This window comes from Streptomyces sp. PKU-EA00015, from assembly GCF_013387495.1.
Taxonomy (GTDB): domain Bacteria; phylum Actinomycetota; class Actinomycetes; order Streptomycetales; family Streptomycetaceae; genus Streptomyces.
The window spans coordinates 1-180642 of sequence record NZ_JABZEE010000035.1 but is presented as its reverse complement, the minus strand read 5'-3'; the positions used below and the strand labels follow the sequence as shown (position 1 = coordinate 180642).

Below are 180642 nucleotides of genomic sequence, written 5' to 3'. Positions count from 1 at the left end.
CGCGTTCCATCTCGACGACGGTCTGGCTGACCGGACCGCCCTCGAAGATCCGGGACGCTCCCGCGGTCAGCGAGGTGAGCCCGGACGCCACGGCCGCGAGCTGGTCGGCGCGGTCGCGCGGGAAACCTTCGGACATCGCCAGCAGAAGACCGTCGGCGGAGACCACCACCGTGTGCGACACCCCGGGGGTGTTGTCCACGAAGTTGGTGATCAACCAGTTCAGGTTCTGCGCCGCCTGGCTCATCGGACTCAACTATCGCTCCTGCTGGTGAGTGGGGCCGAGGTTGAAGCTGCCGGTCGTCGAGTTGTTCTGCTGCCGGCCCTGCTGAATACCCCGGCGCAGATTGGTCAGCCGGCCGCGTACGTCGTCGGGCGCGCGTGAGACCTGCGGACCGGAGTTGTGGTTCTGCTCCTGCGCGGTCCCCGGGACGAGGTTCGCTCGCGGGACGCGACGGGGCAGCCCCGAGGTGGTGATGCCGCCGGCCGCGGGCTTGCGCACCCGCTCGGCCTGACGCACCAGCTCGTCGTTGGGCGAGGTGCGCCAGGCGGCAGTGTTCGCCGAGGGCGCGTTGCCCGGGTTCCCCGGGTTCGGCGCGGGGGAGCGCAGCGGCATCCGCGGAGCGGAACGCTCCGGTGGCTGCGGCTGCTCGGCATGCTGACCGCCCTGCGCCCCGTGGAACCAGTTGGTCTCCAGCGTGTCGTACAGAGGCGTACGGCCGTCCCCCGGGCCGGACGCCGGAGGGAGCGCCTCGGGCTGGTGCGGAGCGGGCAGGGAGGCGGCCGGCCGTGCCGGAGGGAAGCCCTCGTCACGGCGGCGCGGGGCCGGCTGCTGCGGCGCCTGGAAGTCCGGGCGGGCGAACTGCGCGGTCTGCGCCGGGTCCTGCGGCTGCGCGCCGTTCTGGCCGCCGTACACGTCGGGGCGCACGAACTGGCCCGTGGAACCGGGACCCGCGGGCGCGTTGAAGTCGGGCCGGGCGAACTCGGCCGTGGCACCGAGGCCGCGCGAGGCGTCGTGGTCCTCGTGGCCGCGCGGCGTGTCGGCCACCGGGCGCTGCTGCGGAGTGGGGGCCTGGCCGCTGCTGCCCCAACTCGTGGTCTGCGGACGCTGCGGACGCTGCTCCTCGCGCCGTGCGGGGGAGCCGCCCGGCAGCTCGGCACGCGGTCCGCCGGTCGGCGGCAGCTGCCGGCCGCGGTCGCCCGCGCCCGGCGCACCCTGACGGAAGCCGCCCTGAGGGGCCTCGTTACGGGCGGGAGCCGGAGTGCCCTGCCCGCCACGGGCCGCGCCGAAGGCACCGCCCTGACGCTGAGGGTCGTGCGGGGACCCGTGCTGACCGCCCTGGGCCGGCCGGGGGGCACCGTCACGTCCCGGCAGTGCGGCACGGGGAGCCGAGGGGGCGCCGACCTGGCCGCGCGGAGCACCGGCACCGAGACGGCCGCCCGAGGGGGCACCGCCCGCACCGGGACCGCCGCCGAGCCCCGGACGGCTGCCGCCGGCCGGGGCGCCGGGACGGCCCGCCAGACCGGGAGCGTCGCCGGCGGGGCCCTGCGCCGCCGCGCCGGGGCCACCCGCACCGGGCTTGCCCGGGACCTTCTTGCCGCCGTGGGCGACGTCGACGGGCAGCATGACGAGCGCGGTGGTGCCGCCGGAGTCCGACGGGCGCAGCTGGATACGGATGCCGTGCCGCAGGGACAGGCGGCCGACCACGAACAGACCCATGCGGCGGGATACCGAGACGTCCACGGTGGGCGGCGAGGCCAGCCGCTCGTTGATCGCGGCGAGGTCCTCGGGGGAGAGGCCGATACCGGTGTCGTGGATCTCGACGAGGACCCGTCCGTCGGGCAGTGCGTGACCGGTGACCCGGACCTTGGTCTGCGGGGAGGAGAACGACGTCGCGTTCTCCAGCAGCTCGGCGAGCAGGTGCACGAGGTCGTTGACGACGCGGCCGGCGACCTCGGTCGCGGGGACCGCCGCCAGCTCGATGCGCTCGTACTGCTCCACCTCGGACGCGGCGGCACGCAGGACGTCGACCAGCGGGACCGGTCGCGTCCACCGGCGGCCCGGCTCCTCGCCCGCGAGGACGAGGAGGTTCTCGCCGTTCCGGCGCATACGGGTCGCGAGGTGGTCGAGCTTGAACAGCGAGGACAGCTGGTCCGGATCGGCCTCGCGGGACTCCAGCTCGGAGATGAGCGAGAGCTGACGCTGGATGAGGCCCTGGGAGCGGCGCGAGAGGTTGGTGAACATCGCGTTGACGTTGCCCCGCAGCAGGGCCTGCTCGGCGGCGAGGCGGACCGCCTCGCGGTGCACGTCGTCGAAGGCCGCGGCCACCTGGCCGATCTCGTCCCGGGAGTGGACACCGACGGACTCGACGGAGGTGTCGACGTCCTGCGGGTCGGCCTCCGACAGCTGCTTGACGAGCTCGGGCAGCCGGTCCTGGGCGACCCTCGTGGCGGTGTCCTGCAGGCGGCGCAGCGAGCGGATCATGGATCGCGCCACGACGAACGCGCCGACGAGCGAGACGCCGAGGACGACGAGGATCAGCGCACCGTTGATGATGGCGTCGCGCTGCGACTCCTCGCGCAGCTCACGGGCCTTGGTCTCCATCTGGCCGAGGAGGGTGGCCTCGATCTGCTTCATCGCGTTGACGCGGACCGAGTAGTCGTCGGTCCAGTCCAGGTGCGACCGCTCGGGCAGGCGGCTGATCTGGCCCTCGGTGTCCAGGACGCGCTTGGCGTACAGCTCGGAGGCCGCGATGGTCGGGTTGCCGTTGTCCAGCGTGGCGGTGAGCTCCTCGGCGTCGCCGCCGGTGGACTCGTAGATCGCCTTGAACGCCTTGAGCTCGGTCTCGCCGTTCTCCACGGCGGCCTTGCCGTACAGGCGGTCGTTCTCCGACAGACCGGGGGCCTTGGCGTCGTCACCGCCGGGCAGGGCGGCGGCGATGATCGCGCGCTGGATGGACGCGTACTCCTTGGCGGACGAGAACGCCGCCAGCGCACGCGTGCGCTTGATCATCTCCGGGTTGCTGGTCGCCTGCGCCATGTCCTGCGACAGGCTCAGCAGTGACTCGATGAGCCGGCTGTACGCCTCCACCGTCTGGGAGTTCGGGACGTCGCCCTCGTACGCCGTGGACCGGATCTTGTTGAGGCCGTTGACCTGGACGGCGATCTGGTTCGCGTTGGCGCGGATGCTCTCCAGCGCCTCGTCGTCGTCCGTGTTGGGGATGTTGCGGGTGGCGTCGAGGAACGCCTTCTTGACCAGGTCGGTCTGGTTGCGCGGGCCGGAGACCTTGAAGTCCGTGACGGGGGAGCCGTTGGCGAGCGGGCCGGCGGACAGGTCGCGCTCGGACTGCAGCGCCTGCGCCAGGTCGGTCGCCGCCCGGGTCATCTCCGTGAGCAGCTGCATGTGGTCCAGCTGCTTCATGTCGTCCATGGACTCCTGGATACGGAGTCCGCCCAGCGTGGTCGCCGCGACGACCGGCAGGGTGAGCAGGGAGACCAGACGCGTGCTGATGCGCCAGTTCCGCAGTGCTATTCGCGAGCCGGTGTCCGTGGGGCCCTTCCCTGTGGACGGGCCCTTGGCGCCGTCCGGGGAGGGTGCCGACGTGCCGGGGCGCGCGCCATGCTCGCCGCCGTCACCGGGCGCGGCCGGTCCCTGGTTGTGGGCGTGCTGGGGCGAGGAGCCGCGGTCGGTCCCGCCGCGCGACTCCTGTTCCGCCGCAGCTTCCCCGCGGCCCTGGCGGGCCTGGGGGGACCCCAGGCCATCCCTCTTGAAACGTCCCTGCACTAGCGTCGCAACCTCTGGACCAGGCGTCCCTCCGCTTGCACGGCGGGACGGTGTCGGCGTCTCGGGGCATCGATCGCTGCCCCATGGTGGTCGTGATTGACCGGCGCTGCTCCCCCTTTCCCGCCGCCACTCGGCGCTGCGTTGCGCCCCTTGCGCGCCGGTCTGAAACCGCGGCGGTGCGTGGAATTCCAGCACAGTGCCGGATCTCCAACAAGGGCCGCGTACCGGCCTGTGACCTCCGTGACACGGTGTAAGCGTTATGTCACAACTCGTAGAAAGCGTTCACGGAGGAAACGGACTTTATGGAATGAGTCGCTTAGGGGTGGGGGGTGTCCCAGTCGCGATGATCAGGAGCGGAATGGCGTCTTCAGTGGCGGAATGTCCGTTCCTGCAAGGAAGATCCACAGCCTGGATTGCCCGAAATGACACTCTCGTCGTGAGCAAACTCACACATAGATCAGTGCCACGCCCTGGCTTTCCGTGGGAATGGAATGTTTAGCCTGACGCTTTACAAGGACGGGCGTTCCGTCCACCGCGCTTCCCGAAGCATCCCTACTCCGACAAGGTCTGAAACCGCCGATGAAGACGACGATGATGTTCCGCAACATAGCCAACCCCCGTCGCACGACGCTCGCGCACCTCAAGGACGCGGACGAGCTGCAGACGCCGGAGCAGCCGGAGCATGCGGTCGATCTTCCCACGCAGACGGCCAACCCCCGCCGCACCATCCTCATGGACGCGCCCGCGCAGTAATACGGCCGCGGTGCCCCTCCCGTTCACCCGCGCGCCCGTTTCCTGAGGCTCGGTTCTCCCCCTGGCTTCGCCGGGGGACCCCCAGCCCCTGGGCGGGAAGCCGGACGCCAGCCTGCCCAAGCCCTTGTCGGCACGTCGGGCAGGCTCCGCCGCGTTAGCCTGGAGCGTCAGTCTCCGGTCAGCGAGCAGGGCCGGTCAGCGAGTGAGTAGTGAGGGGCGACAGCAACCCGTGCGCATCGCCAGGTTCTCCATCGACGGCAATGTCGCCTTCGGCGCGGTCGAGGAAGGCCCCGACGGCCTCCTCCTCGACATCATCAAGGGCATTCCGTACGCCGACTTCGAGCTCTCGGGCACCAAGGTGCCGCTGAGCAAGGTCAGGCTGCTGCCCCCGGTGCTCCCCAACAAGGTCGTGGCCATCGGCCGCAACTACGCGGAGCACGCGGCGGAGCTCGGCAACGAGGTCCCGGAGGTCCCCGTCGCCTTCTTCAAGCCCACCACCTCCGTGATCGGCTCCGGCGACGCCATCGAGTACCCCTCGTTCTCGAACGAGCTCCATCACGAGGCCGAGCTCGCCGTCGTCATCGGCCGCATGTGCCGCGAAGTCCCGCGCGAACGCGTCAAGGACGTGATCTTCGGCTACACCTGCGCCAACGACGTCACCGCGCGCGACGCCCAGAAGCGCGAGAAGCAGTGGGCCAGGGCCAAGGGCTTCGACACCTCCTGCCCGCTCGGCCCCTGGGTGGAGACCGACCTCGACCCCGCCGACCTGACGATCCAGTGCACGGTCAACGGCGAACAGCGCCAACTGGGGCGTACGAGCGAGATGGTCCGGTCCGTCGAGGACCTGATCGTGCACATCACCGAGGCCATGACGCTGCTCCCGGGCGACGTCGTCCTCACGGGCACCCCCGCGGGGGTCGGCCCCCTGAACGTCGGCGACGAGGTCGCCGTCACCATCGAAGGCATCGGCACTCTCACCAACAAGGTGATCAAGCGTGGCTAACGGATCCGTCCGCGTACGTTTTTGTCCGTCCCCGACCGGCAACCCCCATGTGGGCCTGGTCCGCACCGCCCTGTTCAACTGGGCCTACGCCCGGCACAACGGCGGCACCATGGTCTTCCGCATCGAGGACACCGACGCGGCCCGCGACTCCGAGGAGTCGTACAACCAGCTGCTCGACTCGCTGCGCTGGCTCGGGCTCGACTGGGACGAGGGCCCCGAAGTGGGCGGCCCCCACGGCCCCTACCGCCAGTCGCAGCGGATGGACATCTACAAGGATGTCGCCGAGAAGCTGATCGCCGGCGGTTACGCGTACCACTGCTACTGCACCGCGCTCGAACTGGAGGCGCGCCGCGACGCCGCCCGCGCCGCCGGCCGCCCGTCCGGCTACGACGGCAAGTGCCGCACGCTGACCGCCGAGCAGCGGGCCGCGTACGACGCCGAGGGCCGCGAGTCCATCGTGCGCTTCAAGATGCCCGACGAGCCGATCACCTTCACCGACCTGGTGCGCGGCGAGCTGACGTTCACGCCGGACAACGTCCCGGACTACGGCATCGTCCGCGCGAACGGCGCCCCGCTCTACACGCTCGTCAACCCCGTCGACGACGCGCTGATGGAGATCACCCACGTGCTGCGCGGCGAGGACCTGCTGTCCTCCACCCCGCGCCAGATCGCGCTGTACAAGGCCCTGATCGAGCTCGGCATCGCCAAGGAGATCCCCTCCTTCGGCCACCTGCCGTACGTCATGGGCGAGGGCAACAAGAAGCTGTCCAAGCGCGACCCGCAGGCGTCCCTCAACCTCTACCGGGAACGCGGCTTCCTCCCCGAGGGCCTGCTCAACTACCTTTCCCTGCTCGGCTGGTCCTTCTCCGCCGACCAGGACGTCTTCACCATCCCGGAGATGGTCGCGAAGTTCGACCTCGCGGACGTCAACGCCAACCCGGCCCGATTCGACCTGAAGAAGGCCGAGGCGATCAACGCCGACCACATCCGCATGCTCGACGTGAAGGCGTTCACCGAGGCGTGCGAGCCCTGGCTCCGGGCACCGCACGCCAACTGGGCGCCGGAGAACTTCGACAGGGCGAAGTGGGAGGCCATCGCGCCGCACGCGCAGACCCGTCTGACGGTCCTCTCCGACATCACCGCCAACGTCGACTTCCTCTTCCTCGACGAGCCGGTCGAGGACGAGGCGTCCTGGACCAAGGCGATGAAGGGCGACCCGGCCGCGCTGCTGACCACCGCCCGCGAGAAGCTGGAGGAGGCCGACTGGTCCAGCGCGGACTCCCTCAAGGAGGCCGTCCTGGCCGCCGGAGAGGCCCACGGCCTCAAGCTCGGCAAGGCCCAGGCCCCGGTCCGCGTCGCGGTCACCGGCCGCACGGTGGGCCTGCCGCTGTTCGAGTCCCTGGAGATCCTGGGCAAGGACCGGACGCTGGCCCGTATCGACGCGGCGCTGGCGAAGCTCGCGGCGTAACCGGTGTGCAGAAGGGGCGGTGGCCGAAGAGGCCGCTGCCCCTTCGGCGTTGTCGGAGCGCGGGACTAGTGTTCGGGGCGATCACGATCGTCTCGGCTTCCTGGGGGACCAGCATGCCCATGCCCGCGCCCGACTTCTCCTGGCACTTCACGCCCGGCAACCACTTCCAGGACATGGGATCGCTCGTCGGCACGATGTCCGTGGTCAAGGGCGGCGAACTGTGGCTGCCCACCGGCAGGGTCGTGGCCTGCGACCCCTTCGTCTCGCTGGGCACGGGCGAGTCCGAGCCGTTCACCGCCGAGGTCGCCCCGGGCCGCTACCCGGTGGAGTGCGCCGTCGCCACGCTCGCGGAGCCCGACGAGCCGCCGGCCGACGAGCCCCACCTGCGGATCGCCGCCGCCCGCCTGCTGATCAGGGACACCGAGCCGGTCACCTGGGAGATCGCCCACCAGGCAGGCCAGGATCCGGCGGAGCTGGCCGACGACGAGTTCTTCGCCTACGGCGTGGACGCGGGCACTGGCTGCTTCTACGACGCCGCCTGTGACGAGTCCTTCCCCGACTGCGTGGGCGACGAAGGGCCGCTGTGGGACGCCTTCGACGCGGGCGGCGGCGCGTACCTGGGCCCCCACACGGTCACCGCCCCCGACACCGGCCACAACCTGATCGCCTTCATGTCCGGCTGGGGCGACGGCGCCTACCCGACCTGGGTCGGCCGCGACGCCTCCGGCGAGGTCGTCTGCTTCGTGACGGACTTCTTCGTGGTCCCGGCCGAGGCCACGGCCTGAGCACCGGCTTCGGCGTATGCGAACCCCCAGCCGGGCGGCGTCGTGGCGGTACGGTCGAGACATGCCGATCCGCGCCGTCCTCTGGGACATCGATGACACGATCTTCGACTACGCGAGCGCCGACCGCGCCGGCATGCGCGAGCACCTGCGGAACGAGGGCCTGCCCGGCGGATACGACTCCGTCGAGCAGGCCCTCGTCGCATGGCGGGAGATCACCGACGTCCAGTGGGCCCGCTTCGCCGCTGGGGAGACCACATTCACGGGGCAGCGGCGCGACAGGGTCCGGCAGTTCCTCGCTGCGCCGGGGATGAGCGACGACGAGGCCGACGCCTGGTTCGGCCGGCACGTCGAGCACTACGAGGCCGCCTGGGCGCTGTTCCCCGACGCCGTGCCTGTTCTCGACCTTCTCGCTCGTGACTACCGTCACGCCGTCCTGTCGAACTCCAGCATCCACAACCAGGACCGCAAACTCCGCGTCCTCGGCGTGCGGGACCGCTTCGAGGCCGTCGTGTGCGCAGTGGAACTCGGCGTCTCCAAGCCCGAAGCCGCCGCCTTCCTCGGCGCCTGCGAGGTCATGGGCCTCGCCCCGTGCGAGGTCGCGTACGTCGGTGACCAGCCCGACATCGACGCCCGCGGCGCCGTCGAGGCGGGACTCACCGGCATCTGGCTCGACCGCGCCGGTCTCGGCGGCAGACCGGAGCTCACCCGGATCACCGGTCTCGGCCAGCTGCCCGCACTGCTGCGCGGCGATACCCGTTTTGGAGCGCCGTCCACCTTCGGGTAATGTTCTTCCTGCGCCAAGGGGAGCGGGCCGAAAGCCCGGAACCGGAAGCGCAAACCCGAACAAGATCCCCACAGGGGGTTGCGTTTTGGTGGCCTATGGTGTAATTGGCAGCACGACTGATTCTGGTTCAGTTAGTCTAGGTTCGAGTCCTGGTAGGCCAGCTCGCAGAGCTCATCTGCAAAGCCCCCGTTGTGTAGCGGCCTAGCACGCTGCCCTCTCAAGGCAGTAGCGCCGGTTCGAATCCGGTCGGGGGTACAGATCCTTCCCGCGAGATCACCTGGGTCGCACCCGGTCGCTCTCGATGCAGGATCGCTAGGGCCCCCGTTGTGTAGCGGCCTAGCACGCTGCCCTCTCAAGGCAGTAGCGCCGGTTCGAATCCGGTCGGGGGTACAGATCCTTCCCGCGAGATCACCTGGGTCGCACCCGGTCGCTCTCGATGCAGGATCGCTAGGGCCCCCGTTGTGTAGCGGCCTAGCACGCTGCCCTCTCAAGGCAGTAGCGCCGGTTCGAATCCGGTCGGGGGTACAGATCCTTCCCGCGAGATCACCTGGGTCGCACCCGGTCGCTCTCGATGCAGGATCGCTAGGGCCCCCGTTGTGTAGCGGCCTAGCACGCTGCCCTCTCAAGGCAGTAGCGCCGGTTCGAATCCGGTCGGGGGTACTGGTCTAAACCACCATGGGCTATGGTGTAATTGGCAGCACGAGTGATTCTGGTTCATTTAGTCTAGGTTCGAGTCCTGGTAGCCCAGCGGATCCAGCCCATGGATCACGATCTTGCCCCCGTTGTGTAGCGGCCTAGCACGCCGCCCTCTCAAGGCGGTAGCGCCGGTTCGAATCCGGTCGGGGGTACAAGAGCGAAGGGGTCCTCCACGAAGGTGGAGGGCCCCTTCGGCGTTTCCCGGGGTGCTAGACGATGCCGTACCGGCGGGCCGTCTCCGCCTCGAGGGCGAGCCGTCGCAGGCTCAGCAACAGCGGGTCGTACAGCACCTGCGCCGCCACCGCCATCTCCACCTGCTCGGCGCCCGCCGGGTAGTTCTCCAGCTGGTCCATGTCGCATCTGGCGATCTGCTCCATCTGGCGTGCGTACGGCAGCAGTTCGGCGGCCGAGACCGCGTACCCGAGGCTGCTCAGCGTCGCGAGCCACGTCACCAGTGCGCGGTAGACGGGGGAGAGGTCGCCGATCTCGCGCGCGCTGTCCCAGCCCAGCTCCTCCAGCAGCCGCTCGACCTCCTGCCGGGCGTCCGCCGCGGCCGCGTCGTCCACGGGTGCCTCCGGCAGCTGGGGCAGCGCCCATGTCGCCGCGCCCAGGCGCATCGTGAGTCCGAGCGATTCGTCGTCGACGTGGGCGAGCACCTCGCGGGCCGTGGCCACGGGCACGCCGCCGACCTGGATCATCGCCCGCACCAGTCGCAGCCGGCGCAGATGGTCTTCGTCGTACTCGGACTGCGTGGCGGTGACGCGCCGGCCGGGCGGCAGCAGCCGCTCGCGCAGGTAGTACTTGATCGTCGCGGTGGAGACCCCGCTCCGCTCGCTCAGTTCCGAGAGCCGCATTCCCCTTGCACCCTTCCTTGGAGAGTGTCACTATCCAATCATGGGTAGTGCCACTATCCAACAACCTTCTGGGGGTCATCATGCGCAGCAAGACGCTGCCCGGCCGTACCACGGCCGCGGCATCGGGCGACGTCGTCGTCTTCCTGATCGGCATGCGGGTCAACCACCTCTGGGCGGTGCACCGTTGGCTGCCGGTGTTGCTCGCGATGCCGATGATGCTGAGGGAGCTGGGCACCGACCGCTCGCTCGGTCTCCTCCACCACATCCTGCTGACGGGCTCGCCGCGCACGTACTGCGTCGTCCAGTACTGGGAGTCGAAGGAGAAGCTCCTCGCCTACGCGAGCGCCCCGGACAGGCGCCACCGCCCGTGGTGGGGTCGCTACAACCGGCTGGCCCGCAAAGGCGGGAGGCACGTCGGCATCTGGCACGAGACGTACCTCGTGCCGGAGGGGTCGTACGAGACCATGTACGGCGACATGCCGCCCCACGGCCTCGGCCGGGCGTACGGCACCGCCGCGCTTCGCGACGGCGTCCGGGCACAGGACCGGCTGCGCGTCTGAGGCCGGACACCGCGGAGCCTCCGTCACGTGCGGTGACGGAGGCTCCACGGAAATGCTCACACTGTCAGGGGCACCGCGTGGATCTCGTCCGCCGGGTGGCCCGTGCGCTCGTGGACGCGCTGCACGGCGTCCGCGGACGGCCCCTCCGACAGGCAGTACACGGTCCCCGACTCCGGATCCGCCCACGCCTGCTTGAAGTGCACGCCCTCCTCGCCCTCGAGCGCGAGATCCGCGCGGTGTGCCTCCATGAGCTGGTCGCTCGTGATGCCCTTCATCCCGTGGTGTACGTCCATGAACTCGGCCATGGTCCTGCACCTCCGTCGCTCGGCAGGTATTTCCATGCTGCACCCGGCACGCCCCGCAAACACCTCCGGCCGGCCCCTGCGGCGTTGAAGGGGCCGGCCGGAGGTGGACGCAAGGGAGATCAGCCGGAGCGGCGCAGCGCCTCGCTCAGACGCGCGGCGGCGTCGATGACGGCCTGGGCGTGCATACGCCCGGGGTGGCGGGTCAGGCGCTCGATGGGGCCGGAGACCGACACGGCGGCCACCACGCGGTTCGACGGGCCCCGTACGGGAGCGGAGACAGAGGCCACGCCCGGCTCGCGCTCGCCGATCGACTGGGCCCAGCCCCGGCGCCGTACGCCCGACAGGGCCGTCGCCGTGAAGCGCGCGCCCTGCAGCCCGCGGTGCAGCCGCTCGGGCTCCTCCCAGGCCATCAGGATCTGCGCCGAGGAGCCGGCCTTCATCGTGAGCGTGGAGCCGACGGGCACGGTGTCCCGCAGTCCGGACAGCCGCTCGGCCGCCGCCACGCAGATGCGCATGTCTCCCTGCCGGCGGTAGAGCTGGGCGCTCTCGCCGGTCACGTCGCGCAGGTGCGTGAGCACAGGTCCGGCCGTTGCCAGCAGCCGGTCCTCTCCGGCGGCGGCGGCGAGCTCCGCCAGCCGCGGTCCGAGGATGAACCGGCCCTGCATGTCCCTCGCCACCATACGGTGGTGTTCCAATGCCACGGCCAGGCGATGGGCCGTGGGTCGTGCGAGTCCCGTGGCCGCGACCAGACCCGCGAGGGTGGCCGGACCGGACTCCAGGGCGCTCAAGACAAGGGCCGCCTTGTCGAGAACACCGACGCCGCTAGAGTTGTCCATGCAACGATACTCACGTCTCACTCTGTGAAACGCAAGTTCAATTTTCCATGGAACTTGTCACGCTGTAGTGGCGGCCCGCGGACCAACGGGCATTGCACAAGATCTCTAGTTGTGTCGGCGGCACAGCCGGCCGGAGGGAAAGCGATGGGTAGGACACTCGCGGAGAAGGTCTGGGACGACCATGTCGTCCGGCGCGCCGAAGGCGAGCCCGACCTCCTCTTCATCGATCTGCACCTGCTGCACGAGGTGACCAGCCCCCAGGCCTTCGACGGTCTGCGGAAGAGCGGTCGCCGGGTGCGGCGGCTCGACCTCACCATCGCCACCGAGGACCACAACACCCCGACCCTCGACATCGACAAGCCGATCGCCGACCCGGTCTCCCGCGCACAGCTGGAGACCCTGCGGAAGAACGCGGCGGAGTTCGGTGTCCGGCTGCACCCGCTCGGCGACGTCGAGCAGGGCGTCGTGCACGTCGTCGGCCCGCAGCTGGGTCTGACCCAGCCCGGCACCACGGTCGTCTGCGGTGACTCGCACACCTCCACCCACGGCGCTTTCGGCGCGCTGGCCTTCGGTATCGGCACCTCCCAGGTGGAGCACGTGCTGGCCACCCAGACCCTGCCGATGGCCCGCCCCAAGACCATGGCCATCACGATCGAGGGCGAGCTGCCCGACGGCGTCACCGCCAAGGACCTGATCCTGGCCATCATCGCCAAGATCGGCACCGGCGGCGGCCAGGGCTACGTCATCGAGTACCGCGGCTCCGCCATCGAGAAACTCTCGATGGAGGCCCGGATGACCATCTGCAACATGTCGATCGAGGCCGGCGCCCGGGCGGGCATGATCGCCCCGGACCGGACCACGTTCGACTACCTGCAGGGCCGCGACCACGCCCCCAAGGGCGAGGACTGGGACGCCGCCGTCGCGTACTGGAAGACGCTGCGCACGGACGACGACGCCGTCTTCGACGCCGAGGTGTTCATCGACGCCGCCGAACTGGCCCCGTTCGTCACCTGGGGCACCAACCCCGGCCAGGGCGCGCCCCTGTCGGCGAACGTCCCCGACCCGGCTTCGTACGAGGACGCTTCGGAGCGCCTGGCGGCCGAAAAGGCCCTGGAATACATGGGGTTGACCGCCGGACAGCCGCTGCGCGACATCAAGGTCGACACCGTCTTCGTAGGCTCGTGCACCAACGGCCGTATCGAGGACCTGCGCTCGGCCGCCGAGATCCTGGACGGCCGCAAAGTCGCAGACGGCGTACGGATGCTGGTCGTCCCGGGCTCCGTGCGGGTCGCCCTGCAGGCGGTCGAGGAGGGCCTGGACAAGGTCTTCACCGCCGCGGGGGCCGAATGGCGCCACGCGGGGTGCTCCATGTGCCTGGGCATGAACCCCGACCAGCTGGCTCCGGGCGAGCGTTCCGCGTCCACCTCCAACCGCAACTTCGAGGGCAGGCAGGGCAAGGGCGGCCGTACGCACCTGGTCTCGCCGCAGGTCGCCGCCGCCACCGCGGTGCTCGGCCATCTGGCCTCCCCGGCCGACCTGTCCGACGCCGTCGTCTCTACGCCCGCGGGGGTCTGAGGAACCATGGAAGCTTTCACCACGCACACCGGCCGCGCCGTTCCGCTGCGCCGCAGCAACGTCGACACCGACCAGATCATCCCCGCGCACTGGCTGAAGAAGGTCACCCGCGACGGGTTCGAGGACGGCCTGTTCGAGGCCTGGCGCAAGGACCCCGAGTTCGTGCTCAACCGGCCGGAGCGCAGCGGCGCCACGGTCCTGGTCGCCGGCCCCGACTTCGGCACCGGCTCCTCGCGCGAGCACGCCGTGTGGGCCCTGCAGAACTACGGCTTCAAGACCGTCATCTCGTCCCGCTTCGCCGACATCTTCCGCGGCAACTCCCTCAAGAACGGTCTGCTGACCGTCGTGATCGACCAGGAGACCGTGGACGCGCTCTGGGCGCTGACCGAGGCGGACCCCACCGTGGAGATCACGGTGGACCTGGAGCAGCGAAAGGTCCTCGCGCCGGGAATCGACGCCGACTTCGAGCTCGACGAGAACGCCCGCTGGCGACTGCTGAACGGCCTCGACGACATCAGCCTCACCCTTCAGAACGAAGCGGACATCGCGGCGTACGAGGCGGGCCGACCGTCCTTCAAACCCCGTACGATTGACGCCTGAGCAGCGCTTTTCCCGATCTGCGCCCTCCACCGCCCGGTGGGGGGCGCAGTCGCATGTTGAGACCCCATCGGGCGACAACTCGCCCCAGATGGCACAATCGGTGCATGGAACGTGACAGCCAACTCGAGCTCTACGAGGCGGTCGCGGCCCGATTGAAGGAAGCGCACACAAGAGTGCGCGCACTGCAAGTCCCGGAGGGCGTAAGGATGGCGCTGTCCCGGAAGCTGCTGGTCGTCACGGCAGCGGCGAAGCACGATCTCCCGGACGCGGCAAGGCGTCTGGACCGGTTGATGAAGGACCTCGACGAGGGCCGATTCCCTGAAGGTGACTGACCTCAGAACTCCGCCGAGGTCGACTTCGTTGCGGCACTAGGGTGATTAGCCCGTTTCGTGTTTGATTTGCGGTATATATCTGCCTAACGTGCGAAAAAGCCTGGACGCAATCGTTCCGGCCAAATGTCTCCGAAGGGGAAGACGTGAACAAGGCGCAGCTCGTAGAAGCGATTGCCGACAAGCTCGGCGGCCGCCAGCAGGCCGCTGACGCTGTCGACGCGGTGCTTGACGCGATCGTCCGCGCAACAGTCGCCGGAGACCGGGTTTCGGTCACCGGCTTCGGCTCGTTCGAGAAGGTCGACCGTCCCGCCCGTTACGCCCGCAACCCGCAGACGGGTGAGCGGGTGCGGGTCAAGAAGACGTCCGTCCCGCGGTTCCGCGCGGGCCAGGGCTTCAAGGACCTGGTCAGCGGCACGAAGAAGCTCCCCAAGGGAGGCGAGGTCTCCGTCAAGAAGGCCCCCAAGGGCAGCCTCTCCGGCGGTGCCCCGACCCGTACGACCGCCAAGGCCGCGGCCAAGAAGGCCACCGCCAAGAAGGCCACGGCGAAGAAGACGACTGCGAAGAAGACCACCCCGGCCGCCAAGAAGACCACGGCGAAGAAGACGACCGCGAAGAAGACCACCCCGGCCGCCAAGAAGACCACGGCGAAGAAGACGACCGCGAAGAAGACCACCCCGGCCGCCAAGAAGACCACGGCGGCAGCCAAGAAGGCCGCACCGGCGAAGACCACGGCCAAGAAGGCGGCGGCGAAGAAGACCGCTCCCGCCAAGAAGGCCACCGCCAAGAAGGCGCCCGCCAAGAAGGCCACCGCCAAGAAGGCGCCCGCCAAGAAGGCGACGGCGCGCAAGACCACCGCCAAGAAGACCACCGCCCGCAAGAAGTAGGCGGAAGCAAGCGGTACGAGGTCACACAGGGCCACTCACGCGCCGGGCCGGTCTCCCCCTGGGGAGACCGGCCCGCGGCGTGTGCGCGCCCGGCGTCAGAACGTCTGCAGCGTCACCAGGGTGATGCGGCGGGCGTCGCCCTCTCCCTCGGTCTCGATCCGCACCCGCTGGCCGGGGCGCAGCAGCCGCAGGCCGCCCGCGTCGAAGGCGGCGGTGTCGAACTCCACCGGGGTGCCGTCGTCGAGCAGCACACTCCCGCTGCGGGTCTCGGGGTCGTACATGTACGAGGTCGCCTGCATGCGCCCAGCCTACGGGGGCCGGGAGCCGCCCCGCGGATCAGGGCGGGCAGCGGCTAGAGGCTGTCCGGCGCGGGTGCGCCCGTCATGAGCCGCCGGCTGGTCCGAGGGCCGACCCCGAGCGCCAGCGCCACCGACAGATCCGTCGCCGTGTCCACGTCGCGGCGCACGGAATCGACACCGCCGACGAGGATTTCCGCGGCGCCGGATGCCAAATGCCGACGGCGTGAAGGGCCGCCGAATGCCGGACGCAATTCCACTCCCGGCAACGCGCTGAGCAATGTCGTACCGATTCCGGCGGCATCCGCCAGAAATGCCCGGGTAAATACCGAAGCCGCGCTCAGTACCCGGGCCAATTCGCGTGGCCGCAATGCCGGAAGATCGGCGTTGAGCGCGGCGATGGCCGCCCCCGGGCGTCGCGCGCGCACCGAGTGCGCGCCGTGTGCCAGTGCCGCGTTGAGGCCCGCCGCGGGCGCGTCCGGCACTGTCCGCGCCCCGAGCGCCGCCAGCGACGCCGCGGCCGCCGGGTCGTCCGTGACGACCACCACATCGCGCACCGCCGTGCAGGCCAGCGCCGCGGCCACGGTGTCCTGGGCGAAGGCCAGGGCGAGCCGTGGCCGCAGCACGTCGTCCGCGGCTTCCGCCAGCCTGCTCTTGGCGAGGGCCAGGGGCTTCAGCGGGACGATCAAGGACCACAGGAGGGTCGGCTTCGTGTCCGTGGCGGGCTCTCCGTCCGTGCGCGTCGGGGCCCCATTGTCGCCCGGGACGGCCAAGGGCCCGAGGGCCGGGTGCGGGGGGCGAGGCGTACCGTGTCCTCGACAGACCAGGGGCCTGGGGCGAGACTTGACCCCCAGCAGCCAGGCAGTAGCCCGGTCGTAGAGGAAGGTGTCCGAGTGTCCCGCCGTAGAATCGGCTTCTGGTACCGCCTGGCGGCGGTCATCGCCAAGCCGCCGCTGTTGCTTCTGTTCAAGCGGGACTGGCGGGGAATGGAACACATTCCGGCCGAGGGCGGATTCATCACCGCCATCAATCACAACTCGTATCTCGACATGTTCTCCTACGGGCACTTCCAGTACAACACCGGACGAGTGCCCCGCTTCCTGGCCAAGGCGGCGCTCTTCAAGGCGCCCGGCGTCGGGCTGATGCTGCGCGGGACGGGCCAGATCCCCGTCTTCCGCGAGTCCTCGAACGCGGTGGGCGCCTTCCGTGCCGCCGTCGACGCGGTACAGCGCGGCGAATGCGTGGCCTTCTACCCCGAGGGCACGCTCACCCGCGAGCCCGGCCAGTGGCCGATGACCGCGAAGACGGGAGTGGCCCGCGCCGCCCTGCAGACCAAGGCGCCGGTCATCCCGGTCGCCCAGTGGGGCGCCAACTTGGCGATGCCGCCGTACGCCAAGGAGAACAAGGTCCGCCTCTTCCCGCGCAAGACGCTCCAGGTGCTGGCCGGCCCGCCCGTCGATCTCACGCGTTTCTACGGCCAGGACCCCACGCCCGAGGTGCTCAGGGCCGCGACAGAGGAGATCATGGCCGCGATCACCGCGCTCCTGGAGGAGATCCGCGGTGAGAAGGCGCCCGAGAAGCCGTACGATCTGCGCGAAGCGCGTGCCGAGCAGCGCCGCAAGACCGCCGGGGAGGAAGTGAAGTGACCCAGCCCGTCAAGGCAGCCGTCTTCGGAACGGGCTCGTGGGGCACCGCGTTCGGCATGGTCCTCGCCGACGCGGGGTGCGACGTCACCCTCTGGGGCCGCCGCGCCGAACTCGCCGACGCCGTCAACACCACCCGCACCAACCCGGACTACCTGCCCGGCATCGAGCTCCCGGTGAACCTGCGGGCGACCACGGATGCGGCCGAGGCCCTGCGCGGCGCCGACTTCACCGTCCTCGCCGTCCCCTCCCAGACGCTGCGCGGCAACCTCGCCGCCTGGGCCCCCGAACTGGCCCCGGACACCGTCCTCGTCTCGCTGATGAAGGGCGTCGAACTCGGCACCGCGAAGCGGATGAGCGAGGTCATCGAGGAGGTGGCCGGGGTGCCCGCCGACCGCGTCGCCGTGGTCACCGGCCCCAACCTGGCCAAGGAGATCGCCTCCCGCATGCCGGCCGCCGCCGTGGTCGCCTGCCGCGACGAGGCCGTGGCCCGGCGGCTGCAGTCCGCCTGCCACACGCCCTACTTCCGCCCGTACACCAACACGGACGTCGTCGGCTGCGAACTGGGCGGCGCCGTCAAGAACGTCATCGGGCTCGCCGTCGGCATCGCCGACGGCATGGGACTCGGCGACAACGCCAAGGGATCGCTGATCACCCGCGGCCTCGCCGAGACCACCCGCCTCGGCCTGGCCATGGGCGCCGACCCGCTCACCTTCTCCGGACTCGCGGGCCTCGGCGACCTCGTCGCCACCTGCTCCTCGCCCCTGTCGCGGAACCACACCTTCGGCACCAACCTCGGCCGCGGCATGACGCTCCAGGAGACGATCGCCGTCACCAAGCAGACCGCGGAGGGCGTCAAGTCCTGCGAGTCGGTTCTCGATCTGGCACGCCGGCACGATGTCGACATGCCGATCACGGAGACGGTCGTCGGGATCGTCCACGAGGGGAAGCCGCCGGTTGTCGCGCTCAAGGAACTCATGTCCCGCGCCGCCAAGCCCGAGCGGCGCTGACGCGTCACGGACCAGCGGGTAGTCTCATCGCGATATGAGCACCGAGAACCTCCCCCAGAGCCCCGAGCAGCAGCTCCGCAAGCCGCGCGTAGCCGTCGTCTTCGGCGGCCGCAGCTCCGAACACGGGATCTCCGTGGTCACCGCGGGCGCGGTGCTGCGGGCCATCGACCGCACCAAGTACGACGTGCTGCCGATCGGCATCACCAGCGACGGCCGGTGGGCTCTGACCGCCGACGAGCCGGAGCGGATGGCGATCATCGAACGCCGTACCCCCAGCGTCGACGAGCTGGCCGAGTCCGACGAGGGCGGCGTGGTGCTCTCGGTCGACCCCGGCAGCCGTGAGGTCGTCTACAGCGAACCGGGCTCCGTGCCCAAGGTGCTCGGCGAGGTCGATGTGGTCTTCCCGATGCTGCACGGCCCGTACGGCGAGGACGGCACGCTGCAGGGTCTCCTCGAGCTCTCCGGCGTCCCGTACGTCGGCTCGGGCGTGCTCGCCTCGGCGGTCGGCCAGGACAAGGAGTACATGAAGCGCGTCTTCATCTCCTTCGGCCTGCCCGTCGGTCCCTACGAGGTGATCCGCCCGCGTGAGTGGGCGGCCGACCCGTCCGCGGCCCGCAAGAAGATCGTGGACTTCGCGGGCGAGCACGGCTGGCCGCTGTTCATCAAGCCCGCACGCGGCGGTTCCTCGATGGGCATCACCAAGGTCGACGGCCTCGCCGGACTCGACGACGCGATCGCCGAGGCGCAGCGCCACGACCCCAAGATCCTGGTGGAGTCGCTGCTGCGGGGGCGCGAGATCGAGTGCGGCGTCCTCGAATTCGAGGACGGCCCGCGCGCCAGCGTGCCCGCCGAGATCCCGCCGGTCTCGTCGCACGACTTCTACGACTTCGAGGCCAAGTACATCGACTCGGCGGCCGGCCTGGTGCCCGCGCCGCTGACCGACGAGCAGACGGCCGAGGTGCAGAGGCTGGCGGTCAAGGCGTTCGACGCCGTCTCCTGCGAGGGCCTCGTACGCGCGGACTTCTTCCTCACCGAGGACGGCGAGTTCGTCATCAACGAGATCAACACCATGCCGGGCTTCACCCCGATCTCCATGTACCCGCGGATGTGGCAGGAGAGCGGCGTGACGTACACCGAGCTGGTGGACCGGCTCATCCAGGCGGCGCTGAACCGTTCCACCGGACTGCGGTAGTTCCGAGCCGGGTCAGAGTGTGGCCGGGACCGTCCTCTCGACGGGCCCGGCCAGATCGGTGAGCGGGCTCGCGTCGTGCGTGTACTGCTTCGCGAGCGTGACCTCGACATAGGTCCTGCGGTACGTCGTGGTGAACCGCGGACCGTCGTCCCGCTCCTCCAGCAGCCAGTTGACCCCGTTCACCTCGACGCCCTGCGCCTGCGGATCGGACATCCTCTCCGGCCGCGGCACACCGCAGCGCAGTACGATCGCGGCATCGCCCCAGCCGGCGGTGAGTTCGGACGCGGGCTCGGGATCCTTCCGTTCCTGCCCCGCGACCGACTGCGGCAGCGCTCGGTCGAGCGCACGGCACAGGGCGGCTTCTCCGGCCGGGGGGCTGGGAACCGCCGCCGCCGACGACGCGTCGCTGGAGGAGCAGCCGGCGGCGGCGACAAGGAGCGCGGCGGCGGACAGGACAAGGGGCCGGCGGTCGAAAGACGTCACCGGCCAAGGGTAGACGGGGGCTACAGGTGCACGACCGGGCAGGTGAGGGTGCGAGTGATGCCGTCGACCTGCTGGACCTTGGCGACCACCATGCGGCCCAGCTCGTCGACCGTGTCGGCCTGTGCGCGCACAATGACGTCATAGGGGCCGGTCACATCCTCGGCCTGGATCACGCCGGGGATCTTGCCGATGGTCTCGGCGACCGTCGACGCCTTGCCCACCTCGGTCTGAATGAGGATGTACGCCTGTACCACGGAACCTCCAGGGCGGCAGCAGGATCATGTCCCCTACGGTCGGTGGGGAGATCCCAAGGAGAAGGGTCGCCACGGTATCGCGTCGTCGCGGGCCACGGGGAGACCTGCGCGGCTTACGGCGCCCGCAGCGTGGCGTGCACAGAGCAGAAGTTGACGTATCTCTCGACGGTACCGACGGCGGGGACGGCCTGCGACCGCAGTGCGGGGTCGCCGGCCCAGGCCGCCGGTACGTCGGATACATCGGACACATCACAAACGGAGAGGTGAACCTCGGTGAAGGGCACTGTGGGCGAGTTGGGGGAGTTCGGGCTCATCAGGGAGCTCACCTCCCGGCTCACCTCCACCCCCGCGGTGCGGCTGGGACCCGGCGACGACGCCGCGGTCGTGGCCGCACCGGACCGGCGGGTCGTGGCGAGCACGGACCTGCTGCTGGAGGGCCGGCACTTCCGCCGTGACTGGTCGACGGCGTACGACGTCGGGCGCAAGGCAGCCGCCCAGAACCTGGCCGACATCGCGGCCATGGGCGCGGTCCCGACCGCTCTGCTCCTCGGCCTCGTGGTGCCCGCCGAGCTTCCCGTCACCTGGGCCACCGAGCTGATGGACGGCATCCGGGACGAGTGTCAGGTGGCCGGGGCGGCCGTCGTCGGGGGCGACATCGTACGCGGCGACGTGATCACCGTCGCGATCACCGCACTCGGGGACCTGCGCAACCACGAGCCGGTGACCCGCGCGGGCGCCCAGCCCGGCGACGTCGTCGCCTACACCGGCTGGCTGGGCTGGTCAGCCGCCGGGCACGCGGTGCTCTCCCGCGGCTTCCGCTCGCCGCGCGCCTTCGTCGAGGCGCACCGCCGGCCCGAGCCGCCGTACCACGCCGGCCCCGCGGCGGCCGGGCTCGGCGCCACCGCCATGTGCGACGTCAGCGACGGACTCGTCGCCGACCTCGGGCACATCGCCGAGGCCAGCAAGGTCCGCATCGACCTGCGCTCGGGGCTGATCGACATCCCCTCGCAGATGAACGACATCGGCCAGGCCGTCGGCGTCGACCCGCTCCAGTGGGTGCTGACCGGGGGAGAGGACCACGCGATCGTCGCGACGTTCCCGCCGGACGCCAAGCTGCCCGCCCGCTGGAAGGTGATCGGAGAGGTGCTCAACCCCTCGGCGCTGCCCCAGGTGACGGTCGACGGCGCACCGTGGACGAGCAAGGGCGGCTGGGACCACTTCGGGGACATCGAGGACGGCAGGCAGCCGGACGCCCAGTAGGTCCGCAGGCTCAGCAGGTCCTCAGGCTCAGCAGGTCCGCAGGCTCAGCAGGTCCGGACGCCCGGTGGATGGGGGCGCCCAGTAGATTCGGGGACATGCCCATACCCCCTCGCGTGCTCACCGTCGCCGGGTCCGACTCCGGCGGCGGTGCCGGTATTCAGGCCGACCTCAAGACCATGCTGGCCCTCGGCGTTCACGGCATGAGCGTGCTGACCGCCGTCACCGCCCAGAACTCGACCGGTGTGCAGGGCGCGTGGGAGCTGCCCGTGGAGGCCGTACGGGCCCAGTACCGCAGCGTCGTCGACGACATCGGCGTGCAGGCCGTGAAGACCGGCATGCTGGCCTCCGCCGAGCTCGTCGGGACCGTCGCGGAACTGCTGGCCGGCACCGAGGTGCCCGTGGTCGTCGACCCGGTCGGCGTCTCCAAGCACGGGGACCCGCTGCTGGCGGCCTCCGCACTCGACTCCGTACGTACCGAGCTGCTGCCCAGGGCCACGGTCGCCACCCCCAACCTCGACGAGGTCGCCCAGCTCACGGGCATCGAGGTGCACGACGAACCGGGCATGCGCCGGGCCGCCGACGCCGTGCTCGGATTCGGGCCGCGCTGGGCGCTGATCAAGGGCGGTCATCTCGCCGGGGACGCCGTCGACCTGCTGACCGACGGAACCGAGGAGCACTGGATGCGCGCGGGTCGTCATGACAACCGGCACACGCACGGCACCGGCTGCACGCTGGCGTCGGCGGTCGCGTCGGGGCTGGCCAAGGGGATGTCCGTGCCGGATGCCGTACGGGCGGCCAAGGAGTACGTCACCGGCGCGATCGCGGCCGGGTTCGCCCTGGGCGCGGGTATCGGCCCGGTCGACCACGGCTGGCGTCTCCGCTAGCGGAAAAGGCGAAAGCCGGTCCACCGAGGTGGACCGGCTTTCAAGGCAACCGCAGGGGCTGCGCTACGACGAAACGTCGCGGTTAGCGCGAGACCTTGCCGGCCTTGATGCACGAGGTGCAGACGTTGAGCCGCTTCGGCGTCCGACCGACCACGGCACGCACGCGCTGGATGTTCGGGTTCCAGCGACGGGACGTACGGCGGTGCGAGTGCGAAATGTTGTTGCCGAAGCCCGGCCCCTTGCCGCAGACGTCGCAGTTGGCAGCCACGGGTCACTCCAAAGACTTCAGATGCACTTACAGTGAAATCCGGCGTGCCGGAATCAGTGATCTGAAGTGGCCTGCCGGGGGAATGGCCCGATTCTCATCGGGCAACCGGAGCAGCATACAACGGCTGCGTCCGAGATACGAAACTACCATGGCTTCCTGCGCACCCGCCCCCGTGCCTGGTCGGAGCCGGGGTCTACGCTGCGAGGCACCCCGCCGCCCACGGCCCGCACGGCCGACCGAGGAGGACCACCAGGTGCCGCAGACGATGGACGCCGAAGTGGTACGCGCCTGGTGCTCGCTGGCGCTGGAGGCCCTCGGCCGGGAGCGCGAGGAGATCGACGCGATCAACGTCTACCCCGTCGCGGACGGGGACACCGGCACGAACCTCTATCTGACGGCGGAGTCCGCCGCCCAGGCCGTGGAAGCCGTCTTCGCCGCCCACGAGACCGGGCGGTCGCAGCCCTCGGTCGCCGATGTGATGCATGCGATGGCCCACGGCGCGCTGATAGGCGCCCGGGGCAACTCCGGCACGATCCTCGCCCAGCTGCTGCGGGGCATGGCCGAGCGCATCGGCGCCGGCGGCCAGCTGGCCGGAGCGCTGCGGCGGGCCGCCGAGATGGCGCGCGAGGCCGTCGCCCACCCTGTCGAGGGCACCATCCTCACCGTGGCCGCGGCCGCCGCGGAGGCGGCCGAGAACGCACCGACCGACGCGCTCCACGCGGCCTACGCCGGCGCCCGGACCGCCCTCGACGACACTCCCCGCCAGCTGGCGGTCCTCGACCGGGCCGGCGTCGTCGACGCGGGCGGGCGCGGTCTGCTCGCGGTGCTCGGCGCCCTGGTGGAGGCCGTCTCCGGCGAGGCGCCGGCGGCCCCGGGACTCTCGTCGGCCCGGCCGGCGCTCCAGGCCCGTGCGGTCGAGCCGTGCGAAGGCGGCGGGCCCGCCTTCGAGGTGATCTACCTGCTGGAGGCGGACGACGAGGCGGTCGCCCGGCTGCGCACCCGGCTGGACGGGCTCGGCGACTCGCTCGTCGTCGTGGGCGGCGACGGCCTGTGGAACGTCCATGTCCACGTGGACGACGCGGGCGCCGCCGTCGAGGCCGGCGTCGAGGCGGGGCGGCCGTACCGGATCCGGATCACTCACTTCGGCGCCGAGGCCGCCCAGTCGGCCGCGGAACCGCGCGAGCGGGTGCAGCGCGCGGTCGTCGCGGTCGTCCCCGGCGACGGTCTGGTCGACCTGTGCGACCAGGCGGGCGCCACGACCGTGCCCATGCGGCCGGGGGAACCGCCGGCCAGCGGCGAACTGGTCGACGCGATCCGGCGGGCGCACGCGCGCGAGGTCGTCCTGCTGCCCAACGACGCGTCCCTGCGGCACACCGCCGCGGCCGCGGCGGAACAGGCCCGCGCGGAAGGCGTCCGCGTCGCGCTCATCCCGACCCGTTCCGCGGTCCAGGGCATCGCGGCGCTCGCCGTCCACGAGCCGGACCGCCGTTTCGACGAGGACGTGGTCGCCATGTCGGCGGCAGCGGGCGCGACCCGGTACGCCGAACTCGCCGTGGCGGAACGGCAGTCGTGGACCTCGGCGGGCGTGTGCCAGGCCGGTGACGTGCTGGGCCTGATCGACGGCGACGTCGCCGTCATCGGCAACGACCTCACCGACACGGCGCTCACGGTCCTGGACCGGATGCTCTCCTCCGGGGGCGAACTGGTCACCCTCGTGCTCGGCGACGGGGTCCCCACCGGCCTCGCCGCACACCTGGAGGCCCACGTCCGCGAGGGGTACCTCGCCGTCGACACCCTCGTCTACGAGGGCGGCGGCCGCGGGACGCCGCTGCTCATCGGCGTGGAGTAGGCGCACGCCCCCTGGGGCGCGCTGTCCACAGGTGCGCGACGACTGTCGGTGGTGTGGTGTGCAATGGGTGGCGTGCCCGCGCTCGACGAACCTCTCAAGAACGCGCTCGGAGCCGCCACCGCGAAGGTGATGGCCGAGCACCTCGACCTGCACACCCTCGGTGACCTGCTGCACCACTACCCCCGGCGGTACGCGGAGCGCGGCGAGCTGACGTCGCTGTCCGAGCTGCCGCTGGACGAGCACGTCACGGTGGTGGCCCGCGTCGCCGACGCGCGCGTCCTGACCTTCAATCAGGGCCGCGGGCGCCGGCTCGAGGTGACCATCACCGACGGCAGCGGCCGGCTCCAGCTGGTCTTCTTCGGCAAGGGCGTGCACAAGCCGCACAACGACCTGCTGCCGGGCACCCGCGCGATGTTCGCCGGCAAGGTCTCCATGTTCAACCGCAGGCTCCAGCTCGCCCACCCCGCCTACGAACTGCTGCGCGGCGAGGAGGGCGAGGAGGCCGTGGACAGCTGGGCCGGGGCGCTCATCCCGATCTACCCGGCCACCACCAAGCTGGAGTCCTGGAAGATCGCCAAGGCGGTCGACGCCGTCCTGCCCAGCGCGCGGGACGCCGTCGACCCGCTGCCGCCCGCCCTGCGCGAGGGCCGCGGGCTCACCGACCTGCCCGACGCCCTGCACAAGATCCACCGGCCGCGCACCAAGGCCGACATCGAGGCCGCGCGGCAGCGGCTGAAGTGGGACGAGGCGTTCGTCCTCCAGGTCGCGCTCGCCCGCCGCAGGTTCGCGGACACCCAGCTGCCCGCCGTCGCCCGCAGGCCCGTGCCCGGCGGACTGCTCGACGCCTTCGACGCCGAGCTGCCCTTCACCCTCACCGAGGGCCAGCGCTCGGTCAGCAAGGAGATCTTCGACGACCTGGCGACCGAGCACCCCATGCACCGCCTCCTGCAGGGCGAGGTGGGCAGCGGCAAGACGCTGGTGGCACTGCGGGCGATGCTCGCGGTCGTCGACGCGGGCGGTCAGGCCGCGATGCTCGCGCCCACCGAGGTCCTGGCCCAGCAGCACCACCGCTCGATCACCGAGATGATGGGCGAGCTCGCCGAGAACTGGGGACTTTGGCGCGAGGGGGGTCCCCCCGGGCCGAAGGCTCCGGGGGAGTCTGCGCAGAAGGGGCGGGGGCCGGGCGACGGGCGGGCGCTCGGGGGCTCGGACCACGGCACCAAAGTCGTGCTGCTGACCGGTTCCATGGGCGCGCCGGCGCGCCGCCAGGCACTGCTCGACCTGGTGACCGGCGAGGCGGGCATCGTCATCGGCACCCACGCCCTGATCGAGGACAAGGTGCAGTTCCACGACCTCGGCCTCGTCGTCGTCGACGAGCAGCACCGCTTCGGCGTGGAGCAGCGCGACGCCCTGCGCTCGAAGGGGAAGCAGCCGCCGCACCTGCTGGTGATGACCGCCACCCCCATTCCGCGCACGGTCGCGATGACGGTCTTCGGCGACCTGGAGACCTCCGTGCTCGACCAGCTGCCGGCCGGGCGGTCGCCGATCGCCAGCCATGTGGTCCCTGCCGCCGACAAGCCGCACTTTCTGGCGCGCGCCTGGGAGCGGGTGCGCGAGGAGGTCGAGGGCGGCCACCAGGCGTATGTGGTCTGCCCGCGGATCGGCGACGCCGAGGACGAGAAGACCAAGAAGAAGTCGGCCGAGGACGAGGCGGAGAAGCGGCCGCCGCTCGCGGTCCTGGAGGTCGCCGAGCAGCTGGCCCGCGGCCCCCTCGCGGGACTGCGCGTCGAGGTCCTGCACGGGCGGATGGCGCCCGACGACAAGGACGACGTGATGCGCCGCTTCGCCGCGGGAGACGTCGACGTGCTGGTCGCCACCACCGTCATCGAGGTCGGAGTGAACGTGCCGAACGCCACGGCCATGGTGATCATGGACGCGGACCGCTTCGGCGTCTCCCAGCTCCACCAGCTCCGTGGCCGGGTCGGCCGGGGCTCCGCGCCCGGACTGTGCCTGCTGGTCACCGAGATGCCCGAGGCGAGCCCCGCCCGCGCCCGGCTGGGCGCGGTCGCGGCCACGCTGGACGGGTTCGAGCTCTCCCGGATCGACCTGGAGCAGCGCCGCGAGGGCGACGTGCTCGGCCAGGCCCAGTCCGGCGTGCGCTCCTCGCTGCGGATGCTCGCCGTCATCGAGGACGAGGAGGTCATCACCGCCGCCCGCGAGGAGGCCGCCGCCGTCGTGCGGGCCGATCCGGAGCTGGAGCACCTGCCCGGTCTGCGGATGGCGCTGGACGCCCTGCTGGACAAGGAGCGGGAGCAGTACCTCGACAAGGGCTGAGAGACTTGGGAGGTCAGCCCGCACAGAGAGGCCCGAGATGACCCGCGTGATCGCCGGCGCGGCCGGCGGACGCCGCCTCGCCGTTCCGCCCGGCAACGGCACCCGCCCCACGTCCGACCGCGCCCGGGAGGGACTCTTCTCCAGCTGGGAGTCCCAGCTCGGCAGCCTCCACGGCATTCGCGTCGCCGACCTCTACGCGGGCTCGGGCGCCGTCGGTCTGGAGGCACTGTCCCGCGGCGCGGCCCACGCCCTGCTGGTCGAGGCCGACGCCCGCGCCGCCCGTACCGTCCGGGAGAACGTCCGCGCGCTGGGCCTGCCCGGTGCCGAGGTCCGTACCGGCAAGGCCGAGCAGATCGTCACGGGCCCGGCTCCGGAGCACCCCTACGACGTGGTTTTCCTCGACCCGCCGTACGCCGTCACCGACGACGATCTTCGCGAGATTCTGCTCACACTCCGCCGCGAGGGCTGGCTCGCGGACGCTGCGCTCGCCACCGTGGAGCGCAGCACCAGAGGCGGAGAATTCAACTGGCCCGAAGGTTTCGAGCCGCTGCGGGCCCGTCGCTACGGCGAAGGGACGCTTTGGTACGGTCGCGCCGCCTCTACGTGCGAAGACGCACTATGACCGGACCGGAGAGCGAGGGACTTCAGTTGCGCCGCGCAGTCTGTCCGGGGTCGTTCGACCCCATCACCAATGGACACCTCGACATCATCGCCCGCGCCTCCAAGCTGTACGACGTCGTACACGTCGCGGTGATGATCAACCAGTCCAAGAAGGGCCTGTTCACGGTGGAGGAGCGGATCGAGCTGATCCGTCAGGTCACCACCGAGTACGGGAACGTCGTGGTGGAGTCCCACCACGGTCTCCTCGTGGACTTCTGCAAGGAACGCGACATCCCCGCGATCGTCAAGGGGCTGCGCGCCGTCAGCGACTTCGACTACGAGCTGCAGATGGCCCAGATGAACAACGGCCTCTCGGGCGTCGAGACCCTGTTCGTCCCGACCAACCCGACCTACAGCTTCCTCTCCTCCAGCCTGGTCAAGGAGGTCGCGGCGTGGGGCGGCGACGTCTCCCACCTGCTGCCGCCGGTGGTCCACGAGGCCCTCGTCCGGCGGCTCGCCGAGAAGTGAGCCGCTGACGGTCCGTCACACGGTGTCGGGAGGACACCGACTGGCCGTACAGTCGATCCGTCCGTCTCCAATCCGGCTGTAGAGAGTGGCAAACACACGGTGGACGTGCAGAAGAAGCTAGACGAGATCGTCGAGGCGGTCGGGAACGCCCGGTCCCTGCCCATGTCGGCCTCCTGTGTGGTCAACCGCGCCGAGCTGCTCGCCATGCTCGAGGAGGTCCGCCAGGCGCTGCCCGGCTCCCTCGCCCAGGCCCAGGAGCTCATCGGAGGCCGGGAACAGCTCGTCGAGCAGGCCCGCAAGGAGGCCGAGCGGATCATCGAGTCCGCCCACGCCGAGCGCGGTTCGCTCATCTCCGACACCCAGGTCGCCCGCGAGTCCCAGGAGCGGGCGGACCGGATCCTCGCCGAGGCGCGTCAGGAGGCGGAGGAGATCCGCGCGGAGGCCGACGACTACGTCGACTCCAAGCTCGCCAACTTCGAAGTCGTCCTCAGCAAGACCATCGGCTCGGTCGACCGCGGGCGCGAGAAGCTGCTCGGCCGCGGACCGGGCCTCGACGAGCACGGCTTCGCCGACGAGGACGCTCCCGAGCACAGCAGCGACCCGCAGACGCTCATCCGGCGCGCGGACGAGTACGTCGACGCCAAGCTGGGCGCCTTCGAGGCCGTGCTGTCCAAGACCCTCGACGCGGTCGGCCGCGGCCGTCAGAAGCTGCACGGCCGGACCGTCACCGACGATCTGGGCGCCCACATGGCCGCGCAGGACGCCGCGGGCAGCCACCAGCCCACGAGCGACGCGGACTACCTGGCGGGCCTCGCCGAGCTGGCCGACCCCGCCCCGGAGCCCCAGCGGCAGCAGACGTACGCGGCGTACCAGCCGCCGCCGGCGCCGCAGATCCCGGCCCAGCAGGACGTGTACGGCTACCAGGCGCAGGAGGCGTACGCCCCCGAGGGCGTCTCCCACGCCGGCTACGGGGCCCAGGGCACCGAGCCGTACGCCGCGTACCAGGAGCAGGGCTACGACCCGCAGCAGTACGCGCAGCAGGACCCCTACGCCTACCAGCAGCACCAGCAGCACCAGCCGCAGGCTCAGCAGGGCGCCGCGCTCGACGAGACCAGCCTGTTCGACACGAGCATGATCGACATGGAGCAGCTGCGTCGCTACGAGCAGGGCCGCTAGGGGCCGGAAGGCCGCCGAACAGCCCGGATTGGGTCTACGGCGGCCGGTCCAGTATCCTGGCTCTTCGGTCGCGCGTAGTTCCGCGATCCCGGCTGCCCGCTTCGCCCCACGAATCGGGACGGCCCCTCCCCACGATCCGAAAGCAGGAAGAGCCGTGAGCACGCGCCTCGACCACCGCAACCCCCTCGTGTTCGACACGCACGAGCTGGGACGGCGGCCCGGTGCGCTCCAGCGGCTGTCCCGCACGGTGGACGCGCCGAAGGACCTGGGCATCGAAGGAGTCATCGGAGTGCCCGAGGGCAAGCCGGTGGAGCTGGAGCTGCGCCTCGAGTCCGTCATGGAAGGGGTGCTCGTCACAGGCACCGCCCGTGCGAGCGCCGAGGGGGAGTGCGTAAGGTGTCTGGAGCCGCTGCGCCAAGAGGTCGCCGCGGACTTCCAGGAGATGTTCACGTATCCCGACGCCGACGAGCGGGGCCGCCCCGCTGAGCCTGTCGACGACGAGGACGAGGACATTCTCTATCTCGAGGACGGCATGTTCGACCTCGAACCCGTGCTGCGTGATGCGGTGGTGCTCGCACTGCCGATGCAGCCGGTGTGCCGGGAGGACTGTGCCGGCCTGTGTCCCGAGTGCGGGATCAGGCTGGACGACGACCCGGACCACCACCACGACGCCGTCGACATCCGTTGGGCGGCACTGCAGGGACTCGCCGATTCACTCGGAACCGGTGAGAAGGACAACATGGGCGGCGCCGAAGCGGGCGTCGACGAGAAGCAGGAGAAGTAGCCGTGGCTGTTCCGAAGCGGAAGATGTCGCGCAGCAACACGCGCCACCGCCGGTCGCAGTGGAAGGCTGCGGTCCCCACCCTGGTTTCGTGTGAGCGTTGCCAGGAGCCGAAGCAGCAGCACATCGCGTGCCCGAGCTGCGGCACCTACAACAAGCGCCAGGTCCTCGAGGTCTGAGCGGCTGGTGAGAGGCCCGATGTCTGAGGTGTCCCCTGCCAAGAAGCAGGCAGACGCAACGAACACAGTCAACGCAGCCTCGTCCCACACGCTTCTGGAAGGGCGGCTCGGGTATCACCTCGAGTCCGCCCTTCTGGTGCGTGCGCTGACCCACCGTTCGTACGCGTACGAGAACGGCGGTCTGCCCACCAACGAGCGTCTGGAGTTCCTCGGGGACTCGGTGCTCGGCCTGGTGGTCACCGACACGCTGTACCGCACCCACCCCGACCTGCCCGAAGGCCAACTGGCCAAGCTGCGGGCCGCGGTGGTCAATTCGCGTGCGCTGGCGGAGGTCGGCCGCGGCCTCGAACTGGGCTCCTTCATCCGGCTGGGCCGCGGTGAAGAGGGCACGGGTGGCCGGGACAAGGCCTCCATTCTCGCCGACACCCTCGAAGCGGTGATCGGCGCCGTCTATCTCGACCAGGGTCTCGAAGCGGCGTCCGAGCTGGTGCACCGGCTCTTCGACCCGCTGATCGAGAAGTCCTCGAACCTCGGTGCGGGCCTGGACTGGAAGACCAGTCTCCAGGAGCTCACCGCGGCCGAGGGGCTCGGTGTGCCGGAGTACCTCGTCACCGAGACCGGACCGGACCACGAGAAGACCTTCACTGCTGCCGCCCGCGTCGGTGGTGTCTCGTACGGCACCGGCACCGGCCGCAGCAAGAAGGAAGCGGAGCAGCAGGCGGCGGAATCCGCGTGGCGCGAGATCCGTGCCGCCGCGGACGAGCGCGCCAAGGCGGCGGCCCAGGCCGCGGCCGAACCGGACGCGGGCAGTGGCGAAGGGGCCGCCGACACCCCTCCCGCCCCGGCGCCGACGGACCGGGCCTCGGCCTGAGCCGGTCCTTCCCCGGGCATCCGCTTCCCCGGCAGTTCCTGTGAGGCCCCTCGCCGCTGCGGCGAGGGGCCTCAGCGCTGCACGCCCTGCGTCGCGCGATACGCTGCGGGCATCGCCCCGCCCACCGCGGAAGGAGACCGGTGCCCGAGCTGCCCGAGGTCGAAGTCGTACGCCGCGGACTGGCCACCTGGGTCGGCGGACGCACCATCGCCGAGGTGGAGGTGCTGCACCCGCGCGCCGTGCGCCGGCACGTCGCGGGCGGCGAGGACTTCGCGGCCCGGCTGAAGGGGCAGGCAGTCGGGGACGCCCGCCGGCGCGGCAAGTACCTGTGGCTGCCGCTCACCGACACGGACACCTCGGTCCTCGGTCATCTCGGGATGAGCGGACAGCTGCTGGTGCAGCCGCACGATGCCCCGGACGAGAAGCACCTGCGCATCCGGCTCCGCTTCGACGACTCTCTCGGCAACGAGCTCCGCTTCGTCGACCAGCGCACCTTCGGCGGCCTGTCGTTGCACGACAACACCCCCGAGGGGCTGCCCGACGTCATCGCGCACATCGCCCGTGACCCGCTCGACCCGCTCTTCGACGACGCCGCCTTCCACACCGCGCTCCGCGCGCGCCGCACCACGGTCAAGCGCGCCCTGCTCGACCAGTCCCTGGTCAGCGGCGTCGGCAACATCTACGCGGACGAGGCGCTCTGGCGCTCCCGGCTGCACTACGACCGCCCGACCGCGACGCTCACCCGGCCGCGCTCGGTGGAACTGCTGGGCCACATACGCGAGGTGATGACGGCCGCCCTCGCGGTCGGCGGCACGACCTTCGACAGCCTGTACGTGAACGTCAACGGCGAATCGGGGTACTTCGATCGGTCCCTGGACGCGTACGGCCGCGAGGGCGAGCCCTGCAACCGCTGCGGCACGGTCATGCGGCGCCACCCCTGGATGAACAGGTCCAGCTACTTCTGCCCCCGCTGCCAGCGGGTCCCGCGCACCACGGCCTGACGCCGTCTGCCGCCCCGTGCCGGGCCGTCGTCCTCTAGCGGACCGCCGCCCGGTCGCCCGCTTCCTCACAGCCGGCGTCGTACCGCTGCCGCGCCTCGAGCACGTCGGGCATCCGGTCCTCGACCAGGCGGATCAGGCCGAGCAGCTGCTCGGTCACGGCCCGGCCGAGCTGGGTGAGTTCGTAGTCCACGCGCGGAGGATTGGTCGGCTGCGCCTCGCGGTGCACGAGCCCGTCGCGCTCCAGCGCGTGCAGCGTCTGGGACAGCATCTTCTCGCTCACGCCGTCGACCCGGCGGCGCAGTTGGTTGAACCGCAGCCGCTCCTCGTACAGGGCGCCCATCGTCAGGCTGCCCCAGCGACCGGTCACATGCTCCAGCGTGCCGCGCGAGGGGCACTGCCGGGAGAACACGTCGAATCCGAGGTCGTCGCCCATGCCCGCCAGCCTACGCCGGACAGCGCTGCCCCAGAGATTGCCCTTTCGAAAGGACAGTGTCCCAGGGCGTATACGGCATCCGGCGGGCGAGGCCGTGATGGCGACGAGGTCGGTTGTGGGGAAGGCGCGCTCGGCCTGGCGGCAGGGGGCGTCGAAGGAGCGAGACAGCGCGGGCCCCTGTGGACAAAGTCTGGGCCGCCTCGGTTGCCGATGACGGCCCCGAGGCGGCCCAGGGAAGCTGGCAGGTCACTGACCTGCGGAAATCTCAGTAGCCGAAGTTCTGCGTCCACCACGGGCCGCCGTCGCCCATGTACACGCCGACGCCCATCGTCGTGAAGTCGCAGTTCAGGATGTTGGCGCGGTGACCCTCGCTCTGCATCCACGCATTGAGCACCGCACCGGCGTCGGCCTGGCCGCGCGCGATGTTCTCGCCGCCGAGGTTCGCGACATTGGCCGCGGCCGCGCGGTCCCACGGGGTCTGACCGTCGGGGTTCGTGTGGTCGAAGAACCCGCGTACCGCCATGTCCTTGGAGTGGACCCGCGCCAGCTCCGCCAGCGCCGGGCTCGCCTTGAAGGGGGAGCAGCCCACCTTCGCGCGCTCCTCGTTGACCAGGTTGAGCACGGCGGCCTCGGTCGCCGACGTATCCGACGTGGGAGCGGCGGTCGGGGAGGACGGGCGCGACTCGGGCCGGTCCGCCTCACGGGACGGCTCACGCACCGGCGCCGACGTGGTCTTCTCCGGCTCGGGCGCCGGGGTCTTCTTCTCCACGGGCTTCTTGGAAGGCTTCGCGGACGGTTTGGCCTTCTCGACCCGCTTGGTGGGTGACGGCTTCGCGGACGGCTTGGCCTTCGCGGCCGGCTTCGTGGGCGACGGCTTCGCGGACGGCTTGGCCTTCTCGACCCGCTTGGTGGGCGACGGCTTCGCGGGGGACTTCGACGGCTGGGGCGTCCGGCTCGGCGTCGCCGACGAGGACGGCGTCGGCGTGGTGCCCGCCTCTCCCTGCGTCTGGAGCAGGGCGGGCCCTCCGGTGCGTATCTCCACCGGGGACTCGTTGCTGGAGGAGCCGATCGTGTACGTGTCACCGACCGGCAGGATGCCGGTGGTGACGGCCACGGCGCCTACCGCCATGGCAGCGGAGGCGCCGAGCAGCCCGGTGCGTACGGGCAGACCCGCACGCTTCTTCCGATGGCGACCCATCTGGTGTGCCTTCCTGGTTCCCGACGCCGTCCTGCTCGGCGTCGAACGTCAATGGGTGCACCCGAACGGGTGACGCTCATTGCGTCCGGACTGTACGCCATGGCACGCCGGGGGCGATGTGATCTGTGCCCATTCGGCCGGTTACGGTGCCCTCATGAATGACGATGCGCGCCTCACCGCGTGGGTACGCGGCCGGGTACAGGGAGTGGGCTTCCGCTGGTTCACCAGGGCGAACGCACTCGAGATCGGAGACCTCAAGGGCTTCGCCCTCAACCTGGAGGACGGCAGGGTGCAGGTCGTCGCCGAGGGGCCACGTGAGAATTGCCACCGTCTGCTGGACTGGCTGCGGTCCGGCGACACTCCCGGCCGCGTCGACGGCGTCACTGAGATCTGGGACACGCCCAGAGGGATCTACGCCGACTTCGCCGTCCGCTGAGTGTCCTCCGCCCGGGTGCTCGCAGTAACGTCGCACGCACCTTCCGGCATGTGTCACAGGCATCCGTCCGGGAAGGAAACCGCCTGGTGGTTGCCAAGAAGAGGCTCCTCGTGCCAGGCTGCGGAGAGAAGGATGATCGCCACGCCCCCAGGGCCCCGCAGGTCAGGCACCCCGCTCGATGGAGCGGCCGTATGCCCCCGGGCTGCCCGCCGATACGGGGTGTGATCGTGTTGACCGTCAAACTTTTTGGTGAGACTCTGGAAGCCCCGCGCACCTTAGCTGTTTGGCAGTAAAGAACCGCAGCAAGACCCCAGCAGTACAGGAAGAGCTGTCAGCACCGCGGGTGCGAATCCCTCACGACCCACACCGCATCGGTCGGTCACTCATTGTGGAGGACCATCCATCATGGCAAAGGCGCTTCTCGGTTACGTCGGCGGTTCCGACCCGCGACTCCTCGCCGAGATGCGACGGCTACAGCAGCGCGTCCAGGACCTCGAGTCCGAGCTCGTACGCATTCAGTCCGAGAACGACGCGCTCACGGCTGCCGCCGCTCAGCACCCTGGCGAGCCGCTTCTCAACGGCATCGACATCGACGTACACCAGGGGGAGCCTGCGCTCACCTGAGCACGGACTCCGTCGCGCACGAAGATATACAAGGGACGCCCCGGCGTCCCTTCTTTCTTTCCCCCGCCTCTCCCCATGCCCGCCCCGTACATGCTTTCTTTACCGTCTGATGTGCCCTGCGCCTTCAGAGGCGAAACCGCGAGCGAAAGGTAGAGTCCGGCGGCGTGCACCTCAAGGCCATGACCCTCCGCGGGTTCAAATCCTTCGCGTCCGCCACGACGCTGCGCTTCGAGCCGGGGATCACCTGCGTCGTCGGCCCGAACGGCTCCGGGAAGTCCAACGTCGTGGACGCGCTGTCCTGGGTCATGGGGGAGCAGGGGGCCAAGTCTCTGCGCGGCGGCAAGATGGAGGACGTCATCTTCGCCGGGACGACCGGCCGGCCTCCCCTCGGCCGCGCCGAGGTCTCCCTCACCATCGACAACTCCGACGGCGCCCTGCCCATCGAGTACGCCGAGGTCACGATCACGCGGATCATGTTCCGCAACGGCGGCAGCGAGTACCAGATCAACGGGGACACCTGCCGGCTGCTCGACATCCAGGAGCTGCTGTCCGACTCCGGCATCGGCCGCGAGATGCACGTCATCGTCGGTCAGGGCCAGCTCGACTCGGTCCTGCACGCCGACCCGATGGGCCGCCGCGCCTTCATCGAGGAGGCCGCGGGCGTCCTCAAGCACCGCAAGCGCAAGGAGAAGGCGCTGCGGAAGCTCGATGCCATGCAGGCCAATCTCGCGCGCGTGCAGGACCTCACCGACGAGCTGCGCCGCCAGCTCAAGCCCCTCGGCCGCCAGGCAGCCGTCGCCCGCCGCGCCGCCGTCATCCAGGCCGACCTCCGCGACGCCCGCCTGCGGCTGCTCGCGGACGACCTCGTCACCCTCCGCCAGGCGCTGCACGCCGAGATCGCCGACGAGGCCGCCCTCAAGCAGCGCAAAGAAGCGGCCGAGGCGCAGCTGAAGGCGGCCCTCGTCCGGGAGGCCGAACTGGAGGACGAGGTACGGCGACTCGCGCCGCGGCTTCAGGGCGCCCAGCAGACCTGGTACGAACTCTCTCAGCTCGCCGAACGGGTCCGCGGCACGATCTCGCTCGCCGACGCCCGGGTCAAGAGCGCCACCGCCCAGCCCGCGGAGGAACGGCGCGGACGCGACCCCGAGGACATGGAGCGCGAGGCGGCCCGCATCCGCCAGCAGGAGGCGGAACTGGAGGCAGCGCTGGAGGCGGCCGAACGGGCCCTGGAGGACACGGTCGCGCACCGCGCCGAACTGGAGCGGCAGCTCACCGTGGAGGAGCGCCGGCTCAAGGACGTCGCCCGCGCGATCGCCGACCGGCGCGAAGGGCTCGCCCGGCTGAGCGGACAGGTCAACGCGGCGCGGTCCCGCGCGGCGTCGGCCCAGGCCGAGATCGAGAGGCTCGCCGCCGCCCGCGACGAGGCCCAGGAGCGGGCCGCCGCCGCGCAGGAGGAGTACGAGCAGCTCAAGGCCGAGGTCGAGGGGCTGGACGCGGACGACTCGGCCCTCGCCGACCAGCACGAGGCCGCCAAGCGTGAACTGGCCGGCGCGGAGAGCGCGCTGAGCGCCGCCCGCGAGGCCCTGATCGGCGCCGAGCGCCGCCGCGCCGCAGTCGCGGCCCGGCGCGAGGCGCTCGCCCTCGGCCTGCGCCGCAAGGACGGTACGGGCATACTGCTCGCCGCGCGCGACCGGCTCACGGGCCTCCTGGGGCCGGCCGCCCAGCTGCTCACCGTGACGCCCGGCTACGAGATCCCGGTGGCCGCGGCGCTGGGCGCCGCCGCCGACGCGGTCGCCGTCGCGGACCCGGCCACGGCCGCGGAGGCGATCCGGCTGCTGCGCAAGGAGGACGGCGGGCGCGCGACCCTGCTCCTGGCGGGCGCGACGGCAGCGGCCGAGCCCCCAAGCCCCCCGGGCAACGGTCCCTCCGGCCACCCGTACGCCGCCGGACTGGTGCGCGGGCCCGAGGAACTGATGCCCGCTGTGCGGCGGCTGCTGCGCGATGTCGTGGTCGTCGGCACCCTGGAGGACGCCGAGGACGTCGTGTACGCGCACCCCGGGCTGACCGCCGTCACCGGCGAAGGCGACGTGCTCGGCGCGCACCTCGCGCAGGGCGGGTCCGCCGGGGCGCCGAGTCTCCTGGAAGTGCAGGCATCCGTCGACGAGGCCGCCGCCGAGCTCGAACAGCTCGACGCGCGGTGCGAGGAGCTGACCGCCGCACAACAGCAGGCCGCCGCCCGCCGTGGCGCCTGCGCCGCTCTCGTCGAGGAGCTGGGGGAGCGCAGGCGCGCGGCCGAGCGGGAGAAGTCGGCCGTCTCCGGGCAGCTCGGCCGCCTCGCCGGGCAGGCCCGCGGCGCCGCGGGCGAGGCCGAGCGCGCCGGCGCGGCGGCCGCCCGGGCCCAGGAGGCGCTGGAGCGGGCGACGGAGGAGGCCGAGGAGCTGGCCGAACGGCTGCTCGTCGCGGAGGAGACCCCGGTCGAGGAGGAGCCCGACACCCATGTGCGCGACCGGCTCGCCGCCGACGGGGCCAACGCGCGCCAGACCGAGATGGAGGCACGGCTCCAGGTCCGTACGCACGAGGAGCGGGTCAAGGGACTCGCGGGCCGCGCCGAAGCCCTCGACCGGGGGGCACGCGCCGAGCGCGAGGCACGGGCGCGCGCCGAACAGCGCCGCGCCCGCATGCGCCATGAGGCCGAGGTCGCCGCGGCCGTGGCGAGCGGCGCCCGGCAGTTGCTGGCGCATGTCGAGGTGTCGCTGGTGCGGGCGGAGGCCGAGCGCGTGGCCGCGGAGGCGGCCAAGTCGGAGCGCGAGCAGGAGCTGGCGGCCGCCCGTAACCAGGGGCGCGACCTCAAGAGCGAGCTGGACAAGCTGACCGACTCGGTGCACCGGGGCGAGGTGCTGGGCGCGGAGAAGCGGCTGCGCATGGAGCAGCTGGAGACCAGGGCCCTGGAGGAGCTCGGCGTGGAACCGGCCGGGCTCGTCGCCGACTACGGCCCCGACCAGCTCGTTCCGCCCTCCCCGCCCGCCGAGGGCGAGGAGCTGCCCGAGGACCCGGAGCATCCGCGCAATCAGCCGCGGCCGTTCGTCCGCGCGGAGCAGGAGAAGCGGCTCAAGGCCGCTGAGAGGGCGTACCAGCAGCTCGGAAAGGTGAATCCGCTGGCGCTCGAGGAGTTCTCGGCGTTGGAGGAGCGGCACAAATTCCTCTCCGAGCAGCTCGAAGACCTGAAGAAGACCCGGGCCGACCTGCTCCAGGTGGTCAAGGAGGTCGACGAGCGCGTCGAGCAGGTCTTCACCGAGGCGTACCGGGACACCGCCCGCGAGTTCGAAGGGGTCTTCTCCCGGCTCTTCCCCGGCGGCGAGGGCCGGCTCGTGCTGACGGATCCCGACAACATGCTGACCACCGGGGTGGACGTCGAGGCCCGGCCGCCCGGCAAGAAGGTCAAGCGGCTGTCGCTGCTGTCCGGCGGCGAGCGGTCGCTCACGGCCGTGGCGATGCTGGTGTCGATCTTCAAGGCCAGACCGAGTCCGTTCTATGTCATGGACGAGGTCGAGGCCGCGCTCGACGACACGAACCTGCAGCGGCTGATCCGCATCATGCAGGAGCTCCAGGAGAGCTCCCAGCTGATCGTGATCACGCACCAGAAGCGGACCATGGAGGTCGCGGACGCGCTCTACGGCGTGTCCATGCAGGGGGACGGCGTCTCCAAGGTCATCAGCCAGCGGTTGCGCTGAACCGACCGCTGCCGCGGTGCGCGCCCGTGGGCGCGGACGCTTCGCGAGCACTTCCGAATCTTCAATACTTGAACCTATGGCTACATGCCGTGTCCTTCACGGGTTCAGTTCGACCCCTTGACTTCGAAACTTGAAGGCATAGTCTCTGCAATGTTGTTTTTACCTTCAAGTGGTGGGCGGCGAGAACTTGTGCGCCACTTGAAGGGCTCGCCCCACACGCCCGGCGACGCCTGCCGGACGGCCCCAGGAGTACACGTGACCAGCACTGCGCAGCCCCCGCCGGCATCGGGCGCCCGCGAAGCCCACCCCGAACACCTCGGGCATGTCATCTTCATCACGGCGGCCGCCGCCATGGGCGGTTTCCTCTTCGGATACGACAGCTCCGTCATCAACGGCGCCGTCGAGGCGATCCGGGACCGCTACGACATCGGCTCGGGCACGCTCGCTCAGGTCATCGCCATCGCCCTGATCGGCTGCGCCATCGGCGCCGCGACCGCCGGCCGTATCGCCGACCGCATCGGACGCATCCGCTGCATGCAGATCGCGGCCGCGCTGTTCACCGTCAGCGCCGTCGGCTCCGCCCTCCCGTTCGCGCTCTGGGACCTGGCCCTGTGGCGCATCGTCGGCGGCTTCGCCATCGGCATGGCGTCCGTCATCGGCCCCGCCTACATCGCCGAGGTCTCCCCGCCCGCCTACCGCGGCCGGCTCGCCTCCTTCCAGCAGGCCGCGATCGTCATCGGCATCGCCGTCTCGCAGCTGGTCAACTACGGCATCCTCCAGCTCGCCGACGGTGAGCAGCGCGGTGAGATCGGCGGGATCGAGGCCTGGCAGTGGATGCTCGGCGTCATGGTCGTACCGGCCGTCCTCTACGGCCTGCTCTCCTTCGCGATCCCCGAGTCGCCGCGCTTCCTCATCTCCGTCGGCAGGACCGACAAGGCCAGGGCGGTCCTCGCCGAGGTCGAGGGCAAGACCGTCGACCTCGACGCCCGTATCGAGGAGATCGACCTCGCGATGCGCCGCGAGCACAAGTCGACCTTCAAGGACCTGCTCGGCAGCCGCTTCGGCTTCCTGCCCATCGTCTGGATCGGCATCGGGCTCTCGGTCTTCCAGCAGCTCGTCGGAATCAACGTCGCCTTCTACTACTCGGCGACCCTGTGGCAGTCGGTGGGCGTCGACCCGGCCGGCTCGTTCTTCTACTCCTTCACCACGTCGATCATCAACATCGTCGGCACCGTGATCGCCATGGTCCTCGTCGACCGCATCGGCCGCCGGCCGCTCGCGCTCATCGGCTCCGCCGGCATGGCGATCGCGCTGGCCTTCGAGGCGTGGGCCTTCTCCGCCGAGCTCGTCGACGGCAAGCTGCCCGAGACCCAGGGCGTCGTCGCCCTGATCGCCGCGCACGTCTTCGTGCTCTTCTTCGCCCTGTCCTGGGGTGTCGTGGTCTGGGTCTTCCTCGGCGAGATGTTCCCGAACAGGATCCGCGCCGCCGCGCTCGGCGTCGCCGCGTCCGCGCAGTGGATCGCCAACTGGGCCATCACCGCGAGCTTCCCGAGCCTCGCCGACTGGAACCTCTCGGGCACCTACATCATCTACACGGTCTTCGCCGTGCTCTCGATCCCCTTCGTACTCAGGTACGTCAGGGAGACGAAGGGCAAGGCGTTGGAGGAGATGGGCTAATCCCCGCTGCCCCTCTCCTCACCACGGAAACTGCCCCGGCTCAGCGCGTGAGCCGGGGCAGTACGTCTTCGCACAGCCGGTGCAGGCTGCGCCAGCCCTCGTCCACCGGCATGCCGCCGCACAGCGGATGCAGCACCAGGCTCTCCACGCCCAGGGCCACGCACTCGTCCGGCGTGACGATCCGGTACACGCCCTCCGCGCGCAGCTCCTCCACCGTGTCCGCAGTGGAGCGCACCGCCGAGCGGATGTCCTTCGACTGCCACGACGCGTAGGTGCGCGCCTCGTGGAGGAAGTGGTGGCCGTACAGCGCCCACGCCCGGTCCGGGTCCTCGGCGATGTGCAGCAGCGGTGTTTCAGGGGCGGGCATCATGCAGAAGCCCTCGGTGCCGTACTCGGCGCGGCGCTCGTTGTAGTACGCCTCCAGCCCCGGCAGGTGCGCGCTCGGGAAGAAGGGCAGGCCGAGGCGCGCAGCCCGCCGTGCGGCCGCCCGTGACGAACCGCCCACCAGCAGCATCGGATGCGGCTGGGTGTACGGGCGGGGCGTGACGCGCACGCTGCGCCCCCGGTACACGAACTCCTCGCCCGTCCACGCGGTTATCAGCGTCTCGAGCAGCTCGTCCTGGAGCGCGCCCCGCCTCCCCCATTCCACACCCGCCCGCTCGTACTCCTCGGGCCGGTAGCCGATGCCCGCGACGGTGACGAGCCGGCCCCGGCCGACGAGGTCGAGCACGGCGATGTCCTCGGCCATACGCAGTGGATCGTGCAGCGGCCCGATGACCGCGGAGACGGTGACGGTGATACGGCGAGTGGCGCCGAGGACCGCGCCCGCGAAGACGAAGGGCGAGGGCAGCCAGTTGTTGGTGGCCCCGTGGTGCTCCTCCGTCTGGACGGTGTCGATGCCGCGGTCGTCGGCGTACGCGGCCATCTCCAGGGCCGCGCGGTAGCGGGCGGCGAGTGTGCCGGGCGTCGCGTCCGGCTCCACCAGGTTGAACCGAGCCACCGTGAAGGCCATGGGAAGTCCCCTCCGCCGGATGTGGGCATGGCGAAGGGGACGGTAGCTGACACAGCGTCAGAAGAATAGGGGCGGGAGCTCCGGTCGGCCACGCCGTCCGGGCACAGCCCCGGGGGTCGGGCGGGGGACCCGCCCGCCGCAGCGCAGCGACTGAGGAGCGGGGCGGTCACGCATACTGGACGCGTTATGGAATTCGTCATCCTTGCTGTAGTCATCGCCCTGGTCGCCATCGGCGCCATCAGCGGGCTCGTGGTCAGCAGCCGCAAGAAGAAGAAGCTGCCGCCCCCGGCACCGCCGAGCACGCCGACCATCACTGCTCCGCCCGCCGAACCGCACGTCGGCGACGAGGCGGAGACGCCGCGGGACGAACCCCGCCGCACCATCGAGGAGGTCGACCTCCCGTCGGCCGAGGAGGCCGTCGGGACCCCGGTCGCCGTCGAGGACCCGGTCGTCGCCGAGCCCGTCGCGCCGGAGATCGAGATCCCCGAGCCGACCGCCGGCCGGCTCGTCCGGCTGCGCGCGCGCCTCGCCCGCTCCCAGAACTCCCTCGGCAAGGGACTGCTCACGCTGCTGTCGCGCGAGCACCTCGACGAGGACACATGGGAGGAGATCGAGGACACCCTCCTCACGGCGGACGTCGGCGTCGCCCCGACCCAGGAGCTCGTGGAGCGGCTGCGCGAGCGCGTGAGGGTGCTGGGCACCCGTACGCCCGAGCAGCTGCGCACCCTGCTCCGCGAGGAGCTGCTCACCCTCGTCGGCACCGACCTTGACCGCGCGGTCAAGACCGAGAGCGGCCTCGACACACCCGGCGTCGTCATGGTCGTCGGCGTCAACGGCACCGGGAAGACCACCACCACCGGCAAGCTCGCCCGCGTGCTCGTGGCCGACGGCCGCTCCGTGGTCCTCGGCGCCGCCGACACCTTCCGTGCCGCGGCCGCCGACCAGCTGCAGACCTGGGGCGAGCGCGTCGGCGCCCGCACGATCCGCGGCCCCGAGGGCGGCGACCCGGCCTCGATCGCGTTCGACGCGGTCAAGGAGGGCATCGCCGAGGGCGCGGACGTCGTGCTGATCGACACCGCGGGCCGGCTGCACACCAAGACGGGCCTGATGGACGAGCTCGGCAAGGTCAAGCGCGTCGTGGAGAAGCACGGCCCGCTGGACGAGATCCTGCTGGTCCTGGACGCCACGACCGGTCAGAACGGTCTGGTGCAGGCGCGCGTCTTCGCCGAGGTCGTGGACATCACCGGCATCGTGCTCACCAAGCTGGACGGCACCGCCAAGGGCGGCATCGTCGTCGCGGTCCAGCGCGAGCTGGGCGTGCCGGTCAAGCTCGTCGGTCTGGGCGAGGGCGCGGACGACCTGGCTCCGTTCGAGCCGGAGGCGTTCGTCGACGCGCTCATCGGCGACTGACCCGCTCATGTCACAGGGGCCCGGCCGTGTCGTACGCGGCCGGGCCCCTGTGCGTGTCCGGGCGGCGGCTCAGGGACTGCGGTGGCAGATGTACGCCAGCGTGCCGAGCAGCAGCCGGGCCTCGGGCGGCGCCACCGCCGTGTCCGGGCACGGCGCGCGCAGCCACCGCACCGGGCCGAGGCCGCCGCGGTCGGACGGCGGGGCGGTGATGTGGTCGCCGGGGCCCAGGCAGCGCAGGTCCAGGCCGGCGTCGTCCCAGCCCATCCGGTAGAGCAGGTGCGGCAGCCCGGCAGCGGCGCCCGGCGCCACGAGGAACTGGCAGCGGCCGTCAGGGGTCTGGGACACCGGGCCGAGCCGCAGGCCCATGCGCTCCATGCGCACCATCGCGCGGCGCCCGGCCGGGGCCGCCACGTCGAGGACATCGAAGGTGCGGCCCACGGGCAGCATCAGCGCCGCGCCCGGCACCTGGGACCACGCCTTCGCGGCCTCGTCGAGCGTGGCCCCGGGCGGGACCTCGAGCGCGAAGTCGAGGGGATGGGCGCCCGGCGCGGCGCACGCCGGATCACCGCAGGAGCAGCGGCCCGCGGCCGCGCGCGCTCCCGGAATCACGGACCAGCCCCACAGGCCGGTGTACTCGGCCACCACGGTGGCCTCCGTCGTGCGTCCGCGGCGCCGGGAGCCGGACCGGATCTGACTGATTCCCCGGGTGCCGCCGATCGTGAAGCCCATGCCCCCTCCAACGGGTCGGACGCGCCGGTGGTTACGAACCGGACCTTTCCGGTGACGCTGCGTCGCCGGCGTCCGGCTCCCGACGGCGCGCAGTGGCGTCCGGGAGAGTGCGGCGTGCGACACGCGCCTGCCCGTGCGACACTGCACCACCCCTGGATCGTGCTGTGTCAAGTCAATCGCGCCTGACCGTAAGTCAGTTCACTCGGAGGGGTGGCGAATGGTGGCGTTTCTGCCATCGCACTCGTGAGCACGTGATCGTCGGATTACTTTCAGTGCACGAACCTGCAATTGCAGCGGACAGGCGGGTATGCCCGGGGCAACACAGCGTCCCCGACGACCGCATGCAAGCGGCTCACCGGAGGCCGTGACCCACGGCATTCTGGTAGGGGTTCGGGCGACACGGCATCGGCGGACGGGGGCACCCAGGGTGAGCGGCAGCGGCGCAGACGGGACGGGCACCGGCAAGCGCCCGAACGAGCAGCTGAGCTCATGGTTCGTGCGGAGCGGCTGGTCGAAGGGTGAGCTCGCGCGCCAGGTGAACCGCAGAGCACGCCAGATCGGCGCACACCACATCAGCACGGACACCTCCCGCGTGCGCCGCTGGCTCGACGGCGAACAGCCCCGCGAGCCCATCCCGCGCATCCTCTCCGAGCTCTTCTCCGAGCGGTTCGGCAGCGTCGTCGCCATCGAGGACCTCGGACTGCGCACCGCGCACCAGGCACCCTCCGTGTCCGGGGTCGACCTGCCCTGGGCGGGCGAGCAGACCGTCGCCCTGCTCAGCGAATTCTCCCGCAGCGACCTGATGCTGGCCCGCCGCGGTTTCCTCGGCACCTCGCTGGCCCTCGCCGCGGGCCCCGCACTCGTCGAGCCGATGCAGCGCTGGCTCGTGCCCACCCCCGGCGAGGGCGCGGCGCGCCAGGAGTCGCCCACCCCGCTGCGCAGGTCGGCCCGGCTGTCCGGCCCCGAGCTGGATCTGCTGGAGTCCACCACCGCCATGTTCCGCAAGTGGGACGCCCAGTGCGGCGGCGGACTCCGGCGCAAGGCGGTCGTCGGCCAGCTCCACGAGGTCACCGACCTCCTCCAGGAGCCCCATCCCGCCGCCACCGAGCGCCGGCTGTTCAAGGTCGCCGCCGAACTGGCCGAGCTCGCCGGCTGGATGAGCTACGACGTGGGACTCCAGCCCACCGCGCAGAAGTACTTCGTCCTCGCCCTGCACGCCTCCAAGGAAGCCGGCGACAAGCCGCTGGGCTCGTACATCCTGTCCTCGATGAGCCGGCAGATGATCCATCTCGGCCGGCCCGACGACGCCCTGGAGCTCATCCACCTCGCGCAGTACGGAAGCCGTGACTGTGCCACCGCCCGCACCCAGGCCATGCTGTATGCGATGGAGGCCCGCGCCTACGCCAACATGGGCCAACCCAGCAAGTGCAAGCGGGCCGTGCGGATGGCCGAGGACACCTTCGCCGACGTCGGCCTCGACGACGAGCCCGAGCCCGACTGGATCCGCTTCTTCTCCGAGGCCGAGCTCAACGGCGAGAACGCCCACTCCTTCCGCGACCTCGCCTACGTCGCGGGCCGCAGCCCCACCTACGCCTCCCTGTCCGAGCCGGTCATGCGGCGCGCCGTCGAGCTCTTCGGCCGGGACGCGGAGCACCAGCGGTCGTACGCACTCAACCTGATCGGCATGGCCACGGTGCACCTGCTGAAGAAGGAACCGGAGCAGGCCACAGCCCTGGCCGACCAGGCCCTCGGGATCGCCAGGAAGGTCCGCTCCGAGCGCGTCAACAACCGGCTCCGCAAGACCGTCGACACGGCCGCCAGGGACTTCGGGGACGTCCCCGAGGTCGCCTGGTTCACCGATCGCCTCACCGCCCAGCTGCCCGAAACCGCCGAAGCGGTCTGACGGGCGGGCCGCATACCCCGGCCGCGGCGCTCACCCCGGACTGTCCGACTCGGCTCCCCCTTGTGCCAGGTCTTCCGGGTGGGTGTCGCGGCCGGTCCCGCGATGGGCCAGAGGGTACGCCCGGCCCCCCTCGGCGATCAGTCAGTTCATGGCCTCGTAACACGCCGGACCCCTTCGTCACGGCCGCGAAACATCGAGCGGCATCGGCGGAAACCGCGCTGCGCCAATCTCATGGCGCATAACCGGCCCGCCTTTACCGCACTGGCTCCGCCCGCACGCGGCCGCACGACGACGAGGAGACGCCGATGCCCCCAGGCATCTCGACCCTTGCCGCAGACGCTCCCGAGCTGTCTGCCGCCAACACAGGGTTCATGCTCATCTGTTCCGCCCTGGTGATGCTCATGACGCCGGGACTCGCCTTCTTCTACGGAGGCATGGTCCGGGTCAAGAGCACTCTGAACATGCTGATGATGAGTTTCATCAGCCTCGGGATCGTCACCATCCTCTGGGTGCTGTACGGCTTCAGCATGGCCTTCGGCACCGATATCGGCTCGATCGTCGGCTGGAGCTCGGACTACGTCGGCCTCGGCAACATCGGCGTCACCGAGCTGTGGGACGGCTACACCATCCCCGTGTACGTCTTCGCCGTCTTCCAGCTGATGTTCGCGATCATCACGCCCGCCCTGATCAGCGGTGCGCTGGCCGACCGGGTGAAGTTCACCGCGTGGGCCCTGTTCATCACCCTCTGGGTCACCGTCGTGTACTTCCCGGTCGCGCACTGGGTGTGGGGCGCCGGCGGCTGGCTGTTCGAGATGGGTGTCATCGACTTCGCCGGCGGCACGGCCGTGCACATCAACGCCGGTGCGGCCGCCCTCGGCGTCATCCTGGTCATCGGCAAGCGCGTCGGATTCAAGAAGGACCCGATGCGCCCGCACAGCCTCCCGCTCGTCATGCTCGGCGCCGGGCTCCTGTGGTTCGGCTGGTTCGGCTTCAACGCCGGCTCCTGGCTCGGCAACGACGACGGCGTCGGCGCGGTGATGTTCGTCAACACCCAGGTCGCCACCGCCGCCGCGATGCTCGCCTGGCTCATCTACGAGAAGATCCGCCACGGCGCCTTCACCACCCTCGGTGCCGCCTCCGGCGCGGTCGCCGGCCTGGTCGCCATCACCCCGTCCGGCGGCGCCGTCTCCCCGCTCGGCGCGATCGCGGTCGGCGCCATCGCCGGTCTGCTGTGCGCCATGGCCGTCGGCCTGAAGTTCAGGTTCGGCTACGACGACTCCCTCGACGTCGTCGGCGTCCACCTCGTCGGCGGTGTCATCGGCTCCCTGCTCGTCGGCCTCTTCGCCACCGGCGGCGTCCAGTCCGACGTCAAGGGCCTCTTCTACGGCGGAGGACTCGACCAGCTGGGCAAGCAGGCCATCGGTGTCTTCGCGGTCCTCGCCTACTCTCTGGTGGTCTCCGCGGTCCTCGCCTTCGTCCTCGACAAGACGATCGGCATGAGGGTCGACGAGGACGACGAGGTCTCCGGCATCGACCAGGTCGAGCACGCCGAGACCGCGTACGACTTCAGCGGCGCGGGCGGCGGTACGGGCTCCCGCAAGGCCGCACCCGTACCCGCGGACGCCGTCGCAGCCGCAGCAGAGAACAAGAAGGTGGACGCATGAAGCTCATCACCGCAGTCGTGAAGCCGCACCGGCTGGACGAGATCAAGGAGGCCCTGCAGGCCTTCGGCGTCCAGGGCCTCACGGTCACCGAGGCCAGCGGCTACGGCCGGCAGCGCGGCCACACCGAGGTCTACCGGGGCGCCGAGTACACCGTCGACCTCGTCCCCAAGATCCGCATCGAGGTGCTGGTCGAGGACGACGACGCCGAACAGCTCCTGGACGTGATCGTCAAGGCCGCACGCACCGGCAAGATCGGTGACGGCAAGGTCTGGAGCGTTCCGGTCGACACCGCGGTCCGGGTCCGCACGGGCGAACGCGGCCCGGACGCCCTCTGACCCCACGACGAACAGGAGCTGCTGGGTGAGTCTCGACGTGATCGGTGAATCGGAAAGCTCGGACCCCAGCGGCTACGCGGCGGCCCGGCTGCGCCTTCTCGGGGAGAAGGCGCAGCCCGGGCCGTCGCGCCGTGCGGCGCTCGCCGCACTGACCGACGACTGGCTGGCCGCCCTGTTCGCGGCCGCGGTCCTGGAGACCGGGGTGCGGGGCGCGGCGCTCGTCGCCGTCGGCGGCTACGGACGCGGCGAACTCTCGCCGCGCAGCGACCTCGACCTGCTCCTCCTGCACGACGGCAGTGCGGACCCGGCGGCCGTCGCCGCGGTCGCCGACCGGATCTGGTACCCCGTCTGGGACCTGGGCCTCGCCCTCGACCACTCCGTACGCACCCCGGCCGAGGCCCGCACGACCGCGGGCGAGGACCTCAAGGTGCAGCTCGGCCTCCTCGACGCACGCGCCGTCGCCGGTGACCTGGGGCTGGTGGCCTCCCTGCGCACCGCCGTACTCGCCGACTGGCGCAACCAGGCCCCCAAGCGCCTGCCCGAACTCGACGAACTGTGCCGCGAGCGGGCTGCCCGCCAGGGCGAACTCCAGTACCTTCTCGAACCCGACCTCAAGGAAGCCCGCGGCGGCCTGCGCGACGTCACCGCCCTGCGCGCCGTCGCCGCCTCGTGGCTCGCCGACGCCCCCCGCGAGGGCCTCGCCGAGGCCCGCCGCACCCTGCTCGACGTCCGCGACGCCCTCCACCGGACCACCGGACGCGCCACCGACCGCCTCGCCCTCCAGGAACAGGACCAGGTCGCCGCCGAGCTGGGCCTGCTCGACGCCGACGCCCTGCTGCGCCAGGTGTACGAGGCCGCGCGGACGGTCTCGTACGCCAGCGACGTCACCTGGCGCGAGGTCGGCCGCGTGCTGCGGTCGCGCGCCGTACGCCCCCGGCTGCGCGCCATGCTCAGCGGCGGGCGGAGTGTCCAGCCCGAACGCACCCCGCTCGCCGAAGGCGTCGTCGAGCAGGACGGCGAGGTCGTACTCGCCCGCACGGCCCGGCCCGACCGCGACCCTGTCCTCGTGCTGCGCGCCGCCGCGGCTGCGGCGCAGGCCGGCCTGACCGTCTCCCGGCACGCCGTGCGCCGCCTGGGCCAGGCGGCGGGCCCGCACCCGCTGCCCGTGCCCTGGCCGGCCGAGGCCCGCGAGGAACTCGTCACCCTGCTCGGCGCGGGGGAGCCGACCGTCCCCGTCTGGGAGGCGCTGGAGGCCGAGGGCCTGATCACCAAGCTCCTGCCCGACTGGGAGCGGGTGCGCTGCCGGCCGCAGCGCAACGCCGTGCACACCTGGACCGTCGACCGCCATCTCGTCGAGACCGCCGTCAAGGCGTCCGCGCTGACCCGCCGCGTCGGCCGCCCCGACCTGCTGCTGGTCGCCGCGCTGCTCCACGACATCGGCAAGGGCTGGCCCGGCGACCACTCCGTGGCGGGCGAGACGATCGCGCGCGACGTCGCCACAAGGATCGGCTTCGACCGCGCCGACGTCGAGGTCGTCGCCACCCTCGTACGCCACCATCTGCTGCTCGTCGAGACCGCGACCCGGCGCGACCTGGACGATCCGGCCACCGTCGCGTCCGTCGCCTCCGTCGTCGGCTCCACCGGCACGCTGGAGCTGCTGCACGCCCTCACCGAGGCCGACGCCCTCGCGACCGGACCGGCGGCCTGGTCGTCCTGGCGCGGCTCGCTCGTCGCGGACCTGGTGCGGCGCGTGGCCGCCGTCCTCGCGGGCGACGCGCCGCCCGAGCCGGAGGAGCAGGCCCCCAGCGCCGAGCAGGAACGTCTCGCCGTCGAGGCCCTGCGCACCAAGGAGCCCGTCCTCGCCCTGCACACCCAGGCCACCGCACCGCAGGAGGAGGGCGAGACGGAACCGGTCGGCGTCGAGCTGCTGATCGCCCTGCCCGACCAGCCCGGCGTCCTGCCCGCCGTCGCCGGCGTCCTCGCGCTGCACCGTCTCACCGTCCGCGCGGCCGACCTGCGTGCCATCGAGCTGCCGGACGAACTCGGCGGCGGCGCGGTCCTCGTCCTCGACTGGCGGGTGGCGGCCGAGTACGGATCGCTCCCTCAGGCCACCAGGCTGCGTGCCGACCTCGTCCGCGCCCTGGACGGCTCCCTGGACATCCGGAGCCGCCTGGCCGAGCGCGAGGCCGCCTACCCCCGGCGGCGCGGCCTCACGGCGCCGCCGCCGCGGGTGACCCTCGCCCCGGCCGGCTCGCGCCGCGCCACGGTCATCGAGGTCCGCGCCCAGGACGCCCCGGGCCTGCTCCACCGCATCGGCCGGGCCCTGGACGGCGCGGCGGTCCGGGTGCGCAGCGCACACGTCTCGACGCTCGGCGCGAACGCGGTCGACGCCTTCTACGTCACCGATCCGCAGGGCTCCCCGCTGTCCCCGTCCGAGGCCGCCGACGTGGCGCAGGCCCTGGAGAGCGCTCTGCGCGCCTAGAGGGTGTCCGGCCGGGCGGTGCCCGTGTCTGCTGCGTACTTGCCCGGACCGATACCCTGGGGGGCGACCGACCGCCCGCTTCCGACCTCCGAGGACCCGCGACCGCCGTGTTCGATACCCTCTCCGACCGCCTTGCAGCGACATTCAAGAACCTCCGGGGCAAGGGCCGCCTCAGCGAGGCCGACATCGACGCCACGGCACGTGAGATCCGTATCGCGCTGCTCGAGGCCGACGTCGCGCTCCCCGTGGTCCGCTCCTTCATCAAGCAGATCAAGGAGCGGGCGACCGGCACCGAGGTCTCCCAGGCGCTGAACCCAGCCCAGCAGGTCATCAAGATCGTCAACGAGGAGCTCATCGGCATCCTCGGCGGCGAGACCCGCCGCCTGCGGTTCGCCAAGACCTCCCCGACCGTGATCATGCTCGCCGGTCTGCAGGGTGCCGGTAAGACCACCCTCGCCGGAAAGCTCGGCCTCTGGCTCAAGGGGCAGGGCCACTCCCCGCTCCTCGTCGCCTGTGACCTCCAGCGGCCCAACGCCGTCAACCAGCTCGCGGTCGTCGCCGAGCGCGCCGGCGTCGGCGTGTACGCGCCCCAGCCGGGCAACGGCGTCGGCGACCCGGTCCAGGTCGCCAAGGACTCCGTCGAGCACGCGCGCACCAAGCAGTACGACATCGTCATCGTCGACACCGCCGGCCGCCTCGGCATCGACGAGGAGCTGATGCAGCAGGCCGCGGACATCCGCGACGCCGTCAGCCCCGACGAGATCCTCTTCGTCGTCGACGCGATGATCGGTCAGGACGCCGTCAACACGGCGGAGGCGTTCCGCGACGGTGTCGGCTTCGACGGCGTGGTGCTGTCCAAGCTGGACGGCGACGCCCGAGGCGGTGCCGCGCTCTCCATCGCGCAGGTCACCGGCAAGCAGATCATGTTCGCCTCCAACGGCGAGAAGCTGGACGACTTCGACGCGTTCCACCCGGACCGCATGGCGTCCCGCATCCTCGGCATGGGCGACATGCTCTCGCTCATCGAGAAGGCCGAGCAGACCTTCAGCCAGGAAGAGGCCGCCAAGATGGCCTCCAAGCTGGCGAGCAGCAAGGGCAAGGAGTTCACGCTCGACGACTTCCTGGCCCAGATGGAGCAGGTCCGCAAGATGGGCTCCATCTCCAAGCTGCTCGGCATGCTGCCCGGCATGGCGCAGATGAAGGAGCAGATCAACAACATCGACGAGCGCGACGTGGACCGCACGGCCGCGATCATCAAGTCGATGACCCCGGGCGAGCGCCACGATCCGACGATCATCAACGGCTCGCGGCGCGCCCGTATCGCCAAGGGCTCGGGCGTGGAGGTCAGCGCGGTCAAGTCGCTGGTCGAGCGGTTCTTCGAGGCCCGCAAGATGATGTCCCGCATGGCCCAGGGCGGCGGGATGCCCGGCATCCCGGGCATGGGCGGCGGCCCCGGCCGGCAGAAGAAGCAGCAGAAGCAGGCCAAGGGCAAGCGCAAGAGCGGCAACCCGATGAAGCGCAAGGCCGAGGAGGCCGCGGCCGCGGCCCGGCGCGAGCAGGCCGCCCAGGGCGGCGCGTTCGGCCTGCCGGCCGGCCAGCCCGGTCAGGACTTCGAACTGCCGGACGAGTTCAAGAAGTTCATGGGCTGACGCCCACCGGTCCCGTACGCGAGAGGGGCCCGCGACCGATCCGGTCGCGGGCCCCTCTCGCGTGCCGGGGTCAGGGCGTGCGGGTGATCAGGTAGCGGAAGACGTTCGGCATCCAGACCGTCCCGTCGGGCCGCACATGCGGGTGCAGCGCCTCGGTGATCTCCTTCTCCACTTGCGCCTGGTCGCTGTCCCTGACCGCGGCGTCGTACAGTCCGGTCGACAGCAGGCCGCGCACGGCACTGTCCACGTCCGCGTATCCGAAGGGGCACGCCACCCGCCCCGAGCCGTCCGGCCGCAGTCCGGCCCGTGCCGCCACGTCCTCCAGGTCGTCGCGCAGCGCCGGCCGCCAGCGCCCTCCCCCTACGGCCTGGCGGCCTTGGGAGGTGCCCCCATCGGTGCGCGTCCGGCCGGAATGTCCCTCCGCCACGCGGAGCACCCCCGAACTGGCGCACCGCTCCGGCGGGCCCCAGCCGGTGAGCACCACGGCACTGCCGCGCTCCGCCAGCGCGACGGCGCTCCGCAGGGCGGCGCCGAGCCCGTCCGCGTCACCGGCCCGGCAGCCGATCGGCTGGAAGACAGTGATCAGGTTGTACGGGGGGCGGCCCGGATCGGCCGCGGCCCCGGCCTCGCCGTCGAACAGGCGCGCGGCCTGCGCGGGGGAGTCGTGGGTGCTCATCCGCTCGCGCGCGAGGACCAGCCGCTCGCGGTCCGTGTCCGTGCCGCTCACCGCGGCGCCGCGTCCGGCGGCGATCAGCAGCGCGAGACCGGAGCCGCAGCCGAGGCCCAGCAGCCTGGAGCCCGCACCGACCTCCAGACGCTCGTAGACGGCCTCGTACAGCGGCACCAGCATCCGTTCCTGGATCTCGGCCCAGTCACGGGCCCGTTCGCACGCCTGAGCAGAGGAGGCCGACGCCGTGTGGGGTCGGTGCCGGACGAGCGTGGATGTCATCTGTGCGCCCCATTCCGCCGAGAGAGTCGGTTGTGCCCTGAAGGACAGCCCCCGTGTGCTTTCGCCGCGCCCCCCGTATGCCAGGGAACTGCGCGTGCGCCCCCACGTCCAGGGGTCGTGCCGCACTGCTTGCGCGCCAGAGGCGTGCGCCCCTGCCCGCCTGGCCGATTCCCGATCCGGTCCCGCACCGCCGTACCATGCGCGCCATGGCCAAGACACCTGTCCTGACGCCTCAGGCGGAGGACTTCCCGCGCTGGTACCAGGATCTGATCGGCAAAGCCGAACTGGCGGACAACGGCCCGGTGCGCGGCACCATGGTCATCCGGCCGTACGGCTACGGCCTGTGGGAGCGGATGCAGCAGGAGATGGACGCCCGCATCAAGGCCGCGGGCGCTCAGAACGCCTACTTCCCGCTCTTCATCCCCCAGTCTTACCTGACTCGGGAGGCTGAGCACGTCGAGGGCTTCGCCCCCGAGCTCGCCGTGGTCACCCACGGCGGGGGCAAGGACCTCGAGGAACCGGTGGTGGTGCGACCGACCTCCGAGACGATCATCAACGACTACTTCTCGAAGTGGGTCCAGAGCTACCGGGATCTGCCGCTGCTGATCAACCAGTGGGCGAACGTGGTCCGTTGGGAGATGCGCCCGCGGGTGTTCCTGCGCACCACGGAGTTCCTCTGGCAGGAGGGCCACACCGCGCACGCCACCTACGAGGACGCCCGCGACTACGCGGCGTACATCCACCGGGACGTCTACGCGGACTTCATGGTCGATGTGCTCGGCATCGACGTCGTGCTCGGCCGCAAGACGCCCAGGGAGCGGTTCGCCGGAGCCATCAACACGCTCACCCTGGAAGGGATGATGGGCGACGGCAAGGCTCTGCAGATGGGCACGAGCCATGAGCTCGGCACCAATTTCGCCAAGGCCTTCAACACCACCTACCTCTCGGCCGAGGGGCACCAGGAGCTCGTCTGGCAGACCTCCTGGGGCACCTCGACCCGGATGGTCGGCGGGCTGATCATGTCGCACGGCGACGACAACGGACTGCGCGTCCCGCCCCGGCTCGCTGCGGTCCAGGTCGTCGTCATGGCGATCAAGGGCGACGAGGCGGTCGCCAAGGTCCGCGAGGTCGGCGAGACGCTCAAGGCGGCGGGTCTGCGCGTGCACGTCGACGACCGCGTGGACACCCCCTTCGGCCGCCGGGCGGTGGACTGGGAGCTCAAGGGCGTGCCCGTACGGATCGAGATCGGCCCCCGGGACCTGGCGGCGGGCACCGCGGTGCTGGTGCGCCGGATTCCGGGAGGCAAGGAGCCGGTGAGCATCGAGTCGCTCGCCGCGCTGCTGCCCAAGGTCCTCGACGACGACCAGGCGTTGCTGCTGGAGCAGTCCCGCCGGCGGCGCGAGGACCGCACCACCGACGTCTCGACCGTCGCCGAGGCCGCCGAGGCGGCGGCGGCGGGCGGCTGGGCCCGCATCCCCTGGGCGACCCTGGGCGAGGAGGGCGAGGCCGCGCTCGCGGAGCAGGCGGTGTCGGTACGCTGCCTGGTCGCGGAGGACGGGTCGGTGCCCGAGTCCGACGACGCGCCCGGTACTGTCGCGATCGTGGCCCGCGCCTACTGACAGCGCCGCCCTGTGGCAGCGCGCCCCGGCGCTACGGGCCCGCCCGAGCGCCGGGGCGTACGCCTGCGGTGGCATTCCGCCGACGCGCGCTACGTACCGGCTTGTTGCGAGCTGCGAGGCTTCTCCGCAGATCAGCGCACCCGCCCTCGTCTTGATGCATCAACGGCAACTGACGGGTACGTGCAAATTATTTGGGATGCCCCGGAATGGAACCCGGCGGGCTCCCGGCTCGTTATCACGACGTGAGCACGACACCACCTGTTCTCGCCGCAGAGCTGGCACAGGCGTGGGCCGACATTCAGCGGCACCACCCCGAGCTGCCGGATCTTGCCGCGCCCGAGTCCCTGATCGGAGAGTCGTCGTCCGCTTGCGGCGCCGAGCTCTCCTTCGAGCGACTGCTCCACGAGGCAGTCCACGGCATCGCCGCCGCGCGAGGCGTCCGCGACACCTCCCGCGCCGGCCGCTACCACAACCGACGGTTCCTCGCGATCGCCGAGGAGATGGGCCTGGACCACGTGGAGGAGCCGCACCCAAGCAGCGGTTTCTCCCTGGTCGTGCTCAACCCCGAGGCCAAGCGGCGATACCGCCCGACGATCGAGCGGCTGCAGCGCGCGCTGAAGGCGCACACAGCAGCGACGGCCTCCGACACCAAGCGCTCCTTCCGGGGGCCGGCCGCCCGGCACGGCTCCTCGGGCGGAGGCGTGCGGGTGAAGGCCGTCTGCGACTGCGGCCGCAACGTGAGAGTGGTGCCGTCGGTCCTCGCCCAGGCGCCCATCGTCTGCGGAGGGTGCGGGAAGCCGTTCCGTATCCCGGAAGCGGTCGGCGCCGCGAGCTGACCGGCGTACCGGCGCCGGCGGCACGGCGGCGCCTGCGTGAGCGGGCGCGTCCACCCGCCGGCTCGCTTTCTCCTGCCTTCGGGGCGGCGTACCGGGGCGGTCACGGCGTGCCGGGCGGGTCAGATGCCGCGGCGTGCGTATGGCACAATGGCTAGCTGTACTCGACAGCCGCACAGGAACCCTCTCGCCTCCGGCTGACGCGTCCATCGGGCACCCGAGTACCGCAACCCCACGTGGCATCTCGTTGTGCCCAACCACGTCAAGACCAGGAGACACCACTCCCGTGGCAGTCAAGATCAAGCTGAAGCGTCTCGGCAAGATTCGCCAGCCCCACTACCGCATCGTCGTCGCCGACTCCCGTACCCGCCGTGACGGCCGGGCCATCGAGGAGATCGGCCTCTACCACCCGACGTACAACCCGTCGCGCATCGAGGTCGACTCGGAGCGTGCGCAGTACTGGCTGTCCGTCGGCGCCCAGCCGACCGAGCCGGTCCTCGCCATCCTGAAGCTCACCGGCGACTGGCAGAAGGTCAAGGGCCTGCCGGCCCCGGAGAAGCCGCTGCTGGCCCCGGCGGCCAAGGAGGACAAGCGCGCCTCCTTCGACGCCTTCGCCAAGGCTCTGGAGGGCGACGACGCCAAGGGTGAGGCCATCACCCCGAAGGCGAAGAAGGCCGACAAGAAGGCGGACGAGGCCGAGGCCGCTCCCGCCGAGTCGACCGAGGCCTGAGCATGCTCGAGGAGGCTCTCGAGCACCTCGTGAAGGGCATCGTCGACAACCCGGACGATGTGCAGGTCGCCTCGCGCAACCTGCGCCGCGGCCGCGTGCTGGAGGTCCGGGTGCACCCTGACGACCTCGGTAAGGTGATCGGCCGCAACGGCCGCACCGCGCGCGCACTGCGTACCGTCGTGGGCGCCATCGGCGGCCGTGGCATCCGCGTCGACCTCGTCGATGTGGACCAGGTCCGCTGATCGAAGGTGAATATGGATCCGGCCCCCCGGATCCCCGCAGCACCGGCTCGGGCCGGGGAGGGCTTACGGGCCCGCCCCGGCCCGTCGTCGTATCGAAGGAGACACAAGCGTGCAGCTGGTAGTGGGGCGGATCGGCCGCGCCCATGGCATCAAGGGCGAGGTCACCGTCGAGGTGCGCACGGACGAGCCGGAACTGCGGCTCGGCCCCGGCGCCGTACTGGCCACCGACCCGCCCGCCGCGGGGCCGCTGACGATCGAGTCGGGCCGGGTGCACAGCAGCCGGCTCCTGTTGCGCTTCGAGGGCGTACGCGACCGCAACGCCGCCGAGGCCCTGCGCAACACCCTGCTCATCGCCGAGGTGGACCCCGAGGAGCTTCCCGAGGACCCCGACGAGTACTACGACCACCAGCTGATGGACCTCGACGTGGTGCTCGCGGACGGCACGGAGATCGGGCGGATCACCGAGATCAGCCATCTGCCCTCGCAGGACCTGTTCATCGTCGAGCGGCCCGACGGCAGCGAGGTGATGATCCCGTTCGTCGAGGAGATCGTCACCGAGATCGACCTGGCCGATCAGAAGGCCGTCATCGACCCGCCGCCCGGCCTCATCGACGACAGCCAGGCCGAGATCGTGTCCAGCCGCGAGGAAGAGTCCTGATGCGGCTCGACGTCGTCACGATCTTCCCCGAGTACCTGGAGCCGCTGAACGTCTCCCTCGTCGGCAAGGCGCGCGCCCGAGGGCAGCTCGGCGTCCACGTGCACGACCTGCGCGACTGGACGTACGACCGCCACAACACGGTCGACGACACCCCGTACGGCGGCGGCCCCGGCATGGTCATGAAGACCGATCCGTGGGGCGACGCCCTGGACGAGGTCCTCGCGAACGGCTACGAGTCGGGCGCCCACGGCCCCGTCCTGGTCGTCCCGACGCCCAGCGGCCGCCCCTTCACCCAGGAACTCGCCGTCGAGCTCTCCGAGCGGCCCTGGCTCGTCTTCACGCCCGCCCGCTACGAGGGCATCGACCGCCGGGTCGTCGACGAGTACGCGACGCGCATGCCGGTGTACGAGGTCTCCATCGGCGACTACGTGCTGGCGGGCGGCGAGGCGGCCGTCCTGGTCATCACGGAGGCCGTGGCCCGGCTGCTCCCCGGCGTCCTCGGCAACGCCGAGTCGCACCGGGACGACTCCTTCGCGCCCGGCGCCATGGCCAATCTGCTGGAGGGGCCCGTCTACACCAAGCCCCCCGTCTGGCGCGGACGCGCGATCCCGGACGTACTGATCAGCGGCCATCACGGGAAGATCGCGCGCTGGCGACGGGACGAGGCGTTCCGCCGTACGGCCCTCAACAGGCCCGACCTCATCGAACGTTGCGACCCCGCCGCCTTCGACAAGAAGGACAGGGAGATGCTCTCCCTGCTCGGCTGGGCCCCGGAGCCCGGCGGCCGATTTTGGCGCAGGCCCGAGGCCATGGAAGAATGAGCCGCTGCTGTACGTCCGGCCGGCGCCCCTGCCACAGGGGGAACGACGCCCGCCCGGCGGAGGCACCCCTTCTCATCACGACATTCCGTCGATGACCTGTGGCATCGGCGAGGAAGCAGACCACCATGGCTCACCTGCTCGACAGCGTCAACGCGGCTTCGCTGCGCACCGACGTCCCGGCCTTCCGTCCCGGTGACACCGTGAACGTCCACGTTCGCGTCATCGAGGGCAACCGCTCCCGTATCCAGCAGTTCAAGGGCGTCGTCATCCGCCGCCAGGGCGCGGGCGTGAGCGAGACCTTCACGGTCCGCAAGGTCTCCTTCTCCGTCGGCGTCGAGCGCACCTTCCCGGTGCACAGCCCGATCTTCGAGAAGATCGAGCTCGTCACCCGCGGTGACGTCCGTCGCGCCAAGCTGTACTACCTGCGCGAGCTGCGCGGCAAGGCCGCCAAGATCAAGGAGAAGCGCGACAACTGAGCTCCGGCTCATACGCGCGCCCGGTGTCACAGGGCGGCCGGATAGGCTCTGCCACCGATGGACACCGAAGCACAGCACACGGAGCGCGACCGCTCTTCCGCACCCGACGACGGGGCGCAGGGAGAGGGGTCGCGCTCCGCGCGTCGTTCCGGGCTCTCCCGGATGTCCCTGCGCACCGCGGCGCTGACCGGTGTCGCCTGCACCGTCTTCGTCCTGCTGTTCAGCCACTTCGTGGTGCAGCCCTTCCAGATCCCGAGCAGCTCCATGGAACCCGCCCTGCAGGTCGGCGACCGGGTGCTGGTGAACAAGCTGGCCTACCGGTCCGGCTCCGGGCCGGCACGCGGAGACGTCGTCGTCTTCGACGGCAGAGGTTCCTTCGTACCCGAGGAACTGATGGAAAACCCCGTCAGTTCCGTAGTACGAGAGGGGCTCGCCATGCTCGGGCTCGCGGAACCTGCCGAGACGGATTTCGTCAAACGCGTGGTGGGCACGGGCGGGGACCGGGTGGTCTGCTGCGACACGGAGGGCAGGATCGAGGTGAACGGTGTACCGGTCGAGGAGAGATACCTCCACCCCGACGGCCTGCCCTCGGAGGTGGCCTTCGACATCGTCGTCCCCGAGGGCAAACTGTGGGTCATGGGCGACCACCGCAGCGCGTCACGCGACTCCCGGGACCACCTCGGTGAGCCGGGCGGCGGCATGGTGCCCGTGGACAGGGTGATCGGCCGGGCCGACTGGATCGGCTGGCCCGCGGGGCGCTGGTCCGGCCTGGAGCCCACCGACGCCTTCGCCGGCGTCCCGGATCCCGATCCACTGTCCGGCGGTGCCCATGGGTAACCGCGGACGCCGTGCCAGCCACCGGGCCGACACCCGGCTGCCCACCGGGACCCGGCCCACGGACGGCGCGCGGCCCCTTCCCGGCCGGGCGGAGCGGCGCAGGCTCGCGCAGAAGGTCCGGCGCAAACGCCGCCGCTCGGCCGTCAAGGAGATACCCCTCCTGATCACCGTGGCGCTGCTCATAGCCCTGGTGCTGAAGACGTTCCTCGTGCAGGCCTTCGTCATCCCGTCCGGCTCGATGGAGCAGACGATCCGCATCCAGGACCGGGTCCTGGTCGACAAGCTCACGCCGTGGTTCGGCTCGAAGCCGCAGCGCGGCGACGTCGTTGTCTTCAAGGACCCCGGCGGCTGGCTGCCGCAGGACGAGAAGCCGAAGGCCGACGATCCGGTCGTGGTCAAGCAGGTCAAACAGGTGCTGACGTTCATCGGGCTGCTGCCGTCCGACGACGAGCGCGACCTGATCAAGCGGGTCGTGGCGGTCGGCGGGGACACCGTGAAGTGCTGCGACGCGAACGGCCTCGTCACCGTCAACGGCGTGCCGCTGAACGAGCCCTATCTGCACCCCGGAAACGTTCCGTCGACCATGAAATTCGACGTGAAAGTGCCCGCCGGGCGCTTGTTCGTGATGGGCGACCACCGCTCCAACTCCGCCGACTCCCGCTTCCACCTCGACGAGGAGGGCGAGGGCACCGTGGCCGAGGACCGGGTCGTCGGACGCGCCGTCGTCATCGCCTGGCCGCTGGACCACTGGCGCAGACTGGAGGAACCGGAGACCTACGCATCCGTCCCGAACGCGCGCGCCGGAGAGACCGCGGCGGCACCGAGGTCGAATAGTGTGTCCTCTCAGGATCTGAACGGAATGGTCCTGCTCCCGAGCCCTGCGGAACTCCCGCTCGTTATGGGAGTGGTGGGCCTGTTCCTTGTACGGGGCAGGCGGTTGGCGCAGAGTGAGGAGTGGATGTGGGGGACGTGGCGGTCGGCGCACGGTCCGGACACGATGATCCCGAGGACCGGCAGGGGCGACCCCCCGAGCAGCCCTCGGACGTGACGGACGGGGCGGTGCCGGCGACCGGGGACGACGACGCGCCGGAGGGCAGCGGTACGGGACAGAAGCAGCAGCGATCCTTCTGGAAGGAACTGCCGCTCCTGATCGGTATCGCGCTGCTGCTCGCGCTTCTGATCAAGACCTTCCTGGTGCAGGCGTTCTCCATCCCGTCGGACTCGATGATGAACACGCTGCAGCGCGGCGACCGGGTGCTCGTCGACAAGCTCTCGCCGTGGTTCGGCTCCGAGCCCGAGCGCGGCGAGGTCGTCGTCTTCCACGACCCGGGCGGCTGGCTGGAAGGCGAGCCCACGCCGGAGCCGAACGTGCTCCAGGAGGTCCTCAGCTTCATCGGGCTGATGCCGTCCTCCGAGGAGAAGGACCTCATCAAGCGGACGATCGCGGTCGCCGGCGACACCGTGGAGTGCAAGAAGGACGGTCCGCTCAAGGTCAACGGCAAGCCGCTGGACGAGCCGTACATCCACCCGGGCAGCACTCCGTGCGACGAGCAGTCCTCCTTCGGGCCGCTGACCGTGCCGAAGGACCGGATCTGGGTGATGGGCGACAACCGCCAGAACTCCCAGGACTCCCGGTACCACATGGAGGACGTCAACGGCGGCTTCGTCCCCGTCGAGAAGGTCGTCGGCCGTGCGGTCGTCGTGGCCTGGCCTCTGAACCGCTGGTCCACGCTCCCCGTGCCGGACACCTTCGAGCAGCCGGGAGTGGCCGCCGCGCTCTCCTCGGCGCCGGCGGCCCTCGGCCTGGCCGGTGCCGTGCCGATCGTGCTGTGGCGCAGGAGGAGGCAGGACCGCACACCACAGGTGCGTACCGCCGGGTAGTGTGCGGTCCCGGACAGCAGACCCGGTACCGGCATCCGGGGACGGGATCTCCGAGGCGGGAGTGCTGGAATGAGCGGTGCACGACGTGAGGGCGACGGTCAGGGCCGGCTCGGGGCGGCCCTGTCGGGCATAGCCGTGGCCGTGGGCTGTGTGCTCTTCCTCGGGGGATTCGTCTGGGGCGCCCTGGTCTACCAGCCGTACACGGTCCCCACGGACTCGATGTCGCCGACCGTGCAGGCGGGCGACCGGGTCCTCGCCGAGCGCATATCCGGCGACGAGGTGCGGCGCGGTGACGTCGTCGTCTTCCGCGACACGACCTGGGGCGACATGCCCATGATCAAGCGCGTGGTCGGGATCGGCGGCGACGAGATCACCTGCTGCGACGAGGGGCGCCTGACGGTCAACGGCAAGGCCGTCGACGAACCGTATCTGCACAGCTCGGGGCCGGCCGCGGAGAAGTTCACCGCGCAGGTGCCCGAGGGCCAGCTGTTCCTGCTCGGCGACGAACGCAAGGGCTCCCTGGACTCCCGGTCCCACCTCCAGGAGGCGGGCCAGGGATCGGTGCCCCGCTCGGCCGTGGAGGCACGTGTGGACGCCGTGGCCTGGCCGCTGAGCGGCGGGGCGGTGGACCGCCCCGAGGGATTCGCCGCACTGCCCGGCGGGGTGTCCCGGCCGGGGCCGGTGGGGCTCATGGTCGCGGCCGTGGTGGCCGGAGCCGTCCTCATCGTGGGCGGCGCGGCGTACGGGCCGGTGGCCGCCCGGATCGGCGGGGGACGGCGCAAGCAGGCGGTGACCGCGGGTGCCGCATGAGGTGCCGGCCGCGGCCGGATCGCGGAAGGTCGCCCGGGTCGTGCTGCTCGACCCGCAGGACCGGATCCTGCTGATGCACGGCTTCGAGCCGGACGATCCGGCGGACGACTGGTGGTTCACCCCCGGCGGCGGTCTCGAGGGGGACGAGAGCCGCGAGGAGGCGGCGCTGCGCGAGCTGGCCGAGGAGACCGGGATCACCGAGGTGGAACTGGGGCCCGTCCTGTGGCAGCGGCACTGCTCGTTCCCGTTCGCCGGGCGGCGCTGGGACCAGGACGAGTGGTACTTCCTGGCGCGCACCACCTGCACCGATGCGGTCCCGCAGGCGCTCACGGACCTGGAGCGCCGAAGCGTCAGGGGCCTGAGGTGGTGGACCTGCGCCGAACTGTCGGCGGCCCGTGAGACGGTGTACCCGACCAGGCTCGCCGAGCTGCTGCGTACGCTGCTCGACGAAGGACCTCCGCGTGTGCCGGTGGTACTGGCCCCGGAAATCGTCTAGGGGCCCAGGACGCTGGCGCACAATAGGGGGACGCAAGGCTGAAGGGGAACATGCCATGAGCGCCGAGGACCTCGAGAAGTACGAGACCGAGATGGAGCTGAAGCTCTACCGGGAGTACCGAGATGTCGTCGGGCTGTTCAAATACGTGATCGAGACCGAGCGCCGCTTCTACCTCACCAACGACTACGAGATGCAGGTGCACTCGGTGCAGGGTGAGGTCTTCTTCGAGGTCTCGATGGCCGACGCCTGGGTCTGGGACATGTACCGCCCGGCCCGCTTCGTCAAGCAGGTCCGGGTGCTCACCTTCAAGGACGTGAACATCGAGGAGCTCAACAAGAGCGACCTGGAGCTGCCCGGCAGCTGACGGCTGTCCCCCTCCGGGTGACGGAGTTTTCCACAATCCGGCAGTTGTCCACGGTTTTCCCCCAAGATCCCCAACTCCGGGGCGGGCGTATCAGAGTCGGTGCCGGAGGTGGTGCCGGAATGAACGCGACGGGGGCACTGGGACGGTACGGCGAGGACCTGGCGGCACGGCTGCTGGTCGGGTCCGGAATGCGCCTGCTGGCGAGGAACTGGCGCTGTGGACGCGCCGGTGAGATCGACATCGTCGCCCGCGACGGCGACACGGTGGTGGTCTGCGAGGTCAAGACCCGCAGAGCCGGCTGCTACGAGCATCCGATGGCCGCCGTCACCCCGGCCAAGGCGAGGCGGCTCCGGCGTCTCGCCGACTGCTGGCTGGAGCGGTACGGAGGCCCGCCGCCGGGCGGAGTGCGCATCGATCTCGTGGGCGTGACGCTGCCCCGGCGCGGGGCTGCCGTCGTCGAGCACGCCCGGGGGGTGGCCTAGATGGGGTTCGCCCGTGCGTGTTCCGTGGCGCTCGTGGGCGTCGAGGGCGTGGTCGTCGAGGTCCAGGCGGACCTGGAGCCGGGGGTCGCCGCGTTCACCCTGGTCGGTCTGCCGGACAAGAGCCTGGTGGAGAGCCGGGACCGGGTGCGCGCGGCCGTGGTCAACTCGGGCGGCGAATGGCCGCAGAAGAAGCTCACGGTGGGGCTGAGCCCGGCCTCTGTGCCCAAGGGCGGCAGCGGATTCGACCTGGCCGTGGCGTGTGCCGTCCTGGGCGCCGCCGAGCGCGTCGACCCGCGGCAGATCGCCGATCTCGTGCTGATCGGGGAGCTCGGGCTCGACGGCCGGGTACGGCCCGTGCGCGGGGTCCTCCCGGCAGTGCTCGCCGCGGCCGAGGCCGGATACGAGCATGTGGTCGTCCCGGAGCAGACGGCCGGGGAGGCCGCGCTCGTGCCGGGGATCTCGGTGCTCGGGGTGCGCAGCCTGCGCCAGCTCATCGCCGTCCTGGCCGACGAGCCGGTCCCGGACGAGGAGCCCGCCGAGCCGGGCCGCCCCGACGCCATGCTCGCGGGCCTCCTGGTCCCCGGCGCGGGTGTCGGCACCGGACTTGCGGTCGACCGGCCGTACAGCGACGGGCCCGACCTGGCCGACGTGGCGGGCCAGCATGCGGCGCGCACCGGGCTGGAGGTCGCGGCGGCCGGCGGGCACCATCTCCTGCTCTCGGGGCCGCCCGGCGCGGGCAAGACGATGCTGGCCGAGCGGCTGCCCGCCGTCCTGCCGCCACTGACCCGGCGGGAGTCCCTGGAGGTGACGGCGGTCCACTCGGTGGCCGGCATCCTGCCGCCGGGCGAGCCGCTGGTGAGGACCCCGCCGTACTGCGCGCCGCACCACTCGGCCACCATGCAGGCCCTGGTCGGCGGGGGCAACGGGCTGCCGAAGCCGGGCGCGGTCTCGCTGGCGCACCGAGGGGTGCTCTTTCTCGACGAAGCGCCCGAGTTCTCGGGAAAGGCGCTGGACGCTCTGCGTCAGCCACTGGAGTCGGGCCATGTCGTGGTCGCCAGGAGCGGGGGAGTGGTGCGGCTGCCCGCCCGGTTCCTCATGGTGCTCGCCGCCAATCCCTGCCCGTGCGGGAGGCACACCCTGCACGGCGCGGGCTGCGAATGCCCCTCGTCCGTGATCAGGCGGTACCAGGCGCGGCTGTCGGGGCCGCTGCTCGACCGGGTCGACCTGCGGATCCAGGTCGAGCCGGTGAGCCGCTCCGACCTGCTCGGCCACGGCGGGCGCGGCGAGTCCACGGCGATGGTCGCCGATCGCGTACAGGAGGCCAGACAGCGGGCCGCCGCCCGCCTCGAGGGCACGCCGTGGACGGTCAACAGCGAGGTGCCCGGCCATGAGCTGCGCACCCGCTGGACCGTCGCGCCCGGGGCCCTGGGCGCGGCCGAGCGGGACGTGGAGCGCGGGCTGCTCACGGCGCGCGGTCTCGACCGGGTGCTGCGCGTCGCGTGGACGATCGCCGACCTCGCGGGACACGACCGGCCGGAGGCACAGGACGTCGCCCTCGCTCTCGAACTGCGCACGGGCATCACCAGGGGCGTTCCGGCCGTCGCGGGGGCGGCGCGGTGACGGGGGCGCTGCGACGAGACGGCACCGGGGGCGTCCCGGACCAGGACACTCCGCCGAGCGGGCCGGGGCCGGAGGACGAAGCGGAGCGGGTGGCGCGGTCGGCGCTGACGCAGATCCTGGAGCCGGGCGACGAGAAGGGCGGCCGCTGGCTGAGGGAGTTGGGCGCGCAGGGACTGCTGGCGCTGCTGATGTCGGACGCGTGCGGGAAGGGGGCGCTGCCGGGGGCGACCGAGCGCCGGGTGACCGGGCTGCGTGCCCGTGCCGCCGGGGTCGTGCCGGGGCAGCGGCTGGCGGCGATCCGCGCGCTCGGGGGCAGGTTCGTCATGCCGGGGGACACGGAGTGGCCGACCCAGCTCGACGACCTCGGTGACGCCCGCCCCGTCGGCCTGTGGGTGCGGGGGCGGTCCGACCTGCGCACCTGGGCACTGCGGTCGGTGGCCGTGGTCGGAGCCCGGGCCTGCACGCAGTACGGGGCGCACATGTCGGCCGTGCTCGCCACCGGGCTCGCCGAGCGGGGCTGGGTGGTGGTGTCCGGGGCGGCCTTCGGCGTCGACGGCGCGGCGCACCGGGGCGCGCTGGCCGCCGGTGGTGCCACCGTCGCCGTTCTGGCCTGCGGGGTCGACGTCGTCTATCCGCCCGGTCACACGGAACTGATCAAGCGCATCGTGCAACAGGGGCTCGTCGTCGGCGAGTTGCCGCCCGGAGACCATCCCACGCCGAGCCGGTTCGTCCTCCGGAACCGAGTGATCGCCGCGCTCACCCGCGGCACCGTCGTCGTCGAGGCCGAGTACCGCAGCGGCTCCCTGGTCACCGCCCGCAGGGCGCAGCAGCTCGGACGCCTCACGATAGGCGTTCCCGGGCCCGTGACCAGCGGTCTGTCGGCCGGAGTCCACGAACTGCTGCGCGGCGGCGCCGTGCTCGTCACCGACGCCGCCGAAGTGGTCGAGCTCGTGGGTGACATGGGCGAACTCGCGCCCGAGCGCACCGGTCCCGTCCTGCCCAGGGATCTGCTGGATCCCCGCAGCAGGCGGGTCCTCGAGGCGCTGCCCGCGCGGCGTGCGGTCTCCTGTGGTGAGGCCGCTCGGTGCGCCGGTACGACGGACGACGAGGCGCTCGGCAGGCTGTACGAACTGCACTCGCTCGGCTTCGTCGAGCGGTGCACGGAAGGGTGGAGGTTGACGTCTCGCGCCATTCGCGGTTCGAACGCGCGGCGAGGCGATGCTTGACCTGGAGCATTCGGGTGAAAAGGTGAAGGCGATGACCTTCGGAGTCCCGTGCGTGACGCCTGAGGGGCCGGTGCGCAGGGCATCGGCCCCGAATCGAAGGTGTGGGCGAGGGCGAATACCCGGGCAGGTCCCTTCCACTTCCCTCGCCCACCGCGACGGCGTAGTCACGCTACGCTCACCGGGTTCCGGCCTCGGCCGCCCCGTCCCGCCCCCTCACAGCAGAACGGCTCAAGACAACGCATGCCCCAGCACACGTCCGGGTCTGACCGCGCGGCAGTGCCACCTGCGGCCCGTGGCACCGTGCGGCCCTCGGCTCCCTCGTCGGTCGAGGAGCTGTGGCGGTCGTACAAGGCCACGGGTGACGAGCGGTTGCGGGAGCAGTTGATCCTGCACTACTCGCCGCTGGTCAAGTATGTGGCGGGCCGCGTCAGCGTGGGGCTGCCGTCCAACGTCGAGCAGGCCGATTTCGTCTCCTCCGGCGTCTTCGGGCTCATCGACGCCATCGAGAAGTTCGACCTCGACCGGTCGATCAAGTTCGAGACGTACGCGATCACCCGCATCCGGGGCGCGATGATCGACGAACTGCGGGCGCTGGACTGGATCCCGCGCTCGGTGCGGCAGAAGGCCCGTGCCGTCGAACGCGCCTACGCCACGCTGGAGGCCCAGCTGCGGCGCACGCCTTCGGAAGCCGAGGTCGCCGCCGAGATGGGCGTCCCGGTCGAGGAACTGCACGCAGTTTTCAGCCAGTTGTCCCTGGCCAACGTCGTGGCGCTGGAAGAGCTGCTGCACGCGGGAGGCGAGGGGGGCGACCGGCTCAGCCTCATGGACACACTGGAGGACACGGCGGCGGACAACCCGGTCGAGGTCGCCGAGGACCGGGAGCTGCGCCGGCTGCTCGCCCGGGCCATCAACACCCTGCCCGAGCGGGAGAAGACCGTCGTCACGCTCTATTACTACGAAGGACTCACCCTGGCCGAGATCGGCCATGTCCTCGGGGTCACCGAGAGCCGCGTCAGCCAGATCCACACGAAGTCGGTCCTGCAACTGCGGGCGAAGCTGGCCGACGTAGGACGTTGACGCCGAGTCGTCCGGGCCGCATCCGTACAGTGGAGGCGTGCCCAGGATTCGAGCGGCCTCCGTGGCCGAGCACCGGACGATGCAGCGAGGCGCCCTGCTGGACGCCGCGCGCTCCCTCCTGTCCGAAGGCGGCACGGAGGCGCTGACCTTCCCCGCACTCGCCGAGCGCACGGGTCTCGCGAGGTCCTCCGTCTACGAGTACTTCCGCTCGCGCGCCGCGGTCGTCGAAGAGCTGTGCGCCGTGGACTTTCCCGTGTGGGCGGCGGAGGTCGAGGCCGCGATGGACCGCGCGGACACGCCCGAGGGCAAGGTCGAGGCGTATGTGCGCCGGCAGCTCGACCTGGTCGGCGACCGGCGCCACCGGGCGGTCGTCGCGATCTCCGCGAGCGAGCTGGACGCCGGAGCGCGCGAGAAGATCCGCGCCGCCCACGGAGGCCTGATCGCGATGATCGTCGAGGCGCTCCGGGAACTGGGCCAGGAGCAGCCGCGGCTCGGCGCGATGCTGCTGCAGGGTGTCGTGGACGCGGCGGTCCGCCGGATCGAGCTCGGAGCGGCCGAGGACCCGGCCACCGTCGCGGACGCGGCGGTCGCGATGGCGCTGCGCGGCGTCCGGGGCTGAGGCGTCGGCCGCGGGCTACGGGAGTCGGCGGGCTACGGGAGCGGTACGCCGAAGACCGGGAGCAGCCTGGACGGCGGGCGGCGCAGTAACGACGGCGGCAGCAGGCTCAGCGGATTCAGGTACTCCGTGCCCCGCAGCAGGCCCCAGTGCAGGCACCCCGCGGCGCAGTGCGCCGGCCCCGCTTCGATCGTCGCCACGACCTGGCCCGCGGTGACCTCTTCGCCCTTGTCCACCAGGGGGCGGACCGGTTCGTACGTGGTCCTCAGCGGCGGGTCACCCGTATCAGTGAGGCTGATGACCAGTACGCCGCGGTTCGCGACCCGGCCGGCGAAGGCGACCCGGCCGGCAGCCGCGGCGCGGACGGGGGTGCCGGGCCGGGCGGCGAGGTCGACGCCACGATGCCCGGCGCCGTAGGGCGAAGCGGGCGGCGCCCAGCCCCGCACGACGACGGGCCTGGGCGCCCCGACGGGCCAGCTCCGGGCCCCGCCGTTCCCGCCGGCTTCCTCCGACCGTGGACTCGCCGGCGCCTTGGCTCCGAGAGCCGGCTCGCGAGGCGTCATTACGGGGCGTCGCAGGGCCGCCCCTCCCCGTGCCCACGACACCCCTGTCCCCGCAGGCGCGTCCGACCCGACCGTTGCACCCGCACCCGGGCCCCGTGGGGACGACGACGCGAGCAGCGCCAGCAGGAGCAGGAGCAGGACGGACAGGGCGCGGCGCGGGTGCCTTGCGGGAAGTGCGCAGTTCATGGGGGACACCGTCCCGCGCGCCGCCCGAGCCGCGGTGATCTCGGCCCTGAACTGTGGACAACCGGGTGGTTGTGGACAGCGCCGTCACCCGGGACGTCATGGGTCCCGTACACTTCTTCTGGCGATCCGGGTCACCGGGTCGACTTCGCACGCCCCGCCACCCACCCCTCAGCGGTCGGTGGCCGCGCTCCTCGGTCCCTTGCGGCACGGCGCGTCGGGGCGTCAGGACACAACCGAGAACCCAAGGAGATACGGCCATGGCCGTCGTCACGATGCGGGAGCTGCTGGAGAGCGGCGTCCACTTCGGTCACCAGACCCGTCGTTGGAACCCGAAGATGAAGCGCTTCATCTTCACCGAGCGCAACGGCATCTACATCATCGACCTGCTCCAGTCGCTGTCGTACATCGACCGCGCCTACGAGTTCGTCAAGGAGACCGTCGCGCACGGCGGCTCCATCATGTTCGTCGGTACGAAGAAGCAGGCCCAGGAGGCCATCGCCGAGCAGGCGACGCGCGTCGGCATGCCCTACGTCAACCAGCGCTGGCTGGGCGGCATGCTCACCAACTTCTCCACCGTCTACAAGCGTCTGCAGCGCCTCAAGGAGCTCGAGCAGATCGACTTCGAGGACGTGGCCGCCTCCGGCCTCACCAAGAAGGAGCTCCTGGTCCTCTCCCGCGAGAAGGCCAAGCTGGAGAAGACCCTCGGTGGTATCCGTGAGATGCAGAAGGTGCCGAGCGCCGTCTGGATCGTCGACACCAAGAAGGAGCACATCGCCGTCGGTGAGGCGCGCAAGCTCCACATCCCGGTCGTCGCGATCCTCGACACCAACTGCGACCCCGACGAGGTCGACTACAAGATTCCGGGCAACGACGACGCGATCCGCTCCGTCACCCTGCTCACCCGCGTGATCGCCGACGCCGTCGCCGAGGGCCTCATCGCCCGCTCCGGCGCCGCGACCGGCGACCAGAAGCCGGGCGACAAGGCCGCCGGCGAGCCGCTGGCCGAGTGGGAGCGCGACCTGCTCGAGGGCGAGAAGAAGGCCGACGACGCCGAGGCCAAGCCGGCCGAGGCCGCTGCCGAGGCTCCGGCCGCTGAGGCTCCGGCTGCCGAGGCTCCGGCTGCCGAGGCTCCGGCCGCTGAGGCTGAGGCTCCGGCCGCCGAGGCCGAGCAGGCCTGACCTACGGCCTGACCTTCACAGGTTCGGTTGACGACGGCGGGGGCGTGCAGCCCCCGCCGTCCACCCGTAGATCTTCCAGATCTTCGTAGATCTTTCAGACTTCGAGAGAGAAACTCAGACTCATGGCGAACTACACCGCCGCTGACGTCAAGAAGCTCCGCGAGCTCACCGGCGCCGGCATGATGGACTGCAAGAAGGCGCTGGACGAGTCGGACGGCAACGTCGACAAGGCCGTCGAGGCCCTGCGTATCAAGGGCCAGAAGGGCGTCGCCAAGCGCGAGGGCCGCTCCGCCGAGAACGGTGCCGTGGTCTCCCTGATCGCCGACGACAACACCTCGGGTGTCCTCGTCGAGCTGAAGTGCGAGACGGACTTCGTCGCCAAGGGCGACAAGTTCCAGGCCGTGGCGAACGCGCTCGCCGCGCACGTCGCCGCCACCTCCCCGGCGGACATCGAGGCCCTGCTCGCCTCCGAGATCGAGCCCGGCAAGACCGTGCAGGCGTACGTCGACGAGGCCAACGCCAACCTCGGCGAGAAGATCGTCCTGGACCGCTTCGCGCAGTTCTCCGGTGGCTACGTCACGGCGTACATGCACCGCACCATGCCCGACCTGCCCCCGCAGATCGGTGTTCTCGTCGAGCTCGACAAGGAGAACGCCGAGATCGCCAAGGGCGTCGCGCAGCACATCGCCGCCTTCGCCCCGAAGTACCTCTCCCGCGAGGACGTTCCGGCCGAGGTCGTCGAGGCCGAGCGCCGCGTCGCCGAGGAGACCACGCGCGCCGAGGGCAAGCCCGAGGCCGCTCTCCCGAAGATCGTCGAGGGTCGCGTCAACGGCTTCTTCAAGGAGGCCACCCTCCTGGGCCAGCCGTACGCGCTCGACAACAAGAAGTCGGTCCAGCAGATCCTGGACGAGGCCGGTGTCACCCTGAAGCGCTTCAGCCGCATCAAGGTCGGCATCTGAGTCCGTACGCGACGGACCCCGGACCCCGGTAGGGTCTGAAGCAGTCGTCCGCGTTCGCGCCGGACGACCGCAGATCTGACGAGGAGGCCATTGCCGACAGGGACAGCACGACCCCAACGGCAATGGCCTTCTTCGTATGTGCACGAGGAGATCTCCATGAACCAGGGCGCCGCACAAGGCGACGACAACCACGACAAAAAGGCCGGCCGCTTCATGCTGAAGCTGTCGGGAGAGGCTTTCTCCGGCGGCACCGGTCTCGGCGTCGACCCCGACGTCGTACACGCCATCGCACGGGAGATCGCAGCGGTCGTCCGCGACGGCGCAGAGATCGCCGTCGTGATCGGCGGCGGGAACTTCTTCCGCGGAGCCGAACTCCAGCAGCGCGGCATGGACCGGGCACGCTCCGACTACATGGGCATGCTCGGCACCGTCATGAACTGCCTCGCTCTCCAGGACTTCCTGGAGAAGGAGGGCATCGACTCACGTGTGCAGACCGCCATCACCATGGGACAGGTCGCGGAGCCGTACATCCCGCTGCGCGCCGTACGGCACCTGGAGAAGGGCCGCGTCGTCATCTTCGGCGCCGGTATGGGCATGCCCTACTTCTCCACCGACACCACCGCCGCCCAGCGCGCCCTGGAGATCGACGCCGAGGCACTGCTGATGGGCAAGAACGGTGTCGACGGCGTCTACGACTCCGACCCCAAGGCCAACCCGGACGCGGTGAAGTTCGACGCGCTGGAGTACGGCGAGGTGCTGTCCCGCAACCTCAAGGTCGCCGACGCCACCGCCATCACCCTCTGCCGCGACAACGCGCTCCCGATCCTCGTCTTCGAACTCCTCACCGAGGGCAATATCGCTCGGGCGGTCCGGGGTGAGAAGATCGGCACGCTCGTGAGCGACCGGGACACCCGGGCCTGACCCGAGGGCCTCGGGGGGCGCCCTCGGGGATGGACAAAGCCCTGCCGGTCGTACACCGTGCAGGGAACACGCGACGCAGGTTCCGCCGGCCCAGTCCGATGCCGGGCCCAACTCAAGACACGCAGGAGCAAGTGGTGATCGAAGAGACCCTCCTCGAGGCCGAGGAGAAGATGGAGAAGGCCGTCCTGGTCGCCAAGGATGACTTCGCCGCGATCCGCACCGGACGTGCGCACCCGGCGATGTTCAACAAGATCGTGGCGGACTACTACGGTGCCCTGACCCCGATCAACCAGCTGGCGTCGTTCTCGGTCCCGGAGCCGCGGATGGCCGTTGTGACGCCGTTCGACAAGACCGCTCTGCGCAACATCGAGCAGGCGATCCGCGACTCGGACCTCGGTGTCAACCCGAGCAACGACGGCAACATCATCCGCGTGGTCTTCCCGGAGCTCACGCAGGACCGCCGCAAGGAGTTCATCAAGGTCGCCAAGTCGAAGGCCGAGGACTCCAAGATCTCGATCCGCTCCGTCCGCCGCAAGGCGAAGGAGACCATCGACAAGTTCATCAAGGACGGCGAGGTCGGCGAGGACGAGGGCCGGCGTGCGGAGAAGGAGCTCGACGACACCACCGCGAAGTACGTCGCGCAGGTGGACGAGCTGCTCAAGCACAAGGAAGCCGAGCTGCTCGAGGTCTGATGAACGACTCTTCCTGGGGGGCCTCGCACGGCGCCGGATACGCCGGTGCATGGCCACCGCCCGACCAGGGGCCCCTCCCGGCGGGTCCCGCCTACGATGGGCACGACGCACGGTATACATCAGAGGCGCAGCCCATGCCCATCGTGCCGGACTTTCCCGACGCAGGTAGAGACGCCGAATCCCCCGAGGGGCCCAGCGGCCGGGCCGGCCGCGAGGACCGCGACCGGGGGGCCGCACGGCTCGGTGGCCCCCTGTTCCGCGACGAGAACACGCAGGAGCCCATGCCCAGCCCGCCGCCGGCAGCGCCTCAGCAGCCGCAGCCGCCGCAGAAGAAGCGGGCCGGCCGCGATCTGCGGGCGGCCATAGGGGTCGGTGTGGGGCTCGGCGCGGTGATCGTCGCGTCGCTCTTCATCGTCAAGGCCGTGTTCGTCGGCGTGGTGGCGGTCGCCGTCGTCGTCGGCCTGTGGGAGCTGACCACCCGCCTCCAGGAGCGCAAGCAGATCAAGGCGCCGCTGGTACCGCTCGCGGTCGGCGGCGCTGCCATGGTCGTGGCCGGCTACGTGCGCGGGGTCGAGGGCGCCTGGGTGGCCACGGCGCTGACCGCGCTCGCGGTGCTCGTCTGGCGTATGACCGAGCCGCCCGAGGGTTACCTCAGGGACGTCACGGCGGGTGTCTTCGCCGCCTTCTACGTGCCCTTCCTCGCCACGTTCGTCGCGCTGATGCTCAGCGCGGACGACGGGCCGGAACGGGTGATCACCTTCCTGGTGCTCACGGTCGTCAGCGACACCGGTGCGTACGCGGTCGGCTGGCGCTTCGGCAAGCACAAGCTCGCACCGCGCATCAGCCCCGGAAAGACCCGCGAAGGACTGCTCGGAGCGGTGGCATTCGCGATGGCGGCGGGCGCGCTGTGCATGCAGTTCCTCGTCGACGGCGGCACCTGGTGGCAGGGCCTGCTGCTCGGCCTCGCGGTCGCGGCCAGCGCGACGCTGGGCGACCTCGGGGAGTCGATGATCAAGCGGGATCTCGGCATCAAGGACATGGGCACCCTGCTCCCCGGCCACGGCGGCATCATGGACCGGCTGGATTCGCTGCTGCCGACGGCCCCGGTGGTGTGGCTGTTGCTGGTGCTGTTCGTCGGCTCCGGCTGACCTGCGGTTCTCCGCGTGAGGGCTCGCTGTCCTCGCCCATGGCCCCTTCGGGGCACGGGCCCTGGACGGCGAGCCCTCCGTCGTATCCGGGCGACCCGGTGCCGCGGAGCCGGACTCCGGACGGCTCGGCGCTGCATGCCGGCCGGCTCGCCCGACGGCCTCCACCCCGACCTCTGGGCGGCGCTGACCGAACGGCGTCCCGCCCGGACGGCTCCGGGCGACCACCCCCGGGTCAGCGGCCGCAGGCCACCTCGCGGTGTCTGCGACACTGGTAGCACCATGCCCAAGCCCGGAGAACTCACTTTCGTCGCGCCCCGCGGAGCCAAGAAGCCCCCGCGGCACCTTGCCGACCTCTCACCCGCCGAGCGCAAGGACGCCGTCGCCGCGATCGGCGAGAAGCCGTTCCGCGCCAAGCAGCTGTCCCAGCACTACTTCGCGCGGTACGCGCACGACCCGGCGCAGTGGACCGACATCCCCGCCTCCGCGCGGGAGAAGCTCGCCACGGAGCTGCTGCCCGACCTGATGTCGGTCGTGCGGCACATCTCCTGCGACGACGACACCACCCGCAAGACGCTGTGGCGCCTCCACGACGGCACGCTCGTCGAGTCCGTCCTCATGCGCTATCCGGACCGCGTCACGATGTGCATCTCCTCGCAGGCGGGCTGCGGGATGAACTGCCCGTTCTGCGCGACCGGGCAGGCCGGTCTCGACCGCAATCTGTCCACCGCCGAGATCGTGCACCAGATCGTCGACGGCATGCGCGCCCTGCGGGACGGAGAGGTGCCCGGAGGCCCCGCCCGGCTGTCCAACATCGTGTTCATGGGCATGGGTGAGCCGCTCGCCAACTACAAGCGGGTCGTCGGCGCCATCCGCCGGCTGACCGACCCCGAGCCGGACGGCCTCGGCCTCTCGCAGCGCGGCATCACCGTCTCCACGGTGGGCCTCGTCCCCGCGATGCTGCGCTTCGCCGACGAGGGCTTCAAGTGCCGCCTCGCCGTCTCCCTGCACGCGCCGGACGACGAGCTGCGCGACACCCTCGTCCCGGTCAACACCCGCTGGAAGGTCCGCGAGGTCCTCGACGCCGCATGGGAGTACGCGGAGAGGTCCGGCCGCCGGATCTCCATCGAGTACGCGCTGATCCGTGACATCAACGACCAGGCGTGGCGCGGTGATCTGCTCGGCCGTCTCCTCAAGGGCAAGCGGGTGCATGTCAACCTGATCCCGCTGAACCCGACGCCCGGCTCCAAGTGGACGGCGTCGCGGCCGGAGGACGAGAAGGCGTTCGTCGAGGCCATCGCGGCCCATGGTGTGCCGGTCACCGTCCGGGACACGCGAGGGCAGGAGATCGACGGGGCTTGCGGGCAGCTGGCAGCGCAGGAGCGGTGACCAGGGGCCCTCGGCCGGGTGGCTGATACTGTGCCCTGTGCGTTCGCACAAATGAACAACGAAACATTCCGACAGGGGAGCGCAGCAGCGCTGAGAGTGCGGCAGGGCGCAGGACGCCCCGGGGCCGCAGACCCTCGGACCTGATCCGGGTCATACCGGCGTAGGGAGTCAGCACCATCATGAACAGCCAGCTTCGGCGTGCCACCGGCACGGCGCTCGCCGCCGCCCTCGGCGTCACCGCCCTCGCGGCCTGCGGCGGGCAGTCCGAGGACTCCGGGTCCGGCACCGGCGGCGCGTCAAAGACCGTCACCCTCGTCAGCCACGACTCCTTCGCGGCGTCCGACGCCGTCCTCAAGGAGTTCACCCGGCAGACCGGGTACACCGTCAAGGTCCTCAAGAGCGGGGACGCGGGCGCCGCGCTCAACAAGGAGATCCTCACCAAGGGCTCCCCGCAGGGCGACGTCTTCTTCGGCGTCGACAACACACTGCTCTCCCGCGCCCTCGGCAACGACCTGTTCACGCCGTACGAGGCCAAGGGGCTCGACCAGGTGACGGACGAGGCGCGGCTCGACGCGGACAAGCACCGGGTCACGCCCGTCGACACCGGCGACATCTGCGTGAACTACGACAAGAAGTTCTTCGCCGACAAGAAGCTCGCGCCCCCGAAGACCTTCGCCGACCTCGCGAAGCCCGAGTACAAGAACCTGCTCGTCGTCGAGAACCCGGCGACGTCCTCGCCCGGCCTCGGCTTCCTGCTCGGCAGCGTCGGCGCGTTCGGCGAGTCCGGCTGGCAGGACTACTGGAAGAAGCTCAAGGCCAACGGCGTCAAGGTCGTCGACGGCTGGGAGCAGGCGTACAACGAGGAGTTCTCCGGCTCCGCCGGCGGCAAGAAGGCGGGCGCCGACCGTCCCCTCGTCGTCTCGTACGCCTCGAGCCCGCCGGTCGAGGTCCTCTACGCCGACCCGCAGCCCAAGGAGGCGCCCACGGGTGTGGCGACCGGCACCTGCTTCCGCCAGATCGAGTTCGCCGGTCTGCTCAAGGGCGCGAGGAACGAGGCGGGAGGCAAGGCGCTGCTGGACTTCCTGATCACCAAGACGTTCCAGGAGGACATGCCGCTCACCATGTTCGTCAACCCCGTGGTCGAGGGCGCGAAGCTGCCCGAGCTGTTCACCGAGCACGGTGTGGTCGTCGACAAGCCCGAGACCGTCGCTCCCGGCACGATCGCCGAGAACCGTGAGCAGTGGGTCCGGTCGTGGTCCTCGCTCGTCCTGAAGTAAGGCAGTCCCTGCGGGGGAACGCGGCGCGGCTCGCCCTGATGGCCGGCCCCGTCGCGTTCTTCGCCGTCTTCTTCGCCTACCCGGTCACCGCGATCGTCGGCCGCGGCCTGCGCGTCGAGGGCGCCTGGCAGTTCGGGCGGTTCGGCGAGGTCCTCGGACGTCCGGACATCCTGCACGTCCTGTGGTTCACCACCTGGCAGGCGCTCGCCTCCACCGCGCTCACCCTGCTCGTCGCCCTGCCCGGCGCCTACGTGTTCGCCCGGCTCGACTTCCCCGGCAAGCGCCTCCTGCGCGCCGTGGTCACGGTGCCGTTCGTGCTTCCGACGGTCGTCGTCGGCACGGCGTTCCTCGCCCTGCTGGGACGCGGGGGACTGCTCGACGAGATGTGGGGCGTGCGCCTGGACACCACGGTCTGGGCCATCCTGCTCGCGCACGTCTTCTTCAACTACGCCGTGGTCGTCCGCACCGTCGGCGGCCTGTGGTCGCAGCTCGACCCGCGTCAGGAGGAGGCCGCGCGGGTGCTCGGCGCCGGGCGGCTGACGGCCTGGCGGCGGGTGACGCTGCCCGCGCTCGCGCCGTCCGTCGCCGCGGCGGCACTGTTGGTCTTCCTGTTCACCTTCAGCTCCTTCGGCGTCGTGCAGATCCTCGGCGGCCCCGCCTTCTCCACCCTCGAGGTGGAGATCTACCGGCAGACGGCCGAGATGCTCGACCTGCCGACGGCGGCCGTGCTCACCATGCTGCAGTTCGTGGCCGTCGGCGTCGTCCTCGCCGTCCACGCCCGGGCCGTGCGGCGCCGCGAGGGTGCGCTGAGGCTCGTCGACCCGGCCCGTACCGCCCGCCGTCCGCGCGGAGCCGCCCAGTGGACGGTGCTCTGCGGCGTGCTCGTCACCGTCGCCCTGCTCCTGATCACGCCGCTCGGCGTGCTGGTCGAGCGGTCCTTCGACACCCCCCGCGGCTACGGACTCGACTACTACCGCGCGCTCACCGTGCTCGACGAGACGGGCGGCGCCTTCCTCGTCCCGCCGATCGACGCCGTGGCCAACTCGCTGGAGTACGCGCTCGTCGCGACCGCCGTCTCGGTGCTGGTCGGGGGTCTCGCGGCGGCCGCCCTCACCCGGCGGGCCGGCCGGCTGGTCCGCGGATTCGACGCCCTGCTGATGCTGCCCCTCGGAGTCTCCGCGGTGACCGTCGGCTTCGGGTTCCTGATCACGCTCGACGAGCCGCCGCTCGATCTGCGCGGCACGTGGATGCTGGTGCCGCTCGCGCAGGCGCTGGTCGGGGTGCCCTTCGTCGTACGGTCCATGCTGCCCGTCCTGCGCGCCGTCGACGTCCGGCTGCGCGAGGCGGCGGCCGTGCTCGGCGCGTCGCCGCTGCGCGCCTGGCGCGAGGTCGATCTGCCGCTGGTGAGCCGGGCGCTGCTGGTGGCGGCGGGTTTCGCGTTCGCCGTCTCGCTCGGCGAGTTCGGGGCGACCGTCTTCATCGCCCGGCCCGACCAGCCGACGCTGCCCGTCGCCGTCGCCCGGCTGCTGGGCAGGCCCGGCGAGCTCAACTACGGGCAGGCGATGGCCCTCGGCACGATCCTGATGGTGGTGTGCGCCGCGGCGCTGCTCCTCCTCGAACGCATCCGTACCGACACCACCTCCGAGGAGTTCTGATGGCGCTGCTGGAACTCGAGGGCGTCACCGTACGGTTCGGTTTGCGGACCGCCCTCGACGCGGTGGACCTGAAGGTCGCCGAGCACGAGATCGTCTGCGTGCTGGGACCGAGCGGCAGCGGCAAGTCCACGCTGCTCAGGGTGGTCGCCGGACTCCAGCGCGCCGACGCGGGCCGGGTGCTGCTCGCGGGTGCCGACCAGGCCGGGGTGCCGGTCCACCGTCGGGGCGTGGGGCTGATGTTCCAGGACCATCAGCTCTTCCCGCACCGCGACGTGGCGGGCAATGTCGCCTTCGGGCTGCGCATGCGTCCTTCCCCGGCCGGGGAGACGCCTCGCGCCGGCCGGGGTGAACAGGGCCGCCGGGTGGACGAGTTGCTGGAGCTCGTCGGGCTCCCGGGGGCGCAGCGGCGGTCCGTGGCCGCGCTCTCCGGCGGTGAGCAGCAGCGGGTGGCGCTCGCCCGGGCGCTGGCGCCGGAGCCCAAGCTGCTGATGCTCGACGAGCCTCTCGGCCAGCTGGACCGCGGGCTGCGCGAGCGGCTCGTCGTCGAACTGCGCGGTCTGTTCGGCCGGTTGGGGACCACGGTCCTCGCCGTCACCCACGACCAGGGGGAGGCCTTCGCGCTCGCCGACCGTGTCGTGGTCATGCAGGAGGGGCGCATCGCCCAGACGGGTACGCCGCTGGAGGTGTGGCAGCGCCCGGCGTCGGAGTTCGTCGCACGCTTCCTCGGCTTCGACAACGTCGTGCCGGCCACGGTCGGCGGCGCGGCCGCCGACACTCCCTGGGGCAAGATCCCCGTCCCCGACTGCTCGCCGCAGGGCGAACGCACGCTGCTCGTGCGGCCGTCCGGCGTGCACGTCGTGGAACCGGGCGAGGGCACGGCGGCCACGGTCGTCTCGCGGACCTTCCGCGGCAGTCACGTCGCCCTGCGCCTGCGGCCCGCCGAAGGGCCCGTGCTCGAGGCCGAGTGCTCCCTGCCGAACGCGCCGGGCGAAGGGGCGCGAGTCGGCGTCGTGTTCGCCGCGGACGACGTGGTGGTCCTGGAGCCCGGCGTCTGATCCACGGGTCCGGCGCCGTTGCCTACGCGCCGGCCCCCAGCCGCAGCAGCGCCTGGGGTACGTCCTCGACCGAGTCCACGAGAGCGATCCGCGATTCCATGGCCCGCCCCCGGGCGAGCGAGCGCAGCAGTGGCCACGTGGGCAGATGGCCGGTCCAGTGGGCGCGGTCGACGAGCACCATGGGGGTCGGTTCGCCGCGCGACCCGTAGTAGTTCGGGGTCGCGTTGTCGAAGATCTCCTGCACCGTCCCCGCCGCGCCCGGCAGGAAGACCACCCCCGCGTCGCAGCGGGCCAGCAGACCGTCCTCGCGTGTGGCGTTGGCGAAGTACTTGGCGATGTGCCCCGCGAACGCGTTCGGCGGCTCGTGCCCGTAGAACCAGGTGGGGATGCCGACCGAGCCGGCGCCCTGCGGCCATCGGGCGCGCACCTCGAAGGCAGCCTGCGCCCAGTCGGTGACCGAGGGCATGAAGGAGGGCGCCTTCGCCAGCAACTGGAGGGCGTCCTCCAGCATCTCGTCGGAGTGCGGAGCGGCGTACGCGCCGAGGTTGGCGGCCTCCATCGCACCCGGCCCGCCCCCGGTCGCCACCGTGAACCCCGCGCGCGTCAGAGCGCGGCCGAGCCGTGCCGCGCCGGCGTACGCCTCGGTGCCCCGGCCCATCGCGTGGCCGCCCATGACCCCCACCACGCGGGCGTCGGCGAGGAGTTCGTCGAGGGCGTCCGAGAGGGCGTCGTCGTGGATCGAGCGGAGCATCGAGGCGAAGACGTCGCCGTCGGCCCTGGTGCGCTGGAACCAGTCGTAGGCGAGGGCGTCCGCAGTGGCCGCGTATCCGCCGTCGAGCCCGGCGAAGAGCTCATCCGCGGTGTAGAGGCGGCCGCGGTACGGGTCGAACGGCAGGTCCGGCACGGGTGGGAAGACGAGCGCCCCGTCGGCACGGACCTTCGCCGCGGCCGCGGGCTCCATCGGGCAGCCGAGGAACACGGCTCGGTCGGTGTCCGCGGACAACAGCACGGACGTGCGCTGTGTGAGGTCGACGGACTGGACGCGGAATCCGGCGAGCGAGCCGCGGGAGACCACCCGGTCGAATTCCTCGAGTGACTCGATCTCGCGGTGCTCCGCCTGCGGCTCGGGGTGCGTCATGGGCCCACGATAGGCCGCGCCGGGTGCGTGCCACGCCGCGGGGAAGGGCGGGGCCCGCAGGGCTGTGAGGGTACGGAACGAAGGGGCCGTCAGCCCTTCAGCGGCGCGGCCGCCACTGTGGCGAACGTCAGGGTCAGCGGCGCGAACAGCAGCAGCAGAGCCCCCGCGCGCAGCCACGCGGCTCGGCGCAGCGCCGCCGGATGCGCGCCCAGCCGCAGCAGGGCCTCGGTCGTGTCCGTCCGCGACTGCCGGACCTCCAGCGCCGCGGTGAGCAGCGTGGCCATCGTGCAGGCGACGACGAGCGTCGCGCCCAGTGCGGTCATCGGGCCCCAGGGGCGGGTCATGTCCCCGTGGAGCGCGGTCACCGCGAGCGCCCCGGAGGCCACCGCGCACACCACGCCGAGCGGGCGGCCGACGCGGCGGGCCTCCGCCATGAGGATGCGGCCCGCGAGCAGCCGGGTCGCACCGGGCCGTACGGCCTGCAGGAGACGGCCGCACACATGCGTCAGGGCCGGTCCCGCGAGCCACAGGCCGGCCGCGGCCAGCACCCAGCCGGCGAGGATCCCGGCCGGGTGACCGCCGATCGGGCCGGGCAGGGCGAGCGCATGCCCGGAGGGCCGTCCGCTCGCGTACGTCTCGACGGCGAGGCCGCCGGCGATCATGGCGACCCCCCACGGCAGCCCGGCGGGCGCCGAGGCGGGCGCCTCGTCCTCGGCGGCGGGCCGGGGGCGCAGCGCGATCGCGGCGGCCGCCGTCGCGGTCACCGGGACGAGCGACAGCAGCGTCAGCACGGCGCCGGACGGCAGCGGGTGATCGGCCGCGAGCAGGTCGGCGGCCGCTCCGTCGAACGGCAGCCCGCTCAGATCGCCCCGCAGATGCAGGAAGACCAGGAGGGCGACCACGCTCCCCAGCGTCGCCGCGACGGCCGTCGTCGTCGCGGCGACCACCGTGAGCCCGGCCGGTCCGAGACCGACGGCCGACAGGCCGGACCGCGGCCGGGTGCCCGGGTCGGTACGGGCGACGGCGACGGCGAAGTACACGGTCGCCGCGAGCGGGATCGCACACCACAGCAGTTGCTGGATCGCGGTGCGGGAGTCGGCGGGATGGGACAGCGCGTACGTCAGAGTCCAGAGCATCAGGAAGCCGACGCCCGCGGACGCCGCGGCGACCAGGAGCCGCCGCAGTTGGACGAGGGCGTGGGCGCCGCGGGTCAGACGGAGAGCGAGCACGCGGCCCGGCCTTCCGCCTCGGCCGCCTGCGGGGAGCCGGCCCGGCGGCCGTCGGCGAGCACGATCACGCGGTCGGCGAGGGCGGCCACGTCGGCATCGTGCGTGGCGAGGACCATGGTCATGCGGTGGGACCTGGCGGCGGCCGCCACCGTACGCAGCACATGGGCGCGGTCGGCGCTGTGCAGCGTCGCGGTCGGCTCGTCGGCGAAGAGCACGGACGGCGTGGTGACGAGTGCGCGGGCGACGGCGACGCGCTGCTGCTCGGCCCGGACGAGGACGCGCGGCCGCTTGTCCGCAGCGGCACCGACGTCCAGGCGGTCCATCCACTCCAGAGCGGTCCTCCTGGCCGAGCGGTGGGAGGCGCCGCACAGCAGCAGCGGCAGGGCGACGTTCTCCCATGCACGCAGCTCGGGGACGAGGGTCGGTTCGGGGTCGATCCAGCCGAAGCGGTCGCGCCGCAGCCGCTCGCGCCGGAGCGGGGGCATGGTGTGGACGGGTGTGCTGTTGAACCACACCTCGCCCTCCTGCGGCACGAGCTGGCCGGAAAGGCACCGCAGGAGCGTGGTCTTTCCGCTGCCCCGCGCTCCGTGCACGGCGAGGATCTCGCCCTCGCGTACTCCGAGCGACACCCCGACGAGCGCCGGGGAGCCGCGGTGGGAGTGGTGCAGGGAACGAGCCCAGATCACGTCGTTGTCCGGCGGGACCACCATCGCGTACACCTCGGTTCTGATCAGATTTCCGGCCCCCCTTACGGGGGAACGAAGACAGGGCCGATCGGTCACTGGGCACGCTAGGGAGTCACTGCCGGGGTCCGGGGAAGCACGCGGCCCGGGCACCGCCCATCTCACTCGGATGGGGGTACCCGGGCCGTTCGTGCGGGCGCCGGAGCCTGGGGAGGCTAGAGCTTCGTCCAGGCCTCGGTGAGGACCGAGCGCAGGATCTGCTCGATCTCGTCGAAGGTCGACTGGTCGGAGATCAGCGGCGGCGCCAGCTGGATGACCGGGTCGCCGCGGTCGTCGGCCCGGCAGTACAGGCCGGCGTCGAACAGCGCCTTGGAGAGGAAGCCGTACAGGACGCGCTCGGTCTCCTCGTCGTTGAAGGACTCCTTGGTGACCTTGTCCTTCACCAGCTCGATGCCGTAGAAGAAGCCGTTGCCGCGGACGTCGCCGACGATCGGCAGGTCGTGCAGCTTCTGCAGCGTCGACAGGAAGTTGCCCTCGTTGTCGAGCACGTGCTGGTTGAGCTTCTCGTTCTCGAAGAGGTCGAGGTTGGCGATACCCACGGCGGCGGAGACCGGGTGGCCGCCGAAGGTGTAGCCGTGCAGGAAGGTGTTGTCGCCCTTGTAGAACGGCTCCGCGAGGCGGTCCGAGACGATGCAGGCGCCGATCGGGGAGTAGCCCGAGGTCATGCCCTTGGCGCAGGTGATCATGTCCGGCACGTAGCCGAACTTGTCACAGGCGAACGTCGTGCCGAGGCGGCCGAAGGCGCAGATGACCTCGTCGGAGACCAGCAGCACGTCGTACTGGTCGCAGATCTCGCGGACGCGCCGGAAGTACCCGGGCGGGGGCGGGAAGCAGCCGCCCGCGTTCTGCACGGGCTCCAGGAAGACCGCGGCGACGGTCTCGGGGCCCTCGAAGAGGATCTGCTGCTCGATCTGGTCGGCGGCCCAGCGGCCGAAGGCCTCCGGGTCGTCGCCGTGGATCGGGGCGCGGTAGATGTTGGTGTTCGGCACCTTGTGCGCGCCGGGGACCAGCGGCTCGAAGGGGGCCTTGAGGGCCGGCAGGCCGGTGATGGACAGGGCGCCCTGCGGGGTGCCGTGGTAGGCGACCGCACGCGAGATGACCTTGTACTTGGTCGGCTTGCCCTGGAGCTTGAAGTACTGCTTGGCGAGCTTCCAGGCGGTCTCGACGGCCTCGCCGCCGCCGGTGGTGAAGAAGACCTTGTTGAGGTCGCCGGGGGCTTGGTGCGCGAGGCGCTCGGCGAGCTCGACGGCCTTCGGGTGGGCGTAGGACCACACGGGGAAGAACGCCAGCTCCTGTGCCTGCTTGGCGGCGACCTCGGCGAGCTCCCTGCGGCCGTGGCCCGCCTGGACCACGAAGAGGCCGGCGAGGCCGTCCAGGTAGCGCTTGCCCTTGTCGTCGAAGATGTAGGTGCCCTCACCACGAACGATGGTGGGCACGGGTGCGTTCTCGTACGACGACATGCGGGTGAAGTGCATCCACAGGTGGTCGTAGGCGGTCTTGGAGAGGTCCTTGCTCACGGCTATCGGGTTCCCCACATATAGGTCTGCTTCTTGAGCTTGAGGTAGACGAAGCTCTCGGTGGAGCGCACGCCGGGGAGCGCACGGATCCGCTTGTTGATCACTTCGAGCAGGTGGTCGTCGTCCTCGCAGACGATCTCCACCATCAGGTCGAAGGAGCCCGCGGTCATCACCACGTACTCGCACTCGGCCATGGCCGTGAGCGCATCCGCCACGGGGTCGAGGTCTCCCTCGACCTTGATGCCGACCATCGCCTGGCGTCGCAGGCCCACGGTGAGCGGGTCCGTGACGGCGACGATCTGCATCACGCCTTGATCGAGCAGCTTCTGGACGCGCTGTCGCACGGCCGCCTCGGAAAGGCCCACGGCCTTGCCGATCGCCGCGTACGGACGGCGTCCGTCCTCTTGAAGCTGTTCGATGATCGCGAGGGAGACGGCGTCGATCGTCGGGGACGACGAACCGCTGCCGACCTGGTTCCTGGAGTCTGCGCTACGACTGGCCACGAGCTCACTCTGCACCGGTACCCGTCGATCTGGCAAGCCCTGAGTGATGAAATTCGTTGTTCAGGCGGTCGAATCTCACTGAATCCGAAGTTGGGGGCGGTCAGGCCTGTTGAAAACGTCGCAGAAGCGATTAGGGTGGGGTGTCTCACCCATCGGACATCTGACAGGAGGGGTGGCAACAGTGACCACCGAGCTGCGTCGTCTGCGCAACTACATCAACGGGGAGTTCAGGGACGCCGCCGACGGCCGGACCATCGACGTCGTCAACCCCGTCACCGGCGAGGTGTACGCCACGTCGCCGCTCTCCGGACAGGCTGACGTCGACGCCGCCATGGAGGCCGCCGCCGCCGCGTTCCCCGCCTGGCGTGACACCACGCCCGCCGAGCGCCAGAAGGTGCTCCTGAAGATCGCGGACGCCTTCGAGGAGAGGGCAGAGGACCTGATCGCGGCCGAGTCGGAGAACACGGGCAAGCCGCTCGGGCTGACCCGTACCGAAGAGGTCCCGCCGATGGTGGACCAGATCCGCTTCTTCGCGGGCGCCGCGCGCATGCTGGAAGGCCGCTCCGCGGGCGAGTACATGGAGGGCATGACCTCCATCGTCCGCCGCGAGCCGGTCGGCGTCTGCGCCCAGGTCGCGCCGTGGAACTACCCGATGATGATGGCCGTGTGGAAGTTCGCCCCGGCGCTCGCCGCGGGCAACACCGTGGTGCTCAAGCCGTCCGACACCACCCCGGCGTCGACCGTGCTGATCGCCGAGATCATCGGCTCCGTGGTGCCCAAGGGCGTCTTCAACGTCATCTGCGGCGACCGCGAGACCGGCCGCGCGATGGTCGAGCACCCGACGCCGGCGATGGCCTCCATCACCGGCTCCGTCCGCGCCGGCATCCAGGTCGCCGCGTCCGCCGCCAAGGACGTCAAGCGCGTCCACCTGGAGCTCGGCGGCAAGGCGCCGGTCGTGGTCTTCGAGGACACCGACATCGCCAAGGCCGTCGAGGACATCTCGGTCGCGGGCTTCTTCAACGCCGGCCAGGACTGTACGGCGGCCACGCGCGTGCTCGTGCAGGAGTCGATCCACGACGAGTTCGTGGCGGCGCTGGCGAAGGCCGCGTCGGAGACGAAGACGGGTGCGCCGGACGACGACGACGTGCTCTTCGGCCCGCTCAACAACGCCAACCAGCTGGCGCAGGTCACCGGCTTCATCGACCGTCTGCCGGCGCACGCCAAGGTGGAGGCGGGCGGCCACCGCGTGGGCGACAAGGGCTACTTCTACGCCCCGACCGTCGTCTCCGGCCTCAAGCAGGACGACGAGATCATCCAGAACGAGGTCTTCGGCCCGGTGATCACCGTCCAGTCCTTCTCGGACGAGGCGCAGGCGCTGGAGTGGGCGAACGGCGTGGAGTACGCGCTGGCGTCGTCGGTGTGGACCAAGGACCACGCGCGCGCGATGCGCATGTCGAAGGCGCTGGACTTCGGCTGCGTCTGGATCAACACGCACATCCCGCTGGTGGCGGAGATGCCGCACGGCGGCTTCAAGAAGTCGGGCTACGGCAAGGACCTGTCGGCGTACGGGTTCGACGACTACACGCGGATCAAGCACGTGATGACGTCGCTGGACGGCTGATCGCACCCGGTCGCGAGGGGCGGGGCGGGGAGGTTTCCCCGCCCCGCCCCTTTTCCGTACCCGAGGCGCCCGGGTGGGGCAGACTGGCGATCATGAGCGATGACCGCCTGAACTCCCTTGTCACGTATGGCCTGTTGGCCGCCTGGGTCCTCCACGACGCCGAGGAGCTGGCCACCGGACCGCGCTGGCTCCGTGAGAACGTGCCCGTGCTGCGCAGGCGGTTCCCGCAGGCGCCGGAGCGCGTGTGGCGCGCGATGGATGCGGTCGACGAGCGGGAGTTCGCGGCCGCCGTGGGCGTGATGGCCGCGATCGTCGGCTCCGCCGCCGTCGCCGGTCACCGCTCGGGCGGCCGGTCCGGCTTCTACCAGGGCGCGTTGGACGGCTTCGGGCTGCACGGTCTGGTCCATCTCGCCCAGGCGGCCGCCGTCCGCGGCTACACGCCGGGTTCGGTGACCTCACCGCTGATCGTGGTGCCGTTCACGCTCTGGGCGCGGGGCCGGCTGCGGCGCGCCGGGGTGCTGCGTCCCGCGCGGGCGCGGGACGCGGCGCTCGGTCTCGCCCTGGCCGCGGGCGCCACCGCCGTCTCGCACCTGATCGCCAGGAGAGTCACTGCGTGACTCGCTTTTGAACACGTTCACTTCTTGCGTAGTGTGACGCCATGAGTGAGCGACAAGTCCTCCTGCGGGGAATACGCGTGTGGCTGGTCCTCTTCGTCGTGTGCCTGGTGCTCAGCGGCGCGACCGCCTTTCCGCTCGTCACCGAACTCCGCTGGCTGGAGGGGCTGCTGAACTCCGACGCCTCGCCCGTCCCGGAGCACCTGCCCGGCCTCGCGGAGTGGATCGGCCGGGTGCGCGAGGGACTCGACGCCACCGAAGAGGCCTATCCCTTCGTGCTGTACGGCACCGACTGGCTGGCCTTCGCGCACCTGGTGATCGCGGTCGCCTTCTACGGGCCCTACCGCGATCCGGTGCGCAACATCTGGGTGGTCGAGTTCGGCATGATCGCGTGCGCCGGGATCATCCCGCTCGCGCTGATCTGCGGTCCGGTCCGCGGGATCCCCTTCTGGTGGTCGGTCATCGACATGTCCTTCGGGGTCTTCGGAGTGATCCCGCTGTACGCCGTGCGCCGCAGGATCAAGCGACTGGAGGCACTGGTCGCCGCGGGCGAGCGCCCCGGAGGTGAACCGAGCCCTGAGGCGGCCGGCCACCGTACCGGCCCGGCGGGCGCCTGACGCGCCGCCGGTCCGGACCCCCGGGGCGCCGACGGCTCGGGCGGTCCGTCACTCCCTCGCCGCCCGGCTCCGGTGTCGGACGCGTCAGCACGAGAGGCTGCCGGACGGCGTGGCGTCCGTCGGCGTATGCCGGTGCCAGGCCGTCCGGTCACCCGCCCAGTCCCTGCGAGAGCCGCGCCTCGCGCAGTACGGCGCCGAGCGTGTCCACACGGTTGGTGGTGATCGAGTCCACACCGCAGGCGACCAGCCGGCGCATCGTGCGCCGGGTGTCCGCGGTCCAGGCCGACACCAGCATGCCCTGCCGGTGGACCCGGTCGGTCAACTCCCGTCCGATCAGACCGAACCGGTAGTTCAGCCAGCGCGGCCGCACCGCGTCCAGCAGCATCGGGCGCGGCGGGGCGAGCGTCGTCCAGGTCATCGCGAGCTCGGCCGACGGGTCGGCGGACCGGACGGCGAGCATGGTCGCAGGTCCCGCGCAGTAGTACACCCGCTCACCGGCGCCGCATGCGCGGACGGCGCCCACCACGGTGCGCACCGACTCCGCCGTGGCGCCGGGCAGATCGATCATCAGACGGTGCTCGCCCGCCTCGGCCAGCGCCTGCGGCAGCGTCGGCACACCGCCGCCGGTCAGGGACTCGATCTCGGCGTGCGTCAGCCGCGCGAGCGGCACGTCGCGCCCCCACAGCCGCCGCAGCGAGTCGTCGTGCAGCAGCACGGGCACGCCGTCGCGGGTCAGACGTACGTCGATCTCGACCGCGTCCGCCCCGTGCTCGATCGCCGACCGCAGCGACGGCAGGGTGTTCTCCCGCGCCCGGTAGGGGTCGCAGCGGTGGGCGACGACGGTGACCGGACGCGGGTCCCCGGCGTCCGTTGGGGCGCCGGGCCCGGTCAGCGGGCGAGCCACGCGGCGGTGTACTCGTCGATCTCGGCGGCGATACGGGACTTGCCCGCCGCGTCCAGGAACGACGCCTCGACGGCGTTCTTCGCGAGGTCGGCCAGACCGCGCTCGTCGAGGCCGAGCAGGCGGGCGGCGACCGCGTACTCGTTGTTGAGGTCGGTGCCGAACATCGGCGGGTCGTCGCTGTTGATCGTCACCAGCACACCCGCCGCGACCATCTCCTTGATCGGGTGCTCGTCGAGGTCGACGACCGCCCGCGTGGCGATGTTGGAGGTGGGGCAGACCTCCAGCGGGATGCGCCGCTCGGCGAGGTGCGCCAGCAGCCTCGCGTCCTGCGGGGAGCTGGTGCCGTGGCCGATGCGTTCGGCACGCAGGTCGTTCAGCGCGTCCCAGACCGTCTGCGGTCCCGTCGTCTCGCCCGCATGAGGCACGGAGTGCAGGCCCGCGGCGATCGCGCGGTCGAAGTACGGCTTGAACTGCGGGCGCGGCACGCCGATCTCGGGACCGCCGAGCCCGAACGACACGAGGCCCTCCGGGCGCAGGTCCACCGCGAGCCGCGCCGTCTCCTCGGCCGCCTCCAGGCCCGCCTCGCCCGGGATGTCGAAGCACCAGCGCAGTACGACCCCGAGCTCACTCTCGGCCGCCTTGCGGGCGTCCTCGATCGCGGCCATGAACGCCTTCTCCTCGATGCCGCGGCGGGTCGAGGAGAACGGAGTGATCGTCAGCTCCGCGTAGCGGATGTTCTGCCGGGCCATGTCGCGGGCCACCTCGAAGGTGAGGAGCCGTACGTCGTCCGGGGTGCGGACCAGGTCCACGACCGAGAGGTAGACCTCGACGAAGTGCGCGAAGTCGGTGAAGGTGAAGTAGTCGGCCAGGGCCTCGGGGTCGGTCGGCACCTTGGAGTCGGGGTGGTTCGCGGCCAGTTCGGCGACGATGCGGGGGGAGGCCGATCCGACGTGGTGCACATGCAGTTCGGCCTTGGGCAGCCCTGCGATGAAGGGGTGCAGATCGGTCATCGGGTACCTCCGTGTGCGATGCGCCGCGCCTGGTGAGGGGATCATCGTAGGCGGCCGGTCGGGGCCGGGACCGAGGTCGTAGCATGACCGGACCACCTATGGGGGAGATCCATGTCTGACAACCACGGCAACCAGGGCGGGCCGGCGGGCGCGCCCCAGCCGAACGACCCGTGGGCCCCGCCGGCCGGCGGGGCCCCGCAGGACAGGGTGCCGCTGGACAAGCCGCAGTCCGCACCCACGCCGCCGAGCGTGCACGACCAGCCGACGGTCATCGGGATGCCCGGCGACACCGGCTCCGTGCCGCCGCCCCCGGTCGCACCGGGCGGGCCCGCGCCCGGCTACGGCTACCCGGCCGCCACGAGCCTGCCCCAGCCCCCCGCCTCCGCGGGCGGCTTCGGCGCACCCACGGAGGGCTTCGGCGCACCCTCCGACCCGTACGGCGCCGCCTACCCCGGCTACGCGCCGTACGCCGGACCGAACCCGGGCTGGACGCCGAGCCCGGCGAACGGCATGGGCATCACCGCGATGGTGCTCGGCATCCTGTCCGTGTGCCTGTTCTGCCTGTACGGGATCGTCGGCATCATCCTCGGCGTGCTCGCGCTGATCTTCGGCATCCTCGGCCGCAAGCGGGCCCAGCGGGGCGAGGCCACCAACGGCGGCATGGCGCTGGCCGGCATCATCCTCGGTTCCATCGGCATCGTTCTCGGCCTCATCTTCATCGCCCTCGTCGCCTGGGGCATCACCACGGCGATCAACGAGGAGAAGAAGAGGCAGGACGACTACGACTACGACAGCTACTCGAACCACCTGGTCGTCGACGTCACTCGCTGACGTCGCCCGCCCGTGACGTCGGCGGGCCTTCCCCCGCGAGGGCCCGCCGCACCGGGGCCTGCTCCTGTCCCCGCAGCTCCTCACGCGCCTCCATCAGCGCGAACCCCAGCAGGTTGAGCCCGCGCCAGCGTGCCGGGTCCTGCGCCCGCTCGTCGTTCGCGGCCAGCCCGATGCCCCAGATGCGGTCGACCGGGCTGGCCTCCACGAGCACCCGGTCGCCGGTGCCCAGCAGGAAGTCCCGCAGCGCGGCGTCCTGGCCGAACTTGTGGACGCTGCCGTCACGCACGATCGCGAACCGCTCGCGCCGCCATATCGCCTCGTCGAAGCCGCGCACCAGCCGCCCCGCCTTCTTCGCCTCGGCGGGGCTCTTCGCCTGCAGTGCCCGGTGTTCCGCATCCGCGTCTCCGAAGAGCCGGGCCTTGGCCGCCATCATCCAGTGCTCCGCGGTCGCGTACCGCACGCCGTCGACCTCGAACGGCGAGGGCCACCACTGACTCAGGCAGCTCGCTCCGATCCGGCCGTCGCGGCGCGGCGCATGCCCCCAGAAGTGCAGGTACTTGATTCGCTGTCCCTCGGCGGCCAGCTTGATCAGTTCGTCTGTCCCCATGCACGCGAGTCTGTCAGCCGCCCCCGACAGTCCGTCGCGGGACGGCCTCGCTCACGCGACACATGGTCGACCGATTCCGTCGCGTAATCAAAAGGCAACAACGGAATCCCTTGTTGCGTGGGTCACCCTCTGCCAGGATCGGCACTCACTTCGAGCTGGAACAACGGAGAGCATCATGGGCAACGGCCACCCGATGCAGGACCGCTTCGCGGCCGGCACGCAGTACATCGGCGGACGGCTTCGATCCGGTACCTCGGGTCGTACGCAGGACGTGGTGAACCCGGCGACGGGCGAGACCGTCCACACCTACGAGCTCGCGTCGGCCTCGGACGTCGACGCCGCCGTCGCCGCCGCGCGTGAGGCGCTTCCCGGCTGGGCGGGTGCCACCCCGGGCGAACGCTCGGACGCGCTGCACCGGTTCGCGGGCGTGCTCGCCGACCGGGCAGAGGACCTGGCGCACACGGAGTCCGTCCAGTGCGGCAAGCCGATCAAGCTCACGACCGAGTTCGACGTCCCCGGAACCGTGGACAACACCGCCTTCTTCGCCGGGGCCGCCCGCCACCTCCAGGGCCAGTCGGCCGGTGAGTACAGCGGCGAACACACCTCGTACGTACGGCGGGAGCCCATCGGGACGGTCGGCTCGATCGCGCCCTGGAACTACCCGCTCCAGATGGCGGCCTGGAAGATCCTCCCGGCGATCGCGGCGGGGAACACCATCGTCCTCAAGCCGGCCGAGATCACCCCGCTCACCTCGCTGATGTTCGCCGAGGCCGCCGCACAGGCGGGCGTCCCCGACGGCGTCGTCAACATCGTCAACGGGGCGGGCAGGGACGCGGGCGAGCACCTGGTCGGCCATCCGGACATCGCCATGACCTCGTTCACCGGCTCCACCGCCGTCGGCAAGCGCGTCGCGGAGATCGCCACCGCGAGCGTCAAGCGGCTGCACCTGGAACTCGGCGGCAAGGCCCCCTTCGTGGTCTTCGACGACGCCGACGTCGAGGCCGCCGCCCACGGCGCGGTCGCGGGCTCCCTCATCAACTCGGGCCAGGACTGCACGGCGGCCACCCGCGCCTATGTGCAGCGGCCGCTGTACGACGCCTTCGTCGCCGCCGTCGCCGACCTGATGGCCACGGTCCGGCTCGGGGACCCCCTCGATCCCGCGACCGACCTCGGCCCGCTCGTGTCGCACCTCCAGCGCGACCGCGTCGCCGGTTTCGTCGACCGGGCGCGCGCCTATGCCACCGTCGTGACCGGCGGCGAAGCGCCCCAGGGCGACCTCAAGCGTGGTGCGTACTACCGGCCTACGCTGATCACAGGGGCCGCCCAGGACAGCGAGATCGTCCAGTCCGAGATCTTCGGCCCCGTCTTGGTCGTGCTCCCCTTCGACACCGACGACGAGGGCATCGCCCTCGCCAACGACACGCCCTACGGACTCGCCGCCTCCGCCTGGAGCCGCGACGTCTACCGGGCCGGTCGGGCCACCCGGGAGATCAAGGCGGGCTGCGTCTGGGTCAACGACCACATTCCGATCATCAGCGAGATGCCGCACGGCGGATACAAGGCATCCGGCTTCGGCAAGGACATGTCGGCGTACTCCTTCGAGGAGTACACGCAGGTCAAGCACGTCATGTACGACAACACCGCGATCGCCAGGAAGGACTGGCACCGCACGATCTTCGGGGACCGTCCGTAACGACATGCGGCTACCGCCGCGTGGTGTCAGGCCGCGTGACAAGCGGCCGAACCCACCCGAAAGGGCAGAGCGTCATGGAGCAGTACGAGTCCGAGCGCCTCTCGGCGGCGCAGATCGCCGCGATGCGGCGCAGCCTGACCAACGGCCGGGGTGCCCTCTCCCGCCGTTCACTGCTGCGCGCGTCCGGCATCGGCGCACTCACGGCCGGCGGCGCCGGCCTGCTGAGCGCCTGCGGCATCCCGCCGGCCAAGCGCGAGGCCGGGGCCGAGGGCTCCGACGACTTCTCGGACAAGGAGAAGCGGCTGACCTTCTCCAACTGGACCGAGTACATGGACATCAGCGAGGACGAGAAGAGCCGTCCGACGCTGCAGGAGTTCACCCGGCGGACCGGGATCACGGTCAAGTACACCGAGGACATCAACGACAACGTCGAGTTCTTCGGCAAGATCCAGCCGCAGCTCGCGGCCGGGCAGGACACCGGCCGCGACCTGATCAACGTCACCGACTGGCTGGCCGCGCGGATCATCCGCCTCGGCTGGGCGCAGAAGCTCGACCCCTCACTGCTGCCGAACGCCTACGCCAACCTCTCTCCGCAGTTCCGCAGCCCCGACTGGGACCCGGGCCGCGCCTACAGCTACCCCTGGACGGGCATCCCCACCGTCATCGCCTACAACATCAAGGCCACCGGCGGCCGCAAGGTGGACTCCGTCACCCAGCTGCTGGACGACCCGAGGCTCAAGGGCCGGGTCAGCTTCCTCACCGAGATGCGCGACACGGTCGGCATGACCCTCCTCGACATGGGCAAGGACCCGGTCAAGGTCACCGACGCCGACTACGACGCCGCGCTCGGCAGGCTCCAGAAGGCCGTCGACAAGAAGCAGATCCGCCGCTTCACCGGCAACGACTACACCTCGGACCTCGACAAGGGCGACATCGCCGCCTGCATCGCCTGGGCCGGCGACCTGATCCAGCTCCAGGTCGACAACCCCGACATCCGCTATGCGATCCCCGTCGCCGGCTACATGACGGCCACCGACAACCTGCTGGTCCCGGCCCAGGCACGGCACCGGAAGAACGCCACCCGGCTGATCGACTACTACTACGAGCTGCCGGTGGCCGCGAAGCTCGCCGCGTACATCAACTACGTCACCCCGGTCGCCGGAGTCGGCCCGGAACTGGCGAAGATCGACCCCGCGCTGGCCGAGAACCCGCTGATCATTCCGGACGAGGCCATGGCGGCCAAGTCCCACTCCTTCCGTTCGCTCAGCAGCGAGGAAGAGACGGCGTACGAAGAGAAGTTCGCCAAGCTCATCGGCGCCTGACCGCCCCTGTCCTGACGACCCGACACACCTGGGACCGCGACCCATGACTGAGAAGACAGAGGGCGGCGACGTCCGCCTCTCCGGGATCAGCAAGACCTACGGCTCCTTCACCGCCGTCCACCCGCTCGACCTGACCGTCCCGCAGGGGTCGTTCTTCGCCCTGCTCGGCGCGTCCGGCTGCGGAAAGACCACCACCTTGCGCATGATCGCCGGCCTGGAGGACCCCTCCACCGGAACCGTCTCGCTCGGCGCGCGCGACGTCACAGCCCTGCCGCCGCACAAGCGCCCGGTCAACACCGTGTTCCAGAGCTACGCGCTCTTCCCGCACCTGAGCATCCGCGAGAACATCGCCTTCGGACTGCGCCGCCGCGGCGTCAAATCCGTGACGAAACAGGTCGGCGACATGCTCGACCTCGTCCAGCTCGGCGACTTCGCCCACCGCAAGCCGCACCAGCTCTCCGGCGGCCAGCAGCAGCGCGTCGCCGTCGCCCGCGCGCTGATCAACCACCCTCAGGTCCTCCTGCTCGACGAGCCGCTCGGCGCGCTCGACCTGAAGCTGCGCCGCCAGATGCAGCTGGAGCTCAAGCGCATCCAGACCGAGGTCGGCATCACCTTCGTCCACGTCACCCACGACCAGGAGGAGGCCATGACCATGGCCGACACGGTCGCGGTCATGAACGGCGGCCGGGTCGAGCAGCTCGGCGCACCCGCCGAGCTCTACGAGAACCCCCGCACCACCTTCGTCGCCAACTTCCTCGGCACCTCCAACCTCATCGAGGCGGAAGTCGTGGACAGCAGCGGCGACGAGGTCGTCGTCACCGCGAGCGGCGGCAAGCTGCGTCTGCCCGCAGACCGCTGTCCCGACGCGGTGCGCGCCGGCGGCAGGCTGCTGGTGGGCGTACGCCCCGAGAAGATCTCCCTCACCGCCGCCGACGAGGCAGACTCCGTCGCCCCCGGCCGGAACGCCGTCACCGGCCGGATCGTGGACTCCTCCTTCATCGGCGTCTCCACGCAGTACGTCGTGGAGAGCCCCGCGGGCCGGGCGATCGAGGTCTACGCACAGAACGTGGAGCACCGCGCGGGGCTCGTACCGGGCGCCGAGGTCGTCCTGCACTGGAACCCGGAGCACACCTTCGGCCTCGACGCAGCCCAGGACATCACCGCGGGTGTGGAGACGGTGGAGGAGACGCCATGACCGTCACCGAGGCGCCGCCCGCCGCCCCGACCCCCGCCGGACCACCGGCCCACAAGACCTCCGTGCGCCGCCGGCTCGTCCCGTACTGGCTGCTGCTGCCGGGCATCCTGTGGCTGCTCGTGTTCTTCGCGCTCCCGCTCGTCTACCAGGCGTCGACCTCCGTGCAGACCGGCTCCCTTGAGCAGGGCTTCGAGGTCACCTGGCACTTCGCGACCTACTGGGACGCGCTGACCGAGTACTACCCGCAGTTCCTGCGGTCGCTGCTGTACGCGGGCACCGCCACGGTCCTGTGTCTGCTGCTCGGCTACCCGCTCGCCTACCTGATCGCCTTCCGGGCGGGCCGCTGGCGCAATCTCCTGCTGGTGCTGGTCATCGCCCCGTTCTTCACCAGCTTCCTGATCCGTACGCTCGCCTGGAAGTCGATCCTCGCGGACGGCGGACCGGTGGTGGAGGTCCTGAACACCGTCGGGTTCCTCGACGTCACCAGCTGGCTCGGGATGACCGAGGGCGACCGCGTCCTCGCCACCCCGCTCGCCGTCGTCACCGGTCTGACGTACAACTTCCTGCCGTTCATGATCCTTCCGCTGTACACGTCTTTGGAACGGATCGATCCGCGGCTCCACGAGGCGGCCGGCGACCTGTACGCGACGCCCGCCACGGTCTTCCGCAAGGTGACGTTCCCGTTGTCCATGCCGGGCGTCGTCTCGGGAACGCTGCTCACGTTCATCCCCGCGAGCGGCGACTACGTCAACGCCGAACTGCTGGGCTCCACCGACACGCGCATGATCGGCAACGTCATCCAGTCGCAGTTCCTGCGGGTGCTCGACTACCCGACGGCGGCCGCGCTGTCGTTCATCCTGATGGCGATCGTGCTGATCATGGTCACCGTCTACATCCGCCGGGCCGGAACGGAGGACCTGGTCTGATGCGTTGGATAAAGCGCAACCTCGTGGTGGTCGCGGGCCTGCTGACGCTCGCGTACCTGATCGTGCCGAACATCGTCGTGATGGTGTTCTCCTTCAACAAGCCGGCGGGGCGGTTCAACTACTCCTGGCAGGAGTTCTCCACCGACGCGTGGAAGGACCCGTGCGGTGTGGCCGACCTGTGCGGCTCGCTCACGCTGTCCCTGCAGATCGCGCTGTGGGCGACCATCGGCGCGACCCTCCTCGGCACGATGATCGCGTTCGCGCTCGTGCGGTACCGCTTCCGCGCACGCGGCACGATCAACTCGCTGATCTTCCTGCCGATGGCGATGCCCGAGGTGGTGATGGCCGCCTCGCTGCTCACGCTCTTCCTCAACCTGGGCGTACAGCTGGGCTTCTGGACCATCCTCATCGCCCACACCATGTTCTGCCTCAGCTTCGTGGTGGTTGCCGTCAAGGCACGCGTGATGTCGATGGACCCGCGTCTGGAGGAGGCCGCCCGCGACCTGTACGCGGGACCCGTGCAGACGTTCCTGCGGGTCACCCTGCCGATCGCCGCCCCCGGAATCGCGGCCGGTGCGATGCTCGCCTTCGCGCTGTCCTTCGACGACTTCATCATCACCAACTTCAACTCCGGAAACACCGTCACCTTCCCCATGTTCGTGTGGGGTTCGGCCCAGCGCGGTACGCCCGTGCAGATCAACGTCATCGGCACGGCCATGTTCGCCGTCGCCGTGCTGATCGTCGTCGCGGGCCAGGTCGTCAGCAACCGGCGCAACAAAGCCGGGCTGCCCCAGTAGGCCCCCGGGCCGCTAAGGAGTGGAAACCATGGCCCCCGCCGCCATGACCTTCGCCTCGTCGCTCGCCGACGCCCAGCCCGTCCCCTTCTGGCTGGACGACCCCGGCAGACCGGGCGCGCTGCCCGCCCTCACCGGCACCGAACGCTGTGACCTCCTCGTCGTCGGCGGTGGCTACAGCGGCCTGTGGACGGCGCTCCTCGCCAAGGAGCGTGACCCCGGGCGCGACGTCGTCCTGATCGAGGGCCGGGAGGCGGGATGGGCCGCCTCCGGGCGCAACGGCGGGTTCTGCGCCGCATCCCTCACCCACGGCCTCGGCAACGGCCTCGCCCGCTGGCCGGACGAGATCGCGAAGCTGGAGGATCTCGGGGCGCGCAACCTGGACGCGATCGAGGACACCGTCGCCCGCTACGGGATCGACTGCGACTTCGAGCGCACCGGCGAGATCGACGTGGCCACCGAGCCCCACCAGCTCACCGAACTCCACGAGCTGCACGAGGAGGCGACCCGGCTCGGCTTCGGCGGACTCGAGATGCTCGACCGGGACGCCGTGCGCGCCGAGGTCGACTCGCCGACCTTCCTCGGAGGTCTGTGGGACCGCGACGGCGTCGCCATGCTGCACCCGGCCAAGCTCGCCTGGGGACTCAAGCGGGCGTGCCTCGGCCTCGGTGTCCGCGTCTACGAGAACACCCGCGGGCTCGAACTCGCGGCCTGCGGACCGGGCATGGCCGTACGCACCCCGTACGGCCGTGTCCTGGCCCGGCGGGTCGCGCTCGGCACCAACGTGTTCCCGTCACTGGTCAAGCGGGTGCGCCCGTACACCGTTCCGGTCTACGACTACGCCCTGATGACCGAACCGCTCAGCAGCGAACAGCTCGCCTCCGTGGGCTGGAAGCGCAGGCAGGGACTCGGCGACAGCGCCAACCAGTTCCACTACTTCCGCATCACCGCCGACCACCGCATCCTGTGGGGCGGTTACGACGCGGTCTATCCGTTCGGCGGCCGGCTCAGCGCCGAGCTGGACCACCGGCCCGAGACGTACCTGAGGCTCGCCGGGCACTTCTTCCGCTGCTTCCCGCAGCTGGAGGGGCTCCGGTTCAGCCATGCATGGGGCGGGGCCATCGACACGTGCTCGCGGTTCGCCGCGTTCTTCGGCACCGCGCACCGCGGCAGGGTCGCCTACGCCGCGGGGTTCACCGGCCTCGGCGTCGGCGCGACCCGGTTCGGCGCCGATGTGATGCTCGACCTTCTGGGCGGCGAGCGCACCGAACGCACCGCGTTGACGATGGTGCGCAGCAAGCCGCTGCCGTTCCCGCCCGAGCCCGTCGCCTGGGCCGGCATCGGGCTCACCAAGTGGTCGCTGGCCAGGGCGGACGCCAACGGCGGGCGGCGCAATGTGTGGCTGCGGACGCTGGACCGGCTCGGTCTCGGGTTCGACAGCTGACCCGGCTGGTCGACCGGCTGGGACGGGTCCTCGCCGGGTTCGGCGCGGCGCGCATGGGCTTCCTCGTGCCGCCGGGCACCGCCGGGCGCCGGGTGGGCACCGGCATCCGCACGGGGGGCGAGGGCACCTGGATGGTCGTGCCCTTCCCGGGCCGGACGGCGGGCGGTGAGGGCCGGGGGCGCTGAGAGCGCGCGACGGCCGCCGACGCCGAACTCACCCGCGACGGCGGCTTCGTGGCCGGTCGGACCGGCTGGAGCTGAGCACCAGCAGCACCGCGCCGAACAGGCACCAGCTGCCCGCCACGTCCAGCGGCCAGTGGTAGCCGCGCAGCACGAGCCCGATGCCCGTCGCCACCGTGAGCACCGCGGCGACAGGCATCGGCCACCGGCGGCGCGTGTGCGGGGCGAGGAGCAGCGCGGCGCCGCAGTAGGCGACCATCGCGGTCGCGGTGTGCCCCGACGGGTACCAGCCCGTGCCCGGCTCCAGCGGCCCCGGGCGGGCGATCCACGCCTTGAGCGGGATCACCAGCGCGGGCACCGCCGCCATGACGAGCACGGTGGCCGCCACGGGCCGCCACCGTCCGCTGCGCCACAGCGTCCACACGAGGGCGGCGGCGAGCACGGGCAGGGCGACGGTCATGCTGCCGAGGTCGGCGAGCGGTTCGGTCAGCGCGTCGGGCACGTCGCGGAAGACGGCGCGCCCGAGGCGTTCGTCCGCCCTCCGCAGCGGTCCGTGCGCGGCGACCTGCCAGGTGATCAGTGCGAAGAGCGTGCAGCACACCGCGAGCGCGGCGGCCCGCAGACGCCGAGAGGCCGGCCGCATCGGAACAGGGGGGGGGTGGTTCCGATGCGGCCGGCCGGACCGGTTCGCCGCGCGCCCCGGGGGGTTTGGGGCGGGCGGCCATCCGATCGGTGAGGAGTTCCGGAGCGTGAGGCTCCAGTGGTGTGCGCTGTGGCACGACCGGGTCGGGGCTGGGGGGGGCTCCGGCCCGGGGTCGCCCGCGGTTCCCCGCGAGCTGGGTGTTTCTCTCATCTGCAGAAACCGTACGGCAGAGGCCGGGGTGACCGACAGACGGATTCCCATCCCGCCATCGGCCCCCCACACTCTCTTCACAGAGCGGCTGCGTCGTCCCCGGTCAGATGCCTGCGAACGCCTGCTCGATGATGTCCAGGCCCTCGTTCAGGAGGTCCTCGCCGATGACCAGCGGGGGCAGGAAGCGCAGCACGTTGCCGTAGGTGCCGCAGGTGAGGACGATCAGGCCCTCGGCGTGGCACGCCTTGGCGAGCGCGCCGGCGGCCTCCGCGTTCGGCTCCTTGGTCTCCGGGTCCTTCACCAGTTCGATCGCGATCATGGCGCCGCGGCCGCGGATGTCGCCGATGATCGCGCCGTTCGGGGCGTTCTTCCGGATCTCGGCGAGGCGGCCCTTCATGATCTCCTCGATGCGCTTGGCCTTGCCGTTGAGGTCGAGCTCCTTCATCGTCTCGATGGAGCCGAGCGCACCGGCGCAGGCCACCGGGTTGCCGCCGTAGGTGCCGCCGAGGCCGCCCGCGTGCGGGGCGTCCATGATCTCGGCGCGGCCGGTGACGGCGGCGAGCGGCAGGCCGCCCGCGATGCCCTTGGCGGTGGTGATCAGGTCCGGGACGATGCCCTCGTCCTCGCAGGCGAACCACTGGCCGGTGCGGCAGAAGCCGGACTGGATCTCGTCGGCGACGAAGACGATGCCGTTGTCGTTGGCGAACTTCACGATCGCCGGCAGGAAGCCCTTGGCCGGCTCGATGAAGCCGCCCTCGCCGAGGACCGGCTCGATGATGATCGCGGCGACGTTCTCGGCGCCGATCTGCTTGGTGATCTGGTCGATGGCCTGGGCGGCGGCCTCGGGGCCGCAGTTCTCGGGGCCGGTGGGCCAGCGGTAGCCGTAGGCGACCGGGACGCGGTAGACCTCGGGGGCGAACGGGCCGAAGCCGTGCTTGTACGGCATGTTCTTGGCGGTCAGCGCCATCGTGAGGTTGGTGCGGCCGTGGTAGCCGTGGTCGAACACGACGACGGCCTGGCGCTTGGTGTACGCGCGGGCGATCTTGACGGCGTTCTCGACGGCCTCGGCGCCCGAGTTGAACAGCGCGGACTTCTTGGCGTGGTCGCCCGGGGTCAGCTCGGCGAGCGCCTCGCAGACCTCCACGTAGCCCTCGTACGGGGTGACCATGAAACAGGTGTGGGTGAAGTCGGCGAGCTGCGCGGAGGCGCGGCGCACGACGGCCTCGGCGGAGGCGCCGACCGAGGTCACGGCGATGCCGGAGCCGAAGTCGATCAGGCGGTTGCCGTCGATGTCCTCAATGATCCCGCCGCCCGCACGGGCCGTGAAGACGGGCAGCACGGACCCCACACCGCCGGCGACCGTGGCCGTACGGCGGGCCTGAAGCTCCTGCGACTTCGGGCCGGGGATGGCGGTGACGACGCGGCGCTCCTGCGGGATTGCGGTCATGAGGGGCTCCTGGGGGTGTATCCGGACGCTTCTTGTCTTTCTCCGCAGGCTAGGTGCGGGGAGGGGATGCGGGCATGCGCCGTTCGGGAGTGTTGGGGGTGTGTCGTTGTCCTCGACGGCCATAGGCGGGGGCGCGCGAGGGCCGGGGCGGCCGGGCGTCTCCCCCGGCGGGCGGATCGGCTCCGGGCCCGCGACGCCGGACGCACGGGGCGGGGTGCTGCCCCCCGCCCCGGCGTGCCGCTCGGGACCGGGCGCGGGCGGCCGTATCGGGCCGTTGGTGTCCAGGCACGCCGTCGTCCGGCGGGGCGGAGGCCATCCGACCGGGTGGCCTGCTGCCCCCCCGCCGGGCGCGTGCGGCCCGCTCGGCCGCTCGGCGCACGGGAGGTGCCGGGCGAAGGCGGCAGGCCGGCCGCAAGGGCGGGTGCTGCCCGAAGCGGCCGTCGGTCTCCGGGTTGCGCTCGGCGAACGGGGTCACGGCACCAGCCGGCCGTGCGGCCCGGCGCCGGAGCGGCACGTCACTCGGCGGGGGCGACGGCCCCGTACGGCGACCGCGGGCACGACCACACCCGCGCGAGTCGCTGAACTACCCGCGCGGGGGCACTAGATTGACGGTGCAAAGAGCGGGCCTGGCTGGTCAGGGGGCAGCGGTTCAATGGAATCCGAAGGCACATTCGACGCACGCGGCACACGCGCCAATCCCGTGCCCCGTCCGGCCGGACCGCCGCCCGAGGCACCCGCACCGCCCATGCCGCCGGGCACGCCCGCCGTGCCGGGGCACGCCCCCACCACCCGCCCCGCCGTGCTGGAGTGGCTGCGCACCCCGCGGCCCCAGGCCGAGCCCGGGGTATGGCGGCTCGGGCACCGCCCGCGCCCTCAGGAGGAGCCCGAACTCGTCCCGGCCAGGCGGCTGTTCTCCGGCGCGCTCGTCTCGCTGCTCAGCGGCTGGCTGCTGTGGTCCCTGCTCTGGAACGGCTACCTCGGCCGCTACTGGCTGTGGCCCCTCCTCGTGCTCACCCCCGACTCCTGGCGCGCGGACGCCACCACCTGGGCCAACGCCAGCTACGTCTACTACGCCGTGGTCGGCGGCGGAATGCTGGTGTTCTTCGCCCGCGTCGGCCATGTGCCCGAGATCTGGCAGCGCTACGTCGTCCGCCGCCGCAAACCCGCCCGCCCCGCGCCGCCCACGCCCGAAGCCGACCTCGCCGACTGGCCCGAGCTGCGCGGCGCCGGGCTTGCCGACGCCGCCGCGCGCCTCGGCGAGGCCGCCCGTTCCGGGGCGCTCGGCGACGTCGACTACGCCCGCATCCGGCGCGCCTGGCAGGGCGTCCACGCCCGGCCCGAACGGCTCGCCGCCTTCGCGGACACCGTCCGCAGGCACGGGCCCGCCGCCTGCGCCCACCCCTCGGGCCTGCGGGACCTGCCCGTACGCACCGCCACCCACGATCTGGTCACCGGCCAGGTCAAGATCGGCACCGTCGTCGACGACGCCCGCAATCCCTACGCCCGGCGCACCACCGGCGTGGCCCTGGAGCCCGCGCTGCTCGGGACCTCGCTGCTCGCCGTCGGCCCCTCGGGGTCCGGCAAGAGCGTGCGGCTCGTCCGCCCCGTCGTCGAGTCGCTGTGCCTGCTCGCCCTCGCCAACCGCGCCGCCGTCGTCGCCGTCACCGCCCACGGCTCCGCCGTCGCCCCGGACGGCGACTTCGACCTGGTCGTCTCCGTGGGCCGGCCCGGATCCACCCACGACCTCGATCTGTACGGCGGCGCCGACGACCCCGACGAGGCCGCCCGCATGCTCGCCGAGGCGCTCGTCGGCGACCTCGCGGCCGGCCTGACCGGCGGGGACAGCCGCCGCGCCGCCACCGCCCTCGCCCAGCTCATCGGTCCCTACCAGTGCGTCCACGGCCGCTTCCCGGCGGTCCCGGAACTGCGCGAACTCCTCGGCGGCGCGCCCGCGGCCCTGGACGGCCTGCGCTCGGCGCTGGAGGCCGCGGGAGAGGCCTCGCAGCTGCGCGAACTCGACGCCCGCGAACGGCAGTCGGCGCGCGGCGACGACATCGGCGTCCTGCTCGCCGAGCGGATCGCGTTCCTGGACCGGCCCGCCTTCGCGGACTTCTTCCGTACCGACGGCGACGGCCGGCAGTTCTCGCTGCGCTCGATCGAGCATCCGCTGCGGGTCCGTATCGACCTTCCCGAGCGCGGCCACGCCGAGGCGTCCCGGATCATCGCGCGGCTGGTGCTGGCCCAGTTCACCGAGGCCGCGCTGACCCGCACCGACCGCTCGCTGTTCGCCTGCCTGGTCCTCGACGACGCCTCGTACACGGTCACCGGCGACTCGGTGCGCGCCGTGCAGCGGCTGCGCAGCGCCAACGCGGGCGTCGTGTTCGCGCTGCGGACGCTGGAGGACGTGCCGGAGCCGCTGCGCGGACCGCTGCTCGGCGCGGTCGGCTGCCGCATGGCGTTCGCCGGGCTCGCCCCCTGGGACGGCGGGCACTTCGCCGAGACCTGGGGCACCGAGTGGGTGCAGACCCGGGACATCACCAACCGGCAGATCGTCTCCGACGAACCGCTCACCAAGGCGTTGCACATGATCCGCCGCCTGGCCACCGGCAAGGCGGCGACGGCCGAGGCGGTGACGGTGCGCGAGGTCGAACGCCCCCGCTGGTCGGCGTCCGACCTGGCGCACGGGCTGCCCGCCGGCCACGCGGTACTGTCGCTGACCAGCGTCCGGGGAGAGCACGCACCGCCGCTCCTGGTCGACCTGCGGACCTGAGCGGATTCCCGGACTGCTACGCCCTGGCAGAATCGAGGTAGGCCGTTCGTACGGGACGGCGAAAACCACACCTCTGCTCGAAGGGCCCCAGGTCCATGCCGCCCACCCTCGCCTCGCTCGTCCAGCACTCGGCGCTCAAGCTCACCGTGCGCGCCGGTGAGGACCGCCTCGAGACGCCCGTGCGCTGGGCCCATGTCAGCGAGCTCGCCGACCCCGTGCCCTACCTGGAGGGCGGCGAGCTGCTGCTCGTCACCGCCATGACCCTGGACGCCGAGGACCCCGAGGCGATGCGGCGCTATGTGCGCAGGCTCGTCGCGGCGGGCGTGGTCGGCCTCGGCTTCGCGGTCGGCGTCAACTACGAGGACGTGCCCGACGCGCTGGTCGAGGCGGCGAAGGAGGAGCGGCTGCCGCTGCTCGCGGTGCCGCGCCGCACACCGTTCATCGCCATCTCCAAGGCGGTCTCGGCCGCGATCGCCGCCGACCAGTACCGGGCCGTGACCGCCGGTTTCGAGGCACAGCGCGAGATGACCCGTGCGGCGCTCGCCGAGGGGCCGGCCGCCGTCGTGGCCCGGCTCGCCGCGCACGTCGACGGCTGGGCCGCCCTGTACGACACCTCCGGCGCTGTCGTGGCCGCCGCTCCCGAGTGGGCGGCCCGCCGGGCCGCCCGTTTCACGGGCGACGTGGAACGGCTGCGGGAGCGGTCCGCGCCCGCGAGCGCGGTCGTCGGCGGTGCGGAGGGCGACGACCGGGTCGAGCTGCAGTCCCTCGGCTCCGGCCGCCGTGTGCGCGGCGCGCTCGCCGTAGGCACCGGGGCGCCCCTCGGCACGGCCGAGCGCTACGCGGTCCACTCGGCCGTCGCCCTGCTCACGCTCGCCACGGAACGGTCCCGCTCGCTCCAGGCCGCGGAACAGCGCCTCGGCGCCGCGGTGCTGCGGATGCTGCTGGCCGGTCAGCCGGACCACGCCCGCGCGGTCGCGGGCGACCTGTACGGCGGGCTGCTCGACGCTCCTTTCCGGCTGCTGATCGCCGAGCTCTCGGGAGAGCCGGACACCGAAGCCGGCGGTGACCCGCTCGCCGCGTTCGCCGAATCACTGGAGTCGTCGGCGTCCCGGGCCGGCGAGGCGGTGCTCGTCGTGCCGGACAGCGACGGCCGACTGGCGGTGCTGGCCGCGGACGGCGGCGCGGTGGTCGCCGCCTGCACGGCGGCGTACGCGGACAAGGAGGCCGAGGACGCGGAGACCGTCGTCGGGCTCTCCGCGCCGACGGGGCCGATAGCGGCCGCCGGGGCGTACAAGCAGGCCGAGCAGGCGCTGTCGGTGGCCCGGCGGCGGGGCCGCGCGCTGGTCGAGCACGAGGAGCTCGCGGCCGGTTCGATCCTGCCGCTGCTTGCGGACGACGCCGTGCGCGCCTTCGCCGACGGCATGCTGCGCGCCCTCCACGAGCACGACGCCACCGGCCGCGGCGACCTCGTCGCGTCGCTGCGCGCCTGGCTGTCCCGCCACGGCCAGTGGGACGCGGCGGCGGCGGACCTCGGCGTGCACCGCCACACGCTGCGCTACCGGATGCGCCGCGTCGAGGAGATCCTCGGCCGCTCCCTGGACGACCCGGACGTCCGGATGGAGCTGTGGCTGTCCCTGAAGACGACGTCGGCCCCCGCGTCCGACTGACGTCGCCGAGCACATGTGCCCCGTGCCTCCCGGGACTTCGGCACCCCGACGGCACGGGCTGCCCAGGCCGGCGCTCCGGGCCGGGTGACGTCGCGCCCCGTGCCCCCACGGCGCGCGTGGGCTGCCGGGCCGCGCCCGCCCGCGCGCCTCGTGCCCCCGAGAGGTGAAAACTCCACCGGTGGCGGAAAAGCTCCCACCGTAGTGAAGAATTTGCCGTCCGTCTGCCCGATCCCGGGCAGAATCTTTGCAGTTCACTCCGTGACTTCCTATCTTCCTGGCTTGTGATCGCGAGCGCCGGCCGACGGCAGGCCCGCGCACGGAGGACACGAGGAGCACCGATGCCCCCACGCGTTACCGGCCAGGACGTGACCGTCGAGGGCGTCGAGCCCGCTGTTCCCCAGGGGCGGCGGATCAGCGGTGCCGTCTGGGCCGCCCTCGTCATCGTGTACGTCGTCTGGGGGTCGACCTACCTCGGCATCCATGTCGTGGTCGAGACCATGCCGCCCTTCCTGTCGGCCGCCGCCCGGTTCGTCGTCGCGGGCATCGTCCTCGGCGCGCTCGTCGCCTGGCGCTACGGGCCCTCGGCGCTGAAGGTCACGCGGGCCCAGCTCGGCTCCGCCGCTCTCGTCGGCCTGCTGCTGCTCCTGGGCGGCAACGGGCTCGTCGTCCTCGCCGAGACCTCGGTGCCCTCCGGACTGACCGCCCTGCTGATCGCCGTCGTCCCCGCGTGGGTCGTCGTCCTGCGCAGGTCCTTCGGCGAACGCCCCGGCCCCGGCGCCTACCTCGGCGTGCTGCTGGGTCTCGCCGGACTCGCCGTCCTCACCCTGCCCGGGCTCAGCGGCGACGTGCGGATCGGCGGCGTGCTCACGGTGGTCGTCGCGACCGTCCTGTGGGCGGTCGGCTCGTTCTCCTCGTCCCGCATCCCGATGCCGGCCAACCCGTTCGCGGCCAGCGCGTACGAGATGGTCGCGGGAGGCCTCGGCTGCGCCGCCGTCGCCCTCTCCCGCGGCGAGCAGCACGGGTTCCGCCCCGAGGACGTGTCCGCCCGGTCCTGGACCGCCCTCGCCTACCTGATCGTCTTCGGTTCGCTGATGGCGTTCACCGCGTACGCCTGGCTGCTGCACTCCGCTCCGCTGTCCCTCGTGGCGACGTACGCCTACGTCAACCCGGTCGTCGCCGTGCTGCTGGGCGCGCTCCTCCTGGACGAGCGGCTGTCCTGGCCGATCGCCGTCGGCGGTGCGGTCGTCGTGGCCGGTGTGTGCCTCATCGTCAGCACCGAACGGCGCCGCTGACCCGGCGTTCGGCCCACGTCCCGGCGACAGCGTCCCGCTCTCTCGCCAAAGCGTCGCAGACCGCCCGGCGACCAGTACACCCCGGACAAACACATCCGCCGGTTCGCGGTCCTACGGTGGGCACAGACCAACCCCCATCTACTTCGGAAGGGCCGGGACCCGGACATGCCAAACGAGAATCGGGCAGCCACCCACGCCTTCTGGCTCGCCGGCCGCCAGGCCACCGGCGAGGCCGCCTTCGACGTCACCTCCCCCTGGGACGGCCGGGTCGTCGGCCGGGTCTCCGTCCCCACCGAGGCGCAGGTCGAGGAGGCCGTCGCCGCGGCGCACGCCGTGATCGACGAGTTCGCCGCGACCCCGGCCCACGTACGCGCCGCCGCCCTGGACCACGTCTCGAAGCGCCTCGTCGAGCGCACCGAGGAGATCGCCCAGCTGATCTCCGCCGAGAACGGCAAGCCGATCAAGTGGGCGCGCGGTGAGGTCGGCCGTGCCGTCTCCGTCTTCCGCTTCGCCGCAGAGGAGGCCCGCCGGTTCAACGGCGGCGAGGCCCAGCGGCTCGACACCGACGCCGGCGGACAGGGCCGCCTCGCGCTGACCCGCCGCTTCCCCAAGGGCGTCGTCCTCGGCATCGCGCCGTTCAACTTCCCGCTGAACCTGTGCGCCCACAAGATCGCTCCGGCGATCGCGGTCGGCGCGCCGATCATCCTCAAGCCCGCCCCGGCCACCCCGCTGTCCGGGCTGATCCTCGGTGAGCTGCTCGCCGAGACCGACCTGCCCGCCGGCTCCTGGTCCGTGCTGACCGTCCCGAACGAGCAGATGCCGGCCCTCGTGAAGGACGAGCGCCTGCCGGTCATCTCCTTCACGGGCTCCGACAAGGTCGGCTACGCGATCATGGACTCGGTCCCGCGCAAGCACTGCACGCTGGAGCTCGGCGGCAACGGCGCGGCGGTCGTCCTCGCCGACTTCGCGAGCGAGCAGGACCTGGACTGGGCGGCGACCCGTATCGCCACCTTCTCCAACTACCAGGGCGGCCAGTCCTGCATCTCCGTGCAGCGCGTGATCGCCGACGCGTCCGTCTACGACCGGCTGCTGCCGAAGATCGTCGCGGCGGTCGAGGCCCAGGTCACCGGTGACCCGTCCGACTCGGCGACCGACGTCGGCCCGCTCGTCAGCGAGGACGCCGCCAAGCGCGTGGAGTCCTGGGTCGACGAGGCCGTCCAGGGCGGCGCGAAGCTGCTGACCGGCGGCAAGCGCGACGGCGCGAGCTACGCGCCCACCGTCCTCACCGACGTCCCCGCCGACGTCACCCTCGCCTGCGAGGAGGTCTTCGGCCCCGTCCTGACGGTGACGAAGGTCGACGGCGAGGACGAGGCGTTCGCCGCCGTCAACGACTCCAAGTACGGCCTGCAGGCAGGCGTGTTCACGCACGACCTGCAGACCGCCTTCCGCGCCCACCGCGCCCTGGAGGTCGGCGGCGTGATCGTCGGCGACGTCCCGTCCTACCGCGCCGACCAGATGCCCTACGGCGGCGCGAAGCAGTCCGGCGTCGGCCGCGAGGGCGTGGCCTTCGCGATGGACGACTACACGTACGAGCGAGTGCTGGTCCTCACGGGCCTGGCCCTCTAGTACGTCACCGAACCAACGGCCGGAGCCCACTGTGCGGGGGCTCCGGCCGTTGCTTTTCACAGACCGGCTTCCGGCCGATCCTCCACCCCCGCGTCATGGCCTCGCCCCCGCTGCTGCGTGCTTTGGCCCGCCTGCTCACCCACGTGACCCCCGATGGGCCGGCCCGTGAGGGCGTCGACGCCGTCTTGCACGCACTGCTTCGCCACGTGCCGTCCTCACGACGGGAGACGACCGAGAACCAGCCGTCCGCATCGTTTGCGAGCCCGCTGCGGGGACATACGCAAAGACGGCTGGACCGTGAAAGGACCCGACATGAGTGCTGGAGAGAAAGCCAAGGCTGAGATCGAACGAGTTGCCGGCAGGGCTGTGAAAAAGGCAGCCCATTCGATGGGTAAGGAGACCCTGGCAGCCAAGGGCGCCGCCCTGGAAGCCCGGGGCGAAGCGCGGCGGGCCAAGGAGAAGGGCAAGGGCACGTTCTGATGACCGTGCGGCGGCTGTCTACTGTCGCCGCCGACCCGAACAGGCCCCACCGTGAGATCTCCAGCCCTGAGGACCGAGGTTGACCAGCGGCCGGCGCGACCCTGACGGGTCTCGTCGGCCTGGCCTTGCCCGTATTGGTCGCTTCGCCCCCTGACGACCATGGGCGATCAGTCCCTCAGACCCTCAAGAGCCTCGGGCGCCACTAGGCACGAAGCGCGGCGCGTCGCAAACGCCGTAGCGCCAGTCCCATGCCCCACATCGTCAGTCGCACCCCCCACGCCGCGAATCGCACGAACATGCGGCGGCGGACGGATCGAGGCTTCCAGCGAGCGAGGGCCCGACGCCTGCGCCTCTTACGTCCGCGCCGCCTCGAGGCGAACATCACGCGTGCCTCCTGTCGGCCATCAGACGACAGACAGCCAAAAGAAGTGACCTTGCTGAGCCACCCAGGATCATGTACTCCGGGTCCGGGCCCGGTATCAGGTCCTTCATTGATGATTCCGCCGGGCAGGGCAGGCCCATAAGAATCCAATCGATGAAACCCATGGAGCGCCTCTTATCGACACGCGCCCACGCATAAATCCGTCTGCGCCGCCCACCCGATTCCAAACCTCGGAGCCACCGATTTTTCGGTACTGGCGTGTTCTCCGTCATATCAGGTAGGCGTCGGATTGGTACCCCTGAGCCCAACGCCCCTCAGGGGACGCGGAGGTGAGAAGCTACTCACTCGAAGACCTCAACCTCGACCTCGGCCCGCTCGGCCCACTGCTCCCACGCCGAGACCAAAGACCACCGCCGCGCCGCACCCCGCAGTCCGGCCGCCCACGACCTCCGTTTACTCAATCCTTGGCGCGGACTACAAGCCTGTAGACGCCCAGGAGGATGAGGGAGCCGACAATGGCGGCGATCCACGTAGAGAGCTCGAAGAAGCCGTCAATGGATTCGACTCCGAAAATAACCTTGCCGAGCCATCCGCCCAGAAGCCCCCCAGCGATGCCGATGAGTGGCGTGACGATACAGCCACCGGGGTCGCGGCCCGGCATCAGGAACTTCGCGATGATGCCGGCGAACAGCCCCAGCAGAATCCAGCCGATGATGCCCATGGCGCGCCCCTTCTCTACGCATAAATCCTGCATAAATCCGTCTGCCCGCCTGCCGGACTTCAAACCGCTCGGCAGCGCATCGGCATCCTGTTCAGCCCGCTGAGGGATGCGGCTGCGGTGAAGGGGAAGGCGCCAGCCGGGCGGGCGGGAGATAGGAACACGAGGGGCCAAGGATGCGGGGAGAAGGGCAGACGGTGGTACGCCGTCGACCTGGCTGACGAGCCCCTGGCGCGTCCAACAGGGTGGCGGTTGGCCCGGGGAGTCTCACTCCCGGGCCAACCGACCCCACTGAGGGCTGGGGGTGGCGGGCACAGCCGACGGACCGGAGGGCTGGAGTCAGTTGTTGACGCGGTCCATGAGCTGATCGGGGTAGCGCGGCCCGGCGGCGGCGCCGGGAGGGAGAGCTGCGTCCAGGGCGGCGAGGTGGTCGGCGTCGAGACGGGCGTCGGCGGCCGCGCTGTTCTCTTCCAGGTAGCTGATGCGCTTGGTCCCGGGAATGGGGACGATGTCGTCGCCCTGGTGGAGGAGCCAGGCGAGGGCCAGCTGCGTCGGCGTGAGGCCGGCCTCTGCCGCGAAGGTGCGGACCTGGTCGGCCAGATGCAGGTTGCGGCGCAGGTTGTCGCCCTGGAAGCGGGGATCGAAGCGGCGGTAGTCGTCTGCGGCGAGTGAAGCGGTGTCCTTGATCGCGCCGGACAGGAAGCCGCGGCCGACCGGTGAATAGGGGACAAGGGTGATCCCGAGCTCGCGGGTGGTCGGGAGTGTCTCGGTCTCCAGGCCGCGTTCCCACAAGGAGTATTCGCTCTGGAGTGCAGTGATGGGGTGAACGGCGTGTGCCCGGCGCAGGGTGTCGGCGTTCACCTCGGAGAGCCCGATGTGGCGGATCTTGCCTGCCGCGACGAGTTCGGCCAGGGCGCCGACGGTGTCTTCGATCGGAACGGCGGGATCACGCCGGTGGAGGTAGTAGAGGTCGATGTGGTCCAGGCCCAGCCGGGTGAGGGAGGCATCGACGGCCTTCTTGGCGTACTGCGGGGTGGAGTCGACGGTGAAGGTGCCCTCGTGCAGGCGGGAGCCGAACTTGGTGGCCACGACAGCTTCCTCCCGCCGTCGGCCCGCGAGGGCACGGCCCAGCAGGGTTTCGTTGTGTCCGGCGCCGTAGACGTCGGCGGTGTCCAGAAGGTTCACGCCCAGGTCGAGGGCGCGGTGGATGGTGGCGATGGACTGGGTGTCGTCGGTGGCTCCGTAGAACTCGGACATGCCCATCAGGCCGAGTCCGACGGCGGAGACCGACGGTCCGTCGATGCCCAGGGTGCGCTGCTTCATGAGGGGTGGCTCCTTGTTGTGACGGAGGGAGGTGGATGTGCAGGCGGAGCCGCACACCCATAAAGTTATGCTTCATAATTATGGTAGTCAACCTTTGTCGGGCCGAATAACTTTTCGTAGTCTGGAGCGATGACGGCAGACGACCCCCTGACCTCCGAGGTGATCCGCCTTTTCGCGAAGGTCACCGACCGCTACACCCGCGAGTACGAGGCCGCCGCGGCTCACCACGGCCTCACCCCTCAGCAGGTGAAGGCACTGATCGCCCTGGATGAGGCCCCTCTGCCCATGCGTCGCGTCGCCGAACGACTGGGAGCTGAACCGTCCAACCTCACCGGCATCGTGGACCGCCTGCAGAACCGGGGCCTGGTCGAACGCCGGCCCGAACCCAACGACCGGCGAATCAAGCTTCTCGCCACCACAGACGCCGGGAAGGCAGCGGCCCAGGATCTGCGCAGCCGCCTGCGCTTCGCCAGCGACCCGCTCGCCGCACTCAACGAAGACCAGCGCCGCGACCTGCGCGACCTGCTGCAGCTGATGACCGAGGAGTAGAGATCGGGTCGGCAGCGCACCCCATCAGGCACGCTTCCAGTCCCGGAGCTCCCAGCCGATCGAAGATCCGCTTCACCGTGTGCCCTGCTTGCGCGGCGTGTCCAGGGTCGCCCTGGGCGTCGGCCTGTTGACACCAGGGCCTTCTGGCTCGGGAAGCCGACCCCGTAGTGAACGGCGCGAAGATCATGGACGAGCACGCCCAGTACCTCGTCCAGCGCGTGCTGGGTTCCCGGCCGCCCGTTTCCCCCGGGAATGCGGACGGCCAGGCATGCGGGGAGATTCGGCAACTGCCCCTGTACGGGCGTCCCTCGCCGCATCCCTCACGGCAGCGCGGACCCGGCGGACCGCCCCCGGAGCGGCGTCCTCCGGGCCGTGGTCCTCGCCCACGCGACCGGCCTGGTCACTTCCCGCCCGGCTGAGCGGGCCGGGGTGCTGTATAAGCGCCAAGCCCGGCCACAGGGCGCGCGAAGTCTGGTGAGAGTCGGCCGGATCGGGTAGAGACTCACAAGTAGCACCGACCGGTAGTTCCCCACGGATTCGAGTGATTCCAGGACTCCACCACACCGCGGCGAGGTGACTTCCTTCATGTCCGCACCGACCAAGCCCAAAGTCTCCGAGCGTGAAGCCCGCCAGGTCGCCGAGGCGGCGCGCGAGCAGGACTGGCGGAAGCCCAGCTTCGCCAAGGAGCTGTTCCTCGGCCGCTTCCGGCTGGACCTCATCCATCCCCATCCCCTGCCGTCCACGGAGGACGCGCAGCGCGGCGAGGAGTTCCTCGCCAAGCTCCGCGACTTCTGCGAGACGAAGGTCGACGGCGCGCAGATCGAGCGCGACGCCAGGATCCCCGACGCGGTGATCGACGGTCTCAAGGAGCTCGGCGCCCTCGGGATGAAGATCGACACCAAGTACGGCGGCCTCGGACTCACCCAGGTGTACTACAACAAGGCTCTGGCCCTGACCGGCTCGGCGAGCCCGGCGATCGGCGCGCTGCTCTCCGCCCATCAGTCGATCGGCGTACCCCAGCCGCTGAAACTTTTCGGCACGCAGGAGCAGAAGGACACCTTCCTGCCGCGGCTGGCCCGCACCGACATCTCCGCGTTCCTGCTCACCGAGCCGGACGTCGGTTCCGACCCGGCGCGCCTGGCCACCACCGCCGTCCCCGACGGGGACGACTACATCCTCGACGGGGTCAAGCTCTGGACGACCAACGGCGTCGTGGCCGACCTCCTCGTCGTCATGGCACGGGTGCCGAGGAGCGAGGGACACAAGGGCGGCATCACCGCGTTCGTCGTCGAGTCGAGCTCGCCCGGCATCACCGTCGAGAACCGCAACGCCTTCATGGGCCTGCGCGGCCTCGAGAACGGCGTCACCCGCTTCCACCAGGTACGCGTCCCGGCGGCGAACCGTATCGGCCCCGAGGGCTCCGGCCTCAAGATCGCCCTGACCACCCTCAACACCGGCCGGCTCTCCCTGCCCGCGATGTGCGCGGGCGCGGGCAAGTGGTGCCTGAAGATCGCCCGCGAGTGGACCGCCGTCCGCGAGCAGTGGGGCAAGCCGGTCGCCCACCACGAGGCCGTCGGCGCCAAGATCTCCTTCATCGCCGCGACCACCTTCGCCCTCGAAGCCGTCCTCGACCTGTCCAGCCAGATGGCGGACGAGAACCGCAACGACATCCGCATCGAGGCCGCCCTCGCCAAGCTGTACGGCTCCGAGATGGCCTGGCTGATGGCGGACGAACTGGTCCAGATCCGCGGCGGCCGCGGCTTCGAGACCGCCGACTCCCTCGCCGCCCGCGGCGAACGGGCCGTCCCCGCCGAGCAGTTGCTGCGCGACCTGCGCATCAACCGCATCTTCGAGGGATCGACGGAGATCATGCACCTGCTGATCGCCCGCGAGGCGGTCGACGCCCACCTCGCGGTCGCCGGCGACATCATCGACCCCGACAAGTCCCTCGGCGACAAGGCCAGGGCCGGGGCGCACGCCACCGCCTTCTACGCCCGCTGGCTGCCCAAGCTGGTCGCGGGTCCGGGCCAGCTGCCGCGCTCGTACGCCGAGTTCCACCCGCGCGGCCACGCGGACCTGTCGGCCCATCTGCGCTACGTCGAACGGGCCGCGCGCAAGCTCGCCCGGTCCACGTTCTACGCCATGTCCCGGTGGCAGGGCCGGATGGAGACCAAGCAGGGCTTCCTCGGCCGCATCGTCGACATCGGCGCCGAACTGTTCGCGATGAGCGCCGCCTGCGTACGGGCGGAGCTGCTGCGGACCACCGGCGACCACGGCCGCGAGGCGTACCAGCTCGCCGACGCCTTCTGCCGGCAGTCCCGCATCCGCGTCGAGGAGCTCTTCGGCCGGCTCTGGAACAACACCGACGACCTGGACCGCACGGTGGTCAAGGGCGTCCTGGCCGGCACGTACACCTGGCTGGAGGAGGGCGTCATCGACGCGAGCGACGACGGCCCCTGGATCGCGGACGCCACTCCCGGCCCCTCCCGGCGGGAGAACGTGCACCGTCCGATCCGCTGAGCGGTACCGGGGTGCGGCCGGACGTCACCGGCCGCACCCGCGTCCGCCCGCGCAGGGCGCGGGAAGGTGGCGCGCGGTGCCCCGGTGACCCACAATCGACCTTCGGTCACGGTCAACAGGGGAACGGGGCACGGATGTTCGGGGCGGGACACGTCAACGGCGGCTACCGGTACACCCGCGGGCTGCCGCGGCTCCGTGGCCTCGCGCTGGCCGGGGTGATGGCCGTCACGGCCGCGTGCGGCGGCGGTGACGGCGGCTCGGACACGTCGGACAGGAACGGCGCCGGCCGGTCCGCCTCCGCACAGCCCGCCGGCGACGGCGTGCCCACCGAGGCCGCCCTGAAGGCCGTCGCCTTCGCGGACGGCGAGCGGATCGGCCCGTACACCGCGCGCGAGACCGACGGGGCCCCGCTCGGCGAGGACTACACCGCCGATCCGGCCCGGTGCGGGCCTCTCGTCAGCCTCGCCGCGGGCGCGACCGCGCACGACCCGGCCGCCGAGGTCCACCGCGAGGTCGACGTCGCGGACGAGGTGGCCGGCATCGGCGTCCTGGTGCAGCTGCGCTCCTACGCGGGGGACGGTGCCGCCGCCGTGATGAAGGACCTCTCGGCCGCGGGCGACGCCTGCGCCGGCGGCTACACCGAGGTGCGGGCCATCGCGCGGGCCCGGGTGCTGAAGGTCGAACCCGTCGAGGCGCCCGCCATCGGCGACGAGGCCGAGGCGTTCCGCTTCACCGTCCTCGACGTGAAGGGCGAGCTGAAGCTGTACGAGTACCTGACCGTCGTCCGCTCCGGTGCGGTCACGCTCTCCTTCCGCGCCGACTTCCTCGGCACCAAGGACATCGGGGCCGTGCCCCGGGAGATCATCGACGCCCAGTGGAAGAAGTTCTCGGCCGCCCACGGAGGCGGCGCGTAGTTCCACCCGGCGAGGAGCCGCACGGGGACGCCCTGTCCGGGCACACGGGCCGAACGGCCACAATGGGGGGATGAGCGACAGCCCATCACCCCTCGCCGACCCGCATCTGATCTTCGACGCCTCTCAGGGGCGCCGGGAGATCGTCGTCCTCGGCTCGACCGGGTCCATCGGCACGCAGGCCATCGACCTGGTCCTGCGCAACCCCGACCGTTTCCGCGTCACCGCGCTGTCCGCCGCCGGCGGACGGGTCGGTCTGCTCGCCGAGCAGGCGCACCGGCTGCGCGTCGAGACCGTCGCCGTGGCCCGCGAGGACGTCGTTCCCGCGCTGCGCGAGGCGCTGGCGGCCCAGTACGGCACCGAGCCCCTGCCGACGATCCTGGCCGGCCCGGACGCGGCCACGGAACTCGCCGCCTCGCCGTGCCACACGGTGCTCAACGGCATCACGGGCTCCATCGGTCTGGCGCCCACGCTCGCCGCCCTCGAGGCCGGCCGCACGCTCGCACTGGCCAACAAGGAGTCGCTCATCGTCGGCGGGCCCCTCGTCAAGGCGGTCGCCAAGCCGGGCCAGATCATCCCGGTCGACTCGGAGCACGCAGCGCTGTTCCAGGCGCTGGCCTGCGGTACCCGCGCCGACGTGCGCAAGCTCGTGGTCACCGCGTCCGGCGGCCCGTTCCGGGGCCGCACGAAGGCGGAGCTCGCGGACGTCAGGCCCGAGGACGCCCTCGCGCACCCCACCTGGGCCATGGGCCCGGTGATCACGGTCAACAGCGCGACGCTCGTCAACAAGGGCCTCGAGGTCATCGAGGCCCACCTCCTCTACGACATCCCCTTCGACCGCATCGAGGTCGTCGTCCACCCTCAGTCGTACGTCCACTCGATGGTGGAGTTCACCGACGGCTCGACGCTCGCCCAGGCCACCCCGCCGGACATGCGCGGCCCGATCGCGATCGGCCTCGGCTGGCCCGAGCGCGTCCCCGACGCGGCGCCCGCGTTCGACTGGTCCACGGCTTCGACGTGGGAGTTCTTCCCTCTCGACAACGAGGCGTTCCCGTCCGTGGGACTCGCCCGGCACGTGGGGGAGCTGGGCGGCACGGCCCCGGCGGTGTTCAATGCGGCGAACGAGGAGTGCGTCGAGGCGTTCCTCGCCGGGCGGCTGCCGTTCAACGCCATCATGGATACGGTCACCCATGTGGTCGCCGAGCACGGGACACCCGCGGCGGGAACCTCGCTCACCGTGACGGACGTCCTCGAAGCGGACGCCTGGGCCCGGGCGAGGGCCCGTGAGACGGCGGCGACCTACACATACAGCGGCGAAGAACGGCCTGCGGAGGCTCGCGCATGACGATGGTGTTGACGGTTCTCGGCATAGTGCTGTTCGGCGTGGGGCTGCTGATCTCCATCGCGTGGCACGAGCTGGGCCATCTGTCGACGGCGAAGCTGTTCGGCATCCGGGTGCCGCAGTACATGGTCGGCTTCGGCCCGACCCTGTTCTCGCGGCACAAGGGGGAGACCGAGTACGGCATCAAGGCCATCCCGATGGGCGGCTACATCCGCATGATCGGGATGTTCCCGCCCGGGGACGACGGCCGGATCGAGGCCCGCTCCACGTCCCCGTGGCGCGGGATGATCGAGGACGCCCGCTCCGCCGCGTACGAGGAGCTGCAACCCGGCGACGAGACACGGCTGTTCTACACGCGCAAGCCGTGGAAGCGCGTCATCGTGATGTTCGCGGGGCCGTTCATGAACCTCGTGCTCGCGGTGGCGATCTTCGTCGGCGTGATGATGACCTTCGGCACGCCGACGCAGACCACCGAGGTGGCGGGCGTCCAGAAGTGCGTCATCGAGCAGAGCGAGAAGCGCGACACGTGCGCCAAAGGCGACCCCGACTCGCCCGCCGCGCTCGCGGGGCTCAAGGAGGGCGACAGGATCGTCGCCTTCGACGGAGAGCGCATCGACGACTGGCCCACGCTCTCCGCGCGCATCCGCGACACGATCGGCCCGGCCGAGATCACCGTGGAGCGCGACGGCCGGGAGCAGGTGCTCCAGGCGACGCTCATCGAGAACATGGTGGTCAAGAAGGACGAGGACGGCGAGGTCGTCTCCGGTTACGAGCCCGCGGGCTACCTCGGCTTCGCCGCGAGGACCGAGATCCTGCCGCTGTCGTTCGGTGAGTCCGTCGACCGCATGGGCGGCATGATCGAGAACGGCGCCGAGTCGATCATCGCCCTGCCCTCCAAGGTCCCGGACCTGTGGGACGCGGCCTTCGGCGACGGAGAGCGCAAGGACGACTCCCCGGTGGGCGTGGTCGGCGCGGCCCGGCTCAGCGGCGAGGTCCTCAATCTCGACATGCCGACGACCAACATCGTCGCCACGTTCCTGATGCTGCTCGCCGGCTTCAACCTCTCGCTGTTCCTGTTCAACATGCTGCCGCTGCTGCCACTCGACGGCGGACACATCGCGGGCGCCCTGTGGGAGTCCGTGCGGCGGGGGATCGCCAAGCTGTTCCGGCGCCCGGATCCGGGGCCGTTCGACGTGGCGAAGCTGATGCCCGTCGCCTATGTGGTGGCCGGAATCTTCATCTGCTTCACCCTGCTCGTGCTGGTCGCCGACATCGTCAACCCGGTGAGGATCAGCTGACGGAAAAGGTGAGGGGACATCCCCGCGGCGGCCGGACACCCTGCGTGTCCGGCCGTCCCCTTTGGGTGGACTCCGGGCGGCGGATGTGCCCGGCCGAACGCCAGTGCCGTAATCTCGGGTGCTGGAGCCCGCCGATCTCGGGACCTCGATCCATACCTTGGGGTTGCACAGCAGATGACTGCAATTTCTCTCGGAATTCCGTCCGTTCCGACGAAGCTCGCCGACCGGAGGGTCAGCCGGAAGATCCAGGTCGGTTCCGTCGCGGTCGGCGGCGACGCACCCGTGTCGGTGCAGTCCATGACGACGACCCGGACCTCCGACATCGGCGCGACGCTGCAGCAGATCGCCGAGCTGACGGCGTCGGGCTGCCAGATCGTCCGGGTCGCGTGCCCCACGCAGGACGACGCGGACGCCCTCGCGACCATCGCCAGGAAGTCGCAGATTCCGGTCATCGCCGACATCCACTTCCAGCCGAAGTACGTCTTCGCGGCGATCGACGCCGGCTGCGCGGCGGTGCGGGTCAACCCGGGCAACATCAAGCAGTTCGACGACAAGGTCAGGGAGATCGCGAAGGCGGCGAGGGAGACGGGCACCCCCATCCGCATCGGCGTCAACGCGGGCTCGCTGGACCGCCGCCTGCTGGAGAAGTACGGCAAGGCGACCCCCGAGGCGCTCGTCGAGTCCGCCCTGTGGGAGGCGTCGCTCTTCGAGGAGCACGGTTTCCGCGACATCAAGATCTCGGTCAAGCACAACGACCCGGTCGTGATGGTCAACGCCTACCGCCAGCTCGCCGCCCAGTGCGACTACCCGCTGCACCTCGGCGTCACCGAGGCCGGCCCCGCCTTCCAGGGCACGATCAAGTCCGCGGTCGCGTTCGGCGCGCTGCTGTCGGAGGGCATCGGCGACACCATCCGCGTCTCGCTCTCCGCCCCGCCGGCGGAGGAGGTCAAGGTCGGCATCCAGATCCTGGAGTCGCTGAACCTGCGCCAGCGCCGCCTGGAGATCGTCTCCTGCCCGTCCTGCGGCCGCGCCCAGGTCGACGTCTACAAGCTGGCGGACGAGGTCTCGGCGGGCCTCGAGGGCATGGAGGTCCCCCTGCGCGTCGCCGTCATGGGCTGCGTGGTGAACGGTCCCGGCGAGGCCCGTGAGGCCGACCTCGGTGTTGCCTCCGGCAACGGCAAGGGCCAGATCTTCGTCAAGGGCGAGGTCATCAAGACCGTGCCCGAGTCGAAGATCGTCGAGACGCTGATCGACGAGGCGATGAAGATCGCCGAGCAGATGGAGAAGGACGGCGTCGCCTCCGGCGAGCCCCAGATCTCCGTCGCCGGCTGACGCGTCCACGCGTCCGAAGGCCCCGCCCCCTACCGGGACGCGGGGCCTCGCGCCGTCCTGGCCCGTCCCCGGAACCCGCCCGCGCAGGCCGGTCCGTTTCCCCGAACCGGACACGACGCCGAAGCGGCAGGTACAGTGCCAGGATCAGCAAACCGCATGGTGAGGCCCTTGTGTTGACGCAGACCACCACCCGGGTCCTCGACCCCGGCGAACTCGGCGCAGCGCTCGCCATCCTCGAGAGCGATCCCGTGACGAATGCTTTCGTCACTGCCCGGGTCCAGGTAGCCGGTCTCGATCCCTGGCGCCTCGGCGGCGAGATGTGGGGCTGGTACGCGGACGGGCAGCTGCGCTCCCTGTGCTACTCCGGCGCCAACCTCGTCCCGGTCTGCGCCACGCCCGAAGCAGTGCGCGCCTTCGCCGACCGGGCCCGCAGGACCGGACGCCGCTGCTCGTCCATCGTGGGCCCCGCCGAACCGACCGCCGCGCTGTGGCGCCTGCTCGAACCGAGCTGGGGCCCCGCCAGGGACGTACGCGCCCATCAGCCGCTGATGGTCACCGAGACGATCCCCGACGACATCGAGCCCGACCCGTACGTCCGCCGTATCCGCAAGGACGAGATGGACGTGATCATGCCGGCGTGCGTGGCGATGTTCACCGAGGAGGTCGGCGTCTCCCCGCTCGCCGGTGACGGCGGCCTGCTCTACCAGGCCCGCGTCGCCGAACTCGTCGGCACGGGACGGGCTTTCGCGCGCATCGAGGACGGCAAGGTCGTCTTCAAGGCCGAGATCGGCGCCGCGACCGCCAAGGCCTGCCAGATCCAGGGCGTCTGGGTCGCGCCCGAGTACCGCGGCCGCGGACTGTCCGAGACGGGCATGGCGGCCGTCCTGCGCTACGCCCTCGCGGATGTCTCGCCGATCGTGAGCCTGTACGTCAACGACTACAACACCGCCGCCCGGGCGGCCTACCGCAGGGTCGGCTTCCGCGAGGTCGGCGCCTTCATGAGCGTGCTGTTCTGAACGGCGTGCGCGGCCAGTAGGGTGCGGCCATGGCAGCAGATCCCGGCGTCGTCATCGGCCCGCTCGACCTGGCGGCACGGGTCGACGAGGCACTCGCCGTCCAGGCACTGGCCTTCGGGCTCAGCGACGAAGAGATCGACATCCGCCGCTACATCGTGCTGCGGCACCTGACCAGCCCGGGCGCGCGCGCCCTCGGCGCCACCACCGGGGACGACCGGCTCGTCGGCTTCGTCTACGGCATGCCGAACGACCGCGGCCACTGGTGGTCCACCGTCGTCGAGCCGTACCTGCGCCGCAACGGCAGCGAGGACTGGCTCGACGACGCCTTCGTCATCACCGAACTGCACGTCCACCCGGGCTTCCAGGCCCGTGGGATCGGCCGCGCGCTGATCACCACCCTGACGGACGGAGCCGACCAGCCGCGCTCCATCCTGTCCGCCATCGACACCGAGAGCCCCGCCCGCCGCCTCTATCGCAGGCTCGGCTACCGGGACCTCGCCGAGCGCGTCCTGTTCCCGAGCGCGCCCAGTCCGTACGTGGTGATGGGCGCCCCGCTGCCGCTGCTGCGCGGCAACTGATTTCCGCCTGCCGGTGCCGCCCGGCTAACCTCCTGCACACCACACGTTCCGAGCAGGAGTTCACCATGGCCCAGGTCCAGCGCATGTCCCGTCTGATGGTCAAGACACTGCGCGACGACCCGGCGGACGCCGAGACGCTCAGCCACAAGCTCCTCGTCCGTGCCGGTTACGTCCGCCGCAACGCCGCGGGCATCTGGTCCTGGCTGCCCCTCGGCAAGCGCGTCCTGGAGAACGTCGCCCGCGTCGTGCGCGAGGAGATGGACGCCATCGGCGCCCAGGAGGTCCTGCTCCCGGCCGTGCTGCCCAAGGAGCCGTACGAGGCGACGGGCCGCTGGGAGGAGTACGGCGCCGAGCTGTTCCGCCTCAAGGACCGCAAGGGCGCCGACTACCTCCTCGGCCCCACCCACGAGGAGATCTTCACCCAGCTGGTCAAGGACCAGTGCACGTCCTACAAGGACCTGCCGGTGATCCTCTACCAGATCCAGACGAAGTACCGCGACGAGGCGCGTCCCCGCTCCGGCATCCTGCGCGGCCGCGAGTTCCTGATGAAGGACTCGTACTCCTTCGACACCTCCGACGAGGGCCTCGCCGAGTCCTACGCCCTGCACCGCGAGGCGTACGTGAAGATCTTCGAGCGGCTCGGCCTGCAGCACAAGATCGTCTCCGCGGTCTCGGGAGCGATGGGCGGCTCGGCGTCCGAGGAGTTCCTCGCACCCGCCGCGGCCGGTGAGGACACCTTCGTCTACTGCCCGTCCTGCGACTACGCCGCCAACACCGAGGCGGTCACTTTCGTGCCGGCGCCCGCCGACGGTTCGGAGCACGGCCCGGTCGAGGAGCTGGACACCCCCGACACCCCGACGATCGAGACCCTCGCCGAGTACCTGGGCGTCCCGGCGTCGGCCACCCTCAAGAACCTCCTCGTCAAGGTCGACGGCGAGATCGTCGCGGTCGGCGTCCCCGGCGACCGCGAGGTCGACCTCGGCAAGCTCGGCGACCACCTGGCGCCCGCGACCGTCGAGCTGGTCACCGCCGACGACTTCGTGGGCCGCCCGGACCTGGTCCGCGGCTACGTCGGCCCGCAGGGCCTGGAGAAGGTCCGCTACATCGCCGACCCGCGCGTCGCGCCCGGCACCGCCTGGATCACCGGGGCGAACAAGCACGGCTTCCACGCGAAGAACGTCGTCGCCGGCCGTGACTTCGAGGTCGACGAGTACCTGGACGTCGTCGTGGTCGAGGAGGGCGACCCCTGCCCGAAGTGCTCCACCGGCCTGAAGCTGGACCGCGCGATCGAGATCGGTCACATCTTCCAGCTGGGCCGCAAGTACGCCGACGCCTTCCAGCTCGACGTGCTCGGCCAGAACGGCAAGCCGGTCCGCGTGACCATGGGCTCGTACGGCATCGGCGTCTCGCGCGCGGTGGCGGCCCTCGCCGAGCAGACGGCCGACGAGCAGGGCCTGTGCTGGCCCCGCGAGATCGCGCCCGCCGACGTGCACGTCGTCGCGGCCGGCAAGGCACTGCAGACGGAGCTGGCCCTGGACGTCGCGCAGCAGCTGGGCGATGCCGGCCTGCGCGTGCTGGTCGACGACCGGGCGGGCGTGTCGCCGGGCGTGAAGTTCACGGACGCGGAGCTGATCGGCGTCCCGAAGATCCTCGTGGCGGGCCGCCGTGCCGGCGAGGGCGTGGTGGAACTGAAGGACCGCCGCACGGGCGAGCGCGAGGAACTCCCGGTCGCGGAAGCGGTGGCACGCCTGCGGGCGTGACGCGTGTCCCGGGGGCCCTGCCCCCGGGCTCTCCCCCGCGAGCCCCGCGCTTCGATCGTCGGCGGGGCGTCTTGTGCGCGGCGCGTCGGTTGGGCCGCCGTGAGCCTGCGCATCTGCCGTCGGTGGGGGCCCTGCGACGCAGCGCGCCCGTTAGGGCTGCGCGGGCCCCGTGCCTCGATTGGCGGCGGGGCGTCTTGTGCGCGGCGCGCCCGTTCGGGTTGCGCCGCAAGCCTCGCGTCTCTGTCGCGGTCGGGCTCCGTGCGACGCAGCGCGCCCGTCCGGGCTGCGTCCCAAGCTCCGCGCCTCTGACGCGGGCGGGGCTCGATGTGCCCCGGCGTCCCCTTTGGGTTCGCCCCGGCCCCCGCCTCGATCGCCGACGAGGCCGGATTTCGCCGCGCGAGACATCAGCCCGTCCGGGAGCTCCCGAGGACACCGCGCCAAACGCGGTGACGGGGCCGGGGCGGAGCCCCGGTTGCGGGGAAGGGCGGGGAGGGGGAAGCCGCCGCTACAGCCAGCTCGCGAACTCCAGCGCCAGCTCGCCCTCCGCCCTGCGGCCCGATGCCACCGCGCGGGTGCCCGACTCGACCGCGCGGAACAGCGTCCAGCCCCGCAGCCGGTCTCGGTCCACCTCCAGCGAGTCCGCCAGCCTGTTCACCCGGCGACGGGCCGACGACGCGCCCGCGGCCGCGGCCACCAGGTCTTCGACGCGGTCGCGGACGAGGCGCGCCAGGTCGTAGGCGCGTTCGCCGACCACCGGCTCCGGCCCCACCGCGAGCCACGGCGCCCGGTCACCCGCCAGCACCTTGCCCTGGCGGAAGTTGCCGTGGAGCAGCAGGAGTTCGGGCGCCGACGCCGCCAGTTCCTCACGCACCGCGAGCGCCGCCGCGACCAGCGGATCGTCGGCCGCGCGCGCCCGCATCGCCTCCGCCTGCCGCTCCGTGCGCTCGGCCACCGTCTCGAAACCGTGTCCCGCGGGTGGCTCGACCCACAGCCGCCGAACCGTTCCGGCAGCCTCCAGCAGCGCCTTCGCCTCGGGCAGGGACCGCAGGGAGACATCGGGCTGCAGCCGCTCCATGAGCAGGCCGTGCCCCTCCTCGTCCAGCAGGCGCACCGCTCCCCACCCGTTCCAGTGCGCCAGCGCCGCCCGCTCCAGTGCCGGCGCGGCGGCGGGCGGGGCCAGCTTCAGCGCGGCGGGCGTGCCGTCGGAACGGCGCACGAGAAGGACGAGACCGCTCCGGCCGCCCGGCACCACCACCCGTTCGACGTCCAGCTTCCGCCGGTCCACCGCCTCCCGGGCGGTCCGGTGCAGGCGCCCGAGCCACTCGTCGTTCTCCCCGAGTGCCCGGACCAGCCGCTGCGGCGGTTCGAGAGCCATACGTGGTGCGTTCCCTTTCCGGTTCAGCCGATTGCAGGTGAGGTCAGCCGCTTCGGCCGGCGGCCCGCTCGGCGAGCCCAGGAAAGGCTACGCCGCTGCCGCGCCAGCGCACGGCACGGACCGCCGCCTCGCGCAGTGCCGCCGCGGCCTCCAGCCGCAGCGGTCCGTCCGCCGCCCGCACGAGGTCGGAGCACACGCCCGCGACCCGCTCCTCCAGTTCGGCCGCGAGCCGGACCGCCGCCGCGGAGTCCGGCACGGCGAAGGGCAGGGTGTAGGCGGCCGCGGCGACGACCGGTTCCGCGCCGAGGTCGCGTGCCGTGCGCGTGAGCGCGTCCCGGCGGGCCCGGTGCGCCGCATGGGCGGCGGCGGCCTCGTGGGCGCGGTCGTCGTCGATGCGGCCGCCGACGACCCCGTATCCGTAGACCGCCGCGTGCTCCGCCGCGAGCGCGGCCTGTACGGCGTCCACCGTGCTCATCGCGCGTCCCCCTTCGTCAGCAAGTACGCATGGGCCGCTCCGGCGGCGGCGACCGAGGCCAGCAGCCGGGCCAGCTCCGGTTCCGCGTCCGTCAGCGACGCCGTGTGCGCGTCGGACGTGCGCCGCTCGGCCGCGGCGAGCGACTTGAGGGCGGTGGCGGGATCGTCCGTGGCCGGCCCGCCGGCCACGACGGACCCGCTCCCCGAGGGCGACGGCGACACCGGCGCGGCGGGCGCCGGCTTCCCGCCGGCGAGGGCCGCCACATGCACGGCCACGTCCGCGCGCAGCGGCGTCAGCCGCCCGGCGAGCGCGGGATGGCGGGCGATCACGGCGTCGTATTCGTCCAGCAGCGCCTGGCTCCGGGCCGCGAGCCGCCGGCGCAGGGCCTTCTCGGCCCGTGCCGGATCGGCGGCCCGGGGGCGGGAAGGCCGCTCCTGGGCGGCATCGCCCGAACAGGCGGTCACCATCGCGGCGGCGGCCGCACCCGTCGCCAGCAGCGCACGTCGCCGCGTCGTCCCGGTGCGCCCCACGCCTGTCTCCTCGGCCTTCTCGGTGATCATCGCCGCAGGCGAGCGTACCCGTGGGTCCGGCGCCCGTGGACGGCAACACCCTCCGGGACCGGATACCCTTTCCTTCGACACGCGACGATCCCACAACAGCACACGCGGCCGAGGAGTCACCCGGATGAGCACCACCCAGAGCGAGCGGCTGCGCGGGCTGCTGGAGCCGCTCGTCACCGCCGCCGGCCTGGATCTGGAAGAGATCGAGGTCTCGCGGGCCGGCCGGCGCCGCACACTGAGGATCATCGTCGACTCCGACGACGGCGTGGAGCTGGACGCCTGCGCCGAGCTGAGCCGCTCCCTCTCCGAGAAGCTCGACGAGACGGACGCGATGGGCGAGGGCGAGTACGTCCTCGAAGTCAGCTCTCCCGGTGCCGACCGCCCCCTGACACAGCACCGCCACTACGTGCGCGCCACCGGCCGCCTGGTCAAGCTGCAGCTGACCGCCCAAGGGGCAGAGGGTGCCGGGGAACTGGTCGCCCGCATCCTCACCGTGGACGACGAAGGGCTCGACCTCGAGATCCCGGGCGTGAAGGGGCGCAAGCCCACCGCCCGCCGGGTCGCGTTCGACGAGATCGCCAAGGCGCGCGTCGAGATCGAGTTCAGCCGCAAGGACAAGCAGGACGTGAAGGACGAGAAGGAAGAGGAGGCGTAGCCGTGGACATCGACGTGAAGCTCCTGAGGGGCTTGGCACAGGAGAAGGAGATCGCCTTCGACCTGCTGGTCGAGGCCATCGAATCGGCCCTCCTCATCGCGTACCACCGCACCGAGGGCAGCCGCCGGCACGCCCGTGTGGTGCTCAGCCGGGACACCGGCCATGTGACGGTGTGGGCGAAGGAGGACCCGTCCGATCTGGAGGAGGGCCAGGAGCCCAAGGAGTTCGACGACACCCCGTCGGACTTCGGCCGGATCGCCGCGAGCACCGCCCGCCAGGTCATCCAGCAGCGGCTGCGGGACGCGGAGAACGACGTCACCTTCGGCGAGTACGCCCGCCGTGAGGGCGATGTCGTCGCGGGCCAGGTGCAGCAGGGCAAGGACCCGAAGAACGTCCTCGTCAAGCTGGACGACAAGCTCGAGGCGATCCTTCCGGTGCAGGAGCAGGTGCCGGGCGAGGAGTACACCCACGGCCTGCGGCTGCGCACCTACGTGGTCCGGGTGGCCAAGGGTGTGCGCGGCCCGTCCGTGACGCTGTCGCGCACCCACCCCAACCTGGTGAAGAAGCTGTTCGCGCTGGAGGTCCCGGAGATCGCCGACGGCAGCGTCGAGATCGCGGCGATCGCCCGCGAGGCCGGTCACCGCACCAAGATCGCGGTCCGCTCCACCCGCTCGGGTCTGAACGCCAAGGGCGCCTGCATCGGCCCGATGGGCGGCCGGGTGCGCAATGTGATGGCCGAGCTGCACGGCGAGAAGATCGACATCGTGGACTGGTCGGACGACCCGGCCGAGATGGTGGCGAACGCGCTGTCGCCCGCCCGGGTGAGCAAGGTGGAGGTCGTCGACCTCGGCGCCCGCTCCGCCCGCGTCACCGTTCCGGACTACCAGCTGTCGCTGGCTATCGGCAAGGAAGGGCAGAACGCCCGCCTCGCCGCGCGCCTGACCGGCTGGCGCATCGACATCCGCCCCGACACGGAGCACGCCTCCGACCAGGGCTGAGGAATGAATCGGCGTGAAGCCCCGTTGGCATGAGCCGGGGGGTCACGCGGATCAGGACAACATCCGTTCGATTTTTGCCCCAAAGGGGTGAGGTCGGTGCGGGGAGGTAGACTTAAGCGTGTCTGGCCGGACGCATGCCCGCGTGTGCCCTGAGCGAACCTGTGTGGGATGCCGGGAGCGAGCGGCCAAGACCGATCTGCTGCGCATCGTGGTGATCGAGGACGAGTGCGTCCCCGATGATCGCGGTACGCTGCCCGGCCGGGGTGCGTACGTGCACCCCGCCTTGGTCTGTCTCGACCTGGCGGTTCGCCGCCGGGCGTTCCCGAGGGCCTTCCGGGTCAAGGGACCGCTGGAGACCGCCGACGTCCGGCGGTATGTCGAGCAGGCAGCACCGTAAGAAGAAGTACGGCACGGAACACCGTGCGGTCAGGTACCTCGCGAGTTGGAAGTAGGTCGAGATTGCGATGAGCACTCGATGAGTACGCGATGAGTACGCCCATGAAGTAGCGACGGTCCGGCGGTAACCCGGACCTAAAAGGAGCGAAGTGGCTAAGGTCCGGGTATACGAACTCGCCAAGGAGTTCGGCGTGGAGAGCAAGGTCGTCATGGCCAAGCTCCAAGAACTCGGTGAATTCGTCCGTTCGGCGTCCTCGACGATCGAGGCGCCGGTTGTACGCAAACTGACTGACGCGCTGCAGGGGCCCGGTGGCAACGCCGGCAAGACCGCAGCCAAGCCCGGCGCGCCCCGCAAGGCGTCGCCGGCCAAGCCCGCCGCGCCATCCCCGGCGCAGGCGGCACGTCCCGCTGCCCCGAGGCCCGGCGCCCCGGCCCCCAAGGCGGCACCGGCGAGCAGCACCCCCTCCGCGGCCCCGACCCCGGGCCCGCGTCCGACTCCGGGTCCCAAGCCCGCACCGGCCAAGCCCGCTCCGGCGGCTCCGGTGCCCGCTGCCGAGTTCTCGGCTCCGGCCCCGGCACAGCCCAGCACCCCGCAGGCCCCGCGCCCCACGGGTGCGACCCCCGGGCCCCGTCCTGCCCGCCCGGCTCCGGCCGGCGGCCAGCGTGACGGCGGCCGCGGCGGCGAGCGTCCGGCACGTCCGGCCGGCGGCGCCGGCGGGACGCGACCGGGTGCCCGTCCGGCCGGTCCCCGTCCGGGCAACAACCCCTTCACCTCCGGTGGCTCCACCGGCATGGCGCGCCCGCAGGCGCCCCGTCCGGGTGGTGCCCCGCGTCCTGGCGGCGGTGCCGTTCCGGGCGCTCCGCGTCCGCAGGGTGGCCCCGGCGGCGCTCCGCGTCCGCAGGGCCAGGGCGGTGCCCGTCCCACTCCGGGCGGCATGCCGCGTCCGCAGGCTCCCCGCCCCGGCGGCGGCCCTGCCGGCAACCGTCCCAACCCGGGCATGATGCCGCAGCGTCCCGCTGCCGGCCCGCGTCCCGGCCCCGGCGGTGGCGGCGGCGGCGGTCGTGGTCCCGGCGGTGCCGGTCGTCCCGGCGGCGCCGGCCGTCCGGCAGGCGGCGGCTTCGCCGGCCGTCCCGGTGGCGGCGGTGGCGGCGGTCGTCCCGGTGGCGGCGGCGGTTTCGCCGGTCGTCCCGGTGGCGGCGGCCCCGGTGGTGGCGGCGGCTTCGGCGGCGGTCGTCCCGGCTTCGGCGGACGTCCGGGCGGTCCCGGCGGCCGTGGTGGCACGCAGGGCGCCTTCGGCCGTCCCGGCGGCCCGGCGCGCCGTGGCCGCAAGTCGAAGCGGCAGAGGCGCCAGGAGTACGAGGCCATGCAGGCCCCGTCGGTCGGCGGTGTGATGCTGCCTCGCGGCAACGGCGAGGCCATTCGCCTGTCGCGCGGTGCGTCGCTCACCGACTTCGCGGAGAAGATCAACGCCAACCCGGCGTCGCTCGTCGCGGTCATGATGAACCTCGGCGAGATGGTCACGGCCACGCAGTCCGTCTCCGACGAGACGCTGCAGCTCCTCGGTGACGAGATGAACTACACCGTTCAGATCGTCAGCCCGGAGGAGGAGGACCGTGAGCTGCTCGAGTCCTTCGACATCGAGTTCGGCGAGGACGAGGGCGGCGACGAGGCTCTGGTCTCGCGTCCGCCGGTGGTGACCGTCATGGGTCACGTCGACCACGGCAAGACCCGACTGCTGGACGCGATCCGCAAGACGAACGTCGTTGCGGGCGAGGCCGGCGGTATCACGCAGCACATCGGTGCGTACCAGGTCGCCACCGAGGTCAACGGCGAAGAGCGTGCGATCACCTTCATCGACACCCCGGGTCACGAGGCGTTCACCGCCATGCGTGCCCGTGGTGCGAAGTCCACCGACATCGCGATCCTCGTGGTCGCGGCCAACGACGGTGTGATGCCCCAGACGATCGAGGCGCTGAACCACGCCAAGGCGGCCGACGTGCCGATCGTGGTCGCGGTCAACAAGATCGACGTCGAGGGCGCGGACCCGACGAAGGTGCGCGGCCAGCTCACCGAGTTCGGTCTGGTGGCCGAGGAGTACGGCGGCGACACCATGTTCGTCGACATCTCCGCCAAGCAGGGTCTGCACATCGACTCCCTGCTGGAGGCCGTGGTCCTCACCGCGGACGCCTCGCTCGACCTGCGGGCCAACCCCGTCCAGGACGCGCAGGGCATCGCGATCGAGGCCCACCTGGACAAGGGCCGCGGCGCCGTCGCGACCGTCCTGGTCCAGCGAGGCACGTTGCGTGTCGGCGACACGATGGTCGCCGGTGACGCGTACGGCCGTGTCCGCGCGATGCTCGACGACAAGGGCGAGAACGTGGAGGAGGCGGGTCCCTCGACCCCCGTCCTCGTGCTCGGTCTCACCAACGTCCCGGGCGCCGGCGACAACTTCCTGGTCGTCGACGAGGACCGCACGGCCCGTCAGATCGCCGAGAAGCGTGCCGCCCGTGAGCGCAACGCCGCGTTCGCCAAGCGCACCCGCCGGGTGTCCCTCGAGGACCTCGACAAGGTACTCAAGGCGGGCGAGGTCCAGCAGCTCAACCTCATCATCAAGGGCGACGCGTCCGGTTCGGTGGAGGCTCTCGAGTCCTCCCTGCTCCAGCTCGACGTCGGCGAAGAGGTCGACATCCGCGTGCTGCACCGCGGCGTGGGTGCGGTCACCGAGTCGGACATCGACCTGGCGATGGGCTCCGACGCCATCGTCATCGGCTTCAACGTCCGCGCGGCCGGCCGTGCCTCGCAGATGGCGGAGCGCGAGGGCGTCGACGTCCGGTACTACTCGGTGATCTACCAGGCCATCGAGGAGATCGAGGCGGCCCTCAAGGGCATGCTCAAGCCGGAGTACGAAGAGGTCGAGCTCGGTACGGCGGAGATCCGCGAGGTCTTCCGCTCGTCCAAGCTGGGCAACATCGCGGGTGTGCTCATCCGCTCCGGCGAGGTCAAGCGCAACACCAAGGCCCGGCTCATCCGCGACGGCAAGGTCATCGCGGAGAACCTCAACATCGAGGGCCTGCGTCGCTTCAAGGACGACGTCACCGAGATCCGCGAAGGCTTCGAGGGCGGTATCAACCTCGGAAACTTCAACGACATCAAGGTCGACGACGTCATCGCGACGTACGAGATGCGCGAGAAGCCGCGCGGCTGACACAGCTCGGCTGCGCAGCCTTTCCGGGGCCGGTCGGCGGAACAAACTCCGTCGATCGGCCCCGGCCGTTGCGTGTACGGTTTGGAGGTCCCTGCCAAGCGCTGGCAGGCGTCATGAACCCGAACCGGCGGGACATCCGGTCACACACATGTATGTGGGGACGCTGTCCTTCGATCTGCTTCTCGGCGACGTACGGTCGCTGAAGGAGAAGCGCTCCGTGGTCCGCCCGATCGTCGCCGAACTCCAGCGGAAGTACCCGGTGAGCGTGGCCGAGGTGGGCGGCCAGGACCTCCACCGGCGGGCCGAGATCGGCCTCGCGGTGGTGTCCGGCGACACGGGACATCTCGCAGACGTACTGGACCGGTGCGAGCGCCTCGTCGCCGCCCGGCCCGAGGTGGAGCTGCTGTCGGTTAGACGCAGACTCCACAGCGACGAAGACTGAATGAGCAAGGCACAGCAGGAAAGGGAGAAGGACCAGTGGCCGACAACGCGCGGGCGAAGAAACTGGCAGACCTCATCCGGGAGGTGGTCGCCGAGAAGCTGCAGCGCGGCATCAAGGACCCCCGGCTGGGATCGAACGTGACCATCACGGACACCCGCGTCACCGGTGACCTTCGGGAGGCCACGGTCTTCTACACGGTCTACGGCGACGACGAGGACAGGGCCAGCGCGGCGGCCGGACTGCAGAGTGCCAAGGGCATCCTGCGCTCGGCGGTCGGCGCGGCGGCGGGGACGAAGTTCACGCCGACCCTGACGTTCGTGGCCGACGCCCTCCCGGAGAACGCGAAGACGATCGAGGACCTCCTCGACAAGGCGCGGGCCTCGGACGCCAAGGTGCGCGAGGCGTCCTCGGGTGCCATGTACGCCGGCGAGGCCGACCCGTACCGCAAGCCCGAGGACGAAGCCTCGGAATGACAGAGCACATCCGGACGCCCGACGGACTTGTCATCGTCGACAAGCCGTCGGGCTTCACTTCGCACGACGTCGTCGCCAAGATGCGCGGGATCGCGAGAACCCGGCGCGTCGGACACGCGGGGACGCTCGACCCCATGGCCACCGGGGTGCTCGTTCTCGGCGTCGAGAAGGCCACCAAGCTCCTCGGCCACCTCGCGCTGACGGAGAAGGAGTACCTCGGCACCATCCGGCTCGGGCAGAACACCGTCACGGACGACGCGGAGGGCGAGATCACGTCCACCGCCGACGCCTCCGGGATCACCCGTGAGGCGATCGACGCGGGCGTCGCCGAACTGACCGGCGACATCATGCAGGTACCGTCCAAGGTCAGCGCCATCAAGATCGACGGCAAGCGGTCGTACGCGCGCGTGCGCGGCGGCGAGGAGTTCGACATCCCGGCCCGGCCGGTGACCGTCTCCTCGTTCCAGGTGTACGACGTGCGGGAGGCGACCACCGAGGACGGCCTGACCGTCGTCGACCTCGTCGTCTCCGTGGTCTGCTCCTCCGGCACCTACATCCGGGCGCTCGCCCGCGACCTCGGCGCCTCGCTCGGGGTCGGCGGTCACCTCACCGCGCTGCGCCGGACCCGGGTCGGCCCCTACGGGATCGACGCGGCGAAGACGCTCGACCAGCTCCAGCAGGAGCTGACGGTGATGCCGATCGCCGAAGCCGCCGCGGCCGCCTTCCCCCGCTGGGACGTGGACGAGCGGCGGGCGAAGCTGCTGGCCAACGGGGTGCGGCTGGACATGCCGGCCCACGACCGGTCGCCGGTCGCGGTCTTCGGCCCCGGCGGGCGCTTCCTGGCGCTGGTCGAGGAGCAGAAGGGCAAGGCCAAGAGCCTCGCCGTCTTCGCCTGACCCCGAGGACCCGGGACGCCTCGTGGCACGGGCGGTGACTCCGCCCGTGCCACGACCCCCCCTCGCTTCCCCCACCCACAGGCTGTCCGCTGTAACGCCCGGATTCACCTCATCGGGCAGGCGCTCGGAGTATCTGGCGGCGCACTCGGGGGCGCTTTCGTGACGCGGACTCCTGCGCTGATCATCGGCGATCTAGCGTCGACCGCATGGAACGCGGCAGTACGGCAACGTTGGTACGGATCTGCGATCGGGCCGGGCGGCCGCTGGGCACCGGTTTCGTCGCCGACGACTCGGGCACCGTCGTCACCGGTCAGGAGGCCGTCGACGGACACGACGCCCTGCTCGTCAGGGCACCCGGCGGCCGCGAGAGCACCGCACAGGCGGACGCCGTCACCCGCCTCCCGGGCCTCGGTGTCGCCCTGATCCGCACCCGCGGACTTGCCGTGCCCCCGCTGCCCATCGGCGCACGGGACCACGTCGCGCGCGGGACGTACGTACGACTCCTCGCCGGCGGCTGGCGCGAGGCCAGGGTTCTCGGCAGGGCCCACGGAGTCCCGGACCCCGGAGCCGTGGAGCTGGCCATGGGGACGGACGGCAGCGACGCGCTCCGCCGCGGCCGGTCGGCCGTCGGAGGACCCGTGCTCGACGCGGCCACCGGCGCCGTCCTCGGCGTCCTCGGCGCGCCCCCGCCGCCCGGACAGCGCGCGGCGGCGGTCGTCCGGCCCCTGCGCCCCGGCCCCCCGGACGGTCCGCTCGCCGCGCTGCTGAGGCGCAACGCCGCCACCGTGCCCGCCTACGGCGACGACCTCAACCTCGCAGCCGTCCTCGAACTCGCCGCCGTCTCCTGCGGGCCCACCGCAGGCCCCGGCGCCTGGCCCGGTCCGGTCGAACGGCCCGAAGCGGCCGCCCAGTTGGCTGCCTTCACCCGGTCCGCGCCCGGGGTGCTGGGGCTCGTCGGCGCACCCGGCACGGGACGCACCACGGAACTGTCGGCGCTCGCCGCACGGCGCGCGGACGGCCCCCACCCCGCTCCCACCCTGTGGCTGCGCGGCGCGGACCTGCACCCCGACGACACGTCCCTCGCCGACGCGATGGCCCGCGCGCTGCGCCGCGCGGCACGCATCCGGGCCGCCGCCGAGGGGACCGACGACCTCGCGGGCGTCACCCCGCGACGTGTGGCGCACCTGTCCCGCGCGGCCGGCCGCCCCCTCCTGGTCGTCCTCGACGGCCCCGAGGAGATGCCCCCCGCCCTGGCGCACCGGCTCGCGCACTGGGCCCCGGCCACCGCCGCCTGGCTGGCCGACCACTCCGTGCACCTGGTCGTCGGCTGCGGCCCCGAGCACTGGGAACAGGCCGCGGAGCTGTACCGGCCGTCCGCCGCCCACGCCCGCACGGCGCGCCCCGTCGTACGGATCGGGGACCTCGGACCGGAACAGGCGCGCCTGATGCGGGAGCGGTACGGCCTGCCCGAGCACGCCCTCGCCGATCGCGACGCAGGCCATCCGCTCGCACTGCGCCTGCTCGCCGAGGTGCGCAGGGCCCTGCCCGACGGGGCTGCGGGCAGCCCGGGACGCGAGGACGTCTTCGCCGCCTGGCTGGACCTGCTGTGCCTGCGCATCGCGGTCCGGGTCGCCGCGGCGACGGCACCGCCCCCGCGCGGCACCGCCGTGCGGCGGCTCGCCGCCCGGGTGGCCGGCCGCGTGCACGAGGCGGCACGGCGCTGCGTGGGCCCCGGGCAGGGCGAACTGGACCGCCGGTCCTTCGAGGAGCTCTTCCCCTGGGCGTCCGGCTGGGCACCGGCCGTGCTCACCGAGGGGCTGCTCGTCCCGGCCGGCGGGGGCTACCGTTTCGCCCACGAGGAGTTCGCCGACTGGATCCAGGGCGCCCATCTGGACCTCGGCACCGCGCTCCGCACGCTCGTGCACGGCCGCGCCCTGCCAGCCGACGCGGCGCCGGCCGTGCCGCGCCACCGCAGCGGCCCCCTCGTGCAGGCCCTGCTGCTCCTCGCCCGGCAGCGCGGCCACGGCCGGCTCGTCACCGAACTGACCGCCCTCGTCGGCGCGTTGGACCGCACCGACGCGTCGCAGGAGGACCGGGACGCCCGCTGGTGGGCGGTGCGCCTGCTCACCGAGGTGCTGCACCGCGTGCCGGACGCCGAGCCGTACGTCGGCGTGCTGCGGCTGCTCGCCCGGCGCGTCGTCGCCGTGCCCGCCGACCGGAAGGACTTCGGGCCCGCGTTCTGGGCGCGGCTGCCGCTCGGTGAGGCGTCCCGCCTCGACCTGCTGCGCCGCCTCGTCCCCGCCGACCGCGTACCGGGCGCAGGCGCGGCCGCGCCGCGCTTCCTCGACCTGGCCGCGGAGCGACTGGCCGCCGATCCCCGGGCCGTACAGCCATTGGTGTGCCGGTGGTTCACCGACGACACACCGCTCGCCGCGGGGCCGGCCGCGGTCGTGCGGCCCACCGTCTCCGCGGCAGCGCAGGCCCTCCTGTACGCCCGTCGCGGCCAGGACCCCGACGGCCTCGCCGACGCCCTCGTCGACACGGCCCACCCGCGAGCCGCCGAGCTCCTCGCCGTCCTCGCGCACGACGAGCCCGCCGCCTACTGCCGTGCCGTCCACCGGTGGGCCCGCGATCCGCGCCCGGCCCGGCGGGCCGCGGCCGCCAGGCACGCCCGTGCCGCCGATGCCACGATCACCGCCGAGGCCGACCGCGAACTGCTGCGCCGCGCGGCGGGCGCGCTGCTCGCACGCCCCGGACCGCTGAGCGGCCCGGCACTGGCCCTGCTCGTCCGCGACCCCGTCAGCCGGGGCCACCACCTGGACCGGGCGCTGGCCCGCTTCGCGGACGGCGACCCGCAGCTGCCCCCGGCCGCCTTCACCGGTGCCCTCTCCACCCACCCGGCCCCCGTGCTCGCCGCCTTCCGGACCCGGCTCCTGCGGCCCGAGGCCACCGACACGGGCGCCCTGCTGGACGTGCTCGCCCGGGCGACCACTCCCGCCACGGCCCGGCCGGTCGCCGCCCTCGTCTGCGAGTACGTCGACCACCGGCCCGGCGGAGCGCCGCACGCCGCGGCCTACGTCGAGCACCGCCTGGAGCACCGGCCCGTCGACCGCGCCGTCCTCTTCCCCCTCGTCACCCGCCTGCTGCGCGGCCGGCCCGCGCGTGTACGCAGCGCGCTCGCACCCGTACTCGCCGCGCCCGGCAGCCCCGCCTCCCGCCCGCTGCGCGCCGAGCTCCTCGACGTACTGCTGCGTTACGAGCAGTACGAGGCCCGCGACCTGGAGGTGCTCGACGCCGTGCTGCGGGCCGCGGCACTCGGCTGCGGGGCCGCCGACGAGTCCACGACGAGGGCCCTCGTGCACCGCACCGGCCTGCTGCTGGTCCGCAGCCCCGGCGGCGCGGCCTGCCTCGACCGCCGCCTCGTGGAACTCGCCGGGACCGCGCCGCGCTTCGCCGTCGCGCTCAGCCGATGGCTCGCCGAGGACCCGGAGGAATGGGCCCTCGTGGCCGGTCCGCACACATGGGGGACGCTCTGGACGCCCGGCAGCCAGGTGCCGATGCGAAGCGGGGGTCCCGGGCATGGCAGTCTTAGACCTGCGTAATCGTTAATGACGTACACGGGTTCGGGCGAGGAGCGGTCACAGTGCAGCGCTGGCGTGGCTTGGAGGACATCCCCGAGGACTGGGGACGCAGCGTCGTCACCATCGGCTCCTACGACGGGGTGCACCGCGGACACCAGCTGATCATCGGTCGTGCCGTGGAGAAGGCGCGCGAGCTGGGCGTGCCGTCGGTGGTCGTCACCTTCGACCCGCACCCCAGCGAGGTCGTGCGCCCCGGCAGCCACCCGCCGCTGCTGGCGCCTCACCACCGCCGCGCGGAGCTGATGGCGGAGCTGGGCGTGGACGCGGTGCTCATCCTGCCGTTCACCGTCGAGTTCTCGAAGCTGTCGCCCGCCGACTTCATCGTGAAGGTGCTCGTCGACAAGCTGCACGCACGCGCGGTCATCGAGGGCCCGAACTTCCGCTTCGGCCACAAGGCCGCCGGGAACGTCGCCTTCCTCACCGAGCTCGGCGCCACGTACGACTACGAGGTCGAGGTCGTCGACCTGTTCGTGTCCGGCGAGGCGGGCGGCGGCGAGCCGTTCTCCTCGACCCTGACCCGCCGCCTGGTCGCCGAGGGCGACGTGACGGGTGCCGCCGAGATCCTCGGCCGCCCGCACCGCGTCGAGGGCGTCGTGGTCCGCGGCGCGCAGCGCGGGCGCGAGCTCGGCTTCCCCACGGCGAACGTGGAGACCCTTCCCCACACCGCGATCCCGGCGGACGGCGTGTACGCGGGCTGGCTGACGGCGAACGGGGAGCGCATGCCGGCGGCGATCTCCGTCGGCACGAACCCGCAGTTCGACGGCACGGAGCGCACGGTCGAGGCGTACGCGATCGACCGCGTCGGCCTGGACCTGTACGGGCTGCACGTGACGGTGGACTTCCTGGCGTACGTGAGGGGCCAGCAGAAGTTCGACTCGATCGACGCGCTGCTGGTGGCGATGGCGGACGACGTGAAGCGCTGCCGCGAACTGACGGCGGCGTAGGCACACGCTCTCGGGCGTGGCCGTCTCTCGGAGAGGACCGCTCCGCGCACGCGGTGCGCGCCCCAGGGCGTGACCCGCTCCGTACGCGCGGCGCGCGTGCCACGCATCAGGGCCAGGGGCCGCCCGAACCGTATGGCGCCGCGCAGCCGGCGCGGGGGCATCGGGGCGGAGTTCCCGGTCTCGTCGGGCCCGGCCTCAGCCCGACGCCCCCGCCCAGTGGCATGCCACCCCCGCCCCCGCGCTCCCCAGCACCGGCAGGTCCCGGGTGCGGCACAGGTCCGCCACCCCCGCCCGCGCCGCCTCGCCCGAGGACAGGATCTGGCAGCGGGCGTGGAAACGGCATCCGGTGGGGATCCGGGACGGGTCCGGGGGTTCGCCCGTCAGGACCACCGGGGCGTTGCCCGACTCGGGGAGCACCGACAACAGTGCCTGGGTGTACGGGTGGCGGGGCGCCGTCAGCACCTCCTCCACCGGGCCCGCCTCCACGATCCGGCCCAGGTACATCACCGCCACCCGGTCCGCGATGTTCCACGCGAGCCCGAGGTCGTGCGTCACCACCAGCGCGGACAGGCCCAGTTCGTCCCGCAGGCGCAGCAGCAGCGCGAGGATCTCGCCGCGTACGGAGGCGTCCAGCGACGCCACCGGCTCGTCGGCGACGATCAGTTCGGGCTCCAGCGCCAGCGCGCCGGCGATCACCACGCGCTGGCGCTGACCGCCGGACAGTTCGTGCGGGTATCGCAGGAAGAACCGCTCCGGCGGGCGCAGGCCCGCCCGCGACAGCGCCTCGGCGACGGCCGCCCGCTCGTCGCCCGCGTACCCGTGGATGCGCAGGCCCTCGGCGACCGCGTCGTACACGGTGTGCCGCGGGTTGAGCGAACCGCTCGGGTCCTGGAGCACCAGCTGCACCCGCTTGCGGTACCGCTTCAGCGCGCGTGAGGCGTAGTCAAGCGGCTGCCCCCCGAACGTCACCCGCCCCGACGTCGGCGGGACCAGACCGAGCAGCGAGCGGGCGAGGGTGGTCTTGCCGCAGCCGGACTCGCCGACCAGCGCGACGATCTCGCCCGCACCGATGTCGAGATCGACCCCGTCGACCGCCCGCGCGGTGGGGCGACCCCGCCGCCCGGGGAAGGCGACGTGCAGTCCGGCCGCGGACAGCAGGGGAGTGGTGGTCATACTCGGCTCCTCGGTACGGCTCACAGCTGCTTCGCCCCCACGTGCAGACAGGCCGCCCGGCGCTCCTCACCGGCCGCGACCAGCACCTGGTCCTCGCTCGCGCAGGCGTCCACGGCGACGGGACAGCGCGGGTGGAACGTACAGCCGCCCGGCAGCGACGCCGGGTCGGGCGGGTCGCCCGGCAGGCCGCGAGGTGCACGGCGCGACGCGGGATCGCCGATGCGCGGGAACGCCGCGGAGAGGGCCTGCCCGTACGGGTGCCGGGCCGCGCCGTACACCTCCCGTGCCGGGCCCTCCTCGACGATCCGTCCCGCGTACATCACGGCCAGCTCGTCGCAGGTGTCGGCGAGGACGCCCAGATCGTGGCTGATCATCAACAGGGCGATGTCCTTCTCGGCGACCAGCTGCTCGATGAGCCGCAGGATCTGCGCCTGGATCATCACATCGAGCGCGGTGGTCGGCTCGTCGGCCACGATGAGCCGGGGATCGCAGGCCAGAGCCATCGCGATCATGACCCGCTGGCGCTGCCCGCCGGACAGCTCGTGCGGATACGCGTCCGCGCGGGAGACGGGCAGGCCCACGTGCTGGAGCAGTTCGCCGACGCGCGTCCTCGCCTCGGCCGGGGTGGCCCTGCGGTGCAGCAGGATCGGCTCGGCGATCTGGTCGCCGACGCGGTGCACCGCGTTGAGCGAGTGCATCGCGCCCTGGAAGACGATCGACGCCCCCGCCCAGCGGACGACCCGCAGCCGTCCCCACTTCATGGCCAGCACGTCCTCGCCGTCGAGCAGGATCTCCCCGGTGAGGCGCGCGGACGCGGGCAGCAGCCGCAGCAGGGCGAGCGCGAGCGTCGACTTGCCGCAGCCGGACTCGCCCGCGACCCCCAGCTTGCGGCCGGCCGCGAGCGTGAGGTCGACACCGCGTACGGCGGGCACGGACGTCGTGCCGCTGCCGTACGTCACATACAGGTCCTTGACCTCCAGCACGCTCAACGCGCGGCCCCCAGCTTCGGGTTGAGTACGGATTCGACGGCGCGCCCGCACAGGGTGAAGGCGAGGGCCACGACGGCGATGGAGATACCGGGCGGCGCCAGGTACCACCAGTGGCCCGACGACACGGCGCCCGCCTCACGGGCGTCCTGGAGCATCCCGCCCCAGGAGACGACCGTCGGGTCGCCGAGACCCAGGAAGGCCAGCGTCGCCTCGGTGAGGATGGCGCTGGAGATGCCGAGGGTGGTCTGCGCCAGGACCAGCGGCATCACATTGGGCAGGACGTGGCGGTTCATGATGTGCGCGTGCCCGCCGCCGAGCGCCCTGGCGCGCTCGATGTACGGGCGGGACTCGACGGCGATGGTCTGGGCGCGCACGAGCCGGGCCGTGGTGGGCCAGCTGGTGACGCCGATGGCGACGACGACGGTCCACATGCTCCTCGACATGACGGTCGCCAGGACGATCGCGAGCACCAGCGCCGGCATCACCAGGAACCAGTCCGTGATCCTCATCAGGACGGTGGAGAACCAGCCGCCGTAGTGACCCGCGATGATGCCGACGAGGGTGCCGATGGCCACCGAAAGGGCCGCGGCCAGCAGCCCCACCGTGAGCGAGACCCGCGCACCCCACACCAGCAGACCGAGCAGCGAACGGCCGAACTGGTCGGTGCCCAGCGGGAACTCGCCGCTCGGATCCTCCAGTGCCGTGCCGGGCGCGTTCGTCACGCTCTGAACGTCGGAGCCGACGAGCAGCGGAGCTGCGAGCGCCACCAGGGCGATCAGGGCGAGCGCGCCGAGCCCGAACAGCCCGGCCCGGTGCGTGCGGTACGCCTTCCAGAAGCGGGCGAGAGAGTGCCGGCGGCGCGCCCAGGCCAGCGAGCGTGCGGACCGCGGGCTGTCGGTGACCGGAGCGGTCGGTGTGGTCGTCATCGGCCCACCCGGGGATCGAGCAGCGGATACAGGAGGTCTGCGAGGAGGTTCATCACGATCATCGCGCCGGCGAACACGACGAACAGGCCCTGCACCAGCGGGAGGTCCGGCACGCTCAGCGCCTGGTAGAACAGGCCGCCGAGGCCCGGCCAGGAGAACACCGTCTCCACCAGGATCGAACCGGCCGCCACATGGCCGAGGTTGATGAAGACCATCGTCACCGTGGGCAGCAGCGCGTTCGGCACGGCGTGCCTGCGGCGTACCGAGTCGTCCCGCAGCCCCTTGGCTCGGGCCGTCGTCAGATAGTCGCTGCCCATCTCGTCGAGCAGCGAGGAACGCATCACGAGCAGCGTCTGCGCGTAGCCGACCGCGACCAGCGTGATCACCGGCAGCACCATGTGGTGCGCGACGTCGGCGACGTACGCGAAACCGCTCTCGCTGCCCGACTCCATGCCACCGGTCGGGAACATGCCGGGAATCGGGCCGATGCCCACCGCGAAGACGATGATCAGCAGCAGGCCCAGCCAGAACGAGGGCACCGACCACAGCGTCAGCGCCACACCCGTGTTGAGCTTGTCGCCGAGACTGCCGTGCCGCCATGCCGAGCGCGTGCCCAGCCAGAGCCCGACCGCCGAGTAGATCACCACGGCGACGCCGGTCAGCAGCAGCGTCGCCGGGACCTTCTGGGCGATCAGATCGCCGACGGGCGCGTGGAACTGGTACGACATGCCGAGGTCACCCGACAGCGCCTTGCCGCAGTAGTCGGTGAACTGCTGCCACAGCGGCTGGTCCAAGCCGAACTGGCGGCGCAGCGTGGCCAGTTGCTGCGCGGACGTCGGCATGCCATGGGTCATGGCCTTCACCGGGTCGCCCGGGATGATGCGGAAGAGGAAGAAGCTCGTGACGAGCACGGCGAACAGCGAGACCGCCGCACCGCCGAGCTTGCCCGCCGCATGGATGAGATAGGCGCGTACGTGGCCGCTCGCGGCGCGGGCCTCGGGGGCCCGCGCCACAGCGGTCGTGCCGGTCGTGCTCGTGGTGCTCATCGACTATTCACGGTCTTCCGCGGTGGAACGGCGCCGCATCGCGACGACGAGCCCGACGGCGGCAACCAGCACGACGACCGCGCCGACGCCGATCGCGACACCTGTCGAGGAGCCGCCCTCGGACCCGCCGCCGTCACCGGCCGCCGGCTCGGCCGACCACCAACTCCAGTAGCCGTCCTGGCCGTAGATGTTGCCTGCGGCCTCGGGCATCGTCTTGATGGACTTGATCTGGTCGGTACGGTACGCCTCGACCGCGTTCGGATACGCGAGGACATTCATGTATCCCGTGTCGTACAGCCGCGACTGCATCCGACGGACCAGATCGGCGCGCTTGGCGGGGTCGTACTCGGCGGCCTGCCGGGCGTACAGCTCGTCGAACTGTTTGTCGCAGATGAAGTTGTCGGTCGCGCCGGTGTCCTTGGGCGTGGCGGGCAGCGCGGCGCAGGTGTGGATCGACAGGACGAAGTCCGGGTCGGGGTTGACGGACCAGCCGTCGAAGGCCAGGTCGTAGTCGCCCTTGAGCCAGGGGTCGGAGACGTTGTCCAGGCACTCGACCTTCAGCCCGATGCCCAGCTCGCCCCACCATTCCTGGAGGTACTTGCCGATCGCCTTGTCGTTCGGGTCGGTGGCGTGGCACAGGATGCGGAAGCCGAGCGGCTTGCCGTCCTTGCCGGTGCGCTTGCCGGCGGCGTTCTTCCGGTAACCGGCGTCGTCCAGCAGCTTCGCCGCGCGCGCCGGGTCGTAGCCGATCTTCTGGCCGGCCTCGGGCTTCCAGAAGTACGAGGTGAAGCGCGGCGGGATGTAGCCCTCGCCCTCGACGGCGTGGCCCTGGAAGACCTTGTCGACGATCGTTTTGCGGTCCGTCGCGTGGAACAGCGCCTTGCGCACGGCCGGGTCGAGGAGCGCCTTGTGGCCGCTGCCGAACTTCCCGCCGTCCTTGGACTGCGCGCCCGGGTTGGTCGCCAGCGCGAAGAAGCGGCGGCCCGGGGCGTCGTTGACCTTGATGTTCTCCGCGTTCTTCAGCGCGGCGGCCTGCGCCGGGGTCAGGCCCTGGACGAAGGACACCTCGCCCTTCTGCAGTGCGGCGACGGCGGCGTCACCGTCCTTGTAGTACTTGAAGACCAGCTCGTCGAACTTCGGAGCACCTCGCCAGAAGTCCTTGTTCGGCCGGAGCCTCACGTACTGGTCGACCTTGAAGTCCGTGATGACGAACGGGCCGTTGCCGACGATCGGGAACTGCTTGTCGTTGTTGAACTTCGAGAAGTCGCCGACCTTCTCCCAGACGTGCTTCGGCACGATCGGCACGTCGAGGGCCGTCATGGTGGCCTGCGGCTTCCTCAGCTCGATGACGAGCGTCTTCGGGTCGGGCGCGGTGACCTTCTTGAAGTTGGCCGTGAAGCTGCCGTTGGCGGTGGCGGCGTTCTCGTCCGTCATCATCTTGTTGAAGGTCCAGGCCGCGTCCTCCGCGGTGGCCTGCCTGCCGTCCGACCACTTCGAGTCGTCACGGATGGTGTACGTCCACGTGAGCTTGTCCGCGGACGGCTTCCACGCCGTGGCGAGACCGGGGACGGTCCGGCCGTCCTTGGGGTCGTAATTCGTCAGGTACTCGTACGCCAGCCGGTGGATCGAGGTGCTCACCAGCCGGGCGGCGAGGAATGGACTCAGCGAGTCCACGCTCTGCGAGACGGCGACGGTGAGGACCTGCTTGCCGTCCTTGCCGTCGTCCTCGCCGGCCGCCTTCGACAGGGCCGGGCCCAGAGCGCGGCCCTCGGGCTGCGCCTGGGCGTGCGGGACGATCGCGCCGGACAGCACCAGCGCGGATGCGGCGGCCGATGCGGCGAGAACCAGTCGGTTGCGGGGGCGTTGCCGGACGGTGCGGAATGGAGCCTTTGTGACCATGGACGGTGACCTCGCGTCATGTCTCGCTCGGAGAAGGCGGGTTGGTGATCATGGGTTCGCCAGCTGGTGAAGCGAAGGTTTATCAGGGTGGTCATGCCGCGTCAATGGTGGCTCAAACCGCGTGTGGGCTGCGGGAATACGCTGAGGGCCCGCACCGGCGAGTCGGTGCGGGCCCTCATTGGTTCAGACCTCTGTCGCGTTACTGCTGAGGGGCTGACGGTGCCTGGGGCGGCTGCTGCGGGGGCCATCCGGCCGGCGGTACGGGCGCCTGCGGATCGGGCTGACCGGGAACGCCCGGCTGCCCCGGAACGCCGGGTGCGCCGGAGTGTCCGGCCGCGCCGGGCGGCGGCCCGGCCGGCGTCGCGGGGGACTGCGCCTGCGACGGCGGCGACTGCTGCCAGCCCTGCGGCGGGTACCCCTGCTGCGGGCCGCCGTAGGGGGGCTGCGGTTGCTGGGGGTGGGGCTGCTGGGGGTGGTGCGGCTGCGGCGGATAGGACTGCCCGGGCATCGGCTGCCCCGGGACGGGTTGGCCCTGCCACTGCGGCTGCCCCTGGCCCTGGTGGCCGGGCATCGGCGGAGCGGCCTGAGGCGGCTGGCTGGCGCCGTCGGCCGTCCACAGCCCCTGCTGCTGCTGGGCCCGCACGAAGTCCTCGGCGATGAGCGCCGAGAGGTTGAAGTACGCCTCACGCGTCTTCGGGCGCATCATGTCGAGGTCGACCTCGGCGCCGGCGGCCAGGTGCTCGTCGAAGGGCACCACGACGACACCGCGGCAGCGCGTCTGGAAGTGCTGCACGATGTCATCGACCTTGATCATCTTTCCGGTCTCGCGCACCCCGGAGATGACGGTCACCGAACGCTGCACCAGCTCCGCGTACCCGTGCGCGGACAGCCAGTCCAGCGTCGTCGACGCACTGCTCGCGCCGTCGACGGACGGCGTCGAGATGATGATCAACTGGTCGGCGAGGTCCAGCACTCCGCGCATCGCGCTGTAGAGCAGACCCGTGCCGGAGTCCGTGAGGATGATCGGGTACTGCTTGCCGAGCACGTCGATCGCGCGCCGGTAGTCCTCGTCGTTGAACGTCGTGGAGACGGCCGGGTCCACGTCGTTGGCGATGATCTCCAGCCCGGAGGGCGCCTGCGAGGTGAACCGGCGGATGTCCATGTACGAGTTGAGGTACGGGATCGCCTGGACGAGGTCACGGATGGTGGCCCCGGTCTCACGGCGCACCCGGCGCCCGAGCGTACCGGCGTCGGGGTTGGCGTCGATCGCGAGGATCTTGTCCTGGCGCTCGGTGGCGAGGGTCGCACCGAGCGCGGTCGTCGTGGTGGTCTTGCCGACGCCGCCCTTGAGACTGATGACCGCTATCCGGTAGCAGGAGAGCACCGGGGTCCGGATCAGGTCCAGCTTGCGCTGCCGCTCCGCCTCCTCCTTCTTGCCGCCGATCTTGAAACGGGCGGCGCTGGAGGGATTACGGCTCGACTTGGGCTTCTGCTTGTTGTTGCGCAGCAGCCGGTCGGAGGAGAGCTCGACGGCGGCCGTGTACCCGAGGGGAGCACCGGGTACGGAGCGCTCGCGCTGATCGTGCGTGACGGGCGTGGGCCACGCGCCACCGGTACGCGGGTCGACGGACGCGCCGGGGGCCTGTGGGGCGGGCGCCTGGGGAGGCAGCTGTCCCGGGTGGGCCGCCGGCGGGAGCGACTGGCCGGGCTGGGGCTGCTGTCCCTGGGCCGGAACGGGCAGGGGGGCGTTCGGGGCGGGCTGCCCGGGCTGCGCCGCCTGGGGGAAGCCGTATGCGCCCTGCGGGGCAGGGGTGTGGGGAGCGGGCTGAGCCTGCGGCGGCGGCTGCTGCCCGGGCTGGGGGAAGCCGTAACCACCCGGTTGCTGGGGCTGCTGTGCCTGCTGCGGGAAGCCGTATCCGCTGTGCGGGGCAGGGGCAGGGGCAGGGGCAGGGGCGGGGGCAGGGGCGGGCTGCGCCGGCTGGACGGGCTGTTCCGGCTGCGCTGCCTGCGGGAAGCCGTAACCGCCGTGCGGGGCAGGGGCGGGAGCCGGTGCCGGGAGGGGCTGCGCCGGCTGTGCCTGCTGCGGAAAGCCGTAACCGCCCTGCGGCGCCGGAGCGTTGGGAGCGGGCTGCGGCTGCGGCTGCTGCCCGGGCTGCGGGAATCCGTAACCGCCGGGCTGGCCGGGCGCGGGCGTGGGCCAGGGTGCCGACTGGTCGGCGGTGGGCGCGGGCCACTGCTGGGCGGGCGCCGGTGCGGCGGGCTGGTACGCGGGCGGCAGCGGCGGCAGTTCGCCCTGCGGCGCGGCGGCGGCCGGGGCGGGCGCCCACGGCTGGACCTCGGCGGCGGGCGGAGCGCCCTGGGGCACGGAGTCCTGGACGTCGTCGGCATCGGCCTCGCGGTCCGCGTCGTCCGCCGGTGCGTCCTCGGCAGCCTCGCGGGCCGAGGCGTCGACCGGGGCGCCGTCCGAGGCACCCGCCGGCTCGGCGGGGTCGTCGTCCGTGTCCGCGACGGCCAGGGGCGCCTCGGCGGGCTCAACCGCTTCGGCGCCGCCCGCGGGTTCGGCGGCACCTTCAGTGCCTTCGGTGCTGTCGGTGGCCTCGGGCTCCTCCGTGACGGCGGAGCCCTGGGAGTCCTCGGAGTCCTTGGCGGCGGCGAGTTCGGCCATCTCGCGCTTGAGCGCGGCGGGGGAGAAACGCATGGTGGCGCCGCTCTCCAGATCGCCGCCCCCGAAGGGCTGCGACGAGGCGTCGTCCGCCGCGGGCGCGACCGCAGCGGCCGGCGGCGTCTGCTCGGCCGGAGCCGGAGCCGGAGCCGGAGGGGCCGGAGCCGGAGCAGGGGCCGGAGCCGGAGCAGGGGCCGGAGGGGCCGGAGCAGGGGCAGGCGGCGGTATGGCGGGGCCGGGCTCCTGGGCCGCCGGCGGGGCATGCGGCGCCGGCGCCCAGTTCGGCTCGAAACCGCTGCCCGCGGGCAGCCCCGGCACGGCGACCGGAGCACCCTGAGGCGGAGGCGGGGTGTGCTGACCGGTGCTGCCGCCCGAGGTGTCGCCCGACGCGTTCTGCGTGTACCAGGCAGGCGGGGTGTAGTCGATGGTGAACTCACCCGTCAGCTCGGCGGGCTCCGCGTCGGACTCGTCGACGGGAAGGTTCCAGCCCCCGTGGATGTCGTCCCGATCGCCGTTCACTTTGCCTCCTGGTGTGGTCGAGCACCCTTGTGCCGTCGTGGGTGGGGGCCACCGTTGACTTCCGATCGGCCCGGCTCTCCCCCTGAGGACGCGGTGAACATGCCCGAGGGTTCTTCTGCCGCGCCCTGACCCACCCTAATCGCCAACAACACCACTGCGTCAGGCCCGCCCGCCCCCGGCCGCTGTCCTGTGCGTCACGCACTGCCCGCATGTGACGCCGGTACGCCGGAGTGTGAAGAACGTCGTGGGGCAAACCGCCGCAACTGCACCGAGGTCCGGAGCCACTCAGTCCATCCGCCGGGCGCTGCCCGACAATCCGGTCTCGGCGTCGGTGGCCTGCGTCATGACGAACCGGCGGTCTCACGACCCTGTCCGGGCGTCGCGAGCCACCGGCTCGATGGGAAGAGGCCGAGACCCCGCCGAAGAAGGAAGGCCTCAGCGAAGATCGAACTCGCCGTCCCGTGCGCCGAGCACGAACGCGCGCCACTCCGCCTCGGTGTACCGAAGGACCGTGTCCGGATCCAGCGAGGAACGCATGGCGACGGCACCGCCCGGGAGGTGTGCGATCTCGACCCGCTCCTCGTCCGGACTGGTGCCCGGAGGGCCCTGCCATTCGACGCCGGAGATGTCCAGGGCGTACAGCTCGTCCTTCTCCTGCGCGCTCCCCATCAGGGTTCCTTTCGCTACAGCCGACATCCGGCAGCCGGGTGAACGGCCCAAGTGCCTCGTGGCGCCGCGTAGTTCGGCGTCGCTCTCCGTCACCGTGGAACATCCTAGGCCAGCAGGCCGGACCTGGTGGGCGAGTTCCGGGACCGTCCACCGTGAGGTGACGTGGACGCCGTCCCAGGGCGGTTCGCATGTCGTGCGTCCGCCGGAGCTCTCACCTCCGCGGACCGGCGCGACGGGCTCAGTCCATCCGGCGGGCCACACCGAGCAGGCCGGACTCCGCGTCGGTCGCGCTGGTCATGACCCAGTGCCGCTCACGTCCGGCGCACCAGAGCGTGACGCCGTCCGCCAGCGTCGGCAGAGCCTCGACCTCACCCTGGGCCAGGCCCAGGATGCGCCCGATCTGCTGTGCTTCCTGCGGCGAAACCCTCTGGACGCCGACCAGCGTCGCGGTCCGCAGCAACCGCGGCGCCACCGGACTCAGATACGGCAGAAGGGTCAGTACGGACTGCCACGGCGACGACACGACGCGCCCGCGCGGCGGCCGCATGCCGCAGTCGCGCACCACCACGACGGGGCTGCCGACGGTCGCACCCATCGGAGGCACGCGCCCCACGTCGTGCAGCGTGATGCACTCCAGGCCCGCGCCGGCCGCCTGGGCCAGTACGCTCCACTCCCGTGCGCGACCGGTCTCCACCGCAACCCTCGCGCCCGTACCCGCCGCGCGAAGTGCCAGCACCTGCGCGGTCCACAGGCCGCCGATCAGCAGCACCTCGTAGGGGGTCGAGCGGTGGAAGCCCACCATCTGCGGACGTCCCTCGGCGTCGTCCCCGATGACCACCCCGTCGTCACCGACGGGGAGCGAGAGGGCGCCGAGGTGGTCGGCGGCCATGGTGTGCCCTGCGTGACGCGGGCCGATCAGGCCCCGCAGACCCTTGGACATTCCCGTGCGCCCCATCACCGAGCACCTCCCAGAGGCATGGTCGCCAGTACACCCGGCAGTTGTTCGCGGTCGAGCCGCAGCAGGCCGACCTTCGCGGTCCGGGCCGCCTGCTCCAACGCCCTGCGCACACCGACCAGTTCCGTGTCGGAACCGCCGGTGATCCGCACATGACCACCGATGTCCATCGTGCCCTGACGCGAACCGCGCCGGACGGTGAGGCTGAAGGTGGTGGCGTACGCGGGGACGGCGGTGAGCAGCGAGACCAGCTTGGGCAGCGGGGTCGCACCCCGGCCGAGCTCGGGCCAGCGGCCGACCGCGTAGGTCGTGTGCCAGCGGTCGTCGCACCGCCACACGCGGGAGGTCTCCGTCGTGCGCCGCTGCGGAGCGGTGTCGGGCCGGCCCGCACGCGCCGCCGCCCGCGGGCTCGCACACGCGGCCGTCGCCATGGTGGAGTTGAGTTCCTCCTGGTCCAGCACGACGGCCTGGAAACCGGCGCCGGTGATCCGGCTGGCGACATGGTCCGCCACCCGGACCAGGCAGCGCTGGGCCCCCTCGAACCCGCCGCCGCGGGCCGCCACGGCCTCCGGGCACAGCTCGGGGTCCAGCTTCACCGCCACCCAGGTCATCCGCAGGGCGGGCGCGCCCGTCTTCTCCTGCAGAGGCGCGTACGAGAGCCGGGCGACCGACTGCTGCGGAAGGTGCGGTGCGGGTGCGGCGCGGACCTGCTGCACCAACTGCACCGACTCGGCCTGGATGTCGTCGACCGCCAGGGCGTCGCCCAGCAGGGACAGCGGCAGAGCACGGGCACCGAACGCGGGCCGCAGTGCCGACCCGCTGGCCTCGACGCGCACCACGGCGGTCAGGAAGCTCCCGTCGCCCAGCATGCCGATGGTGCGGCGGTTCCGGTCGACGTACGGCGAGGGCCGCAGACCCGGGACGCTCTCGGCGACCGGGGCGAGGGATGCGTCGGTGTCGGGCGCGGCCGGTGCGGTGTTGCGCCTGCGCGCACGCAACGCCTGAGCCGTCGACAGCCAGTCCTGGAGGGCGTGCCCGCGGCGGCGGATCACGGCGAGCAGTACGAGCGCACCCGCGACGACGCATGTGGGAACGAGCCAGAGGCCGCCGAGGGCCAGGCCCACGGCGACGAGGGCCAGCGCCGACTCCACGAGGACCAGCTGCCTCAGCTGCAGCGGGCCGACCCGGCTCGTACGGGACAGAGGGCGCAGAGTAGTTGTTGCCGGGACACCCCGGGCAACCTGCGCCCGGGGCGCGTTGCTGCGTTGCCGTCGGGAAGTGTCAGGCGCCTGACCGGTGGTCCGCCCGTTCCGCGCACGCGTCGCCGTACCCATCGCCGCGTTGCCCCCTCGTGTCCGTAATAACCAAATTCTTATGGGCGTTGACCGGGCGATCACCCTACCTGAGCAGTGAGACGCGAGCGCCAGCAGGCATAGTAGGGGCGGCACGACGGCAGGCCGTCACGATGAGTGTGGGAACCTGGTCGCCCAGCGGGGAGAGGGACAGCGAACAGATGGCATCACGACGGGACGAACTGAACGCCTACACCTTCGCGAAGCGGAGGCTGATCGCGCAGTTCGTGCAGCCGAATGCGACCGGATCCGAGGAAGGTGCGCCGCGCCCGCTGCGTGCGGTACTGCCCGGGACCATCGTCGGTGTGGTGATCCTCGCGATCTTCGGTGCCTGGGGGATGTTCAAGCCGGTCGCCCCCAAGGACTGGAACAAGCCGGGCGAGAACGTGATCATCGCCAGCAAGTCGACGACTCGTTATGTCGTGCTCAAGACCGGCAAGAAAGTCCAGTTGCACCCGGTTCTTAACATGTCGTCGGCCAAGCTCCTCCTCAACCCGGACAAGGGCAAGGTCATCAACGTCGACGAGTCGGTCCTCGACAGCGGCAAGATCCCGCACGGTGCCACGCTCGGCATCCCATACGCCCCCGACCGTCTGCCCGACAGCAAGGAAGCCGGTGCGGCCAAGCGCTGGGCCGTGTGCGAACGGCCGGGCGAGGGCGGCCGGGCGATCCAGAAGGCGGCGTTCGTCCTCGCCGAGCGCGAGGCGAAGAAGACGGAAGGCGCGAACCGTCTGACCGGCGGCGAACTGCTCTACGTCGAAGGCCCCGACAAGACCCGCTACGTGGTCGACGCGACGGGCACGGCGTACCGCGTGGACAAGGACGAACTGCTGCTGCGCCAGCTGGTGGGCCAGGACCGCGCCGCACAGCGGGTGTCCGAGGCATGGCTCGCCACCCTGCACAAGGGCGACACCATCACCTTCCCGACCGTCCCCGGGCAGGTCAACACCCCTGCGAACATCCCCGGTGAGCTCGACCCGCAGGTCAACAAGGTCGGCATGGTCCTGTCCGCCACGAGCGGCACGAAGAAGCAGATGTACGTCGTCCTGCAGGGACGGGTCGCCCCCGTGTCGGACTTCACCGCCAAGCTGCTGCTCAACAGCCGGCAGCTCGTCGACCTCGGCCAGGCCGGCGAGGCGACCGCGGTCAGCGGCGGCGCCTTCCAGCCGGGGCAGGCATTCGCCCAGGACAAGAAGTGGCCGCAGGCGGCACCGGTGCCCGTCAACGAGGCGAGCACGGCCGCCGGCAGCAGGAACACCGTTTGCAACGTCCTGCGATCGGTGGACGCCGACAACGGGACGACCACACTGAGCACCTGGGCCGGCACCGACTTCCCGGCCACGCTCCCCACCGGCTCCACCAGCGCCTACGTCACGCCCGGATCCGGCCAGCTCTTCCGCCAGTTCAAGGGTTCCACGACCGGCAGCGGCTTCCTGTTCCTCGTGACCGACACGGGGCTGCGCTACGCGATGCAGTCCAACGGCGACAGCGCCACCGACGATTCCGGCATCGGCTCCTCCGGCTCGGCCGAGGAGAAGCAGGCGCGCCAGGCGGAAGCCCAACAGGCCCAGAACCGGCTCGGTTACAAGGGCGTCGACCCGCGGCCCATCCCCGCGGAATGGTCGACCTTCCTGCCCACCGGGCCCCGTCTGTCGACCGGGGCCGCGCGGCAGCCCCAGGGCTCGTGAGGGCCGGTAGGAAGATGACGAACACCAGCCGGCGCCTGCTCACCGTCGCGGCCGCCACCGCTCTCACGGTCATCGGCCTGCCGGTGACCACCGCGGCGGCGGACAGCACCCAGTGCACCTTTCCCGGGAAGAAGTACGAAGGCCGGCCCTGGTCGCTCCAGCGCGTCCTGCTGGACGAGCTGTGGAAGCAGTCCACGGGCAAGGGAGTGCGGGTGGCCGTCATCGACACGGGCGTCGATGTCAAGAACCCGCAGCTGACAAAGGCCGTGGACACCGGGAGCGGCATCAACCTCATCCCGAAGAACATCAAGGACGACAACGGCAACAAGATCGAGCGCGGCAAGGAGAACGGCACCACGGACACGGTGGGCCACGGCACCAAGGTGGCCGGCATCATCGCCGCCCGCCCCGTCAAGGGCACCGGCTTCGTCGGGCTGGCGCCGGACGCCACGGTCATCCCGATCCAGCAGAACGACGCGGAGGGCCACGGCACCGCCGAGACCCTGGCCCAGGCGATCCGGCACGCGATCGACGAGGAGGCCGACGTCATCAACATCTCGCAGGACACGGCCAACGCCGTGGAACCGGCACCCGCGCTCAAGCAGGCCGTGGACTCCGCCCTGGCGAAGGAGATCGTTGTTGTCGCCTCGGCGGGCAACGACGGCCTTGGCGGCAACGTCAAGCGCACCTACCCCGCCTCGTACGACGGCGTGCTCGCCGTCGCCTCGTCGGACCGCAACAACGAACGGGCCCAGTTCTCCCAGTCCGGCGACTTCGTGGGTGTGGCAGCACCGGGTGTCGACATGGTCTCCACCGTGCCGGGCGGAGGCCACTGCGCCGACAGCGGCACGAGCTTCTCCGCGCCGTACGTCGCCGGTCTGGCCGCCCTGGTGAAGGCCAAGCACGGCGACTGGACCCAGGAGCAGATCGTCGCCCAGATCCAGCAGACCGCGGAACGCTCGATCGCCGGTCATGACCGCCTCGTCGGCTGGGGAGTGGTCGACCCGGTCCGCGCCCTCACCGAGGACGACAAGCCCATCGAGAAGCCGGTCGCCCACGAGGGCGTGACCAACGCGGAGGCCCCGACCCCGGCCGAACTCCCCATGGGCGAGACGCCGGAGCAGCGCAACGCCCGACTGGCGACGTATGTGTTGGTCGGCGGGGGAGTGGTGGTCGCGGCGATCGCGGGCTCGGCGGTGGCGCTCCGGGACTCCCGTCGCAGGAGCCGAAGGGTCGCGCGGGAGGCGTCGGGCTGAGGGGTTGTGCCAAGATCGTGACAAGGCGGTGACGATTGCAGCCGCACACGGCGTGACCACGCCGAAGCGTTGAAGTCCCGTGATGGATAAGACACTTGGGGCTGTCGTACCCGGTGGTTAGAGTGGTATCCGATGCAATCGGTGGATGGCGAGTCACCACGATCGCAATGTATGACAGGTGAAGCAAACGGGGAGGAATGGGCATCGTGCTTCCGGCAGAAGGTGGGGGCGGCTCGGGGGGCGCAGCCGACCTCAAGCGCGGGGTAGGCGAGTTGAAGAAGTTCCGGCGTCGGGTCGACGCCGTGCTCGCGGACCTGGAGGGCGGCGACGGCGGTGCGGCCAAGGTCGCTGTGGAGCGGGTGACGCGGGCGTCGTTCGGTGGCAACTTCCACGAGGCGCAGGGCTTCCACGACGAGTACAACCGCGTCCACAAGGCGCTCGTTTCGCTCTCGAAGAACCTGGGCGATCAGATCGAGCTGCTGACGATCGGAGTTCACGCGGCCGATGTCGGCTACGACAACGTGGAGGAGGACGAGCGCCGTCGCTTCCACGAGATCCAGGCTCGCCTGGACAAGGAGCGGGACGCGTTCGAGCGTGAGGCGGAGCGCCGCGAGAAGGAGCAGGGCGACAAGCCCGGCGGTTCCCAGCCGCCTCGCAATGATGCCAAGAGCGGTGGCGGATATGGGGGATGACCGATGAGTGAAGAGAAGCAGCCGACGCCTGAGAAGCCGAAACTGACTCCGGAACAGGAACAGCAGGCGGACGACGCCTCGATCCAGGGGAAGTACGCCGGCATCGACTTTTTGGCGCGCGCGTCGGACCTTGTCGACATCTTCGGCCCTGGTATGGGCTACGTCGCCTTGGGCGAGACTGCCTTCGACGGCGAGGCTCTCAACCACCTGATCGACCTGGTGCAGAGCGCCAACCCCGCGGATCTGGAGCATGCCGGAGAGGCGCTGGAGAAGGCGACGGTCGCCATCAACAGCGCGGCCAAGGACCTGAACGAGTTCGTCAAGAACACCGAGTGGGAGGGCGAGGGAGCTACGGCCTTCCAGGCGTACGGCTCCAGTGTCGTCGGATACGCATGGGGTGTCGCCAAAGTCGCCAATGCCGTCGGCGCCCAGATGAAGGTGGCCAGTACAGGGCTCGCATCGGTGCGCAACGCGATGCCGCCGCGCGACAACCGTGCACTTGCCGATCAGAAGCGGCCGGAGCAATTCAAGGCGGAGGAAAAGCGGCAGGACAACCCCGAGTACCAGAAGGCGCTGCAGGTCGAGAAGGACCGGCAGGAGGCCATCAACCAGATGAACCGTCTGGGGTCGTACTACGTGGTGTCGCAGTCGACGCTGGCAAGCCAGAAGATGCCGGAGCCGCCGACGGCGTACAAGGCGGCGGTGCCCAAGCCGTCGGGGTGGAAGGACCCAGGGGCGGATTCCGGTTCCACGGAGCCCCGTGGCAAGTTGTCGCAGTCAGTAACGGAACGTACCGGTGCAGGTGAGCGTGGCGATAGCGAGACAGTCTCCCGGACCGGGACGCTGGGCACGGCGCAGCCGGTTCCGGACTCGACCTCCATGGAGATCGACACAGTGAAGACGCTGCCGCCCACTGCGACGCCGCCTTCCCCCACGACCGGAACACCCCCCACCACCCAGGCGCCCGTGCCTCCCATGACGGAGAACTTCGCCCCCCCGCTGTCCAGGACCTCGCCCAGGTTCGGTCCGGCCGGCGAACCCCGAAGGACTGGTCCCTCGGGCACGAGGCAGCCGCTGGAGCGCTTCGGCAAGGCCGGCGATCCCACGACTGGGCGGACTGCCGGACCTGCAGGAAAGAACGCAGTCCCTCCGGGGCGTGCTCCTGCCCAGGCCACCGGGCGCGCCAACCCGACGGGCCGACCTCCTGTTGTGGGGACTCCTCCCAGCACGATGCGGCAAGGCATCGGCGGTACCAAGGGCCAGCCGCCCGTTGTCGGTCGGCCCACCGGCACGGGACAGCCCATCAGCGGGCGCAACACCGGTCCTGCAGGTACCCGCGGCGGCCGTGGCGATGGAATCGTCGGGGGCAAGCCGCAGCGGGCCACGGGTGGTACGACTGGGTCGCGCCTGCCTCGGGGCACTGTCGTCGGTGGGGAGAATCCGGCCGCTGGCCGTTCCTCCGCGGCGCGGCCCAGCCAGACGGGTGTCGTCGGTGCCGGAACCGGTGACAAGACGAATCGGCCGGTCGGTCGGGGCACTCCCAGCGCTAACGGAGTTGTCGGGACGCCGCGGACTGGGGCGCGCCCCGGCACCGGGGCGAACGGCGCCGGAGGCAGGGTTTCTGGGGCCGGTCGTGGAAACCAGCGCCAGCGCGCAGACGACCATCAGGACCGCGAGGGCACGGCTCGCCCGGATCACCTGACGGAAGACGAAGAGACGTGGGCCAACCGTCGGCGTGGACCCGTGCCGCCGGTGATCGAGTAAGCGCTGGGGAAGGTTCAGAAGTCAGGATGACGGTAGGAATGGTTGAAGACCGGGGTTTTCGTCGACGACTGATCACCACTGTGACGGTGGTCGTGGCGCTGACAGCAGGTTACTCGGGGCCTGCGTCGGCTGCGGTGGCCGTCGACGTTCAGTCGAAGCAGTGGTATCTGGACGCTATGCAAGCCGAGGAGATCTGGAAAACCTCGACGGGCGAAGGCATCACGGTTGCCGTCATCGATTCGGGCGTCAATCCTTCAACGTCATCCCTAAAGGGGCAGGTGCTGAAGGGGAAGGACCTCGCCGAGATCGAAGGCGACGAAACCGACGACTATCGGGGCCACGGAACGACGATGGCCGAGCTTATCGCCGGTACGGGGCAAGGTGGTGGGCTCAAAGGGCTGGCACCTGGAGCAAAGATCATTCCGTTCCGGACCAGTGACACCGAACTCCAGAACGAACAGAAGGTCAATGCCTTCGACATGGAAGAAGCGATCAAGGCAGCGGCTGACAGCGATGCCAAGATCATCAATGCGTCGTTCGGTAACGAGTACTACAGCTCTGCGGTTCGGGAGGCCGTCAAATACGCTCAGGAGAAGGGCAAGCTGTTCTTCACGGCAGCCGGAAACGATGCGAAGAAGGGTAACCCGGAGAGCTACCCAGCCATGTATCCGGAGGCGGTTGCTGTCGCCGCAACTGGTGCTGACGGTCAAGTAGCTGACTACTCCCAGCACGGCGACTTCGTCGACCTTGCGGCTCCTGGCAACGACATCCCACGCTGGTGCGACGACAGCTTCACCCGTTACTGCGACGGAGACGGCGGCACCAGCGCTGCCACCGCCCTCGCCTCCGCCTCCGCCGCTCTCATCTGGTCCGCGCACCCCGACTGGACCGCGAACCAGGTCCTGCGCGTCATGTTCGAGTCAGCCGGCCGCGGCGAGGACTGGAAGAAGGGCACGGTCAGCAACTACCTCGGCCACGGCCTCGTCCGGCCCGCCGCCCACATCAACAGCGGCATCGGCAAGCCGGGCGACCCGAGCATCAGCCCTCTCACGAACGAGAAGGTCGGCGGTGCTTCCGGCTCGTCCGCCACACCCGAGGCTTCTGCACCAGCTTCGTCACAAGCCCCCCAGGACAAGCCCGACTTCCCTGCCCCCGTGGCAGGCTCCAGTACGGAGTCCTCGGACGACAGCAGCCTGCCCGGATGGGTAATTGGCGCTATCGCCGCCGCGGTGGTGATCGGGGGCGGGGCCTTCGCCGTCGTACGGAAGCGTCGCAGCGCCTGACCAAACGGCCGGGCCTCGGGGCCCGTTCAGACCTTCACCTCAAGTCAGGCTTCACCTCACAACCTGGTGAAGCGCAACCCAGCCGGTCATAACAGTAGTTCAGAAGGGAAACGCAACCGTGTCACAGGGCCAGCGGCTTTCAGACCAGCAAGTCATCCAGCTCGAGAAGCACCTTTTCGAGAAGTTCAACTCGATCAAGGGGCAGCTCCAGCAGATTCAGGGCACGATCGACAGCCTTGAGGGCCAGTGGAAGGGTATCGGCGCCGGGGCCTTCAACACGAAGCAGCAGGAGATCAACACCTCAATGGTGCGTCTCGGCAACATCCTTGCGAAGTTCCTCGAGGCGATGAGCACCTCGCGGAAGATCAAGGACGGCACGGAAGACGACGTCCGGGCTGCTGTGCAGGCCATCAACGTCGACCTCGGTGTCGGCACCAGTGCCGCTCCCAAGTCGGGGCTCAGCGGCCTCTAGGACCACTGGGCGCACTCGATCTCGGCACCTGCAATGCCGAATGACAACAACACGTGAGATGAGGGAATCATGGGCATGAACTCGGGAGACGAGCTCGTCGTCAAGTACGACGGCCTCGACATGGCGGCGACCACGCTCGGCAACCAGGCCAAGAAGCTCGAAGAGGACCTGCGGGAAATCAAGACGGCCATGGCCAGCGTCGCCGCAGGCTGGGAGGGCGAGGCGCACACCGCCTACGTCCAGGAACAGCAGAAGTGGGACAAGGAAGCCGCGGACATCCACCAGGCTCTCATGCAGATCGGCAAGGTCGTTGCGCAGGCAGGCGGCGACTACATGGGCGGCGACAAGAAGGCCGCCAGCTACTTCGCCTAGGCGCTGAACGTCGTTGACACGAGGGGTGGGCACGCGCGAGGGGTGCCCACCTCTTGTTCATTCGGTCTTGGCGCATTCGCGCAGGCCAGCGGGCCAAGTCCCGACGACCCGTGAGTGGTCGCCTGGTATCACGTGACGGGGTGGCCCACTGCCGTGCTTCGGTGATCAGGGCCTGACCGGTAGGGCGGAGACCGAGCCGGCATGCGCGACGAAGACGCGGTTGCCGTCTCCGGAATACACGTACGGACCGAAGCCCATCTTCGAGTATTCGAAGACCTCTTCACCGGAGCGGGTGTTGGCGGCGATCAGACCGTCGTCGCCGGACTCGGCGATCCACACAGTGCCCCCCTGGACTACGGGTGGCAACGCGGCGTCGTGTCTGCCTCCCATGTAGAGATTCCACTCCTCCTTGCCGTCGTCCGTTCGGAGGCGGTGGAGGTCGTAGTCGACGGCGTACATCTCGTTGCCTCGGACGGCTGGAGGCCCCCACTCCCTGGATTCGGCAGGAACGCTCCACAACTCCTTTCCGTCGGCGAGCAACCGGGAGGTGAGCGTCTTGCCGCCAAGGAACACCTTGTCCCCGATCACGGCGGGTGTGACCGCTGACGTTCCCTGGTCGTCGAGATCCCAGACGGCCTTGCCGGTGGCCGTATCCAGAGCGATCACATTGCCGTCCGATGGGAACAGGACCAGCCGGCCCTTTGCGGCCGCCGCCGCGGGAGGCTCGGCTCTGGATGTCCGCACAGGCGTGGGCACTGACCAGAGCACCTTGCCGGTCGTGGCGACGACTGCCTGCAACTGCCCTTCCTCGGTCATCACGTACACGGCGCGGCCGTCCGAGGCCAGAAGATTGCCGACAGAGACGGGGACCGACCACACTTGTTCGCCTGTCGAGGCGATGAACGCAGATAGGGATCCTTCAGCATCCGCTGCCAGGACGAGACGGTCGGCCGCCGTGAGAAAACCGGCGGATGCCAACGCCTCAGGCGCCGTCCACTTCTGCTTTCCGTCGGTCACCCGGTGGGCGGCGAGTCCGCCGTCGGTCGAGCCGAAGACCACGACGTCCCGGACCGGGAGAGGGGCCGGTGTCCTGGAGTCTGCTCCGGTCACGGGCCCCCACAGAGGGGTCAGCTCCTCATCGCGTTTGAGCACGGCGGCCACGGGCCGTTCCGCGGCCGCCGGGATGACCGGCTTCTTCGGAGGCGCGGGATCGCGTAGGAACCACCAGGCACCTGCGCCGGCGACGCCGAGCGCTGTACCTCCACCGGCCAGGGAGACGAGCAGGCGCCGACGCGTAGGCGCGGCGCCGTCGGTTCGTGCAAGGGTCGAGGCAAGGGATGCGGCGCTTTCCTCACGCCGCCGGATCTCCTCGGCCAGAGGGCCCGTGCGCCAGATTCTGTCCGCTCGCCGAGGAGGTGCGAAGGCCTGCACCATCTGCGCGGGCAGTGGACGATGGGCCGGGTCCTTAGCCAGGCAGGGGAGCAGCAGGGCCCGGATTCCGTCGGGGACGTGCCGTAGGTCCGGATCGCCGTGGACGACCTGGTACTGCACGCCTGCCACATGCGGACCGTCGTAGGCACGGATTCCGCTCGCCGCGTAGGCCAGCAGTGCGCCCAAAGAGAAGACGTCGGCCGCCGGCCCGACACGCTGTCCGAGCACCTGCTCCGGCGCGCCGTATCCGGGTGTGACCGGGATCTGGCCGGTCGTGGTCAGGGTCAGTCCGTGCTCGGGACGGGCGATGCCGAAGTCGATGACACGCGGACCGGCCGAGGTCAGTACGACGTTGGACGGTTTGAGGTCGCGGTGGACGAGACCTGCCGCGTGAATGTCCTGCAGCGTGCGGGCGAGAGCCGTCGCGAGGACGCGCAGTCCGGCCTCGTCCAGCGGCCCGTACGCGGCGATCGCCTCTTCGAGTGTCGGGCCCGCCAGGAACTCCGCGGCGATCCAGGGACGGCCGCCCTCCAACTGCGCGCCGAGGACCCTTGCCACGCCGTTGCTCGTCACGGCCTGCGCGGTGACGGCCTCCCGTACGAAGCGTTGAGCCAGATGCAGGTCGTGGGAGAGCTCGGGGTGCAGGACTTTGACCGCCGCGGTGCGGCCCGCGTTGTCCCGCCCGAAGTAGACCTTTCCCATTCCGCCCGCACCCAGGGTGCCGAGAAGCCGGTACGGGCCGAGGCGCAGCGGATCGCCGGCGCTGAGGGGGTTCATCGCGAGATTGCTCTCTTCACTCGAAAGGCAAGGCGTTGATGGAGTTGCCGTCGACGCAGATGAGCCGCTCGGCTGTCTCATGTGCAGCGAAGAGCGAAGCGGAAGTCCGGTAGGTCCACGCGGACTTGTGGGTTCGCATGTCGACGGCGCTGATGCCGGTGTTGACCTTGGTGTAGACGAATTTCCTGCCGATGACCGGTGGCGGATCGAGGACAGGGGCCACGTCCTCCGTCAGGTCCTCTGATTCCTCCCAGAGGAGGCTTCCTGTCGAAGCGTCCAGGGCCACGATGCCGCGGTTCCCCTCGGCCGCGTATACGACGCCGTCCCGGACGGCCGGTGTTCCGTAGCGGCGTGCTTCTTGTGGAATGCCGCCGTAGTTGCGTTTGTCGCCGAACTTCCAGGCGACCTCACCGTCGGAGAGCCGCAGTGCCCAGACATGGCCGCTGGCGACGTAGGCATGCTGCTCGTCCAGGGCGAGGCTGCCCGGCATGATGTATGAATCGTCGTTGTCCTGTCGGGGGATGTCCCAGCTCCAGAGGATCTCCCCCGTGCGGATGTCGCCGGCAGTGACGGAGAAATACGGGCCGAAATCGTCATCCCTCTCACTGGCGGTGTGTCTGCGACAGAGAATCAGGCGGCTTCCGGTGACCTTCATGCTGACGGCCGTCGACGCATCGCCCGGATAGAACTGCGACATGGTCTTCTGCCACCGCTTCTCGCCGGTACGGATGTCCACCGCCAGCAGGTGCCAGTCATCGGCCTGCTCATCAGATTTGTCGTGGCCGGGCACAACCTTCCGCGCCGCGATGAAGAGCAAACCCGCTGTCGCGAGGAGTACTTCTGCGTCCCCGTAGGTGCCCGCGAACCCGGGGATCAGGGCTATGCGGCGCTGCGCCACTCCGGTGCCCGGGGTGAAGGCGTGGACCGAGAGCTTGTCTGTCCCCCCTTGCTCCGGGAGGAAGCCGTAGGTCACCCTGCCGTCGGTCGTCATGTAGTTCGGACCCGGAAACACTCGGAACGACCAGCGGTGTTTGCCGCTTTTCGCGTCCAGGCCGACAACCTGCCCGTTCCGCCAGGTGGCGACTGTATCGCCCATGGCCATCAGGAACGGCTGTGTCCCAGTGTCGCCGGCATCGGCGCGCCACAGGGGACGGACTCCGTCGTCGGCGGGGAGTGAAGACGTGTCCTCGTCCGTCGCCCTCCTCCCGGCCCACACCCACGCCCCCGTGCCCGCCGCGCCCACCGCCACCAGCGAACCGCCGGCCACCGACAGCAGCTTGCGCCGGGACATGCCCGGGCGGGCCGTGGACGGGGCCGCGTAAGGGCCCTCCGTAGGCGGCGGCAGCCGGTGCGGCTGGTGCAGCCAGACCTCCGTTGCGCGGCGGGCGATGTCCGTGAGCAGCGGCGTCGGCAGGTGATCCGCGAATTCGCCGCGGCCGTCGTGCAATTCGGCTGCGAGCTGCAGGGTGGTGGGGCGTTGACCAGGGTCCTTGGACAGGCAGCGGGCCAGGACCGGGCTCAGGCCGGCAGGGACTCCTGTCAGATCGGGGTCGGCGTAGCGGACGCGGTACAGCAGGTCGGCCGCCTGGCCCGTGCCGAACGGGCCGTGGCCCGTGGCCGCGAAGACCAGGACGCCGGCGAGGGCGAACACGTCGCCCGCGGGCGTGTGTTCCTGGCCCGTGGCCTGCTCCGGGGACATGAAGGCGGGCGTGCCCGCCGCCGTGCCCGTACGGGTGAGGCGGTCGTCGCCGGCGGCACGGGCGATGCCGAAGTCGATGATCTTGGGGCCGTGGGCCGTGATCATGACGTTGGAGGGCTTCAGGTCGCGGTGCACGACGTCGGAGGCGTGGAGCTGGGCGAGAGCTCCGGCGAGGGCCGCGCCCAAAGCCCGAACGGACGCCTCGGGCAGCGGGCCGCACAGAGCGACCGCGTCGTCCAGGGGCGGGCCGAGGACGTACTCCGTGGCGAGCCAGGGGGTTTCGGCGGCCGGGTCGGCGTCGACGACGGTGGCGCCGTGGTGGTCGCCGATGATGCGGGCTGCGTCGGTCTCGAGGTGGAAGCGGGTACGCGCGGCCGGGTCGCTCGCGATCCGGGCGTGCATGGTCTTGAGGGCGACTGTGCGTCCGCCGGCGGTGCGCGCGAGGTAGACGGTGCCCATGCCGCCGTGGCCGAGGCGGGCGAGGAGCCGGTGGCCGCCGATCTCGCCCGGGTCGTCGTGGGTCAGAGGCGCAAGCATCGTCATCAGGTCCTGGAGGCGGTCGGATTGAGGCGGATCTCGGCCGCGAGCAGCTGGGCCGACTGGCGAGCGAGTGCTGCGACCACACGCCCGGGCAGCCAGCCGGGGGACAGCAGCGACGCCGCCGAGTCCAGCACTGTCGCCGACGGCGCGGACGAAGCCGGCGGGAGGGCGAGCAGCAGTTCGGACGCTGTCGGGCGGGCAGCTGCGTCGCGGGACAGGCAGCGGGAGATCAAGGGGCGCAGGGAATCGGGCAGTTCGGCGCGGTCCGGGACCGTGTGGCCGGTGGCGGCGTACGCGAGGACCGCGCCGAGTCCGTGGATGTCACCCGGCGGCCGGGGCCGTCCGCCGGCCGCCGCCTCCGGGGCGAGGCTGCCCGGCTCCAGCCCGGGGCGGCCGCCGCGCGGCTCGCCGTCGGGGGAGGCCGCCCGCACGGAGCCGAAGCAGGTCAGACGCGGCCCGTCCCACGCGAGCAGCACCGCGGCGGGGGAGAGGCCCGCGTGGGTGACGCCCGCCGCGTGCGCGGCCGCGAGGGTGTCGGCGAGAGCCGTACCCAGGGCTCGTACGGTGTTCTCCGGCAACGGCCCGCCGTGCACGGCGAGCACAACGGGCAACGGAAGCACGGGGAGATAGGGCGTCGCGTACCAGGCCACGTCGGGAGTCGGCGACACCTCGACAACGGGCAGCACCCACGGCCCGACGAACCCATGCGCCGCCTGCGCCTCCACCAGGAACCGCCCGGGGTCGATGCCGTCGAGCGGCGCACTGACCAGGACCGTGCGGTCACCGTCCGCGCTGCGCGCGACGAACCGCTGCTCCGGCGCGGGTGGGAAGCCGGGGCCGGTCGGGTCGAGCCGGGTGATCAGCTGGTACGGGCCGATACGGCGTGGGCCGTTGCCGGAGGGCCGTTCCGTGCGCCCTCGTTCCATCTGCGAATCCCCCTCTGAAGCTGATCAGCCACAGGAGCCTACCGGGGACCGCGCAGCGGCGTGGACCGGCCCGCGTGCTCGCAGCAAGTCCCATGAGACGCAGTCGCGTCACCGCCCGCCGATGTGTGTCCATTCGAAGAACCCCCTCTGCCCCTGGCGCCAACCTGACGGCACCTGTTCAGGCGTTCGGGACGGTTCCGGGCGCGGGACGTGAGCACGATCCGGGCGAGCGTGCGTTGTCCAGGTCGCTCGACCGCCGGGCGGAGGTTGCCGTGCGACTGCCCAGGGTCAGTCGCGCGGCCCCGTCCCTCTGGAGCGAAGGACCCCGGGCAACCGCCTGGGCGGCTCCCCGGGGCCCTGCCTTGCTCAGGCGCGTGGGGTGCGGCCCGGTCTCATGACCCGGCCCCCGTGCAGGCCTCCGACTCGGCGACGGACTTGGCGTAGGCGAGCAACAGCTCCTTGGCCGCGTCGGCGTCCGAGAACTCCTTGTTGTAGACGAGAACTCTGACGAACAGTTGGTTCCGGTCGGGATGGTCCTTGGCAGCCACCGGGCAGGGGATGCGACGCACGCCCCCCTTGCCGGACCACATGTAGGTCGCGTCCTCGCTGGTGTGCTCGTCGAGGTCGATGTACGGGTTGATATGCGCCGCATCCCTCACGGAGGGGTCCGCCCGCCACTCGGAGATGGCACTGAACACCGTCGTGCCGTCGACATCGACCTTGCAGTGGGTCTTGCCCACCTCGCGCGACGGTGCATGCGTCTTCACCGTCTTGCCGCTCTTGGGCAGGACCGGGCCCACTACGGCGCTGGGCACGGTAATGCCGCAGAGGTCCGACGGCACGGCGAAGGACCGCTTCTCCTCCGGTTGCGAGCAGGCGGTGAGCACCAGGGCGAGGGCAGCCACCGCAACGGCGGCAAGCTGCCGTCGTGCACCCCGCCGCCCCGGCACCGGAGTCGGCGACAGCGCCGCAGCCTGCCCGGGTTCAGGGCGCGTGCGAGCAGGTGTCATGCGGCGGGAACCTCCGTGGTGAGATGGTCGGCCATGCGCTGGGCGTTGGTGGCCGCGTCGTTGAAGCCGTCGTCGCGCCCCTCCAGAGCCCAGTCCGCCACCTGGTCCTGATAGGGAAGCCCGTGAACCTTGGCCGCGTTGATGGCTGCCATCTGGGAATGCTCCGCGCTCAGATCCCTGTTCTTCTCCCACAGCTCGCCCGCATCCTGGCTGGCCTCCGTCAACACGTCGGTCTCGGACTGCTGGAAGATGTGCTCGAGGACCATCCCGCTGACTGTACCCGCGACTCCGCCGGCGATTGCTCCGCCCACCGGCGTGGCGATGAAGCTCACGCCGACGCCGATGCCGGTTCCGATGGCTCCGGACCACGCGTTCTTCTGCTGCGCGACCGAGTCCGAGAACTCCTTCGCCTCCTTCGAGGCCGGCCCCAGAACGGCTTCCTGCATGCCGATGGCGAGTGATCCGCTGACTTCGCCGGAACGCCGGGAGATGGCCTGGATCGTCTCCTCGGGGGAGTGAGGATAGCGCTGGTCCGCCGGCAGATCCGGATTGAGGTGGTAGTCCATGAGACCGGCCATGTACGCCTTCTGACCCACTTCGACGGCCGCGTGCCCGTCTGGGCTCTGCCCCACGGTGACCAGAAGAGCCGTCACGTCCTTGTGTTCGAGTTGGGCCTGGGTGCCCGCCAGGGGGAAGAGCTTGTCGGTGTTCCCGTGCGGATCGTCCGCGAGCGCGCGGTTGATGTCCGGCAGATACTCGGAGGTGATCTGCCCCACGCTGTCGGACATGTGCGCGTGGTCCGTGAGCCGCTTCGGGTCCTCCGAGATCGACGCGACGAGGTCCGACATGAGCCTGGCCTGGTCCGGGTTGTGCGGCGGTGTGTCCTCGGTCGGCATTTCGCCCGCGGGATGGCCGGTGGTCGCGGCCTCCAGTGCCATCGCCAGGTTGTTCCGGCCCTCGATGCTGTCCTCGCCCTTGTCGTCCCTCTCCTCGGGCCAGTCCCGCTCCTCGAAGAGGTAGTCGAAGTTGCTCAGCTCCCTCTTCTCGTTCTTGCCGTTGCCGTCGGCGTCCTCCTCGAAGTCGTGGTCCTCGTCCTTGGTGACGAAGTCCCCGTTGAAGAATTCGGTGGCAGCGTCCGGGCTGTTCGACAGTGCCTTGAGGAAGCCGGTCATGGGGTCGGAACCGGAGTCGGTGCCCGTGCGATTGAGCAGCGGGTCCATGCCCATGTGCTGCCAGCCCCTCGGCATGTGACGACCGTTGTCGGTCATCTTCTTCTCGGTCTCGATCAGCTTGCTTCCGTAGTCGTTCAGGAAGCGGTCGTCATAGTCGCCCCAGCGCATGAGGTTGCTCATGACCTGGAAGCCCATGGTGGTGCTGTTCTTGGAGATCGGCTGGTCACCGAGATTGACCATCTCGTACTTCCACCGGGACATCTCGGGCGAGTCCGCCTGGGTGGCCGTGGCGAGGGTGAGGCTCAGGGCCTTCTGGAGGTCGTCGTACTGGTCGACGCGCTCGCGGCCGACCTTGTACGCGGCATGAGGATCGTTGAGGCCCGCCCAGAAGTTGAGCGTCCCCTGCGGTCCGAGCGTCGTGGCGAAGTGCTCGGAGAAGATCTCGTCGCCCGAGTACTTCTCCAAGCCCGACTTCAGTGCGTCGAAGTCCGCCGGTGTCATGTCCTCCGGCTTCTTCTTGGCCAGGGCCGCGAGCCGCTCGGCTTCCTTGACGGCGTTGGCCGCCTCGTCGCGGTTGTTGTAGTTGGCGTCCGAGAAGCCGTAGTCCGTGAGATCCACCAGCGCCTTGAGCGACGTCGAGGCGGTGCTGTCTATCTCGGTCGCCTTGTTCAGGATCCCCTGGAGCTCGTCGCGCAGGGCATCGAGGTCCGCCTGCCCGCCGGGGGCTTTCTTGTCCGGGTTCTCCCGAACGGTGAAGCCGCCGCCGTTCGCGGTCACCGTCAGGTTCTTGCCCCGACCGCGGTCGATGGCCTCCTTGAGCAGGCGCTGCTGGGTCTTCAGCTCGTCGCGGGTGTCGCGCATGATGTTGCGGATGGACGTCGCCTGGGTGACGGCGTCGCCGAACTCACCGGCGGTCTTTCCTATGAACTCACGGGAGACGGTGGCGTTGTAGCCGGCCCAGTTGGCCTTCTTGGCCTGACCGTGCAGGCCGTCCTCGGCGTCCTTCTTCAGCGTCTCGAGTTTGGTGAGCATGCTCGTCCAGTCGCTGACTGTGTCGTCGAGCAGCTTGAAGTTGGCCGAGTGCAGAGCGTCGAAATCCATCAGATGGCCCTCAGCCCTCGTCCTTCTTCTTGTCCTTCTCGCCGTACACCGGGTTCTTCTCGCCCTTCTTCGCCCAGTCCTCGTCGAACCCGGCGTCGAGCGTGTGGATGCTGCTCACATGCCGCTCGATGAAGATCTCGTCGCCGGCGTGCGCGTTCTTGGTGAAGTCCATGTGGTTCGAGATCAGCGCGCAGGCGTCCATCACGGACCCGAGCTGCTTGTCCCACCGGGTCGACACGTGCTGCAGTGCTTTGCCCAGTGCGAACCCCTGCGAGTCCAGATCGGTGCCGGCTCCGTCCGTACTCGTGACCCGGGCTTCCTGCCACAGCCGGTTGTACAGCTTGAAGGCATGGTCACCGATCTTCGCCAGGTCTTTCTGATGCACCTGGAGATCGCCCTGCGGGCTGCCCGCATTGGGTCTGTCCTCGGGCGGCAGTCCGTTCAGCTGCATCTGCGCCGACTGCTTCTCGGCCGCCGACGCCTTCAATTGCTCCCACTCGTCCCAAGCCATCCGCAGGGCTCCTTCCCCCGTACAACGATGGACGCTTCAATTCCGCATCAACCTATGTGATGCGCCGTGCCTACGTGCAGGGGCTGTCCACGACGTCGGTGGTGATGCCGTACATCAGGTTGTCGATCGCCGCATCCCTCTCGGACTGCCCGGGCAGCGGTACCGCGTGCACCGTCAGGCAGATCCCGTCGATCTCGTAGCGCTCGACGAACGGGTCCTTTGGGTCCGGCTCCGTATCGGCCTCCGACCCGGACAGGCCCTCCCTGCTCGCCTCCGAGTCCCAGTCGCCGCCGGAGTCCTCGTTCTCCTTCACCAGCGTCGCGACCGGGTCCTCACGTTCCGGTCCCTTGAGCCGCGGGTCGATGAACCCGCCCCACGAGCCCTCGCCACCGGGCCACTTGTGGCGCCCTTGGCCGTCCTCCGTCTCCAGGTTCAGCGCCGCGTTCTCCACGCGATCCAGGACCTCCGCGTGATCCGGCCCCGTCTCGAAGACACCCGCCAGCCGCAGCATGCTGATCACCTGCCACCCCAGGAACAGCCCCAGCGCCACCAGCGCCACCCGGCGCCACATGAACGACGCCGCCGACGGCTCGTGCGGTTCCGGGTTGTCGAAGTGCGGCGCCCGGAAGCGCCACCACAGCTTGCGGGGGTCGACGAACAGGCCGAAGGCGACGAACGCCACCGCGAACACCCCGGCGAAGACCGCTGCCCCGATCATCAGGACAGCTCCGACGGCATCAGACCCGTCTGCACCAGCGGGTTCCCCCGCTGCCGCGACACGAAGATGCCGCGACCCGCCGGCATGGGGCGCATGCGCACGCCACCGAGCACGTCGCCTTCCGTCGGGTCGCCGGAGAGCAGTACACCCTGCGCGCCCAGCTCCATCATCCGCTGCATGAACGCCTCGTACGCCGCCCGGCTCGCACCCGCCGCGTTGCGGGCGATGATGAAGCGGACGCCGACGTCCCGTGCGAACGGCAGGAGTTCCGTCAGCTTCGCCAGCGGGTTGCCGCTCGACGTCGACACGAGGTCGTAGTCGTCGACGACCACGTACACGCAGGGGCCGCGCCACCAGCTGCGGTCCCGCAGTTGCTGCGCGGTGACCTCCGCGTTGGGTGTGCGGCGCTGCATCAGGTCGGCCAGCGCGTCGACATGGTGGTCCATGTTGTTCGACATCGGGACGTACTCGGCCAGGTGAGTGGCCGGCGTGACGTCCAGCAGCGCGCGGCGGTTGTCGATGACGAAGAACTTGGCGGAGTCGCCGTCGTAACGCTCCGTCAGCTGCTTGATCAGCAGCCGCAGCAGGTTCGACTTGCCGGACTCGCTCTCACCGAAGACCAGGAAGAACGGATCGCGGTCGAAGTTGACGAAGACCGGCTCCAGCGCGTTCTCGTCGATGGCGAACGCCACGCCGCGCTGCGGTTCGGCGTAACCCGCCGGGAGGCTCTGGGCCTGCAGCTCGCGAGGGAGGAGGCGTACGGCCGGGGCCGGGGCCGCCGTCCAGTGCCGGGTGACCTCCTGCGCCATCGCGGCCGTGGCCTCCGACAGGTCGCTGTCGGAGCTGATGCCGTCGATGCGGGGCACGGCGGCCATGAAGTGCATGCCCTCCGGGGTCAGACCGCGGCCGGGCACGCCGGCGGGGACGTTCGCGGCGGCCTTGCGGTCCACCTCGGAGTCCATCGTGTCGCCCAGCCTCAGCTCCAGCCGGTTCATCAGCTGATCCTTGAGGTTGGAGCGCACCTCCATCGAGCGCGACGCCGTCAGGATCACGTGGATGCCGTAGCCGAGTCCGCGCGCGGCGATGTCCACCACCGCGGACTCCAGCCCCTCGTAGTCGCTGCGGAAGTTGCCCCAGCCGTCGATCACCAGGAAGACGTCGCCCCACGGCTGGTCCGTGGCCGAGATCTCGCCGCGGGCCCGGAGCCTGCGGTACGTGGCGATGGAGTCGATGCCTGCGCTGCGGAAGTACTCCTCACGACGGGACAGGATGCCGTAGACCTCGGCCACCGTGCGCCGCACCCGCTCGGGGTCGAGACGCGAGGCCACACCGCCGACGTGCGGCAGGCTCTGGATCGACGACATGCCGCCACCACCGAAGTCGAGCCCGTAGAACTGGACTTCCTGCGGTGTGTGGGTCAGCGCGAACGCGGAGATGAGCGTCCGCAGCAGGGTCGACTTGCCGGACTGCGGACCGCCGATGATCTGCATGTGGCCCGCGGCTCCGGAGAAGTCCTTGTAGAGCGGGTCGCGGCGCTGCTCGTACGGCTTGTCCACGAGCCCAAGGGGCACGACCAGCCGGCCGGCCCCCTCGTAGCCGGGCTGGGTCAGGCCGCGGCCCTCCACCCCGGCGAGGCCGGGCAGCAGTTCGTCCAGCGCGGGCGGGTTGTCCAGCGGCGGCAGCCACACCTGGTGGGCCTCGGCGCCACGGCCTTCCAGGCGCCTGACGATCACATCGAGGACGGAGTCCGCCAGAGCGTCGTCCTCGGGTGCGCGGGCCTCGGGGACCTGGGCCTGGGCCGCGGGTTCGACGTAGCGCACCGGGACGGGCGCGGCCGTGAACGCGACCGGGCGCCGGTCGACCGGCAGCGGGCCGCCGGGCAGCATGGCCTGCTGATTCGTGCGGTACACACCGGACACGTAGGCCGCCTTGAAGCGCACCATCTCGTCCGTGCCGTACTTGAGGTATCCGGAACCGGGCACGTTCGGCAGGTGGTAGGCGTCGGGAACTCCGATCGCGGCGCGGGACTCCGCGGCGGAGAAGGTGCGCAGACCCACCCGGTACGACAGATACGTCTCCAGGCCCCGAAGACGCCCCTCCTCGAGGCGCTGCGAGGCCAGCAGCAGATGGACCCCCAGCGACCGGCCGATACGGCCGATCTGCACGAACATCTCGATGAAGTCGGGCTTGGCCGTCAGCAGCTCGCTGAACTCGTCGATCACGAGGACGAGCGACGGGATCGGCTGCAGCGGCGCACCGGCCGCACGCGCCTTCTCGTAGTCGTGGATGTTCGCGTAGTTGCCCGCGTCGCGGAGCATCTCCTGGCGGCGGTTGAGCTCGCCGCGGATGGAGTCGCCCATGCGGTCGACGAGAGTGAGGTCGTCCGCGAGGTTGGTGATGACAGCGGCCACGTGCGGCATCTGGGACATGCCCGCGAAGGTCGCACCACCCTTGAAGTCCGCGAGGACGAAGTTCAGGGTCTCCGAGGAGTGGGTGACGGCCAGGCCGAGCACCAGCGTGCGCAGCAGCTCCGACTTGCCCGAACCGGTGGCGCCGACGCACAGACCGTGCGGGCCCATGCCTTCCTGCGCCGCCTCCTTGAGGTCCAGCATGACCGGGCTGCCGTCCTCGCCGACGCCGATAGGCACGCGCAGCCGCTCGGACTGCGACCGCGGCCGCCAGGTCCGGCTGACGTCGACCGAAGCAGCGTCGCCGAGGTTCAGCAGGTCGGTGAACTCCAGGTTGGCGAGCAGCGGTTCGTCGTCGTCGCCGCCGGATGCGACGCGCAGCGGGGCCAGTTGGCGGGCGAGGGCCTCTGCCGCCTCCAGGCCCAGGAAGTCGGGGATTCCGTCGTACACGAGGCCGTGGCCGGACTCCAGCTGGAGAGAATCCGGGTGGACGACGACGGACAGACCGCCGCGCGCTCCGGTCATCTCGCCGGGTACGACCTCGATGATGGTCACGCCCTGAAGGCCCTCGGGGGCGGCCAGCGCCGAGGCCTGGGGGACCGACTGGCCGTCGAGGACGACCACGAGGTGCGGCTGGTCAAGGAGGGGGTGGTTGCCGCCCTGGAAGCGGGGGCGTCCCTCCAGCCTGGTGGCGAGCATGTTCTGCAGGTCGCGTGAGTCCGTGGTGATCAGGCGCCGCGAACCCGCACCGTCGCCCGGGCCGGGGGCCTGGACGTGCGGCAGCCACTTAGCCCACTCCCAGTGCTGCGCGGCAGCGGAACCGGTGGCCACGGCGATGACCAGGTCCTCCGGGGAGTGGAGCGCGGCGAGGGAGCCGACCATGGCTCGCGCGGCCGAGCGGACGGAGTCCGGGTCACCGCTGACCGTCAAGTGGTAGAAGGCCCGCAGGGACACCGCCATGGGCAGGCCGTCGAGCGTGCTGTGCGCGTTGAGGAACTGCTGCATCGCACCCGCGGTGAGCGGTTCCAGCTCGTCGACCGGGGCGGTTTCGGGGGCGATGAGGGCGGTTGCGAGCTGTTGGCTGCCCAGCCCGATGCGTACCTGCGCGAAGTCGTCGTCGGCGACGCGGCGTTCCCAGACCCGGCTGCCCTCGGCGACCAGCGCCCACAGCTGTTCCGGGGACGGGTGCAGATAGAACTGGGCGTCGCGCTGGAGTCTGGCCGTCCTGAGGACCGCGCGCCGGGTCTGCGTCAGGTACTTGAGGTAGTCCCGTCGCAGATCGGCCAGCTGGCCCTGGGTGCCGCGCCGGTAGCGGACGAGCATGGCGATACCCATCCCGACCGTCGACGCGATCATCACCATGCCCATGATCCGCATGATCGGGTTGGGGGTCATGAAGAAGAAGACGACCGAACCGCCCATACCGAGCATGGGCAAGAGCTGCATCAGAGCGCCCTCCTGCTGCCCCCGGGGCAGCTCGGGCGGTGGTTGCAGCTGCACCTGCTCTCCGGGCACTTCGGACGGCAGGGCCCGTGGTGGGCGCTTGACGACGATCTGACTCACAGCTCACCAATTCCCTTGCCGGACGGAAATGTTCCTATCGGCGCCCCCGTGGCGACGGGTTCCATCCGCGGGGAGGGATCCTACTTGCGTGGGGACTCACGGGTGGGCGGTAGGGTGGCGCGACGTGTTTGCGCGCTCATGAACTACCGCAAAAAAAGGGTCATTCGGAGCGCAATGTCAGGCTTGCCAGCCAGGATCACCACGAGGGGAAGCAGCAGGTGAGTATGTCGGCCCCAGCCACGGCCACCGGAGCCGGTCAGACGGCTCCCGCGACTGTGTCCAACGGCAGCACCGGCTTCTGCCGGGTCACGGTCGTGGCACCGGACGGTCGTGTCGACGTCGCCCTGCCCGAGGACATCGCCGTCGCCGACCTGTACCCGGAGATCCTCCGTCTGTCGGGTCAGACGCCCGCGCAGGGGGCCCCGGTCGGGTACCACCTGGTGCGCCGCGACGGCACGGTCCTGGACGGCGGGCGTTCCCTCGCCGCCCAGCGCATCCTCGACGGCGAACTGCTGTCGCTGCGGCCGTTCGCCGAATCGCTGCCGCCGGCGGTCTTCGACGACGTGTCCGACGCCGTGGCCTCCGCCGTCGCCCGGGACCGCACGCTGTGGAGCGACGCCCTGATGCGGGGCGCGGGCCTGTTCGGCGGTTCCGTCCTGCTGGTGCTGCTGGCCTTCGCCCTGTGGTCCGCCGACCCGCGGCACGACATGCACGGCCTGCCCGGCATCCTCGCCGCCGTCGCCGGAGTGCTGCTGCTGGCGCTCGCGGCCGTGCGCGCCAGGGTGTACGACGACCGGGGCTCCTCGGTGGCGCTCGGAGTCGGTGCAATGGCGAACGCGGCCGTGGGCGGCGCCGGGCTGCTGCCGCTCGCCCAGGGGGAGGGGATCGGCAAGCTGCAGTTCCTTCTCGCCTGCGCCGCCGTCCTCGTCTGCGCCGTGATCCTCACGATCGTCGCGCCGGCCGGGGACGGCCCCTTCGTCGCGTTCGTCTTCGCCGCGACCGTCGGTCTCCTGGTCACGTTCGTCGCCATTGCGACCTCACTGAAGCCGGTCGAGACGGCGGCGGTCTGCTCACCCCTCGCCGTCGGCGCCCTCGCCTTCCTGCCGGGGCTGTCCACCCGGTTCGCCCGCCTGCCCGTCGGCTTCGAGCCGCCGCGGACGTCCGTCGGCGGTTACGGCACCGACCCCGAGCCCCAGGGGCCGGTCGACGGCGAGCGGATCGCGGCACGAGCCCGCCGGGGTCACGAGCTGCTCGTCGGCCTGGTCGGCGGCTGCGCCCTGGTCGCCGTCGGCGCCGCCGCGGTGCTCGGATTCTCCGACAACGTCTGGGGACAGCTGCTCGCGCTGGCGACCGGAGTCGCCATGCTCATGCGCGCACACCTCTTCCGCTACACGGCGCAGGTCGGCTGCGCGCTCGCGGCGGGTCTCGGCGCCCTGGTGCTGCTCGGGCTCGGGCTGTGCCTCAACCCGCCCACCGGCCTCTTCCAGGACGCCCTGCGCGGGGACGGCACCGGCCTCGACATCCGTACGATCTGGCTCGCCGCCGCGATTGCCGGAGTCGCCGCGCTGATCACGGCCATCGGCCTGATCGTGCCGCGCAAGGGCGTCACGCCGTTCTGGGGCCGCTTCCTGGAGGTCGCCGAGACGTTTGTGCTGCTCACGCTCATGCCGCTGTGCCTGGCCGTCTTCGACGTCTACCACTCGATCCGGGCGCTGACGTCCTGAACACCCTGGTACCCTGTGTAACGGCCGTTTGTGTACGCGATCGCCGGAGCCCCCCAGGGCTCTGGAGCAGCGCTCATCGGACCTTCGCCTCCGAGTCACGGAAGCTCCCCTGAGACCAAGACCAGGGGCACTCGTGGGCGCATCGAACACCCAGAGGAGTACCGAGTGTCTCTCGACGCCGCTACGAAGAAGCAGATCATCGCCGAGTTCGGCACCAAGGAGGGCGACACCGGTTCCCCCGAGGTCCAGGTCGCGATGCTCTCCCGCCGCATCTCGGACCTGACCGAGCACCTCAAGACGCACAAGCACGACCACCACTCCCGTCGTGGTCTGCTGATCCTCGTCGGCCAGCGCCGCCGTCTGCTGCAGTACCTGGCCAAGAAGGACATCCAGCGCTTCCGTACGCTGGTCGACCGGCTCGGCATCCGCCGTGGTGCGGCCGGCGCCAAGTAAGACGCCGTGAAGGGAGCGGTTCCCACCGACAGGGGGCCGCTCCCTTTGCTGTACGCACGGCTGTCGTCGCGCTGTACGTGCGCGACGGACCGGACGGCAATTAGTCTGGTCGCACAACGACACACCCATCGAGCGCGAGAAGACGCCTCCTCGCCGCCGGTCCTCGGTAGTGGCCCCCGGACACATACCGGGTGCTTCGATCGAAGACCGGCCCGCACCCAAGGCGTGCTTCTCCGCCACCGTTCCGCCACCACACGGGTGCCGGACGAAAAGACGACACGTAGGAGAAATCGCTAGTGGAGAACGAGACCCACTACGCCGAGGCCGTCATCGACAACGGCGCCTTCGGCACCCGCACCATCCGCTTCGAGACGGGCCGCCTGGCCAAGCAGGCCGCCGGTTCCGCCGTGGCGTACCTGGACGACGACACCATGGTGCTGTCGGCCACCACCGCTTCGAAGAAGCCCAAGGACCAGCTCGACTTCTTCCCCCTCACGGTGGACGTCGAGGAGCGGATGTACTCGGCCGGCAAGATCCCCGGCTCCTTCTTCCGCCGGGAGGGCCGGCCCTCCGAGGACGCGATCCTCACCTGCCGCCTGATCGACCGACCGCTGCGCCCGTCCTTCAAGAAGGGCCTGCGCAACGAGATCCAGATCGTCGAGACGATCATGGCGCTCAACCCCGATCACCTCTACGACGTGATCGCGATCAACGCCGCATCCTGCTCCACGCAGCTCGCCGGCCTGCCCTTCTCCGGCCCCATCGGCGGCACCCGTGTCGCGCTGATCAAGGGCCAGTGGGTCGCGTTCCCGACGCACACCGAGCTCGAGGACGCCGTCTTCGACATGGTGGTCGCCGGCCGCGTCCTGGAGGACGGCGACGTCGCGATCATGATGGTCGAGGCCGAGGCCACCGAGAAGACGATCGAGCTCGTCAAGGGCGGCGCCGAGGCGCCGACCGAGGAGATCGTCGCCGCCGGTCTCGAGGCCGCGAAGCCGTTCATCAAGGTCCTGTGCAAGGCGCAGGCGGACCTCGCCGCCAAGGCTGCCAAGCCCGAGGGCGAGTTCCCGGTCTTCCTCGACTACGAGGACGACGTCTACGCCGCTCTGTCCGACGCGGTCAAGGACGAGCTCGCCCAGGCGCTCACCATCGCCGGCAAGCAGGAGCGCGAGACCGAGCTGGACCGCGTCAAGGCGGTCGCCGCCGAGAAGCTGCTCCCGGCCTTCGAGGGCCGCGAGAAGGAGATCTCCGCCGCGTACCGCTCGCTGACCAAGGCCCTGGTGCGCGAGCGCGTCATCAAGGACAAGGTCCGCATCGACGGCCGTGGCGTCACGGACATCCGTACGCTCGCCGCCGAGGTCGAGGCGATCCCGCGCGTGCACGGCTCGGCGCTGTTCGAGCGTGGCGAGACCCAGATCCTGGGCGTCACCACCCTGAACATGCTCCGCATGGAGCAGCAGCTGGACACCCTCTCCCCGGTGACCCGCAAGCGCTACATGCACAACTACAACTTCCCGCCGTACTCCACCGGTGAGACCGGCCGCGTCGGTTCCCCGAAGCGCCGTGAGATCGGCCACGGCGCGCTCGCCGAGCGCGCTCTCGTGCCGGTGCTGCCGACGCGCGAGGAGTTCCCGTACGCGATCCGTCAGGTGTCCGAGGCCCTCGGCTCCAACGGCTCGACGTCCATGGGCTCGGTCTGCGCCTCCACCATGTCGCTGCTGAACGCCGGTGTGCCGCTGAAGGCCCCCGTCGCCGGTATCGCCATGGGGCTGATCTCCCAGGAGATCGACGGCGAGACCCACTACGTCACCCTCACCGACATCCTCGGTGCGGAGGACGCCTTCGGTGACATGGACTTCAAGGTCGCCGGCACCAAGGAGTTCGTCACCGCCCTCCAGCTCGACACGAAGCTGGACGGCATCCCGGCCTCCGTCCTGGCCGCGGCCCTCAAGCAGGCCCGCGACGCCCGCCTCCACATCCTCGACGTGATGATGGAAGCGATCGACACCCCGGACGAGATGTCCCCGAACGCCCCGCGGATCATCACCGTCAAGATCCCCGTGGACAAGATCGGCGAGGTCATCGGCCCCAAGGGCAAGATGATCAACCAGATCCAGGAGGACACCGGCGCCGAGATCACGATCGAGGACGACGGCACCATCTACATCGGTGCCGCCGACGGCCCGGCCGCCGAGGCCGCCCGCGCCACGATCAACGGCATCGCCAACCCGACCATGCCGGAGGTCGGCGAGCGCTACCTGGGTACCGTCGTCAAGACGACCACCTTCGGTGCGTTCGTGTCCCTGCTCCCGGGCAAGGACGGCCTGCTGCACATCTCGCAGATCCGCAAGCTCGCCGGCGGCAAGCGCGTGGAGAACGTCGAGGACGTCGTGGCCGTGGGCTCGAAGGTCCAGGTCGAGATCGCCGAGATCGACTCGCGCGGAAAGCTCTCCCTGATCCCCGTGGTCGAGGGCGGCGAAGAGGGCGACGAGAACAAGGACGACACCGACAAGTGACGTCCCGTAGTTCCAGGACGACGGCCCGCACCTCCTCGGAGGCGCGGGCCGTCGCCCGTACCCAAACCCTGCTCAAGGGCAAGGACGGCATCGGCACGGTCCGGCGCACCACCCTGCCCGGCGGCCTGCGCGTCGTCACCGAGACGCTGCCGTCCGTACGCTCCGCCACCTTCGGGATCTGGGCGAACGTCGGCTCACGTGACGAGACGCCGTCACTCGGCGGCGCCACCCACTACCTCGAGCACCTCCTGTTCAAGGGCACGAGCCGGCGTTCCGCCCTCGACATCTCCGCCGCAATCGACGCGGTGGGCGGCGAGATGAACGCCTTCACGGCCAAGGAGTACACCTGCTACTACGCGCGGGTGCTCGACACGGATCTGCCGCTCGCCATCGACGTCGTGTGCGACATGCTCACGGGCTCGCTCATCCTCGAAGAGGACGTCGACATCGAGCGCGGCGCGATCCTCGAAGAGATCGCGATGACCGAGGACGACCCGGGCGACTGCGTGCACGACCTGTTCGCGCACACCATGTTCGGTGACTCCCCGCTCGGCCGGCCGGTCCTCGGCACCGTCGACACCGTCAACGCGCTCACGGCGGACCGCATCCGGCGCTTCTACAAGAAGCACTACGACCCCACCCATCTGATCGTCGCCGCCGCCGGCAACATCGACCACGCCACGGTCGTACGCCAGGTCCGCCGCGCCTTCGAGAGGGCCGGCGCCCTCTCCCGTACGGACGCGGTCCCCACGCCGCCCCGCGACGGCAGCCGCGTCCTGCGCACCGCCGGCCGGGTCGAGCTCCTGGGCCGCAAGACCGAGCAGGCCCACGTCGTCCTCGGCATGCCGGGCCTCGCCCGCACCGACGACCGCCGCTGGGCCCTCGGCGTCCTGAACACCGCGCTCGGCGGCGGCATGTCCTCGCGCCTCTTCCAGGAGGTCCGCGAGAAGCGCGGCCTGGCCTACAGCGTGTACTCGTACACGTCGGGCTTCGCCGACACGGGACTGTTCGGTGTCTACGCGGGCTGCCGGCCGAGCCAGATCCACGACGTCCTCAAGATCTGCCGGGACGAACTCGACCGGGTCGCGGCGGAGGGCCTGTCCGACGAGGAGATCGGCCGCGCCATCGGGCAGCTCGCCGGTTCGACGGTCCTCGGCCTTGAGGACACGGGCGCGCTCATGAACCGCATCGGCAAGAGCGAGCTGTGCTGGGGTTCCCAGATGTCGGTCGACGAGATGCTCGCCCGGATATCGGCCGTCACCCCCGACGAGGTGCGGGCGGTCGCCGGTGACATCCTGGGGCAGCGTCCGTCGCTGTCGGTCATCGGTCCGCTCAAGGACAAGCAGGCGGACCGCCTGCACGAAGCGGTCTCGTAATCCCCTGAAGGAAGAGTGCAATGAGCAAGCTGCGCGTGGCTGTTCTCGGTGCCAGGGGCCGTATCGGCTCCGAGGCCGTACGAGCCGTGGAGGCCGCCGACGACATGGAGCTGGTCGCGGCCCTCGGCCGCGGTGACACGCTGGAGACCCTCGTGGAATCCGGCGCGCAGGTCGTGGTCGAACTGACCACCCCGGACTCCGTGATGGGCAACCTCGACTTCTGCGTACGCCACGGCATGCACGCGGTCGTCGGCACCACCGGATGGACCGACGACCGCCTCGCGCAGCTGAACACCTGGCTCGCCGCCTCCCCGGAGACCGGCGTGCTCATCGCACCCAACTTCTCCATCGGCGCGGTGCTCACCATGAAGTTCGCCGAGCAGGCGGCGCGCTTCTTCGAGTCCGTCGAGGTCGTCGAGCTGCACCACCCGAACAAGGCGGACGCCCCGTCCGGCACCGCCACCCGCACCGCCCAGCTGATCGCCGCGGCCCGCGCCGAGGCCGGCTGCGCCCCGCAGCCCGACGCCACCGTCACCGCCCTCGACGGCGCCCGCGGCGCCGATGTCGACGGTGTCCCGGTGCACGCGGTCCGCCTGCGCGGCCTCCTGGCCCACCAGGAGGTGCTGCTCGGCGGCGAGGGCGAGACGCTGACCATCCGGCACGACTCGCTGCACCACAGCAGCTTCATGCCCGGCATCCTGCTCGGCGTCCGCCGCGTGGTGTCCGCCCCCGGCCTCACCTTCGGGCTGGAAAACTTCCTCGACCTGGCCTGACCGGGACCTCGGATGCGCGCAAAGATCACGTACTTCGTCACGGCAGCCGTCCTGGTCGTCTACTTCGTCCTGGTCGGCAGCCGGGGCCTGATGCTGATCCGGCAGGGCACCGCGCTCACCGTCACGTTCGGTGTCGCGGTGCTGATCCTGCCGGTGATCGGCCTGTGGTTCCTGTGGAAGAACACCCAGTTCGTCACGAGGGCCAATCAGCTCGCGGCCGAACTGGACGCCGAGGGCGGACTGCCGGTCGACGAGCTGGTGCGTACGCCGGGCGGCCGTATCGACAGGGACTCCGCCGACGCGGTGTTCGCCCGGCGACGTGCGGAGACGGAGGACTCGCCGGACGACTGGCGCTGCTGGTTCCGCCTCGCTGTCGCGTACCACGACGCGCGCGACACCCCGCGCGCCCGCAAGGCCATGCAGCGCGCGATCGCCCTGCACGACGGCAAGCCCGTCACCGACTGACGGCGCCGTCCGTCGACGGCCGGGCGGCTGACGGCCCGAGACCCTGGGCGCGCCCGGCCCCCGCCGCCGTCAGGCGGTGCGGTACTCGGCGCCCCACGCCTCGATGCTGTCCGCGGCCCGGTCGAAGGCCTCGAGCCGCGACAGGAAGTCGCCGTCGTGATCGGTGAGCAGGGCGAGCTGCGCACCGCCCCGGTGCTCGAGCATCAGCGCCTGCCCCTGCACGGTCCTCGGCATCCCGAGCCAGCGCACCGGCTGCTGCACGGTCCGCAGCGCGGTGGTGCGGTTCCAGGGGACCGTGGTGGTCGAGAAGAACGCCACGCGCCGTATGCCGTGCCGGCTCACCCACGTGCCGATGCGCAGCAGTCGCAGCGCGGCGACGATCACGGCGGCGCCGAGGACCATGCACACGGCGGCCCCGGAGAGCGCGCCCGCGAACGCGATGATCATCCCGGCGATGAGCACGAACGAGGCGAACAGCAGCAGGAGCGCCGCGGCCCCCACCCGCCACGGACCCGGGCGGTAGGGACGCCGCCAGCGGTCGTGGTCGTGGTCGTCGAAGGGCAGCGCGACGTCGTCCGCTTGCACGTCGAAAGCGCGGTCGGCCGTCAGGAAGGGCAGGGGCACGACAGATCCTCACTCACCAGCACACTCGGTTGGGCTGTGCCCGGTGAGGCTATCGAGGCGGTCGGGGGACGACCACCCCCGGGGGCCAAGGGGGTGGTCGTCCCCCCGACCGGTCATGCGGAGGTCAGCGTCCTTCCGATGCCTCGGACTTCTGCGAATGGGTGGGCGCCTGGTCCGATTCGAGCGCGGGCATCCCGAGCAGCAGGGAACCGACGAGACCGCCGACGATGGTGAGTCCGATCATCGCCCGCCCCAGCAGCTCGGACCTGGTCGGTCGTTCCCGGGGCGGGGGAGTGACGTTACTGCGGAAGGCGTCGGCCTCGGCGACGAACGAGAACGGGACGGCCTCTCGCCGGAACATCAGGGACTCTCCTTGAAACTCGTGGGCTTGTGGGTGGTGCCGGCTGCTCGTGCAGCCGCTGCTCATACAGACGAGCAACGCGGTCGTTCGGTGCCCGAATTCCCCGAATTGACCAGTCGACACCTCCCGCCCGCCGTTTCCGTGACTGTCGGTGGTCCGCCGTAGAGTGGGCGCCGCCCGAGCGATGCAACTGGAAGGACCCGCCGGTGAGCGACACCCCCGCAGAGAACGTCAAGCCCAGCTTCCGCAGCGATGTCACGGTCGAGCTGGTGAAGCACACCGCCGGTGACTCCGACGTGCTGTGGGCCGCCCGCGTCTCCACCGCGGGCGAGCAGTCCCTCGACGAGCTCTCGAAGGACCCCGAGCGCTCCAAGGGCCTCATCAACTACCTGATGAGGGACCGCCACGGCAGCCCCTTTGAGCACAACTCGATGACCTTCTTCATCAGCGCCCCGATCTTCGTCTTCCGCGAGTTCATGCGCCACCGCGTCGGCTGGTCGTACAACGAGGAGTCCGGCCGCTACCGCCGTCTTGAGCCGGTCTTCTACATCCCGGACGAGGAGCGCAAGCTCGTCCAGGAGGGCCGCCCCGGGAAGTACGTGTTCGTCGAGGGCACCCAGGCGCAGCAGGAGCTCACCGGCCGGGTCATGTCGGACGCCTACCTCCACGCGTACGAGGCGTATCAGGAGATGCTCGACGCGGGCGTCGCGCGCGAGGTGGCCCGTTCGGTCCTGCCGGTCGGCCTCTACTCCTCGATGTACGCCACGTGCAATGCCCGCTCGCTCATGCACTTCCTCGGCCTGCGCACCCAGCACCACGACGCAAAGGTCCCGTCCTTCCCGCAGCGTGAGATCGAAATGGTCGGCGAGAAGATGGAGCAGCACTGGGCCAAGCTCATGCCGCTCACGTACGCCGCCTTCAATGCCAACGGGCGCATGGCCCCCTGACGGCTGCCGCGGGCACAGATGTGCGGTCAGCCTGGCGAAGTGTCCGTATTGCGGCGTTTCGAGAAGTTCATCTAGGCTGATCAAACGGACCCGGCACTGCTTGAACCCCCGAGCAGGCAGTGCCGGGTTCCACATGCCACGTCGTACGTCACGTCCCCCGAGGGGACACCCGGCGCTGAGCAGCGAGTAGCGTGTTACCCATGGCTCCGATCTCCACTCCGCAGACCCCCTTCGGGCGGGTCCTCACCGCCATGGTCACGCCTTTCACGGCGGACGGCGCACTCGACATCGCAGGCGCGCAGCGACTGGCCGCCCACCTGGTGGACGCAGGCAACGACGGCCTGGTCATCAACGGCACCACCGGCGAGTCGCCCACCACCAGCGACGCGGAGAAAGACCAGCTCGTACGGGCCGTCCTGGAAGCGGTCGGAGACCGTGCCCACGTCGTCGCCGGCATCGGGACGAACGACACCCACCACTCCATCGAGCTCGCCCGGGCCGCCGAGCGCGCCGGCGCACACGGCCTCCTCGCCGTCACGCCGTACTACAACAAGCCTCCCCAGGAGGGGCTGTACCGGCACTTCTCGGCCATCGCCGACGCGACGGAACTGCCGGTCATGCTGTACGACATCCCCGGCCGCAGCGGCGTCCCGATCGACACCGAGACGATCGTCCGCCTCGCCGCGCACCCGCGCATCGTCGCCAACAAGGACGCCAAGGGGGACCTCGGCCGCGCCAGCTGGGCCATCGCCCGCAGCGGCCTCGCCTGGTACTCCGGCGACGACATGCTCAACCTGCCGCTCCTGTCCGTCGGCGCGGTCGGCTTCGTCTCCGTGGTCGGCCATGTCGTCACTCCGGAGCTGCGCGCCCTCCTCGACGCCCACCGCGGCGGCGACGTCGAGAAGGCGACGGAGATCCACCAGAAGCTGCTGCCGGTCTTCACCGGCATGTTCCGAACCCAGGGCGTGATCACCACCAAGGCGGCCCTGGCCCTCCAGGGCCTGCCCGCCGGCCCGCTGCGGCTGCCGCTCGTGGAGCTCTCGCCGGAGGAAACCGCACAGCTCAAGATCGACCTGGCCGCCGGCGGGGTACAGCTCTGAGTACAGACTTCACAACTGAATAGACGCAGAACCGGCCGACGTGATCGATGAGGTCGACACACCCGCGGAATCGGTGAGCCACGACCCCGATCGGACCGGCCGTCACACATACACCAGCAAGTGGCATGAATGTCATGTACGCCACGTGCCCAGGCGGGCGCGTGGCGTGCATGGTGAGGAGAGTCTTTTGAGTCATCCGCATCCTGAACTCGGCGCGCCCCCGAAGCTGCCCAAGGGCGGCCTGCGCGTCACGCCCCTCGGCGGCCTCGGCGAGATCGGCCGGAACATGACGGTCTTCGAGTACGACGGCCGACTGCTCATCGTCGACTGCGGCGTCCTCTTCCCCGAGGAGGAGCAGCCCGGGATCGACCTGATCCTTCCGGATTTCACCACCATCCGGGACCGTCTCGACGACGTCGAAGGCATCGTGCTCACGCACGGCCACGAGGACCACATCGGCGGTGTCCCGTACCTGCTCCGGCTGAAGCCGGACATCCCGCTGATCGGCTCCAAGCTGACCCTCGCCCTCATCGAGGCCAAGCTCCAGGAGCACCGCATCCGCCCGTACACGCTCGAGGTGGCCGAGGGCAACCGAGAGCGCATCGGCCCCTTCGACTGCGAGTTCATCGCGGTCAACCACTCCATCCCCGACGCCCTGGCCGTCGCCATCCGCACACCCGCGGGCATGGTCGTGCACACCGGCGACTTCAAGATGGACCAGCTGCCGCTGGACCGTCGACTCACCGACCTGCACGCCTTCGCGCGGCTCAGCGAGGAGGGCATCGACCTCCTGCTGTCGGACTCGACGAACGCCGAGGTCCCGGGCTTCGTCCCGCCCGAGCGCGAGATCTCGAACGTCCTGCGCACGGTCTTCGCGAACGCCCAGAAGCGGATCATCGTCGCCAGCTTCGCGAGCCACGTCCACCGCATCCAGCAGATCCTCGACGCCGCGCACGAATACGGACGCCGGGTCGCCTTCGTCGGACGCTCGATGGTCCGGAACATGGGCATCGCCCGGGACCTGGGCTACCTGCGCGTCCCGGCCGGGCTCGTCGTGGACGTCAAGACGCTCGACGACCTGCCCGACCACGAGGTCGTCCTCGTCTGCACCGGTTCCCAGGGCGAGCCCATGGCGGCTCTGTCCCGGATGGCCAACCGCGACCACCAGATCCGCATCGTCCAGGGCGACACGGTGATCCTGGCGTCGTCCCTCATCCCGGGCAACGAGAACGCGGTCTACCGCGTGATCAACGGCCTGAGCCGGTGGGGCGCGAACGTGGTCCACAAGGGCAACGCCAAGGTCCACGTCTCGGGCCACGCCTCGGCCGGCGAGCTGCTGTACTTCTACAACATCTGCAAGCCGAAGAACCTGATGCCCGTCCACGGGGAGTGGCGCCATCTGCGCGCCAACGCCGAGCTGGGCGCGCTCACGGGTGTCCCGAAGGACCGCATCGTCATCGCCGAGGACGGCGTGGTCGTCGACCTGATCGACGGCAAGGCCAAGATCGTCGGCAAGGTCCAGGCCGGGTACGTGTACGTGGACGGCCTGTCGGTCGGCGACGTCACCGAGCCGGCGCTCAAGGACCGTCGCATCCTCGGCGAAGAGGGCATCATCTCGGTCTTCGTCGTCGTCGACAGCACGACGGGCAAGGTCGTGGGAGGCCCCAACATCCACGCGAGGGGCTCCGGCATCGACGACTCCGTGTTCACCGGCGTCGCGCCGAAGATCGAGGAGGCGATCGCCAAGGCGGCCGCCGACGGCGTCGCCGAGCCCCACCAACTGCAGCAACTGGTCCGCCGATCGGTCGGCAAGTGGGTGTCCGACACCTACCGCCGGCGCCCGATGATCCTGCCCGTCGTCGTCGAGGTCTGACGCCAGCGCACGTCGTCACTCCGGAGCGGGGCCCCCGATTTGCATCGGGGCGCTCCGCTCCAGTACGTTTACATCTCCGCCTGAACGGGAACCCCGCACACTCATGTGCGCATACCGGTGCCCGAAGGGGGCGGGGAATTCCGACTCAGAATCTCTGATAAAGTCGGGTCCGCCGGAAAG

The 180642-nt window shown here is 71.0% G+C and carries 160 protein-coding genes, 7 tRNA genes, 1 pseudogene and 1 riboswitch; of the genes and pseudogenes, 117 read left to right on the top strand and 51 right to left on the bottom strand.

Features of this window, described 5'->3' with window-relative positions; translation table 11 throughout:
- Together HW130_RS22370 and HW130_RS22365 are read right to left on the bottom strand one after the other, a co-directional pair.
- Positions 1-244, bottom strand: a 244-nt coding sequence (locus HW130_RS22370) for a roadblock/LC7 domain-containing protein (RefSeq protein ID WP_177151451.1), incomplete at its 3' end; no start/stop codon positions are given.
- A 9-nt stretch (positions 245-253) separates the two neighbouring features.
- Positions 254-3781 carry a nitrate- and nitrite sensing domain-containing protein gene (locus tag HW130_RS22365; protein ID WP_177151444.1) on the bottom strand — a complete coding sequence of 1176 codons (3528 nt, stop codon included), beginning with the start codon at positions 3779-3781 and terminating at the stop codon, positions 254-256.
- Positions 3782-4360: 579 nt separating this feature from the next.
- On the opposite strand from HW130_RS22365, the gene HW130_RS22360 reads away from it, so the two are divergent.
- The 12 genes from HW130_RS22360 (at position 4361) to HW130_RS22305 (ending at position 9422) form a co-directional block, all read left to right on the top strand.
- On the top strand, positions 4361-4534 hold the full coding sequence (locus HW130_RS22360) for a hypothetical protein (protein ID WP_177151443.1): 174 nt from the start codon (positions 4361-4363) through the stop codon (positions 4532-4534).
- 229 nt (positions 4535-4763) lie between these two features.
- Entirely contained in the window at positions 4764-5537 is a 774-nt protein-coding gene (locus HW130_RS22355; protein ID WP_177151442.1) for a fumarylacetoacetate hydrolase family protein, read from the top strand.
- The gene (gene gltX, locus HW130_RS22350; protein ID WP_177151441.1) at positions 5530-7005 is read left to right on the top strand and encodes a glutamate--tRNA ligase; all 1476 of its coding nucleotides are present in this window, start codon (positions 5530-5532) and stop codon (positions 7003-7005) included. The genes HW130_RS22355 and gltX overlap by 8 nt, the downstream gene beginning before the upstream one ends.
- A 113-nt stretch (positions 7006-7118) precedes the next feature.
- The gene (locus HW130_RS22345; RefSeq protein WP_177151440.1) at positions 7119-7790 is read left to right on the top strand and encodes a DUF4241 domain-containing protein; all 672 of its coding nucleotides are present in this window, start codon (positions 7119-7121) and stop codon (positions 7788-7790) included.
- Positions 7791-7851: 61 nt separating this feature from the next.
- Positions 7852-8574: an HAD family hydrolase gene (locus HW130_RS22340; RefSeq protein WP_177151439.1), complete on the top strand. Its 723-nt coding sequence runs from the start codon at positions 7852-7854 to the stop codon at positions 8572-8574.
- Between the two features lie 89 nt (positions 8575-8663).
- Positions 8664-8735 (top strand) — tRNA-Gln (locus HW130_RS22335).
- A gap of 21 nt (positions 8736-8756) precedes the next feature.
- A tRNA-Glu gene (locus HW130_RS22330) sits at positions 8757-8829 on the top strand.
- 62 nt (positions 8830-8891) lie between these two features.
- Positions 8892-8964 (top strand) — tRNA-Glu (locus HW130_RS22325).
- A 62-nt stretch (positions 8965-9026) separates the two neighbouring features.
- Positions 9027-9099, top strand: a tRNA-Glu gene (locus HW130_RS22320).
- A 62-nt stretch (positions 9100-9161) separates the two neighbouring features.
- Positions 9162-9234, top strand: a tRNA-Glu gene (locus HW130_RS22315).
- Between the two features lie 16 nt (positions 9235-9250).
- A tRNA-Gln gene (locus tag HW130_RS22310) sits at positions 9251-9322 on the top strand.
- Positions 9323-9349: 27 nt separating this feature from the next.
- A tRNA-Glu gene (locus tag HW130_RS22305) sits at positions 9350-9422 on the top strand.
- A 57-nt stretch (positions 9423-9479) separates the two neighbouring features.
- On the opposite strand, the gene HW130_RS22300 is transcribed toward HW130_RS22305, so the two are convergent.
- The gene (locus HW130_RS22300; protein ID WP_177151438.1) at positions 9480-10124 is read right to left on the bottom strand and encodes a MerR family transcriptional regulator; all 645 of its coding nucleotides are present in this window, start codon (positions 10122-10124) and stop codon (positions 9480-9482) included.
- Positions 10125-10204: 80 nt separating this feature from the next.
- Here HW130_RS22300 and HW130_RS22295 point away from each other — a divergent pair, with 80 nt between their 5' ends.
- On the top strand, positions 10205-10684 hold the full coding sequence (locus HW130_RS22295) for a DUF4188 domain-containing protein (protein WP_177151437.1): 480 nt from the start codon (positions 10205-10207) through the stop codon (positions 10682-10684).
- Between the two features lie 56 nt (positions 10685-10740).
- Here the strand turns inward: HW130_RS22295 and HW130_RS22290 are convergent, their stop codons facing one another.
- Both HW130_RS22290 and ndgR read right to left on the bottom strand, forming a co-directional pair.
- A complete protein-coding gene (locus HW130_RS22290) occupies positions 10741-10989 on the bottom strand; it encodes an SCO4226 family nickel-binding protein (protein WP_177151436.1) in 249 nt (82 codons plus the stop codon).
- Positions 10990-11108: 119 nt separating this feature from the next.
- Complete coding sequence (gene ndgR, locus HW130_RS22285; RefSeq protein WP_026278050.1) at positions 11109-11825, bottom strand: IclR family transcriptional regulator NdgR; 717 nt, start codon at positions 11823-11825, stop codon at positions 11109-11111.
- Between the two features lie 144 nt (positions 11826-11969).
- On the opposite strand from ndgR, the gene leuC reads away from it, so the two are divergent.
- From leuC to HW130_RS22265, 4 genes are all read left to right on the top strand, one after another.
- Positions 11970-13400 carry a 3-isopropylmalate dehydratase large subunit gene (gene leuC / locus HW130_RS22280; RefSeq protein WP_177151435.1) on the top strand — a complete coding sequence of 477 codons (1431 nt, stop codon included), beginning with the start codon at positions 11970-11972 and terminating at the stop codon, positions 13398-13400.
- Positions 13401-13406: 6 nt separating this feature from the next.
- On the top strand, positions 13407-14000 hold the full coding sequence (gene leuD / locus HW130_RS22275; RefSeq protein ID WP_177151434.1) for a 3-isopropylmalate dehydratase small subunit: 594 nt from the start codon (positions 13407-13409) through the stop codon (positions 13998-14000).
- A gap of 104 nt (positions 14001-14104) precedes the next feature.
- Positions 14105-14332: a hypothetical protein gene (locus HW130_RS22270; protein WP_142213448.1), complete on the top strand. Its 228-nt coding sequence runs from the start codon at positions 14105-14107 to the stop codon at positions 14330-14332.
- Positions 14333-14475: 143 nt separating this feature from the next.
- A complete protein-coding gene (locus tag HW130_RS22265) occupies positions 14476-15216 on the top strand; it encodes an HU family DNA-binding protein (protein ID WP_177151433.1) in 741 nt (246 codons plus the stop codon).
- Positions 15217-15311: 95 nt separating this feature from the next.
- On the opposite strand, the gene HW130_RS22260 is transcribed toward HW130_RS22265, so the two are convergent.
- Positions 15312-15515 carry a hypothetical protein gene (locus HW130_RS22260; protein ID WP_177151432.1) on the bottom strand — a complete coding sequence of 68 codons (204 nt, stop codon included), beginning with the start codon at positions 15513-15515 and terminating at the stop codon, positions 15312-15314.
- Between the two features lie 53 nt (positions 15516-15568).
- On the bottom strand, positions 15569-16201 hold the full coding sequence (gene cofC / locus HW130_RS22255; RefSeq protein ID WP_375256568.1) for a 2-phospho-L-lactate guanylyltransferase: 633 nt from the start codon (positions 16199-16201) through the stop codon (positions 15569-15571).
- A 204-nt stretch (positions 16202-16405) separates the two neighbouring features.
- Between cofC and HW130_RS22250 the strand changes: the two genes are divergently transcribed.
- Genes HW130_RS22250 through HW130_RS22240 form a run of 3 tightly spaced genes read left to right on the top strand, consistent with a single transcriptional unit; the run spans position 16406 to position 19357 of the window.
- Positions 16406-17158, top strand: a complete 753-nt coding sequence (locus tag HW130_RS22250) for a 1-acyl-sn-glycerol-3-phosphate acyltransferase (protein ID WP_177151430.1) — start codon at positions 16406-16408, stop codon at positions 17156-17158.
- A complete protein-coding gene (locus HW130_RS22245; protein ID WP_177151429.1) occupies positions 17155-18165 on the top strand; it encodes an NAD(P)H-dependent glycerol-3-phosphate dehydrogenase in 1011 nt (336 codons plus the stop codon). The genes HW130_RS22250 and HW130_RS22245 overlap by 4 nt, the downstream gene beginning before the upstream one ends.
- Before the next feature lie 34 nt (positions 18166-18199).
- Positions 18200-19357 carry a D-alanine--D-alanine ligase family protein gene (locus tag HW130_RS22240; protein ID WP_177151428.1) on the top strand — a complete coding sequence of 386 codons (1158 nt, stop codon included), beginning with the start codon at positions 18200-18202 and terminating at the stop codon, positions 19355-19357.
- A 12-nt stretch (positions 19358-19369) separates the two neighbouring features.
- Here HW130_RS22240 and HW130_RS22235 read toward each other — a convergent pair whose 3' ends face one another.
- The 3 genes from HW130_RS22235 to HW130_RS36090 form a co-directional block, all read right to left on the bottom strand.
- Positions 19370-19840, bottom strand: coding sequence for a DUF3515 domain-containing protein (locus HW130_RS22235; RefSeq protein ID WP_177151427.1), 471 nt, complete (start codon positions 19838-19840; stop codon positions 19370-19372).
- A gap of 20 nt (positions 19841-19860) precedes the next feature.
- Positions 19861-20094, bottom strand: coding sequence for an Lrp/AsnC family transcriptional regulator (locus HW130_RS22230; RefSeq protein ID WP_037625030.1), 234 nt, complete (start codon positions 20092-20094; stop codon positions 19861-19863).
- A 113-nt stretch (positions 20095-20207) separates the two neighbouring features.
- Entirely contained in the window at positions 20208-20342 is a 135-nt protein-coding gene (locus tag HW130_RS36090) for a hypothetical protein (RefSeq protein WP_256356241.1), read from the bottom strand.
- Positions 20343-20367: 25 nt separating this feature from the next.
- On the opposite strand from HW130_RS36090, the gene HW130_RS22225 reads away from it, so the two are divergent.
- On the top strand, positions 20368-21354 hold the full coding sequence (locus HW130_RS22225) for a thiamine-phosphate kinase (protein WP_177151426.1): 987 nt from the start codon (positions 20368-20370) through the stop codon (positions 21352-21354).
- Between the two features lie 95 nt (positions 21355-21449).
- A complete protein-coding gene (thiD, locus tag HW130_RS22220; RefSeq protein ID WP_375256567.1) occupies positions 21450-22238 on the top strand; it encodes a bifunctional hydroxymethylpyrimidine kinase/phosphomethylpyrimidine kinase in 789 nt (262 codons plus the stop codon).
- 82 nt (positions 22239-22320) lie between these two features.
- On the opposite strand, the gene rpmB is transcribed toward thiD, so the two are convergent.
- Positions 22321-22506, bottom strand: coding sequence for a 50S ribosomal protein L28 (gene rpmB / locus HW130_RS22215; protein WP_003957616.1), 186 nt, complete (start codon positions 22504-22506; stop codon positions 22321-22323).
- A gap of 265 nt (positions 22507-22771) precedes the next feature.
- Between rpmB and HW130_RS22210 the strand changes: the two genes are divergently transcribed.
- From HW130_RS22210 to mutM, 9 genes are all read left to right on the top strand, one after another.
- Complete coding sequence (locus HW130_RS22210) at positions 22772-24355, top strand: DAK2 domain-containing protein (RefSeq protein WP_256356251.1); 1584 nt, start codon at positions 22772-22774, stop codon at positions 24353-24355.
- 63 nt (positions 24356-24418) lie between these two features.
- A complete protein-coding gene (gene recG, locus HW130_RS22205; RefSeq protein ID WP_177151423.1) occupies positions 24419-26689 on the top strand; it encodes an ATP-dependent DNA helicase RecG in 2271 nt (756 codons plus the stop codon).
- 37 nt (positions 26690-26726) lie between these two features.
- Positions 26727-27311 (top strand): 16S rRNA (guanine(966)-N(2))-methyltransferase RsmD, encoded by a 585-nt coding sequence (rsmD, locus tag HW130_RS22200; RefSeq protein WP_177151422.1) that lies wholly within the window; start codon positions 26727-26729, stop codon positions 27309-27311.
- Between the two features lie 26 nt (positions 27312-27337).
- Complete coding sequence (gene coaD, locus HW130_RS22195; RefSeq protein WP_218183855.1) at positions 27338-27817, top strand: pantetheine-phosphate adenylyltransferase; 480 nt, start codon at positions 27338-27340, stop codon at positions 27815-27817.
- 99 nt (positions 27818-27916) lie between these two features.
- Positions 27917-28993 carry an ATP synthase F0 subunit B gene (locus HW130_RS22190; RefSeq protein WP_177151420.1) on the top strand — a complete coding sequence of 359 codons (1077 nt, stop codon included), beginning with the start codon at positions 27917-27919 and terminating at the stop codon, positions 28991-28993.
- Between the two features lie 154 nt (positions 28994-29147).
- Positions 29148-29777 carry a DUF177 domain-containing protein gene (locus tag HW130_RS22185; protein WP_177151419.1) on the top strand — a complete coding sequence of 210 codons (630 nt, stop codon included), beginning with the start codon at positions 29148-29150 and terminating at the stop codon, positions 29775-29777.
- 2 nt (positions 29778-29779) lie between these two features.
- Entirely contained in the window at positions 29780-29953 is a 174-nt protein-coding gene (gene rpmF / locus HW130_RS22180; protein WP_026165248.1) for a 50S ribosomal protein L32, read from the top strand.
- Between the two features lie 19 nt (positions 29954-29972).
- Positions 29973-30824: a ribonuclease III gene (gene rnc / locus HW130_RS22175; protein ID WP_177151418.1), complete on the top strand. Its 852-nt coding sequence runs from the start codon at positions 29973-29975 to the stop codon at positions 30822-30824.
- A 140-nt stretch (positions 30825-30964) separates the two neighbouring features.
- Positions 30965-31825, top strand: coding sequence for a bifunctional DNA-formamidopyrimidine glycosylase/DNA-(apurinic or apyrimidinic site) lyase (mutM, locus tag HW130_RS22170; protein WP_177151417.1), 861 nt, complete (start codon positions 30965-30967; stop codon positions 31823-31825).
- A 34-nt stretch (positions 31826-31859) separates the two neighbouring features.
- Here mutM and HW130_RS22165 read toward each other — a convergent pair whose 3' ends face one another.
- Together HW130_RS22165 and HW130_RS22160 are read right to left on the bottom strand one after the other, a co-directional pair.
- Complete coding sequence (locus HW130_RS22165) at positions 31860-32258, bottom strand: helix-turn-helix domain-containing protein (RefSeq protein WP_177151416.1); 399 nt, start codon at positions 32256-32258, stop codon at positions 31860-31862.
- 265 nt (positions 32259-32523) lie between these two features.
- Positions 32524-33456: a CAP domain-containing protein gene (locus HW130_RS22160; RefSeq protein WP_177151415.1), complete on the bottom strand. Its 933-nt coding sequence runs from the start codon at positions 33454-33456 to the stop codon at positions 32524-32526.
- Positions 33457-33610: 154 nt separating this feature from the next.
- Here HW130_RS22160 and HW130_RS22155 point away from each other — a divergent pair, with 154 nt between their 5' ends.
- From HW130_RS22155 to HW130_RS22140, 4 genes are all read left to right on the top strand, one after another.
- Complete coding sequence (locus HW130_RS22155) at positions 33611-33892, top strand: acylphosphatase (RefSeq protein WP_177151414.1); 282 nt, start codon at positions 33611-33613, stop codon at positions 33890-33892.
- A 405-nt stretch (positions 33893-34297) separates the two neighbouring features.
- The gene (locus HW130_RS22150; protein WP_177151413.1) at positions 34298-34516 is read left to right on the top strand and encodes a hypothetical protein; all 219 of its coding nucleotides are present in this window, start codon (positions 34298-34300) and stop codon (positions 34514-34516) included.
- Positions 34517-34680: 164 nt separating this feature from the next.
- Complete coding sequence (gene smc, locus HW130_RS22145; protein ID WP_177151412.1) at positions 34681-38247, top strand: chromosome segregation protein SMC; 3567 nt, start codon at positions 34681-34683, stop codon at positions 38245-38247.
- A 255-nt stretch (positions 38248-38502) separates the two neighbouring features.
- Positions 38503-39924: a sugar porter family MFS transporter gene (locus HW130_RS22140; RefSeq protein ID WP_177151411.1), complete on the top strand. Its 1422-nt coding sequence runs from the start codon at positions 38503-38505 to the stop codon at positions 39922-39924.
- A 40-nt stretch (positions 39925-39964) separates the two neighbouring features.
- Here the strand turns inward: HW130_RS22140 and HW130_RS22135 are convergent, their stop codons facing one another.
- Positions 39965-40936, bottom strand: a complete 972-nt coding sequence (locus HW130_RS22135; RefSeq protein WP_177151410.1) for an LLM class flavin-dependent oxidoreductase — start codon at positions 40934-40936, stop codon at positions 39965-39967.
- Positions 40937-41122: 186 nt separating this feature from the next.
- Here HW130_RS22135 and ftsY point away from each other — a divergent pair, with 186 nt between their 5' ends.
- Positions 41123-42346, top strand: coding sequence for a signal recognition particle-docking protein FtsY (gene ftsY, locus HW130_RS22130; RefSeq protein ID WP_177151409.1), 1224 nt, complete (start codon positions 41123-41125; stop codon positions 42344-42346).
- A gap of 69 nt (positions 42347-42415) precedes the next feature.
- Here ftsY and HW130_RS22125 read toward each other — a convergent pair whose 3' ends face one another.
- Entirely contained in the window at positions 42416-43075 is a 660-nt protein-coding gene (locus tag HW130_RS22125) for a bifunctional DNA primase/polymerase (protein WP_177151408.1), read from the bottom strand.
- Positions 43076-43502: 427 nt separating this feature from the next.
- Between HW130_RS22125 and HW130_RS22120 the strand changes: the two genes are divergently transcribed.
- The 5 genes from HW130_RS22120 to ffh all read left to right on the top strand — a co-directional run bounded on the left by HW130_RS22120 (position 43503) and on the right by ffh (position 51108).
- A complete protein-coding gene (locus HW130_RS22120) occupies positions 43503-44978 on the top strand; it encodes a hypothetical protein (RefSeq protein WP_177151407.1) in 1476 nt (491 codons plus the stop codon).
- 305 nt (positions 44979-45283) lie between these two features.
- Positions 45284-46642, top strand: coding sequence for an ammonium transporter (locus HW130_RS22115; protein WP_177151406.1), 1359 nt, complete (start codon positions 45284-45286; stop codon positions 46640-46642).
- On the top strand, positions 46639-46977 hold the full coding sequence (locus tag HW130_RS22110; protein ID WP_177151405.1) for a P-II family nitrogen regulator: 339 nt from the start codon (positions 46639-46641) through the stop codon (positions 46975-46977). The genes HW130_RS22115 and HW130_RS22110 overlap by 4 nt, the downstream gene beginning before the upstream one ends.
- A gap of 25 nt (positions 46978-47002) precedes the next feature.
- Positions 47003-49459, top strand: a complete 2457-nt coding sequence (locus HW130_RS22105) for a [protein-PII] uridylyltransferase (RefSeq protein ID WP_309140520.1) — start codon at positions 47003-47005, stop codon at positions 49457-49459.
- 107 nt (positions 49460-49566) lie between these two features.
- Entirely contained in the window at positions 49567-51108 is a 1542-nt protein-coding gene (gene ffh / locus HW130_RS22100; protein WP_177151404.1) for a signal recognition particle protein, read from the top strand.
- 70 nt (positions 51109-51178) lie between these two features.
- On the opposite strand, the gene HW130_RS22095 is transcribed toward ffh, so the two are convergent.
- Entirely contained in the window at positions 51179-52057 is an 879-nt protein-coding gene (locus HW130_RS22095) for an SAM-dependent methyltransferase (protein WP_177151403.1), read from the bottom strand.
- Between the two features lie 206 nt (positions 52058-52263).
- Here HW130_RS22095 and proS point away from each other — a divergent pair, with 206 nt between their 5' ends.
- The 18 genes and pseudogenes from proS (at position 52264) to HW130_RS22005 (ending at position 66848) form a co-directional block, all read left to right on the top strand.
- A complete protein-coding gene (gene proS, locus HW130_RS22090; RefSeq protein WP_177151402.1) occupies positions 52264-53676 on the top strand; it encodes a proline--tRNA ligase in 1413 nt (470 codons plus the stop codon).
- Between the two features lie 242 nt (positions 53677-53918).
- Positions 53919-54512, top strand: a complete 594-nt coding sequence (locus HW130_RS22085) for a hypothetical protein (protein ID WP_177151401.1) — start codon at positions 53919-53921, stop codon at positions 54510-54512.
- A 283-nt stretch (positions 54513-54795) separates the two neighbouring features.
- Positions 54796-55239, top strand: coding sequence for a 30S ribosomal protein S16 (rpsP, locus tag HW130_RS22080; RefSeq protein ID WP_177151400.1), 444 nt, complete (start codon positions 54796-54798; stop codon positions 55237-55239).
- A 2-nt stretch (positions 55240-55241) separates the two neighbouring features.
- Positions 55242-55481 (top strand): RNA-binding protein, encoded by a 240-nt coding sequence (locus HW130_RS22075; protein ID WP_005311361.1) that lies wholly within the window; start codon positions 55242-55244, stop codon positions 55479-55481.
- Between the two features lie 109 nt (positions 55482-55590).
- The gene (gene rimM, locus HW130_RS22070; RefSeq protein ID WP_177151399.1) at positions 55591-56139 is read left to right on the top strand and encodes a ribosome maturation factor RimM; all 549 of its coding nucleotides are present in this window, start codon (positions 55591-55593) and stop codon (positions 56137-56139) included.
- Positions 56139-56960: a tRNA (guanosine(37)-N1)-methyltransferase TrmD gene (trmD, locus tag HW130_RS22065; protein ID WP_177151398.1), complete on the top strand. Its 822-nt coding sequence runs from the start codon at positions 56139-56141 to the stop codon at positions 56958-56960. Before rimM ends, trmD begins: the two co-directional genes overlap by 1 nt.
- 125 nt (positions 56961-57085) lie before the next feature.
- The gene (gene rplS / locus HW130_RS22060) at positions 57086-57436 is read left to right on the top strand and encodes a 50S ribosomal protein L19 (RefSeq protein ID WP_177151397.1); all 351 of its coding nucleotides are present in this window, start codon (positions 57086-57088) and stop codon (positions 57434-57436) included.
- A 57-nt stretch (positions 57437-57493) separates the two neighbouring features.
- Positions 57494-58273: a signal peptidase I gene (gene lepB / locus HW130_RS22055; RefSeq protein WP_177151396.1), complete on the top strand. Its 780-nt coding sequence runs from the start codon at positions 57494-57496 to the stop codon at positions 58271-58273.
- Positions 58266-59340, top strand: a pseudogene (gene lepB / locus HW130_RS22050) (signal peptidase I); the annotation flags it as partial. The gene lepB (HW130_RS22055) and the pseudogene lepB (HW130_RS22050), both read left to right, overlap by 8 nt.
- Positions 59318-60154, top strand: coding sequence for a signal peptidase I (gene lepB / locus HW130_RS22045; protein WP_375256569.1), 837 nt, complete (start codon positions 59318-59320; stop codon positions 60152-60154). The pseudogene lepB (HW130_RS22050) and the gene lepB (HW130_RS22045), both read left to right, overlap by 23 nt.
- Positions 60155-60223: 69 nt before the next feature.
- Positions 60224-60964: a signal peptidase I gene (gene lepB, locus HW130_RS22040; RefSeq protein WP_177151395.1), complete on the top strand. Its 741-nt coding sequence runs from the start codon at positions 60224-60226 to the stop codon at positions 60962-60964.
- Positions 60954-61460 (top strand): NUDIX hydrolase, encoded by a 507-nt coding sequence (locus HW130_RS22035; RefSeq protein WP_177151394.1) that lies wholly within the window; start codon positions 60954-60956, stop codon positions 61458-61460. Before lepB (HW130_RS22040) ends, HW130_RS22035 begins: the two co-directional genes overlap by 11 nt.
- 55 nt (positions 61461-61515) lie before the next feature.
- Positions 61516-61824 (top strand): DUF2469 domain-containing protein, encoded by a 309-nt coding sequence (locus HW130_RS22030; protein ID WP_005311352.1) that lies wholly within the window; start codon positions 61516-61518, stop codon positions 61822-61824.
- A 119-nt stretch (positions 61825-61943) separates the two neighbouring features.
- On the top strand, positions 61944-62306 hold the full coding sequence (locus HW130_RS22025) for a YraN family protein (protein ID WP_177151393.1): 363 nt from the start codon (positions 61944-61946) through the stop codon (positions 62304-62306).
- On the top strand, positions 62307-63926 hold the full coding sequence (locus tag HW130_RS36085; protein ID WP_177151392.1) for a YifB family Mg chelatase-like AAA ATPase: 1620 nt from the start codon (positions 62307-62309) through the stop codon (positions 63924-63926).
- A complete protein-coding gene (gene dprA, locus HW130_RS22015; RefSeq protein ID WP_177151302.1) occupies positions 63923-65152 on the top strand; it encodes a DNA-processing protein DprA in 1230 nt (409 codons plus the stop codon). The genes HW130_RS36085 and dprA overlap by 4 nt, the downstream gene beginning before the upstream one ends.
- A 240-nt stretch (positions 65153-65392) precedes the next feature.
- Complete coding sequence (gene whiG / locus HW130_RS22010; RefSeq protein ID WP_177151391.1) at positions 65393-66229, top strand: RNA polymerase sigma factor WhiG; 837 nt, start codon at positions 65393-65395, stop codon at positions 66227-66229.
- A 61-nt stretch (positions 66230-66290) separates the two neighbouring features.
- Positions 66291-66848 (top strand): TetR/AcrR family transcriptional regulator, encoded by a 558-nt coding sequence (locus HW130_RS22005; RefSeq protein ID WP_177151448.1) that lies wholly within the window; start codon positions 66291-66293, stop codon positions 66846-66848.
- Between the two features lie 32 nt (positions 66849-66880).
- Here HW130_RS22005 and HW130_RS37010 read toward each other — a convergent pair whose 3' ends face one another.
- Positions 66881-67291, bottom strand: coding sequence for a peptidoglycan DD-metalloendopeptidase family protein (locus HW130_RS37010; RefSeq protein ID WP_375256566.1), 411 nt, complete (start codon positions 67289-67291; stop codon positions 66881-66883).
- Between the two features lie 560 nt (positions 67292-67851).
- Here HW130_RS37010 and rpsB point away from each other — a divergent pair.
- From rpsB to HW130_RS21955, 9 genes are all read left to right on the top strand, one after another.
- Positions 67852-68772, top strand: a complete 921-nt coding sequence (gene rpsB / locus HW130_RS21995) for a 30S ribosomal protein S2 (RefSeq protein WP_177151389.1) — start codon at positions 67852-67854, stop codon at positions 68770-68772.
- A 122-nt stretch (positions 68773-68894) separates the two neighbouring features.
- Positions 68895-69731 (top strand): translation elongation factor Ts, encoded by an 837-nt coding sequence (gene tsf / locus HW130_RS21990; protein WP_177151388.1) that lies wholly within the window; start codon positions 68895-68897, stop codon positions 69729-69731.
- A 156-nt stretch (positions 69732-69887) separates the two neighbouring features.
- Positions 69888-70652 (top strand): UMP kinase, encoded by a 765-nt coding sequence (gene pyrH / locus HW130_RS21985; protein WP_177151387.1) that lies wholly within the window; start codon positions 69888-69890, stop codon positions 70650-70652.
- 134 nt (positions 70653-70786) lie between these two features.
- Positions 70787-71344 (top strand): ribosome recycling factor, encoded by a 558-nt coding sequence (gene frr / locus HW130_RS21980; protein ID WP_177151386.1) that lies wholly within the window; start codon positions 70787-70789, stop codon positions 71342-71344.
- Positions 71344-72492 carry a phosphatidate cytidylyltransferase gene (locus tag HW130_RS21975; protein WP_177151385.1) on the top strand — a complete coding sequence of 383 codons (1149 nt, stop codon included), beginning with the start codon at positions 71344-71346 and terminating at the stop codon, positions 72490-72492. Before frr ends, HW130_RS21975 begins: the two co-directional genes overlap by 1 nt.
- 279 nt (positions 72493-72771) lie before the next feature.
- Positions 72772-73878 carry a 23S rRNA (adenine(2503)-C(2))-methyltransferase RlmN gene (gene rlmN / locus HW130_RS21970; protein ID WP_177151384.1) on the top strand — a complete coding sequence of 369 codons (1107 nt, stop codon included), beginning with the start codon at positions 72772-72774 and terminating at the stop codon, positions 73876-73878.
- A 63-nt stretch (positions 73879-73941) separates the two neighbouring features.
- Positions 73942-74062: riboswitch (TPP riboswitch) on the top strand.
- A complete protein-coding gene (locus HW130_RS21965; protein WP_177151383.1) occupies positions 74058-75155 on the top strand; it encodes a thiamine ABC transporter substrate binding subunit in 1098 nt (365 codons plus the stop codon). Its footprint overlaps the riboswitch before it by 5 nt.
- Positions 75156-75193: 38 nt before the next feature.
- Entirely contained in the window at positions 75194-76810 is a 1617-nt protein-coding gene (locus HW130_RS21960) for an iron ABC transporter permease (RefSeq protein WP_177151382.1), read from the top strand.
- Positions 76810-77865 (top strand): ABC transporter ATP-binding protein, encoded by a 1056-nt coding sequence (locus HW130_RS21955; protein WP_177151381.1) that lies wholly within the window; start codon positions 76810-76812, stop codon positions 77863-77865. The genes HW130_RS21960 and HW130_RS21955 overlap by 1 nt, the downstream gene beginning before the upstream one ends.
- A gap of 22 nt (positions 77866-77887) precedes the next feature.
- On the opposite strand, the gene HW130_RS21950 is transcribed toward HW130_RS21955, so the two are convergent.
- The 5 genes from HW130_RS21950 to HW130_RS21930 form a co-directional block, all read right to left on the bottom strand.
- Positions 77888-79003: an LOG family protein gene (locus tag HW130_RS21950; RefSeq protein WP_177151380.1), complete on the bottom strand. Its 1116-nt coding sequence runs from the start codon at positions 79001-79003 to the stop codon at positions 77888-77890.
- Positions 79004-79092: 89 nt separating this feature from the next.
- On the bottom strand, positions 79093-80232 hold the full coding sequence (locus tag HW130_RS21945) for a hypothetical protein (RefSeq protein ID WP_177151379.1): 1140 nt from the start codon (positions 80230-80232) through the stop codon (positions 79093-79095).
- A complete protein-coding gene (locus tag HW130_RS21940; protein ID WP_177151378.1) occupies positions 80214-80942 on the bottom strand; it encodes an ABC transporter ATP-binding protein in 729 nt (242 codons plus the stop codon). The genes HW130_RS21945 and HW130_RS21940 overlap by 19 nt, the downstream gene beginning before the upstream one ends.
- Positions 80943-81130: 188 nt before the next feature.
- Positions 81131-82510, bottom strand: coding sequence for an aspartate aminotransferase family protein (locus tag HW130_RS21935; RefSeq protein ID WP_177151377.1), 1380 nt, complete (start codon positions 82508-82510; stop codon positions 81131-81133).
- Positions 82495-83010 (bottom strand): Lrp/AsnC family transcriptional regulator, encoded by a 516-nt coding sequence (locus HW130_RS21930; RefSeq protein WP_177151376.1) that lies wholly within the window; start codon positions 83008-83010, stop codon positions 82495-82497. The genes HW130_RS21935 and HW130_RS21930 overlap by 16 nt, the downstream gene beginning before the upstream one ends.
- 166 nt (positions 83011-83176) lie before the next feature.
- Between HW130_RS21930 and HW130_RS21925 the strand changes: the two genes are divergently transcribed.
- From HW130_RS21925 to HW130_RS21915, 3 genes are all read left to right on the top strand, one after another.
- On the top strand, positions 83177-84616 hold the full coding sequence (locus tag HW130_RS21925) for a gamma-aminobutyraldehyde dehydrogenase (protein ID WP_177151447.1): 1440 nt from the start codon (positions 83177-83179) through the stop codon (positions 84614-84616).
- 92 nt (positions 84617-84708) lie between these two features.
- On the top strand, positions 84709-85233 hold the full coding sequence (locus HW130_RS21920; RefSeq protein WP_177151375.1) for an HXXEE domain-containing protein: 525 nt from the start codon (positions 84709-84711) through the stop codon (positions 85231-85233).
- 41 nt (positions 85234-85274) lie between these two features.
- Positions 85275-85847 carry a hypothetical protein gene (locus tag HW130_RS21915; RefSeq protein WP_256356240.1) on the top strand — a complete coding sequence of 191 codons (573 nt, stop codon included), beginning with the start codon at positions 85275-85277 and terminating at the stop codon, positions 85845-85847.
- A gap of 148 nt (positions 85848-85995) precedes the next feature.
- On the opposite strand, the gene HW130_RS21910 is transcribed toward HW130_RS21915, so the two are convergent.
- Complete coding sequence (locus HW130_RS21910) at positions 85996-86751, bottom strand: glycerophosphodiester phosphodiesterase (RefSeq protein ID WP_309140518.1); 756 nt, start codon at positions 86749-86751, stop codon at positions 85996-85998.
- Positions 86736-87806, bottom strand: a complete 1071-nt coding sequence (locus tag HW130_RS21905) for an adenosine deaminase (protein ID WP_375256565.1) — start codon at positions 87804-87806, stop codon at positions 86736-86738. Before HW130_RS21905 ends, HW130_RS21910 begins: the two co-directional genes overlap by 16 nt.
- 66 nt (positions 87807-87872) lie before the next feature.
- On the opposite strand from HW130_RS21905, the gene HW130_RS21900 reads away from it, so the two are divergent.
- Complete coding sequence (locus HW130_RS21900; RefSeq protein WP_177151373.1) at positions 87873-88592, top strand: DUF4190 domain-containing protein; 720 nt, start codon at positions 87873-87875, stop codon at positions 88590-88592.
- Here HW130_RS21900 and HW130_RS21895 read toward each other — a convergent pair.
- Positions 88582-89199, bottom strand: a complete 618-nt coding sequence (locus HW130_RS21895) for an NADAR family protein (protein WP_177151372.1) — start codon at positions 89197-89199, stop codon at positions 88582-88584. The two genes, HW130_RS21900 and HW130_RS21895, sit on opposite strands and share 11 nt — an antisense overlap.
- A 175-nt stretch (positions 89200-89374) precedes the next feature.
- Between HW130_RS21895 and HW130_RS21890 the strand changes: the two genes are divergently transcribed.
- The 6 genes from HW130_RS21890 to HW130_RS21865 all read left to right on the top strand — a co-directional run bounded on the left by HW130_RS21890 (position 89375) and on the right by HW130_RS21865 (position 96573).
- Positions 89375-90892 carry a gamma-aminobutyraldehyde dehydrogenase gene (locus HW130_RS21890; RefSeq protein ID WP_177151371.1) on the top strand — a complete coding sequence of 506 codons (1518 nt, stop codon included), beginning with the start codon at positions 89375-89377 and terminating at the stop codon, positions 90890-90892.
- A gap of 74 nt (positions 90893-90966) precedes the next feature.
- On the top strand, positions 90967-92214 hold the full coding sequence (locus HW130_RS21885; protein WP_177151370.1) for a PotD/PotF family extracellular solute-binding protein: 1248 nt from the start codon (positions 90967-90969) through the stop codon (positions 92212-92214).
- 43 nt (positions 92215-92257) lie between these two features.
- Positions 92258-93409 (top strand): ABC transporter ATP-binding protein, encoded by a 1152-nt coding sequence (locus tag HW130_RS21880; RefSeq protein ID WP_177151369.1) that lies wholly within the window; start codon positions 92258-92260, stop codon positions 93407-93409.
- Entirely contained in the window at positions 93406-94335 is a 930-nt protein-coding gene (locus HW130_RS21875; protein ID WP_177151368.1) for an ABC transporter permease, read from the top strand. Before HW130_RS21880 ends, HW130_RS21875 begins: the two co-directional genes overlap by 4 nt.
- The gene (locus HW130_RS21870; protein ID WP_177151367.1) at positions 94335-95132 is read left to right on the top strand and encodes an ABC transporter permease; all 798 of its coding nucleotides are present in this window, start codon (positions 94335-94337) and stop codon (positions 95130-95132) included. Before HW130_RS21875 ends, HW130_RS21870 begins: the two co-directional genes overlap by 1 nt.
- A 28-nt stretch (positions 95133-95160) precedes the next feature.
- A complete protein-coding gene (locus HW130_RS21865) occupies positions 95161-96573 on the top strand; it encodes an FAD-binding oxidoreductase (protein ID WP_177151366.1) in 1413 nt (470 codons plus the stop codon).
- Between the two features lie 213 nt (positions 96574-96786).
- Here the strand turns inward: HW130_RS21865 and HW130_RS21860 are convergent, their stop codons facing one another.
- Both HW130_RS21860 and gabT read right to left on the bottom strand, forming a co-directional pair.
- Positions 96787-97395 (bottom strand): phosphatase PAP2 family protein, encoded by a 609-nt coding sequence (locus tag HW130_RS21860; RefSeq protein ID WP_177151365.1) that lies wholly within the window; start codon positions 97393-97395, stop codon positions 96787-96789.
- 313 nt (positions 97396-97708) lie between these two features.
- Positions 97709-99052 carry a 4-aminobutyrate--2-oxoglutarate transaminase gene (gabT, locus tag HW130_RS21855; protein WP_177151364.1) on the bottom strand — a complete coding sequence of 448 codons (1344 nt, stop codon included), beginning with the start codon at positions 99050-99052 and terminating at the stop codon, positions 97709-97711.
- Positions 99053-99704: 652 nt separating this feature from the next.
- On the opposite strand from gabT, the gene HW130_RS21850 reads away from it, so the two are divergent.
- The 5 genes from HW130_RS21850 (at position 99705) to HW130_RS21830 (ending at position 106887) form a co-directional block, all read left to right on the top strand.
- Complete coding sequence (locus tag HW130_RS21850) at positions 99705-101822, top strand: ATP-binding protein (RefSeq protein WP_177151363.1); 2118 nt, start codon at positions 99705-99707, stop codon at positions 101820-101822.
- Positions 101823-101917: 95 nt separating this feature from the next.
- Entirely contained in the window at positions 101918-103489 is a 1572-nt protein-coding gene (locus HW130_RS21845; RefSeq protein WP_177151362.1) for a PucR family transcriptional regulator, read from the top strand.
- 338 nt (positions 103490-103827) lie between these two features.
- A complete protein-coding gene (locus tag HW130_RS21840) occupies positions 103828-104781 on the top strand; it encodes an EamA family transporter (protein WP_177151361.1) in 954 nt (317 codons plus the stop codon).
- Between the two features lie 165 nt (positions 104782-104946).
- Positions 104947-106407 carry an aldehyde dehydrogenase family protein gene (locus HW130_RS21835; RefSeq protein WP_177151360.1) on the top strand — a complete coding sequence of 487 codons (1461 nt, stop codon included), beginning with the start codon at positions 104947-104949 and terminating at the stop codon, positions 106405-106407.
- Between the two features lie 312 nt (positions 106408-106719).
- On the top strand, positions 106720-106887 hold the full coding sequence (locus HW130_RS21830; protein WP_177151359.1) for a hypothetical protein: 168 nt from the start codon (positions 106720-106722) through the stop codon (positions 106885-106887).
- Between the two features lie 839 nt (positions 106888-107726).
- Here HW130_RS21830 and HW130_RS21825 read toward each other — a convergent pair.
- Both HW130_RS21825 and HW130_RS21820 read right to left on the bottom strand, forming a co-directional pair.
- Entirely contained in the window at positions 107727-107990 is a 264-nt protein-coding gene (locus HW130_RS21825; RefSeq protein WP_177151358.1) for a GlsB/YeaQ/YmgE family stress response membrane protein, read from the bottom strand.
- A 336-nt stretch (positions 107991-108326) separates the two neighbouring features.
- Positions 108327-109310: an aldo/keto reductase gene (locus tag HW130_RS21820; RefSeq protein WP_177151357.1), complete on the bottom strand. Its 984-nt coding sequence runs from the start codon at positions 109308-109310 to the stop codon at positions 108327-108329.
- A 129-nt stretch (positions 109311-109439) separates the two neighbouring features.
- Between HW130_RS21820 and HW130_RS21815 the strand changes: the two genes are divergently transcribed.
- The 9 genes from HW130_RS21815 (at position 109440) to HW130_RS21775 (ending at position 120616) form a co-directional block, all read left to right on the top strand.
- Entirely contained in the window at positions 109440-109859 is a 420-nt protein-coding gene (locus tag HW130_RS21815) for a MarR family winged helix-turn-helix transcriptional regulator (RefSeq protein ID WP_177151356.1), read from the top strand.
- Between the two features lie 585 nt (positions 109860-110444).
- Positions 110445-112379: an acyl-CoA dehydrogenase family protein gene (locus HW130_RS21810; RefSeq protein ID WP_177151355.1), complete on the top strand. Its 1935-nt coding sequence runs from the start codon at positions 110445-110447 to the stop codon at positions 112377-112379.
- A gap of 134 nt (positions 112380-112513) precedes the next feature.
- A complete protein-coding gene (locus tag HW130_RS21805; RefSeq protein ID WP_177151354.1) occupies positions 112514-113293 on the top strand; it encodes a hypothetical protein in 780 nt (259 codons plus the stop codon).
- A gap of 70 nt (positions 113294-113363) precedes the next feature.
- Positions 113364-114635 (top strand): 1-deoxy-D-xylulose-5-phosphate reductoisomerase, encoded by a 1272-nt coding sequence (gene dxr / locus HW130_RS21800; protein WP_177151353.1) that lies wholly within the window; start codon positions 113364-113366, stop codon positions 114633-114635.
- Complete coding sequence (locus HW130_RS21795) at positions 114632-115930, top strand: RIP metalloprotease (protein WP_177151352.1); 1299 nt, start codon at positions 114632-114634, stop codon at positions 115928-115930. The genes dxr and HW130_RS21795 overlap by 4 nt, the downstream gene beginning before the upstream one ends.
- Before the next feature lie 174 nt (positions 115931-116104).
- A complete protein-coding gene (gene ispG / locus HW130_RS21790) occupies positions 116105-117262 on the top strand; it encodes a flavodoxin-dependent (E)-4-hydroxy-3-methylbut-2-enyl-diphosphate synthase (protein ID WP_177151351.1) in 1158 nt (385 codons plus the stop codon).
- Positions 117263-117432: 170 nt separating this feature from the next.
- The gene (locus tag HW130_RS21785; protein WP_177151350.1) at positions 117433-118278 is read left to right on the top strand and encodes a GNAT family N-acetyltransferase; all 846 of its coding nucleotides are present in this window, start codon (positions 117433-117435) and stop codon (positions 118276-118278) included.
- Positions 118279-118307: 29 nt separating this feature from the next.
- Positions 118308-118856, top strand: a complete 549-nt coding sequence (locus HW130_RS21780) for a GNAT family N-acetyltransferase (RefSeq protein WP_177151349.1) — start codon at positions 118308-118310, stop codon at positions 118854-118856.
- A 65-nt stretch (positions 118857-118921) separates the two neighbouring features.
- Positions 118922-120616: a proline--tRNA ligase gene (locus HW130_RS21775; protein ID WP_177151348.1), complete on the top strand. Its 1695-nt coding sequence runs from the start codon at positions 118922-118924 to the stop codon at positions 120614-120616.
- Between the two features lie 505 nt (positions 120617-121121).
- On the opposite strand, the gene HW130_RS21770 is transcribed toward HW130_RS21775, so the two are convergent.
- Genes HW130_RS21770 through HW130_RS21760 form a run of 3 tightly spaced genes read right to left on the bottom strand, consistent with a single transcriptional unit; the run spans position 121122 to position 123026 of the window.
- The gene (locus tag HW130_RS21770; protein WP_177151347.1) at positions 121122-121991 is read right to left on the bottom strand and encodes an aminoglycoside phosphotransferase family protein; all 870 of its coding nucleotides are present in this window, start codon (positions 121989-121991) and stop codon (positions 121122-121124) included.
- A 43-nt stretch (positions 121992-122034) separates the two neighbouring features.
- Positions 122035-122466, bottom strand: a complete 432-nt coding sequence (locus HW130_RS21765; protein ID WP_177151346.1) for a DUF4439 domain-containing protein — start codon at positions 122464-122466, stop codon at positions 122035-122037.
- Positions 122463-123026, bottom strand: a complete 564-nt coding sequence (locus tag HW130_RS21760; RefSeq protein ID WP_218183825.1) for a hypothetical protein — start codon at positions 123024-123026, stop codon at positions 122463-122465. The genes HW130_RS21765 and HW130_RS21760 overlap by 4 nt, the downstream gene beginning before the upstream one ends.
- Before the next feature lie 124 nt (positions 123027-123150).
- Here HW130_RS21760 and rimP point away from each other — a divergent pair, with 124 nt between their 5' ends.
- From rimP to HW130_RS21715, 9 genes are all read left to right on the top strand, one after another.
- Entirely contained in the window at positions 123151-123681 is a 531-nt protein-coding gene (rimP, locus tag HW130_RS21755) for a ribosome maturation factor RimP (protein ID WP_177151345.1), read from the top strand.
- A 2-nt stretch (positions 123682-123683) separates the two neighbouring features.
- Complete coding sequence (gene nusA / locus HW130_RS21750) at positions 123684-124679, top strand: transcription termination factor NusA (RefSeq protein WP_177151344.1); 996 nt, start codon at positions 123684-123686, stop codon at positions 124677-124679.
- Positions 124680-124797: 118 nt separating this feature from the next.
- A complete protein-coding gene (locus tag HW130_RS21745) occupies positions 124798-125076 on the top strand; it encodes a YlxR family protein (protein ID WP_177151343.1) in 279 nt (92 codons plus the stop codon).
- A 148-nt stretch (positions 125077-125224) separates the two neighbouring features.
- Complete coding sequence (gene infB / locus HW130_RS36775) at positions 125225-128281, top strand: translation initiation factor IF-2 (protein ID WP_177151342.1); 3057 nt, start codon at positions 125225-125227, stop codon at positions 128279-128281.
- 148 nt (positions 128282-128429) lie between these two features.
- Positions 128430-128723 carry a DUF503 domain-containing protein gene (locus HW130_RS21735; RefSeq protein WP_177151341.1) on the top strand — a complete coding sequence of 98 codons (294 nt, stop codon included), beginning with the start codon at positions 128430-128432 and terminating at the stop codon, positions 128721-128723.
- Between the two features lie 35 nt (positions 128724-128758).
- Positions 128759-129196, top strand: a complete 438-nt coding sequence (gene rbfA, locus HW130_RS21730) for a 30S ribosome-binding factor RbfA (protein WP_177151340.1) — start codon at positions 128759-128761, stop codon at positions 129194-129196.
- The gene (truB, locus tag HW130_RS21725) at positions 129193-130092 is read left to right on the top strand and encodes a tRNA pseudouridine(55) synthase TruB (RefSeq protein WP_177151339.1); all 900 of its coding nucleotides are present in this window, start codon (positions 129193-129195) and stop codon (positions 130090-130092) included. Before rbfA ends, truB begins: the two co-directional genes overlap by 4 nt.
- 206 nt (positions 130093-130298) lie before the next feature.
- Positions 130299-133694 carry a trypsin-like peptidase domain-containing protein gene (locus tag HW130_RS21720; protein WP_177151338.1) on the top strand — a complete coding sequence of 1132 codons (3396 nt, stop codon included), beginning with the start codon at positions 130299-130301 and terminating at the stop codon, positions 133692-133694.
- 41 nt (positions 133695-133735) lie between these two features.
- On the top strand, positions 133736-134677 hold the full coding sequence (locus tag HW130_RS21715) for a bifunctional riboflavin kinase/FAD synthetase (protein WP_177151337.1): 942 nt from the start codon (positions 133736-133738) through the stop codon (positions 134675-134677).
- Between the two features lie 195 nt (positions 134678-134872).
- Here HW130_RS21715 and HW130_RS21710 read toward each other — a convergent pair whose 3' ends face one another.
- From HW130_RS21710 to eccE, 9 genes are all read right to left on the bottom strand, one after another.
- Positions 134873-135850, bottom strand: a complete 978-nt coding sequence (locus tag HW130_RS21710) for an ABC transporter ATP-binding protein (RefSeq protein WP_177151336.1) — start codon at positions 135848-135850, stop codon at positions 134873-134875.
- A gap of 20 nt (positions 135851-135870) precedes the next feature.
- Positions 135871-136839, bottom strand: coding sequence for an ABC transporter ATP-binding protein (locus HW130_RS21705; protein ID WP_177151335.1), 969 nt, complete (start codon positions 136837-136839; stop codon positions 135871-135873).
- The gene (locus HW130_RS21700; protein ID WP_177151334.1) at positions 136836-137765 is read right to left on the bottom strand and encodes an ABC transporter permease; all 930 of its coding nucleotides are present in this window, start codon (positions 137763-137765) and stop codon (positions 136836-136838) included. The genes HW130_RS21705 and HW130_RS21700 overlap by 4 nt, the downstream gene beginning before the upstream one ends.
- Positions 137762-138811, bottom strand: coding sequence for an ABC transporter permease (locus tag HW130_RS21695; RefSeq protein WP_177151333.1), 1050 nt, complete (start codon positions 138809-138811; stop codon positions 137762-137764). The genes HW130_RS21700 and HW130_RS21695 overlap by 4 nt, the downstream gene beginning before the upstream one ends.
- 3 nt (positions 138812-138814) lie before the next feature.
- Positions 138815-140710, bottom strand: a complete 1896-nt coding sequence (locus HW130_RS21690) for an ABC transporter substrate-binding protein (RefSeq protein ID WP_177151332.1) — start codon at positions 140708-140710, stop codon at positions 138815-138817.
- A gap of 199 nt (positions 140711-140909) precedes the next feature.
- Positions 140910-143891, bottom strand: coding sequence for an SCO5717 family growth-regulating ATPase (locus HW130_RS21685; protein WP_177151331.1), 2982 nt, complete (start codon positions 143889-143891; stop codon positions 140910-140912).
- A gap of 435 nt (positions 143892-144326) precedes the next feature.
- Positions 144327-144560, bottom strand: coding sequence for a DUF397 domain-containing protein (locus HW130_RS21680; RefSeq protein WP_177151330.1), 234 nt, complete (start codon positions 144558-144560; stop codon positions 144327-144329).
- 238 nt (positions 144561-144798) lie between these two features.
- Positions 144799-145515 carry a hypothetical protein gene (locus HW130_RS21675; RefSeq protein WP_177151329.1) on the bottom strand — a complete coding sequence of 239 codons (717 nt, stop codon included), beginning with the start codon at positions 145513-145515 and terminating at the stop codon, positions 144799-144801.
- The gene (gene eccE / locus HW130_RS21670) at positions 145515-146849 is read right to left on the bottom strand and encodes a type VII secretion protein EccE (protein ID WP_177151328.1); all 1335 of its coding nucleotides are present in this window, start codon (positions 146847-146849) and stop codon (positions 145515-145517) included. The genes HW130_RS21675 and eccE overlap by 1 nt, the downstream gene beginning before the upstream one ends.
- A gap of 179 nt (positions 146850-147028) precedes the next feature.
- On the opposite strand from eccE, the gene eccB reads away from it, so the two are divergent.
- The 7 genes from eccB to HW130_RS21635 all read left to right on the top strand — a co-directional run bounded on the left by eccB (position 147029) and on the right by HW130_RS21635 (position 154394).
- Positions 147029-148555: a type VII secretion protein EccB gene (eccB, locus tag HW130_RS21665; RefSeq protein ID WP_177151327.1), complete on the top strand. Its 1527-nt coding sequence runs from the start codon at positions 147029-147031 to the stop codon at positions 148553-148555.
- Positions 148556-148569: 14 nt separating this feature from the next.
- A complete protein-coding gene (gene mycP, locus HW130_RS21660; RefSeq protein ID WP_177151326.1) occupies positions 148570-149811 on the top strand; it encodes a type VII secretion-associated serine protease mycosin in 1242 nt (413 codons plus the stop codon).
- Between the two features lie 197 nt (positions 149812-150008).
- Positions 150009-150503, top strand: a complete 495-nt coding sequence (locus HW130_RS21655; RefSeq protein WP_177151325.1) for a hypothetical protein — start codon at positions 150009-150011, stop codon at positions 150501-150503.
- A gap of 3 nt (positions 150504-150506) precedes the next feature.
- Positions 150507-152267 (top strand): hypothetical protein, encoded by a 1761-nt coding sequence (locus HW130_RS21650; RefSeq protein ID WP_177151324.1) that lies wholly within the window; start codon positions 150507-150509, stop codon positions 152265-152267.
- A gap of 38 nt (positions 152268-152305) precedes the next feature.
- Positions 152306-153550, top strand: coding sequence for a S8 family serine peptidase (locus tag HW130_RS21645; RefSeq protein WP_256356239.1), 1245 nt, complete (start codon positions 152306-152308; stop codon positions 153548-153550).
- Between the two features lie 118 nt (positions 153551-153668).
- Positions 153669-154022, top strand: coding sequence for a WXG100 family type VII secretion target (locus HW130_RS21640; protein WP_177151322.1), 354 nt, complete (start codon positions 153669-153671; stop codon positions 154020-154022).
- A 69-nt stretch (positions 154023-154091) separates the two neighbouring features.
- Positions 154092-154394 carry a WXG100 family type VII secretion target gene (locus tag HW130_RS21635; protein ID WP_177151321.1) on the top strand — a complete coding sequence of 101 codons (303 nt, stop codon included), beginning with the start codon at positions 154092-154094 and terminating at the stop codon, positions 154392-154394.
- 165 nt (positions 154395-154559) lie between these two features.
- Here HW130_RS21635 and HW130_RS21630 read toward each other — a convergent pair whose 3' ends face one another.
- The 8 genes from HW130_RS21630 to eccCa all read right to left on the bottom strand — a co-directional run bounded on the left by HW130_RS21630 (position 154560) and on the right by eccCa (position 168250).
- Entirely contained in the window at positions 154560-156602 is a 2043-nt protein-coding gene (locus tag HW130_RS21630; protein WP_177151320.1) for a PQQ-binding-like beta-propeller repeat protein, read from the bottom strand.
- A 16-nt stretch (positions 156603-156618) separates the two neighbouring features.
- Positions 156619-158838, bottom strand: a complete 2220-nt coding sequence (locus HW130_RS21625) for a serine/threonine-protein kinase (RefSeq protein ID WP_177151319.1) — start codon at positions 158836-158838, stop codon at positions 156619-156621.
- A gap of 5 nt (positions 158839-158843) precedes the next feature.
- Positions 158844-159767 (bottom strand): serine/threonine protein kinase, encoded by a 924-nt coding sequence (locus HW130_RS21620; protein WP_177151318.1) that lies wholly within the window; start codon positions 159765-159767, stop codon positions 158844-158846.
- A gap of 392 nt (positions 159768-160159) precedes the next feature.
- Entirely contained in the window at positions 160160-160777 is a 618-nt protein-coding gene (locus HW130_RS21615) for a hypothetical protein (RefSeq protein WP_177151317.1), read from the bottom strand.
- Complete coding sequence (locus HW130_RS21610) at positions 160774-163050, bottom strand: DUF6571 family protein (RefSeq protein WP_177151316.1); 2277 nt, start codon at positions 163048-163050, stop codon at positions 160774-160776. The genes HW130_RS21615 and HW130_RS21610 overlap by 4 nt, the downstream gene beginning before the upstream one ends.
- Positions 163051-163060: 10 nt before the next feature.
- Positions 163061-163561, bottom strand: coding sequence for a hypothetical protein (locus tag HW130_RS21605; RefSeq protein ID WP_177151315.1), 501 nt, complete (start codon positions 163559-163561; stop codon positions 163061-163063).
- Between the two features lie 70 nt (positions 163562-163631).
- Positions 163632-164279 (bottom strand): hypothetical protein, encoded by a 648-nt coding sequence (locus HW130_RS21600; protein ID WP_177151314.1) that lies wholly within the window; start codon positions 164277-164279, stop codon positions 163632-163634.
- Complete coding sequence (gene eccCa / locus HW130_RS21595; RefSeq protein WP_177151313.1) at positions 164279-168250, bottom strand: type VII secretion protein EccCa; 3972 nt, start codon at positions 168248-168250, stop codon at positions 164279-164281. The genes HW130_RS21600 and eccCa overlap by 1 nt, the downstream gene beginning before the upstream one ends.
- A 224-nt stretch (positions 168251-168474) precedes the next feature.
- Here eccCa and eccD point away from each other — a divergent pair, with 224 nt between their 5' ends.
- From eccD to HW130_RS21565, 6 genes are all read left to right on the top strand, one after another.
- On the top strand, positions 168475-169974 hold the full coding sequence (gene eccD / locus HW130_RS21590; protein WP_177151312.1) for a type VII secretion integral membrane protein EccD: 1500 nt from the start codon (positions 168475-168477) through the stop codon (positions 169972-169974).
- A gap of 165 nt (positions 169975-170139) precedes the next feature.
- Positions 170140-170427 (top strand): 30S ribosomal protein S15, encoded by a 288-nt coding sequence (gene rpsO, locus HW130_RS21585; protein ID WP_030583699.1) that lies wholly within the window; start codon positions 170140-170142, stop codon positions 170425-170427.
- A 296-nt stretch (positions 170428-170723) separates the two neighbouring features.
- Complete coding sequence (locus HW130_RS21580; RefSeq protein ID WP_177151311.1) at positions 170724-172943, top strand: polyribonucleotide nucleotidyltransferase; 2220 nt, start codon at positions 170724-170726, stop codon at positions 172941-172943.
- Entirely contained in the window at positions 172940-174319 is a 1380-nt protein-coding gene (locus tag HW130_RS21575) for a pitrilysin family protein (RefSeq protein WP_177151310.1), read from the top strand. The genes HW130_RS21580 and HW130_RS21575 overlap by 4 nt, the downstream gene beginning before the upstream one ends.
- 20 nt (positions 174320-174339) lie before the next feature.
- Positions 174340-175092: a 4-hydroxy-tetrahydrodipicolinate reductase gene (gene dapB / locus HW130_RS21570; RefSeq protein WP_177151309.1), complete on the top strand. Its 753-nt coding sequence runs from the start codon at positions 174340-174342 to the stop codon at positions 175090-175092.
- 12 nt (positions 175093-175104) lie between these two features.
- Positions 175105-175557, top strand: a complete 453-nt coding sequence (locus tag HW130_RS21565) for a tetratricopeptide repeat protein (RefSeq protein WP_177151308.1) — start codon at positions 175105-175107, stop codon at positions 175555-175557.
- Between the two features lie 69 nt (positions 175558-175626).
- Here HW130_RS21565 and HW130_RS21560 read toward each other — a convergent pair whose 3' ends face one another.
- Together HW130_RS21560 and HW130_RS21555 are read right to left on the bottom strand one after the other, a co-directional pair.
- A complete protein-coding gene (locus HW130_RS21560) occupies positions 175627-176181 on the bottom strand; it encodes a hypothetical protein (RefSeq protein WP_177151307.1) in 555 nt (184 codons plus the stop codon).
- 124 nt (positions 176182-176305) lie between these two features.
- Positions 176306-176542, bottom strand: a complete 237-nt coding sequence (locus tag HW130_RS21555) for a hypothetical protein (RefSeq protein WP_177151306.1) — start codon at positions 176540-176542, stop codon at positions 176306-176308.
- Between the two features lie 206 nt (positions 176543-176748).
- Here HW130_RS21555 and thyX point away from each other — a divergent pair, with 206 nt between their 5' ends.
- From thyX to HW130_RS21540, 3 genes are all read left to right on the top strand, one after another.
- Positions 176749-177489: an FAD-dependent thymidylate synthase gene (gene thyX / locus HW130_RS21550; RefSeq protein WP_177151305.1), complete on the top strand. Its 741-nt coding sequence runs from the start codon at positions 176749-176751 to the stop codon at positions 177487-177489.
- Positions 177490-177689: 200 nt separating this feature from the next.
- A complete protein-coding gene (gene dapA / locus HW130_RS21545) occupies positions 177690-178589 on the top strand; it encodes a 4-hydroxy-tetrahydrodipicolinate synthase (protein WP_177151304.1) in 900 nt (299 codons plus the stop codon).
- Between the two features lie 187 nt (positions 178590-178776).
- Positions 178777-180462: a ribonuclease J gene (locus HW130_RS21540; RefSeq protein ID WP_177151303.1), complete on the top strand. Its 1686-nt coding sequence runs from the start codon at positions 178777-178779 to the stop codon at positions 180460-180462.
- Positions 180463-180642 lie beyond the last annotated feature (180 nt).

Excerpts from the sequence above, each read along its gene's own strand:
- HW130_RS22360 (WP_177151443.1), top strand. The coding sequence starts at position 4,361 with ATGAAGACGACGATGATGTTCCGCAACATAGCCAACCCCCGTCGCACG.
- HW130_RS22345 (WP_177151440.1), top strand. The coding sequence starts at position 7,119 with ATGCCCATGCCCGCGCCCGACTTCTCCTGGCACTTCACGCCCGGCAAC.
- HW130_RS22340 (WP_177151439.1), top strand. The coding sequence starts at position 7,852 with ATGCCGATCCGCGCCGTCCTCTGGGACATCGATGACACGATCTTCGAC.
- HW130_RS22300 (WP_177151438.1), bottom strand. The coding sequence starts at position 10,124 with ATGCGGCTCTCGGAACTGAGCGAGCGGAGCGGGGTCTCCACCGCGACG.
- HW130_RS22295 (WP_177151437.1), top strand. The coding sequence starts at position 10,205 with ATGCGCAGCAAGACGCTGCCCGGCCGTACCACGGCCGCGGCATCGGGC.
- HW130_RS22290 (WP_177151436.1), bottom strand. The coding sequence starts at position 10,989 with ATGGCCGAGTTCATGGACGTACACCACGGGATGAAGGGCATCACGAGC.
- ndgR (WP_026278050.1), bottom strand. The coding sequence starts at position 11,825 with ATGGACAACTCTAGCGGCGTCGGTGTTCTCGACAAGGCGGCCCTTGTC.
- leuC (WP_177151435.1), top strand. The coding sequence starts at position 11,970 with ATGGGTAGGACACTCGCGGAGAAGGTCTGGGACGACCATGTCGTCCGG.
- leuD (WP_177151434.1), top strand. The coding sequence starts at position 13,407 with ATGGAAGCTTTCACCACGCACACCGGCCGCGCCGTTCCGCTGCGCCGC.
- HW130_RS22270 (WP_142213448.1), top strand. The coding sequence starts at position 14,105 with ATGGAACGTGACAGCCAACTCGAGCTCTACGAGGCGGTCGCGGCCCGA.
- HW130_RS22260 (WP_177151432.1), bottom strand. The coding sequence starts at position 15,515 with ATGCAGGCGACCTCGTACATGTACGACCCCGAGACCCGCAGCGGGAGT.
- HW130_RS22240 (WP_177151428.1), top strand. The coding sequence starts at position 18,200 with ATGAGCACCGAGAACCTCCCCCAGAGCCCCGAGCAGCAGCTCCGCAAG.
- thiD (WP_375256567.1), top strand. The coding sequence starts at position 21,450 with ATGCCCATACCCCCTCGCGTGCTCACCGTCGCCGGGTCCGACTCCGGC.
- HW130_RS22210 (WP_256356251.1), top strand. The coding sequence starts at position 22,772 with ATGGACGCCGAAGTGGTACGCGCCTGGTGCTCGCTGGCGCTGGAGGCC.
- recG (WP_177151423.1), top strand. The coding sequence starts at position 24,419 with ATGGGTGGCGTGCCCGCGCTCGACGAACCTCTCAAGAACGCGCTCGGA.
- rsmD (WP_177151422.1), top strand. The coding sequence starts at position 26,727 with ATGACCCGCGTGATCGCCGGCGCGGCCGGCGGACGCCGCCTCGCCGTT.
- rnc (WP_177151418.1), top strand. The coding sequence starts at position 29,973 with ATGTCTGAGGTGTCCCCTGCCAAGAAGCAGGCAGACGCAACGAACACA.
- HW130_RS22165 (WP_177151416.1), bottom strand. The coding sequence starts at position 32,258 with ATGGGCGACGACCTCGGATTCGACGTGTTCTCCCGGCAGTGCCCCTCG.
- HW130_RS22160 (WP_177151415.1), bottom strand. The coding sequence starts at position 33,456 with ATGGGTCGCCATCGGAAGAAGCGTGCGGGTCTGCCCGTACGCACCGGG.
- HW130_RS22155 (WP_177151414.1), top strand. The coding sequence starts at position 33,611 with ATGAATGACGATGCGCGCCTCACCGCGTGGGTACGCGGCCGGGTACAG.
- HW130_RS22150 (WP_177151413.1), top strand. The coding sequence starts at position 34,298 with ATGGCAAAGGCGCTTCTCGGTTACGTCGGCGGTTCCGACCCGCGACTC.
- HW130_RS22135 (WP_177151410.1), bottom strand. The coding sequence starts at position 40,936 with ATGGCCTTCACGGTGGCTCGGTTCAACCTGGTGGAGCCGGACGCGACG.
- ftsY (WP_177151409.1), top strand. The coding sequence starts at position 41,123 with ATGGAATTCGTCATCCTTGCTGTAGTCATCGCCCTGGTCGCCATCGGC.
- HW130_RS22125 (WP_177151408.1), bottom strand. The coding sequence starts at position 43,075 with ATGGGCTTCACGATCGGCGGCACCCGGGGAATCAGTCAGATCCGGTCC.
- HW130_RS22115 (WP_177151406.1), top strand. The coding sequence starts at position 45,284 with ATGCCCCCAGGCATCTCGACCCTTGCCGCAGACGCTCCCGAGCTGTCT.
- HW130_RS22110 (WP_177151405.1), top strand. The coding sequence starts at position 46,639 with ATGAAGCTCATCACCGCAGTCGTGAAGCCGCACCGGCTGGACGAGATC.
- HW130_RS22095 (WP_177151403.1), bottom strand. The coding sequence starts at position 52,057 with ATGACATCCACGCTCGTCCGGCACCGACCCCACACGGCGTCGGCCTCC.
- proS (WP_177151402.1), top strand. The coding sequence starts at position 52,264 with ATGGCCAAGACACCTGTCCTGACGCCTCAGGCGGAGGACTTCCCGCGC.
- HW130_RS22075 (WP_005311361.1), top strand. The coding sequence starts at position 55,242 with ATGCTCGAGGAGGCTCTCGAGCACCTCGTGAAGGGCATCGTCGACAAC.
- trmD (WP_177151398.1), top strand. The coding sequence starts at position 56,139 with ATGCGGCTCGACGTCGTCACGATCTTCCCCGAGTACCTGGAGCCGCTG.
- rplS (WP_177151397.1), top strand. The coding sequence starts at position 57,086 with ATGGCTCACCTGCTCGACAGCGTCAACGCGGCTTCGCTGCGCACCGAC.
- lepB (WP_177151396.1), top strand. The coding sequence starts at position 57,494 with ATGGACACCGAAGCACAGCACACGGAGCGCGACCGCTCTTCCGCACCC.
- lepB (WP_177151395.1), top strand. The coding sequence starts at position 60,224 with ATGAGCGGTGCACGACGTGAGGGCGACGGTCAGGGCCGGCTCGGGGCG.
- HW130_RS22030 (WP_005311352.1), top strand. The coding sequence starts at position 61,516 with ATGAGCGCCGAGGACCTCGAGAAGTACGAGACCGAGATGGAGCTGAAG.
- HW130_RS22025 (WP_177151393.1), top strand. The coding sequence starts at position 61,944 with ATGAACGCGACGGGGGCACTGGGACGGTACGGCGAGGACCTGGCGGCA.
- HW130_RS36085 (WP_177151392.1), top strand. The coding sequence starts at position 62,307 with ATGGGGTTCGCCCGTGCGTGTTCCGTGGCGCTCGTGGGCGTCGAGGGC.
- whiG (WP_177151391.1), top strand. The coding sequence starts at position 65,393 with ATGCCCCAGCACACGTCCGGGTCTGACCGCGCGGCAGTGCCACCTGCG.
- rpsB (WP_177151389.1), top strand. The coding sequence starts at position 67,852 with ATGGCCGTCGTCACGATGCGGGAGCTGCTGGAGAGCGGCGTCCACTTC.
- tsf (WP_177151388.1), top strand. The coding sequence starts at position 68,895 with ATGGCGAACTACACCGCCGCTGACGTCAAGAAGCTCCGCGAGCTCACC.
- pyrH (WP_177151387.1), top strand. The coding sequence starts at position 69,888 with ATGAACCAGGGCGCCGCACAAGGCGACGACAACCACGACAAAAAGGCC.
- HW130_RS21975 (WP_177151385.1), top strand. The coding sequence starts at position 71,344 with ATGAACGACTCTTCCTGGGGGGCCTCGCACGGCGCCGGATACGCCGGT.
- rlmN (WP_177151384.1), top strand. The coding sequence starts at position 72,772 with ATGCCCAAGCCCGGAGAACTCACTTTCGTCGCGCCCCGCGGAGCCAAG.
- HW130_RS21965 (WP_177151383.1), top strand. The coding sequence starts at position 74,058 with ATGAACAGCCAGCTTCGGCGTGCCACCGGCACGGCGCTCGCCGCCGCC.
- HW130_RS21960 (WP_177151382.1), top strand. The coding sequence starts at position 75,194 with ATGGCCGGCCCCGTCGCGTTCTTCGCCGTCTTCTTCGCCTACCCGGTC.
- HW130_RS21955 (WP_177151381.1), top strand. The coding sequence starts at position 76,810 with ATGGCGCTGCTGGAACTCGAGGGCGTCACCGTACGGTTCGGTTTGCGG.
- HW130_RS21950 (WP_177151380.1), bottom strand. The coding sequence starts at position 79,003 with ATGACGCACCCCGAGCCGCAGGCGGAGCACCGCGAGATCGAGTCACTC.
- HW130_RS21940 (WP_177151378.1), bottom strand. The coding sequence starts at position 80,942 with ATGGTGGTCCCGCCGGACAACGACGTGATCTGGGCTCGTTCCCTGCAC.
- HW130_RS21920 (WP_177151375.1), top strand. The coding sequence starts at position 84,709 with ATGAGCGATGACCGCCTGAACTCCCTTGTCACGTATGGCCTGTTGGCC.
- HW130_RS21915 (WP_256356240.1), top strand. The coding sequence starts at position 85,275 with ATGAGTGAGCGACAAGTCCTCCTGCGGGGAATACGCGTGTGGCTGGTC.
- HW130_RS21905 (WP_375256565.1), bottom strand. The coding sequence starts at position 87,806 with ATGATCCCCTCACCAGGCGCGGCGCATCGCACACGGAGGTACCCGATG.
- HW130_RS21900 (WP_177151373.1), top strand. The coding sequence starts at position 87,873 with ATGTCTGACAACCACGGCAACCAGGGCGGGCCGGCGGGCGCGCCCCAG.
- HW130_RS21895 (WP_177151372.1), bottom strand. The coding sequence starts at position 89,199 with ATGGGGACAGACGAACTGATCAAGCTGGCCGCCGAGGGACAGCGAATC.
- HW130_RS21890 (WP_177151371.1), top strand. The coding sequence starts at position 89,375 with ATGGGCAACGGCCACCCGATGCAGGACCGCTTCGCGGCCGGCACGCAG.
- HW130_RS21885 (WP_177151370.1), top strand. The coding sequence starts at position 90,967 with ATGGAGCAGTACGAGTCCGAGCGCCTCTCGGCGGCGCAGATCGCCGCG.
- HW130_RS21880 (WP_177151369.1), top strand. The coding sequence starts at position 92,258 with ATGACTGAGAAGACAGAGGGCGGCGACGTCCGCCTCTCCGGGATCAGC.
- HW130_RS21875 (WP_177151368.1), top strand. The coding sequence starts at position 93,406 with ATGACCGTCACCGAGGCGCCGCCCGCCGCCCCGACCCCCGCCGGACCA.
- HW130_RS21870 (WP_177151367.1), top strand. The coding sequence starts at position 94,335 with ATGCGTTGGATAAAGCGCAACCTCGTGGTGGTCGCGGGCCTGCTGACG.
- HW130_RS21865 (WP_177151366.1), top strand. The coding sequence starts at position 95,161 with ATGGCCCCCGCCGCCATGACCTTCGCCTCGTCGCTCGCCGACGCCCAG.
- HW130_RS21860 (WP_177151365.1), bottom strand. The coding sequence starts at position 97,395 with ATGCGGCCGGCCTCTCGGCGTCTGCGGGCCGCCGCGCTCGCGGTGTGC.
- gabT (WP_177151364.1), bottom strand. The coding sequence starts at position 99,052 with ATGACCGCAATCCCGCAGGAGCGCCGCGTCGTCACCGCCATCCCCGGC.
- HW130_RS21850 (WP_177151363.1), top strand. The coding sequence starts at position 99,705 with ATGGAATCCGAAGGCACATTCGACGCACGCGGCACACGCGCCAATCCC.
- HW130_RS21845 (WP_177151362.1), top strand. The coding sequence starts at position 101,918 with ATGCCGCCCACCCTCGCCTCGCTCGTCCAGCACTCGGCGCTCAAGCTC.
- HW130_RS21840 (WP_177151361.1), top strand. The coding sequence starts at position 103,828 with ATGCCCCCACGCGTTACCGGCCAGGACGTGACCGTCGAGGGCGTCGAG.
- HW130_RS21835 (WP_177151360.1), top strand. The coding sequence starts at position 104,947 with ATGCCAAACGAGAATCGGGCAGCCACCCACGCCTTCTGGCTCGCCGGC.
- HW130_RS21830 (WP_177151359.1), top strand. The coding sequence starts at position 106,720 with ATGAGTGCTGGAGAGAAAGCCAAGGCTGAGATCGAACGAGTTGCCGGC.
- HW130_RS21825 (WP_177151358.1), bottom strand. The coding sequence starts at position 107,990 with ATGGGCATCATCGGCTGGATTCTGCTGGGGCTGTTCGCCGGCATCATC.
- HW130_RS21820 (WP_177151357.1), bottom strand. The coding sequence starts at position 109,310 with ATGAAGCAGCGCACCCTGGGCATCGACGGACCGTCGGTCTCCGCCGTC.
- HW130_RS21815 (WP_177151356.1), top strand. The coding sequence starts at position 109,440 with ATGACGGCAGACGACCCCCTGACCTCCGAGGTGATCCGCCTTTTCGCG.
- HW130_RS21810 (WP_177151355.1), top strand. The coding sequence starts at position 110,445 with ATGTCCGCACCGACCAAGCCCAAAGTCTCCGAGCGTGAAGCCCGCCAG.
- HW130_RS21805 (WP_177151354.1), top strand. The coding sequence starts at position 112,514 with ATGTTCGGGGCGGGACACGTCAACGGCGGCTACCGGTACACCCGCGGG.
- dxr (WP_177151353.1), top strand. The coding sequence starts at position 113,364 with ATGAGCGACAGCCCATCACCCCTCGCCGACCCGCATCTGATCTTCGAC.
- HW130_RS21795 (WP_177151352.1), top strand. The coding sequence starts at position 114,632 with ATGACGATGGTGTTGACGGTTCTCGGCATAGTGCTGTTCGGCGTGGGG.
- ispG (WP_177151351.1), top strand. The coding sequence starts at position 116,105 with ATGACTGCAATTTCTCTCGGAATTCCGTCCGTTCCGACGAAGCTCGCC.
- HW130_RS21780 (WP_177151349.1), top strand. The coding sequence starts at position 118,308 with ATGGCAGCAGATCCCGGCGTCGTCATCGGCCCGCTCGACCTGGCGGCA.
- HW130_RS21775 (WP_177151348.1), top strand. The coding sequence starts at position 118,922 with ATGGCCCAGGTCCAGCGCATGTCCCGTCTGATGGTCAAGACACTGCGC.
- HW130_RS21770 (WP_177151347.1), bottom strand. The coding sequence starts at position 121,991 with ATGGCTCTCGAACCGCCGCAGCGGCTGGTCCGGGCACTCGGGGAGAAC.
- HW130_RS21765 (WP_177151346.1), bottom strand. The coding sequence starts at position 122,466 with ATGAGCACGGTGGACGCCGTACAGGCCGCGCTCGCGGCGGAGCACGCG.
- HW130_RS21760 (WP_218183825.1), bottom strand. The coding sequence starts at position 123,026 with ATGATCACCGAGAAGGCCGAGGAGACAGGCGTGGGGCGCACCGGGACG.
- rimP (WP_177151345.1), top strand. The coding sequence starts at position 123,151 with ATGAGCACCACCCAGAGCGAGCGGCTGCGCGGGCTGCTGGAGCCGCTC.
- HW130_RS21735 (WP_177151341.1), top strand. The coding sequence starts at position 128,430 with ATGTATGTGGGGACGCTGTCCTTCGATCTGCTTCTCGGCGACGTACGG.
- truB (WP_177151339.1), top strand. The coding sequence starts at position 129,193 with ATGACAGAGCACATCCGGACGCCCGACGGACTTGTCATCGTCGACAAG.
- HW130_RS21720 (WP_177151338.1), top strand. The coding sequence starts at position 130,299 with ATGGAACGCGGCAGTACGGCAACGTTGGTACGGATCTGCGATCGGGCC.
- HW130_RS21710 (WP_177151336.1), bottom strand. The coding sequence starts at position 135,850 with ATGACCACCACTCCCCTGCTGTCCGCGGCCGGACTGCACGTCGCCTTC.
- HW130_RS21700 (WP_177151334.1), bottom strand. The coding sequence starts at position 137,765 with ATGACGACCACACCGACCGCTCCGGTCACCGACAGCCCGCGGTCCGCA.
- HW130_RS21695 (WP_177151333.1), bottom strand. The coding sequence starts at position 138,811 with ATGAGCACCACGAGCACGACCGGCACGACCGCTGTGGCGCGGGCCCCC.
- HW130_RS21690 (WP_177151332.1), bottom strand. The coding sequence starts at position 140,710 with ATGGTCACAAAGGCTCCATTCCGCACCGTCCGGCAACGCCCCCGCAAC.
- HW130_RS21680 (WP_177151330.1), bottom strand. The coding sequence starts at position 144,560 with ATGGGGAGCGCGCAGGAGAAGGACGAGCTGTACGCCCTGGACATCTCC.
- HW130_RS21675 (WP_177151329.1), bottom strand. The coding sequence starts at position 145,515 with ATGGGGCGCACGGGAATGTCCAAGGGTCTGCGGGGCCTGATCGGCCCG.
- eccE (WP_177151328.1), bottom strand. The coding sequence starts at position 146,849 with ATGGGTACGGCGACGCGTGCGCGGAACGGGCGGACCACCGGTCAGGCG.
- eccB (WP_177151327.1), top strand. The coding sequence starts at position 147,029 with ATGGCATCACGACGGGACGAACTGAACGCCTACACCTTCGCGAAGCGG.
- mycP (WP_177151326.1), top strand. The coding sequence starts at position 148,570 with ATGACGAACACCAGCCGGCGCCTGCTCACCGTCGCGGCCGCCACCGCT.
- HW130_RS21655 (WP_177151325.1), top strand. The coding sequence starts at position 150,009 with ATGGGCATCGTGCTTCCGGCAGAAGGTGGGGGCGGCTCGGGGGGCGCA.
- HW130_RS21650 (WP_177151324.1), top strand. The coding sequence starts at position 150,507 with ATGAGTGAAGAGAAGCAGCCGACGCCTGAGAAGCCGAAACTGACTCCG.
- HW130_RS21645 (WP_256356239.1), top strand. The coding sequence starts at position 152,306 with ATGGTTGAAGACCGGGGTTTTCGTCGACGACTGATCACCACTGTGACG.
- HW130_RS21635 (WP_177151321.1), top strand. The coding sequence starts at position 154,092 with ATGGGCATGAACTCGGGAGACGAGCTCGTCGTCAAGTACGACGGCCTC.
- HW130_RS21630 (WP_177151320.1), bottom strand. The coding sequence starts at position 156,602 with ATGAACCCCCTCAGCGCCGGCGATCCGCTGCGCCTCGGCCCGTACCGG.
- HW130_RS21625 (WP_177151319.1), bottom strand. The coding sequence starts at position 158,838 with ATGCTTGCGCCTCTGACCCACGACGACCCGGGCGAGATCGGCGGCCAC.
- HW130_RS21620 (WP_177151318.1), bottom strand. The coding sequence starts at position 159,767 with ATGGAACGAGGGCGCACGGAACGGCCCTCCGGCAACGGCCCACGCCGT.
- HW130_RS21615 (WP_177151317.1), bottom strand. The coding sequence starts at position 160,777 with ATGACACCTGCTCGCACGCGCCCTGAACCCGGGCAGGCTGCGGCGCTG.
- HW130_RS21610 (WP_177151316.1), bottom strand. The coding sequence starts at position 163,050 with ATGGATTTCGACGCTCTGCACTCGGCCAACTTCAAGCTGCTCGACGAC.
- HW130_RS21605 (WP_177151315.1), bottom strand. The coding sequence starts at position 163,561 with ATGGCTTGGGACGAGTGGGAGCAATTGAAGGCGTCGGCGGCCGAGAAG.
- HW130_RS21600 (WP_177151314.1), bottom strand. The coding sequence starts at position 164,279 with ATGATCGGGGCAGCGGTCTTCGCCGGGGTGTTCGCGGTGGCGTTCGTC.
- eccD (WP_177151312.1), top strand. The coding sequence starts at position 168,475 with ATGTCGGCCCCAGCCACGGCCACCGGAGCCGGTCAGACGGCTCCCGCG.
- dapB (WP_177151309.1), top strand. The coding sequence starts at position 174,340 with ATGAGCAAGCTGCGCGTGGCTGTTCTCGGTGCCAGGGGCCGTATCGGC.
- HW130_RS21565 (WP_177151308.1), top strand. The coding sequence starts at position 175,105 with ATGCGCGCAAAGATCACGTACTTCGTCACGGCAGCCGTCCTGGTCGTC.
- HW130_RS21555 (WP_177151306.1), bottom strand. The coding sequence starts at position 176,542 with ATGTTCCGGCGAGAGGCCGTCCCGTTCTCGTTCGTCGCCGAGGCCGAC.
- dapA (WP_177151304.1), top strand. The coding sequence starts at position 177,690 with ATGGCTCCGATCTCCACTCCGCAGACCCCCTTCGGGCGGGTCCTCACC.